Source organism: Edaphobacillus lindanitolerans (genome assembly GCF_900156305.1).
Lineage (GTDB): Bacteria > Bacillota > Bacilli > Bacillales_A > Planococcaceae > Bhargavaea > Bhargavaea lindanitolerans.
The window spans coordinates 1-224453 of the sequence record NZ_FTPL01000004.1 but is presented as its reverse complement, the minus strand read 5'-3'; the positions used below and the strand labels follow the sequence as shown (position 1 = coordinate 224453).

Annotated in this window: 247 protein-coding genes, 16 tRNA genes, 1 rRNA gene, 1 other RNA gene, 1 pseudogene and 1 riboswitch (1 of these 267 running past the window's edge); of the genes and pseudogenes, 60 read left to right on the top strand and 206 right to left on the bottom strand. The window is 53.8% G+C overall.

Annotation, left to right across the window (positions count from 1 at the left end; all coding sequences use genetic code 11):
- The 3 genes from B0B07_RS13420 to B0B07_RS13410 all read right to left on the bottom strand — a co-directional run.
- A protein-coding gene (locus B0B07_RS13420; protein WP_076759668.1) for an arsenic transporter crosses the window boundary here: on the bottom strand, positions 1-98 show its 5' portion. The gene continues 1192 nt to the left of window position 1, outside the view; the window shows 98 of its 1290 coding nt (coding positions 1-98); it begins with the start codon at positions 96-98; the stop codon falls past the left edge of the window.
- Positions 92-400, bottom strand: a complete 309-nt coding sequence (locus B0B07_RS13415; RefSeq protein WP_076759666.1) for an ArsR/SmtB family transcription factor — start codon at positions 398-400, stop codon at positions 92-94. Before B0B07_RS13415 ends, B0B07_RS13420 begins: the two co-directional genes overlap by 7 nt.
- Before the next feature lie 92 nt (positions 401-492).
- Complete coding sequence (locus B0B07_RS13410) at positions 493-810, bottom strand: YolD-like family protein (RefSeq protein WP_076759665.1); 318 nt, start codon at positions 808-810, stop codon at positions 493-495.
- Between the two features lie 178 nt (positions 811-988).
- Between B0B07_RS13410 and B0B07_RS13405 the strand changes: the two genes are divergently transcribed.
- The gene (locus B0B07_RS13405; protein ID WP_327078205.1) at positions 989-1420 is read left to right on the top strand and encodes a ferritin-like domain-containing protein; all 432 of its coding nucleotides are present in this window, start codon (positions 989-991) and stop codon (positions 1418-1420) included.
- A 128-nt stretch (positions 1421-1548) separates the two neighbouring features.
- Here B0B07_RS13405 and B0B07_RS15310 read toward each other — a convergent pair whose 3' ends face one another.
- The 44 genes from B0B07_RS15310 to B0B07_RS13200 all read right to left on the bottom strand — a co-directional run bounded on the left by B0B07_RS15310 (position 1549) and on the right by B0B07_RS13200 (position 33690).
- Positions 1549-2613 (bottom strand): D-alanyl-D-alanine carboxypeptidase family protein, encoded by a 1065-nt coding sequence (locus B0B07_RS15310; protein WP_076759661.1) that lies wholly within the window; start codon positions 2611-2613, stop codon positions 1549-1551.
- On the bottom strand, positions 2610-2903 hold the full coding sequence (locus B0B07_RS13395) for a holin (protein WP_076759659.1): 294 nt from the start codon (positions 2901-2903) through the stop codon (positions 2610-2612). The genes B0B07_RS15310 and B0B07_RS13395 overlap by 4 nt, the downstream gene beginning before the upstream one ends.
- Complete coding sequence (locus tag B0B07_RS13390; RefSeq protein ID WP_076759658.1) at positions 2896-3450, bottom strand: phage holin family protein; 555 nt, start codon at positions 3448-3450, stop codon at positions 2896-2898. Before B0B07_RS13390 ends, B0B07_RS13395 begins: the two co-directional genes overlap by 8 nt.
- Positions 3451-3539: 89 nt before the next feature.
- Entirely contained in the window at positions 3540-3677 is a 138-nt protein-coding gene (locus tag B0B07_RS15305) for a hypothetical protein (RefSeq protein WP_159438450.1), read from the bottom strand.
- Between the two features lie 18 nt (positions 3678-3695).
- The gene (locus B0B07_RS13385) at positions 3696-3995 is read right to left on the bottom strand and encodes a hypothetical protein (RefSeq protein ID WP_076759656.1); all 300 of its coding nucleotides are present in this window, start codon (positions 3993-3995) and stop codon (positions 3696-3698) included.
- 15 nt (positions 3996-4010) lie between these two features.
- Entirely contained in the window at positions 4011-8783 is a 4773-nt protein-coding gene (locus B0B07_RS15360; RefSeq protein ID WP_076759655.1) for a phage tail spike protein, read from the bottom strand.
- Complete coding sequence (locus tag B0B07_RS13375) at positions 8780-10270, bottom strand: distal tail protein Dit (protein WP_076759653.1); 1491 nt, start codon at positions 10268-10270, stop codon at positions 8780-8782. Before B0B07_RS13375 ends, B0B07_RS15360 begins: the two co-directional genes overlap by 4 nt.
- Positions 10270-12855 carry a phage tail tape measure protein gene (locus B0B07_RS13370; protein ID WP_407643881.1) on the bottom strand — a complete coding sequence of 862 codons (2586 nt, stop codon included), beginning with the start codon at positions 12853-12855 and terminating at the stop codon, positions 10270-10272. The genes B0B07_RS13375 and B0B07_RS13370 overlap by 1 nt, the downstream gene beginning before the upstream one ends.
- 206 nt (positions 12856-13061) lie before the next feature.
- Positions 13062-13319: a hypothetical protein gene (locus B0B07_RS13365; protein ID WP_076759650.1), complete on the bottom strand. Its 258-nt coding sequence runs from the start codon at positions 13317-13319 to the stop codon at positions 13062-13064.
- Positions 13320-13387: 68 nt separating this feature from the next.
- Complete coding sequence (locus B0B07_RS13360; RefSeq protein ID WP_076759648.1) at positions 13388-13780, bottom strand: tail assembly chaperone; 393 nt, start codon at positions 13778-13780, stop codon at positions 13388-13390.
- 60 nt (positions 13781-13840) lie between these two features.
- A complete protein-coding gene (locus tag B0B07_RS13355; protein ID WP_084186700.1) occupies positions 13841-14401 on the bottom strand; it encodes a phage major tail protein, TP901-1 family in 561 nt (186 codons plus the stop codon).
- A gap of 15 nt (positions 14402-14416) precedes the next feature.
- Positions 14417-14797 (bottom strand): hypothetical protein, encoded by a 381-nt coding sequence (locus tag B0B07_RS13350; RefSeq protein WP_076759647.1) that lies wholly within the window; start codon positions 14795-14797, stop codon positions 14417-14419.
- On the bottom strand, positions 14797-15126 hold the full coding sequence (locus tag B0B07_RS13345) for an HK97-gp10 family putative phage morphogenesis protein (protein ID WP_200805822.1): 330 nt from the start codon (positions 15124-15126) through the stop codon (positions 14797-14799). The genes B0B07_RS13350 and B0B07_RS13345 overlap by 1 nt, the downstream gene beginning before the upstream one ends.
- Positions 15123-15431 carry a hypothetical protein gene (locus B0B07_RS13340; RefSeq protein WP_076759646.1) on the bottom strand — a complete coding sequence of 103 codons (309 nt, stop codon included), beginning with the start codon at positions 15429-15431 and terminating at the stop codon, positions 15123-15125. The genes B0B07_RS13345 and B0B07_RS13340 overlap by 4 nt, the downstream gene beginning before the upstream one ends.
- Positions 15428-15778, bottom strand: a complete 351-nt coding sequence (locus B0B07_RS13335) for a phage head-tail connector protein (RefSeq protein ID WP_076759644.1) — start codon at positions 15776-15778, stop codon at positions 15428-15430. The genes B0B07_RS13340 and B0B07_RS13335 overlap by 4 nt, the downstream gene beginning before the upstream one ends.
- Positions 15779-15787: 9 nt before the next feature.
- Positions 15788-16090, bottom strand: a complete 303-nt coding sequence (locus B0B07_RS15355; protein ID WP_076759642.1) for a hypothetical protein — start codon at positions 16088-16090, stop codon at positions 15788-15790.
- A gap of 15 nt (positions 16091-16105) precedes the next feature.
- Positions 16106-17107: a phage major capsid protein gene (locus B0B07_RS13325; protein WP_407643878.1), complete on the bottom strand. Its 1002-nt coding sequence runs from the start codon at positions 17105-17107 to the stop codon at positions 16106-16108.
- A 14-nt stretch (positions 17108-17121) separates the two neighbouring features.
- Positions 17122-17724, bottom strand: coding sequence for a DUF4355 domain-containing protein (locus B0B07_RS13320; protein WP_076759641.1), 603 nt, complete (start codon positions 17722-17724; stop codon positions 17122-17124).
- Between the two features lie 279 nt (positions 17725-18003).
- Positions 18004-18258, bottom strand: a complete 255-nt coding sequence (locus B0B07_RS13315) for a hypothetical protein (RefSeq protein ID WP_076759639.1) — start codon at positions 18256-18258, stop codon at positions 18004-18006.
- 11 nt (positions 18259-18269) lie between these two features.
- Entirely contained in the window at positions 18270-19157 is an 888-nt protein-coding gene (locus B0B07_RS13310; protein ID WP_076759637.1) for a minor capsid protein, read from the bottom strand.
- Complete coding sequence (locus tag B0B07_RS13305) at positions 19150-20652, bottom strand: phage portal protein (RefSeq protein WP_076759636.1); 1503 nt, start codon at positions 20650-20652, stop codon at positions 19150-19152. The genes B0B07_RS13310 and B0B07_RS13305 overlap by 8 nt, the downstream gene beginning before the upstream one ends.
- Positions 20653-20664: 12 nt before the next feature.
- Positions 20665-21954 carry a PBSX family phage terminase large subunit gene (locus B0B07_RS13300; protein ID WP_144264364.1) on the bottom strand — a complete coding sequence of 430 codons (1290 nt, stop codon included), beginning with the start codon at positions 21952-21954 and terminating at the stop codon, positions 20665-20667.
- Positions 21944-22384, bottom strand: coding sequence for a terminase small subunit (locus B0B07_RS13295; protein WP_076759633.1), 441 nt, complete (start codon positions 22382-22384; stop codon positions 21944-21946). The genes B0B07_RS13300 and B0B07_RS13295 overlap by 11 nt, the downstream gene beginning before the upstream one ends.
- An 84-nt stretch (positions 22385-22468) precedes the next feature.
- Complete coding sequence (locus B0B07_RS13290) at positions 22469-23044, bottom strand: hypothetical protein (RefSeq protein ID WP_076759630.1); 576 nt, start codon at positions 23042-23044, stop codon at positions 22469-22471.
- 88 nt (positions 23045-23132) lie between these two features.
- Complete coding sequence (locus B0B07_RS13285) at positions 23133-23417, bottom strand: YjcQ family protein (RefSeq protein ID WP_076759629.1); 285 nt, start codon at positions 23415-23417, stop codon at positions 23133-23135.
- Between the two features lie 176 nt (positions 23418-23593).
- On the bottom strand, positions 23594-24091 hold the full coding sequence (locus B0B07_RS13280; RefSeq protein ID WP_076759627.1) for a sigma-70 family RNA polymerase sigma factor: 498 nt from the start codon (positions 24089-24091) through the stop codon (positions 23594-23596).
- A 102-nt stretch (positions 24092-24193) separates the two neighbouring features.
- Positions 24194-24742 (bottom strand): hypothetical protein, encoded by a 549-nt coding sequence (locus B0B07_RS13275; protein ID WP_076759625.1) that lies wholly within the window; start codon positions 24740-24742, stop codon positions 24194-24196.
- Between the two features lie 136 nt (positions 24743-24878).
- Positions 24879-25592: a hypothetical protein gene (locus B0B07_RS13270; RefSeq protein ID WP_076759623.1), complete on the bottom strand. Its 714-nt coding sequence runs from the start codon at positions 25590-25592 to the stop codon at positions 24879-24881.
- Positions 25589-25780 (bottom strand): XtrA/YqaO family protein, encoded by a 192-nt coding sequence (locus B0B07_RS13265; RefSeq protein WP_076759621.1) that lies wholly within the window; start codon positions 25778-25780, stop codon positions 25589-25591. The genes B0B07_RS13270 and B0B07_RS13265 overlap by 4 nt, the downstream gene beginning before the upstream one ends.
- A gap of 351 nt (positions 25781-26131) precedes the next feature.
- Positions 26132-26290, bottom strand: a complete 159-nt coding sequence (locus B0B07_RS13260) for a DUF3954 domain-containing protein (RefSeq protein WP_076759620.1) — start codon at positions 26288-26290, stop codon at positions 26132-26134.
- A 16-nt stretch (positions 26291-26306) separates the two neighbouring features.
- Positions 26307-26819: a Holliday junction resolvase RecU gene (locus B0B07_RS13255; RefSeq protein ID WP_076759618.1), complete on the bottom strand. Its 513-nt coding sequence runs from the start codon at positions 26817-26819 to the stop codon at positions 26307-26309.
- On the bottom strand, positions 26816-26992 hold the full coding sequence (locus B0B07_RS15350) for a DUF6011 domain-containing protein (protein ID WP_200805821.1): 177 nt from the start codon (positions 26990-26992) through the stop codon (positions 26816-26818). Before B0B07_RS15350 ends, B0B07_RS13255 begins: the two co-directional genes overlap by 4 nt.
- Before the next feature lie 116 nt (positions 26993-27108).
- Positions 27109-27591: a hypothetical protein gene (locus B0B07_RS13250; protein WP_076759616.1), complete on the bottom strand. Its 483-nt coding sequence runs from the start codon at positions 27589-27591 to the stop codon at positions 27109-27111.
- Positions 27569-27772 carry a hypothetical protein gene (locus B0B07_RS13245; RefSeq protein ID WP_076759615.1) on the bottom strand — a complete coding sequence of 68 codons (204 nt, stop codon included), beginning with the start codon at positions 27770-27772 and terminating at the stop codon, positions 27569-27571. The genes B0B07_RS13250 and B0B07_RS13245 overlap by 23 nt, the downstream gene beginning before the upstream one ends.
- 55 nt (positions 27773-27827) lie before the next feature.
- Positions 27828-28046, bottom strand: coding sequence for a hypothetical protein (locus B0B07_RS13240; protein WP_076759613.1), 219 nt, complete (start codon positions 28044-28046; stop codon positions 27828-27830).
- Positions 28043-28906: an ATP-binding protein gene (locus B0B07_RS13235; protein ID WP_234982411.1), complete on the bottom strand. Its 864-nt coding sequence runs from the start codon at positions 28904-28906 to the stop codon at positions 28043-28045. The genes B0B07_RS13240 and B0B07_RS13235 overlap by 4 nt, the downstream gene beginning before the upstream one ends.
- A complete protein-coding gene (locus B0B07_RS13230) occupies positions 28806-29651 on the bottom strand; it encodes a phage replisome organizer N-terminal domain-containing protein (protein WP_076759609.1) in 846 nt (281 codons plus the stop codon). Before B0B07_RS13230 ends, B0B07_RS13235 begins: the two co-directional genes overlap by 101 nt.
- Positions 29652-29703: 52 nt before the next feature.
- On the bottom strand, positions 29704-30594 hold the full coding sequence (gene recT, locus B0B07_RS13225; protein ID WP_076759608.1) for a recombination protein RecT: 891 nt from the start codon (positions 30592-30594) through the stop codon (positions 29704-29706).
- A complete protein-coding gene (locus tag B0B07_RS13220) occupies positions 30594-31541 on the bottom strand; it encodes a YqaJ viral recombinase family nuclease (protein WP_076759606.1) in 948 nt (315 codons plus the stop codon). The genes recT and B0B07_RS13220 overlap by 1 nt, the downstream gene beginning before the upstream one ends.
- 98 nt (positions 31542-31639) lie before the next feature.
- Positions 31640-31894 carry a YqaI family protein gene (locus B0B07_RS13215; protein ID WP_076759604.1) on the bottom strand — a complete coding sequence of 85 codons (255 nt, stop codon included), beginning with the start codon at positions 31892-31894 and terminating at the stop codon, positions 31640-31642.
- Between the two features lie 187 nt (positions 31895-32081).
- Entirely contained in the window at positions 32082-32216 is a 135-nt protein-coding gene (locus B0B07_RS15510) for a hypothetical protein (protein WP_268753129.1), read from the bottom strand.
- On the bottom strand, positions 32213-32482 hold the full coding sequence (locus B0B07_RS13210; RefSeq protein WP_076759603.1) for a helix-turn-helix domain-containing protein: 270 nt from the start codon (positions 32480-32482) through the stop codon (positions 32213-32215). Before B0B07_RS13210 ends, B0B07_RS15510 begins: the two co-directional genes overlap by 4 nt.
- A 78-nt stretch (positions 32483-32560) precedes the next feature.
- Complete coding sequence (locus B0B07_RS13205) at positions 32561-32827, bottom strand: group-specific protein (protein WP_076759601.1); 267 nt, start codon at positions 32825-32827, stop codon at positions 32561-32563.
- Between the two features lie 41 nt (positions 32828-32868).
- A complete protein-coding gene (locus tag B0B07_RS13200) occupies positions 32869-33690 on the bottom strand; it encodes a phage antirepressor KilAC domain-containing protein (RefSeq protein ID WP_076759600.1) in 822 nt (273 codons plus the stop codon).
- A 68-nt stretch (positions 33691-33758) separates the two neighbouring features.
- Here B0B07_RS13200 and B0B07_RS13195 point away from each other — a divergent pair, with 68 nt between their 5' ends.
- Positions 33759-33965 (top strand): hypothetical protein, encoded by a 207-nt coding sequence (locus tag B0B07_RS13195; protein WP_076759597.1) that lies wholly within the window; start codon positions 33759-33761, stop codon positions 33963-33965.
- Positions 33966-34078: 113 nt separating this feature from the next.
- Here B0B07_RS13195 and B0B07_RS13190 read toward each other — a convergent pair whose 3' ends face one another.
- Entirely contained in the window at positions 34079-34303 is a 225-nt protein-coding gene (locus tag B0B07_RS13190) for a helix-turn-helix transcriptional regulator (RefSeq protein ID WP_076759595.1), read from the bottom strand.
- 150 nt (positions 34304-34453) lie between these two features.
- On the opposite strand from B0B07_RS13190, the gene B0B07_RS13185 reads away from it, so the two are divergent.
- The 5 genes from B0B07_RS13185 to B0B07_RS13165 all read left to right on the top strand — a co-directional run bounded on the left by B0B07_RS13185 (position 34454) and on the right by B0B07_RS13165 (position 37530).
- The gene (locus tag B0B07_RS13185) at positions 34454-34855 is read left to right on the top strand and encodes a helix-turn-helix domain-containing protein (RefSeq protein ID WP_076759593.1); all 402 of its coding nucleotides are present in this window, start codon (positions 34454-34456) and stop codon (positions 34853-34855) included.
- A gap of 39 nt (positions 34856-34894) precedes the next feature.
- The gene (locus B0B07_RS13180; RefSeq protein ID WP_076759591.1) at positions 34895-35365 is read left to right on the top strand and encodes a hypothetical protein; all 471 of its coding nucleotides are present in this window, start codon (positions 34895-34897) and stop codon (positions 35363-35365) included.
- Positions 35343-35768, top strand: coding sequence for a hypothetical protein (locus B0B07_RS13175; protein ID WP_076759589.1), 426 nt, complete (start codon positions 35343-35345; stop codon positions 35766-35768). The genes B0B07_RS13180 and B0B07_RS13175 overlap by 23 nt, the downstream gene beginning before the upstream one ends.
- A 102-nt stretch (positions 35769-35870) precedes the next feature.
- Entirely contained in the window at positions 35871-36350 is a 480-nt protein-coding gene (locus tag B0B07_RS13170; RefSeq protein WP_076759587.1) for an ImmA/IrrE family metallo-endopeptidase, read from the top strand.
- 28 nt (positions 36351-36378) lie between these two features.
- Positions 36379-37530: a tyrosine-type recombinase/integrase gene (locus B0B07_RS13165; RefSeq protein WP_076759585.1), complete on the top strand. Its 1152-nt coding sequence runs from the start codon at positions 36379-36381 to the stop codon at positions 37528-37530.
- Positions 37531-37613: 83 nt separating this feature from the next.
- Here the strand turns inward: B0B07_RS13165 and sufB are convergent, their stop codons facing one another.
- From sufB to B0B07_RS13085, 16 genes are all read right to left on the bottom strand, one after another.
- Positions 37614-39011, bottom strand: coding sequence for a Fe-S cluster assembly protein SufB (sufB, locus tag B0B07_RS13160; protein ID WP_076759584.1), 1398 nt, complete (start codon positions 39009-39011; stop codon positions 37614-37616).
- Positions 39012-39027: 16 nt separating this feature from the next.
- Positions 39028-39471, bottom strand: a complete 444-nt coding sequence (sufU, locus tag B0B07_RS13155) for a Fe-S cluster assembly sulfur transfer protein SufU (protein ID WP_076759582.1) — start codon at positions 39469-39471, stop codon at positions 39028-39030.
- Positions 39461-40690 (bottom strand): cysteine desulfurase, encoded by a 1230-nt coding sequence (locus B0B07_RS13150; RefSeq protein WP_076759580.1) that lies wholly within the window; start codon positions 40688-40690, stop codon positions 39461-39463. Before B0B07_RS13150 ends, sufU begins: the two co-directional genes overlap by 11 nt.
- A gap of 1 nt (position 40691) precedes the next feature.
- Complete coding sequence (gene sufD, locus B0B07_RS13145) at positions 40692-41999, bottom strand: Fe-S cluster assembly protein SufD (protein WP_076759578.1); 1308 nt, start codon at positions 41997-41999, stop codon at positions 40692-40694.
- Between the two features lie 18 nt (positions 42000-42017).
- On the bottom strand, positions 42018-42803 hold the full coding sequence (gene sufC / locus B0B07_RS13140; RefSeq protein ID WP_144264366.1) for a Fe-S cluster assembly ATPase SufC: 786 nt from the start codon (positions 42801-42803) through the stop codon (positions 42018-42020).
- Positions 42804-43408: 605 nt separating this feature from the next.
- Positions 43409-44623, bottom strand: a complete 1215-nt coding sequence (locus tag B0B07_RS13135) for a dicarboxylate/amino acid:cation symporter (RefSeq protein WP_076759574.1) — start codon at positions 44621-44623, stop codon at positions 43409-43411.
- A gap of 353 nt (positions 44624-44976) precedes the next feature.
- Positions 44977-45798 (bottom strand): MetQ/NlpA family ABC transporter substrate-binding protein, encoded by an 822-nt coding sequence (locus tag B0B07_RS13130; protein WP_076759573.1) that lies wholly within the window; start codon positions 45796-45798, stop codon positions 44977-44979.
- A gap of 55 nt (positions 45799-45853) precedes the next feature.
- Complete coding sequence (locus B0B07_RS13125; RefSeq protein ID WP_076759571.1) at positions 45854-46522, bottom strand: methionine ABC transporter permease; 669 nt, start codon at positions 46520-46522, stop codon at positions 45854-45856.
- Positions 46515-47540: a methionine ABC transporter ATP-binding protein gene (locus B0B07_RS13120; RefSeq protein ID WP_076759786.1), complete on the bottom strand. Its 1026-nt coding sequence runs from the start codon at positions 47538-47540 to the stop codon at positions 46515-46517. Before B0B07_RS13120 ends, B0B07_RS13125 begins: the two co-directional genes overlap by 8 nt.
- A gap of 132 nt (positions 47541-47672) precedes the next feature.
- A riboswitch (SAM riboswitch) is annotated at positions 47673-47779 on the bottom strand.
- A 79-nt stretch (positions 47780-47858) separates the two neighbouring features.
- Entirely contained in the window at positions 47859-48158 is a 300-nt protein-coding gene (locus tag B0B07_RS13115) for a thioredoxin family protein (RefSeq protein ID WP_076759569.1), read from the bottom strand.
- Between the two features lie 14 nt (positions 48159-48172).
- Positions 48173-48511, bottom strand: coding sequence for a toprim domain-containing protein (locus B0B07_RS13110; RefSeq protein ID WP_076759567.1), 339 nt, complete (start codon positions 48509-48511; stop codon positions 48173-48175).
- Between the two features lie 86 nt (positions 48512-48597).
- Positions 48598-48978 (bottom strand): glycine cleavage system protein GcvH, encoded by a 381-nt coding sequence (gene gcvH / locus B0B07_RS13105; RefSeq protein WP_076759565.1) that lies wholly within the window; start codon positions 48976-48978, stop codon positions 48598-48600.
- A gap of 76 nt (positions 48979-49054) precedes the next feature.
- Positions 49055-49411, bottom strand: a complete 357-nt coding sequence (locus B0B07_RS13100) for an arsenate reductase family protein (protein ID WP_076759563.1) — start codon at positions 49409-49411, stop codon at positions 49055-49057.
- A 73-nt stretch (positions 49412-49484) separates the two neighbouring features.
- Positions 49485-51272 (bottom strand): acyl-CoA dehydrogenase family protein, encoded by a 1788-nt coding sequence (locus B0B07_RS13095; protein WP_076759561.1) that lies wholly within the window; start codon positions 51270-51272, stop codon positions 49485-49487.
- Positions 51273-51359: 87 nt separating this feature from the next.
- Complete coding sequence (locus tag B0B07_RS13090; RefSeq protein ID WP_076759560.1) at positions 51360-52535, bottom strand: acetyl-CoA C-acetyltransferase; 1176 nt, start codon at positions 52533-52535, stop codon at positions 51360-51362.
- A 30-nt stretch (positions 52536-52565) separates the two neighbouring features.
- Positions 52566-54947 (bottom strand): 3-hydroxyacyl-CoA dehydrogenase/enoyl-CoA hydratase family protein, encoded by a 2382-nt coding sequence (locus tag B0B07_RS13085; RefSeq protein ID WP_076759558.1) that lies wholly within the window; start codon positions 54945-54947, stop codon positions 52566-52568.
- A gap of 193 nt (positions 54948-55140) precedes the next feature.
- Here B0B07_RS13085 and B0B07_RS13080 point away from each other — a divergent pair, with 193 nt between their 5' ends.
- The 4 genes from B0B07_RS13080 to B0B07_RS13065 all read left to right on the top strand — a co-directional run bounded on the left by B0B07_RS13080 (position 55141) and on the right by B0B07_RS13065 (position 56872).
- Positions 55141-55416, top strand: a complete 276-nt coding sequence (locus tag B0B07_RS13080) for a hypothetical protein (protein WP_076759556.1) — start codon at positions 55141-55143, stop codon at positions 55414-55416.
- Positions 55413-55874, top strand: coding sequence for a spore coat protein (locus B0B07_RS13075; protein WP_076759554.1), 462 nt, complete (start codon positions 55413-55415; stop codon positions 55872-55874). Before B0B07_RS13080 ends, B0B07_RS13075 begins: the two co-directional genes overlap by 4 nt.
- A 61-nt stretch (positions 55875-55935) precedes the next feature.
- Positions 55936-56256 carry a thioredoxin family protein gene (locus B0B07_RS13070; RefSeq protein WP_076759552.1) on the top strand — a complete coding sequence of 107 codons (321 nt, stop codon included), beginning with the start codon at positions 55936-55938 and terminating at the stop codon, positions 56254-56256.
- A gap of 67 nt (positions 56257-56323) precedes the next feature.
- Positions 56324-56872 carry a cysteine peptidase family C39 domain-containing protein gene (locus B0B07_RS13065; RefSeq protein ID WP_076759550.1) on the top strand — a complete coding sequence of 183 codons (549 nt, stop codon included), beginning with the start codon at positions 56324-56326 and terminating at the stop codon, positions 56870-56872.
- 637 nt (positions 56873-57509) lie between these two features.
- Here the strand turns inward: B0B07_RS13065 and B0B07_RS13060 are convergent.
- Together B0B07_RS13060 and hutH are read right to left on the bottom strand one after the other, a co-directional pair.
- The gene (locus B0B07_RS13060) at positions 57510-58448 is read right to left on the bottom strand and encodes a 5'-3' exonuclease (protein ID WP_076759548.1); all 939 of its coding nucleotides are present in this window, start codon (positions 58446-58448) and stop codon (positions 57510-57512) included.
- Between the two features lie 36 nt (positions 58449-58484).
- A complete protein-coding gene (hutH, locus tag B0B07_RS13055) occupies positions 58485-59987 on the bottom strand; it encodes a histidine ammonia-lyase (RefSeq protein ID WP_076759784.1) in 1503 nt (500 codons plus the stop codon).
- Between the two features lie 505 nt (positions 59988-60492).
- On the opposite strand from hutH, the gene B0B07_RS13050 reads away from it, so the two are divergent.
- Entirely contained in the window at positions 60493-61998 is a 1506-nt protein-coding gene (locus tag B0B07_RS13050) for a glycine betaine uptake BCCT transporter (RefSeq protein WP_076759546.1), read from the top strand.
- An 806-nt stretch (positions 61999-62804) separates the two neighbouring features.
- On the opposite strand, the gene B0B07_RS13040 is transcribed toward B0B07_RS13050, so the two are convergent.
- Positions 62805-63491 (bottom strand): ArsR/SmtB family transcription factor, encoded by a 687-nt coding sequence (locus B0B07_RS13040; protein WP_076759542.1) that lies wholly within the window; start codon positions 63489-63491, stop codon positions 62805-62807.
- Between the two features lie 135 nt (positions 63492-63626).
- Between B0B07_RS13040 and B0B07_RS13035 the strand changes: the two genes are divergently transcribed.
- Together B0B07_RS13035 and B0B07_RS15505 are read left to right on the top strand one after the other, a co-directional pair.
- Positions 63627-64514, top strand: coding sequence for a DMT family transporter (locus B0B07_RS13035; protein WP_076759540.1), 888 nt, complete (start codon positions 63627-63629; stop codon positions 64512-64514).
- A 50-nt stretch (positions 64515-64564) separates the two neighbouring features.
- Positions 64565-64696, top strand: a complete 132-nt coding sequence (locus B0B07_RS15505) for a hypothetical protein (RefSeq protein WP_268753128.1) — start codon at positions 64565-64567, stop codon at positions 64694-64696.
- A gap of 57 nt (positions 64697-64753) precedes the next feature.
- On the opposite strand, the gene ssrA is transcribed toward B0B07_RS15505, so the two are convergent.
- The 15 genes from ssrA to B0B07_RS12960 form a co-directional block, all read right to left on the bottom strand.
- Positions 64754-65111, bottom strand: a transfer-messenger RNA (tmRNA) gene (gene ssrA, locus B0B07_RS13030).
- A gap of 103 nt (positions 65112-65214) precedes the next feature.
- Positions 65215-65685 carry an SsrA-binding protein SmpB gene (gene smpB, locus B0B07_RS13025; RefSeq protein WP_076759538.1) on the bottom strand — a complete coding sequence of 157 codons (471 nt, stop codon included), beginning with the start codon at positions 65683-65685 and terminating at the stop codon, positions 65215-65217.
- A 74-nt stretch (positions 65686-65759) separates the two neighbouring features.
- Complete coding sequence (rnr, locus tag B0B07_RS13020; protein WP_076759536.1) at positions 65760-68168, bottom strand: ribonuclease R; 2409 nt, start codon at positions 68166-68168, stop codon at positions 65760-65762.
- Positions 68169-68203: 35 nt separating this feature from the next.
- Complete coding sequence (locus B0B07_RS13015; protein ID WP_076759783.1) at positions 68204-68950, bottom strand: alpha/beta hydrolase; 747 nt, start codon at positions 68948-68950, stop codon at positions 68204-68206.
- 305 nt (positions 68951-69255) lie between these two features.
- Positions 69256-69483: a preprotein translocase subunit SecG gene (secG, locus tag B0B07_RS13010; RefSeq protein ID WP_040224680.1), complete on the bottom strand. Its 228-nt coding sequence runs from the start codon at positions 69481-69483 to the stop codon at positions 69256-69258.
- 112 nt (positions 69484-69595) lie between these two features.
- Positions 69596-70891 (bottom strand): phosphopyruvate hydratase, encoded by a 1296-nt coding sequence (gene eno / locus B0B07_RS13005; RefSeq protein ID WP_076759534.1) that lies wholly within the window; start codon positions 70889-70891, stop codon positions 69596-69598.
- A gap of 23 nt (positions 70892-70914) precedes the next feature.
- Positions 70915-72447 (bottom strand): 2,3-bisphosphoglycerate-independent phosphoglycerate mutase, encoded by a 1533-nt coding sequence (gene gpmI / locus B0B07_RS13000; RefSeq protein ID WP_076759532.1) that lies wholly within the window; start codon positions 72445-72447, stop codon positions 70915-70917.
- Positions 72440-73201, bottom strand: a complete 762-nt coding sequence (gene tpiA, locus B0B07_RS12995; RefSeq protein ID WP_076759530.1) for a triose-phosphate isomerase — start codon at positions 73199-73201, stop codon at positions 72440-72442. Before tpiA ends, gpmI begins: the two co-directional genes overlap by 8 nt.
- 14 nt (positions 73202-73215) lie before the next feature.
- Positions 73216-74400 carry a phosphoglycerate kinase gene (locus B0B07_RS12990; protein WP_076759528.1) on the bottom strand — a complete coding sequence of 395 codons (1185 nt, stop codon included), beginning with the start codon at positions 74398-74400 and terminating at the stop codon, positions 73216-73218.
- A gap of 147 nt (positions 74401-74547) precedes the next feature.
- On the bottom strand, positions 74548-75555 hold the full coding sequence (gap, locus tag B0B07_RS12985) for a type I glyceraldehyde-3-phosphate dehydrogenase (protein WP_076759526.1): 1008 nt from the start codon (positions 75553-75555) through the stop codon (positions 74548-74550).
- Between the two features lie 66 nt (positions 75556-75621).
- Positions 75622-76677, bottom strand: coding sequence for a sugar-binding transcriptional regulator (locus B0B07_RS12980; protein WP_076759524.1), 1056 nt, complete (start codon positions 76675-76677; stop codon positions 75622-75624).
- A gap of 187 nt (positions 76678-76864) precedes the next feature.
- The gene (locus tag B0B07_RS12975) at positions 76865-77095 is read right to left on the bottom strand and encodes a glutaredoxin family protein (RefSeq protein ID WP_076759522.1); all 231 of its coding nucleotides are present in this window, start codon (positions 77093-77095) and stop codon (positions 76865-76867) included.
- Between the two features lie 38 nt (positions 77096-77133).
- Positions 77134-77949 (bottom strand): TPM domain-containing protein, encoded by an 816-nt coding sequence (locus B0B07_RS12970; protein ID WP_076759520.1) that lies wholly within the window; start codon positions 77947-77949, stop codon positions 77134-77136.
- Positions 77949-78527 carry a LemA family protein gene (locus B0B07_RS12965; RefSeq protein ID WP_076759518.1) on the bottom strand — a complete coding sequence of 193 codons (579 nt, stop codon included), beginning with the start codon at positions 78525-78527 and terminating at the stop codon, positions 77949-77951. Before B0B07_RS12965 ends, B0B07_RS12970 begins: the two co-directional genes overlap by 1 nt.
- A 218-nt stretch (positions 78528-78745) precedes the next feature.
- Positions 78746-78817, bottom strand: a tRNA-Arg gene (locus B0B07_RS12960).
- Positions 78818-79014: 197 nt separating this feature from the next.
- Between B0B07_RS12960 and clpP the strand changes: the two genes are divergently transcribed.
- Positions 79015-79626 carry an ATP-dependent Clp endopeptidase proteolytic subunit ClpP gene (gene clpP, locus B0B07_RS12955; protein ID WP_076759516.1) on the top strand — a complete coding sequence of 204 codons (612 nt, stop codon included), beginning with the start codon at positions 79015-79017 and terminating at the stop codon, positions 79624-79626.
- Between the two features lie 48 nt (positions 79627-79674).
- Here the strand turns inward: clpP and B0B07_RS12950 are convergent, their stop codons facing one another.
- The 12 genes from B0B07_RS12950 to hprK form a co-directional block, all read right to left on the bottom strand.
- Positions 79675-79932: an HPr family phosphocarrier protein gene (locus tag B0B07_RS12950; RefSeq protein WP_076759514.1), complete on the bottom strand. Its 258-nt coding sequence runs from the start codon at positions 79930-79932 to the stop codon at positions 79675-79677.
- Positions 79933-80012: 80 nt separating this feature from the next.
- Positions 80013-80957 (bottom strand): DNA-binding protein WhiA, encoded by a 945-nt coding sequence (gene whiA / locus B0B07_RS12945; RefSeq protein ID WP_076759512.1) that lies wholly within the window; start codon positions 80955-80957, stop codon positions 80013-80015.
- 31 nt (positions 80958-80988) lie between these two features.
- Entirely contained in the window at positions 80989-81990 is a 1002-nt protein-coding gene (locus tag B0B07_RS12940; protein ID WP_076759510.1) for a gluconeogenesis factor YvcK family protein, read from the bottom strand.
- Positions 81991-81994: 4 nt separating this feature from the next.
- On the bottom strand, positions 81995-82894 hold the full coding sequence (gene rapZ / locus B0B07_RS12935) for an RNase adapter RapZ (RefSeq protein WP_407643877.1): 900 nt from the start codon (positions 82892-82894) through the stop codon (positions 81995-81997).
- Positions 82894-83376, bottom strand: coding sequence for an NUDIX hydrolase (locus B0B07_RS12930; protein WP_076759508.1), 483 nt, complete (start codon positions 83374-83376; stop codon positions 82894-82896). The genes rapZ and B0B07_RS12930 overlap by 1 nt, the downstream gene beginning before the upstream one ends.
- Positions 83377-83663: 287 nt before the next feature.
- Positions 83664-84614 (bottom strand): thioredoxin-disulfide reductase, encoded by a 951-nt coding sequence (trxB, locus tag B0B07_RS12925; RefSeq protein WP_076759506.1) that lies wholly within the window; start codon positions 84612-84614, stop codon positions 83664-83666.
- 88 nt (positions 84615-84702) lie between these two features.
- Complete coding sequence (locus B0B07_RS12920) at positions 84703-86217, bottom strand: tetratricopeptide repeat protein (protein WP_076759504.1); 1515 nt, start codon at positions 86215-86217, stop codon at positions 84703-84705.
- Positions 86218-86411: 194 nt separating this feature from the next.
- Positions 86412-86945, bottom strand: coding sequence for an acyltransferase (locus tag B0B07_RS12915; RefSeq protein WP_076759502.1), 534 nt, complete (start codon positions 86943-86945; stop codon positions 86412-86414).
- Complete coding sequence (gene ppaX, locus B0B07_RS12910) at positions 86942-87601, bottom strand: pyrophosphatase PpaX (protein ID WP_076759500.1); 660 nt, start codon at positions 87599-87601, stop codon at positions 86942-86944. Before ppaX ends, B0B07_RS12915 begins: the two co-directional genes overlap by 4 nt.
- Positions 87591-88538 (bottom strand): nucleoside recognition domain-containing protein, encoded by a 948-nt coding sequence (locus B0B07_RS12905; protein WP_076759498.1) that lies wholly within the window; start codon positions 88536-88538, stop codon positions 87591-87593. Before B0B07_RS12905 ends, ppaX begins: the two co-directional genes overlap by 11 nt.
- Positions 88539-88673: 135 nt before the next feature.
- Positions 88674-89483, bottom strand: coding sequence for a prolipoprotein diacylglyceryl transferase (gene lgt, locus B0B07_RS12900; protein WP_076759496.1), 810 nt, complete (start codon positions 89481-89483; stop codon positions 88674-88676).
- 42 nt (positions 89484-89525) lie between these two features.
- Complete coding sequence (gene hprK, locus B0B07_RS12895; protein WP_076759494.1) at positions 89526-90461, bottom strand: HPr(Ser) kinase/phosphatase; 936 nt, start codon at positions 90459-90461, stop codon at positions 89526-89528.
- A 148-nt stretch (positions 90462-90609) separates the two neighbouring features.
- Here hprK and B0B07_RS12890 point away from each other — a divergent pair, with 148 nt between their 5' ends.
- Complete coding sequence (locus B0B07_RS12890; RefSeq protein WP_076759492.1) at positions 90610-91167, top strand: N-acetylmuramoyl-L-alanine amidase family protein; 558 nt, start codon at positions 90610-90612, stop codon at positions 91165-91167.
- A 633-nt stretch (positions 91168-91800) separates the two neighbouring features.
- Here B0B07_RS12890 and B0B07_RS12885 read toward each other — a convergent pair.
- The 6 genes from B0B07_RS12885 to B0B07_RS12860 form a co-directional block, all read right to left on the bottom strand.
- A complete protein-coding gene (locus B0B07_RS12885) occupies positions 91801-93012 on the bottom strand; it encodes a DUF4097 family beta strand repeat-containing protein (RefSeq protein WP_076759490.1) in 1212 nt (403 codons plus the stop codon).
- Positions 93013-93111: 99 nt separating this feature from the next.
- Complete coding sequence (gene uvrA / locus B0B07_RS12880; RefSeq protein WP_076759488.1) at positions 93112-95982, bottom strand: excinuclease ABC subunit UvrA; 2871 nt, start codon at positions 95980-95982, stop codon at positions 93112-93114.
- A 6-nt stretch (positions 95983-95988) separates the two neighbouring features.
- Positions 95989-97971, bottom strand: a complete 1983-nt coding sequence (uvrB, locus tag B0B07_RS12875) for an excinuclease ABC subunit UvrB (RefSeq protein ID WP_076759487.1) — start codon at positions 97969-97971, stop codon at positions 95989-95991.
- Positions 97972-98203: 232 nt separating this feature from the next.
- Positions 98204-99079, bottom strand: coding sequence for an N-acyl homoserine lactonase family protein (locus tag B0B07_RS12870; protein WP_076759485.1), 876 nt, complete (start codon positions 99077-99079; stop codon positions 98204-98206).
- Between the two features lie 20 nt (positions 99080-99099).
- Positions 99100-99630, bottom strand: a complete 531-nt coding sequence (locus B0B07_RS12865) for a hypothetical protein (RefSeq protein ID WP_076759484.1) — start codon at positions 99628-99630, stop codon at positions 99100-99102.
- A gap of 328 nt (positions 99631-99958) precedes the next feature.
- The gene (locus tag B0B07_RS12860) at positions 99959-100204 is read right to left on the bottom strand and encodes an IDEAL domain-containing protein (protein WP_076759482.1); all 246 of its coding nucleotides are present in this window, start codon (positions 100202-100204) and stop codon (positions 99959-99961) included.
- Between the two features lie 175 nt (positions 100205-100379).
- Here B0B07_RS12860 and B0B07_RS12855 point away from each other — a divergent pair, with 175 nt between their 5' ends.
- Positions 100380-100892, top strand: coding sequence for a competence protein ComK (locus tag B0B07_RS12855; protein ID WP_076759481.1), 513 nt, complete (start codon positions 100380-100382; stop codon positions 100890-100892).
- A 2-nt stretch (positions 100893-100894) separates the two neighbouring features.
- On the opposite strand, the gene B0B07_RS12850 is transcribed toward B0B07_RS12855, so the two are convergent.
- Positions 100895-101266 (bottom strand): YhjD family protein, encoded by a 372-nt coding sequence (locus tag B0B07_RS12850; protein WP_076759479.1) that lies wholly within the window; start codon positions 101264-101266, stop codon positions 100895-100897.
- A 168-nt stretch (positions 101267-101434) separates the two neighbouring features.
- On the opposite strand from B0B07_RS12850, the gene B0B07_RS12845 reads away from it, so the two are divergent.
- Positions 101435-102211 carry an enoyl-CoA hydratase-related protein gene (locus B0B07_RS12845; protein ID WP_076759477.1) on the top strand — a complete coding sequence of 259 codons (777 nt, stop codon included), beginning with the start codon at positions 101435-101437 and terminating at the stop codon, positions 102209-102211.
- Positions 102212-102327: 116 nt separating this feature from the next.
- Positions 102328-102498: a hypothetical protein gene (locus B0B07_RS15295; RefSeq protein WP_159438449.1), complete on the top strand. Its 171-nt coding sequence runs from the start codon at positions 102328-102330 to the stop codon at positions 102496-102498.
- 93 nt (positions 102499-102591) lie between these two features.
- On the opposite strand, the gene B0B07_RS12840 is transcribed toward B0B07_RS15295, so the two are convergent.
- Complete coding sequence (locus B0B07_RS12840) at positions 102592-103302, bottom strand: ZIP family metal transporter (protein ID WP_076759475.1); 711 nt, start codon at positions 103300-103302, stop codon at positions 102592-102594.
- Between the two features lie 238 nt (positions 103303-103540).
- On the opposite strand from B0B07_RS12840, the gene B0B07_RS12835 reads away from it, so the two are divergent.
- The gene (locus tag B0B07_RS12835) at positions 103541-103801 is read left to right on the top strand and encodes a hypothetical protein (RefSeq protein WP_076759474.1); all 261 of its coding nucleotides are present in this window, start codon (positions 103541-103543) and stop codon (positions 103799-103801) included.
- A gap of 365 nt (positions 103802-104166) precedes the next feature.
- Positions 104167-105366, top strand: coding sequence for a cytochrome P450 family protein (locus B0B07_RS12830; protein ID WP_076759472.1), 1200 nt, complete (start codon positions 104167-104169; stop codon positions 105364-105366).
- A 150-nt stretch (positions 105367-105516) separates the two neighbouring features.
- Here B0B07_RS12830 and B0B07_RS12825 read toward each other — a convergent pair whose 3' ends face one another.
- The 13 genes from B0B07_RS12825 to B0B07_RS12765 all read right to left on the bottom strand — a co-directional run bounded on the left by B0B07_RS12825 (position 105517) and on the right by B0B07_RS12765 (position 113821).
- The gene (locus B0B07_RS12825; RefSeq protein ID WP_076759469.1) at positions 105517-105804 is read right to left on the bottom strand and encodes a hypothetical protein; all 288 of its coding nucleotides are present in this window, start codon (positions 105802-105804) and stop codon (positions 105517-105519) included.
- A 91-nt stretch (positions 105805-105895) separates the two neighbouring features.
- Entirely contained in the window at positions 105896-106396 is a 501-nt protein-coding gene (locus B0B07_RS12820) for a GNAT family N-acetyltransferase (protein ID WP_234982416.1), read from the bottom strand.
- Positions 106397-106452: 56 nt separating this feature from the next.
- Positions 106453-106986: a GNAT family N-acetyltransferase gene (locus B0B07_RS12815; protein ID WP_076759468.1), complete on the bottom strand. Its 534-nt coding sequence runs from the start codon at positions 106984-106986 to the stop codon at positions 106453-106455.
- A gap of 49 nt (positions 106987-107035) precedes the next feature.
- Entirely contained in the window at positions 107036-107374 is a 339-nt protein-coding gene (locus B0B07_RS12810) for a hypothetical protein (RefSeq protein ID WP_076759466.1), read from the bottom strand.
- A 153-nt stretch (positions 107375-107527) separates the two neighbouring features.
- A complete protein-coding gene (locus tag B0B07_RS12805) occupies positions 107528-108421 on the bottom strand; it encodes an ABC transporter permease subunit (protein WP_076759465.1) in 894 nt (297 codons plus the stop codon).
- The gene (locus B0B07_RS12800; protein WP_076759463.1) at positions 108418-109353 is read right to left on the bottom strand and encodes an ABC transporter permease subunit; all 936 of its coding nucleotides are present in this window, start codon (positions 109351-109353) and stop codon (positions 108418-108420) included. Before B0B07_RS12800 ends, B0B07_RS12805 begins: the two co-directional genes overlap by 4 nt.
- A 163-nt stretch (positions 109354-109516) precedes the next feature.
- On the bottom strand, positions 109517-109948 hold the full coding sequence (locus B0B07_RS12795; protein WP_076759462.1) for a GNAT family N-acetyltransferase: 432 nt from the start codon (positions 109946-109948) through the stop codon (positions 109517-109519).
- A gap of 4 nt (positions 109949-109952) precedes the next feature.
- A complete protein-coding gene (locus B0B07_RS12790; RefSeq protein ID WP_234982402.1) occupies positions 109953-110423 on the bottom strand; it encodes a GNAT family N-acetyltransferase in 471 nt (156 codons plus the stop codon).
- Between the two features lie 78 nt (positions 110424-110501).
- The gene (locus B0B07_RS12785) at positions 110502-111248 is read right to left on the bottom strand and encodes a class I SAM-dependent methyltransferase (RefSeq protein ID WP_076759459.1); all 747 of its coding nucleotides are present in this window, start codon (positions 111246-111248) and stop codon (positions 110502-110504) included.
- Between the two features lie 319 nt (positions 111249-111567).
- On the bottom strand, positions 111568-112092 hold the full coding sequence (locus tag B0B07_RS12780) for a GrpB family protein (RefSeq protein WP_076759457.1): 525 nt from the start codon (positions 112090-112092) through the stop codon (positions 111568-111570).
- A 311-nt stretch (positions 112093-112403) separates the two neighbouring features.
- On the bottom strand, positions 112404-112820 hold the full coding sequence (gene arr, locus B0B07_RS12775; protein WP_076759456.1) for an NAD(+)--rifampin ADP-ribosyltransferase: 417 nt from the start codon (positions 112818-112820) through the stop codon (positions 112404-112406).
- 61 nt (positions 112821-112881) lie between these two features.
- Entirely contained in the window at positions 112882-113481 is a 600-nt protein-coding gene (locus B0B07_RS12770; protein ID WP_076759454.1) for a hypothetical protein, read from the bottom strand.
- A gap of 79 nt (positions 113482-113560) precedes the next feature.
- The gene (locus B0B07_RS12765; RefSeq protein ID WP_076759453.1) at positions 113561-113821 is read right to left on the bottom strand and encodes an iron-sulfur cluster assembly accessory protein; all 261 of its coding nucleotides are present in this window, start codon (positions 113819-113821) and stop codon (positions 113561-113563) included.
- Between the two features lie 211 nt (positions 113822-114032).
- Here B0B07_RS12765 and B0B07_RS12760 point away from each other — a divergent pair, with 211 nt between their 5' ends.
- The 5 genes from B0B07_RS12760 (at position 114033) to B0B07_RS12740 (ending at position 116607) form a co-directional block, all read left to right on the top strand.
- Positions 114033-114338 (top strand): antibiotic biosynthesis monooxygenase family protein, encoded by a 306-nt coding sequence (locus tag B0B07_RS12760; protein WP_076759451.1) that lies wholly within the window; start codon positions 114033-114035, stop codon positions 114336-114338.
- Complete coding sequence (locus B0B07_RS12755) at positions 114335-114697, top strand: hypothetical protein (RefSeq protein WP_076759450.1); 363 nt, start codon at positions 114335-114337, stop codon at positions 114695-114697. The genes B0B07_RS12760 and B0B07_RS12755 overlap by 4 nt, the downstream gene beginning before the upstream one ends.
- 31 nt (positions 114698-114728) lie before the next feature.
- Positions 114729-115376: a cobalamin B12-binding domain-containing protein gene (locus B0B07_RS12750; protein ID WP_234982400.1), complete on the top strand. Its 648-nt coding sequence runs from the start codon at positions 114729-114731 to the stop codon at positions 115374-115376.
- A complete protein-coding gene (locus tag B0B07_RS12745; protein ID WP_076759447.1) occupies positions 115330-116097 on the top strand; it encodes an STAS domain-containing protein in 768 nt (255 codons plus the stop codon). Before B0B07_RS12750 ends, B0B07_RS12745 begins: the two co-directional genes overlap by 47 nt.
- 180 nt (positions 116098-116277) lie before the next feature.
- On the top strand, positions 116278-116607 hold the full coding sequence (locus B0B07_RS12740) for a four-helix bundle copper-binding protein (protein WP_076759445.1): 330 nt from the start codon (positions 116278-116280) through the stop codon (positions 116605-116607).
- A 94-nt stretch (positions 116608-116701) separates the two neighbouring features.
- Here the strand turns inward: B0B07_RS12740 and B0B07_RS12735 are convergent, their stop codons facing one another.
- The 3 genes from B0B07_RS12735 to B0B07_RS12725 are packed head-to-tail and all read right to left on the bottom strand — an operon-like array spanning position 116702 to position 119325.
- A complete protein-coding gene (locus B0B07_RS12735) occupies positions 116702-117238 on the bottom strand; it encodes a GNAT family N-acetyltransferase (protein WP_407643876.1) in 537 nt (178 codons plus the stop codon).
- 34 nt (positions 117239-117272) lie between these two features.
- Positions 117273-117944, bottom strand: coding sequence for a response regulator transcription factor (locus B0B07_RS12730; protein WP_200805819.1), 672 nt, complete (start codon positions 117942-117944; stop codon positions 117273-117275).
- Positions 117916-119325 carry a sensor histidine kinase gene (locus B0B07_RS12725; RefSeq protein WP_076759443.1) on the bottom strand — a complete coding sequence of 470 codons (1410 nt, stop codon included), beginning with the start codon at positions 119323-119325 and terminating at the stop codon, positions 117916-117918. Before B0B07_RS12725 ends, B0B07_RS12730 begins: the two co-directional genes overlap by 29 nt.
- Before the next feature lie 161 nt (positions 119326-119486).
- Here B0B07_RS12725 and B0B07_RS12720 point away from each other — a divergent pair, with 161 nt between their 5' ends.
- The 4 genes from B0B07_RS12720 to B0B07_RS12705 all read left to right on the top strand — a co-directional run bounded on the left by B0B07_RS12720 (position 119487) and on the right by B0B07_RS12705 (position 123829).
- Positions 119487-120101, top strand: a complete 615-nt coding sequence (locus tag B0B07_RS12720) for a YdhK family protein (protein WP_076759441.1) — start codon at positions 119487-119489, stop codon at positions 120099-120101.
- 512 nt (positions 120102-120613) lie between these two features.
- Positions 120614-121951, top strand: a complete 1338-nt coding sequence (locus tag B0B07_RS12715; protein WP_076759439.1) for an efflux RND transporter periplasmic adaptor subunit — start codon at positions 120614-120616, stop codon at positions 121949-121951.
- Positions 121935-122615, top strand: coding sequence for an ABC transporter ATP-binding protein (locus B0B07_RS12710; RefSeq protein ID WP_076759438.1), 681 nt, complete (start codon positions 121935-121937; stop codon positions 122613-122615). Before B0B07_RS12715 ends, B0B07_RS12710 begins: the two co-directional genes overlap by 17 nt.
- On the top strand, positions 122612-123829 hold the full coding sequence (locus tag B0B07_RS12705) for an ABC transporter permease (RefSeq protein ID WP_076759436.1): 1218 nt from the start codon (positions 122612-122614) through the stop codon (positions 123827-123829). The genes B0B07_RS12710 and B0B07_RS12705 overlap by 4 nt, the downstream gene beginning before the upstream one ends.
- Before the next feature lie 63 nt (positions 123830-123892).
- On the opposite strand, the gene B0B07_RS12700 is transcribed toward B0B07_RS12705, so the two are convergent.
- The 13 genes from B0B07_RS12700 to B0B07_RS12640 all read right to left on the bottom strand — a co-directional run bounded on the left by B0B07_RS12700 (position 123893) and on the right by B0B07_RS12640 (position 138625).
- Positions 123893-125827 carry a heavy metal translocating P-type ATPase gene (locus tag B0B07_RS12700; protein ID WP_076759435.1) on the bottom strand — a complete coding sequence of 645 codons (1935 nt, stop codon included), beginning with the start codon at positions 125825-125827 and terminating at the stop codon, positions 123893-123895.
- Positions 125820-126152 carry an ArsR/SmtB family transcription factor gene (locus B0B07_RS12695; RefSeq protein WP_159438448.1) on the bottom strand — a complete coding sequence of 111 codons (333 nt, stop codon included), beginning with the start codon at positions 126150-126152 and terminating at the stop codon, positions 125820-125822. Before B0B07_RS12695 ends, B0B07_RS12700 begins: the two co-directional genes overlap by 8 nt.
- 356 nt (positions 126153-126508) lie before the next feature.
- The gene (locus B0B07_RS12690) at positions 126509-127147 is read right to left on the bottom strand and encodes an HAD family hydrolase (RefSeq protein WP_076759433.1); all 639 of its coding nucleotides are present in this window, start codon (positions 127145-127147) and stop codon (positions 126509-126511) included.
- 58 nt (positions 127148-127205) lie between these two features.
- The gene (locus tag B0B07_RS12685) at positions 127206-127754 is read right to left on the bottom strand and encodes a DUF4240 domain-containing protein (protein ID WP_076759431.1); all 549 of its coding nucleotides are present in this window, start codon (positions 127752-127754) and stop codon (positions 127206-127208) included.
- Between the two features lie 5 nt (positions 127755-127759).
- Positions 127760-128380, bottom strand: a complete 621-nt coding sequence (locus B0B07_RS12680; protein WP_076759775.1) for a LysE/ArgO family amino acid transporter — start codon at positions 128378-128380, stop codon at positions 127760-127762.
- 154 nt (positions 128381-128534) lie between these two features.
- Positions 128535-129083, bottom strand: coding sequence for a GNAT family N-acetyltransferase (locus B0B07_RS12675; protein WP_076759430.1), 549 nt, complete (start codon positions 129081-129083; stop codon positions 128535-128537).
- A gap of 18 nt (positions 129084-129101) precedes the next feature.
- Positions 129102-131081 (bottom strand): S9 family peptidase, encoded by a 1980-nt coding sequence (locus B0B07_RS12670; RefSeq protein ID WP_076759428.1) that lies wholly within the window; start codon positions 131079-131081, stop codon positions 129102-129104.
- Between the two features lie 135 nt (positions 131082-131216).
- Positions 131217-132776 (bottom strand): long-chain-fatty-acid--CoA ligase, encoded by a 1560-nt coding sequence (locus B0B07_RS12665; RefSeq protein WP_076759427.1) that lies wholly within the window; start codon positions 132774-132776, stop codon positions 131217-131219.
- Positions 132777-132987: 211 nt separating this feature from the next.
- Positions 132988-134913, bottom strand: a complete 1926-nt coding sequence (locus B0B07_RS12660; RefSeq protein ID WP_076759425.1) for an ABC transporter permease — start codon at positions 134911-134913, stop codon at positions 132988-132990.
- Positions 134885-135658: an ABC transporter ATP-binding protein gene (locus B0B07_RS12655; protein ID WP_076759424.1), complete on the bottom strand. Its 774-nt coding sequence runs from the start codon at positions 135656-135658 to the stop codon at positions 134885-134887. The genes B0B07_RS12660 and B0B07_RS12655 overlap by 29 nt, the downstream gene beginning before the upstream one ends.
- Positions 135639-136664, bottom strand: coding sequence for a sensor histidine kinase (locus tag B0B07_RS12650; protein ID WP_076759422.1), 1026 nt, complete (start codon positions 136662-136664; stop codon positions 135639-135641). Before B0B07_RS12650 ends, B0B07_RS12655 begins: the two co-directional genes overlap by 20 nt.
- Positions 136661-137365 (bottom strand): response regulator transcription factor, encoded by a 705-nt coding sequence (locus tag B0B07_RS12645; protein ID WP_076759421.1) that lies wholly within the window; start codon positions 137363-137365, stop codon positions 136661-136663. Before B0B07_RS12645 ends, B0B07_RS12650 begins: the two co-directional genes overlap by 4 nt.
- A 267-nt stretch (positions 137366-137632) precedes the next feature.
- Complete coding sequence (locus B0B07_RS12640; protein ID WP_076759418.1) at positions 137633-138625, bottom strand: lipoate--protein ligase; 993 nt, start codon at positions 138623-138625, stop codon at positions 137633-137635.
- Positions 138626-138821: 196 nt separating this feature from the next.
- On the opposite strand from B0B07_RS12640, the gene yhfH reads away from it, so the two are divergent.
- A complete protein-coding gene (yhfH, locus tag B0B07_RS12635) occupies positions 138822-138947 on the top strand; it encodes a protein YhfH (RefSeq protein ID WP_076759417.1) in 126 nt (41 codons plus the stop codon).
- A gap of 258 nt (positions 138948-139205) precedes the next feature.
- Here the strand turns inward: yhfH and B0B07_RS12630 are convergent, their stop codons facing one another.
- The 5 genes from B0B07_RS12630 to aceA all read right to left on the bottom strand — a co-directional run bounded on the left by B0B07_RS12630 (position 139206) and on the right by aceA (position 143350).
- On the bottom strand, positions 139206-139526 hold the full coding sequence (locus B0B07_RS12630; RefSeq protein ID WP_076759415.1) for a hypothetical protein: 321 nt from the start codon (positions 139524-139526) through the stop codon (positions 139206-139208).
- 148 nt (positions 139527-139674) lie between these two features.
- Complete coding sequence (locus B0B07_RS12625) at positions 139675-140028, bottom strand: hypothetical protein (protein ID WP_144264362.1); 354 nt, start codon at positions 140026-140028, stop codon at positions 139675-139677.
- A gap of 265 nt (positions 140029-140293) precedes the next feature.
- Positions 140294-140419, bottom strand: coding sequence for a YhfH family protein (locus tag B0B07_RS15345; protein ID WP_200805818.1), 126 nt, complete (start codon positions 140417-140419; stop codon positions 140294-140296).
- Positions 140420-142054, bottom strand: a complete 1635-nt coding sequence (gene aceB, locus B0B07_RS12620) for a malate synthase A (protein WP_076759412.1) — start codon at positions 142052-142054, stop codon at positions 140420-140422. It abuts the gene before it with no gap.
- 18 nt (positions 142055-142072) lie between these two features.
- A complete protein-coding gene (aceA, locus tag B0B07_RS12615; RefSeq protein ID WP_076759410.1) occupies positions 142073-143350 on the bottom strand; it encodes an isocitrate lyase in 1278 nt (425 codons plus the stop codon).
- A gap of 187 nt (positions 143351-143537) precedes the next feature.
- Here aceA and B0B07_RS12610 point away from each other — a divergent pair, with 187 nt between their 5' ends.
- Entirely contained in the window at positions 143538-144188 is a 651-nt protein-coding gene (locus tag B0B07_RS12610; protein ID WP_076759773.1) for a LytTR family DNA-binding domain-containing protein, read from the top strand.
- A gap of 148 nt (positions 144189-144336) precedes the next feature.
- Here the strand turns inward: B0B07_RS12610 and B0B07_RS12605 are convergent, their stop codons facing one another.
- The 4 genes and pseudogenes from B0B07_RS12605 to hemE form a co-directional block, all read right to left on the bottom strand.
- A complete protein-coding gene (locus B0B07_RS12605; RefSeq protein ID WP_234982398.1) occupies positions 144337-144537 on the bottom strand; it encodes a hypothetical protein in 201 nt (66 codons plus the stop codon).
- Positions 144538-144935: 398 nt separating this feature from the next.
- Positions 144936-145184, bottom strand: a pseudogene (locus tag B0B07_RS12600) (ferrochelatase); the annotation flags it as partial.
- 397 nt (positions 145185-145581) lie between these two features.
- Positions 145582-146514 (bottom strand): ferrochelatase, encoded by a 933-nt coding sequence (gene hemH, locus B0B07_RS12590; RefSeq protein WP_076759407.1) that lies wholly within the window; start codon positions 146512-146514, stop codon positions 145582-145584.
- Positions 146515-146539: 25 nt separating this feature from the next.
- Positions 146540-147580 carry a uroporphyrinogen decarboxylase gene (hemE, locus tag B0B07_RS12585; protein WP_076759405.1) on the bottom strand — a complete coding sequence of 347 codons (1041 nt, stop codon included), beginning with the start codon at positions 147578-147580 and terminating at the stop codon, positions 146540-146542.
- A 193-nt stretch (positions 147581-147773) separates the two neighbouring features.
- On the opposite strand from hemE, the gene B0B07_RS12580 reads away from it, so the two are divergent.
- Positions 147774-148301 carry an antibiotic biosynthesis monooxygenase family protein gene (locus B0B07_RS12580; RefSeq protein ID WP_076759404.1) on the top strand — a complete coding sequence of 176 codons (528 nt, stop codon included), beginning with the start codon at positions 147774-147776 and terminating at the stop codon, positions 148299-148301.
- A gap of 255 nt (positions 148302-148556) precedes the next feature.
- Here the strand turns inward: B0B07_RS12580 and B0B07_RS12575 are convergent, their stop codons facing one another.
- On the bottom strand, positions 148557-148772 hold the full coding sequence (locus B0B07_RS12575; protein WP_084186692.1) for a YgaP family membrane protein: 216 nt from the start codon (positions 148770-148772) through the stop codon (positions 148557-148559).
- Between the two features lie 152 nt (positions 148773-148924).
- Here B0B07_RS12575 and B0B07_RS12570 point away from each other — a divergent pair, with 152 nt between their 5' ends.
- On the top strand, positions 148925-150136 hold the full coding sequence (locus B0B07_RS12570) for a M20 metallopeptidase family protein (RefSeq protein ID WP_084186691.1): 1212 nt from the start codon (positions 148925-148927) through the stop codon (positions 150134-150136).
- A gap of 45 nt (positions 150137-150181) precedes the next feature.
- Here B0B07_RS12570 and B0B07_RS12565 read toward each other — a convergent pair whose 3' ends face one another.
- The gene (locus B0B07_RS12565; protein WP_076759402.1) at positions 150182-151081 is read right to left on the bottom strand and encodes a hypothetical protein; all 900 of its coding nucleotides are present in this window, start codon (positions 151079-151081) and stop codon (positions 150182-150184) included.
- A complete protein-coding gene (locus B0B07_RS12560; RefSeq protein WP_076759400.1) occupies positions 151078-152022 on the bottom strand; it encodes an ABC transporter permease subunit in 945 nt (314 codons plus the stop codon). Before B0B07_RS12560 ends, B0B07_RS12565 begins: the two co-directional genes overlap by 4 nt.
- A gap of 145 nt (positions 152023-152167) precedes the next feature.
- Between B0B07_RS12560 and B0B07_RS12555 the strand changes: the two genes are divergently transcribed.
- Both B0B07_RS12555 and lepB read left to right on the top strand, forming a co-directional pair.
- Positions 152168-153223: a C45 family autoproteolytic acyltransferase/hydrolase gene (locus B0B07_RS12555; RefSeq protein WP_076759399.1), complete on the top strand. Its 1056-nt coding sequence runs from the start codon at positions 152168-152170 to the stop codon at positions 153221-153223.
- A gap of 36 nt (positions 153224-153259) precedes the next feature.
- Positions 153260-153988: a signal peptidase I gene (gene lepB / locus B0B07_RS12550; RefSeq protein WP_159438447.1), complete on the top strand. Its 729-nt coding sequence runs from the start codon at positions 153260-153262 to the stop codon at positions 153986-153988.
- Positions 153989-154158: 170 nt separating this feature from the next.
- Here the strand turns inward: lepB and B0B07_RS12545 are convergent, their stop codons facing one another.
- The 3 genes from B0B07_RS12545 to B0B07_RS12535 all read right to left on the bottom strand — a co-directional run bounded on the left by B0B07_RS12545 (position 154159) and on the right by B0B07_RS12535 (position 157338).
- The gene (locus B0B07_RS12545) at positions 154159-155355 is read right to left on the bottom strand and encodes an ABC transporter permease (protein WP_076759397.1); all 1197 of its coding nucleotides are present in this window, start codon (positions 155353-155355) and stop codon (positions 154159-154161) included.
- The gene (locus tag B0B07_RS12540) at positions 155339-156088 is read right to left on the bottom strand and encodes an ABC transporter ATP-binding protein (RefSeq protein WP_076759769.1); all 750 of its coding nucleotides are present in this window, start codon (positions 156086-156088) and stop codon (positions 155339-155341) included. The genes B0B07_RS12545 and B0B07_RS12540 overlap by 17 nt, the downstream gene beginning before the upstream one ends.
- 275 nt (positions 156089-156363) lie before the next feature.
- Positions 156364-157338, bottom strand: a complete 975-nt coding sequence (locus B0B07_RS12535) for a dimethylarginine dimethylaminohydrolase family protein (protein ID WP_076759396.1) — start codon at positions 157336-157338, stop codon at positions 156364-156366.
- A 255-nt stretch (positions 157339-157593) separates the two neighbouring features.
- On the opposite strand from B0B07_RS12535, the gene B0B07_RS12530 reads away from it, so the two are divergent.
- Positions 157594-158202: a uridine kinase family protein gene (locus B0B07_RS12530; RefSeq protein ID WP_076759395.1), complete on the top strand. Its 609-nt coding sequence runs from the start codon at positions 157594-157596 to the stop codon at positions 158200-158202.
- 89 nt (positions 158203-158291) lie between these two features.
- Here the strand turns inward: B0B07_RS12530 and B0B07_RS12525 are convergent, their stop codons facing one another.
- Positions 158292-159050, bottom strand: coding sequence for a polysaccharide deacetylase family protein (locus B0B07_RS12525; protein WP_076759767.1), 759 nt, complete (start codon positions 159048-159050; stop codon positions 158292-158294).
- 262 nt (positions 159051-159312) lie between these two features.
- Here B0B07_RS12525 and B0B07_RS12520 point away from each other — a divergent pair, with 262 nt between their 5' ends.
- Positions 159313-159711, top strand: coding sequence for a YkvA family protein (locus tag B0B07_RS12520; protein WP_076759766.1), 399 nt, complete (start codon positions 159313-159315; stop codon positions 159709-159711).
- 588 nt (positions 159712-160299) lie between these two features.
- Here the strand turns inward: B0B07_RS12520 and B0B07_RS12515 are convergent.
- On the bottom strand, positions 160300-160845 hold the full coding sequence (locus B0B07_RS12515; RefSeq protein ID WP_076759394.1) for a GNAT family N-acetyltransferase: 546 nt from the start codon (positions 160843-160845) through the stop codon (positions 160300-160302).
- Positions 160846-161505: 660 nt separating this feature from the next.
- Here B0B07_RS12515 and B0B07_RS12510 point away from each other — a divergent pair.
- The 6 genes from B0B07_RS12510 to B0B07_RS12485 all read left to right on the top strand — a co-directional run bounded on the left by B0B07_RS12510 (position 161506) and on the right by B0B07_RS12485 (position 164736).
- Entirely contained in the window at positions 161506-161934 is a 429-nt protein-coding gene (locus B0B07_RS12510) for an HIT family protein (RefSeq protein WP_076759393.1), read from the top strand.
- 112 nt (positions 161935-162046) lie between these two features.
- Positions 162047-162571 carry a tryptophan transporter gene (locus B0B07_RS12505; RefSeq protein WP_076759391.1) on the top strand — a complete coding sequence of 175 codons (525 nt, stop codon included), beginning with the start codon at positions 162047-162049 and terminating at the stop codon, positions 162569-162571.
- 133 nt (positions 162572-162704) lie between these two features.
- Complete coding sequence (locus tag B0B07_RS12500) at positions 162705-163070, top strand: YtxH domain-containing protein (protein ID WP_076759390.1); 366 nt, start codon at positions 162705-162707, stop codon at positions 163068-163070.
- 190 nt (positions 163071-163260) lie between these two features.
- Positions 163261-163854, top strand: a complete 594-nt coding sequence (locus B0B07_RS12495; RefSeq protein ID WP_076759388.1) for an HTH-type transcriptional regulator Hpr — start codon at positions 163261-163263, stop codon at positions 163852-163854.
- Positions 163855-163943: 89 nt separating this feature from the next.
- Positions 163944-164486, top strand: a complete 543-nt coding sequence (locus B0B07_RS12490; protein ID WP_076759386.1) for a DUF3267 domain-containing protein — start codon at positions 163944-163946, stop codon at positions 164484-164486.
- Between the two features lie 61 nt (positions 164487-164547).
- Positions 164548-164736 carry a hypothetical protein gene (locus B0B07_RS12485; protein ID WP_076759384.1) on the top strand — a complete coding sequence of 63 codons (189 nt, stop codon included), beginning with the start codon at positions 164548-164550 and terminating at the stop codon, positions 164734-164736.
- Between the two features lie 158 nt (positions 164737-164894).
- Here B0B07_RS12485 and B0B07_RS12480 read toward each other — a convergent pair whose 3' ends face one another.
- The gene (locus B0B07_RS12480; RefSeq protein WP_076759383.1) at positions 164895-164987 is read right to left on the bottom strand and encodes a YjcZ family sporulation protein; all 93 of its coding nucleotides are present in this window, start codon (positions 164985-164987) and stop codon (positions 164895-164897) included.
- A 137-nt stretch (positions 164988-165124) separates the two neighbouring features.
- On the opposite strand from B0B07_RS12480, the gene B0B07_RS12475 reads away from it, so the two are divergent.
- The gene (locus B0B07_RS12475; protein WP_076759381.1) at positions 165125-166009 is read left to right on the top strand and encodes a peptidylprolyl isomerase; all 885 of its coding nucleotides are present in this window, start codon (positions 165125-165127) and stop codon (positions 166007-166009) included.
- A 220-nt stretch (positions 166010-166229) separates the two neighbouring features.
- Here the strand turns inward: B0B07_RS12475 and yhaM are convergent, their stop codons facing one another.
- The 8 genes from yhaM to B0B07_RS12435 form a co-directional block, all read right to left on the bottom strand.
- Positions 166230-167168: a 3'-5' exoribonuclease YhaM gene (gene yhaM / locus B0B07_RS12470; RefSeq protein ID WP_076759380.1), complete on the bottom strand. Its 939-nt coding sequence runs from the start codon at positions 167166-167168 to the stop codon at positions 166230-166232.
- Entirely contained in the window at positions 167165-170035 is a 2871-nt protein-coding gene (locus B0B07_RS12465) for an ATP-binding protein (RefSeq protein ID WP_076759378.1), read from the bottom strand. Before B0B07_RS12465 ends, yhaM begins: the two co-directional genes overlap by 4 nt.
- Positions 170035-171255, bottom strand: a complete 1221-nt coding sequence (locus B0B07_RS12460; RefSeq protein WP_076759377.1) for a metallophosphoesterase family protein — start codon at positions 171253-171255, stop codon at positions 170035-170037. The genes B0B07_RS12465 and B0B07_RS12460 overlap by 1 nt, the downstream gene beginning before the upstream one ends.
- A gap of 280 nt (positions 171256-171535) precedes the next feature.
- Positions 171536-172792 carry an ABC transporter permease gene (locus tag B0B07_RS12455; RefSeq protein WP_076759375.1) on the bottom strand — a complete coding sequence of 419 codons (1257 nt, stop codon included), beginning with the start codon at positions 172790-172792 and terminating at the stop codon, positions 171536-171538.
- The gene (locus tag B0B07_RS12450; RefSeq protein ID WP_076759764.1) at positions 172785-173684 is read right to left on the bottom strand and encodes an ABC transporter ATP-binding protein; all 900 of its coding nucleotides are present in this window, start codon (positions 173682-173684) and stop codon (positions 172785-172787) included. Before B0B07_RS12450 ends, B0B07_RS12455 begins: the two co-directional genes overlap by 8 nt.
- 55 nt (positions 173685-173739) lie before the next feature.
- Positions 173740-174051: a DUF2178 domain-containing protein gene (locus tag B0B07_RS12445; protein ID WP_076759374.1), complete on the bottom strand. Its 312-nt coding sequence runs from the start codon at positions 174049-174051 to the stop codon at positions 173740-173742.
- Positions 174052-174053: 2 nt separating this feature from the next.
- A complete protein-coding gene (locus tag B0B07_RS12440; RefSeq protein WP_076759372.1) occupies positions 174054-174251 on the bottom strand; it encodes a helix-turn-helix transcriptional regulator in 198 nt (65 codons plus the stop codon).
- Positions 174252-174260: 9 nt separating this feature from the next.
- Positions 174261-174641, bottom strand: a complete 381-nt coding sequence (locus B0B07_RS12435; protein WP_076759370.1) for a hypothetical protein — start codon at positions 174639-174641, stop codon at positions 174261-174263.
- 153 nt (positions 174642-174794) lie between these two features.
- Here B0B07_RS12435 and B0B07_RS12430 point away from each other — a divergent pair, with 153 nt between their 5' ends.
- The gene (locus B0B07_RS12430) at positions 174795-174980 is read left to right on the top strand and encodes a YhzD family protein (RefSeq protein ID WP_076759368.1); all 186 of its coding nucleotides are present in this window, start codon (positions 174795-174797) and stop codon (positions 174978-174980) included.
- Positions 174981-175030: 50 nt separating this feature from the next.
- On the opposite strand, the gene B0B07_RS12425 is transcribed toward B0B07_RS12430, so the two are convergent.
- Together B0B07_RS12425 and B0B07_RS12420 are read right to left on the bottom strand one after the other, a co-directional pair.
- Positions 175031-175813, bottom strand: a complete 783-nt coding sequence (locus B0B07_RS12425) for an enoyl-CoA hydratase (protein ID WP_076759367.1) — start codon at positions 175811-175813, stop codon at positions 175031-175033.
- Between the two features lie 84 nt (positions 175814-175897).
- Positions 175898-176656 (bottom strand): MBL fold metallo-hydrolase, encoded by a 759-nt coding sequence (locus tag B0B07_RS12420; RefSeq protein ID WP_076759365.1) that lies wholly within the window; start codon positions 176654-176656, stop codon positions 175898-175900.
- A gap of 122 nt (positions 176657-176778) precedes the next feature.
- Between B0B07_RS12420 and B0B07_RS12415 the strand changes: the two genes are divergently transcribed.
- Entirely contained in the window at positions 176779-177189 is a 411-nt protein-coding gene (locus B0B07_RS12415; RefSeq protein ID WP_076759762.1) for an Lrp/AsnC family transcriptional regulator, read from the top strand.
- 106 nt (positions 177190-177295) lie between these two features.
- Here the strand turns inward: B0B07_RS12415 and B0B07_RS12410 are convergent, their stop codons facing one another.
- From B0B07_RS12410 to B0B07_RS12395, 4 genes are all read right to left on the bottom strand, one after another.
- Complete coding sequence (locus B0B07_RS12410; protein ID WP_076759761.1) at positions 177296-178816, bottom strand: coproporphyrinogen III oxidase; 1521 nt, start codon at positions 178814-178816, stop codon at positions 177296-177298.
- Between the two features lie 313 nt (positions 178817-179129).
- On the bottom strand, positions 179130-179480 hold the full coding sequence (locus B0B07_RS12405) for a YlbF/YmcA family competence regulator (RefSeq protein WP_076759364.1): 351 nt from the start codon (positions 179478-179480) through the stop codon (positions 179130-179132).
- Between the two features lie 14 nt (positions 179481-179494).
- Positions 179495-180646 (bottom strand): DUF445 domain-containing protein, encoded by a 1152-nt coding sequence (locus B0B07_RS12400; RefSeq protein WP_327078200.1) that lies wholly within the window; start codon positions 180644-180646, stop codon positions 179495-179497.
- A gap of 154 nt (positions 180647-180800) precedes the next feature.
- Complete coding sequence (locus tag B0B07_RS12395; protein WP_076759363.1) at positions 180801-181190, bottom strand: ferritin-like domain-containing protein; 390 nt, start codon at positions 181188-181190, stop codon at positions 180801-180803.
- Positions 181191-181263: 73 nt separating this feature from the next.
- Between B0B07_RS12395 and B0B07_RS12390 the strand changes: the two genes are divergently transcribed.
- Positions 181264-181467 (top strand): YheE family protein, encoded by a 204-nt coding sequence (locus B0B07_RS12390; RefSeq protein ID WP_076759758.1) that lies wholly within the window; start codon positions 181264-181266, stop codon positions 181465-181467.
- A gap of 60 nt (positions 181468-181527) precedes the next feature.
- A complete protein-coding gene (locus B0B07_RS15290; RefSeq protein WP_159438446.1) occupies positions 181528-181674 on the top strand; it encodes a hypothetical protein in 147 nt (48 codons plus the stop codon).
- Between the two features lie 134 nt (positions 181675-181808).
- Here the strand turns inward: B0B07_RS15290 and B0B07_RS12385 are convergent, their stop codons facing one another.
- The 7 genes from B0B07_RS12385 to B0B07_RS12355 form a co-directional block, all read right to left on the bottom strand.
- Positions 181809-182372 (bottom strand): methyltransferase family protein, encoded by a 564-nt coding sequence (locus B0B07_RS12385; protein ID WP_084186688.1) that lies wholly within the window; start codon positions 182370-182372, stop codon positions 181809-181811.
- Positions 182373-182460: 88 nt separating this feature from the next.
- Positions 182461-184152: a serine hydrolase domain-containing protein gene (locus tag B0B07_RS12380; protein ID WP_234982396.1), complete on the bottom strand. Its 1692-nt coding sequence runs from the start codon at positions 184150-184152 to the stop codon at positions 182461-182463.
- 260 nt (positions 184153-184412) lie between these two features.
- Entirely contained in the window at positions 184413-185690 is a 1278-nt protein-coding gene (locus tag B0B07_RS12375) for an MFS transporter (protein WP_200805817.1), read from the bottom strand.
- Between the two features lie 338 nt (positions 185691-186028).
- Positions 186029-187786 (bottom strand): ABC transporter ATP-binding protein, encoded by a 1758-nt coding sequence (locus tag B0B07_RS12370; protein WP_076759359.1) that lies wholly within the window; start codon positions 187784-187786, stop codon positions 186029-186031.
- Positions 187779-189527 (bottom strand): ABC transporter ATP-binding protein, encoded by a 1749-nt coding sequence (locus B0B07_RS12365; RefSeq protein WP_076759358.1) that lies wholly within the window; start codon positions 189525-189527, stop codon positions 187779-187781. The genes B0B07_RS12370 and B0B07_RS12365 overlap by 8 nt, the downstream gene beginning before the upstream one ends.
- A 502-nt stretch (positions 189528-190029) precedes the next feature.
- Positions 190030-191223 carry a chromate efflux transporter gene (chrA, locus tag B0B07_RS12360; protein ID WP_076759357.1) on the bottom strand — a complete coding sequence of 398 codons (1194 nt, stop codon included), beginning with the start codon at positions 191221-191223 and terminating at the stop codon, positions 190030-190032.
- A 90-nt stretch (positions 191224-191313) separates the two neighbouring features.
- The gene (locus B0B07_RS12355) at positions 191314-192507 is read right to left on the bottom strand and encodes a class I SAM-dependent rRNA methyltransferase (RefSeq protein ID WP_144264360.1); all 1194 of its coding nucleotides are present in this window, start codon (positions 192505-192507) and stop codon (positions 191314-191316) included.
- Positions 192508-192711: 204 nt separating this feature from the next.
- Here B0B07_RS12355 and B0B07_RS12350 point away from each other — a divergent pair, with 204 nt between their 5' ends.
- From B0B07_RS12350 to B0B07_RS12340, 3 genes are all read left to right on the top strand, one after another.
- On the top strand, positions 192712-194058 hold the full coding sequence (locus B0B07_RS12350; protein WP_200805816.1) for a hemolysin family protein: 1347 nt from the start codon (positions 192712-192714) through the stop codon (positions 194056-194058).
- 111 nt (positions 194059-194169) lie between these two features.
- Entirely contained in the window at positions 194170-195048 is an 879-nt protein-coding gene (locus B0B07_RS12345) for a cation diffusion facilitator family transporter (RefSeq protein WP_076759355.1), read from the top strand.
- Positions 195049-195068: 20 nt separating this feature from the next.
- On the top strand, positions 195069-195629 hold the full coding sequence (locus B0B07_RS12340) for a hypothetical protein (RefSeq protein ID WP_076759354.1): 561 nt from the start codon (positions 195069-195071) through the stop codon (positions 195627-195629).
- A 50-nt stretch (positions 195630-195679) separates the two neighbouring features.
- On the opposite strand, the gene B0B07_RS12335 is transcribed toward B0B07_RS12340, so the two are convergent.
- Both B0B07_RS12335 and B0B07_RS12330 read right to left on the bottom strand, forming a co-directional pair.
- Positions 195680-196000, bottom strand: coding sequence for a hypothetical protein (locus B0B07_RS12335; protein WP_076759352.1), 321 nt, complete (start codon positions 195998-196000; stop codon positions 195680-195682).
- Between the two features lie 163 nt (positions 196001-196163).
- A complete protein-coding gene (locus tag B0B07_RS12330; protein ID WP_076759351.1) occupies positions 196164-197708 on the bottom strand; it encodes a carbon-nitrogen hydrolase family protein in 1545 nt (514 codons plus the stop codon).
- A gap of 210 nt (positions 197709-197918) precedes the next feature.
- Between B0B07_RS12330 and B0B07_RS12325 the strand changes: the two genes are divergently transcribed.
- Genes B0B07_RS12325 through B0B07_RS12315 form a run of 3 tightly spaced genes read left to right on the top strand, consistent with a single transcriptional unit; the run spans position 197919 to position 199742 of the window.
- Positions 197919-198344 carry a disulfide oxidoreductase gene (locus B0B07_RS12325; RefSeq protein WP_076759349.1) on the top strand — a complete coding sequence of 142 codons (426 nt, stop codon included), beginning with the start codon at positions 197919-197921 and terminating at the stop codon, positions 198342-198344.
- Between the two features lie 3 nt (positions 198345-198347).
- Complete coding sequence (locus B0B07_RS12320) at positions 198348-198815, top strand: thioredoxin family protein (protein WP_076759348.1); 468 nt, start codon at positions 198348-198350, stop codon at positions 198813-198815.
- A gap of 48 nt (positions 198816-198863) precedes the next feature.
- Positions 198864-199742, top strand: a complete 879-nt coding sequence (locus B0B07_RS12315) for an RluA family pseudouridine synthase (RefSeq protein WP_407643875.1) — start codon at positions 198864-198866, stop codon at positions 199740-199742.
- A 139-nt stretch (positions 199743-199881) separates the two neighbouring features.
- Here the strand turns inward: B0B07_RS12315 and B0B07_RS12310 are convergent, their stop codons facing one another.
- Positions 199882-200712, bottom strand: coding sequence for an aldo/keto reductase (locus B0B07_RS12310; RefSeq protein WP_200805815.1), 831 nt, complete (start codon positions 200710-200712; stop codon positions 199882-199884).
- A 154-nt stretch (positions 200713-200866) separates the two neighbouring features.
- Between B0B07_RS12310 and B0B07_RS12305 the strand changes: the two genes are divergently transcribed.
- Positions 200867-202168, top strand: coding sequence for an NCS2 family permease (locus B0B07_RS12305; protein ID WP_076759346.1), 1302 nt, complete (start codon positions 200867-200869; stop codon positions 202166-202168).
- A gap of 69 nt (positions 202169-202237) precedes the next feature.
- Here B0B07_RS12305 and B0B07_RS12300 read toward each other — a convergent pair whose 3' ends face one another.
- The 3 genes from B0B07_RS12300 to queG form a co-directional block, all read right to left on the bottom strand.
- The gene (locus B0B07_RS12300) at positions 202238-202537 is read right to left on the bottom strand and encodes a hypothetical protein (protein ID WP_076759344.1); all 300 of its coding nucleotides are present in this window, start codon (positions 202535-202537) and stop codon (positions 202238-202240) included.
- Between the two features lie 357 nt (positions 202538-202894).
- Positions 202895-203365, bottom strand: a complete 471-nt coding sequence (gene trmL, locus B0B07_RS12295) for a tRNA (uridine(34)/cytosine(34)/5-carboxymethylaminomethyluridine(34)-2'-O)-methyltransferase TrmL (RefSeq protein ID WP_076759342.1) — start codon at positions 203363-203365, stop codon at positions 202895-202897.
- Positions 203362-204516 carry a tRNA epoxyqueuosine(34) reductase QueG gene (queG, locus tag B0B07_RS12290; protein ID WP_076759341.1) on the bottom strand — a complete coding sequence of 385 codons (1155 nt, stop codon included), beginning with the start codon at positions 204514-204516 and terminating at the stop codon, positions 203362-203364. Before queG ends, trmL begins: the two co-directional genes overlap by 4 nt.
- Before the next feature lie 79 nt (positions 204517-204595).
- On the opposite strand from queG, the gene B0B07_RS12285 reads away from it, so the two are divergent.
- From B0B07_RS12285 to B0B07_RS15455, 3 genes are all read left to right on the top strand, one after another.
- Positions 204596-205279: a B3/B4 domain-containing protein gene (locus B0B07_RS12285; protein WP_234982395.1), complete on the top strand. Its 684-nt coding sequence runs from the start codon at positions 204596-204598 to the stop codon at positions 205277-205279.
- A 239-nt stretch (positions 205280-205518) separates the two neighbouring features.
- Positions 205519-206199 carry a helix-turn-helix domain-containing protein gene (locus B0B07_RS15460; RefSeq protein WP_076759338.1) on the top strand — a complete coding sequence of 227 codons (681 nt, stop codon included), beginning with the start codon at positions 205519-205521 and terminating at the stop codon, positions 206197-206199.
- Positions 206196-207077 (top strand): IS3 family transposase, encoded by an 882-nt coding sequence (locus B0B07_RS15455; RefSeq protein WP_144264359.1) that lies wholly within the window; start codon positions 206196-206198, stop codon positions 207075-207077. The genes B0B07_RS15460 and B0B07_RS15455 overlap by 4 nt, the downstream gene beginning before the upstream one ends.
- 81 nt (positions 207078-207158) lie before the next feature.
- Here B0B07_RS15455 and B0B07_RS12270 read toward each other — a convergent pair whose 3' ends face one another.
- The 11 genes from B0B07_RS12270 to B0B07_RS12220 form a co-directional block, all read right to left on the bottom strand.
- Positions 207159-207410: a hypothetical protein gene (locus B0B07_RS12270; protein WP_076759337.1), complete on the bottom strand. Its 252-nt coding sequence runs from the start codon at positions 207408-207410 to the stop codon at positions 207159-207161.
- Positions 207411-207577: 167 nt separating this feature from the next.
- Positions 207578-208312 carry a glucose 1-dehydrogenase gene (locus tag B0B07_RS12265; RefSeq protein ID WP_076759335.1) on the bottom strand — a complete coding sequence of 245 codons (735 nt, stop codon included), beginning with the start codon at positions 208310-208312 and terminating at the stop codon, positions 207578-207580.
- Positions 208313-208424: 112 nt separating this feature from the next.
- Positions 208425-208547: a hypothetical protein gene (locus B0B07_RS15500; RefSeq protein ID WP_268753127.1), complete on the bottom strand. Its 123-nt coding sequence runs from the start codon at positions 208545-208547 to the stop codon at positions 208425-208427.
- A gap of 316 nt (positions 208548-208863) precedes the next feature.
- Positions 208864-209517, bottom strand: coding sequence for a hypothetical protein (locus tag B0B07_RS15450; protein ID WP_076759334.1), 654 nt, complete (start codon positions 209515-209517; stop codon positions 208864-208866).
- Between the two features lie 88 nt (positions 209518-209605).
- Positions 209606-214312 carry a DEAD/DEAH box helicase gene (locus B0B07_RS12250; protein ID WP_076759332.1) on the bottom strand — a complete coding sequence of 1569 codons (4707 nt, stop codon included), beginning with the start codon at positions 214310-214312 and terminating at the stop codon, positions 209606-209608.
- A 220-nt stretch (positions 214313-214532) separates the two neighbouring features.
- Complete coding sequence (locus tag B0B07_RS12245) at positions 214533-214802, bottom strand: hypothetical protein (protein ID WP_076759331.1); 270 nt, start codon at positions 214800-214802, stop codon at positions 214533-214535.
- Between the two features lie 14 nt (positions 214803-214816).
- Positions 214817-215119: a head-tail connector protein gene (locus tag B0B07_RS12240; protein ID WP_076759329.1), complete on the bottom strand. Its 303-nt coding sequence runs from the start codon at positions 215117-215119 to the stop codon at positions 214817-214819.
- 38 nt (positions 215120-215157) lie between these two features.
- Positions 215158-215580: a phage major tail protein, TP901-1 family gene (locus B0B07_RS12235; RefSeq protein ID WP_076759328.1), complete on the bottom strand. Its 423-nt coding sequence runs from the start codon at positions 215578-215580 to the stop codon at positions 215158-215160.
- A gap of 90 nt (positions 215581-215670) precedes the next feature.
- Positions 215671-217161, bottom strand: coding sequence for a phage major capsid protein (locus B0B07_RS12230; RefSeq protein WP_076759326.1), 1491 nt, complete (start codon positions 217159-217161; stop codon positions 215671-215673).
- Entirely contained in the window at positions 217118-218365 is a 1248-nt protein-coding gene (locus B0B07_RS12225; RefSeq protein WP_076759325.1) for a phage portal protein, read from the bottom strand. The genes B0B07_RS12230 and B0B07_RS12225 overlap by 44 nt, the downstream gene beginning before the upstream one ends.
- A gap of 901 nt (positions 218366-219266) precedes the next feature.
- On the bottom strand, positions 219267-219680 hold the full coding sequence (locus tag B0B07_RS12220) for a helix-turn-helix domain-containing protein (RefSeq protein ID WP_076759323.1): 414 nt from the start codon (positions 219678-219680) through the stop codon (positions 219267-219269).
- Positions 219681-219870: 190 nt separating this feature from the next.
- On the opposite strand from B0B07_RS12220, the gene B0B07_RS12215 reads away from it, so the two are divergent.
- The gene (locus B0B07_RS12215; protein ID WP_076759322.1) at positions 219871-220482 is read left to right on the top strand and encodes a hypothetical protein; all 612 of its coding nucleotides are present in this window, start codon (positions 219871-219873) and stop codon (positions 220480-220482) included.
- Positions 220483-220489: 7 nt separating this feature from the next.
- Here the strand turns inward: B0B07_RS12215 and B0B07_RS12210 are convergent, their stop codons facing one another.
- From B0B07_RS12210 to rrf, 19 genes are all read right to left on the bottom strand, one after another.
- Positions 220490-220672, bottom strand: a complete 183-nt coding sequence (locus B0B07_RS12210; RefSeq protein WP_076759320.1) for a hypothetical protein — start codon at positions 220670-220672, stop codon at positions 220490-220492.
- 227 nt (positions 220673-220899) lie between these two features.
- Positions 220900-221655, bottom strand: coding sequence for a hypothetical protein (locus tag B0B07_RS12205; protein ID WP_144264358.1), 756 nt, complete (start codon positions 221653-221655; stop codon positions 220900-220902).
- A 205-nt stretch (positions 221656-221860) separates the two neighbouring features.
- The gene (locus tag B0B07_RS12200) at positions 221861-222802 is read right to left on the bottom strand and encodes a tyrosine-type recombinase/integrase (RefSeq protein WP_076759318.1); all 942 of its coding nucleotides are present in this window, start codon (positions 222800-222802) and stop codon (positions 221861-221863) included.
- An 84-nt stretch (positions 222803-222886) separates the two neighbouring features.
- Positions 222887-222967, bottom strand: a tRNA-Leu gene (locus B0B07_RS12195).
- Positions 222968-223081: 114 nt separating this feature from the next.
- Positions 223082-223155, bottom strand: a tRNA-Cys gene (locus tag B0B07_RS12190).
- Between the two features lie 10 nt (positions 223156-223165).
- A tRNA-Gly gene (locus B0B07_RS12185) sits at positions 223166-223240 on the bottom strand.
- 6 nt (positions 223241-223246) lie between these two features.
- Positions 223247-223318: transfer RNA gene (locus B0B07_RS12180), tRNA-Gln, on the bottom strand.
- A gap of 1 nt (position 223319) precedes the next feature.
- Positions 223320-223395, bottom strand: a tRNA-His gene (locus B0B07_RS12175).
- 46 nt (positions 223396-223441) lie between these two features.
- Positions 223442-223517 (bottom strand) — tRNA-His (locus tag B0B07_RS12170).
- A gap of 13 nt (positions 223518-223530) precedes the next feature.
- Positions 223531-223604 (bottom strand) — tRNA-Trp (locus tag B0B07_RS12165).
- 5 nt (positions 223605-223609) lie between these two features.
- A tRNA-Tyr gene (locus B0B07_RS12160) sits at positions 223610-223693 on the bottom strand.
- Between the two features lie 4 nt (positions 223694-223697).
- A tRNA-Thr gene (locus B0B07_RS12155) sits at positions 223698-223773 on the bottom strand.
- A gap of 3 nt (positions 223774-223776) precedes the next feature.
- A tRNA-Phe gene (locus B0B07_RS12150) sits at positions 223777-223852 on the bottom strand.
- Between the two features lie 24 nt (positions 223853-223876).
- Positions 223877-223952 (bottom strand) — tRNA-Asp (locus tag B0B07_RS12145).
- Between the two features lie 2 nt (positions 223953-223954).
- Positions 223955-224029: transfer RNA gene (locus B0B07_RS12140), tRNA-Met, on the bottom strand.
- An 11-nt stretch (positions 224030-224040) separates the two neighbouring features.
- Positions 224041-224115, bottom strand: a tRNA-Glu gene (locus B0B07_RS12135).
- Positions 224116-224133: 18 nt separating this feature from the next.
- Positions 224134-224224: transfer RNA gene (locus tag B0B07_RS12130), tRNA-Ser, on the bottom strand.
- 5 nt (positions 224225-224229) lie between these two features.
- Positions 224230-224304: transfer RNA gene (locus B0B07_RS12125), tRNA-Asn, on the bottom strand.
- Between the two features lie 44 nt (positions 224305-224348).
- Positions 224349-224453, bottom strand: a 5S ribosomal RNA gene (gene rrf, locus B0B07_RS12120); the annotation flags it as partial.

Genomic DNA, 224453 nt, shown 5'->3' with positions numbered 1-224453 from the left:
GCACCCACACAGGCAGACCAGCCGATATTCAGTCCTTTTGGCTGCCAGATTACAAAAATTATCGTTGTAATGAAAATCAGACCGGCCAGAATTAGCATGGTGCGTTCACCGAGTTGCACCGGCAGGCTGAATCGGACTCAAGTTCATCCACTACCGATTGAACAATTGGAGTCAACTCATCGACCAAGCGGTAATGCTTCCATGTACCCACCTTTCGCTCGGTTACTATTCCGGCCTCCCTTAGCTTCCGAAGGTGCTGACTGACGGCAGGTTGTGAAATCCCTAAGACTTCAACGAAGTCGCAGACGCAAACCTCCCCACTTTTCAGGCAGGACAATAACTTCAACCGATTGCTGTCTGCCAACGCTTTTAGCTGTTTATCCATCAATTGAATATCCATTTGAACCTCCTATATAACCATTTGATTATATACGTTAACACATCTATATTCATGCGGAAACAAAAATGTTCCGCCGCTCCCGGTGTGGCGTTTCATTCCAACATCCGCACTGTGATGATCTCATTCACATCAACCCACCCATCAGCGACACAGATCAGTTTCAGCCGAGGATCCAAGTTCTCGATGACACCTATGTGCGTCCGGATCTCCCCCGCTCTCCAAGTCTGGACCTCCACCTGGCACCGCCTCCGCATCGCCGTGTCAATCTCCGCCTGGATCTCCTGCAGGTCCCATTCGGTCAGTTCCGGGCGTTTGACCAGTTTGTCCTCCTCTTCCCATTTTCGGAGCTCGTGAATGTGCTCCGGCAGCATCATGGCCGTCCACTTGATATTGCCTCTGTCTCTCAGCATGCAGCACCCTCCTTGTGGATATTATAGAACAAGCGTTCTTGTTTTGACCATAAGAAAAAGCCCTCCGGCATTATTTACCGAAGGGCCTACACTGCAATGAGTTTTTGCCCAAACGATTTTTTAGGCTGAAACCCATCAGTTGCCGACTGCATATGCTAATCGAGACTGAAAAATGGAGGTGCCTGTATTGGATGAGTCGTCAATGATTCAAAACTTGGTAAAGGCGATCGACGGGGAATACAATGCTATTTATTGCTATGAGTATTTAGCAAACCAAGCGCCTAATGCCGAAATCAAAAACCGAATCATGGAAATACGCTCAGATGAAATTCGTCACTACAAAATGTTTTGGGAACTACATCAAACTTTAACGGGTCAGGAGTATCAGCCCAAAGTTACTCAGAAATGTCCTAACAACTACTGGAAAGGCGTATCGGAGGCCTTTCTTGATGAGCAAATAACCACTGAATTCTACTTAGATGCTGCAAGAAAAGCATCAAACGTATTAGTTAGAAATGCCTTTGACTCCGCTGCGAGGGATGAGCAAAATCACGCGGTGTGGTTTTTATACTTCCTTACACTCTTATCCATTTCATCAATAGCAAAATAAAAAAAGCGGCCAACCCATAACCGGGAAGGCCGCTTTGTCTTTTTATGATGGCGGCAGAGAATGCGGACTAAGGTGAGATCTCAAATGACGCTTATCCTCTGCCACATTCATGTTGCACAAATGTTTAATCACTTATTCAGAATATCCAACAGCTTTTTATTCTGAGCCGCCGTACCCTTGTACCCCTTGATCCCGTGTTTTTCCGCAAGCTTCTTCCGATGTTCGAAACTCGACGGCTGGCCAATGGCTTTGAGGTAGTCCACAATCGAGTTCGTATTGATTTTCTTCGACGGTGACGCTGATCCAGACTGCAACTTTTTCAAAAGCTGTGTATTCTGCGCCGCGGTACCGGTGTAGTTTTTGATGCCATACTGCGCCGCCAACTTTTTCCGTGCCGAGAATGAACTATCCCGGCCCTGCTTGTTCAGATAGTCCACAATGGATCCTCCGCCGGGGACGAAAGGTTTCGGTTTCGGTGCCGGCTTCGACGCGGACGGTTTTGGTTTCGATGCCTGAACGACACCAGTCTCCAGAGCCCTCGCCGTATCCGGACCAATCAGTCCGTCCACCTGCAGACCTTTGGCCAGTTGGAATGCACATACATTCTTTTCCATGTCGAGACCGAATGCCCCGTCAGCCGCCGTCTTGAACCCTGCTTTGGTCAGTTGCTCTTGTTTCAGCTTGACCTCAGCGCCGGTGTCTCCCGGCCCAAGGTATTGCCGAGCAGGCACGTTAGGGATCGACGGGCGTTTACCGGACCGGAGTGTCGAGAGACTCATGCCACGCTGCATGTCCAGGTGCGGATAGTCAACAAACGATGTCCAGTCACCGCCCCACTGGAACCCCATTGATTTACCAATGGCCGCAACATGCCTCCATTCCTTCGTGACGGTCCAGATGGCCTTTGTGCCGTCTTCAGACACAAGTACATAATCGATAGCCAGTCCAAAGTTGTGGATGGACTGACCGCCTCGGGCGTTGGTGACGATGTTCCCGGGTGCCGTCCGGCCCTGTGCATACAGTTTATCTTGCTCGGCGTACGACCTAAAGCCTGATGTGATCTGGACATTGATGCCTTCATGGTAAGCCCTCTTGATCAGTTCGATCGCCAGTGCCTTCACTTTCGGGTCGATGCCTGAACCCATATTTTTAATGGACCGATCGATTAGAACGAATACGTTTACTCTGCTCATTCTCGCACCCTCCCATCTGGTGTGTCGTTCCCCTTTGAGGTTCCGTCCTGTTTGTCCATCAGCTCGAATAGTCCGGTAGCAGAAAGCCCGGCCAAGCCGCCCGCCCACAGACGCAGGACAAGATCCAGATCCGCCGTGAACGGTGCAGCTGCAGCCCCAACAAAAATGCCCACCGCGAATGCGATGAGCGAGATGAGGTTATTCGGAATGTTGAACGTCTTCTTCACAAGTTGGACAAGTGCCAGGATAATCGGTGCAAGGACTGTCGCAAAAATCAGCACTTCAGTCATTTTTCGTTTCCTCCTCCTTGTTTTTCTTTTTCAGCTTTTGAATCTCTTGGTGCAAGGCTTCCTGTTCCTTCAATAGCTCCACCTTATCCACCCGGTCCAAGATCGGAAGCCTAGCAAGCCGCTGCTCTTTTCCGGTCGGATCCTTGTGGAGCTTTTGGAGCGCGTTGAAAAGCACAGGCGGGATCGGCAGTCCGATCTGTGCACAGTTTTCGAGGATGCTGATCCCCTCATTGACGATAAAAAACGATGTGACGCCGAGCAAAATAAATCCCTTGGGATCCTGGCCGGCAGCCACCAACATATATTCCAAAGCGGCGGCCATCCCGATCATGATCAAGATCGCAAACTTTTTGACGACTCCCGCAAAACCGATCGTGCTGTCCAGTGACTTTGTGACCCATGATCGGAGCAACCCAGTGAGCATGTCCAATATCATAAAAAACACAAGGACGACCACGGCTTCATTGACCACGTCGATCATGTAAATAAAAAAGCTGATGATCAGGGCACCGATGCCCTTAATGCCGGTGACCTCCAATCGGCTCACCTCGGCCACTTCCTTTCTTCATTCACACTCCCCCTTTGACTTTTCTCCAATAAAAAGAGCGCCCGTTTGGACGCTCACATCTCTTATGTTCAACGTAACTTTGGTGTCACCAGGATGGCATCCCGTTCCTTTTCCGTGATGTATCCCTTTGCGAGTGCTGCATTTACGTATTCTTCATCTTTGCCCATGATCCACATGTTGCAGATAAACGGATAAAGTCTGCTCATCGTCTCACCTCCTCTCCTTTACAATCCGAGCAAATAATTTAGCGTATCCTCCGCGACCGCAAGCCGGTCCTCGACGCTCGGTTCGACCTGGCCGGCCGTGCCCTGTTCCCGCTCGGCCACCTCTTCCGGCGACAGGCCCTCCACCCATTCCCCGGCATCGAAGTCCCACCGAGGGACAAAGAGCCGCTTGGTGAAGTTGGGCGGAATATAGTTCTCCGGGATCTCCACGTCCAGCCGGTTCCCGACCGAGTCGTATTCCTGAATGACCACCTCGTTCAGAACAAACCCCTGTTCATCGACGACTGCATAATGAGCCATGTACTGTCTCCTCCTTTACCAGCCCGCATAGAACGGCGGAATGTCCCCTAAACTCATCCAGTTAACCGACGGGCCGATTTGTCGAACGGAACCATTGGCCCATATGTTGACCCGGCCCAGAGTGTCCCTTCCATCGTTTGCAGCGACCATCGCAGCCACATCCGCTTTCGGCCGGTATCCTTCGGGGAGGAGGGCGATTTCTCCAGCTCCGTCCTTAATCATGCCTTCCAGGTGGACATAGCCTGCCGGATCCTTGCGGGCGACCGGGCGCTGATAGGCTCCGCCATAAAAGACCCATCCGTTCCGGAGAGACAGGTTCACCGTGTCTAACGTCTCAAAGTTCTCGCCGATCGGGACTTTGAAAACGACCTTTCCAAAGGAGTTCTTGATATTCCAGTAGGCAGTCGGGCTGGCGATAATTTTCGCCCCAATGTTTCCGTATTTATCAAACTCGATTGAGGACCTTTCCTGGAAGGCAATGGATTTGGCTTCGAATGTATCGGCAAACAAGACCTTTGCTCGATTGAAGCCATTGAGAAAGTCCGCAAGGCTCTCTTCAGGGGAGTACAGGCCCGGCCGCTCGCCCAGCACCATTTGCACGCCGTCAACCGCTACCCAGCTTGCATCCCCGGATGTAGGGACTAAGCGGACGAATTCCGTTCCTGCCGGCGTGGTTGCCGTGACGCTGAAACGCAAAATATCCCGCTCGCTGGAGACACGCGGGAAATCCTTTGTTATCGTGCTGATCGTCGTCCCGTCCCGCTTCATAAAATGAAGCTGCAGTCGCGGGATACCCGCAGCATGGCCAATTGCCTTGCGAACGTGGAAAGATGCCGTGAACTGCATATTCGGGCCGAAGTTGATATCCTGTGACATATAGTTGGCATTATTGACGACGAGCGTCTGGTATCCGAACATGGCGAAGTCTTTGTTCTGGATGAATTCTCTGGTGCTGATAATGCGTGGAGTTCCGGCTCCAACCATCCAACCCTGCCATGAGGCGGCGATGTTCCCGACTGCATTGAACACGAGGCCGGTGACATGGTGTGTCCCATAATCGACGCCCACACTTTCGAAGCTGTCATCTTTGACGAGATTGGTCATCTGCGTGACGACAAACTCCATGCCGGTTTTGCTGTCCAAAAAGATAAAGTCCCCATCTTTTGCGCGAACTACACCGAACGTACCGGTCGCCCCTGAGATGTCCCCCGCGAACTTGGCATTCCCCTTGTCGTCGACAATGACCTTCCCGTTCGCCAAATCCATTGTGACACCAGACATGTGGCCGGCCGTCACTCTCCCCATGTTTGCGGAAATAGCGGCGAGCTCGTCCACAGAGAAAGCTCGTTGATCCATCAGCATAGGCTTCCAAGATCCGTTTTGGAATATGCTGGGGCGGTGACCGTTGGCCGTATCAAACCATAGATCCCTTTCCTCTTTGCCGACCACAGAAGGTTGGGTAGGCTGATAATAATTGGTGTTCTTGCCGTTGGCCGACTCGAGAGCGTTCAATGCGTCCGCCTTCGCCCTCGCCGATTCGAGAACGCCCAGGTCCACTTCCTGCACCATTGGCAACGCGGCAAGAACTGTTTTCGGAGCGTCCGCCGTGTTCGACCAGTTGAGCCAACGCATCTGCATTTGCGTCACGTCAGATTGGAATACGAAGTTGAAATTGTTGTTTTCGCCAAGCAGCTTCATCACACGGGGATCGGTTTCCATTCCCGCCGGCAGTACATAAAAGGTGTGCTTCCGCCATGTTGTTGTCGGCGCATAGGCCGAGGCACCGTAAGCGTTCGTCGTGACAGCCGCCGGAATCCCGGAAGTCTTTGCGACTGGAATCACACCGACGTTGATGTTCGCATCGTTAAAAGCATGGAGTCCTACATATACCAGACCAGTCGTTACGTCTGATTTCAGCCAGATAGAGAACTCGTACATTTTGTTGGAATCAATGGGGAACCGCGACGTGACGTGTTGGACGCTGCCCGAAGACGTACTGGAAAGCATTTTGATTGTGCGTCCATCTACGAACGTATCCGTCACCATGACCGGCGTTGTGCTGGCGTTCCAGTTCGCGTTGTTACCGCTGACGTTAGGGTTATTGACGAGGTTGAGTTTCCCGTCGTCCCCCTTGTCACCTTTTGGCCCGGTCGCCCCGGTGTCTCCTTTCGGCCCGGACGGACCAGCTGCGCCGGTATCGCCTTTCGGCCCGGTTGCCCCTTTATACGAAATGGCATAGCTAAACAATCGCGTGAACGTCCGGCCATCCACAACGATCGTCAGCGTGACGGTACCGCTCGCCGACGTCATGGCAGTCGTGACGTTGAATGTTACGGTCGAGCCGCTGATCGATGCCGTCATACCGGTTGGCATAGTCCCCACGGTGATGCTGGACGGCGTGACCTGGGCCGTGCCCTTGTAGGCGATCACGGAGGTCTGGACACTGGCCGCGACGGCTGCACTGTTGCTCCCCGGGAAGGTGTGGGCCTCATTGGTCAAGAGGACCGTGTATGCGTCCTGCCCCGGCGCGCCCGCGGCTCCTGGATCACCTTTCGGACCGGTCGCCCCTGGTGCCCCCGAAGCCCCATCCTGGACTTTGGCAATAGTGAATGTGTCACTGACAGTCCCATCAGAGGCCCGAACGGCGATTGAGGAGGCTGTCATGCCAGTGCCGGTAATCGTGACCGTATTTCCCGAACGGGTGATGCCCGCCGGCGGAGTCGCACTGAACGCTCCTCCGTTGACGCTGTAGGTCCACGCGCTGATTGCCGTATTGATGGCCGTGCCGGTGACTGTGAGGGACGCTGGAGAGACGGCACCGGCCGCGGACAACTTGAAGATCTGCCCCGAGCCGTCCAGTTTGACCAGTGGCGCGTTGCTCCCCGGTTCCCCTTTGTCGCCTTTATCGCCCTTGTCACCCTTGATTTTTGTCCAGTTGTACATGGCCGGATTGGTGCTGTCGGCTTGGACAAAATCCGTATACGTTCCGATGTACAGCTTGTCCGTCGAATCCGTTGTGCTGAATCCACTTGTGCCTGTCGAGTTGTTGGCCCAGGCCGTGTGGAAATACGGTGTGCGACCGTCATCACCTTTAGGTCCCGGAACCCCCTGGGAGCCATCCGCCCCTTTTATGAGCGACCATTGATACTCTTTCGGATCCGTGCTATCCGACGGGGTATGGTCAACATACATCCCGATGTACGCCTTGCCTGCAGGATCCTGTGAAAATCCGCCGCCGGCGGCAGTATCTGCATAAGCGATATGAGTGTATGAGGATAGCCCGTCTGTTCCTTTAGGGCCTTGAATGCCTTGATCCCCTTTAGGTCCTTGAAGTCCCTGGAGACCGGCCGGACCAGGTTCACCCGGCTCGCCCTTTTCACCTTTCGGACCCTGCGGTCCTTGCTCCCCAGCCGTCCCGTCGTAAACATTGGTCACCGTCTCCTGGGAGATCACGTCCACCTTGTCGGAGAGGACATGGACAATAAACGTCGCTTTCTCCGCAATTTCAGCAGCGGTCACGGTGATGGTCTTTCCGGTCCGGCTCCATCCGGAAACAACCCGACCATCCTTGTCATACTTGGCCCACTCATAGCGGTGGATTGTTCCGTCCGCGTCGAGCTCTTGACCGTTGAGCATGAGGATGGCCGTCAGTTCCGTCTGCCCCTGCCCATTCTTAAAGACCGTGCCTGCACTCGACACAATCGACGGGAGGACCAGCTGGGCAAGCCGGTCTTTCCACAACTTCTGCAGTTCTTTGAACCTCGCTCGAAGATCCTCTTCGCGGTACTCGATGTAGTCTCCGAGAGAGTAATCTTTTTTGGATTCATCCAGGAGACTCCTTTTGACCCGGCGGGCGCGTGCTTCCATATAGAGAGGGGGCTGATAGTGGGTGTCCTTGATCCGTACTGTGTCGGCGATAACAACTTTTTCATGAGCACTATTAAGCACTGCCTGTGTCGTTTCGTATTGCACGATGCTGTTGATCCGTTTGTTGAGCTCGGTCCTTCCCAGCGTCCGCAGACGGGCCTCGGTCATGTCCTGGTCCTCTGTCTCCGGCTCGTAAATCCCCCACAGGTGCTTTCCGTCACGCCCCCATCTTTGAAGGGCGTCCTCGTCTACGACTTCGATCACAAGCCGGGTGCCGTCCTCCCGTTCGGGACCGTAGCACTTGAGGGCCGTGACAATTTCCGAGCTGTCCTCGATCCGTCGAATCTCCAGAAGGTCCTTACCAAACGTGACTTCTTTGCCTACGTATTTTCCGCGTCGCTGATAGAAGTCCACATAACGGCCAGTGATGACATTCCCGTCGGTTTCAATGCGGAATTGCATCTCGACTCCGTAAAGGGTGCAGAGGCGTTTCAAGGCTGTGAAAGCTCCCATCGGCTCGTCAAACGCAACTTTTTTGGAGCCAGCCCATTCGACCATGCCCAGCTGCCACTCCGTACCGAGGAGGAAACGTCCCGCAATGCTCTCAAGTGTCTGGGCATCGAGGGTAAACGGGTCTATGATTTTGCTCTTCTCCAGGTCCAGATAAGAGGCTGAGGCCTGCCCAAAGACCCGGGAACCCGTCTTCTGAACAAAATCGAGGATAAACTCCCGATAGACATCATCTTCCCCTGGAATCACAACACGGTTCCGCTCGGCGATATACTGAGCTTTTTCGTTGATCTTGGCCTCAAAGTCCAGTAGCTCCACCAGATCCAGCGTCTCCTCATGATTGGCCTCGACGAGCTCTGCCCGGAGGGTGGCTATGATTTGATCTGTTTGCTTGTCGAGTAGATGAATCATACGTATCGTTCCCTCCATTGGATGTTGCCCGTAAAGCTACCGGGCGGGTTAAAGGTGAGGATGTTTTCTCCACGTTTCAGCGGAAAATAGTTGGCCCCAAAATCTTTGAGGTCGGTTCGGATCTCGCCATTTACAAGGATGACCTCTCGCTCATGGTCAATCGTCACCTCGTCTCCTGCATCCACAATGTACGGAATGCCGGTGTCCTGCAGATTGTATTTGACGACGACCGCAGAACGGATGCGGGCTCGCCACGGGATCAGATCCGTGCGATAGGTGCCCGTGTGCAGGGCGACCGCAGCGAGCGGCGTCTGAAACTCATTGTGCAGATCCGTATAGGTAAATGATTCTTTATGCCACACCTCATACACGCCATTCACTCGGCGGTCCAGGCCAAACTCCGCGAAAAACTTATTGCCTTCTTTTCGCATGTTGAGATAGCCATAAAAACCGTCTCGGAAGGGCAGGAGCTTGTTACAGAAAAACACCCGGCGCTGGCCGTTGCGGAGGTTGGCCTCCACTTTGGCGCGCCCGGTGTTGTCGTTGCAGGCAACGGAGATCTTGCCAATGATTTCATTGGACGTGGACAGGAGATACATTTCCGCCCGACCCCGTTGTGCCGCCTTGTTGGTGCGGACATTGAAGTAGCAGCGGACAAACCAGTCATCACAGGTTTCTGATAGCGCCTGCTGGATGACCGGCCCGTGCCAGGCAAGGCCGTTTCCGTAGTCCTTCGCCTCAAACTCTTCACCGTCCACAACTTGCATGCTGCCATTCCTCGCTCCGCCGTCCGGCTGGATGATAGAGGCACCCCACCCGACAAGGGAACGGGCTTCATCCCAAATCAGCCGCTTCTGGCGTTGGTATGGCGTATCCTCGACCGACAGCGGCCGGCCGATCGCCATGTAGTCGTCTTCGCTCGCAATCTCGATCATGGTGGAGGGTTCGGTCACATTAAACGAAAAGACCGGCAGAGCTTCGGCCGTCCCCTTGTTTTGGACGACCGTGCCCTCCGAATTGATTGGCATGCTGTATTCGGTTCCGTATTTGAGCGGATCCGCTCGGTAAAGCGTAAATTCACCCGTTACGTCATTAGAGACTTCATCCGGGATTTCCAGACTTTCCAGGGTCCCGTAGTATACCGAATCCTCATCCGTAAACATGACGGGCCTGTCTATTCCGGTCAACATTCCGCGCAATCTATCAAGTCGCCTCTGCAGTCCCCGGGATGTCTGGTCTTTGACCTTAAAAAAGATCTTCAACTCTCCCGCATCTTGCACGGATTCCGCCAGCTGTGTGCCTGCCCGGCCCGGAATCTCCACCGGTGATAGTCGGGCGTGGTAGTTTGACCGGCCCAAAACCTTAGTAGTCCGGAACTCTCCTGTGCTGTCGGTCAGAACTTCGTCAAGATTTACCCCATCGAAGACGGTCTGTATAGTCGCCGTCTTCGTTTGGGGTGCATCTGTTGCTTTTACAAATTCATACATTACGTCCGGAATGCCCCCTCTCGTTTCAACTGTCGTTCTGCAGTCGCATAGATGTCGCTGGAATAAGCAACATAATCACTGTTGCCCAACCGGAGCTGGATGATTGCAGGCTGTTTGGAGACACTGATTTCGCTGTCCAGCCGGCTAGTCATCTGCCCCTGCGCCTGCCGGTGCACCGACTTCAACTGCGAAGCATAGTCCGCATCTGAGAAAGCAAGATCCGGCGAGAATGCAGATGTCATGTCCTGAGACATGGCCGCGACTGCCTGGACGGCCCTGTCGGCTTCTGAGTCTACGCCGATCCCTAAACCTTCAGAGACCCACATCCCGAATCGCCGGAAGACCTTAGACGGGGAGTTGATCTTGAGAAGGCTCTTGGCCTTGTTGATGACTCCATCCACCACTCCGGTGATTGCACCGATGGCCGCGGTCCCCATATTCTTGATCCCTTTAATAAGACCCGAGATCAGGTCCTTCCCCGCTTGAAGCATGGAAGATGCTTTATTCACAACCGCCTTGACCATATCGGACAAGATCGTCCGGATTCGCGACAAGGCCTCCGTCATTTTCGACCGAATCGTGCTGACCACGGAAGAGAACTTCGACCGGACGGCATTCAGGATATTCCCGAGCGAAGACGTGAAGAAGTTTTTGATTGCATTCAGGATGGTGCTAATGAGCGATCTGATCGTGGACATGCTCGTATTCGCAACAGAGCGCATGTTGTTGAACGATTTGGAGAAGAAATTCTTGATAGCATTCAGCGCTGTTGTGAAGATGCTTCTGACCGCAGACCAGAGGGACGAAATGCTGCCCCTGAACAGTCCGACAAACGACCGTGCGACCCCCATAATTTTTCCGATGAAATGCAGCTGGACCAGATTCCAGACCAGGTTGAGCGCACCGGAGAAGATCTGTTTGATCCCTTCCCACATTTTCGACCAGTTGCCAGTGAACAGACCGGCGAACACCTTCACAACGCCCATAATGATGTCGAGCGCTCCCTGGATCACACCTTTGATGTTCTCCCACACTTGCATGACCAGGGCCTGCACTACAGGCCAAACCGCTTGGAATACTGCCGCAATAACGCCCATCACCGTGGTGATGACAGTAGAAATCACGTTCCAGACGTTCTGCGTCGCCTGGAGGATCATGTCTCCGTTCTCCTGCCAGAAGGCTGTCAGCTGGCCCCACAGCCCCATGACGAACGTGACCACCGCCGAGACGACCTGTGTGATGATATTCTGGATGAACGCCCAAACCGTCTGCACGATATTTCGGAACGTCTCATTTTCCTGGTATAGCTTGATGAACACCGGAATGAGCGTGAGTAAAAGCGCAATGATGGCACCGACCGGACCGAACATAAGACTGATCGCTCTGGTTATTCCCTTAAACCCGGCACTCAGGAGCGTCGAGTTTTTGATGACCGGCGCAAACTTGGTAGCCAGCACGCCGAAGTTTCCGATCAGGGACCCCGCCATCACAATGAGCACGCCGATGATGGTCACAATCGGACCAATTGCCGCGAGGAACGCCGCAAAGGCGACCGCCGCCACCTTGACTCCTGGAGACAGCTGAGTCAGCCATTCCAGAAACTTGAGGATTCCGTCAGATGCTTTCTGAAGGTAAGGCAGCAGAATTTTATAGATCTGTATCCCGAGCTCTTCCAAAGCGGACGTGATGTTCCGCCATGTCCCGCCGAGAGTGGCCTCCATAGCAACGGCCATTCTTTCCGTTGCCCCTTCAGAATTGCGGATTGCTTCGGTGAGCTTGTCGTAATCGGACTCTGAGGCGTTGATGACTGAAAGGGCTCCGGCCATTGCTTCTTTCCCGAAGATAGTCGCGGCGTACTGTGCCTGCTGGGCTTCATCCAGTTTCCCGAATTTCTCCCGGAGCTCATCCATGACCTGGCTAAATGGCTTCAATTCACCTTTGGAGTCGGTGATACTGATGCCAAGCTTGTCCATGGACTTTTTCATTTCCTTAGTCGGTTTGACCAGGTTTGTCATCATCGTCCGGAGAGCGGTACCCGCCTGAGACCCTTTTATACCGGCGTTTGCCATCAGACCGAGCGCAATGGCTGTGTCCTCCGCCGTGTAGCCCATCGCCCCAGCAACCGGAGCCACATACTTAAACGATTCCCCGAGAAGGGAAACGTTCGTGTTTGCGTTGGAGCTGGCAGCGGCAAGAACATCGGCAAACTTGCCTGCATCTTGCGCCTGCAGTCCAAAGCCGGTCAGAGCGTCCGTCACGATGTCGGATGTGACGCCGAGGTCCTCTCCTGCAGCCGTCGCGAGGTTCAGAATCGGCGGCAGGCCAGCGATCATCTGATCCGTTTTCCAGCCCGCCATTGCCATGTACAAAAGCCCGTCCGCGGCCTCTGAGGCCGAGTAACGGGTGGTTGCGCCCATCTCTCGGGCGATACTCTCTAATCGTTCAAAATCCTTTCCGGTAGCACCAGAAACAGCGGCAACTTGAGCCATCGAGTCGTCAAAACTCATGCCGGTTTTAATGGCAGCAGCGGCCAGTCCGACCAGTGGAACGGTTAGCCCGGCAGTGAGACCGGCGCCCACCCTCATGACGCTCTTTCCGGAGTCCTTGATGTTGTTTCCGGCCGCTTGGAAGTCTCTGCCGACCTTTTCAATACTGTCGGTAGAGATTCCGTCAGCGGTTCGCTGAAAAGTTTTTGCGGCTTCGGCGGCGGCTCGGAATCCCTCTTCAAACCCTTTAGTGTTAGCTTTCAGAATGGCCTCCACTGCATAGGATTCCATCGTTCAGCCTCCTTTCACCCGTTCGCGACCGCGGCAATGTCTGCGAGTCTGGATTTCCGAGGATCGGACTTCGGTCCGTATAGCCCTTCGAGCTCTTTTTCACGATCGAAAAAGTCCCGGAAAGTTTTATAGACCGGCACCTGTTTCTTGCCCTGCTCTCTGGTTGCCGTGACCATATGGCCGAGCCAGGCCTGCAGGTGCATGTCCTCTTTCTGGTCCAGTCTCTTGAGCGTCTCGGCGTGCATGCGGAGGAGGTATTCTCGCATCGTCAAAAGTTCCACTTCTCTCTCACTTGTGGCTCCGAGATAACGGAAACAGTTGAGCACTATCCGGTCATATGTCAGGCGTTCCCCTGTTCCGCCACTTCCTTCTCCGTCTTTTGCAGTTGGGAGAATTCCTTCTTCAACAGCGGTTGCTTTCCCATTTCTTCGAGTAGCTCCTCAAACAGCTCGCCCAGATTGTCCGTTTCGTTTTCAGCGTCCTCTTCTGCGATGCGCTCGATCTCTCGTTCAACCTGGAACGGCTTGATCTCTTTGTGATGTTTCAAAGCCGCGCAGAGAGTATTATGCAAAGCCGGAAGATTGCCGGTCTTAAGGTAAGGCAGCGCAAACTTCATGCCCATCGAGAACTCAACCTGGCCATTCACCTTCATTTTGTAGTGCTCATCCATTTCTTTGAGAAAGAGCATGCCAAACCGCAGCTCGTAGTCTTTGCCGTTGATCGCGAAATTCATATTGTTTTCCTCCTTATTGGTTCAGTCCAAATAAAAAAGAGGGGTTTCCCCCTCCAAACATCAGGCTTCTGTTGGAATTGCGCCTGCATCCCGGAACGCATACTCGACTGCAGTCTCCTGGTCGGCCGAGAGAGGCGTGTAGCCCCATTTCGGCTTTCCTTCTACTAGCAGGGTCCCGGTGACCGTCGCTTCCTCTTCTGCGCCTGCAGGCCATTCCCATGCGGTCAGTTGCCCCCGGGCATAAGCTGCCGGATAGCCTGCTTCTGTTTTGAGATCCTCGTCCACTGTGACCTCCCAGACTTCGAGAGTCAGTCCCTCAAGGACCGCGACGGTCAGCAACCCGAACAGTGGATCCCCTTTCTTCTGGATCGCCTCGATCGACACTTCCGTTTCTGTCCCGTTGTCCCGGATCACGTTTCCATCTTTCGTTTTAATCGTCTCTTTATCCGGCGAGAAAGAGAAAGTGTGCGAGGTTTGGAACGCGAGCTTGGATGCCGCCTCCGTGTCGCCCAGAACGCGGAATAGAAGGATCTTGTCCTTGCCCCAAATCACACCGTCAAGCGCCTTGCTCTCAAGCAGGGGTGCGTAGTCGTCCCGATATTTCGTAATAGGGTTTGTCATGCTTGTGCCTCCTTCTTAGAATCTAAAAACGGCCTCGATGATCCCATGCAGCAGTGGGGCTCCTGTCGAGTTGTCGGGGATCACCTGGCCGTGAACAGCTTTTGTCTTGAAGGGTTGCCCCTCCGTCTTGCCTAAAACCCACAGACGCTTCCTGAGCTCATGGACCATGCCTGTCAGCTCGCCGCGTCCGCGGTAGTTATGATAAATATGAACGGTTTGCCGGACCTCTCCGAGGACGACACTCTTGTAGATCAGGTCGTCATCGAGCTGCTCGCCAATGAACACAAAAGGATAGGCTTCATCTTCGGCGGGCAGAAAATCGAATGTCCGGTAACCCGCATTCTGGGAGGCTTTGAAAACTGCATCATAGATGATCTGCTGAGGAGATTTCTCCATCACTTCACCAACTTGTCCATGTCGTCTTTGAAGTCCCAGGCTGTGTTATAAAAAGCTGGCCGGAGAAACGGTTGAGCGGCCATGAATCGCGTGCCGTACTCCACATAGGGCCCGTAATGCACACCAACTTTCGTTGTCGCAGTCAGCCCTCCGTCAGAATATCCCGTCCGGATGGAGCGTCGGAGCTCGCCCGTGTCCACCGGCGCATTCCTTTGGGCCAGGCCGTTCATCCGGGTTGCGTGCTTTTGTACAACCTTCGCGGCATCTTGCCGGATGGAACTGCCGGACGCCAGCTTCTTATTGAGTCTTTCCATGCCGTTCAGCTTCACGTCTTCGGCACCTCCTCCAGGTAAAAAGCATTCACCGAGCGCAACGGTGTTCGCCGGGAAAGCGCATAGCGTCTGCCCTCGATCTCGGCATAATCGAAGCGCCGGGAGTACGGCTGGCGGAGTCGGACGATGGCCGTCGCGCGGTCAATCTGCCCGAAGAGTTCCTTCTGCCGGTCAATGCCGACATAGGAGAGATTGCAGGGCAGCGTCTCGCGCCGGATCTCTGGAGGCTCGTGCCGGCCGGTGTCCGGGTTGTACCCGCCGCCCGTCTCCTGGATAAAGGTCACGCGGTCGGCAAATCTCATAGGAAAATCGCCTTCCCGCGCCCCGGCTGGGTCTGATCTTTCGGCCGGTACCGGTTGATAAGGTGGTCGTAAGGTTTGAACTCCTCAGCGAGATCGTAGAAGTTGACCGAGTGCCCCTCGACCGATTCACCCCTCATCCCTTCCGAGCCGATCCGGTTGTACCGGCGGACGGACAGCTCCACCAGGATAAACTCCAGAGCCGAGGGAATCTCGTCGCGCTCCAGTTCGATCTGCAGATGCTCTCTCCGGATCTGGATGATCTCTTGCAGAGCTTCGTCCTGGAGGGCGTCAGACAAACCGATGAGACGTTTCACCCGGCCGAGAATCCGCTTCTCAAGATCCTCCATGTTCTCGCCTCATTTCTGCAGTTCTGCTTCTGCTTTAGCTGCGGCCGTCTTGCCCTGCACTGTCTCGCCGTTGGAGAGCTCGTACCAGCCGCCCCCGTTGTGTTTCGGGTATTCGGCCGTAACGCTCTCAGGAGGCTCGTCATCGACAGCCACGATCAGCACTTCATTGCGCTTGTTTTCCGTACTGGACAGTTCAGCCACACGTTCCTCGCTGACTTTCGCCCCTTTTCTTGGGTACGGATCATCAGCCCGGTATACGTGGCCGCCGTCTTGAAAATCGGTGAAATCAACGATTACTTTGTATTCAGCCATTCTGTCTCCTCCTCCTTATGCGCCGGCGGGCGCTTCTGGTGTTTCGGCAGCAGGCTCAAGTTTCGCGAAAGCCTCGTCCTTGAGGACCATGAAGCCGACGTCCATCGTCGCGCGCATGGCGACCATCTCGCGCTCGAACAGGTTGATCGGATCGCCGTTTTCGTCGGTGATCGTGGAAATCTGGCCCGTGTCGGTGATCTTAAAGTTCAGATTGAACGGGATCCCGTAACGCAGATAGTTGAAATCGCCGGCGTACAGCGTCCCCTTCGCCATTTCTTTGGAATCAAGCTCTGCAATCGGCAGGCCGTCCAGTGTGTTGGCGTTGCGGTTGTACAGGCGTGTCGGATCTACGATTGTGCCATCTTCCTGCTTGAACCCGTCCACAACATTGCGGAGAAGCGACTTGTTCTGCTTCTTCGAGATAAAGGCGTTCACGTCGAACCCTTCATCGTTCACTGCATCCGTGAGGGCAAAGTAGTTCTCTCCGTTGATTGGTCCTGAGATGACATGGTTGTCTACATTGCGGACCGCCTGGTCAAGAGACTGTAGGAACGGATTGTCCACGTTGAGGATTGCGGCCTCATCGAACTTGGTATAGAGAGCTTTTGCGATATGAGGGCGCATCTGTGTGAAGAACTGACGGACCGTGTACTGGAGCGCTTCACGGGTAGCCAGGACGATGACGCCGAGCTTGTGCGCCTCCATAACCGCTTTTACGACAGTGGGTTTCGATGTTTGGATCTTCTTACCTTCTCCCACCCAGTAAGCGCCGAGCGGTCCGGTCAGATAGGTGAATTCTTTCTTTTGCTGAGTCATTTCTTCATACTGGGCCAACTGCATCGTGACCGAGTTTGCCATGACGTCCTCGACAATCACATCGGAGAACTGAGTTGGAATCTCACCCTCCATGAAGTTAGACATGACCACATTGTCCGGATTGAATTTCGCCGAATCTGTTTCGGCAAAGTGTTGAATGTTAAGGCGAAGTGGTGCCTTCATCTTTTGGTAGGTTTTCAAATTGATCTCTCCATTCATTTAATGAGTCGGTGTTTCGCGGCCTTTTCGGCCATGCCTGTGCGAGTGTAGGTCTGAGAGCGGGCATTCCCAGCACCCGGCGTTTCCTGCCGCAATTCTTCCTTCACTCGCTCGTTGACAGCTGCATCAAAATCCGCCTTGATGCCGGTGATCGCCTCTTTGATCGCCTCATTCTCGCCTAGACGGAGGAGCGCGGAAGCGAAAGAAAGAGGAAGTGCCTGTTCTTTTAGATCGGATTCAATCTCGGACAGCAGCTGCTTCTCATTCAAGGCACGCTCCCGGTCCTCAATCTCTTTCAGGCGCTTCTGAAACTCGGCATCCTTCCGCTCTTTTTCGGACATCTTGGCGTACTCTTCGGCGTCTTTCTTTGCGTCTGCGATCGCCTGTTGCTTTTCTTCTTCGAAGCGTTTCTGCGCTTTGTCCAGGGCACTCTGAACAGCCTTAGAAATCTGGCGGTCGATCTCCGCTTGGTTCGGGGCCGGAGGATCTGCGGGAGGTTCGTTCTGTCCGCCTTTTGGATCTGCTGGAGGATCAGCCGGATCGGTATTGCCAAAGTGTTGGATATTCAGGCGCAGGGGCCATTTCTTTTCTGGTTTCATCGGTTCATGTCTCCTTATCCCGCGCACGCCGGTTGGTCCCGTTTCCGCCCATGACAAAAGGCAGCCCCAGACACGCCCGAAAGCCCGTCCAGTTCTGCCCTGTTATGTTTGTATTCCGTTTCCTGCCCGTGCCCGCGCACGATTGATTTAGTAGGTCATCAGCAGTTTTACGCCTTGCCGGGCGCATGCCGCATCACCGGGCGGCCGATCCGGAGATAGATGGATCACTTCCTTTCCCCGCATATCGCGGCAAAACAGCAAACACGGTCCATCACCCCCTCAAAGTAATTTACGCGGCCCGAATGCCGGTCGCCGATCAAGTACCTGGTGCGGACGGCGGTTGTCCATGCAGACCGTCCAGGTCGCGCGGAGTGCCCGTTCTCGATCGATTAATTCCTGGACCTCGGACATTGCTTCTGTAAACCTCAGCAGTCGGTCCCGGAACCTTTCCGATACAAACTCCCACAGCCTCCGCATTGCTTCTTCAAACTTTTTTGCCTCCTCAGCATACTCGCCGGTCTCTCTCGACTCCATCTCGTCTCCTCCTATTCGACAATCGGGATTGTGCTGGATCTGCAGTGCGGGTGCATCGGTGGCGCATTGACGCCGGGTTGCATATCCTTCACCTTGAACACCTTGCCATTTAGGCTACGGCAGTAATGCGAAGTTCGGTTATCGATCCACGCCAGGTACTCATATCTTTCGATGCCGCCCTGCTTATAGGACTCTTCCTGTGCGGCGATCTGCACGCGGGCAAACTCTGTCTGTGCGAGGCGCTGGGCCTGGTATGCCGAGACTTTGAACCGGTCTTTAATCACACTTGCCATCTCTCGGGAGGAGCGCCCCTGCACAATACCGGCGCTTATTGTCTGGTTGAGAGTGGACTTGAGCGCTTCATGATTCGCCCAGATCCGGTCCGAGAAGTGGGCCCCGTGGAAAGAGGCATCGGCAATCGTGCGGAACAACTTCTCGTTGGCGTTGAGCGTCTGTCCCAGAATACCGGCCTGCCGTTCAAACTCTCTCCGGGCTTCCTCCATAGATGCCTTGCGTAGCAGCATCTCCTCTTTGCTGGACAGCAGAATGAGCTCCAGCCGGATATGTTCCTGCAGGAGCTCAAGGCGATTCACTTTCATGGTGAGGTTGTACAAGCGCATCTGTCGGTTGGCAATCGGGCTGAGGTCTTTGGTCTGGATATACTTCTTCGCCAGGTCCTCATATTTCTCCATGTCGAGCTTTTGCACGCGCATCCGTGCGTCGGAAAGGCTAATCCCCTCTTTGTCCGAGTACCAGCTGTAGAAAGCGTCAATCAAGGACTGCACTTCGTCGAGCGTTCGCCGGTACTCCTTATCCAGGACGGCAGCCATCTCGGCATCGGACCGATTCAGCCGTTTCATGTTCTCCCGTTCCCGTTTAACCCAATAGCTTTCAGCCATTCGGCTCACCCTCTACTGTCGGATCTTTTGGGGGCTTTCCGCCCTCATTCGGATCAGCAAGGAAGTCATACGGGATCCGCTTTGCCTCTTCCTCTTCTTCGATGCGCTCCTCTTCCTCGGCAGGATCGTCCACGAATGAAAGCAGGCCGAGCATTGTTCGGTTCGACAGCTTGCCGCCGTTCTGCGAGAACATCTCCAGCTCGTCTTTCACGTTCTTAGGCAGATTCGGAGTGAAGACGATGTCCAGGTCTTCCACAATGAACGAACCTTCCTGGGCGGCCCCCAGCACATTGTTGAGCATGCGGTACCGTTCCATGAGGGAGCGCTTGAAGAACCTTTCTTTCGTTACGCGCTTCTGCTCAAGGCCGAACAGCTTATACACCATAGAAACTCCGGAGGAATTACCCGCGAACTTCTCATCGTTCATGTTCGGTGTGTTGGTGAACATGTGAATGTCATTTTGTATTCTGCTCTTGTATGCTTCAACCCCGCCTACATCGTACTTTTTGTAGATGTAATCCGCGTCTGCGTGCCCCTGCCGGCCTTCCGAATCCGTCTCCGTCTGGAGGAGAAGGATGTTGGCATCCTTCATCTTTTTGGCGTCTGGCAGATCCACGTTGCCCACAATCTTGAGCAACGCATCATTGAGATCCGTCATGTAGTTGGCCGTGTCCGCCTGTGCGGCATCGTACAGGTCAATGAGTGGCAGCACCTTTTCGAAGTCTCCCTGGCGGAACCGGTTGTTTTGGTATTCGATGACCGGCACGCCCCGGAAATGGTGAAACTCAGATGCGGTCTCCTTCATATCCCGGGCTTGGAAGCTCTTAGACTCGTATGTGACCTTCTTGGAGTCGGTGTAGACCTCGACCGTATAGGGCACGTTTGCTCTGAACGCTTTTTTGTAATACCGCACACCGGCAATCGGCTTTTGCTCCACCGTGTCATCGTAGATCACGAATGTTTGCAGCGCGTCTAAACGGACAAACCGGTTACGGTCCGACTTGTCACGGAACAAAAGCTCATAGGCCCGTCCGTAAATGGACAAGTCGAGGATCAATTCCGAGTTGTGGGCGTCGGCATCGTTCTGTCGGTTAATGTCCAGTAGCAGATCATTAACCTTCTCATCGTCCGGATAGGTGACGCGGATCGGGATCCCGGTCATGTAGCCCTGGATGAACTGCGAGACATATTCTGCATAGTTGTGCGGCGGTCGGTGATCGGCCAGATGCGATTCGCGACGACGGACGCCCTCGGAAATCCTTGTATTCTCGCCCTCGTAGTAGTCGTCCAGGATGTCCAAGCGCGGCACTTGGTGAATAAGATGGTGCTCCAGCATTTCTGCCAGATCGTCGAGGTTGTTCAGCAGATCCTCGGCACTGGAGTAGGTGTAGTGGATCCTCGCCTCCGAAGAGAACTGCACGCCTGCCCCCTGGCTCCTTGGCCTCGTCAGGCTTTCATCTGCAGCTGTTTCAAAATCGTTCGTATCAACAGACATACTCTGCCCTCCTTACAGGCCGAGCGACTTGAGCGCTCCGACCTTCTCGTCAGTTCCCTTGCGTGTTCCAAGGTGGTAGCGCTCCATGGAGTAGCGCAAGGCGTCAATGATATGGTTGTTTGCGTCTTCCGGCTCGTTCAGCCAGTTGCCTTCCTTGTCCTGCTGGAAGACGTAGGTGTTAAATTCCTCGATCGTATTCACACAGGACGGATGAATGTAAATCTTGAAGCCCTGCAGGAAGCTGATGCCATGCCGTATGCTTCCCGGCTTCTTGACGGCCGAGTGGATCCGCCGGACGCCTTTTGCTCGGAGCTCGGCGATCAATCGCTTGTCCGAGCTGTCTGCAGTAATGGACGCTTTCAGCAGCCCCTTCTCGGCGATCATGTTGTAGATGTCCTGGGTCAGCATCCCGGTCTCATAATGCTCGTCATAGATCCACAACTCTTTGCGCTTGAGATCCACGGCGGTGGATGGCAAAGTCGTCGGGTCATTTGTGAAGCCGAAGTCCATGCCGTGCGTTGTTTCCCCGACGCGCTGGATGACCGCCTGCTTGTCGAAATCGCGCGCCTCGAAGTTGTCGAATACCAAACCCTCCGCAACGCCCCACTCGCCGTCACAGACGATTCTGGCGCGTCTGGGGTTGGTCTTGTATAGATCAAGATAACGCTGGATGTCTACATCGTCCAGCCACTCATTCATGCGGAAGGTGGACGTCATAGCGAACGTGTCGGCCCGGCGCGTCTCCTCATCAAAAAACGCCTTCTTGAGCCAGTGGCGCTCAGACCACGGGTTGAAGGTGATCGTGACCTGTTTAAAAAACTCCGGATCGTCAACAGTTCCCCGGATCGACTCCACAACTGTGGAAAACTTGTCCTCATTCTCGATCTGATACGCTTCTTCAACCCAGAGCCAGCAGAGGATTCCAACATCCACCGTAATGGACGTAATTTTGAGCGGGTCATCCAGTCCGCGGAAAAGGATTTTCTGTCCGGTCGGAATGTACGTGATCTCAGGCAGGCTTTCATTGAATTTAAAAAGGTGCAGCACTCCCAGCTGAGAGGCCGCCCACTTGAGATCCGTATAGGTGGATTGCTTGTTCGTGTTCGAGTAGCGCCGGACGACAAGCAGGTTCGCCCACGGGTATTTCATGATCCGATGAATAAAATTGAGTGCCGTGTTCTTCGACTTCTTGGAACCCCGGCTCCCCTTATTCACGCGATAGAAGTTCCGGCTATTCCAATACCGGTTGTATCCGTTCCCGATCTTTTCGCTGATCCGAATCGGTTGCACCTTAGTCGTCATCGTCAGGCACATCCTCAATGAACTGCGGAAGCACCACTTCTACCTGTTGTTTTTCGGTCCAGAGCATCATCCTCTTTCCAAGAAGCTCGGCCGCTTTTGTGCGCGCCATTGTGTCAGAACGTTTTTCCCTACGCTCCACGGTCGCTCCAAAGTCCCCATCCGGAACAACGAGAAGGGCCTCGTCTGTTATCTTTCCGCGCATGACGGCAGTCAAGTATTGCAGCACTTCATCTTGATCTGCGATCGATTCTTTGCGAAGTTCTTCGAGCCGCTCTTCGATGTAGGTCTTGATATTAGGTTTTTTAAGGTTCTCTGCACCGATCACGGCAGCAGTCTTGCGGCTGTATCCGGCATTCAAAGCCGACTCGGTCGCATTGCCCAGCCGGATATATTCATCGGCAAACCTACGCTGCTTTTCTGTCAGTTTCACTGCACATCACCACCCACTTTCACGCTGCTCGCTTTTTGTGAAATATAAAAAGCGCCCACCAGTTTGGATGAACGCTTGATAACCTTATTGTTGGACTGCAGGATGCTCCCACCAGTCGGAGGCAAAGTCCTGGATGTTGTTCTGATTTGCTCCGTCCAGCTTGGCAACCGTTTCGCCTGTAAAGTCTGATTTGATCACGTACTCATCGGCAGTCTTCCCGTCAGCAGATACAAGCGGATATTTCACGCTTACTCCGATGTTGGAAAAATTCTCGGCCCCCACCTTAGAATCTCGAATCACGTATAAGGCGTCTCGGATAGACAACTTCATGCTTTTAACCGTCAATTTCGGTGTCATGCTTTCTGTGCCCTTTAGTTCGATCTGTCCGAAGTATTCATCTCCGACAAATACGCCATTTAACGAAATGAACTCATCCCCGAGCTTCTTTTTCAGCGCCTTTTCCAGTACCTTCTGGGTGTCCACTTCCTCGGACTCTTCCTTTGGCTCTTCGGCCTTTTCCTTAGCCGGCTCGGCCTTCTCCTCTTTTGGAGCTGCGCTCGTCTCTTTCTTTTCCGGCTCGTCGTTTTTTTTCTCTTCGCTCTCTCCACATGCAGCCAATAGCAGCATGGCGGCAGCCAGGATAGCTATGATTTTTTTCATATTCTTCACCTCCTGGTGCAATTGTAACTATTCCAGGGATGAATTCCAATGCTGATTCGGCATAGAAAAAAGCACCCCGAAGGATGCTTCACTTTAACCAATCACGTATTTCTTTTAATCCCTTGTATAGCTTTTTCCATGACTTGTTCTCTTCCAGGTACTCTTCGCCTCTCTCTGTCACTCTGGCTGTGCCTTCAAAGAGTTGCGGTCTGTCATCTGCATAAAAAATGCCTACGAGGTACCCCTCTCGATCCAAGTGACGAATAGCCTCATCAAAATCATCTTCAGCGACATCAAAATCCTTTTCGGTCAGTGCCGAATTACCCGAATCGACCTCGCGCAGGATCGCATACCTTAACTTCTTCGTGTCCATGCTTTCACCCCCTTTCCGACAATCTTCACCATTGTCAGCAGGGAATCCTTCAACATCCTGTCATTTTTTCAGATTAATATGTTTCGGTGACTGGAGAGGCGCACTCGTCCGTGCATCCCCCCTGATCCCCCCTTCACTAATGGCAAAACCGTATGGCATCGTATGGCACCATCTTTTTAAGCGATGATCTCCTCGACCTTCTTCCGGGCCCGATTTATGTAGCTCTGGACGGTTGCTTTGCTGACTCCGATCGTCTTCGCAATCTTGCCCATGCTCATGCCTTGAGCACTGTGAAGAATGAAGCACTCTCGCTCACGGTGGGACATGGAGACAAACAGATCAGTGAGCAGGATCTTCATTTCCGTGTCCATTTCTAGACGGCGTTCAATGATGTCGATGCCCAGCTCCTCGACAATATCCGGGATAGTCTCCACGCTCTCGAAAAACTGCCTTTGATACTGCCGCTGCTTGTCCATCCCCCGGAAGGTACCGGGTTCCCGGCCAGTCTCCATCCACTCCATTGAATAGGTCATAGAATCGATCATGCTGTTGATGTGTGAGACGTCCTGCTTTTGGTATGGATCATTCTCGTCGTAGCGTTCCTTCATCGCGTGAAGCGCCTTCCGTCCCACTGTGTATTCTGTAATGAGATGATCCGCCCAGTTTTCAATCATCGTAATTGCTCCCCTCTAAGTTGAATACAAAAAAAGAGGACAACAAATGACACAGCGCAATGCTGTAATCAGATGTTGTCCTCTGGTTGGCCAGTGGGACCTTTAGAAATCTATAAAGAATTTTTTCTTAATCTCACGCTTTCTTTTCGCACTATTCTTGTGTATTGAGTACCTTATTGAGAAGTGTGTAGTGATTTTTAATATTTCAATATTATTTTGGTTAAACTCAAAGAACAGCTTCTTTTTCACTAATTCATTAGGAGCAACATTCAAGTATTCAAACTCGTCAAAAGCAGTAAAAATTTTTCCGGTTTTCCTAGTATCTGAATCAGAGAGAGGTATAGAATATATCAACTTTTTCCCATCGTAAAAATCAACCTTAATATCACTGATACTTTTGTATATCTCGGAGCTATTATAAAAATCTACAACCAGCTCAACCTTGGCATGATCAGCTTCCTTTAAACTTTCTACATTTTTGAAAAAGCCATCCTTATCCTCTGTAATATTAACATTGTCAATGTTAATATTACTGGTTAACCCCCCTGCTTTCTTCAGTAAATGTGTTGTTATTAAAGTTAAAACTGAACCCAGCACGGCGCCTATAATCCCTTCAAACGATTTGATTAGGTCAATTATATCAGCGTTCAAAGCTCTCCCCCTTCTTCATTCTAGCTCTCACATTCTCACTCCCCTATATGCGCGCAACATTCTAATTCTTTTGGATCTCGTACTTAAACTTAAACTGCAACAAGGAAAGAACAAATAAAACAGCCCAATGCTGTAATCAAATATTTTCCTCTGATTCTAAATGAATTTGCAAACTTGCTAAACTTGTCATGTCTATTTTTTTTGCGATATCGGAAATATCTCCAACATCAAGTGTTACATGATCACTCTCAATTTGTTCAACAACTATCCGGTATTCTCGTTGATGCTCAAAAACTTTCCTCTTGTAAAACAAAGCCTTTATGGGATCGCTATCAAAATCTTCTACAGTCAATGGATGAGGAGAATCATAATAAGTAACTTTTCCCATCCAACCTCTAACTCCGATGTTGTTTAATTCCCTATTCACTCTACTTTTGAATTCTTCAAAATCCACTATAATTATAGCGGTTCGATTGTCGAAGTCTCTTTTGAAATCATTATATGTTTCATTTCTTAATACCCATTTGTTTTCACTTTCACAGTGTTCAAAGTCATCTTCGGTTAGCATTAAACTACAAAGTATAGGGAATTTTTTGATGTTTTCATATTGCTGAGCAATCCTCATTTTTGTGAAATGGATTTTAATTTTTGTGTCTCCACTAGTTAAATATACTTCATGTTTACCAGGAATAAGATCTTCGACATGTGCGCCCTCATATTTATCTCCTATGCCTTCAACACCAAGCTCTTTTTCCAAATCTATAAAGTATTGATTCGACTTCATGTAAATGTGGCCTTTCATGAAGTCTTCAACAAATTTCTCTTCCATGAATCTAATTAGAATAGTCAAAACTCTTCCCCCTCTTCCCTCCGCATTCGTTTTACCTTCCCCTGATGCGTCACAATCCTATATTCCCCGAACTTCGGTAGCTCTCGGACCTTTGCCTTGCCTTCCGAAATCACCACGACACAGTTCGCTGGTAGGTCCATTATATCAATCTGCAACCTTCCTTGACCATCAAATACTAGATTTCCCATTCTGTTTCCCTCCCGAATGAAAAACGCCGGCCAAACCCCTCCCCAGGTGGTTTAGTCAGCGTCCGGATTGTTTCCGTAACGTCGGTTATTCAGTTAATCAGTCGTTTATCCGAACTTTGGACTAACGTCCGTGCTTCTCCAAGAATCTTTCCGTGTCCTTAATCCTTGTCATTAAAACACTGTTTGCTCGCCAATCTTCGTGAGAGTCTTTTTTAATTCTGTAAAGAATCTCTAATTCATTTTCGGCACTGTCAAGTTGTCCGTCCAAATAGCCTTTTTCGTACTGTCTCACTTTTATTACCGCCCTTTCACCCTTCTTCTGCCCTATCTATCACATGCGTCAATCGCTGATTAAGTCCTCTCCGTAAAACTGACTTCACACCGCGTCGGCTTGCCGTTTTCCCAAGTGACGACTTGCTTCCCGAATCCGGTCGCCGGAGGGGTAACTTTCTTCGCCTTGCCGTCCTTGACGATGTACACGCCGTCCGGCTTCTCGTCTGCTTCCTTCATGCTGTTTCCTCCCCCCTCACAAGTGTTTGAGGTAATGCAAAGGGTAGCCTTTCTCACTTTTGACTTGCTCACATTCGGTCAGGAACGTTTCATATGGGATGCTCTTCCGTCCGTCCCCCTTGTAGCCCGTCCACGCCTCTAAGAGCAACGGGAAGGGCAGAATGTATTGCTCGTCCAACTTGTCGAATCGGACGACCAGGAAGGCGTGTGCGCCCTTCTGGTGCCATGATTCCAGTATGTTGTACTGATGGTCTGCTATATTGTCCAAGGGGAACCGTGTCCGTTCATTCGTCTGCTTGGCATCGAAGATGATCGGCCGGCCGTCGAAGATACCGAAGTAGTCGACCAGCTCCCCGCGCTGGGTATATCCGGTGATCCGGCCGCGGTCATTGCTTGTGATCTTGACCGGCGTCGGGATCTTTCGGATGTCGGCAATCCCGTTCGCCCGGTACTGCCGGTGGGTCATATCCAGCAGCCGTTCCAGATGTGCTCCTCGGTTGCGATGAGTTTGGCTCTTGAGTTGCCTCATCGTCCCACCGCCTTTTCCGCAAACTCCGCGTATTCTTCGATCGTGATCTGCCGTTTTAGAAACTCAGCTTCCGCCTCGTCATGCTTTTTCCTGCAAGTCGGGCCGTAGCCCACCTCCACGCTGTGCGCCAGCTTGAGTGGCCGGCCGCAACGTTTGCAGTTCGCTCCCTCCATTACAGGCTCCCTCCCGTTCGATTACAGGCGTTTCGCCGCCTTTGCTGATTCGTGTTCATGTTCATCCACAGAGACCGACAGACAAGCCCCTGCGCGTTCCTGTGCTATGAATCTGTTCATAGCAGCCCGTCCTCCCGCATGATTGCCCGCTCATCGTAATATCTGGTGGCGACTGATGAGCTCGGATGATCACCGAACAGGTTCCGCACCTCGGACAGGCTTTTCTTTTCCTGGATTGCTTGCCTCATGGTTCCTAGTTCTTCGGCTGTCCACGGGATTTGTTGTTTGGGCGGGATGGTCGTAGCTTCTTCTGGATCCCAGCCATTCTTCAATCGCTTTCGCAGGGTTCGTCTTGCAATACCATTTCGTTTTGCCTCGGCAGCCATTTCGTCAGTGACCAACGGGTGACACGCCTTCTCCTGTTGGTCCTTCGGTTGCTCCTGAACCATTTCCATTCGCTCGGCATACCACTTCAGGCGAGCTTCTTTCTCACGCTCTCTCCGGTGCCGCAGTTCCCTTCGCTCCCATGGGGTCATGGTCTCAAGCTGTCTCAGCTTTCGTTCCGCAGACATTCCGTCACGAACGCGCCCTTGTTGCACGCTGGATCGCCCCCTCATGCCGCAAGACCGCCCGGTAATCCCTCGGGCCCCTCGACCGATCAACCACAAACGCGAAGCTGTAGCCGGAATGGCCGAACGTGCTGATGATGCGTTTGCTCTCCTCGATCTCCTCGATCGGCTTGCTCATAACGCCGGTGTTGTCGATGCCTGTGTAGTGCATATCTGTCCCTCCTGGTAGGTTGATTGATTAGTAGAGTCGGTGAAAAAATAAAGGCTTAGGCCGCAATGTCCATCCGGTACAGGAAGTCCAGCACGCCTTGCTGGTCCGTCCCGAGGATCTGTTGCAGGTGCTCCAGGTGTTTCAGCATCATGCGGTACTGCTGCTCGTCCTGGTAGCCCGAGGCTTTCCATGCGTTCCCAGCGACGGTGAAAGCGTCTGCGTGGTATTTCGGGGTGTTCGTAATCTTTTCGGCGTGTTTCTCAATTTGGTTCATCGTTTAAGCCTCCAGTCTTGTCCTTTGGTTTCGAGAAGATAGTCTCCGCATTGTCCGATCAGCCGGCTGGCTGCCGCGTACCCAATCCGGTCCGCCAGCGTTCCCCGGTCCTCGTTCGAGGAGAAGACAATCGGCTTCTTGCGCTTGTAACGTTCGTTGATGACGTTGTAATACAGGTCCTCTTTGGATTCGGAGGGCTTTGCTTTGCCGATGTCATCCCACATGAGTACGTCGGCCTCCATGACGCCCCGCATGAGCTCGTGAAATGTTTCGCCGTTGTCGCTCATCCGCTTGGCCGCCATCGTCTCGTCCATGAAGCTGACATCCGAGATCACCAGGACATTGAAGCCGGCCTTGATCAGTTTTTTGCACAAGCCAATCTGCAAGTGCGTCTTGCCGATGCCGAAGCTGTTGTGCTCCTGCTTGGCGGCCGTGCGGCTTTCATCGGGCATCCGGCGGATCCGCTGCTCCCCGAAGTCTGCAACTAATCCGAAGTTCTGCATGCCGTGTTTGTGCAGAGCGTCCCGATGCGCAGGGAACCGGTCAAGGTAACCGGTGGTCATGCGGTGCATGTCCTTCTGCATGTCCGTGTCGTGCTGAAAGTTTTCAATGGTCGCATAGGTGAATTCATCCGGGATCATGGCGTTCTTGAATCGGCGCTTCCAGACTTTGCGATCTTTGCATTCACACGGCCGGCCCATGGAGTAGCCGTCTTCGTCGATATACAGGATCATTTCAGTGTCTTTGCATTGCGGGCACTCATACTCCGCCCCATGCTTGCTTGGCTCGTTCTGCTGCAGCGAGCTCATCTTCATAGCTCGTTCTTGCAGGCCGGCCATGATGTCGCTGATGTTCTGCATCTGATATCACCCTTTCTTGCAGGTAGGATTCGAAGTTATTGCTGAACAATGTCTTGGGGCGTAGGAAATTTTCCATCTTCGAATTCCCCAGCCATTGAGCTGATTTGATATCTATAACCTTCTTGAAGTCTTCAAGTCGGAATCCATCGTTCCATCGAGCTTTAATCAAGCGTTGGGTCTCTTTGGATGTTGATTTAAATTCACGGCCAGTCTTCTCGTTGAAGTAGGCAACGATGTCCCGGTACGGGACACTATCTTTTATCTCTTCCTCTTTATCTATATCTAGTTCTAGTTCTTCTTCTATGTGGGTTACAGCACCGTTACCGTGTAACGTTACATTCCGTTTCTGTTCTTCCAACCGTTTTTTCTCTCGGTGACGGGCCACTCGTTCGCGAGTTTGCTCCCTCACTTTCTCCAATCCTTGAAGGCTCTGATGCTTACCCCAATTCGTTATAGAAATGAATTGTTCGTCATCACATTCAATCATTCCGAAGTCACTGAATACCTTGAGCGCCAAGCGAACTGTGCTCAACGGTCGGTTGAAGATAGTTGCTAGCATCTCATCTGTGTATGGAATGTTTTCAGATAAATAAATGTAGCCATTGGCATTGGTCTTTCCAGCTTGCGACAGGAGCTTGACCCAGATGATGAGGATGGTATCAGCGTCGGGCATTTGCTCGATTAGTCGTATCTTTTCGTCCTCAAACATCTGCGTACTCAGCTTGATCCACTTCACATCACTCATCTATCTCGCTCTCCTTTTGGTACTTTTTAAGAATTGAGGGGCCGTAGCCCCCTTACACCAGTTTTCCTAACGTTTCAGCAGTTGCTTGTTTCTTTTGCTTGTCCACCTCAACCGGCACCGGCTCTTTCTCTGGCTCCTCCCCTCCTTGAGGCATGTCCAGGACCTCATAGTCAGGGGCTTCCAGGAACACATCGTCATTAGGCGTGACGTCCTTGATACTCCGTCCCGTCCCTTCGTCATACTCGACCTGTTCCTGAACCTCGATGGAAATCGGCAGGTACTTCCACATGTGCCGGACGACCGTCTTCTTGGCCATTTCTTCGTAGTCGGTGGACCATGGCGAGAATTTGGAGCCTGCAGCCTTCGAGCGGCCCTTGCGCTGTTCAATGTCTGCCCGGCTCATGAACTCCATCTGATATCCGCCATCTTTGAATTTGGCGACTGCGTAGGCACCGATGAATTTCCCTTTATTGACGTCCATCGTCGGCCGGTGCACGAGCTTTGGATCAAGCCCCAGTTCATATTCGAACTCGTCGTTTTCGTAGACCGCATGAGCGTAAATGGATTCGATGTGGCCGGACCGGCGGGCCAGGTCGATCATGCCTTTATAGCCGATGATGAACTGAACTTCGGTGATTCCTTTGTTGTTATTTTTAAACGGAAGAAGGTAGCAGTGGCCGAGAAGACCGGGCTCGAGTCCGAGCTGTGCGGCCTGCATGACTGCCCCGAGCAGGCTTGCCGGATCCGCTTGCCGCAGTTGCGGGGTAGTGCGGATAGTGGTCAGCGCGATCCGGGTGAGTCGGTCGATGTTCATGTGCTTTGGTAATGCCTCCGCCATCGCCGGGGCCATCTGCTTTAAGTAGTCCTCGATTGTCTTCGGCTGGCGGGGTGCCGGTTGCTGATTCTGTTGAGCCTGCTTCTTGATTTCGTTTACGGTAGCCATTAGTTAGCCTCCTCGATTTGTTTGATCCGCAGAACGCGGGTCTTCGACTGCTTGGTGAACTTCTCGGCGATGTCCGGCATTTCTTCGCGCAGACGCTTGCTATCGATGGTGTTCCGGACCTGTGCCCGGTATGTGACTTCAAACCTCGGAGACACGCCGTGAGGGCTGTTCGCGAGGGTCATCTTGAGTTTGTTTTCGTACTGCTTCTTGAGTGTGTCCAGTTCCTTGATTTCGCCCTTCACTGATTCGAGCGCCTCCAGCAGCTCTTCGTCCGACTTGGTGAGCATGGCAGTCTCCCCGTCGTCCTCCGGATAGAGCTTGGCGAGCAGTTCTCCGGCCGCAGGGCTTCCGTCAATCTCAGGCGGTACCCCGGCGAGGACGTGTTCCTCCCAGAAGTGCTTCTCCCGGTCGATGATGATGTCAATCAGTTCGTCGTCCCGGTCGATTTCCTTCCACACAAAACGGTTACCGCCGATCAGGACCGCAAAGTATGCCTTCTCGTAACCGGTCACTGCCAGGTAGTGCTGGACCTGACAGATGTACGATGCCGGGATGTCCTCCCCCTCCCACTGCTCTGCATTCCAGGCGCTCGTTGTCTTGCATTCCAAAATCGCCCGCTCACCGACGACAACCCGGTCGATGTTTGCCCGCATGAAGTCGTGCTCGGGATGGATCAGCATCCGGTTGTTCCGGCGGACTTTCTTACCGGTCCGTTTAGCGAACTCCTGGGCGACCATATCCTCCAACTGGTTGCCCCAGTAAATGAACTCGTTATCGACTTCCTCGGTGTACTCACCGGTCTTCTCCAGATATAGCTGAAACGGTGACTTCCATTTGTTCAGTCCAAGGATGACCCCGGCATCCGATCCTCCAAGTCCCTTGCGACGCTCCTGCAGCCATTCAGAACGATCTATGTGCAACACGTTTTTTAGTGATTCAGCTTGCATGTTTGTCCCTCCCTTGAATAATCGCGGGCCCTCCGGTTATAATTGAGTTAGGAATTATAGGAAGTGCCCGCAAGTCCGCTGTTACCGCAGCGGGCTTTTTACTTTGCCTTGTAAAACACTGCGCCGGCTAACTCGGTCAGGTAGTCCCTGATGTTGTCCTGCAAGACGATCCGGCCGGCCTCGTCCGTGAAGTACTTGTCCCCTGTCTGGATCTCGTCACCGAAGTAGTCCTCGACCGGATGATCAGCGATGACACTGTGGTCAACTGCACTCCACTGCCGGTCCTCGTAAGTGAGGTGCGACCGGTCCGGATAACCGGTGAGCATTGTGTGCTCGACGTCTGGATGGTTCATGCTTACTCCTCCTTTCCGATGGTTGAATCCCATCAAGAAACGCCGGGGCTGGATTGGGGGAAGGGGAACCCCGACGCTTCTTGATGGGAGCCAGGCTCCCGTGTTATACTTGGTTCAACGGTTTATTGTCTGTTCGGCTCCGGCTTTGTCGGGGCCGTCTTTTTTATGTCTTGATCCAGAAGTCTTTTCATAAGATCACCGTCAGCAAGATCGATCCGATCATTGTTGCTCCGACCAGTGCCATCCAAAACCAGTCCTCAAGAGGAATTGTTTCGTCCTCGTCGCAGAGAAAATATATTTTGAGTGCCGTGAGTATCTTCAAATCATCCATCCTCCAATGAAGCCGATAACCACCGACATTATGTTTTGCAAGATTGTCAGGCCGTCCATCCCGCAGATGAATGCGACCATGACGTCCTGGGCCTGAGTCAATACTGTCCAGTCCCGAAATAAGCTCATGGATGGTTCTCTCCGGTTGTTCTCAATTCGGCTGACGTCGGCCTGCTGGATATGAAGGTGATGTGCCAGCTCTTCCTGCGATAGCCCATGCCGTTCACGGGCGGCTTTTAGTACCGCACCATATTTCATTTTCAGCACCCCCTTCCCTTATGTCGGATTGACATAGTGTTGGGGTGCCATACGGTTTATGATGGAGATACAAGGAGCTCAACTCCCCTTCTCCTTGAGCCACATGAGCAAAAACTCCTCTGTCTCCCTCGCTGGCATCAGCCACTTCCGGCCCACCCGGTATTTCGGGAACCTCGGGTCATAGAAAAAGTTTTCCTTGATGAATGTGATGCTCATGCAGGTTTGCTCAGACAGCTCGGCCATGTCCCAAAACGTGTGCCGGTGTGTCAGTTCCCGCAGCTTCCGCTCAACCTCCTCGCGGATCAAGCGGTCAACCTCCCTCTCGTCAATCTCGATGGCGATCATCGAAACCCCTCCCCATTCGGCCGGGTGCGTGCCCGGCTGTTTTATCCGATCTGCTTAGATTTAAGAAATTTGTTTATGAAATATAGCTGTCCTCTGCCTGTCACCTTTGGTGTGTACTTCAGGTAGGTGCTGCCGTCTGATGAGGTGTGAAGGCGTGTTGAGACTTCGAACAGTTTCATTTCCATTGCCCGCTGAGATGGCTTGTTCCAGTAAGCTTTACTGCTGAGCAAGTAGCCTTTCTCGCGCAGGATTTTGAATAGCCTGTTCTGACCGATCGGCACCCCATTCTGAGTGAGCACTGTTGCCAAGTCTTTAATCAGCACAGCGTTCTCGCTGACTTGGATTGCCTCTGCAAGAAAGACTTTCTTTTCATCGGCTTTCACTTTCTCCTCCAGCTCGATCCTCTTCTTCATTTCCGCTTCTTTCTGCGCTCGCTCATTTTTCAAGTCGGTCGCCAGACGGATGATCGTATCCGGATTAAGTAGAACCTCTTCGACTTTCTCCGGCGTCAGATAGCCCCCGTGTTTCCGAACGGCGGGAAGAACCTCACTCGTCACCCACCTCCGAAACTGTTTAGCTTTCTGGCGGATCAGATCGTTGTTGCCCTGCCTGGATGCACCGAAAATTAGATTGTAGAGACCTGATTCGTTGACGAACTTTTTTCGTTGTCTTCTGCCAAGACGATCGGTGACCTCATGGACCGTTAGGTCATCATCATCCACATGGGTCCGGATGGCGGCATGTGGATTTGAAAAGCTAAGAGCTTTAGCAGCTTCAACAGCACCGAACCACTCAGTGTTGTCTGTGATAAAAAGCGGCAGGTCACCGAAAACATTGTGTTGGAAGTTTTGGAGTTGACTCATTCTGTTGCCTCCTTTGGAAGGTTTCTTCTTCTCCCTGTCGAAATGTGACGGAGGAGGAGGTGGAGTTAATGGCTTATAAAAATGCGATTGCTACTGAAGTTCGTCAGTTAATCAAGGACGCGCCGGACGGTTACTCTGAATACGTTTTAGAACACTTCGTTCAGCAAGATGTTGCCGATACGGTGAATGCAATTCGTTCTGAATATCCTGGCGATACATTACAAGAGACTGATGTATATATGACCGGTACCGCCCCTGTCTGCATTAACAAGTAACCCCCTGCTTCCTTCTGAACCTCCATTCAGAAGGAAGTTAACTTCTAAGATTCCATCTACTTCGGAATAAAGTATTTGCTTACTTTACTCACCTCCTCATAAGCAATCAAAAATTAGCTGACACCCTTCCTTTTACGCGCTTCGTGTACTTCTTTTTCAAAAAAAAGAATCCACTTGAACTTAAGAAGATCACCAATTTTAACAGCCACACCCACATCAGGAGTACGCCGTCCCTGTTCATACATTGCATAGGTAGTACGGGCAATCCCGACTTTCAATGCTACTTGCTCTTGAGTAAGATTTTTCTTTTCTCGCTTCTCTTTAAGCCATAGACGCATTCTTTCACCTCCATTTACGCAATTCGTGTAGCTGTTAAAAGAATCATAATACACATTTAGTGTACTGTCAACCTTTAGTTACGCTATTCGTGTAAATGTATTTAATACACGTAGCGTGTAGGTATAATGAAGGCACAGGAGGCTACAAACGTGCTGATAAAACGATTGAGAAGTCTACGAATGAAGGAGAAATTAACCCAAGCCCAAATGGCTGAGAAGATAGGTGTTGCTAGAACCACCTATGCAATGTATGAACAAGGGAAACGTGAACCAGATAATGAGACCTTGGCAAAAATAGCAGATTACTTTGGCGTGACAACGGACTACCTGCTCGGGAGAACTGATGAACCTGTACAACCAAAACATGTCCAAGTGGGTGTATCGAATGAAGACTATCATTCCCTCTCCCCTTATCAAAAAGAAGTCCTGGATTTCATGCTTGCCAGCGAGACACTCGCGTTTCATGATCAGCCGGAAGACCTGTTGGAAGCACTGGAAGATTTCGAAGTATATTATGAGGTGTGGAAAAAGAGGCGTAACAAAGATAAGTAACGGCCTGATGAAAAACATGGAGATCTTGGTGGTGATGGGATGGAGGACAAAAAGCCGGGAGAAGAGCTTACATACGGGGTATCTCCAGTCAGAATATTAAACAACACTCTTGCTTTCATCGTGGTTGTCTTTGGCCTTATCGGAGCTGCCCTGCTTTTCGAAGGCCCCTACTTGATAATGTTTTGGATGAGCATTGCGATAGTTTGCTTGGCTGCATTAGTTGTCAGCCTTCATCTGCGGCTCAAAGAAGTGGTGAGTATCGGCAATGAAAATCTATCTAAGATGAGTAAAATGGAAGACAACCGTAATACGTTGAAAGCCATTGTTAAAGAGAGAAACAGAGAAATCGACCAACTTAAAAGAGATGTCATTACGACCGATGCTGAAAAGGCAATACTGCTTCATCTATACATGGAGAATAATCATAAACCCGAAAAGAAAGTCATTGAGCAAGCCCTAAGCATTCCGAATAGCGAGGTGGAGTCAATTGACAGAGAAGACGACGTTTAAGGTAGCTAAGATTTTGGATGAATATACATTAATCATTAATGGAGGATCTGCTGATAACGTCCATGTGGATGATACATTCAACATCCTCGACAAAGACGGCAGCCCAGTAAAAGATCCCGATACGGATGAAATAATCGGCCATTTAGATCTGATTAAGGGGACGGTAGTGGTAACACTTGTACAGGAAAGGATGAGTGTTTGCACATCACCCGAAAGAGTTAATTACAAATTTATGGCCAACCTAAATATACTCAAAGGTAATTTTACCTACAGCGAAAAAGAAAGGCTCAACGTAGACTTAGATCAGCTAACGGGTGAGCTTGGTAAATCCGAAGAGCCTATTCGAGTGGGGGATCCGGCAAAGTTGATTAAAACTTCCCGAAGAGAATCTTCCGGAGAGTAAGATGTTCGGCCTCACGCTGCATGAACTCCACCCCAAGCCCATACTGCCGGGCTTTTCTTTTCAACCAAAAACCGAACACACGTTCCAGAAGGAGTGCTTCTAATGAAATACACCTACACAACCATCGAGGAGTATGTCAACGTCATGTACGAGTCAATCGAAATCTATCATCCGCGCCTGTTGGACCCGTCGGAGATTGCAGCACGCCTCCGTTTAAGCACTGAGTTTGTCCCTGCCCCATCTATCTACCGCGATGGCGTGATCTATATAGATGAGCGACAGTCTGAGGAACGACAGTGGCAGGAGTACTGCCATGAGCTCTGTCACGCCATGTGGCATGTGGGGAATCAAGTCTGCCTCCCACCCCCGTTTAAAGAGTACCAGGAGGAGAAGGCACAGATTTTCGCCCGCCACGCTTGCATCCCCAGCGCCATGCTCATGCAGTTGGACATTCCTGATCACGAAGATGCAGCTGTGGATATGCTGTGCACTACGTTTTGCGTCGAGCCTGAGTTCGCCCGCGAACGTCTGCAACAATACATACGCAATCACCTGCAAAGGGGGTGGTGCTCATCAAGCTAAATGACTAATAACGGAGGGAGGAATTATGATGGCATCACTCAGAAAGACATCAGCCGGCCGGTGGAATGCCCGCGTTTGGAACGGTAACCGGTATGTGAATGTGGGGACGTACAGCACTAAGAAGGAAGCGCAAATCGAAGCTGCAAAGATCGAGGAGAGATTAGTGCACGGCCAAACCTTGAGCGATAAGAAGATACTCTTTGAAACCGTAGGCGATGAATGGTTGGAACTTGGAAAGAAACCAAACGTGAAGCCGCAGACGTATGAGCAAATTGAAACTGCCTATCGCTTGCACATCAAGCCTTACTTTGAAGGACGAAAGATCATTCGAATTAAACGTGCTGAGATCAAGAAGTGGATCGGCAACTTCGAGGGCTATTCCTATGGATCACGTATCAAGTATCTCTCCTATCTCAAAAGCATCTTCCATTATGCTTTACATGAGATGGAGGTAATCGAGAAAGATCCATCGGACAGGCTAAAAGTGCCGGAGCAGGATAAGGTGGAAGCTGAAATGGACAGCGAGGTAAAGTACTACAGTTTGGAGGAATACAATCAACTGCTCGATTATCTGCGGACCTATAGGCACGCCAGGTTCCCGGAATACCGGCTCTACTATGAATTGTGCTTATTCCTTGGCCAAACCGGACTGCGCATCAGTGAGGCATTAGCAGTACGATGGACGGATATCACAGATGATGAACTAAAGGTTGAGCGACAGGTCAAACGGAACAACAATAATAACCGGATGATCACAAGCCTGAAGAACACCGCGTCGTATCGAACCATCTCTCTACCCCCGGATCTTCTTGCAGAGTTAAAAGAATTCAAACGCGTTCAGAATAAGCTGCTGCTCTCAGGGAAATTCGAACGCAATTCCGACGGGATCATCTTTCAGAACTTCTACGGGCACTATTTAACCCCCTCCACGATTAGGGAGACTCTAGAGCCGATCTGCAAAAAGGCCGGAGTGACCTACAAGGGAACTCACGTCTTTCGGCACACCCATGCGGTCCTGCTAATTGAAGCTGGCGCCAGCATCAAATATGTCAGCCGGCGACTCGGCCACAAAACGATCAAGACGACCGCTGATGTGTACCTGGATATCACGCAGAAAATCGAAAAGGACGAACTCGAAAAGTTCGCCCTTTACACCGGAAAAAATGCAGATTCAATTTAAAACAGACATTTTGTTTACACAAGAAGGGATTCGAGGTAACTGCAGCGCCCCGAATCCCTTGATATGAATGGCTTTACGCCGTATTATCCGATCGACCCTTCCATCTCGAACTTGATGAGACGGTTCATTTCGACGGCGTATTCCATCGGCAGTTCTTTCGTGAACGGCTCGATGAAGCCCATGACGATCATTTCGGTTGCTTCCTGTTCGGAGATTCCGCGGCTCATCAGGTAGAAGAGCTGCTCCTCGGAAACCTTGGATACTTTCGCTTCGTGCTCAAGCGAAATGTTGTCGTTCAGGATTTCGTTGTACGGAATCGTGTCGGACGTGGACTGGTTGTCCATGATGAGCGTGTCGCACTCGATGTTGGAGCGTGCGCCGGATGCTTTGCGGCCGAAGTGGACGATCCCGCGATAGGAGACCTTTCCGCCATGCTTCGAGATCGACTTGGAGACGATCGAAGAAGAGGTGTTCGGTGCAAGGTGCATCATCTTCGCACCGGCATCCTGGTGCTGGCCCTTGCCGGCAAGCGCGATCGACAGCGTCATGCCACGTGCGCCTTCCCCTTTGAGGAGGACGGCCGGGTATTTCATCGTCAGTTTGGAGCCGATGTTGCCGTCGACCCATTCCATCGTGGCGTTCTCTTCTGCAACCGCACGTTTCGTGACGAGGTTGTAGACGTTGTTCGCCCAGTTCTGGATGGTCGTATAGCGGCAGTAGGCGTCTTTCTTGATGATGATTTCAACTACCGCGGAGTGGAGCGAGTTCGTCGTATAAACCGGCGCCGTGCATCCTTCGACATAGTGGACGCTTGCGCCCTCGTCGACGATGATGAGCGTCCGCTCGAACTGGCCCATGTTCTCGGAGTTGATCCGGAAATACGCCTGGAGCGGTGTATCGACCTTCACGCCCGGCGGCACATAGATGAATGAACCGCCCGACCAGACAGCGGAGTTCAGGGCTGCGAACTTGTTGTCCGCCGCCGGGATGACCGATGCCCAGTATTGCTTGAACAGTTCTTCATTTTCCCGGAGGGCGGAATCGGTGTCTTTGAACACGATGCCCATGTTCTCCAGGTCTTCCTTCATGTTGTGGTAGACGACTTCGGACTCGTATTGTGCCGAAACGCCGGCCAGGTATTTCTGTTCGGCTTCGGGGATGCCGAGCTTGTCGAACGTGCGCTTGATCTCTTCAGGCACTTCGTCCCACGAACGTTCCGTCGCCTCGGACGGCTTCACGTAATACGTGATTTCGTCGAAGTTGAGTTCGCTCAGGTCTCCTCCCCAAAGCGGCATCGGTTTTTTGTAGAAGATCTCGAGTGCCTTGAGTCGGAAGTCGAGCATCCATTGCGGCTCTTCCTTCATGCGGGAGATCTCTTCGACGATTTCGCGGGTCAGGCCGCGCTTCGAACGGAACACCGAGACATCTTTGTCGTGGAAGCCGTATTTATAATCGCCGATTTCCGGCATTTTCTTTGCCATGCTTCTTCCTCCGTTCTTAGTTTGGATTGGAGTCGCTTGCGACCCCTTTCTCCATCGCCTTCCAGGCGAGTGTGGCACATTTGATGCGGGCCGGGAACTGGGAGACGCCGGACAGTGCCTCGATGTCGCCCATGTCGATGCTGTCGTCATGCTCTTTGCCGAGCATCATGTTCGAGAAGGTTTCGGAGAGCTTGAGCGCGTCCTCCACCTTTTTGCCCTTGATCGCCTGTGTCATCATCGAAGCGGAAGCCATCGAGATCGAGCAGCCTTCGCCGTCGAACTTCGCGTCGGTGACCGTGCCGTCTTCGACATTCAGCGTGAGATGGATGCGGTCGCCGCAAGTCGGATTGTTCATGTCGATCGTCAGGCTTCCGTCTTCGATTTCCCCTTTGTTGCGGGGGTTTTTATAATGATCCATGATGACCCGCCGGTAAAGCTGGTCCAGGTTGTTAAATGACATCGCTGAAATACTCCTTTGCAGTGCGGAGTCCGTCCACGAGCCGGTCAATATCTTCCTCCGTATTATACAGATAGAAGCTTGCCCGTGCCGTGGCTGTTGCGCCGAGCCACTTCATGAGCGGCTGTGCGCAGTGGTGGCCCGCCCGGACGGCGATCCCGTTCATGTCGAGAACGGTTGCCACGTCGTGCGGGTGGACCTCATCCAGATTGAACGTCACAAGCCCTGCCCGTCTTGCCGGATCGGCCGGCCCGTAGATCGTCAGTCCTTCGATCTCCTTCATCCGGTCCATCGCATACGCTGCGAGGCGGTGCTCATGGCGCTCGATCTCATCTAGGCCGATCTCCTGCAGGAAGTCGATGGCAGCCCCGAGTCCGATGGCGCCGGCGATGATCGGCGTGCCGCCTTCGAACTTCCACGGGAGTTCCTTCCAGGTCGAATCGTACAGGTTGACGAAGTCGATCATCTCGCCGCCGAACTCGACCGGTTCCATCCCTTCAAGCAATTCCTTTTTGCCGTACAGGACACCGATGCCGGTCGGGCCGCACATCTTGTGGCCCGAGAATGCGAGGAAGTCGCAGTCGAGATCTTGGACATCCACTTTTACATGCGGTGCTGCCTGTGCGGCATCGACGACCATGACGGCGCCGTGCTCATGGGCGATCGCACCGATTTCCTTCACGGGGTTCATCGTGCCGAGCACGTTCGATACATACATGACCGACACGATCTTCGTCTTGTCCGTCACGGTTTCCCGGACCTTGTCGAGTGAAAGGGTCCCGTCTTCCTCAAGGTCGATGTACTTGAGGACCGCGCCGGTTGCGTTGGCGAGCTGCTGCCACGGGATGATGTTCGAATGGTGTTCCATATAGGTGATGACGATTTCGTCGCCCTCGGAAACGTTCGCACGGCCGTAGCTCTGGGCGACCATGTTGATCGACGTCGTCGTCCCCCGGGAGAAGACCACTTCCTGGACGGAAGCGGCATGGATGAAGTCCGCAACTTTCTGGCGCGCGCCTTCATACTCGTCGGTTGCCCGGTTGCCGAGCGTATGCACGCCCCGGTGGACGTTCGAATTGTCATGTTCATAGTAGCGGCTGATCGTCTCGATGACCGTGTCCGGTTTCTGGGAAGTGGCGGCGCTGTCGAGGTAGACAAGCGGATGGCCGTTCACTTCCTGGTTCAGGATCGGAAAGCGGGATTTGATATCAGATGTGAGCATATTAGCGCACTTTCCTTTCAATGACCTCCGTCAGCTGCTTCTTGACGCCTTCGATCGGAAGCTGGGTCACGACCGGTGCCAAGAATCCGCGGACGATGAGGCGTTCTGCTTCCGCCTTTGCAATGCCGCGGCTCATGAGGTAGTAAAGCTGCAGTTCGTCGACCCGGCCGACGGAAGCCGCATGGCCCGCCGTCACGTCGTCCTCATCGATCAGGAGGATCGGGTTGGCGTCGCCGCGTGCCTTTTCACTCAGCATGAGAACACGGGACTCCTGCTCTGCGTTCGAACGGGTCGCGCCATGCTCGATCTTCCCGATGCCGTTGAAGATGGTGGATGCTTCGTCTTTCATCACGCCGTGCTGCAGGATATGCCCTTCGGAATCCATGCCCCAGTGGATGATCTTCGTTGTGATGTTCTGTTTTTGCCGGCCGCGTCCGACGAGGACCGACTTCGCTTCGGAACGGGAGCCGTTGCCGACCAGATGCGTCACGTTTTCGTAGATGGAATCGCAGTCGTTCATCATGCCGAGCGACCATTCAATGACCGTGTCCCGTCCGGCAATGCCCCGGCGGTTGATGTAGGACGTGAATCCTTCGGAAAGCACGTCGACTGCACCGTAGTCCACGCGGGCGCCGTCCTTGGCGATCACTTCGGAGATGATGTTCGCAAGTCCTTTGGAGCCCGGTACAAGCGAGAGGTAGTTCTCGACATACGTGAGGGAGCTATTGTCCTCGGCCACGACGAGCACGTGGTTGAACAGGGAAGCTTCCTCGGAGTCATGGAGGAAGAGGACCTGGACCGGCTCCTTCACTTCCACGCCTTTTGGAACATAGACGAAAACGCCTCCGTTCATGAGTGCCGCGTGAAGGGCGGTGAGTTTGTGCTCATCCACCTTGACCGCTTCCGTCATGAAGTGCTTTTCAACGAGTTCGGGATACTCCCGGGCAGCGGTGAAGATGTCGGTGATGATGACCCCCTGCTCCTTGAGCTCTTCCGAGATTTTTGTGTACGCCGGCGTGTTGTTGCGCTGGACGTAGATATTCTGCTGGTTCTCGATGTCCACGAGTGCGCGTGCTTCCTGCGGAAGTTCGGCGAGGCCGGTGAGCGGCTCGTCTTTCACGGTGTGGACAGGGAACTCAGTGAAGTTCCAGTTTTGGATCTTTGTCTTGTCCGGCTTCGGAAGTGCGAGTGTTTCGGCCAGTGCATGGGCTTTTTGCCGTTTGTCCGAAAGCCATGCCGGTTCCATGTTCGCTTCCGAATAGGAACGCACGTCCTCGCCGGTCAATGCCAATTTCGTTTCAACCGTCATTTCGTTCGTCCCCTTCCGTTATGCTTCTTGTCCGACAGTTTCGTCTTCGATGCCGAGCTCTTCCTTGACCCAGTCGTAGCCTTCCGCTTCGAGTTTCTGGGCGAGCTCAGGGCCTCCGGATTTCACGACGCGGCCCTGCATCATGACGTGGACTTTGTCCGGCGTGATGTAGTTGAGGAGACGCTGGTAGTGAGTGATGATCAGGCAGCCGAATCCTTCCCCGCGCATTTCATTGACGCCTTTTGAAACGACTTTCAGTGCATCGATGTCAAGACCGGAGTCGATCTCATCAAGGATGGCGAACTTCGGCTTCAGCATCATGAGCTGAAGGATTTCATTGCGCTTTTTCTCCCCGCCGGAGAAGCCTTCGTTCAGGTAGCGCTGGGCCATGTCCGGATCCATCTCGAGCACTTCCATCTTGCTGTCAAGTTCCCGGATGAACTTCATGAGGGAGATTTCTTCGCCTTCTTCGCGCTTGGCGTTGATCGCGGAACGGAGGAAATCGGCGTTCGTGACACCCGAGATTTCGCTCGGATACTGCATGGCGAGGAAAAGACCGGCTTGCGCACGCTCGTCCACTTCCATTTCAAGGACGTCTTCTCCGTCCAGAGTGACGGTACCGGCTGTCACTTCATATTTTGGATGCCCCATGATTGCCGAAGCGAGAGTGGATTTACCCGTCCCGTTCGGTCCCATGACCGCATGGATTTCATTTGTATTGAGCGTCAGGTCGACACCCTTCAGAATTTCCTTGCCTTCGATTTCGACGTGCAGGCCTTTGATTTCTAGAGTAGACATCCGAATACCTCCAGTATTGGTGTGATGAACGGAAATACCGTCCTTATTTATCATCATTCTAATTTTAACTGAAACGAGGGGGGCTTGCAAATCATTTAGACAAAGTGACCAGAAGCAATCAACAAACTTGAAAAGCGGCCAACCAGGCGATGTTCCGGCAGTGCCCCGCCCAGTTGATAGTCATTTTCAATTATGCCCCATTTATTGAGAATGAAATCCCAAGCCTCCTCCAAACTTTTCCTGTGTCCATCAAAGAAAACCGGCCGGAATGCCTTACTGGCAACTCCGGCCGGCTCTCTGTCCGTGACCGATTCATCTGTCCCTCTGTCTATGCTCAGTGGCGGCTCCGGAGTTCCGGACGATTGCCGAACTCCAGGCTGCGGGCATATTCCCGCTCCCGCCTTTTCTCCACTTTCAGGCGCAGTGCAGGATCCATCCGGTAATCCTCGTAACCGAAGCCGTGTGCGCTCCGGAAATTCTGTGCCATCCTGTCTGTGTAGTCAAGCCTCATGGGGTCGATAATGAACCAGTCCTTTCACTGTTTGCCGGCTGACGCCGGTTTATTTACGCTAGTTTATATACCCGCCTATACGGATGATAAACATTAATCATCATGCCGGCTTTGTCCCCGATGCAGACGGCGCCCCGGCCTTCCCGGTCGCAAACCGGTCCGTGATGATGGCAAGCGCGCCGTCGCCCGTGACGTTCGTCGCCGTCCCGAAGCTGTCCTGCGCCATGTATAGCGCGATCATGAGCGCCAGCATCGGTTCCGTGAAGCCGAGCATGGAAGACAGCAGACCGAGCGCGGCCATGACGGCCCCGCCCGGAACACCCGGTGCCGCAATCATGGTGACGCCGAGCATGAGGATGAATCCGATCATCCCGCCGAATGAAACCGTCATGCCGTTCATGAGCATGACGCCGATTGCGCATGAAGTGAGCGTGATCGTGCTTCCCGACAGGTGGATCGTCGCAAAAAGCGGAACGGTGAAGTCGACAATTTTTTCCGATGCCCCTGTCTTGCGTGCCTGGCGGAGCGTGACCGGAATCGTGGCCGCAGAAGACTGCGTGCCGAGTGCCGTGAAGTAGGCCGGCGCCATCGTCTTCATGAGGCCGAACGGGTTCCGGTGAGTGAGTGCGCCTGCAGCCGTGTACTGCAGCAAGAGCATGATCAGGTGCAGGATGATGATCAGGACGAACACGACCGCAAACACGGACAGCACCTTCGCCACCTGCCCGGCGAAGGTCATGTTCAGGAAAATCCCGAAAATGTGGAACGGGAGGAGCGGGATAATGACGGCACTGATCGTCTTTTCAATCAGGACATTCAGTTCGTCAAATACCGACAGCAGCGACTTGCTGCCGATCGCCGCCATCCCGATCCCGAACAGAAATGCCAGGATCAGGGCCGTCATGACGCCCATCAGCGGGGTCATCTCCAGCTCAAAGAACGGGCCCGTCAACGCCTCGGACGGATCTTTGACGGCGTCCCCCGAACCGGAACCGATCAGGCCCGGAAGGATGGCCGAAGCGGCAAAAAATGCGATGATGCCGGCGATGATCGTGGAAATATACGCTATTCCCGTCGCCAGGCCGAGCGTTTTGCCGGATCCTTTTCCGAGCTTGGCGATCCCCGGCGCGATGAACGCAATGATGATCAGCGGAACGACAAAATTGAGAAACCCGCCGAACAGCATATTGAATGTCGCCGCGGTTTCCACAAACCAGTGGACGAATTTCTCGGGAACCTGCCGGAACAGGGACCCGAGTGCGACCGCGAGGACAATCGCAATGACAATCCGACCGAGAAGACCGATTTTCTTCATAATTATGTACCCCCTGAAAGGACATTTGTATTTATCACACAATCACTATAACACAGCGTTCCTCATGCAATGAAGCCCTCGGACAACTGTCAGAATACAGTGTTTTGTAAGCGTGCACAATCCTGTTTTTTGCAGGTAAACTGAATGATATTTCTGAAATCCCGTTCACCATGTGTTCATCCGTCTTGAAAAGGTGGTTTAAACTCCCCCGAAGAGCCGCGGTCAGAGGGGAATAGAAAGATTCTCCAGAAAGAAAAACTGCAGACAGAGGAGCGATCCGCTCACTTTGTCTGCAGTCTGAAGTTCGCCCTCCCGCGGGCAGCTTTTCTCTTTGGAAGCTGAACGGAACAGGATCAGTCGACAGGGACGACCGATCCGCCCCACTCTTTCAGGATGAAGTCCTGGATCTCTTTGGAGTGGAGGACTTCGACGAGTTCCTTGATCTCCTTGCGGTCCTTGTCGCCTTTGCGGACGGCCAGGACGTTTACGTACGGCGAATCGGATTCTTCAAGGGCAATGGCATCTTCAAGCGGGTTGAGCCCGTTGTCGATCGCATAGTTGGAGTTGATGAGAAGCGCATCGCCTTCATCCTGATTGTAGAGTGTCGGCAGGAACGATGCTTCGTAGTTGGCGTCGAATTTCAGGTTTTTCGGATTGTCCGTGATGTCTTTCACCTCGGCGGACGTCTTGTCCACGTTCTCGTCCAGCTTGATCAGGCCTTCTTTCTCGAGCATGGCCAGGACACGCCCGTGGTCGGCGACGGAGTTGGAGATGAGGATCGTTGCCCCGTCCGGGAGTTCGTCCAGCGACTTGTATTTCTTCGAATACACGCCGATCGGTTCGATGTGGATTTCACCGGCGATCTCGAAGTCATAGCCGTGGTCCTTCATCTGTGTCTCCAGGTAAGGGATGTGCTGGAAGTAGTTCGCATCGAGCTCTTCCGATTCCAGATCTTCGTTCGGAAGCACATAATCCTGATACGTCTCGATTTTGAGGTCGATGCCTTTTTCCTTCAGGATCGGTTCCGCCTTTTCCAGGATCATGGCATGGGGCGTATTGGACGCGCCCACAACGAGTTCACTTGTTTCGGCGGCATTGTCTCCGCCGCTAGTCCCGCATGCGGACAGGGCCAGTGTGCCCGCCGCCAGAATGAGGCCTGCCGTGAATTTCTTCATGTTCATTTCCCCCTATATGATCTGATTAATGGATGTGTGTACCCTTGTTCGTTACTCACCGTTTGTCCAGCCGCTTGACGAGCAGGTCGCCGAGCCACTGGATGATAAAGACGATGAGGAGGATGAGGATCGTGGCAACGAGTGTGACGTCGCCGCGGCTGCGCTGGAAACCGTCAAGATAGGCAAGGTTTCCGAGGCCGCCGGCTCCGATGATGCCCGCCATCGCCGTATAGCCCACAAGCGCAATTGCCGTTACGGTGATGCCGGAAACGAGTGCCGGCATCGACTCTGGCAGAAGCACCTTCCGGATGATCGTCCAGGTGGTCGCGCCCATCGACCGGGCCGCCTCGATGACCCCCTTGTCTATCTCGGCGAGGGCGATCTGGACCATCCGTCCGTAAAATGGTGCAGCCCCGATGATGAGTGCCGGCAGAGCTGCGTTCGGCCCGCGGATGGAGCCGAGCAGGAACTTCGTAAACGGAATGAAGAGGATGATCAGGATGATGAATGGTATCGACCGGAAGATGTTGACGAGAGCTGCGGTCACCAGATTGACGAACCGGTTGTGCCAGACGCCCCGCGGACTTGTCAGGAAAAGCAGGATTCCGAGCGCAAGGCCGATCAAGAATGTGAAGAACGTCGAGATCGCCGTCATGTAAAGCGTCTCAAGCGTCGCCTCCCACATCTTCATCCAGTCGACGTTCGGGAACCATTGTTCAGTCATGGGCGATCACCTCTGTTTCGACGCCTTCCGCATGGAGGAAGGCGATCGCCTCCCGGACAGCATTCCCATCTCCGGAAAGCTGGAGGACGAGTGAGCCGAATGCCCCTCCGTGCGTCTGGGCGATATTGCCCTGCAGGATGTTCACATTGATGTCAAACGAGCGGATAAGCTTGGCAAGCACGGGCTGTTCGGCCCGGTCCCCGACGAAACCGAGCCGGATGAGCGTGCCGTCCGGATACGCTTCGCCGAGCTGGCTGATTGCCTGCCGGGCATCTCCCGGCTCGGTCACCTGCGAGACAAACCGCTTCGTGATCGGCTGCTCCGGGGACTTAAACACCTGAAGTACGTCCCCTTCCTCGACCACCTTGCCCGCCTCCATGACCGCCACACGGTGGCAGATCTTGCGGATGACGTGCATTTCATGCGTGATGAGCACAATCGTCAGCCCGAGCCGGCGGTTGATGCTGGTCAGCAGATCGAGGATCGAATCGGTCGTCTCGGGATCGAGCGCCGATGTCGCCTCATCGCACAGCAGGACACGCGGTTCATTGGCAAGCGCGCGCGCAATCCCGACCCGCTGCTTCTGTCCGCCCGAAAGCTCGGACGGATAGGCTTTTTCCCGGCCTTCCAGGCCGACGAGCCGGACGAGTTCCCGGACCCGTTCGGCTCTTGCCGCCTTGTCCGCTCCGGCGATTTCAAGCGGCAGCGAGATGTTCTCTTCCACCGTCCTGGACCAGAGAAGATTGAAGTGCTGGAAGATCATGCTCACTTTCTGGCGCGCCTTCCTCAGTTCCGCCCCGGAAATCGAAGACATTTCGAGGCCGTTGACGGTCACACTGCCGGAAGTCGGCTGCTCCAGCCCGTTGAGCATCCGGATGAGGGTGCTTTTGCCGGCACCGCTATATCCGATGATTCCGTAGATCTCGCCCTCTCTTATGTTCAGGTCCACCCCGTCGACGGCTGTGACTTCGTTGCCGGAACGGGAGAACCGTTTAGTCAGATGCTGCAGATTGATCAACGTATTGTCACTCCTAAACTCAGGGACCCGGCCGGCGCCCATGCGGGTACCGGCCGCTCCGTTCAAATAAAAAACCTTTCCGCAGGCATGCAGAAAGGTCAGACCGGCGCCCAAACAGAACGGCGGCCATACCTCTCATCTGCCAAAGCATGCGCTTTGAGTGATTTGGCACCATTTCACGTTTCCGTGACGGTTGCCGGGCTTCGTCGGGCACGTCCCTCCACCGCTCTCGATAAGAGTATTCCGTATTCATCTTTTTTCAACCGGCGGAGCCGGATGGTTCAATGCTAGAAACTATATCATACACCGGTGCCCGGGTCAACCGAGTTTCTCATACAGATAGGGGACCGAGCGGAATGCATACACCTTTTCCACTGGCTCTCCCTTCCTGGCGATAAGCAGGCACGGAACGCTTTCAACGGCGTATTTCATTGCAACCTCACCGTGAAAGTTGAGGTCGGCTTTCCCGATCGGCAGATCCGGCAGCATTTCCGTCACGACATCGATCATCCGCGAGGCCACCTGGCACGTGCCGCAAAGAGGCGTATACAAATAAAAGGCTGCCTTGTCATTGCGTTCAGCCGCTGCTTCAAAGTTTTCCATGTTCCAAGACTCCATGTTGAATTCATCCCTTACAGCAGAAATTCTGTCTTGATCTCGATGTTGGCGGAAAGCAGCTCCTCCGCGAGCACACGGAGCGGCGTCGTCGCCACTTCCCTGTATACCCGATCTGTGTACAAATGACGCGCTTCCGGGTATTCGCGCCTGAGCAGGGCACGCAGGCGCTCCCCCGAACGGTCCGCGTCGAAGAATGCGAAAATGTCTGCCCCCTCATACGGCTCGAGCAACTCTTCGATCCTTGTCGGGCTTGCAGTGCCGTTCGTACAGATGATGTCCACCGGCTCGTCAAGGAGCGGGGCCAGCCGGTTCTTGTCCGAACTGCCTTCAACCACGATGACTTTGTCGACCATGCCGATCCCTCCGGGCGACTGGCTCGTCGTATTTCCCTCTATAAGATGAAAAAGAACGCCGGAAAATGCCGGCGTCCCCCCTTTATTCAGCCCTGCGTCATTTCTTCGTACTGCTCGGCCGTCATGAGCGCATCGATCTCCGAAGAATCGGAAGGTTCCACAACGATCATCCAGGCCTTCTCATATGGGGATTCGTTGACGAACTCAGGGTTGTCTTCGAGTTCCCCGTTCACTTCGACGACTTTGCCCGAGATCGGCGCATACAGCTCAGAAACCGTCTTGACGGATTCCACGCTGCCGAACGGCTCGTTTGCCTGGACGTCGTCACCGACTTCAGGAAGCTCGACGAAAACGATGTCGCCGAGTTCAGCCTGCGCGAATTGAGTGATCCCGATCCGGGCCTTTCCATCTTCCGTTTTAACCCATTCGTGTTCTTCGGAATAGCGAAGCTCTTTTGGTGTGCTCATTCTGACCCCTCCAGCGTAAAGTATACATTCTCATTTAGTGTGCCACAGACAGGCCCGAAACTCAACAAGCTTTCAATCAGCCCCAGGCCGCTTCGAATTCAGCTTCCCGGAACCCGACCGTCACTTTCTGCCCGTCCGCGACGATCGGCCGCTTCAGGAGCATTCCGTCCGAAGCAAGCAGACGGATCTTCTCCTCGTCCGTCATCTCTCCCAACCTGTCTTTGAGGCCGAGTTCCCGGTACTTCATGCCGCTCGTGTTGAAGAACTTCTTCAGTTCAAGCCCGCTCGCCGAGACGATTTCCTTCAACTCTTCCGCACCGGGCGGATTTTCCTTGATATTGTGTTCTTCATACTCGACTCCGTGTCCGTCCAACCAGGATTTTGCCTTCCGGCATGTCGTGCATTTCGGATATCCGTAATAAACAATCGCCATTCTGATCCGCCTCCTATACGGTCAGTATACCAAACCGAAAAGCCGGGATGCTCAAGTCATCCCGGCCGTTTCATCAAACTGTGTATTTCAGCGCTTCGTTGAGCTTCGCCGCTGCTTCGCGCTTTTTCGGTATGAGGTTCTTCGGCGTGTAGCGGGTGAGTTTGCGGAGGGCGGACAGCATCATGCGCTGGTCGTCCCCGCCGACGGAAGCGACGAGAATCTCCTTCGCTTCCTTCTCGATGCGCTCCATCGCTTCCTGGCAGTAGATTTCGGTATAGAGGATCTTTTGCTGTGCCTTTTCCTCACCGTCCCGGGCAACGGCCTTCTCGGAGCGGAGAAGTGCGGATTCCATTGCGAACACGTCGTTCGCAATGTTTGCGATGTTCACGAGCACTTCCTGTTCATCCTCAAGCTTCGTGCCGAAGCGCTGTGCGGCCATTCCGGCAGCGAGCAGGCCGATTTTCTTGGCATTGCGCACGAGCATCTTTTCCTGTGCGAGGGCTTCGTCGCCCGGCTCCTCCGGCATCATCATGAGAAGCTCTTCCTGGAGCCCCTGCGCTTTCTGCAGAAGCGGCAGTTCGCCTTTGAGCGCTTTCTTCATGAACGTGCCCGGCACGAGGAGGCGGTTGATCTCGTTTGTGCCTTCAAAGATGCGGTTGATCCGGGAATCGCGGTAGGCGCGCTCCACTTCGTATTCCTGCATGTAGCCGTAGCCGCCGTGCAGCTGAACCGCCTCATCAACGATATGGTCAAGTGTTTCGGAACCGACGACTTTGTTGATGGAGCACTCGATGGCGTATTCCGCGATCGCCTGGGCGATCTTGCGGCCGTCATTCTGCTCCTCTTCGCTCAAACGGCCCATCCGGTCGTCAAAGTAGCCGACCGTGCGGTAGATGAGGGCTTCCGTCGCATACAGCTCCGATGCGAGGGTGGCGATCTTCTCCTTTGTCAGGTTGAACGATGCAATCGTGCGCTTGAACTGCTGGCGCTCATTCGTATATTTGATCGCGAGTTCCAAAGCGCGCTTCCCGCCGCCGACGCCGCCGACACCGAGCTTGTATCGGCCGATGTTCAGGATATTGAACGCGATGACGTGGCCGCGGCCCGCTTCGCCGAGCAGGTTCTCGACCGGGACTTCCGCGTCCTGCAGGATGAGGGTCCGTGTGGACGATGACTTGATGCCCATCTTCTTCTCTTCGGCACCGACGGAGACGCCCGGGAATTCTTTTTCCACGATGAACGCGGAGAACTGCTCGCCGTCAATTTTGGCGTAGACGACGAACACGTCGGCGAATCCTGCGTTGGTGATCCACTGCTTCTCGCCGTTCAGGATGTAATGCGTTCCCGCTTCATTCAGTTTGGCCGTCGTCTTGGCACCGAGTGCGTCCGAACCGGAACCCGGTTCCGTCAGCGCGTATGCGAAGATCTTCTCAGCCGTCACGGAAGACGGAAGATACTTTTTCTTCTGTTCCTCGTTGCCGAACAGGACGATCGGGAGCGTTCCGATGCCGACATGCGCGCCGTGCGTGATCGAGAAGCCGCCGGCGACGGCCATTTTCTCCGTGATGAGCGCGGAAGAGATCTTGTCGAGCGCAAACCCGTCATACGCTTCCGGGATGTCCGCGCCGAGGAGCCCGAGCTCGCCCGCTTTTTTCAGCAGGCGGACCGAATGCTCAAATTCATGGTTCTCGAGGTTTTCGATGACCGGCGCGACTTCGTTCCGTACATAGTCTTCGGTCGTCTTCGCGATCATCTTGTGCTCATCGGTGAAGTCTTCCGGCGTGAACACCGCCTGCGGATCGATGTCTTCAATCAGGAATGCTCCGCCTTTTACAAGGTCATGTGTCTTCGTTTCAGTCATTTTGGAGTTCCTCCTTGGTTGTAGGCCGTGGCCTTTGTATGTCGAGCGGAAATCCGCCTGTCTTCCCAATCTTGGTTCACCGCCGGCTCAGATCATTTCAAAGACGCCTGCCGCGCCCATGCCGCCGCCGATGCACATCGTCACGACGCCGAACTGTTCTGCGCGGCGCTTGAGCTCATGCATGAGTTTCAGCGTCAGGACGGTGCCCGTTGCGCCGAGCGGGTGACCGAGCGCGATGGCTCCGCCGTTCACGTTCACTTTGTCCAGATCAAGTCCGAGGTGGCGGATGACCTGGAGCGATTGTGAAGCGAATGCCTCATTGAGCTCCCAAAGGTTGATGTCATCGATCGAGAGTCCGGCCAGCTTGAGTGCCTTCGGAACGGCTTCGATCGGCCCGATGCCCATTTCCTCGGGCGGGACGCCGCCGACTGCGAACGAGCGGAACCTGGCGATCGGCCGGAGGCCTTCCGCTTCTGCCTTTTCACGGTCCATGATCATGACCGTCGCAGCACCGTCAGACGTCTGGGAAGCGTTCCCGGCCGTCACGGACCCCTTGATGTTGAACGCCGGGCGAAGTTTGGCGAGTGTTTCCACCGACGTGCCCGGGCGGACGCCTTCATCCGTATCGAAGACGAATGTTTCTTCCTTCAGCTTGTTGTCCTGGCCGACCGACCGGCGCGTCACGTTCACCGGAACGATCTCCTCCCTGAACCGGCCTTCGCGGATTGCCGCCTCGGCGAGTTTGTGGGAACGGACGGCAAATTCATCCTGGTCCTCACGGCTGACGCCATATTTTTTCGCGACCTGTTCGGCTGTGTGGCCCATGCCCATGTAGTACTCCGGAATCTCCTCCGCAAGCCTCGGATTCGGGCGGATCGTGTTGCCCATCATCGGGACCATGCTCATCGACTCGGCGCCGCCGGCAAGCACCGTTGCCGCCTGGCCGATCATGATCTGCTGCGCTCCATAAGCGATGGACTGAAGTCCGGAAGAACAGAACCGGTTGACCGTCACCGCCGGAACGGTGTTCGGAAGGCCGGCAAGCCCGCCGATGAGCCGGGCGAAGTTCATGCCCTGCTCCGCTTCCGGCATCGCACAGCCGACGATGAAGTCGTCGATCGGCCCGTCATAGCCCCCTGCACGCTTCAATGTTTCCTGAACCGTCAGTGCCGCGAAATCATCCGGACGGACGGTTGCAAGAGATCCTTTCTTTGCCTTGCCGACCGGTGTGCGTGCACCGGCCACAATCACTGCTTCACGCATGTTTCATCCTCCTCCGTCTGCCGTGTCCGCTCAGTTGCGGAGCGGCTTGCCTTTCACGAGCATATGCTGCATCCGCTGCTGGGACTTTGGTTCCGCCACGAGGGCCAGAAAAGCCTCGCGTTCCAGATCGAGCATATATTGTTCGTCGACTTCGGTGCCGTACGGCACGTTGCCGCCGGCCAGCACCCAGGCGAGTTTCTTGGCGATTTTCAGATCGTGGTCGCTGATGTAGCCGGACAGATGCATTCCTTCCGCGCCGATAAGCATCGCCGCATATCCCGGCTCGCCGCTCACTTTGACCGTCCGTTTCGCCGGCGGGACGTAACCGGCTTCGGCTAATGAGAGCGCCGCCTGTTTGGCATCGTGGATCTGGTGGTCCGGGTTGACGCTCACTGAATCGGACAGGCCGAGGAAATTGTTCTCCCGGGCCTCTTCGCCGGAAGTCGACACTTTCGCCATCGCGATCGTTTCAAATACGTGCGCGGCGACGTTCACCAGGTCCGGCTCGATGCCATTCGGCATGCCCTCCAGATGCTTTCGGTACAGGCTGACATTGCCTCCGCCTCCCGGGATGAGTCCGACGCCGGTTTCGACGAGCCCCATGTACGTTTCCATGCTCGCCTGGATATGGGCCGCCGGGAGCGTCATTTCCGCTCCGCCGCCTACCGTCATGCCATGAGGGGCGACGACGACCGGCTTCTTCGAGTAGCGGATTTTCATCATCGTATCCTGGAACATGCGGATCATGAATTCCAGCTCATAAATATTGTCATCCTGGGCTTCCATCAGGATCATGCCGAGATTCGCACCGACCGAGAAGTTCTTGCCCTGGTTCGCAATGACGAGCGCTTTGAAGTTTTTCTCCACTTCATCAAGGGAGAAATCGAGCATCTGGATCACGTCCGGGCCGAGCGAGTTCCCCTTCGAATGGAACTCAAGCAGCGCCACGCCGTCGCCGATGTCAAGCAGGCTTGCACCCGAGTTTTTCTTGATGACCCCGTGGCGCTCTTTCCATTTCTTCAGATCGATCTCTTTATCATTGACCGGCACCGGCTTGTAGCCCTCTCCGTCAAAGAAGTGCAGCTCCCCGTCTTCTTCTTTGTAGAACGATTCATTTCCGGACTCGAGAAGACTCTTCACGAAAGCCGGAACGGTCCGTCCTTCTTCCTCCATGCGGGCAACCGACTTTGCCACACCGATGGCATCCCATGTTTCAAAAGGCCCCTGCTGCCAGCCAAAGCCCCACTTCATCCCGTTGTCGATGGAGACGATGTCATCTGCAATCTCGCCGACCTTGCCGGCGGAATAGATCAGCGTCGGCGCGAGGATGTTCCAGAGCAGCTCTCCTGCCCGGTCGTCTGCGTAGACGAGTGTCTTCAGCTTGGCGGACGCGCCCTTTTGCTGCTTCGCCATCTCGACGGATGGCGCCTTCAGCTTCTTCTGGGGAGAATACCCCAGCGTGTCCGGATCGATCTCGCGGATCTCCTTGCCTTCTTTCAGATAGAAGCCCTGTTTCGACTTTGCGCCGAGCCATCCATTTTCCACCATTTTGAGAAGGAAGTCAGGCGTGCGGAAGGTCTCTTTTTCTTCGCCTTCCGTCTTGTCGAAGACATTGCGCGCAACATGGACGAAAGTGTCCAGACCGACCACGTCGAGCGTGCGGAACGTCGCTGATTTCGGACGGCCGATGAGCGTGCCGGTCACTGAATCCACCTCGCCGACCGAGTAACCGCGGTCGGTCATTTCTTTCAGTGTGACGAGCAGGCCATAGGTCCCGATGCGGTTGCCGATGAAATTCGGCGTATCCTTCGCCACGACAACCCCTTTGCCGAGCCGGTCCTCCCCGAACTTCACCATGAAGTCCAGCACTTCCCGGGAGGTGTCTTTTGTCGGGATGATTTCGAGGAGCTTCAGATAACGCGGAGGATTGAAGAAGTGCGTCCCGAGGAAATGTTTCCGGAATCCTTCCGAACGGCCTTCCGCCATCGCTTCGACGCTGATGCCGGATGTGTTGGACGAAACGATCGCATGCTCTCCGCGGACGCCGTCGATTTTTTCGTAAAGCGCTTTCTTGATGTCCAGGTTTTCAACGATGACTTCGATGATCCAGTCGACATCCTTCAATTTATGAAGATCATCCTCGAGATTTCCCGGAGTGATGAGCGCCAGGTTCTCCTTGGATGCAAGCGGTGCCGGCTTCTGCTTGAGCAGGTTTTTCAAAGCCCCTTCGGCAAGACGGTTGCGGACACTGCGGTTTTCCGGGTCCAGCCCTTTTGATTGCTCCTCAGCCGACAATTCCGGCACGATGTCGAGCAGCAATACCGGAATTCCGATATTGGCGAGATGAGCCGCAATCCCCGATCCCATGACGCCTGAACCGATGACCGCCGCTTTTCTGATTTGGTGAGCCACGTTGCATTGCCTCCTTCAAGTTTGAATGAATGCTCATTCATTTTAAATCCAAAAAAATAACGACTGCCTTGATTCATAGTTTAGAATATTTCACTCGTTTTCGCAAGGCCGCTTTTCAAAAAACTGAATTGCGGCTCATGAATCACTGAAAAACGGCCATTCTAATCAAAATATGAAGCAAGGAGTGACCTGAGTGGGCATCTTTTCCAAAGGGTCCGTCGAACACGGGAACAAGCAGGAAAAAACACCTGAGTTGTTCTCCCCGGACACCGTCACGTCTGCCAACCTGGCAGACATCGAGAGAATGATGGCACACAATCTGCTCATTTCCAAACTGTGCTCGGCCGCCATTTCCACCACCAAGCTGCCGGACCTGAAAAAGACGGTCGAGTCGATCCGTTCAGATCATCTGAAACAGCTGTCCAATCTGCTTGAGTTCCTGAACAAGGGAAAGGAGGGGGCCTCGTGACCGGACAGGACACAAACGGCGGAGAACAGCAAAATCAGGACGGACAGGGACAGCAGCAGGATCAACAACAGGACCAGCAGCAGTGCCAGCAGCAGAGCACCCGGCAGGACCAGCAACCGGAACAGCAAAACGCGCAGCAAGATCAGAAGCAGCAGGGTTCAAAAAGCAATTCTGCCCAGCAGCAGAACCAGGATGATTTCGACGACAAGGAAATTGCACGCCTTCTGCTCATGATGGAGGAATCCCTCTCCTCCCTGATGATTCACAGCGAAACGGAGATCTTCAGCAGTTCCCTTCAATTAATGGTCGCCGGATTCCTGAAAGACTCGGAGAAAAACCAGCGGAACCTCCGCGACCTGATGCAGCGCCATGGCTGGTTCCAGCCCTCGCCTGCGGGGAAAAATGAGTATGAGCAACTGATCCAGTCCTACAAAGACACCGCCCCGCCTGTTCTCTGATACTCCCTGCTATCCCGCAGCCCCCCAATCGGTGTACACTGTCGGTATAGGAGGGATCACTATGGAGAAAATCACGAGCGCAGAACAATTCTATGACATCATCAACGGATCGGACGAAACACTTGTCAAATTCGAGGCAGGCTGGTGCCCCGACTGCCGGCGCATGGACATGTTCATCGACCCGATCGAGGAGAAATACTCGCAGTTCAAATGGTATGACGTCAACCGGGACGCCCTTCCGGAAATTGCCGACAAGTTTGAAGTGATGGGCATCCCGAGCCTGCTCATTTTCAAAGACGGCGAGAAGAAGGCGCATCTCCACAGCGCGAACGCGAAGTCGCCTGCCCAGGTGACCGACTTCCTTGACAGCTATGAGGGATGATTGAAAAGAGGCCTTGCGCCTCTTTTTTCATTTCATCATAAAATACGCACAACAGGTGGTGTGACGAATGAAACAAATCAGCGGATTCATCGGAAAATCGCAGTTTGACCCGGATATCGAAGAATCACAGCGGAGCTCCGCTTGCGGCCCGGTCACCGCCTATACGATGATCATGCACCTGACCGGCAGTTCCCCGCTCCCCGTCTCCCCGCTTTACCGTCAGATCGGCGGGACCCGACTCGGCCTTCCCGTACGGCGGTTCATCAAAGGCATCGAACTTCTCATCGGCTCCGGATGGCGGGCGGAACGTTGCTCGCTCGAAGGACTGAAGGAGGAGATCAACGCAGGCAGGCCGGTGGCCGCGAAGTTCGACAGGTGGTTTTCTTTCCGGTGGTTCGGCAAGTATGACTTTGACTACCACTGGGTGCCGGTCATCGGCTATGAGGAGAACGGGGTAGATACGATCCTCGCCGTCCATGACAACGGCGGTCCCGGCAGGCCGAGCCGGATCCGCCGCATCTCTTATCAGAACAACCGCCCGATCCTCACGTTTGTGCGGGTCGTGCCGAAGAACCGGCCACCGGTGATGGGCGACGTCCAAAACGAACCGGTGTGACCGTCGCCCGGCAATCCGGCCGCGGGAAAGTTGGCGTATGGGGCACGGATTTACGACACGCACAGCCGATTTGCGATATGGAACGCGGAATTGAGACATGGCTACCCGATTTGCAATATGGAGTGCAAATTTGAAATATGGACCACCGATTTGCAGTATGGAATGCGGATTTGAGATATGGCTCCCCGATTTACAATATGGAGTGCAAATTTGAAATATGGGCCGACGATTTGCAAAATGAAACGCGAATATGAAATATGGACCACCGATTTGCAGTATGGAATGCGGATTTGAGATATGGCTCCCCGATTTACAATATGGAGTGCAAATTTGAAATATGGGCCGACGATTTGCAATATGGATCGCGAATATGAAATATGGATCGACGATTTGCAATATGGAACACGGATTTGAGATATGGCTCCCCGATTTGCAATATGGTATGCACATTTAGGATATGGCCACCCATTCAGACACGCAGAACAAAAATGTTGCAGCAAGCAAAGCACGCCATGGGTGAATGAGTCGCTCTGGAGCGTGCTTCTTCGATCATTTTATCCACAGCCGGGAACAAAACCATTGCATCAAAAAACCGGGCGGTCTGCAGTCCGGAAACTGCGGATCACCCGGTTGGTCTTCAGCCAAACGGCCATTCTTCAGGGGTTTCTTCCAGCGGGAACAGGTTCAGCAACTGGCGGGAAGCGGTGCCGTAGTCTTCCGCTTCAAGTGCCTTGGCGGTTTCCCGTGAGTACGGAGGGACCAACAGTTCATCCAGTTCCCCCGGGATCGGGATATGGCAGTCGATTTCGGCCAGTTCCCGGGACAGCTTCAGCATGACCAGTTCATCATCGATCTTTTTCCGGACGGCCGGCTTCAGTTGGTCCAGCTCCGCCAGGACTCCGTCGACAGTGCCGTGATCGAGGATGAGCTTCGTTGCCGTCTTCGGACCGATTCCGCGGACACCCGGATAGCCGTCGCTGGAATCACCGGTGAATGCCTTCAGGTCAACGAACTGAGACGGCTCAAACCCGTATTCTTCCTTGAAGCGGTCATATGTATACACATCGTACACAGTGTGGCCTTTTTTCATGAATGCGATGCGGACGCCGGGTGACAGCAGCTGAAGCAGGTCCTTGTCCCCCGAAATGATCGTAATGTCCGCCTCGTCTTTCCAGCGGTAGACGAGGGAGCCGATGACATCGTCTGCTTCCACGCCGTCGATGCCGAAACTCTTCCAGCCGAGGAGCCAGGCCGATTCCCTGCCCATTTCAAACTGGGGGCCCATTTCCTCGGGCGGGGCCGGACGGTTCGCCTTGTACCCCTCATACAGCTCATTCCGGAACGTGAAGGCGCCCATGTCCCAGCAGACTGCAAGATGCGTCGGCCGGAAAATCGACTGTGCCGACAGCGAATGGCCGATGAATCCCTGGACGGCATTCGTCGGGACGCCCTCCCGGTTGCGCATGAACCGGCCGTGGACGGCGGTCGCATGGAAGGCCCGGAACAATAGCGCCATCCCGTCAATCAGCAAAAGATGGGGACGTTCCCGGCCGTTGTCATTTTCATATTCTTGCATATGCAACGCTCACCTCCTCCCCCATCATACCGCATTTCAGCCCGCAGACGTGATGCCCGCCTCCTGCTTGAGCCACTCCTCAATCTTCGCAATATCCTCGCTGAACACCCGGTCTTCATTCATGGGCGGCGTGACTTTGGCCAGGCCGGCCCATTTCTCACGCAGTGCCGGAGACATCTCTTCCTCTCCTCGGACGGCACACGCATGATGGGCACAGAACGCCTCGACGGCAAGCACCCGACGGACATTTGTAATGATCTCCCTTGCATGTCGCGCTGCCGTCGTCCCCATGCTCACATGGTCCTCCTGATTCGCCGAGGAAGGAATCGAATCGACCGAGGCCGGATGCGCAAGCGTTTTGTTTTCCGACACGAGGCTGGCCGCTGCGTACTGGAGGATCATGGCCCCTGACTGAAGCCCCGGCTGTGGGCTCAAGAAAGGAGAGAGTCCTTCGTTCAGCTGTGGATTGACGAGACGTTCAATCCGACGCTCTGAAATGTTCGCCAGCTCCGCCATGCCGATCTTCAGGAAATCCATCGCAAATGCGATCGGCTGGCCATGGAAGTTGCCGCCCGAAACAATCGTGTCCCTTCCCTCAAAGATGAGCGGATTGTCCGTCGCCGCATTCATTTCGATCTCCAGCTTTTCTTTCACATAACCGAGCACCTGCCAGCTTGCCCCATGCACCTGCGGGATGCATCGAATGGAGTAGGCATCCTGGACACGCAGCTCCCCTTGCCGCGTGGCAAGCCGGCTTCCATTCAACCAACCGAGCATCCGGACGGCCACCTCGGCCTGCTCCGGATAGCCCCTGGCCTCATGGATCGCAGGATGGAAGGCATCCGTGATCCCCCGCAGCGCTTCGACCGTCATCCCCGCAATCCACTCAGCCTGCAGGGCGAGCGCCTCGGCTTCCATGTAGTTCAGCGCTCCGATGGCTGTCATCGCCTGGGTTCCATTGATCAGCGCCAGTCCTTCCTTGGCTTCCAGCACGATTGGCTGTATGCCGTGCTCCTCCCACACCTGCGAAGACGGTACGGGCTTCCCGTCCTTCCAAACCAGCCCCTCGCCGACGAGTACGAGTGCCAGATGGGAAAGCGGTGCGAGATCACCGGATGCACCGAGCGACCCCTGGCTCGGAATCACAGCGTCCATCTTCAGATTCACCATGTCTGCCAGCCGGTCAAGCACTACCCGCCTGACCCCCGAATGCCCCTTCAGAAGGGCATTGAGCCGAAGAACCGCCATCGCCCGCGTGACTGCCGCAGGCAGCGGCTCGCCGAGTCCGCACGCATGCGAACGGATCAGATGAAGCTGAAGGGCCCTCGTATCTTCGGGATCGATCGTCACATCGCTGAATTTGCCGAATCCCGTATTGATGCCGTAGACCGTCCTCTCTTCCCTCACGACCTTTTCGACCGCCGCCCGGCTTTCTGCCGCCCTTGCAGCGGCATCGGGACATATCCCGATCGCCTCTTGTTTGTACACGATGTCCTTCAGCCGGCGGACCGTCAGATTGCTTCCATTTAATGTAATCACCTGCATCTCTCCCCTTTCCATGATGTTATCTTGTTTTACCGCAGCTTTCACTCGTTTTTTGAAAGTTTCCTCTTCATTAATCCATCATCACTTCAGCGGACGGAAGTGCGGTTTAGCCGGTAAAAAGTAAGGGAAAGGGGAATATTACGGATAGGTCTGTTGGTATGTAACCAAGTACGATCCATTACCTTTGACGGAAGCACCGGGATACAAAAAATCCTGACATGAAAGTATCCGAATCGGCCTTTTCACCGGGCGGCCGATCCTTTCGAACCGTTCGCTTTTCCGGATGCCGTTCAATTTTTTTGCCGCATCGGCATTCCGGGAAAACGCGGCTTCACAAGTGCAGACGCATGAAGGTGTTCCGTGATGATGCTCACTTCTGCAGCACCGGTTGCTGACCGGCCGGAGGATTTGGTCGCCTTGACAATAGGCAGGCAAGTGCGTTAAGGTCAAAAACTGTGTGACAAGCGAGCGGAAGTTCATATTTGACTGGAGGGATTTTGTGAAGAAAATATCCAACGTTTTTTGGATAGCAGTCGCACTTGTCATTTTGGCAGTCGGCTATGGAACAATCGCACCTAATAGTTTTGAACAAGTTACAACACGAATGACCAACTTCATTACATCGGCATTCGGCTGGTATTACTTGCTGATCGTCACGGGGATCGTCGTGTTCTGTCTGATCCTCATCCTCAGTCCGGTCGGCCGGATCCGGCTGGGCAAAAAAGATGAACGGCCCGAATATTCCACAATCAGCTGGTTCGCCATGCTGTTTTCTGCCGGAATGGGGATCGGGCTCGTGTTCTGGGGAGCAGCAGAGCCCCTGTCCCACTTTGCCATCGATCCTGCAACCGAGGAACCCGGCACCCGTGAGGCGTTTATCGAATCGATGCGGTTTACTTTCTTCCACTGGGGCATCCATGCCTGGGCAGTGTACGGAATCGTGGCACTGGCCCTTGCCTACTTCCAGTTCAGAAGAGGATATCCCGGCTTGATCTCCGCTACCCTCCGGCCGCTGTTCGGCGAGCGGATGGACGGGCCCCTTGGCACGGTCATCGATGTCCTGGCCGTTTTTGCCACCGTCTTCGGCGTTGCCACAACGCTCGGTTTCGGGGCCATCCAGATCAACGGCGGACTCTCCTACCTGTTCGGAATTCCGATCAGCCTGCCCGTGCAGACCATCATCATCGCCATTGTCACCGTCCTGTTCATGATCTCTGCGTGGTCAGGCCTCAACAAAGGGATCAAATATTTGTCAAACGCGAATATGGTATTGGCTGTTCTGCTGCTGATCCTCGTGCTTGCAGTCGGTCCGACACTCCTGATCATGAACATGTTCACTGATTCGATCGGTTCCTATCTCCAAAACCTGCCGAGGATGAGTTTCCGGTCGGCTCCGCTCAATTCGGGCCAGCGTGAATGGATCAATGGCTGGACCATCTTCTACTGGGCCTGGTGGATCTCCTGGTCGCCGTTCGTCGGAATCTTCATCGCACGGGTCTCCCGCGGAAGGACCATCCGGGAATTCTTGATCGGCGTCCTCATCCTGCCGGCGCTGCTCAGCTTCTTCTGGTTCTCCGTATTCGGTACGACTGCAATTGATGTCCAGCAGAACGGCATGGATCTCACCGGCCTGCTCACAGAAGAAACCTTGTTCGGCGTGTTCAGCCAGCTGCCGCTCACATGGGTCACGTCCATAGTTGCCCTGATCCTCATTGCCACCTTCTTCATCACCTCGGCAGACTCGGCGACATTCGTGCTCGGCATGCAGACAACCCGCGGTTCACTGACACCGCCGAACTCGGTCAAGCTCACATGGGGCATCCTTCAGGCAGTGATCGCGGTCATCCTGCTTTATGCAAACGGCCTGACCGCCCTGCAGAACTCGCTCATCATCGCCGCATTGCCGTTCTCGTTCATCATCCTGCTCATGATGGTTTCGTTATATAAAGCATTGAGCGAAGAACAGAGAAAAATGTTGGCATCCATCTATATGAAGCGCAAATGATTAAGAAACGGACCGCCCGGAGCCAAAATTGGCCGCCGGGCGGTCCGTCTTCTGTTTGTGGATAAGCGATTGCCGAAGCCTTCCTTTCGGGCACCCGAAATGGAATTTCTGCGCTGCCTTATTCCTGTCGACGTTCCAGACCGCCCGGCCTCGATGCCCATGGCCAGCATAGGATAACCTGAACGCGGAAGGAGTGCTAAAAACGGATGGTAAACAGAATGCCAGGCGGATCATGGGGACCATGGGAGTCACCGGGTGATTGGGAACGGAACGAATGGATGCCTTGGGAATCCCCGAACAGCTTTGGGGGCAGCTGGGGAAGACCGGGATCCGGGGGAAGGCCGGATTTCGGTGGAAGACCAGGATTTGGGGGAAGGCCGCCGTCGGTACCGGGCGGTTCAATCGGTCCAAGAGCAGTGGATCCAGGTGCAATCAGGGGATGCCTGTTCAGGGTCACACAAGTGCGATTGGAAGGCGGCAGAAGCTTCTGGTTTTATCCAACCTTTGTCGGAAGAGAATCGGTTGCCGGTTTCCGTTGGCGGTCTCGTCAGGGCCGATGGGAGTACTTCGGCATCGACCTGAACAGAATCCGTTCCTTCAGCTGCAGATGAAGCATACAAGACCCTTCTTGCGATTAGGCAGGAAGGGTCTTGTTTTTTGCCGATTGTTCGACATTGGCTATGTGTATGGTTGAGACGGAGGCTTATTGAAGGAACATGCAGTCAAAAAACAATTCCATCAATGAAAACAAAGAGTTTTTTCTAATGATGTTCCATTGGCACATTGGAAAACTCGATTGGCATACTTTAAATTTCTAATCCAAACAAGTCTTTAAAGCCCGATTTTCCCCGGTCAGTAATAACGACCTCTCTGGAGTTTTCTTTTGTTTCTATCCAATCCAATTCAAGATACCTTTCAAACAAACCATTTCCCAGAGCCCCTCCGAGATGATAAGTACGTTCACTCCAATCCAGGCACGCATTGGAAAAAGCACGACGTTTTTTAGATAAACCGACTAAGTCTACTCCAAAATCTTCAAAAAAGAGTTCTCCCGATTTTGTTACCAGAAATTTTTTATTGTCTCTCTCTATATACCCCGCCTCTTCCATGAGTTTTGTTAAGCTGACACTTACACGTCCGGCCAAATGATCATAACAAGTTCGTGCACTTTCCAATTTCTTTAATTGACTGGACTGGTTTAAAGACCGCACTTCAGGAAGAGGTGAGATGGCCATAATGATCTCGAGGGTATTTGCCACCTCATCATTTGCCAGTCGAAAATATCTGAACCGTCCATGCTTCTCACAAATTATAAGATTATTTTCTTCCAGCTTCGCCAGATGAAAGCTGGCTGTTTGGGGTTTAATGGAGGCCATATAGGCCAGTTCACTTGCCGTATGGAACTTACCATCCATTAAAGCAGCCAAAATGGCGGCTCTCGACCTTTCTGTAAGAAGAGCCGTTAACGCAGAAATATTCGGATGAACAATCATTTTGGCACCTCTGCAATCCATACTTCGATGAGCATCGTATTATTTACGAACTATAATAATGCGAAAGGCGCCTTTCCACAAGGGGGCAGGAGGAGTTTTTTACAGAAAGAAAAATTGATTGGAAGGTCGGGGAATATGAAAAGACATTACTTTTTCGCATTAGTGATCTTAACCACTTTTTTAATGGGGTCGTCCTTTGCCATAGGCAAAATCGGATTAAGCTATTCTTCTCCTTTGTTATTGGCCGGATTCCGTTTTCTTTTGGCTGGATTGATCATGACGATGATCGTGAAAGCTTTAAAAAGAACACACCCTGGTGATAAGAAAGGTTGGGGGAAGATTGCAATTATAGGAACCCTGCAAACGGCTGGAGTCATGGGATGCATATTTTTAAGCCTAAGAACGATAGCAGCGAGTGAATCCTCCATTTTAACATTTACGAATCCATTACTGGTTATTGTATTTGGCACTATTTTTATGGGGAACCGTTATAAATGGTATCAATGGACCGGGGTTGTCATGGGATTTGTAGGTGTGGGTATTACGTTGGGCGGCATCAATGATTTTAGAATTGGGATCGTGTTCGGAGCAGCTTCATCTGTTTTTTGGGCTATTTCCACATTGCTGGTTAATAAATGGGGAGAACATTTTGATGTATGGGTACTCTCTGCATACCAAATGCTATTTGGCGGAAGCATTCTTACTTTTTCCAGCTTCATATTGGAAGAGCCTTACTTTCACCTGAGTAAGCAATCGGTAATCATTCTATTATGGCTAAGTATCATGTCTTCCATTGTTCAATTCGCCGTGTGGTATTTTCTTTTACAGAAAGGCGATCCAGGTAAAACCAGTTCTTATTTATTTTTAGCTCCATTTTTCGGAGTTTTGACCGGAAGCGTATTGCTGAATGAACCTGTTTCCTATTCTCTTATAGCCGGTGGAACATTCATTTTAATCGGCATCTATCTCGTAAATAAACAATTTATAAAAAGAAGAGAGAAGGCACTGCTGTTTTCTGAATAAGTATTCGTCGCTTTTCCAGGCAATCATGATCAGTAAAGGGCAGCTTAATTTTGCCTACAACGATAGGCGGTCACCTTGGGGATGAGGATGTTGCCCCGACATTGGACATCTACACCCACTTATATCTGAGCGTAGAAAAAGAAGCCGTTCTCGGGATCGAGAACGGCTTCCAGACTGCTTAGTTATAAGGTATTGCCATAATGTTACCACGATACCTGTAACCACATGGTTACTATGTATGGTGGAGACGGCGGGATTTGAACCCGCGTCCAGAGACTCCAATACCCTGGCTTCTACGCGTGTAGCTGATCTACTGGGTTTCGCGCAGCAATCTGCCGGTCAGCAGGCGTCCTGTGCGCTATCCTGATGGTCTCTTACGCCCGCCTCAGGCGGCGGTCAGGCGTCGTATCCCACTGATAGGTGAGTCCTGCGATGCCACATGGGCGATGGAACCGAAGGACCGTTTCAGCAGCTTACGCTGCGAAAGCGAGGTTGTTGTTAGTTTTGCCAGTTGTTATACTGTGTCGTTGTTGCGGAGCCGACCCTCCGACGCGCCACCAGGGCTCAGACCATCCCTGTCGAATCCGAAACGTCCCCGTTTGGGAAAATTAGACCGGCCTTGCATGCCGGTTCTTCATGCTTTACTGGCAATCTGTAAAGACATTATAAGACAGATTCGGGAAAAACGCAAGCGGGCGGCTCAGTACTGCTGCCTGGCCTTGAAGGCACGCTCCACTTCCCGCTTGGCTTCTTTCTTCTTCAGGTCTTCTCGTTTGTCGTATTTCTTTTTCCCTTTGGCGATGCCGATGAGCACCTTCGCATAGCCATTTTTCACGTACATCTTGAGCGGGATGATTGCGAATCCCTGCTCCTTCGTCTTGCCGATCAGCTCATTGATCTGCTTTTTGTGCAGGAGCAGCTTCCTGGAACGGAGCGGTTCATGGTTGAACCGGTTCCCCTGCTCATACGGGCTTATATGCATATTGGAGATCCATGCTTCATTGTTCCGGATCCGGACAAAGGCATCGCGGAGCTGGACTTTCCCGTTTCGGACGGATTTGATCTCCGTGCCCTGCAGGACAATCCCGGCCTCAATCGTATCCTCGATAAAATAATCGTGGCTTGCCTTCTTATTTTGTGCCAGCACCCGGCTATCGTGATTTTTGGCCAACCGTTCTCCCCCCTTAACGGCAACGGGACGGCAGTCCGCCGTCCGCTGCACTCCTTATATGATTTTACCTGATTTCAGCTTTTTCTGCCCTGGCCTCCGGAATTGCCGCTCCGGCTGCCCTGGCCTCCGCGACGATTTCCGCCGCCTTGGCGTCCCTGAGCATTCCCGGAGCCTGACCGGCCGCGGCTGCCTCCTCTTCCGGAGTTTCCGCCGCCGTTGCCTCCGCGGCCACCGCTGCCCCCGCGTCCGCGTCCGCCTTCACTGCTGCCCGGCCGCTTTCCGCGGGATTCGCCTTTCGTCCGGATGACTTTCGGAGTCTCCTTCCGTGTGCGCTTCACCGGTTCCGGCATTCCGACGATTTCAAAGTCGATGGCCGATTCTTCCGGCTTGACCGACACGACGCGTACGGTGAGCGGGTCACCGATCCGGAACTGCTTGGCGGTATGCTCGCCGACCATCATCAACTGACGATCATCGAACCAGTAATAGTCGTCAGTCATGTAGCTCACATGGACAAGGCCTTCAATCGTATTTTCCAGTTCCACAAACAGGCCGAAGTTTGTGACGGACGAGATGATCCCTTCGAATTCCTCGCCGATCTTATCGACCATGTACTGGGATTTCTTCAGAGCCTCCGTATCCCGCTCCGCATCAACCGCGCGCCGTTCCATTTCGGACGTATGCTGGGCGATTTCCGGGATCTCGCCGTCCCATTTGGCTTTCGTTGCCGGGGATGTGTCGCCTTCGATCAGATAAGTCCGGATCAATCGGTGAACGATCAGGTCCGGATACCGGCGGATCGGCGAGGTGAAATGAGTATAGAAATCAGTCGAAAGTCCGAAGTGGCCGACGCTGTCCTCGGAATAGCGGGCCTGCTGCATCGAGCGCAGCAGCATTGTCGAAACGACCGGCTCTTCAGGCTGTCCTTCGATGGAGTCGATGATTTCCTGAAGCGCCCGCGGATGGACTTTGTTCGCCGTTCCTCTGACGAGCAGCCCGAAGTTCGTGATGAATTCGAAGAACCGTTCGAGCTTTTCGGATTTCGGGTCTTCGTGGATGCGGTAGATGAACGGGACACGCAGCCAGTGGAAGTGCTCCGCGACCGTTTCGTTCGCGACGAGCATGAACTCCTCGATCAGCTTTTCGGCAACCGTGCGCTCCCGGACAACGACGTCAACCGGCCAGCCCTCTTCATTGACGATGATTTTCGACTCTTTGAAATCGAAATCGATCGCGCCACGGTCCATCCGACGCTGACGGAGGATCGCCGCGAGATCCGCCATGTCCTCAAACATCGGGACGAGCGGCTCATAGCGCTTGCGCAGCTCTTCATCTTTTTCCTCAACGATTTTATACACGTCGGAATAAGTCATCCGCTCCGCTGTCTTGATGACACTCTGGAAGATTTCATGTGACAGCACTTTGCCGTGTTTATCGATGACCATCTCACAGCTGAGCGTCAGCCGGTCCACCTGGGGATTCAGGGAACAGATGCCGTTGGACAGGCGGTGCGGAATCATCGGGATGACACGGTCCGTCAAATAGACGCTTGTCCCACGCTCATACGCTTCCTGGTCGATCGGCGAGTTTTCCGTCACATAATAGCTGACGTCCGCGATATGGACGCCGAGCTTGTATGTGCCATCCGGGTTCTTTGTGACCGTGACGGCATCATCCAGATCCTTTGCATCTGCGCCGTCGATCGTGACGATCGTCTCGCCTCGAAGGTCGCGGCGCTTGAACAGATCCCGTTCACTGATTTCATCAGGAACGCGGTTTGCCCATTCGATGACTTCATCCGGAAACTCCGTCTCGATCCCGTATTTATGGATGATGGAGAGGATATCCACACCCGGGTCGTTCTTATGGCCGAGGATCTGGATGATGATCCCTTCGGCCGATTTCCTGTCGCTCGGCCATTCTGTGATCTCTACGACCACCTTATGCCCGTCGACAGCGCCGAGGGTGTTTTCTTTGGAGACGAAAACGTCCATCGGCAGTTTCTTGTCGTCCGCGATGACAAAACCGAAGCCGCGATGCGCCTGGAACGTGCCGACCACTTTCGTGTTTTTCCGTTCGGCGATCCGGATGATGGACCCTTCCTGCCGGTCGCCGCCTGTCTCTTTCTGGATCTTGACGAGAACCGTGTCCCCGTTCATCGCGGTGTTTGTTTCGTTTGGCGGGATGAAGATATCATCCATCCCTTCCTCTTCCGGCACGACGAAGCCGAATCCTTTGGCGTGTCCGATAAAGCGCCCGCGGATGATGTCCATCCGTTCAGGGATGCCGTACCGGTCTGACCGGGAGCGGATGACATCTCCCTTTTCTTCAAGTGCGACGAGCACTTTGACCAATTCCTTGAAGTCTCCGGCATCCGTCAGCCCGAGTTCTTCCTGTATCTCCTGCACTGTCAGCGGCTTGTAAGAATCCTCTCTCATGAACGAGAGCAGCCGTTCCTTTAACTCTGTCAAATATTCTTCCACATAATCCCCTCCATCCGGCTTCTGGACGCCGGGAGTCAGTCGTTCCAATCAAGTGATTCGAGAAATGCCAGTATATCCTCATGCAGCTGTTCTTTTTCGGGTCCGAGCGTAATGACATGTCCGGATTCCGGATAGATGTTCAGTTTCTTCTGCGGAGACTGAACTTCTTCGTAAATGTAATCTGCCGATGCCGGGTCGATCACATCGTCCAATTCCCCCTGGACGACGAGGATGGGTGCATACACTTCGTCCACGTGGTCCCGGACGTCCAGGACGAAATCCCGCAGGTCAGGAAGCGAGTCCATCCCGGCTTCACGGATGCGTTCCGTTTCTTCCCGGATTTCTTCGGGCTCTTTTCCTTGGTAGCGCTTGTATTCCTCCGCATATTGGAGGACGCCTTCAAACATGATGTCTGTCGTTTTCATGGACATCGGCGCACACATCGAGACGAGCCCTTTCACTGGATAGCTATACCCTAATTTAAGCGTGAACACACCGCCGAGTGACAGTCCGATCACCGCAATCTCCTGATACCCTTCCTCTTTGAGCCGATTGTATGCAGAAACAGCGTCTTTCCACCAATCAGAAGGGCCGGTTTCCAGCAGTTTCTCGGGATCTGTCCCATGTCCGGAGTAATGCGGAGCATAGCACGTATAGTCATGTTTCTCAAGAAAACGCCCGAGCATCCGCACATCGGCAGAATTTCCTCGGAAACCGTGCAGCAGGAGCACTGCCCTTTTGCCGTGTTTGAAGAAAAATGGTTGCGGAGGAGCCACTTTTATCTTTTTCAAATTGATCGCCTCCTATTCTTATCAGCTTCCCCGGAAGCCGGAAAAGCCAAACGGGTCGGCAGGCGAAACCAGGGACGATGCAAATCTATGTAAACCGGAGAAGCCGGGAACGCATCCCGCGAATGCACAAAGCCCCGTACGACATGAAGTGCGACTCACCCAGACCCGAATGCGACCCACTTGCCGCTTGCTTGGCGGCCCGTCCAAGGCCTGTCCCGCCGGTTCCTCGCCCGTCTCCCCGTCCGGATCCGTAAAAAACGCCCGGCCGCACAGGCGGCCGGGCGGTCTCGGTGTATTCAGATCTTCGTCACGGCGATAGCCAGGACAAAGAAAAGGATTGACAGAACGATTGTCACACGCTGGAATACGAGGTCGAGCCCGCGTGCTTTCTGCTTGCCGAAGAGCTGTTCGGCTCCGCCGGAGATGGCTCCTGAAAGGCCTGCGCTTTTCCCGGATTGCAGGAGGACGACCACGATCAGTGCGACCGACACGATCAGCAGCAGCGTCATAAGCAGTGTATGCATTTTTCCACCTCCTGAAACGGATGTACTCTACTATCTATATTTTAGCAAAGCAACGCCGGGGGTACAACACCCCCGGCGAACTTTATTCCCGGTGCCGCAAGCGGGCCGGCAATCATTTTTTCAGGTTATAGAACGCACGGAGACCCGGATACTGGGCTGTTTCACCGAGCTGGTCCTCGATGCGGAGGAGCTGGTTGTACTTCGCGACGCGGTCCGTGCGGGACGGTGCGCCGGTCTTGATCTGGCCGGCGTTGACGGCGACCGCGATATCCGCGATCGTCACGTCTTCCGATTCGCCGGAACGGTGCGAGATGACGGCCGTATAGCCGGCGCGCTTCGCCATTTCGATCGCATCGAACGTCTCGGTGAGCGTGCCGATCTGGTTCACCTTGACGAGGATCGAATTGCCGACTCCCTCGGAAATTCCGCGCTCGAGCTTTTTCGTGTTTGTCACAAACAGGTCATCGCCGACGAGCTGCACTTTGTTCCCGAGTCGCTCCGTCAGCAGACGGTGACCTTCCCAGTCGTTCTCGTCGAGGCCGTCCTCAATCGAGATGATCGGATATTTGCCGCAGAGCTCTTCATACCACGCGACCATCTCTTCGGATGTGCGGCTGACGCCTTCGCCGGACAGGTTGTACTTGCCCGTTTCCTTGTCGTAAAACTCGGAAGACGCGACGTCCATTGCGAGGACGAGGTCTTCTCCCGGCTTGTAGCCCGCCTTTTCGATCGCTGTCATAATGGTCGACAGCGCCTCTTCGTTCGAGCCGAGGTTTGGAGCGAAGCCGCCCTCGTCGCCGACTGCGGTCGCAAGGCCTTTTTCCTTCAGGACGGATTTGAGGGAATGGAACACTTCCGTGCCCATCCGGAGTGCCTGGCGGAACGTCTCCGCTCCGACCGGCATGACCATGAATTCCTGGATGTCGACGTTGTTGTCCGCATGCTCTCCGCCGTTCAGGATGTTCATCATCGGGACCGGGAGCGTCTTCGCATTCACACCGCCGAGGTATTGGTACAGCGGCATGTCAAGGTAATCCGCAGCTGCATGCGCGACGGCCATCGATACGCCGAGGATGGCATTCGCACCGAGCTTGCCTTTGTTGTCCGTGCCGTCAAGCTCGATGAGCGCCTTGTCGACCGATACCTGGTCGAGGACCGAATACGTGTCCACGAGCTCGTCCGCAATGAGTTCATTCACGTGATCGACGGCCTTCAGGACGCCTTTTCCGTTGTAGCGGGACGAATCCCCGTCACGGAGTTCCACCGCTTCGTATTCTCCTGTGGAAGCGCCGGACGGCACGATGGCATGGCCGTAGGCGCCGCTTTCTGTGAATACTTCCACTTCGACTGTCGGATTTCCGCGGGAATCGAGCACTTCGCGGGCTTGGATATGGGTGATGATAGGCATGACTACACGCTCCCTGTCTTTTTTTAGAATAAAGGCTTGCCCGTCATTTCGGGCGGCTGTTCCACGCCGAGCAGCTTCAGCAATGTCGGCGCGAGGTCGGAGAGGATCCCGTCTTCTCTCAGCCGGAGATCCTCCTCTGTCACGATCACAGGCACCGGGTTCACCGTGTGCGCGGTCATCGGTTTGCCTTCCGGGGTGAGGACTTCATCTGCATTGCCGTGGTCGGCAGTGATAATGGCGGCTCCGCCCTTTGCCAGGATGGCTTCGACGACACGGCCGAGGCATTCATCGACCGCTTCCACCGCCCGGATCGTCGGTTCCAGACGGCCGCTGTGGCCGACCATGTCCGGGTTGGCGAAATTCAGGATGATGGCATCGGTGCCGTCCCGCTCGATGACATCGACGAGGGCATCCGTCACTTCATAGGCGCTCATCTCCGGCTTCAGGTCGTAGGTCGCCACTTTCGGCGAGTTGACCAGGATCCGCTCCTCGCCGTCGAACACTTCCTCCCGGCCGCCGCTCATGAAGAACGTGACGTGCGGATACTTCTCCGTCTCGGCGATCCGCAGCTGGCGCAGGCCCGCCCGAGAGATCACTTCCCCGACGGTGTTCGTCAGGTTCACGTTCGGAAAGACGATTTCCGCCAGTCCGTCGAATTCGTCGCTGTACTGGGTGAAGGTCGTGAAGACGAGACCGGCCGGCCGGCGGTACGTGGTGCCGAAGCCGCTGAATTGATCGGACACGAATGCCGAAGTCAGCTGGATGGCCCGGTCCGGCCGGAAATTGAAGAAGATGACAGAGTCGCCGTCATCGACCGTTGCGGCCGTCTGACCGTCTTTTGCCACGGCGAACGGAATGACAAATTCATCCGTCTCTCCCCGTTCGTACGCTTCCCGTACGCCCTGGGCCGCCGAGGCCGCCCGGGGACCGCTGCCGTCGGTGATGGCGTCATACGCCAGTTGGACCCGTTCCCATCGCCGGTCGCGGTCCATGGCATAGTAGCGGCCGCTCACCGATGCAATTCTCCCGGTTCCCGCCAGCGCCATATGCTGTTCCAGTTCCTCGATGTAGCCGAGCGCCGTTTTCGGACCGACATCCCGGCCGTCGAGGAATGCATGGACGTACACGTTTTCGAGACCGTGCCGTGCGGCAAGATCGATCAGCGCAAACAAATGGGAAATGTGGCTGTGCACGCCGCCGTCCGATAGCAGTCCCATCAGGTGGAGCGGCCTGCCCGCTTCCTTCGCATTCCGGATCGAATCCAGAAGGGCAGGATTTTCAAAGAAATCCCCCTCCCGGATCGATTTGTTGATCCGCGTCAGGCTCTGATAGACGATCCGTCCGGCACCGATGTTCGTATGGCCGACTTCCGAGTTGCCCATCTGGCCTTCCGGGAGTCCGACCGCTTCTCCGCTCGCCTGCAGAAAGGCGTGCGGGAACCGGCTGAAATACCGGTCGAAGTTCGGTTTCTTCGCCTGGGCAACCGCATTTCCGAACGCTTCACCCCGCTGGCCGAAGCCATCGAGGATGATCAGCGCTGCAGGACGTTTATTCATTCGAAGCCACCTCCGCAAGGCGGAGGAACGATTCCGGTTCAAGGCTTGCCCCGCCTACAAGCGCCCCGTCGATATCCGGCTGGGCGAGAAGCTCGCCGATATTGTCCGGCTTGACGCTGCCGCCGTACTGGATGCGGATCTTTTCGGCGATCTCTCCTCCGTACAGTTCCGAGAGGGTTTCCCGGATGGAACGGCACACATCGCCGGCCTCTTCCGCCGTGGCCGTCTTGCCTGTTCCGATCGCCCAGATCGGTTCGTAGGCGACGACGGTCCCGGCTGCCTCTGACGGAGAAATCTCCGCGTAGGCAGCCTTCACCTGTCCGGAAACTTTCGCCTCCGTCCGGCCCTCTTCCCGTTCACCGAGCGTCTCGCCGACACAGACGATCGGCGTCAGCCCGTGGCCGAGAGCGGATTTCAGCTTGCGGTTGACGGAGTCGTCGGTTTCATTGAAATATTCCCGGCGCTCCGAATGGCCGATGATGACATACCGGACGCCGAGGTCTTTCAGCTGGACCGGGCTCACTTCGCCGGTGAAGGCGCCGGACTCTTCCTCATGCATGTTCTGGGCACCGACCGAAGGCGCCATGCCTTCGGAAAGCTGGACGAGCCGGTACAGGAACGGAAACGGGGCGCAGATCACCGTCTCGACTTTCGCCGGATCCGGGATCCTGCCCTGTACGTCCGAGTAGAACGATTCTGCCTCGCCCAGTGTTTTGTGCATCTTCCAATTCCCTGCAATGATCGGTTTTCGCACTGTGAATCCCTCCATCACTTATCGTTGAGCGCGGATACGCCCGGCAGGTCCTTGCCCTCCATGAACTCGAGGGAAGCTCCGCCGCCCGTCGAGATATGGTCCATCCGGCCGGCCAGGCCGAACTTCTCGACGGCTGCAGCCGAGTCGCCGCCGCCGATGATCGTATAGCCTTCCGTCCCGGCGGCCGCTTCTGCGACTTTCCGCGTCCCGTCCGCGAATGCGTCCATTTCAAAGACGCCCATCGGCCCGTTCCAGAGGACCGACTTGGATTTGCGGATCACGTCTGCGTATTCTTCCGCAGTTTCCGGTCCGATATCCAGCCCCATCCAGCCGGATGGAATCGACTCGATGGAGACGACCTTCGTCTCTGCATCCGCGCTGAACTCGGAGGCCACGACGGCATCCACCGGCAGATGGAGCTCGACGCCTTTCTCCTTCGCCTTTTCGATGAACGACCGGGCCAGATCGACCTTGTCTTCTTCTACGAGCGAATTCCCGGTATCGAAGCCCTGAGCCTTGGAGAACGTGTAGGAAAGTCCGCCGCCAAGGAGCAGGTGATCGACTTTTTCGAGCAGGTAGTCGATCACGCCGATCTTATCCTTTACCTTCGCCCCGCCGATGATTGCGGTGAACGGGCGTTCCGGATCGGCAAGTGCCTTTCCGAGCACATCGAGCTCCTTCTCCATCAGCAGACCGGATACTGCCGGCAGATGTTCCGCGATGCCCGCAGTCGATGCATGTGCCCGGTGGGCCGCACCGAATGCATCATTCACGTACAGATCGGCCAGCGATGCGAACTGCTTGGCAAGTTCCGGATCGTTCTTTTCTTCCCCTTCATGGAAACGAACGTTTTCAAGCAGGATCACGTCGCCTTCCTTCATCCCGGAAACCGCCTTCTCGGCCTCCGGTCCGACGGATTCGCGGAGCGTCATGACTTCGCGGCCGAGCAGTTCGGAAAGCCGTCCGCCCACTGCTGTCATCCGCATGTCTTCATTCACTTTGCCTTTCGGCCGTCCGAGATGGCTCGCGAGAATGACTTTCGCCCCGTCCCCGGACAGCTGCCGGATGGTCGGCAGGGCTGCACGGATTCGGGTGTCATCCGTAATGTTGCCGTCTTCCTGGGGCACGTTGAAGTCCACACGGCAGAACACGCGCTTGCCGCGGACGTCCAGATCGTTGATCGATTTTTTCCGGATCATGAAAAGACCTCCCGTAGGGGACCGCAGCACGCACCGCAAGCGGCGTCTGCACTGAAGTCCCGCAATTCTATCAAACTAATAAAAGGAACGGGACAGTCCCGTTCCTTTGTCCCATTCCATTATAGAGGTTTCCGCATGGGAAGGCTATCAGATTCCTGCGCGTTGCATATGAAGGAGCAAGTCGATGCAGCGGGCGGAATATCCGCTTTCGTTGTCATACCAGCTGATGACTTTCACGAGGTTCTCCCCGATCGTCATCGTCGACAGGGCATCCACCGTGGAAGAAGCCGTATTGCCGTTGTAGTCCCTGGAGACGAGCGGGAGATCCGATACGAAGAGCAGTCCCTTCAGATCCCCTTCCGCCGCTTCCTTCAGTGCCGCATTCACTTCTTCGACCGTTGCCGGCTTCTCAAGCTCCGCAACCAGGTCGACGAGTGATACGTTCGGTGTCGGTACACGCACGGCCATGCCGTCCAGCTTGCCTTTCAGGGAAGGCAGGACTTTTGTGACGGCCGTCGCCGCGCCCGTCGTTGTCGGAATCATCGACTGGGCGGCCGCGCGTGCCCGGCGATAGTCTTCATGCGGCAGATCGAGGATGCGCTGGTCGTTCGTATAGGAATGGACGGTCGTCATGAGGCCCTTTCGAACGCCGAATTTCTCCTCGAGCACCTTTGCGATCGGCGCCAGGCAGTTGGTCGTGCAGGAAGCGTTCGAGACGACATCGTCCGCCTGTGGATCGTAGTCATTTTCGTTGATGCCCATGACGAGCGTCTTGATGTCGCCTTTGCCCGGAGCGGAAAGCAGGACTTTCTTGGCGCCCGCTTTCAGATGAAGTCCGGCTTTCTCTTTTGAACGGAAGACACCGGTCGATTCCAGGACAACATCGATTCCGAGATCTCCCCAAGGCAGTTCGGACGGATCTTTTTCAGCGAACACACGGATCTTCTTCCCGTCGACAATGATGTTCTCCTCGTCGTGGGTGACTTCCGGCCCGAATGTGCCGTGTACGGAGTCGTATTTCAGCAGATGTGCGAGCATCGCAGAGTCCGTCAGGTCGTTCACTGCGACGATATCCAGTTCCGGGTTGTCCCAAGCCTGGCGGAAGACGACCCGCCCGATCCGTCCAAAACCGTTGATTGCCACTTTCATTGCCATGTTATATTCCTCCCGGGTTTTCTTATTGTCCAAATCCTTGTTTCCGTCAAAAGAATTTCCTTATGTTCATCCATCATTTCGTTCATGAAGGGGTCCGTGCAGCCGGATCATCTCTTCGGCGGCCGCTTCATCCGTCACGAGCACCGTGGCGGGCGGTGCCTGCTTCATGTAAGCGAGAATGGCGGCCGCCTTGTCCTTGCCGCCCGTCACCGCCACCGGCAGTTGCACACGGCCGAGCTGGTCGCGCCCGATCCCGATCGTCCGGATGCTGCCGACTTCATTGCCGGAAGCATCGAGGTAATATCCGAACGCCTCGGCCACGGCCCCTTTTCCGGCCAGGTCCGACAGTTCATCCGGGCCTGCGCCTCTCCGCCCGGCAATTTCAACTGCATTGCCGATGCCGTGGATTACACAATCCGCTTCTCCGTAAAGCCGGAGGGCTTCCCTGACATACGGTTCCTCGAGCAATGTCCGGTAAGACGCTTCTCCGAGTGACTCGGGCAGATGGAACGCCGTCCATTCTCCGTCCGAACCTGCGGCCAACGCGGCGGCAATCATATTGGCCTGGGTCCGGGCTTCGCCGGACGTCCCGCCCCTTGCCGCGATGAACCGTGCATTTTTCCCTTTGCAGCAGAGATCCGCATAGTCGGCGATGCGGGCGACCGTACTGCCGCCCGTGACGGCGACCGTGGCACCGGACGGGAGCCGTTCGCCGAGAAGTTCAGCCGCCTCGCGGGCAATCCTGTCCTTGATCCGCTCTTCATCCGTTCCGCCCGAGGAAGGCACGATCTTTACTTCCTGTATACCCAGGACTGCGGCCAGTTCAATCCCCAGATCTTCCAGTCCCGTCCATTCCCTCAGCATCGGACGGAGAAGTTGCAGAACATCCGCCCCGTCTTCCGTCACCTCCATCCCGGACGCTTCCGAACGGATCAGCCCCTGGCTGCGGAGCACCTCGCACTCTGCCCGGATCTCGCGCTCGGTCATGCCGAGCAGGGCGGTGAGCGCCCGTCTTCCGACCGGCCCTTCTCTCCGGATCGAGTTCAACACACGATAACGGGATTCAAGCATCGACGTGATCTCCGGAAGCAGGCGCCGCTGGGCAGCGGTCAGTTCATCCATCCGCCTTCCCTCCTCAGTGTCCGGGACATAATTCGTCCCGCATATAAAAATTCAGTCCCGCTTACTGCTATTGTATTCTACCGGACGGGGAAAATCAAACAACGGATGCCCAAACGCGATCAGTCGCACACCCCAATTCAGAAGTATGCCCCGATACGCCTGAAAATCCGCATGAAAAAAGGACACGCTACGAGAGCGCGTCCATCAGATCCGCATAGCCGATGTTGCCGTAGAGAAGGACTTCTCCGTCCTTCTCCAGCACCGGGATCATCAGCATATATTTTTCATGAAGCCGGTCATCCGATTCAATATCGATGATTTCCGCTTCAACCGGGAGATCTTCCGAGACGAGGCGCAGGTTCAGCAGCGCCTCCTCACAGAGCGGACAATCTTCCCGTACATAGAGTTTGACGTTCATCCTGTCATTCCTTTCAGGTGCTGCGGACGGGAACCGGATCACCAGCCGCGGCCGGCTCCGCCGCCGCCTCCGGATCCGCCTCCGCCGGTGAAGCCGCCGCCTCCGCCTCCGAATCCTCCGCCTCCACCGAATCCTCCTCCGCCTCCGCCGAAGGAACCCGGGAAGAAGACGACCGGCCCGCGGCGACGGCCGCGAGGGCCTCCACCGCCACCTCCGCCTCCGCCCCCTCCGAAGAAGACTTTGAAGAGGATATAGAGGATGATGATCGTGACGAACGGGCCGAACGGCCAGCCTCCATCACTGCCACCGTCGGGTGCAGCCGGCTGATCAACCGTTCCGTCCCAGTTGTACTCTTTGGCGATTTCGTTGTAGAGGGTTGTGTAGACGGCCACGATGGCCTCATCCGGACTTCCCTGCGTCAAATGCGGCATTCCGTATTCATCAATGATCCTGCCGACCTTGCCGTCCGGCAGCGCGCCCTCCAGTCCGTAACCGACGGACACCTCGAAGGCACGTTTGCCGCTGCTGTTCGGTTCTGTCGACACGAGCAGCAGCACGCCGTTATTCTCGCCTTCCTGACCCGCTTTGTACTTTCTGAGGGCCTGGACGGCATATTCCTCGGGGACCTCAATTGCAGACGGTACCGTGAGGACGATGAACTGGGCGCCTGTTCCCTGGTCGAGCCCGGAGGCGAGCTGTTCAAGCTCCGCTTTCTGTTCGGCACTCAGGATTCCGGCACGGTCCTGGATATAATCATGGCCGACCAGATCCGGGATGTCCGGTTCAGCCGCCTGAACGGCCGTCGGAGCGAGCATCAGCAGGACGAGCAGTATGGCCCTGCACAGCCGTTTCATCAGTCACCAAACTCCCCAAAGTCGACCTTCGGTGCTTCCTGGGCACCGGCCGCCGCCTTGAAATATTCCTTCTCATCGAATCCGAAAATGCCGGCGACGAGGCTGCCCGGGAAGCGGCGGACATTGCGGTTGTATTCCGATACCGTGTCATTGTAGTCCATCCGGGCGACACCGATACGGTTTTCGGTCCCGGCGAGCTCATCCATCAGCTGCCGGAAATTGGCGTCGGCCTTCAGTTCCGGATAATTCTCCACGACGACGAGCAATCGGCTGAGCGCACCGCTCAGTTCATCATTGGCCGTCGCCTGCTCTTCCGGTGTATTCGCACCGGCAAGCCGTGAGCGGGCATCCGCGATATCCCCGAGCACCTTCTCCTCATGCTTGGCGAAGCCCTTCACCGACTCGACCAGATTCGGGATCAGGTCCATCCTGCGCTGCAGCTGGTTCTCGATCTGGCTGTAAGATTTGTCCACGTCTTCTTCAAGGCCCACCAGCGTATTGTACTTCGGCACGAGCATCACGGCCAGGATCACGAGGATCCCGATGATGATCGCAATCGGCCCGAACATTCTTTTCATAGTCTCTTCCCCTCTCGGTCAGCGTTTCGGTTTTGTCATAGTGACCCATACCCTGAACCAACTTATCACAAAACAATCCTAAGCATTCCTACGGACCAATGCAGGAAAAGTTCCCGCAGAAAGAGAAATGATTAAACGGGAGGACCGGCTGCAGGACCGGACGAATACAAAAAACCGCCATCAAGCGAAATCAATCGCTCAATGACGGTTTGCGTCAGCGCCCTCGGCAGGAATCGAACCCACATCTTAAGAACCGGAATCTTACGTGCTATCCGTTGCACCACGAGGGCATTTTGTAACCGTCCATGCCGGACGACATTTTTTATTATACACAGCATCCCGGAATCGTGCAACCCCATTTTTAACTTTTTCGGAAAGCATCCTATTTGACCTTCATTGACCAACTTGTGTATGATAAAGTCACAGCTGATGGGGTATAGTGTTCCAGTGCAGCGTTTAGCCAATCCACTCTGAAGGAGGAAAAACAATGAATCTCATACCTACTGTAATCGAACAGACAAACCGCGGAGAACGCGCGTATGATATCTATTCGCGTCTTCTGAAAGACCGCATCATCATGCTCGGCTCGGGGATCGACGACAATGTCGCGAACTCCATCGTTGCCCAGCTCCTCTTCCTTGAAGCGGAAGATCCGGAGAAGGACATCTCCATTTACATCAACAGCCCGGGCGGCAGCATTTCCGCGGGCATGGCCATCTTCGACACGATGCAGTTCATCAAGCCGGATGTCCAGACCATCTGCATCGGCATGGCCGCTTCGATGGGTGCGTTCCTGCTCGCAGCGGGCACCGAGGGCAAGCGCTACGCCCTCCCGAACGCAGAAGTGATGATCCACCAGCCGCTCGGCGGCGCACAGGGCCAGGCGACCGAGATCGAAATCGCCGCGAAGCACATCCTCTTCATCCGCGAAAAGCTGAACCGGATTCTTGCAGAGCGCACCGGCCAGCCGATCGAAGTCATTTCGAAAGATACGGACCGCGACAACTTCATGACTGCCGAGCGTGCAAAAGAATATGGCCTCATCGACCATATCATTGAGCGCAATGACATCTCGAACAATAAAAAAGAAGAAAAGTGATCGATGGAAATTGAAAGACCCGGCCGAAGCGGCCGGGTCTTTTTCATTTCAGTTTTCGTCTTCAATGATGCCGGAAAGGGCTTCGACCGCCTCTTCCTCATCATGTCCGTCGGCGCTGAGCGTCACCTCGACCCCTCTGCCGATCGCCAGGCTCATAATGCCCATGATGCTCTTGGCATTGACTTTCCTCGTTCCCTTCTCCAGGTAAATGTCCGAAGAGAACCGGTTCGCCTCCTGGACGAACAAGGCTGCCTGTCTCGCCTGCAGCCCGGATTTCAGTTTCACCTCAAGTGTCCGTTCGGTCATGGCCGACATCCTCCTTCATCATCCGATGCTTGTCTATTCCTTTATCGTATCGGAGAAGGGCGAAAAGGACAAGATTTTATTCATTTCAGCGAAATTCCGCCCTTTCTTAGCTTCTCCGCAATTTCATCAATTTTGCGCAGCCGGTGATTGACACCGGATTTGCTGATCGCCGGACCGGACACCATTTCACCGAGCTCCTTGAGCGTGATGTCCTGATATTCCACGCGCAGCCGGGCGATCTCCTGAAGACGCTCGGGCAATCCTTCGATGCCGATCATTTCCTCGATGAACTTGATGTTCTCCACCTGGCGCTGTGCCGCCCCGATTGTTTTGTTCAGATTTGCAGTTTCACAATTGACGAGCCGGTTGACGCTGTTGCGCATGTCCCGGACGATCCGGACGTCCTCGAACTTGAGCAGCGCACCGTGTGCGCCGATCAGGCTAAGAAAGTCGGAGATCTTCTCGGCTTCCTTGAGATAGGCGATGAAGCCCTTTTTTCTCTCGATCGACTTGGCGTTCAGCCCGTAGCCATTCATGAGCCCGACGAGCGCCTCGCTGTGCTCCCCGTAGAGCGTAAAGATCTCAAGGTGGTAGGATGACGTTTCAGGGTTATTGACGGAGCCTCCCGCAAGAAATGCACCGCGCAGATAGCTTCTCCGGCAGCAGTCGTCCAGCACCATCCCGGGCGGAATCCCGCCCGAGCCCGCCATGCCGGCCGAGATGCCGAGCTCCTCCAGCACCTGCCGGGCGCCTTCCCGGATCCGGCAGATGTACACATTGTTCTTCTTCAGCCGCATCTTCTTTCTGACGAGCAGCTCGATTTTGAAAGGATACAGCTTTTTGATATTTAAGTACATGCGGCGCGCAATGGCTGCATTTTCAGTCTGGATATCCAGGCTCATCTGCCGGTTGGACAGCGACAGGACACCGTTCATCTGGATGAACGCGGCCAGTTCGGCCTTCGTGCAGCAGTCGTCCATCTCCACCTGGGTGAGCTCTTTTTTTGTATCCGATGCAAACGACATCAGATCCCCCTCCTTTCACGCAGCACACGCATCATACCGGAATGCTGCCGGGGCTGCCCGGTTTATCCGGCCTGTCCGGATAGGCCATCAGCCATTCCGCCACCTTGCCGGCGTCATGGCGGACGTGGTGGTCCACAGTCGTGGCGATGTCTTTGAACACGACATGCCGGACAAGGGCCTTGAGGGCTGCCGGATCGCCCTCCACAGGCACGGAAAGCTGTTTTTCATATTCCTCCTCGATGATCGTGGGCATCTGCCCGCCGTCATGGACAAGGATGCCGTCAAGGAACGATGTGCCGAGATGATCGTACAGGGCAAGGACATGATCTTCCGCCGTGAAGGCATAGGTCTCGCCCGGCTGCGTCATGATGTTGCATATGTACACCTTTTCGGCTTTTGCCTTCAAAATCTCATCCCGGATCCCCGGGACAAGGAGGTTGGGCAGGATGCTCGTATACAGGCTACCCGGTCCGATGACGATCAGGTCGGCAAGCCGGATGGCGCGCACCGCCTCCTCGAGCGGCTCGGCGTCTTCGGGGAGAAGGAACACCCGCCGGATCCGGCGGCCGTAGGCGGGGATTTTGGATTCCCCGTTGATGATCGAACCGTCATCCAGCTCAGCCCCGAGCGTGATCACCTGATTGGCGGCCGGCAGGACCCGGCCCTTGATATTCAGGATCCGGCTCATCTCGGCAACCGCCCGCGCAAAGTCCCCCGTGATGTGGGTCATGGCCGCAAGCATGAGGTTGCCGAGGGAGTGACCGTTCAGGGAGTCCTCTTTGCCGAACCGGTACTGGAACATCTCTTCCACAAGCGGCTCCACATCAGACAAAGCCGCCATGACGTTTCGGACATCGCCCGGCGGCGGGATGAGGAGGTCTTTGCGCAGCCTGCCCGAGCTGCCGCCGTCATCCGCAACGGTGACGATGGCCGTCAGGTCGGCGTCATACTTCTTGAGTCCCCGCAGGATCGTGGACAGCCCGGTTCCTCCACCGATGGCGACAATCCGCTTTCCCCCTTGTTTTACGGGCATGGGATCAGCCCTTTCTATGATTGATGTCCCGATGCGAAACAGACGTCTTGTATTCTGAGCTGAGCTTCTCCGCGAAGTATTCGGCGAGCGTGACCGACCGGTGCTGGCCGCCCGTGCAGCCGAACGCGATGACGAGCTGCGCCTTGCCCTCTTCCTTGTAGCGCGGGATGAGGAACCGGAACAGGTCTTCGAGCTTCGAGATCAGTTCCTGCGTATCGCTCCATTTCAGGACATAGTCCGACACCTCGGACTGAAGGCCCGTGAGCGGCTTCAATTCTTCGATATAGTAAGGGTTCGGGAGAAAACGGACGTCCAGGGCAATGTCCGCGTCGATCGGCATCCCGTGCTTGTACCCGAACGACATGACGTTGACCGTGAACGTCCCTTTCCCCGCAGTGGAGAAGTTCTCCATGATCTTCTCCCGAAGCTGCCTCGGCAGCATATGGGTCGTATTGAAGATGTAGCGTGCCCGGCCCTTCAGCTCGGACAGCATTTCACGTTCCCGGCGGATGCCGTCGCTGACGAGTCCGTTTCCGGAGAGCGGATGCTTGCGGCGGGTTTCCTTGTAACGTTTGACGAGCGTGCCGTCATCCGCATCGAGGAAGAGGATCCGCGTGTTCAGGTTTTCCCGGGTCGCCAGATTATCGAGCGTCCCGATCAGCGAATCAAAATATTCCCGGCCCCGCATGTCCATGACGACCGCCACCCGCTGGAGCTTGCGGTCCGAGTTGCCGAGCAGGCTGAGAAAAGTCGGCAGAAGTTCCGGCGGAAGATTGTCGATGCAGTAAAATCCGAGATCTTCAAAGCTCTGGATGGCCACCGTCTTCCCTGCCCCGGACATACCGGTGATGATGACAAGTTCCATCTTCTCCTGCTTTTCCTGATGGTTCTCGATCGTTTGCATCATGGTTCCGTCCTTTCTTCTGAACGCTGGATCTCTTCACGGATCAGCCTGAATTCCTGTGTGTAGGTGAATGTGCCATATTGCATCCCGGGGGAGGAGGCGGCGAACTCCAGGTTCGTCCGGTCCCCTTCCGCCATCGGCAGCGTCCCCAGCTCCGAAACATCATGCCACTCCAGCTTCCCTTCACGGGTCTCTTCCGCCGGCACACCGGTCAGGCCGCGTGCGACGAACGTGTAGAGCATCCACTCATCGAGCGTTTGTTCATCCGCGTCATCGCGGATCACCATCGTATATACACCTTTCAGATGAACGTCCTCCGGGAGGGCGCCGGTTTCTTCCGTGAATTCCCGGCAGGCCGCCGTATAGACGGATTCGCCCGGTTCCATCTTCCCTCCGGGCGCTACGTACCATCCGCGGCGCGGCTTTTTCATGAGCAGTACCCTGCCGTCTTTCACGACGAGCAGGTTCGCAATCCGTTGCATCGGCATCCCACCATTTCAGACATTCTACTCTCCATTATACTATGCACCGGAACCCCGAGACAAACTAAAGCGACGGGCACTCCCCCGCCTGTCCGCAGAAGCCGGGCGCCAGGCGCCCGGGCCGCCCGGGCTTACCCGGCTCCCATAAGCTCAAAAAAAGGCGGCCCCGGGAATGCCGGGAGCCGCTTCAAAAGGTCTTGCTATCATAAAGGGGGGTCAATTTACACTCTTCACTATACACGTTCCATGTTGCAAAGCTGTTACAGGGCTGTTAAGGAACGATTAAATCATGCTTTGGAGCCGATTTTTTCTTTCAGTTCCTCGACGTATTTCTGGGCGGTCTCGGCGGCAATGCTGCCGTCGCCCGTAGCCGTGACGACCTGGCGGAGGGTTTTCGCGCGGACGTCCCCTGCAGCGAAGATGCCCGGGATGGACGTGTTCATTTCTGTGTCCGTCGGGATATAGCCTTGCTCATCCGTGATTCCGAGCGATTTGAACGGTGCAGTGAGCGGCACCATGCCGATATAGATGAACACGCCGTCCGTCTTGAACTCGGACTCGCTGCCGTCTTTGGTCGAGACGAGCGTCACGCCGCCGACTTTGCCGTCCTTGTCATTGATCGACTTGAGCGTGTGGCTCCAGATGAAGTCGATCTTCGGGTTGGAGAATGCGCGTTCCTGAAGGATCTTCTGGGCACGCAGCGTATCACGGCGGTGTACAATTGTGACTTTGTCCGCAAAGCGGGTGAGGTAAGCACCTTCCTCGACCGCAGAATCCCCGCCGCCGACAACGACGAGTTCCTTGCCGCGGAAGAACGCCCCGTCACAGACCGCACAGTAGCTGACCCCGCGGCCGCCGAGTTCAGATTCACCGGGAATGCCCATTTTCTTGTATTCCGCACCGGTCGTGATGATGATCGCACGGGTCTTGTATTCCTTGCCGCCCGCGACGATCGTCTTGTATTCTTCCCCGTCGCGGACTTCCTGGACGTCCCCGTATGCATATTCAGCCCCGAACTTCTTCGCATGCTCGAACATTTTGTTGGACAGGTCCGGTCCAAGGATGCTGTCAAAGCCGGGATAGTTTTCAATCTCTTCCGTGTTCGCCATCTGGCCGCCCGGAATACCGCGCTCCAGCATGAGCGTATCCATGTCCGCACGGCTCGCATAAACAGCCGCTGTCAAGCCGGCAGGGCCTGCCCCGATGATGATCACGTCGTAAATTTTTTCTTCAGCCATGGGTAGTTCCTCCTTAAGCGTTGCTTGAAGCCGCTTCTCTGTTTTTCATGCTATTCGATTCCCCGCAGGGCTTCAACTTTTCTGCCTGTTATTCCGGGAACGGAAGATAGGGGAACAGGTCGCCCACGTACTTTGTCAGCGTCTTCGGGGAAACCCCGTACGAGGCGGCGGTCTCCTTTTTCGTCGCGCGCGGATTTTTGGATGAGCGGTACATGTATTCCGCCGCTGCCGCGATCGCCGGCGGGTTCCGGAACAGATACCCGTCCGCAAGCGCCCGGCTGCAGATGAGGAACCACATTTCCAGCAGCGGTGCGTCTTCTTCCTTCAGCGGTGCGAGCCGCTCGGCCAGAAGACCCGTCGCTTCAAACACCCGGTTGTACATCGCTTCCGCAGCGGTGTTGCCCGGCAGGCGGTGGCCAAGCCCGTTCGCAAGGAAGAGCTTCTCGGCGGTCGTCATCGTTTCGACATCCGGCCAGTCGGGGTGCGTGAGGATTTCATCGCGGAGTGCCGATTTGCCCATCAGGAACAGGGCGAGCAGGCGCACGCCTTCCTCCTCGGAGTCATCCAGCCTCGGGAGGATGAACGGCAGGTCATTTTCAAGCGTCTCCGAAACTTCCCCCTGAAGCCACGGTTCTTTCCCCGCCTTGGACGGATCCATCGAGACGAGCATGGCCCAAGCCTCTTCGGCTGCCTTGTCCTCTCCGCTCAGCGAAGCGGAGTGCGCGAGCCAGAAATAAAAGCCGGGGTCCCCCTCAAATCCGATCCGCTGCAGACCCCGAAGCCAGCCGTATGCTTCCTGATGGTGTCCGACGAGCGCGAGCGTGGCGCCGAGCTTGTACCGGTGGTCGATCAGGAACGGCCGGATCTTCAGCAGGATGGAAGTGATGCGTTCCAGCGCCTCGGTATCCTGCTTGTAGTAATAGAACACCGCGAAGTTGCAGAGCGCATGGAGGTTGCCGTTGTCCCCGCGGAGCACTTCATTGAGGAGCGCCTCCGCCTGCTCGGTTTCCCCGATGTAGAAATAGGCGAGCGCCAGGTTGTTGTAAGCCGCCCAGAAATCAGGGTGCTCCCCGATCGCTTCTTCCAGCAGGTTGATCGCCTCGCGGAAATCCCCTGCCTCCATAAGACGGCGGCCCCGGTCGAGGATGTAGTCGAGCCGGCCGTCGCCTTCCTCGTCTTCCGGCATGCCGTACAGCTCGGTCTCCGCAAACTCGATGATGTCCATCGCATCTTCCCGGTACATCCCTTCCGGCGCCCGGTCAAGGTAGCGCTCGGCATAGTTCACCGCATCGCGAAGATAGCCGAGATGGGCGTGGACTTCCGACAGGAAAAAGAAGGTCTCCGGCTCTTCCGGCCCCGATTCATACGCCTGCATGAGCAGATCGCGGGCATGCTCGAAACGGCCGAGATCCAGCTCAAGGATCGCATACTGGAGCAGAATGTCAGGGTCTCCCGGGCTGAGGTCGGCCGCGCGCCGGAGGAACTTGTGGGCCTTCTCCGTCTCGTCGCGCTTCAGCGCCCGCAGCGCCTTCTGGTAATAGAACTCCCCGGTCGGTATGAAGTTGACGATTTTCTTGTTGTTGCGTTGAGGTTGATGTTTCAAGAGGATTCCTCCGGATATAAAAACAGCCGCTTCGGCCGCTTCATGGTCAATTCAGGTTTCAGCAAATCATTATACCACAGGAATGGGAGACGGGCCCTTTTCGGGGAGTTGCCGGCGGGAGGGCACCGGGATGGGCAGGACAGACAACGGGGCCATCCTGCCTCAGAATCCCATCGAACAGAAAACGCACCGCGTCATTCGGGACGGGGTGCGCCTTCTTTGTTTTTCCGTTCGGCCATCTGTTCGGCCGTGTAGATGACCTTCACGGGATTGCCGCCGGCAAAGCAGCCGGGCGGGATGTCCCGGTTGACGAGCGAGGCGGCGGAGATGATCGCTCCGTCCCCGATTTCAACGCCCGGCAGGATCGTCGTATTCGCACCGATCAGGACCTCTTCGCCGATCAGGACATCGCCGACCCGGTATTCGCCGATCAGGTATTCATGGGCCAGGATCGTCGTGTTGTAGCCGATGATCGAGTTGCGGCCGACCTGGATCCGCTCGGGGAACATGAGGTCCGGCATCGCCATGAGCGCAAACGACACCTGCTCGCCGAGCTTCATCCCGAGGAATGTCTTGTACAGCCAGCGTTTCAGGGAGACGGACGGCGTGTACCGCCCGATCTGGATGAAGACGAAGTTCTTCGCGACCTTCAGAAACGGCACTGTCCTGTAAAGGTGCCAGAGCGAATTGGCCCCTCCCTTCGCAGGATGCCGCTCGGTGCGTCTCATCTGTTCTCCGCCTGTCTGTCCACGATTTCGAGAAGATCCTTCATGCCCTGGAGCATGAAGTCCGGTTCGTACTTTGCAAGGAACGCCTCGCCCTTCGCACTCCAGGCAACGCCGGCCGTGAGTGTCCCGGCGTTCTTGCCGCCCTCGATGTCATGATAGTTGTCGCCGACCATGAGCGTACGGGCCGGGTCTGATCCGAGCATGTCCATCGCTTTTTGAAGCGGCTCCGGATCCGGTTTGGCCCGGCTCACATCGTCAAGCCCGATGACGCAGTCGAACACGTCTTCCACGTCCATGAGCTTCATGCCCCGGGCGAGCACGTCACGGCGCTTCGTCGAGACGACGGCCAGCTTGATCCCCTTCCCCTTCAGAAGGCGGAGCGTCTCCGTCACATCCGGGAACTCCGTCACCATTTCATCGTGCATCGCGGCGTTCCATTCCCGGTATTCAAGGATCAGCGTTTCCGCCATTTCCGGGTCGATCGCCTCAAACGTTTCCCGTAGTGTCGGCCCCATGAACGCCAGGCAGTCCTCCCGGTCAAACCGTCCGGGATAGTGCTTGCCGAGCACGGCCATGAACGTCTGGAGGATCAGTTCATTCGTATCAAGAAGGGTCCCGTCAAAGTCGAACAGGATCGTATCGATTTTATCTGCCATGTGTGACCACGACTCCTTTCTGCTTTGGCTGTTCCGTCCGGTTCCAGATCTTCGCCACGAACATCGTCAGCGCGAACGCAGTAACGAGCCGGATGAGGAGGAGCGGCCAGACCGGAATGCCAAGCGGCACGAAGATGAGCGTATCTTCCACGACTGCGTGGCATGCCACGAGGAAAATGAACGCGAGTGTCGCATCCTTCCGGCTGACGCCGTCTTCGCGGACCGCCTGGATCATGACCCCCGCACCGTAGGCGAGCCCGATCGTCAGGCCGGCGACGAGCGTCATGCCCGCATTCGGTCGGACGCCGATCAGCTTCGTGAATGGGCCCATCCGGTCGGACATCTTCTGCATCCAGCCGCTGTCCTTCAGGAACTGGATGGCCACCATGAGCGGAATGACGATGAGCGCGAGCTGAAGCACGCCGAATCCCGCTTTTTCCAGGCCGAGCAGCAGGACGCCTGTCCAGCCGGACGGATCGGCGGCCTCTGCCGGCGCGAATCCGTAGCGGGCCGTCTCCGCCCCGCCGTGCCAGAACAGGTTGATCAGGATTGCGGAGCCGCCCGCCAGCCCGAACCGGACAAGAAGGATGACCCACAGTTTCACGCCGACCTTCATCGCGACCCCGGACTCGATGAACAGGTTATGGGAAAACGACAGCATGACGGCGAGGATAAAGACTTCTTTCACCGACAGGTCGAGAGAGAGGATCCCGGCAATGCCGGCGTACAGATTGAGTGCATTTCCGAGAACGAGCGGGATCGCCGCTTCCCCGCGGAGTCCGAACAGACCCATGAGCGGCTCCACCAGCCCGATCACCCAGGGAAGGACCGGCGTGTGCTGGAGAATGACGATGAGAAGCGTGATCGGGAAGATGATCTTGCCGAGCGTCCAGGTGGTGCTGAGTCCTGACGACAAGCCTTTGCGAACAGATGACATGTGCTTTCCAACTTTCTGACCGGTAACCGTGAGGGACCGTTGATCTTTTGTAAAACGATGCGGCGCACGGCCGCGTTGGATGGACATGGAGACCAAAGAAAACGGACGGGCCGCAGCGGTCCGTCCGGTTGGCCCTCAGTCCTTATAGTGCGCTTCTTCTTTGAGGACGAAACGTTTGACGACGTATATGACGATCGCCAGGAACACGCCCGCAATCGAGACGAGCTGTGCCGCTTTCAGGCCGAAATACATGAGGCTGTCGGTGCGCATGCCTTCGATGTAGAAACGCCCGATGGAATACCAGGCGATATAGAACAGGAAGATGCTGCCCCGGCGGGGATTGATGCGGCGGAGCACAAACAGGATGAGGAGGAGCCCGACCACGTTCCAGAGCGATTCATAGAGGAACGTCGGATGATAGGTGACCCCGTTGATCGTCATCTGGTTCATGATCCAGTCGGGGAGGATGTTGTTCTCAAGGAACTTGTCCGACACCGGCCCGCCGTGCGCTTCCTGGTTCACGAAGTTCCCCCATCGGCCAAGGATCTGGCCGATGAGCAGGCCGGGTGCCGTGATGTCCGCCACTTTCCAGAACGAGACGCCGCGGATCCGGGTGAAGATCACCGCCGTGATGATGGCGGCGATGAGCGCCCCGTGGATGGCGAGGCCCCCTTCCCAGATTTTGAAGACGCGCGACGGATGGTCCGCGTAGAGGTCCCACTCGAACAGGACGTAGTACGCCCGTGCCCCGAGGATTGATATCGGTACTGCCCAGATGAGGAGGTCCGTCATGAAATCGGGATGCAGCCCCCGCTTCACCGCTTCCCTCTGGACGACGAGGAATGCGAGGATGATGCCGGTCGCGATCAGGATGCCGTACCAGCGCACCTCGATCGGGCCGAGAGAAAAGGCGACCGGATCGATCGCCGCTAAAGAAAATGGCATTTCGGTTTCCCTTCTTCCCTATCTATTGAGGCCGGGTGCCGCTCATGCGAGCGGGTCCTGTTCCCTGCCGATCATATCATTGAGCCGCTCCGAGAATTTCTCCGCGGCGTTCATGCCCATCGCTTTCATCCGGTGATTCATCGCCGCCACTTCCACGATCGAGGACATGTTGCGTCCCGGCCGGACCGGGACGGTAAGGCGGGTCAGCTCGGTGTCGAGGATCCGCTGCTTTTCCTCCTCCAGCCCGAGACGGTCGTAGGAACGCTGGGGATCCCAGTTTTCCAGGTCGATGATGAGCGTGATCCGCTTGTAGTTCCGGATGGCGCTTGCACCGAATAGCATGCGGACGTCGATGATGCCGAGCCCACGGATTTCGAGCAGGTGCTGGAGCAGGTCGGGCGCATTGCCGACGAGTGTGTCCTCTGCCACCTGCCGGATTTCCACGCAGTCGTCCGCGACGAGGCGGTGACCGCGCTTGACGAGGTCTAGTGCGACTTCACTTTTTCCGATCCCGCTTTTACCGGTGATCAGGACCCCCAGCCCATATATATCGAGCAGCACGCCGTGGACAGCGGTCATCGGGGCAAGCCGGTTTTCAAGGAAATCCGTCAGCTTGCTCGAGAGCTTGGTCGTCGTGAGGCCGGATGTCAGGACCGGGACCTGAGCCTCTTCCGCCGCATGGATGAGTTCGGGCGGAATCCGCATGCCGTGGCAGACGGCAAGCATCGGCGTGTCCGGCGAACAGAGCCTGCGTGCACGCTCCATTTTGTCGAGCCTCGGCAGCATCGAGAAGAACGAGATTTCGCTCCGTCCGAGCAGTTGGATCCGGTTGGCCGGATAATGGTCAAAAAACCCGGCAACCTCCAGGCCCGGACGGGAAATGTCCGTCGTCGCAATATGGCGTCCGAGCCCTTCTCCCCCTGCGGCCAATTCCAGGCCAAACCGCTCCATGACGTCTTTCACCGTTACATGATCCATCGGCTGATGCCCCCTTCCAAACCGGATGTCGCCATGACCTCTATTCTAACAAAGATTCCGGCAATGGAAAGCGGTTTTTGCCCCGGCGGCTGTGCGGGTATCCGATTGACATGGAAGCGTCTATGTAGTAGGCGGAGGTGGAGATTAAATGAAAAAAATCATGCTGGACGCCGGGCACGGCCCCGCCACACCCGGAAAACGCACGCCCGACGGCTCGATGCTCGAATTCACTTTCAACTCGGCCGTCGCCGGACTCGCCGCGGATATGCTCCGAAAAGAAGGGATCGCCGTCCGGTTCGCCCATGAGGCGGGCCGCGATGTCCCGCTGTCCGAGCGGGCAAGAAAAGCGAACGGCTGGGGCGCCGATGCATTCATCTCGATCCACGCCAACGCCTACGGCAATGGCTGGAACGATGCCTCGGGAATCGAGACGTACATTTATCCGCAGGCGCAGAAGCAGTCGGAAATCCTCGCCGGCCACATGCAGGGGGCGCTGGTCGCTGCCTGCGGCCGGAAAAACCGCGGCGTGAAGCGGGCCAACTTCGCCGTCGTCCGGGAAACCCGCATGCCCGCCGTCCTGCTCGAATGCGGCTTCATGACGAACAAAACCGAGGCCGCCCTGCTCAAAAGCGGCCGCTACCGTCTCCAGTGTGCCCGCGCCCTCACATTCGCAGTCGGGAACTGGTACTTCGGCAGAGGGCTTTAGAAAGGAGAGGGTGTCGGAGCGTGTTCGGGGAGACCGGGGGGCGTGGGAAAACTCGGGCCTGGGGTAAAACTCGGGGCCACTATAGGAGAACTCTCGACGTGTTCGGGAAAACTCACGGCTACTTCAGGGAAACTCGGACCAGGGGTAAAACTCGGACCAAGGGTAAAACTTGGGGCCACTTGAGGAGAACACACGTCGTTTACGGGAAAACTCACGGCTACTTTGGGAAAACTCGGTCCCCAGGTAAAACTCGTGGCCTCCTGAGGAAAACTCACGGCTACTTCGGTAAAACTCAGACCCCAGGTAAAACCCGGGGTCTCCTAAGGAAAACTCACGCCGTGTTCGGGAAAACTCGGTCCCCAGGTAAAACTCGGGGCCTCCTGAGGAAAACTCGCGACATGGACGGTAAAACTCACGGCTACTTCAGGAAAACTCGGACCCCAGGTAAAACTCGGGACCTCCTGCGGAAAACTCGCGCCGTGTTCGGGAAAACTCACGGCTACTTCAGGAAAACTCGGACCCCTGGTAAAACTCGGGACCCCTTTGGGGAAACTCACCGTCCGTCACTCCGCCCACAACGAAAAAAGACCGGTGCAGCTGGCATGATCGCCAGCCGCACCGGTCTCTTTCAATTCACTTTCCGATATACCCGACAATCACGGTGCCGGTCTTGGCTTCGCCTTTGACGGAGAGCGGCGGCAGGTCCGGATTGCCGCCGGCTTTCGTGAAGCGGACGGCTTTCTGGAGGAACTGCTCCTGTTCCTGGGAACGGTCAACGTCGTGGAGACGGACATCGACGCGTCCGAGGCTGGACAGGGCTTCCCCGTTCAGGCCCGCGTCCTGCGGCACATAGATCTCGACGGCACCGGATACGGCACCCGCTTCGATCTTGTAAGCTTCCGCATCGCGTGTCGTAACGACGACGTGGCCGTTCACGGAGCGGGCATCGATATCTTTGAGCATTCCGTCGATATCGATCTTGCCGTTCATCGTCTCGGCCTCGATCTTTTCACCATGGGCATCGCGGACCCGGATCGTTCCGTTGGCCGTCTCGAATTCTGCTTCCTTGAAGTGCAGGCCGGCCGCGTCGATCTTGCCGTTCGCGGCGCGGACCCGGATCTGGTCTGCAGTCAATTCGTCTTCTGCCCGGAACGCGCCGCTCAGCAGGCGGACCGACAGTTTGTGGTATTGCGCCTCAGGCACGTGGAGGACGATGTTCACCTGTGTTATCTTCCGGTCGCTTGAGATCCGGAGCTTTCCGCCATCCGTGACGAACAGGAAGCGCTCGACGAATTCCCGCTTCGCTTCTTCCTCATCCTCCGCCCGGTATGCCTTCACTTCGCACTCCGCACGGAATTCTTCGCTGTCGGATACCCGGATCTCCAGGCTTCCGAGCGACAGATCGGCTATGATTTCCTCAATGCCCTCCGCACTTTTTACGAACGTCTGGCTGAACGTCACTGGTTCTCCGAACGGCTTCTCGATGTCGAATGTCTTCACCTTGTCGACCGCGGTCTGCATGAATTCCATGAAGCGGCTGCCGAACACCGTGAAGTCCCGGCGTACGTCCTCGAGGAATTCATCCATCGAAGCCGGTCGTCCCTGACGGTTGCCGCCGCGCTGTTCCTGTTCAAACTCTTCCGCCTGTCCTTCATTGAAATCTCCCCGTACATTGTCCGGCTCCGGCGTGCTTCCGGCTGCCGGTTCTTCCTTTTCCGGCTGCGGATGGCTGTCTGCCGCGGCCTCCCGGTTGTTTTCGAACTTCTCCAAAAGACGCAGCGCCTCGTCGGCACTGATCGTTCCCTGTTCCAGCATGTCCAGAATCCGGCTTCTTTCGTCTTTCATGTGTTCGTACCTCCTTCGGCAGCGGCCCGGCCGCCATCCGTTGATAATGTTTATACGCGCGAAGTCCTCAAAAGGTTTCACCGGACAACGGCAGTAAGATCACCGGCTGCTCTCTGCCTCGGCAATCAGCGCCTCGGTCCGTCGGCGGTCGCGCTCCAGGATCGGCTTCAGGTAGCGGCCCGTATAAGAAACCGGGCTTTCCGCCACCTTCTCCGGCGTGCCGGTCGCGATGATCTGGCCGCCGCGCTCCCCGCCTTCTGGCCCAAGGTCGATGATGTGATCGACCGTCTTGATGACGTCCAGGTTATGCTCGATGACGAGGACCGTATTGCCGCCCTCGACGAGACGCTGCAGCACGATGAGCAGCTTGGAAATATCATGGGCATGCAGCCCGGTCGTCGGTTCGTCGAGAATATAGAACGTTTTGCCGTTTGACCGCCGGTGCAGTTCGGATGCGAGCTTCACGCGCTGCGCCTCCCCGCCGGAAAGCGTCGTCGCCGGCTGGCCGAGCTTCACATAGCCGAGCCCGACGTCCGCAATCGTCTGCAGCTTGCGGGAGATTTTCGGGATGTTTTCAAAGAAGACCAGTGCATCGTCGACCGTCATATCGAGCACGTCCGCGATGTTCTTTCCTTTATACCGGACTTCCAGCGTCTCCCGGTTATACCGGCGGCCATGGCATACTTCACACGGCACATACACGTCGGGCAGGAAGTGCATCTCAATCTTGATGATGCCGTCCCCGCGGCACGCCTCGCAGCGCCCGCCCTTCACATTGAAGCTGAACCGGCCCTTCTTGTACCCGCGGACCTTCGCTTCATTCGTCGAGGCGAACACATCCCGGACATCATCGAACACGCCGGTATACGTAGCCGGGTTCGACCGGGGGGTCCGGCCGATCGGCGACTGATCGATGTCGATGACCTTCTCGAGTTCCTCTATGCCGGTGATGGTCCCGTAGGCACCCGGCTTCGCCTTCGCGCGGTTCAGCTTCTGGGCGAGCGCCTTGTAGAGCACTTCGTTCACGAGGGTCGACTTGCCTGAACCCGACACGCCGGTCACCGCGATGAATTCCCCGAGCGGAATCTCTGCATCCACGCTTTTCAGGTTATTCTCTGATGCTCCCGTAATCCGGACCACCCGCCCGTCAGACGGCCGACGCTCGGTCGGAACGGGAATGAACTTCCGGCCGCTCAGGTAGTCGCCGGTGAGCGAGCCGGGATCGTTCATCACTTCTTCCGGCGTGCCCTGCGCGACAATTTCACCGCCGTGGAGACCGGCACCCGGACCGATGTCGATGAGGTGGTCGGCCGCGAGCATCGTGTCTTCGTCATGCTCGACGACGATGAGCGTGTTCCCGAGATCCCGCATGCTTTTCAGCGTGCCGATGAGCCGGTCGTTGTCCCGCTGATGAAGGCCGATCGACGGCTCATCAAGGATGTAGAGGACGCCCGACAGCCGGGAGCCGATCTGGGTGGCGAGCCGGATCCGCTGGGCCTCCCCGCCCGACAGGGTACCCGCTGCGCGGGACATCGTCAGATAATCCAGTCCGACGTTGTTGAGGAAGCCGAGCCGTTCATTGATCTCCCGAAGGATCAGCCGGGCGATCGCCTCGTCTTTCTCGGAAAGCTGAAGCGTGCTGAAAAACTCCATCGCGTCGGTGATCGAGAATGATGTCACCTGGGCGATATGGAGTCCGGCCACCTTCACCGCAAGCGACTCTTCCTTGAGACGGAAACCGTGGCAAGCCGGGCACGGGCGCTCGGCCATGTATTTCTCCATTTGTTCACGGATGTAATCGGACGTCGTTTCCCGGTAGCGGCGCTCGACATTGCGGAGCACCCCTTCGAAGTGGATATGATTGTCCCGGGTCACGCCGTATTCATTCGTATAACGGAACCGGATCCGGTCATTGCCCGACCCGTACAGGATTTTATCCAGCTGGGCGTCGGTAAGCTCGCTCACCGGCACGTCCATCGGGATTCCGTAATGCTTTGCCACCGTCTTGAGCAGCTCGGGGTAATACTGAGAGCTCGTCGGCTCCCACGGCGCAATCGCATGTTCCTCCAGCGAACGGGACTTATCGGGAATGACAAGGTCCGGATCGACTTCCAGCTTCACCCCGAGGCCGTCACATTCCGGGCAGGCGCCAAACGGACTGTTGAACGAGAACATCCGCGGCTCCAGCTCACCGATCGAAAATCCGCACACCGGGCAGGAATGATGTTCGCTGTAGAGCATCTCTTCTCCGCCGATCACATCGATCAGTGCCCGTCCGCCCGCAAGCGATGCCGCCGTCTCGAGCGAGTCGGCCAGACGTGCGCCGACATCGTCCTTGACGACAATCCGGTCGATGACGACTTCGATGTCATGCTTTTTGTTTTTATTCAGCTCAATGTTGTCGTCCAGGTCGTACAGTTCTCCGTCGACACGGACACGGACGTAGCCCTGTTTCTTGATGTCCTCAAACAGCTTGACATGCGTCCCTTTCCGTCCGGAAATGACCGGCGCCAGGATTTGCAGCCGCGTCCGTTCCGGCAATTCCAAAATGCGGTCGACCATCTGCTCGACCGTCTGGGACGAGATTTCGATCCCGTGGTTCGGGCAGACCGGCTTTCCGATCCGGGCATACAAAAGACGCAGATAATCGTAGATTTCCGTCACCGTGCCGACAGTCGACCGCGGGTTCCGGCTCGTCGTCTTTTGGTCGATCGAAATCGCCGGGGAGAGCCCTTCGATCGCATCGACGTCCGGCTTGTCCATCTGTCCGAGGAACTGGCGGGCGTAGGCGGACAGTGACTCAACATATCGGCGCTGGCCTTCCGCATAGATCGTGTCAAACGCGAGCGATGATTTCCCGGATCCCGAGAGCCCCGTCATGACGACGAGCTGGTCGCGCGGGATCGTCACGCTGATGTCCTTCAGGTTATGCGCACGCGCCCCCTGAACGACGATTTCCTGATTTTTCATCAATCCTCACCCCTCTGCTTTCAGTTCCAGTATCGTGTCACGCAGTTCCGCGGCCCGTTCGAAATCGAGCGCCTTCGCTGCGTCCTTCATTTCTTTCTCCAGCGAGGCGAGGAGGCTGCCCTTTTCTTCCTTGGTCAGCTTCTTGCCTTTTGTCACTTTTTCGACGTAAGTGACCGTTTCTTCGGTATCGTGGGTCGCACGGATCGCGTCGCGGATCTGCTTCTTGATCGTCTGCGGCGTGATGCCATGCTTTTCGTTGTACTCCATTTGGATCGTCCGGCGGCGCTTCGTCTCATCGATCGCCGCGCGCATCGAATCGGTCATCCGGTCGGCATACATGACCACCTTGCCGTTCGCGTTCCGCGCAGCACGGCCGATTGTCTGGATGAGCGAGCGTTCGGAACGGAGGAAGCCTTCCTTGTCCGCATCGAGGATGGCCACGAGCGACACTTCCGGGATATCGAGCCCTTCCCGGAGAAGGTTGATCCCGACAATGACATCATACGTGCCGAGCCTGAGCTCCCGGATGATCTCGGTCCGTTCGAGCGTCTTGATCTCCGAGTGGAGGTAAGTGACCTTGATCCCGGCTTCCTTCAGATAGTCGGTCAGGTCTTCGGACATCTTCTTCGTCAGGGTCGTGACGAGGACCCGCTCGTTTTTCCGGATCCTCTCCTGAATCTCGTCGATCAGGTCATCGATCTGGCCCTCGATCGGCCGGACGTCGATCACCGGATCAAGCAGCCCGGTCGGACGGATGATCTGCTCGACCATTTCCGGTGAGTGTTCGAGTTCGTACGGTCCCGGAGTTGCCGACACATAAATCGCTTCGTGGACGCGCTTCTCGAATTCCTCGAATCGGAGCGGACGGTTATCCAGGGCGGACGGCAGACGGAATCCGTGGTCGACCAGCACCTGCTTGCGCGCCTGGTCACCGTTGAACATCCCGCGGATCTGCGGGAGCGTCACGTGGCTCTCGTCAAGGACAAGCAGGAAGTCATCCGGGAAATAGTCAAACAGCGTATACGGCGTCGCACCCGGCGGTTTCAGGTTGAGGTGGCGCGAATAGTTTTCGATCCCCGAGCAGAAGCCCATCTCCTTCATCATCTCGATGTCGTAGCGTGTCCGCTGTTCGAGCCGCTGGGCCTCGAGCAGCTTGTTTTCTTCGCGGAGCACCTTCAGCCGCTCCTCCAGCTCAATCTCGATATTGGCGATCGCCTTCACCATCCGCTCTTCGCGGGCGACGAAGTGGGAGGCCGGGAAGATGGCAACGTGGTCCCGGTCGCCGTAGATCTCACCCGTCAGCGCATCGACCTCACGGATCCGGTCGATCTCATCGCCGAAGAACTCGATCCGGATGCAGCGTTCATCGCGCGAAGCCGGGATGATCTCCACGACATCCCCGCGCACGCGGAATGTTCCCCGCGTGAAGTTCAGATCGTTCCGTGTGTATTGTATGTCGACAAACCGGCGCAGCAGATCATTCCGGCTGATTTCCATGCCCGTGCGGAGCGAGACGAGCATCTCGCCGTATTCCGCCGGGTTCCCGAGACCGTAGATGCACGACACCGACGCCACGATGAGGACATCGTTGCGCTCAAACAGCGCAGAAGTGGCCGCGTGGCGCAGCTTGTCGATCTCATCGTTGATGCTCGCGTCTTTTTCGATGAATGTATCGGTCTGGGGCACATACGCCTCCGGCTGATAATAATCGTAGAAACTTACGAAATACTCGACCGCATTGTTCGGGAAGAATTCCTTGAACTCGCTGTAAAGCTGGCCGGCGAGCGTCTTGTTGTGAGCCATGACGAGCGTCGGCTTGTTCACTTCGGTGAGCACATTGGAAACCGTGAACGTCTTCCCCGTCCCGGTCGCCCCAAGCAGCGTCTGATGTTTGCGTCCCGCCTTGATGCCGCCGACAAGCTTCTCGATCGCCTTCGGCTGATCGCCCTGCGGCGTATACGGCGCCTTCAAATCGAATTTCTGGACCATGGTCTGTCCCCTTCCAGTTTTCACGTTCATTGTGTCACTATCCTACCATATTCCCCTTCATTTCACGAACAAAAAGCGAACAGGTGTTTTATCATCTGTTCGCCTTGCGGTTTTGATTGAATTTTCGATTGGATCGGTAAATTTGACCGGGCATCGGGGCTGGAAAAGACACCGCACTCCCTGCTGTCTTTCCTGTATGACCGGTTGCCCGAATGGCGGCCAGAGCCCGTTCTCACTGCCGGACTTTGGACGTTTCCCCGTCCGCCAATGTGATCTCGACGATGTGGAGACCTTTTTCGCTGACGCGCGACGGGAAGCGTTCGACCAGCCGCTGTTCGTGAATCGGGATGACGCGGGTCGGATCCCGGTCGACGAGGGTCATCATTTTGTCCGTGGCGAGCAGGAGGTTCGTCTGGCTCCCCGAAGCCAGCCCTACAGGAACATAGACGCCGTCCCCGTCTCTGCCCTCTGCGTTGTCAAAGACGTAGACGAGGTCGCCGGCCAGTATCCAAGAGTCTTCCGTGCCGGTTTCCCCGTTTTTCACCCGGACAAACTGGGATCCGAACGTATGCGTATCGAATGCGGCAAACAGATCGATCCCCGGAAGAACATCTTCCCGGTCCCCGTCGATCAACACGAGCCGGCCGTCCCTAGCCAGTTCCGCCCCGCGGATGATGTCGCCCGGATCCATCGCACCCATCAGCCAGCCGAATTGCTCAGGGAGCGACATGGCCCACATCCATTTTGAAATCTCCCTTTCCTGGAGATAGAACGTGGCATTCGGAAAGTCTTCGATGTTTCCGAAGTGATCGAAATGGGCGTGGGTTACGAACACGGTATCCACGTCTTCCGGTTTGACGCCCACTTCATCCAATACCACTTTCGGGCTTTGCCAATTCTTCACGCCAAATCGGTCCGCGAGCACTTTCCCGTATTCTTTGTTATTGAACCCCACGTCCACCAGGATGGTGCGGCCCTTTCCCTTGATCAGGACATAGCAGTAGGGCAGCTTGACATACCCCTCGTTGTGGGCGCCGTAAATTACGCCGCTCTTATGGTAATCCGGCACGTAAGAATACTCCAAAACCCAGATTGAATAGTCCTTCATGTTCAGCCCTCCGATATGTTTTAATGACCGCATGCGCAGCTTGAGTTTAATTCCACCATGTCCAGGCCCAATTCAAAGTTCGACGCGCTCTTCAGGCTTTCGTTTGCCATTTTCAGCAAATACAGCAGCTGATCCGACTGGTCTCTTTTCAGGTGCAGGACCTGCTCGGTCAGCACGAACCGCCGGAAGATCTCTCTTAAACAAGACAGGGCGTCCAAGAGATGCTGATGATGTCTGCTGACCCCGGCCGGTACCGGAAGGCTCCTGGTCTCTTCATCGGCCTTGTCCAACAAATCTTTCGCCGCGGACAACGAATGAAAGACCTCCCTGCCCCCGCCGAGGGAAGCGCTTTCCGACAAGATGATGCAACCGCTTACAAATTGGATGATCTTCTTCACCGAGTTGAACTGGCTTCGGGCCAAAACGAAATACCGGGCCAGCCTTTCCGATTCCTGCGGAGTCCAGCTGTAAGCCGCCAGCGATTCCCTGCTGACTTTCCCTGCGTTCACCTCATCGATCAGACGCGATGTATCGCGGTCCAGACTGATCATGCCTTCACCTCTTTCTTTTTAAAACCGAATGCTGCAGGCATTTATCCCGGACTGTTTGAATACGTATGCAAAATGAATTAACAGAAATGATAGTAACATACTGAAACCGCTTGTCAATTCATCCGTTCCGGCCATCCTCCCCTTCCGGACAGGGCCATTCGCATTCATGCACGCGAGGCCCGGCCCCGGAACACACACGAAGGCACATGAGATTGCGTCATCCACCCACAATAAAACCGCCCGCTCACAGGGCAATTACTTCCCTGACGCGGACGGTTCCGGGTCTTCGTTTGGCTTCAAGAGTCTTTCCTCCAATAAGTCTGTCGTGTCAATCCGTCATGACGCAATCGTCATCGAGGGTTTTCAATTGAGCGGTGTAGTCGAGGAAGCCCGCTTCATCCTTGCGGTCGAGCGCCTCGTCGATCATGCGATGCAGACGTTCCCTCATCTGCTCGCGGTGAACATGCTTGAGGAACAGATCCATGTAAATGTCATTGAGCAGCTGCTCTCCCTGGCTGGCACGGCCCTTGCCGACGGCCTTCAAAAACTCTGCGTACGAATAATACTGTTCCATTCCCTTCACCACCTGGCTCTTTTTCCTATTATATATGCTGAAGGCGGACGGATGCAACCCCATTTTTCGAAATTTCCCCATTCGCTGTTTATTCTAAATAATGAGGATAAAGTCTTGTTTTATTTCCATAATCAACTATAATAGGATGTATGATGACTTTGGAGGGGGAGCGGCCATGGAAATCAAAAAATTGACATCTCCATATTACATTACTTTTGAAACGCTTTCACTGGAGCCGACATTCGTGGACGGAAAGCCATACACGCTCGTGACTGAAAAGAAAGAGCAGTTCCTGCTCGAAAGAAGGCCATTGTACAACCTGAAGCAATCCTGTGAGCTGTACGGAACCACTCTTCGCCAGGCGGTTCAAACTTCGAGCCGGCTGATCGGGAACCACCATAAAGTTCCGGTCCTCATTGTCCAGGATCTCGGAATGCCCTGTATCCTCATGCCCACCCTCTCCCCGCAGTCCGAAGCGAACATCTGGATCGCCCTGCACGGCATCGATGATTACTGGGGGGACTCCGCCGGATGCGAAGTTCGCCTGGAAAACGGGATGATCATCGATGTGGACGTGTCGATCCAGACAATGAACCGTCAGTACGCGCTCTCCTGCCGCCTTGACAAGAAGTTCTCGCGAATGCAATATTTCCTTCGCCACCCGGGATTCAACCGGGAGTACACCTAGCGCTACATACAGATCGCCCGGTCCCCCATCGTCAGGTACACCCCGAGCAGCTCCTCCGACCGGTTCCGCAGCCGGACGTTCAGGTAGCGGCGGCGGTCCTCATATCCCTCGTGGATGAATACATATTCCGTGAACAGGTCATCATGGTCCCCCTTGATGAGTTTCATTGACCGGCGGCGCATGTACAGCCGGGATTCCTTCAGGTCCTTCTGCACGAGCTTCTCGGCCTCCGCCACCATGGCGAGGTACGGGCGCTTGAGCTTGAACGGGCCTGCTTCGAATGCCTTCCGGTCCCGCTCCAGGACGATGAGCAGCATCGGCAGGTAGATCAGGTTTTCAAAATGGGGCAGCGCCTCCGACGGGATGAGCGGCATGGTCCCTTCCCTCCTTTTCTCAAAAGAAAAGAACGTTTGTTCGTATTTCTATCTTACCCCAACCGGCCGTTTTTATGCAACGCCCTTTTTCTTCCGTCCGGTGGCGGAATTTGGCGCATCATGGTATGTTCTACTAAACAGGGGATTTCATAAGGGGGAATTTTTCAAATGGAAACCATCCGCTACGAACAGAAGGGCCATCTCGGCATCGTCTCGCTCGACCGGCCGTCCGCCATGAACGCGTTCAACTATGACCTGATCACCGAACTCGGACAGGTCGTCGAATCGATCCGCATCAATCCGGACATCCGGGTCGTCATGATCACCGGGTCGGGGGACCGGGCGTTCAGCGTGGGGGCCGATCTGAAGGAACGCCGCACGCTGCCCGACCAGCACGTCAAACGGAATCTGTTCAAAATGGGCGAAGTGTTCACCGCCATCGAGAACCTGCCTCAGCCGACGATCGCCGTCCTGAACGGCTACGCATTCGGCGGCGGGATGGAACTGGCGCTGACGTGTGATTTCCGCGTGGCAAGCGAACAGTCGGTGATGGGCCTCACCGAAACGGGCCTCGCAATCATCCCGGGCGCCGGCGGCACCCAGCGCCTGCCGAGGCTCATCGGCCAGGCGAAGGCGCTTGAACTGATCCTGACCGCGAAACGGATGACGGCACAGGAAGCGCTCGAGTACGGGGTCGTCACGAAAGTCGCCCCGCCTGAGGCACTCTGGGAAACAGCCGGCGCCCTCGCGGATGCCCTCCTGGCAAATGGCCCGGTCGCCCTGCAGCAGGCGAAATTCGCCGTCCGCCACGGCATGAACGCCGACCTGCAGACCGGCCTCGCGATCGAGCGCAAGGCGTATGAAGTGACGATCCCGACCGAAGACCGGGTCGAAGCGCTGAATGCATTTGCGGAAAAGCGGAAACCGGAATTCAAGGGGAAATAAAAAAGCACAAAAAACCGCCTGACGATCCATGTCGGCGTTTTTTTGCAAGGCTTTCGGAACTTATCCATCCTTCTCCCGTATACAGAGGACCACCAACTACAGGAGGCTCGGGAACGATGAAGCAGAAGAGACGAAAGAACGGGCCCGGGACCGGATTCCGCCTCACCGATGCCCTGCTGGAAATCCTGTCCTGGTTCCCCCAGCTGTTCCTCTGGCCGCTGCGGCTCGTCTGGATGGCGCTGCAGTTCGGCGCCAGGTCCATCGGCCGTTTGTTTGATTCCTTCTGAACACCAAATCAAAGCGGTGCCGCCAACCGGGATTATCCGGATGCCGGCACCGTCTTCGTTTGTGTCCGGGCCATTTGCCGTATCGCCTGGCGGCTATACCCAAAGAAGGAACAGCCCCATCAGCAGGAAAGAGACGACGGCGACGAACAGGCTGTAAGCGTTTGACGACAGCCGGACAGCCTCCGGATAGATTTCCTTCGTGGCGATCCGGTAGATCATCCCGACCGACAGGCTGATCAAAAATGCGGACAGCCGCTCATGCTGGAGTCCGAGCATTTCTCCGAAAACCGCCCCTGCCCCGACGGGAAAAGCGATCAGGAACGTAATCATGAACATCGCCACGAACTTCAATCCCGCGGCCACAAGCGGCATGAACAGGATCATGCCTTCCGGAACGTTATGCAGGACGAGAGTCTGCATCAGCGAAGCGCTCATCTCGACCGGATCGCCGGCAGCCATCATGATGCCGATCGGAAAGTTATGAATGATGATGGCGAGCGTCAACAAAAAAACCGGCTTGTCGGTCTTTCGGCCGGATGGTCGGGTCGGAAAATGGAAAACGAGATGGATCATCCAGAAGAGGAAGAGTCCGGCCAGAAAACCTGCGGCAACCGTTGCCCAGCCGCCGTACTCGAGAACTTCAGGAACGATTTCAAACCCCATCATCCCGAGGATCGCCCCTGCACAGGCCGCGTAAAGAGTCCCCGTGCTTCTCCTGTATCCATTCATCAGGATCGAGATGAGTCCGCCGATCCCCGCGCCCACAAACGTCGTCGCAAAACCTGTGATCCAGATGGGCGTCATTGATCCCTTCCTTCACTGAGGATAGCTATATGTATGTGATCCGGCCGCAGGCTATGTGGGATGGAAGCCGGCTCCGGCTGGATTAAAGGCCGTGCCGAATCGGCAGAGTGAAATAGTAGCCAGTCGGCAGGGTAGACATCAAGAAAGGCGGAAACCGAAACCGTTTAAAGATCCAGACCGTATACACTAACAATGAGTCAATCTGACTTTCCAATCGAAAAAGAAAGGGTTTGATTTTATGGGACTCCCCTTGTTCGCTTCACTGATCATCAACATTGGATTGTTGTTCATCGTATTTGGCCAATCCAAGAGAATCAAGACATTGCGAGAAGAGAACAAACGAACCCTGCCCTATGAAAAAGATCAAGAGCTGATCAAATTGGTACGAGAAAAAATCAACACGGTCGGGGACATCAAAACCGTGAAGTTTTTGAGAGAGACAACAGGCATGTCGATGATTGATGCCAAGCAATTCGTGGACGAAATGAAAAATCAATAATCCGGCTCCGTCCACTCATACCACAGATTGAAACACAGTACTCCCCAACCTCTCATGGCCCCTGATAAGTAAATCCACATCCAATAAAATGAAATCCGGCTCTTTGTTCATTAGAGAGGCCTGAGATCCCCAAGATGCTAATGGACGAGCATGCCCTTTAGCGTCTCTCTTGTGCCTAAAAAAGCCTGATCACAAGTCCCTTTGTAATTCTTCTCAACGACGGCGCAAGATCAAAAGCCAGAAACCAACTGAGGACAGCTAGATGCAGGCTATGCAGCATGGTTGCCGCTTCCCGCAGATTAGGGGCGGCATCGAAAGGGAACGGATTAAGATACCGCCGGAAATGCGTAGAGGAGGAGAAAAACATGAGCTCCATGGAATCCATCAAAGAGTCGATGTTCACGGACGCATTCAGAAAAGATCCCTATCCCGCCTATGCGGCGCTCCGAGAAAAAGAGCCGGTCTTCCGGAAGCTCCTGCCCGACGGAAATTATGCCTGGTTCATCACCCGCTATGAAGAGGCCGTCGATGCACTGAGAGACCCGAGATTCATCAAGGATTTTTCGAAGCTATACGGAGGCTCTCCGGAATACAAAAGCATCTTCACCCAGAACATGCTGTTCGCGGACATGCCGGAGCATAAGCGGCTGCGCCAGCTCGTCTCCAGTGCATTCACCCCGAAAATGATTTCCGCCATGCAGGGCCGGATCCAGGAGATCACGGATGAGCTGCTCGACGACATGCAAGGAAAGGACACGATTGATCTCATCGACGACTTTGCCTTCCCGCTGCCGATCATCGTCATCTGTGAAATCCTCGGCATCCCCGCCGAGGACCGGGACAATTTCAGGATCTGGTCCAACACGATGATCGAAGGATCAAACGGAGCATACGCCGAAAACATCGGCGAGCATATGCAGGCGTTCACGGAGTATCTCGGAAGGCGCTTTGCCGAGCTGAGGGCAAACCCGTCGGACGACTTGATCAGCCGGCTCATCATCGCAGAAGAACAGGGCGACCAGCTGACCGAGCAGGAGCTGTACGGCGTCGTCTCCCTGCTCATTATCGCCGGGCACGAGACGACGGTGAACCTGATCGGCAACGGGGTCCTCGCCCTGCTGGAGCACCCGCGTCAGCTGGAGCAGCTCAGGGAACAGCCCGGTCTCATCAAGAAGGCGATCGAGGAAATCCTCCGGTTCAACGGCCCGGTGGAGTACAGCACGTCCAGATGGGCCGGAGAAGACCTGGAGTTCGGGGGACGGAAGATGGCCAAAGGCGACCTCGTCATCGTCATCCTCAACTCCGCTGACCGGGATCCGGACAAGTTCGACGACCCGGACGTCTTCGACATCACAAGAAAGAAAAGTGTCCATCTCGCCTTCGGCTTCGGCATCCATACGTGCCTCGGCGCCCCCCTCGCCCGTCTGGAGGGAGAAATCGCGATCAGCGGTTTCTTCAGCCGCTTCCCCGACTGCCGATTGCATGCGGATCCGGACGAGCTGGAATGGCGGCCCGGCATGATTGTGAGAGGCGTGAAAGAACTGCCTGTCGTGCCGGGGAATTGAAGGCAGCACCCGCACCCGCTCCGGGTGCTTTTTTGATTCAGCAAACCATGCCTGATTTCACTCCCTGCGCGACCGATCATTTCAGCGAAAATAAAAAAGGACAGCGACTGCTGCCCTTCTGCTCTTCCCTGTTACACTTGGATGATCACTTTAAAAAACTGTGCTGATTTTAATCTGATTTTGGTTAATCAGGTCTGTTAAAGAGACGCCGTCTATTCTAATGATATGGACAATGTCTTGATGGGACTCCCCGGAACACTCGCCTAACTTTGTCTTCCCATCCCATACAGCCCTTCCTTCCAAGGAACGAGAAATAAAATACTCTTTCGCCTGATAAACAAATTCAATTTCCCTGCCCTGTTCCAAATAAAATAAAAAGTGCTCATAACTTATGCTTTTCCCAAACGGGACATCCTCAAATCCCCTTGGATCATCCATACAGCGCCCCTCCCCAATGTCCGAACCTAACGCCGTTTCTCCAAGTGGGTCTGTTCATACCTTTAAGATTTTCCTCATGCAATCATCTGTGTTACAAATCGATTTTCATTGTCCAGGATCCGCCGTCATCTTGATAGACTTTCTTGAACCCGGACTTTTCGTACAGGCGCAATGCGGCGATGTTGAGGGGATCAACGCTCAAGGATAAAGCCCGATATCCATGGGAGCGGGCATAATCGACCATCTGTGACAGCAAGCGTTTTCCGATCCCTTTCCCCCTGTGGAGGGGCATGATTGCCATGCCGAGCTCGGGCGTGGTGTCATCTATAAACCCATATCCCGCATCTGCACCGTTCAGGATCCTTATCCACACAGCCCCCATCGGATGACTTTCCTCGTCCGAAGCGATGAAGGCGTGGTCATGGACACCGCCCCAGTTTTTCATGTATTTCTTTATATCCGGCTCTTTAAGTATCTCTCTGCCGGGTGCCTGATGGCCTTCCGGAACATAGATGGACTGGTAGAGCATTTCCCATAAGAACGGTATGTCTTTCATCTGGTAGGGTCTGATCAAATTATCCAGGATGCTCACTTCTTTCAACGGTGATGAACCTAAATCATGATGTTAAATGGATACTTCAAATATATTTAAGCGCCCGTTTGATTAGCTTGCCTATTGGTCCATGTATAATGAACAAACTTACACATCTGGCCATTCATTTCAAATTCATCATCACCGGTTTCTGTCCGCCTAAATCCGTTTTGCTCCAATACCTTTTGAGATGCTATATTATTGGTCGTTGTTTTTGCCCTAACTTCTTCAACATCCAACTCATCAATCGTTTCCAATAATAATTTCAACGCGTTCTTAGCCACACCTTTTCCGGTGTAGTTTTGCCCTACCCTATAGCCGAGGTCACCGGCTTTACCGTACTGATGGATATCCGTTAAATTCATTCTTCCAAGAATAGAACCCCCTTCATCCTTGATCAAGTAAAACAAGGAGGTTCCCTCGGCTTGTTCCGCAAGAAGAGATGCATGCCTTGCTTTAAAAACTTCGGGTTTGTAATAGTCATCCCCTCTGGTCGGTACCATTTCTTCAAAGAACGTTCTATTTTCAATTTCAAAGGTATATAAGCTTTCCGCATCTGCGGCTTTCAACTTTTCAATGAAAATTCTCATCTATCCTGACTCCCATCTGTCCGAACGCTTACCAAATCTGATGCCCTCATCAATAATCGAGTTGCCGTAAGGACAATAGCAGGTCTTCATCATGCGTTTTGATGACGTACTTGCGGATTTTGCTGTCAATCCGCTTTTGTTCCTTGCTGTCTTTGCTGAGCCAATTGATCAAATGATACAAAGGACTGCTGATCAGGTTGGCTCCGCCGAGGAATCCCAGTTCGAACCCCATCTTCTCCGTCTCTGACATGGGCAATTGGGTGTTTTTCAAGAACTCGTCTTTGAATGGCTTTGGGATCAAGATAAAGGACCGCTTTTCATCCAGGGCCATGAGCAGCTCCCCTTTGTTGTTTGCGACCACACAATCATCTTGAGGATTGTTCCTCACTTCCGCCGCCTCCTTATTTCTGCTTTACTGAATTACGGATAATTATCTGAAAAGTTTCACTGCACGGGAAATTTCTGTCCCTCTTGTGGCCGGTTCACCGCCTGTATTAAGCAGTTAAGAGGGTACGTGATGATTGCGCGGTGAACCCGCCCTTCATGATTGGATCCGCCTCTTCATGGCCTGGCGCTTCTTCAGCCCTTCGGCGAGAATATAGAATCCCAGGATCGAAAAGGTCATGGCGATCAATGCAGCGATCGGGATCCAAGGAGCCGAGTAGATATCCTGCCTCAGATTGCCCAGAAGCACCGGCCAGGCGTCGGACATTTCCACGGCCCGGTAGCTTCTGTCCAATTGGGAGAAGAACTGCTGGTTGACATAGATGCCGATGACGCCGAGCTGCACGAGGAGAAACATCGTGCGGCCGGCTTCCATGGGGGCGGTGATGACCAGTTCCCTCACGAGAGACGGCCAATAATAATTTCTGAACAGCGTCCATCGGCCTCCCCCGTTGGCAACGGCCGCTTCCATATAGGTCTGCCTCCGCTGGTATTCCATATTTTCATAGAAGATCAAGGCGAGTCTGCCGACTTCCACTGCGGCTAAAATGATCAGGACCCAAAACGACCGGTAGTCAGAGAACATGACACCGGGAACCGCCAGCAGGATTAAAATGATGAAGATGGTCGGCATGAATGAGAACACCGCGTTCCATCCGTCCATCAACAGGCGAAGGCCCTTCGAGTAGAAGGCGCCGATCGAGAGGAGAAGAGCAGCGAATAAACGAACAGCCAGAATGACACCGAGAATATAAAATGTCTCCCTCGCCCCGACCATCAGTCTCGACCACAAGTCCACCCCTTTCCGGTCCGTGCCGATCAAAAATTCATCTGACGGCGGAATTGGCGGAACCAGAAGCGCGCCATCAGAATCCCGCACAACCAGGTTTTGATCCATCGATTTGTCCACAAGCGGCAAAGAAGGGCCAAATAATACCGCCAGCAGGACAATGCCGGTCATCACAATACCGGTCAACAGTATCCGGTTCATCGGCTTCCCTCCCGCAAGGTAACCTTCGCGCGCGCCACTCCGGACACAATATTGAAGAAAAGGATCACCAAGGTGAATAAGAAAACATAACCGATCTGGGCGATGGTATCGGGCGTGAAGAGTGCACCGACATAAAACTCGGTCGCACTTCCGAGTGTGTGATACATATAAAAGGCGGCTCCTCTGTACTCGGTGAACACTTCCACGATGAAGAGGTTCGACAAAGTGTACAGCACCATTGTATTGGAGTGAGAGAGGATTTTCGGCATGCCGTTTTTTAGCATGTGGATATACAAGACCTTCAGTTCTCCTGTCCCTTTGGAACGGGCGGTCCGCACATAATCGAGCCCCTGCTCCGCCTCCAGCGTTTTATATGTAATGTTCGAGATGAACATGACCGGATAAATGGATAAGTAGAGGATGTTCATCAGGACATTCTCCAGCCGGTCATGGCCATACAGGCTGATGTCAACCAGACCATGACGGTACAGGAAGATCACAGCCAACTGAATGGAAACGATGATGACGATGTCCGGAATGGACAACAGTCCGATCGTCACCGGCTGGCCGAGCAGTTTCCGTTTGGACTTTCGATTCTTGAAGTCGAAAATCCCTTTTGTGATGCCGAGAAAAAAGCCGATCACAATGGCCGGAAGGAAGATGAGCAGGCTGCGGAGAAAAACGGTCAGGATCTTGGCCATGATCGGATCCCCCGCTTCATCGGTTCCAAGCCCGCCCGTCTCCCGGATATACGTGAAAAAGGTTTTGATGTTTTCAACGTGCCGGGCAACTTGGTAGTCATACGTCGCCCCCATGAAGGAGCCGCCCCTTCCCTCCACAAATACGGTATCCATCGGAACGAGCAACAAAAGCAACAGCAGAGCGAATGACAAGAACCAGATGATGATACGGGAAATAATGCTTGAGAGCATAGAAAAAACTCCTTGAACCGTATGATATCGAAAAACAGGACTACCGATATTATACGAGAAGGAGCATGACTTATCTAAATATTTTTTATTGATGAAAGCATCCCCTGGCGTCGCTTCCCTGATCTCCATTCAACACCTCCGTTTTTAAACAGGATCGTGATGCTTACCCCTTTTTCCACTCCATCAGGAATTCTACTTCTGACGTCTGTTCGTCCACGGACTCTTCCTTGATGGCAAACCCGTTTTTCAAATAGAATCCAACAGCCTTGGAATTCTTTTTGTACACCTTTAATTCGATGCTTTCTTTCTGACCTTTTATAAAATCCAGCAGTCCTTTTCCGTAGCCTTCACCCTGATGCTTCACATCGACGAATAAGGCGGCCAGATAATGATCCAGCATGGAGACGAAGCCGACAACATCCTGTCCTACGCTGGCCACGTACGTCTCGGACATGGGGATATACTTTTCTTTCATCTCTTGCCGATGCGTCTCCCAATAGCTTTTGTCGATAAAGTCATGCGCGGTCAACGAGCCCTCATACCAAATGCCGACGAGTTGATCGATTTCTGTTTCCTTGTTTGCTCTGATCTTCATCCAATCATCCTTTATATTTGATTTGCCCCGCTTCTTTAACCATCGTCATGAACTCTGCCGTGTCGGTGGCAAAGCGGTCCCTAACCGAGAACCCCAGATTTTCGTACAGGCGGATGGCCCGCTTGTTGAAGGCGGCAACAGATAGTCGGATGGCCATCCCCTGATTGCGCTCACTTATGTAGTCCATGATAAAAGAACAAAAGTCATATCCCAGTCCTTTTCCCGTGTGATCAGGGGACATCCCAAGGCCCATGTCTAGAACATTTTCGCCGTAGACGCCCTGTTGTTCACCCGCCGGAATGCGTGCCGATGCCCCGGTGCAGAAGAAACCGAACACGGCTCCTTCATTCAGCAAGACCCGATAGGATCCATCCAGGAGTTCCGCAATCTCTTCTTCTGTTGCCTCATTGTTATAAAAGTCATACGGCTCTTCGTATCTCCAGCCCAGAATTTCTTTTGCAAAGTCTTCTTCCATCCCTTTGACTTGCAGCTGCATCCTCCACTTCCTCCCTGTTCCGCATCTGCTCCGTCCCCCGGAGATCCGCGGAGCCCGTTATTTGCTGGCCAGCACAGTAAATTCCCAAGGCAGGTTTTCGCCTGTCCATCCCCTGTGCTTTGTGAATTCTTCGATTTTGAAACCGGAGCGGATGACCGCATTCAAGATTTCACTGAGTGTAAAATGCCGGATCGAGACATCCGGGAAGTCTGGTTGTTCGTCTTCATCAAAAAATTGTTTGTAGGCCACATCCCCTTGGCGCAAGGTCCCGTCAAAGTAAACAGGCTGATAAGTTGAATCCGCACCGATGCATCTTCCAAACGGATGATAGTCGCTCAGGATCATCCTCCCGCCCGGCTGTAAAATCGAAAACAAGATGCCCATGAATCGTTCAATGTCATGGAAGTAGTGCAACACCCCGCCCTCGAGATAAAGGACATCAAAGCCTTCTCTGTATCGATCAACGTTCAGGTCATAAATATCTCCGACAACGTAATCGATCGAAGTATTGGCGCACTCCGCCAATTCGAGCGCATACTTCCGGTTTTCCTCCGAGATATCAAACACTGTCACTTCCGCACCCAAGACGGACAGCGGAACCGCCTTCCGTCCGTTCGATCCGCAGACATTCGCTACCTTCAATCCGTTGATCTCCTCAAAATAGTGTCGGTGCTTCTTTAGACTCCCCTTCGGATCCTCCAGGATTTTTCCGGCCTTCTCCCTTGGTGTTCCGTCTCTCTTTTCCCAAAACTCATACGCCCGGTATTCCCAGGCCTTTTTATTGATGCCGCTCTGGTGATTCATCCGGACTCCCCCTGTCCCAAATTCTGTCCGCATGACCCTTTCGGCAAAACAATATGAGAACCCTGCTTTGGCGCAGTTACTGCAAAAAGGCATCGTGATATGCGATGTTCAAATATTGTCTGTGACCATAATTCGAGTTAAAAAAAGGATGCCGCCGCATCCTTTCCACGCCCACTCTATCTTCATTTTGGCTTAATGCTTCATTATAACTCTCATCACGATAACCAAGAAACCGTCCCGCTTCCCGACACCACTGTGTGATTGAAACAACCGTCTTTTCAATTGGCCACAGGCTACATCCATAAAGAAATCAGGTTTCCTAAATTTTTTGGATGATCTGCTTCACGAAATCCTCTTTAAAATTTGTATATTCCTTAATGCCGGTGGATGAAGCTTTTAAATACTCCCGTTTCACTTCAAGGTACTGTTTCCTGGCATCTTCATTGGAATTGAGATGATCTCTGAAGAAGATCAGGTTATTCCAAAGCTCTTTTTGAAATTCTGCGATGTGGATGAAATGAGTCTTGATGCTGTACGTCTCATCCGCAAACTTTGCCAGCACAATTTCGCCGGGTCTCTCCACTTTCAGCCTCAAAAAACCTGCCGCAGAAAACCTTTTTAATAGGGGCTTATCCACCTCCTGTAAATCATCAACCCCTACAAGGATGTCAATGATGGGCTTTGCCGGCATGTCCACGATTGCCGTACTGCCAATATGCTCAATCCTGTCGTCCCCAAGGTTGGTGCACTTCATCAATTCTTTTTTCACTTTGAGAAACTCATCTTTCCATTCGGGCGTATAGTTTTCCAGCCGGACCTCATCTTTACTTAATCCCAATTGCAATGCGCATCTCTCCCCTTATGCTCCTCATTTATTTCAAGTGTACCAAAGAGAGTTAAATTTCAAATCCACTTGAATTCTTCCAATGGAAATGCCGTGGTTCCATTTGGTCACTCCAATCGGATATCTATGGGTTGTGGAGATATCGTAAATCCAAGAGCCATATCGCAAAACTCAGTTCCAGACCGTAAATCCCCAGGCCATATCCCCCCAGGCAACTCACTCTCAAATTTGGATGCCTCATTATAAAAAACGTTCCGTTTCACTCTCGCAATGAAACGGAACGTCGCTCAGTATGATAAAAATCTTTCCGGTCAGTCCTCGATGACCGCTTTTCCTTCTTTCCGCAACTTCTGGAGAGAGGCCAGCATGTGATTGATCTGTTCATCGGTATGCCGCTCCCATGCACCCAATTCTGCGACAACCTTCAGCGGTGACTTCGATCGGTAGGACCGCGTCGGATTGCCCTGGAAGCGCTTGTCGGTGACATTCGGGTCATTCTCAAATTCCCCCGTCGGTTCAACGATGTAAATCCTTTCGGTGGATCCGGAAACGGCCAGTTCGGCGCCCCATTTGGCAGCATCCAGTGTGGCGGTGAAGTAAATATGGTTCGACCGTTTGTCCTGGTAATTGGACAAGTGGCGGGGGTTCAGCAGCTCTCCGATGTTCAATTCCGCTTTTGTACCATGAAAGAATGGGCCGCGGTCCAACTCTTCTGTTTTGTTGTTCATCCGAATCCGCCTCTCATTTTAAAATCCATAAACAGGTGACGTTTGTTTCCCCCAATCAAGTTCACTTCTTCGCTTCCGCCTTCAGGAGATAGGCCACCTCGTATTGTTTGAGTTCATCCACATGGCTTGCCGGGTCGTCATAAAAGTCGGTGGAAAGTCCCTGCATCCGGGGGCCGGCGGAATAACAGATGTCGCCTAGCACCCTTTCCTTCCCGTCCCAGTCGCTGTCACCGGTGAATGGGCCTGACATTCTCGCCATCTTTTCCAGGTCATTCGTCTCCAGCTCCGGCACAGTCACTGAACTTGTCCTCTCTTCACTTTGGACGGCGACATGGACGGTCCGCTTCCCCTCGACATTGGAAATTCCGAAAATGATCGTGCCTTCCTGCTCCACCTGTGCCGTAAAATCGATGAAACGCTCTTCCGTCTTCTGTCCGGATTCGTACTTCTCCACCCAAATGGACAATCCTTTGAACTCGTCACGCAACCTGAAATCAAAGATCATTTGGTCATTCGCAAACGTGGAGAGGATGGCTTCTTCCCTTTCCGAGAGATCTGCCACTTGAATGGTGTTCATCTTTTTTTCGCTGCAGGCTGTGAGGGTCAGGATCAGGATTGCAAACAGCGTCAGAGCAGTCAGCCTTGTTGGCCGCCTCATCATTTTCACCAACCATCCCGTTATTTTTCACGCGGCCTGATGATCAAACCCTGCCTATCGAGTTTCTCATGAAATGACTCTTTCAACTCCGGAGTACAATTCCCCTGCCTCCTGGTCCCTCTTCCGCATCCAGCACAAGCAGATCCGTGTCGGTCAGCTGCGCGTCGACGGCGACCCGGATGCCCCGGATTTTCTGGATCACGTCAAATTCCTGTGGCTCATCAAATGTGATGGAGAACTGGGGTCCGTGATCGCCTGCCTCAACCGTCAGCCGGATCCCTTCCAGGCCGTGTGCGTCCAAGAATTCCTTCAATAAAAGTTCCGCTTCATTTGTGATGATCATGCCCGCTCACCTCGATGATTTATATTCTCCAGCCCATTATACCCGACAGGTCCTCCGGCCCGGGAAAACGAGGCGCTTGGTGAGACTATTATAATGACATGCGTGCCCGTTTTTTGCTTGGCGGCTTGCTTTTTAGGTTGACTAAATGGGCGCATTCTATCTAACGGTATGTTACGCTTACCTTAATATTTCCGGAAAAAAGGGGGATTTGATGTATACCGTGTTTTCAACATTCGACGTTCCCCCTGAAAAATCAGAGGAAGTCATCAATATCTACAAAAATCGGTCGCGGCTTGTCGATCAGGCCGAGGGGTTTGTCGATTTCCTGCTTTTGCAGCGCGAACAGCGCCCCGGTGAACTGACAGTCCAGCTGATTTTTGATACGAAAGAGAATTACTTAAAGTGGGCGCGCAGCAGCGAGTTCCGGAGAATCCATGAGTTGGAGAAGAACTATCCGGATCAGGAGCTGGCGGCCATCATTCCGAAGGTGTCAAAATTTAAGGTGGTGGCCAGGTGAACATAGAAGAACTTGCCGACCGGGCAACCGAAAAAATTTACGAAGCGGAACCTTCGCTGCTCATCCGGTTTGGCGAACGGGGAAAAGAAAAATGCCTCGAAGATAATCACCATCATCTGAAACAGCTCCAGACGGCCTATGAGTTGAACGAGTCTTCTTTCTTCATCGAATATGCCTTGTGGCTGAATGGAATCCTGACCCGGCACGGCATGAAAACAAAGCATCTCATCGACAACTTTGAAATCATCCGGGACCTGCTGGCGACGGGGAGAGAGACAGAACAGACATCGCGCATGGATCATTATTTGACCCGGGCGATCACTGTATTGAAAGGGGAATCCGCGAAGGGAGAGGTGTAACATGCAGCACATTGGGACGCTTGCATCTATTTTGCTTGAAGGCGATGCGGATAAAGCCTGGGAGTGCATCCAGCGTTATCCCGCGGTGTCCAGGCTGGATGTCTATCAAAATTTGCTTACACCTGCCATGCAACAGGTCGGCCACCTGTGGGAGATGAATGAAATCACGGTCGCAGATGAACATCTGGCAACCGCGACCTGCGACTTCGTCTTGTCCAAACTTGCCTTTCATCCCGACAAAAGGCGATCCGGCCGGAAAGCCATGTTCCTCTGCCTTGACGGAGAGCAGCATTATATCGGCTTAAAGATGGTGAACAGCATTTTTGAGGAACAGGGCTGGGAGACACGGTATTTAGGGCCGAGCCTGCCTTTGGAATACGCCCTCGATTTCGCGAAAACCTGGCGGCCGGATGTGATCGGGCTGTCGGTCGGCATTGTTTATCATCTGCCGAAACTTAAAGACTATGCGGAAGCTTTTGCCGCCCTGCCGGACAGTCCGTCGGTTCTTCTCGGGGGTCGTCTGGCGGGTCTTTACGATCTACGTCCCTATTGTTCCGCAGACACCGTGATTCTACGGGACCTTCCGGAAACTGAACAATGGCTCCGACACTTTGAGACGGGAGGAAAGAAACATGCAGGATTTGGATCTACCGCTTCCTCTTCCGTATTTGAGAGTTGACCGGGAAGGAAAAATCACAGGCTCATCGGCTCTCGCCCAGGAGCGTTTCGACCTCAGCAAAGGGCATATCAACTCTATCATCGACGAAGAATCCATCAAAAAGCTGAGTCAGTTCCGCTGGGTGTCGGGATTGGATTCTGTCAAGTTCGAGCTGAATATGAAAACAAAAGATCGGGCTTTGGCCCTGTTCGACGTGCATCTGCAGTGGGATTTGGACGATCATGCCAATATGATCTTGCTGCCGAAAGACAGCGCCAACGAAAAATTGACCCAGAAACTGATGGCGATCCAACACCGCCTGGCAGAGACGGATTTCGAGCTTTTGGAGAAAAAAGAAGAACTCGAACAAGTGCTCAGACGCCTGGATGAACTGTCCGGTCCGTTTATTCCGCTCTCAGGCGAGTTATGCATGATCCCGTTGTTCGGGGATATCACCGCTGATAAAATCAACACCATTTCTGAAAGCTGCCTGCAGTCCGTTTTCAAAGGCAATTATGAAATCATCCTGTTCGATCTCACAGCCGTCGGCGAGGTCAGGACGGACGGAGTGGAAAAGTTCATCCAGCTTGTGAAGACACTCAGCTTTATGACCGGCAATGTCATTAAACTCATCGGCATCAAGCCTGATCTGGCAAAAGTGCTGAACCACTATCATCTGGAACAATGGGTCGAGTTCAACCATTCACTCGAGCAAGAGTTAAGGGTGTATCTGAATCACTGAAACCGGATCTGTGTTCCACCGGCCAGGCGGAAGTTTCCTTGAAGGGACTTCCGCTTTTGATATTCCGTTTCTTGCATCTTGGAGTTTATGCAGTTTCCAAGGAGTTTCGGGATATCTGTTTCTCTAACGCCGGGTCAGGGAAGAGTGGAGTGACACCACTATCACAGGAGGCTGATTCTCATGTCACACGAACAACATCAGGAGCTTTTGTCCGTCCTTCACGAATGCATGGAGGCATGCAATCACTGTTTCGATGCGTGCCTGAAGGAAGAAGACGTAAAAATGATGGCGGAGTGCATCCGGCTCGACCGGGAATGCGCCGATATGTGCGGTTTCCTTGAATCCGCCATCAGCCGCAATTCCCCGTTCGTCGCCCAGCTGGCCAAAGTTTGCGCAGAAATCTGCGAGGCCTGCGGAAATGAATGCAAGAAGCATGATCACGAGCACTGCCAGAAGTGTGCGGACGCCTGCATGAAATGTGCGGAAGCGTGCAGGACCCTGGCCGCCTGACGGACTGTTTGCACACAAAAAAGACTGCAGAACGGAAGGGTCTCCCCTCCGTCTCTGCAGTCTTTTTATGTAGGCCGCCTGGTGTACGGCAAAGTTAATATGGATGATCGGCTCCGACAGTAAATGTTTGGACCAGGCATGGTTCATCATCAATCGACTCTTCTCTTTCGTCAAACCTGATATGGAATTGCCGGTAGATCTTCTTCCAGAACATGACCGCCGGCCGATTCTCCGAGAGCTCAATGACAAAATACTTTCCGGGCTTATCCATGAACAATCGTTCCAAAGTCTGCTGCCCGAACCCTTTGCCCCTGAATTTATTCAGGATGAACATGTCGTTTATTCCGAAGTCATTATCTTTCTTGAGGAGCGGACGTTCCAACAGCAGTAAAAAGCCGATTAGTTCGTCCGAATGCTTTATAAAAAACGGAGAAAATCCTTCTTTGTCCCACAACACTTCCAGACCGTCAAATTGAAACGAACCATCGGATGCGATCTCCAGATTTTCAGTGAACCGCGAGAGGTCATGGAGATAAAGCGAATACAGGTTTCTAAAAATCACCATGTCCTCTTGATCCACTCTCTCAAGAGAAACCTTCAAACCAACTTCCCCCTTTGCCCTGACCTGCATGAAGCGGTCCTATTTTCCGGCATGAACTATTGCCCTATTCCAATTCCCACTTATAACCGACTCCCCTGACCGTCACAAGATGGCGGTCTACCGGGAAGCTGGTCCGGCGGATTTTCTCCCTCAGGTTGCGGATATGCGAGTCAACGGTCCGGCTTTCTGTTTCCGTGTCCCATCCCCATACATGTCCGAGCAGGCTGTCCCGGTCGAATACACGCCCGGGTTTCTGCATGAGCAGTCCTAGGAGCTCAAACTCTTTCGGCGTCAGCGGGATCACCCGGCTGCCGTATGTGAGCCGGAAGCGTTCCCGTTCCCATACCAGGCCATCCGTCTCAATGATCTCTTTCTTCCCGCTGCGGCGGAGAAGGGCCCGGATGCGCGCAATCAGCTCTTCTTCCTCAAACGGTTTGGCCATATAATCGTCGGCTCCGGTCTCGAGCCCCCTTACGACCGCCTCCGTCTCATCGATTGCCGTCAGCATGAGAACCGGCACATCAGAGGACTGACGGATTCTCCTGCACACCTCCCAGCCGTCCATGGCAGGCATCATGATATCCAAAATGACCAGATCCGGCTGCTTCCACTCCAGCAGCCTGAGCGCTTCCGTTCCACTTTCCGCCTTCAAGCAGCGGAAGCCGTTCGGCTGCAGATACAGCTCCAGCAGGTCGAGCATCATCGGTTCATCGTCTACGAGCAGGATGCATGCCACGTCTTCTCCCCCTTTCAAGCGTGATGATCATCGAGGCACCCTTCCCCGGACTGCTTTCCGCCCGGATCGTTCCGCCATGCGCCTCAACAATTTCCTTGGCGATGGCGAGGCCGAGGCCGGTGCCTCCGCTTTTCCTGGACCTTGACTTGTCCACCCGGAAAAAACGTTCAAAAACTGCAGTGAGTTCCTCTGTCGGGATGCCTTCCCCCTCATCGTCCACCCGGATCCGGATCCCCTGTTTCCACGATTCGGCACTCAGCGTGATGGCCTTCCCGGAAGGGGTATGGTGGAGCGCATTATCCAGCAGGTTGAGGAGGACCTGCTGGAACCGTGCCGCATCCAGCTCCGCCGACAGATTGTCCGGAACCTTGCAGATCAGCCGGACGCCTTTTTCGGTGAAGGCGGGGCCGACAAGGTCGATGACCGATCCGGCCAGCTCCGATAGCCGGACGGAGGAGGTCCGGATGGCAAAGTCGGGGCGGTCCAGGCGGGCAAGGTCGAGCAGCTGCCCGACGAGCACGCTCAGATGTCCGGCCTCTCTTCTGATGATGGCCGAGTACTCTTTCCGTCTTTCCTCCGGAGTGTCCGGCCTTGCGGCAAGATCTGCGTAGCCCTTGATGTAAGTGATCGGTGTGCGGAGTTCATGGGCCACGCTCGCCAGGAAGTCATTGCGCTCGGCCTTCAGCCGGTCGAGATCTGCCGACAACTGGCCGATCGACCGGGCCAGGTCTCCCAATTCATCCGTCCGGGCATCATCAAGTCCGGAAAGACTTCCGCCCGTTGCCAATTGTTCGGTCGCCTGCTTCATCTGAAGGAGTGGCCGGGTGATGAACCGGGTCAGAACCGGAATGACGACCAGTGTGATCAGTACGGACAGGCCGCCCACTGTCATGAAGCGCCTGCCCAGTTCAGCCACCATCTGCCGGATCATCCCGGAGGGTGCGAACATCAGGACATGTCCCGCATGGTTGCCGTCGAGCACAATCGGGCTGTCCGTGACGATATAATCATGGTTTCTCCAGGCCGATTCAAGAATGCGTCCCCCATGCGGCCCTTCTGCTCTTTCCGATTGCTTCAACCATTCTTGCAGGTCTGTGTCCAAGGGATCCGACTGGCGGATCACCCCGCCGGTTTCATCCGTTATGACCACCGTGAATCTGGACGCCGATTCCATCATCGCCACATGGCTCAGCGTGGAATCATCATAAACGTCTTCCAGCGCATTCCGGTGGGTGTTCCCTCTCGCCAGAAGCTGCCCGATCACTTCCTCTGAGCGCTCATCCACGAGTGTGACGTACAGGACCGCGTACAGCACCAGCTCAATCAGAAGAAGAAGGCCGAACAGCAAAATCCCCAGGCGGACCGAAAGTTTCCTGTGCATCGCTCTTCCCCTTCCTCTTTAAGTCTTTCTACATTCTAAACCAGTTCAAAGCACTTTTGGTGCAGGGCACCGGAACCTTCAGCAATCGTTCATGGCTTCTGCACCGTCTCTGCACCCGGATTGGGTATGCTATGACGAGAATGGATCTGGGAGGTTTTATGATGAAGGGACGACTGAAGCGGCATGGAATCATTACTGCAGGGGCGCTCGCCCTCTTCCTGGCCGGATGCCAGGCGGGAGAAAAGACGGAGGACCGGGGTGCTGCCGGTGACACGGATAACGCAACGACCGAACAGTCCCGGCAGGAGGACAGTTCAGCGGAGAATGGCGGCATGGACCATATGATGCACGGCGGAACCGGTGAAGTTCCGGAAGGGCTGAAGGAAGCGGGATCCCCCGCCTATCCGGTTGGCACCAAAGTGATGATGCATGCCGACCATATGCCGGGGATGGACGGTGTGGAGGCGACCGTGAGCGGTGCATATGAGACGACGGTCTATTCGGTTTCTTATACACCGACGGACGGCAGCGAGCCGGTGAAGGACCACAAATGGGTCATCCATGAAGAATTGGAGAACCCCGGAGACGCACCGCTCAAGCCGGGTGCGACCGCCGTGCTGAAAGCGGATCATATGCCCGGCATGGAAGGGGCGGAAGCAACGATCGACTCCGCACAGCAGACAACCGTCTACATGGTCGATTTCGTCCCGGAAGACAGTGATCAGGAAGTGAAGAACCACAAATGGGTGACGGAAGACGAACTCTCGGCAGAATAACCATCTGCCGGTGCGTCTCCGAAAAAGACGTGCCTGGCAGCAAATGTTCGCGCTGCCAGGCGCGTTTTATTTGACCCGGCTGCAATCTCCGGCAGCCGCTTTTTGCTCCTCTGTCCGGTTTTTCTAAAAATAGTGCCAAATCCCGGCCGTAATGTGAAACTTCCTGCCGCGGATGGTGTCTTATTTAAAGACCTGCCTGCGGAAATTTGTCACTCATAGACATTCGAAATGATCATTTTTCAAAATATTGATCATTTCTGATGGAATTGTGTCAAAAGCATCACAAAATCGATAGCCGTGTAATCAACGGCTATCGTATAATGTAGATAGGATGATCAACCATTCTATGGAAACCAGAAATGTGTGAGTCATCCGGGATCGGCGGCCTGAGCATTTTACGCCTGCCGGTTTAACAAGAGATACAGTAGGAACGTGCGGCTGTCGCAGGTCAACATTCACCGACTGCAAAGACAAAGAACAAGCAGCGGTGGCGATCATGAGGAGGGGGAACATTGAGCAAGAAAGCGAAAATCTGGACGGGGGTCATCGTGTTGGCCGTCGTCCTTCTCGGGGCGGGAGGATTTCTTCTAAAAGATATCCTGCTGATGTCGGGACATGCATCAGAAGAATTTGAGGAGCCGGTGACGGTACAGCCGGTTGCCCTCCAGGAACTCGGCGAGACGATCCTTGTCACAGGACAAATCATCCCGAGCGACGAGCAAAAGGTTTATCACGAGGCGGAGAACGGAGAAGTGAAAGAGTTCCTCGTCGCCGAAAACGACAAGGTCGAGGCGGGAACCCCGCTGTTCACGTATGATGACTCGGCGATCATCTCCGAGTTCAACAAGGCGGTCCGCACGCGCGACCTGACGAACAAGCGTCTCCGCATTGCAAACGATGAACTGGCTGCTTCCCAGAAGCAGCTGAGAGATATGAAGAAAAACCCGGAAGTGACGAAAGAAGAGATCAACGCGGCATCCAAGGAAATTGTCGGGCTTGAGATGGAGATCGAAGGCATCCGGGACGAAGTGAGCTCTGCCCAGCAATCGATCGATGAGCTCGCCGTGCAAAAGGAAAAGCTGACCGTCAAAAGTAAAATCGACGGCACGGTCGTGAAGGTCAACAAAAACATCGAGCCGTCCGAAAACGGCTCGTCGGAACCGGTCGTCCACATCATCTCAAGCGGACCGTTCAAGGTCATCGGTTCGATGAGCGAGTTTGACACGGTGAAGGTGAAGCACGGCCAGCCGGTCGTGATCCGGCCGAAGGTCTATAAGGACCGGACTTGGGACGGCACGATTGAAAGCGTCTCCCACTTCCCTGAAGGCGATCAGGGCGGCATGGAAGACTACGGCGGCGGAGGCGGCAACGTGACGATGTATCCGTTTACCGTCACGCTTGCCGGCGATACGGCAGATCTCCGCCAGGGCTTCCACGTGTCTCTGGAGATCAACGTATCCGACCTCGAGCAAAGCGAGCAGATCGCCATTCCGCATATGGCGCTCGATATGGATGAAGACGGCAATGAGTTCGTCTGGGTGATCAACAACGACAACATGCTCGAAAAGCGAACAATCGTGCTCGGCGAGATGAGCGACGAGTTCGCGGGCGTGGCGGAAGGCCTGGAGCCCGGCGAACTGCTCGTCACAAACCCGTATATCCTTCCCGATAAGGGCCTCGAAGAAGGTTCAAAGGTGCCTGACTACGTGAACGAATCGGAAGGCATGCAGGATGCGGAAACGACCGAAGAAGGCACCGTCGAGGAAGCCCCGGAAGAGTCGGAGGAAGCGCCGGCCGACGAACCGGCTGAATCCGAAGCGGAGGATTCTGAACATGATGAAGCTCAGTAACATCACCAAATCATATGGTGCCGGAAGCCTTGTCGTCCCGGTGCTCCGGGGCGTGGACCTGGAGATCGGCGACGGGGAGTTTGTCGCCATCATGGGCCCTTCCGGCTCCGGCAAGTCGACGCTCATGAACATCATCGGATTCCTGGACAAGCAGTCGGACGGCGTGTATTCGCTGAACGGCGAGGATGTGAAGGAATCGAATGAAAAGCAGCTCGCACGGCTGCGCAATGAACATATCGGCTTCGTCTTCCAGCAGTTCTTCCTGCTGCCGCGGCTGAATGCACAGAAGAACGTGGAGACTCCGCTTATTTATTCCGGCGTGTCCAAAAAGGAGCGGATCGAACGGGCGCGTGCGCTGTTGCAGAAAGTCGGCCTGGAAGACCGGATGAGCCATCTGCCGAGCGAACTGTCAGGCGGTCAGAAGCAACGGGTCGCGATCGCACGGGCACTCGTCAACAATCCGTCCGTCATTCTGGCGGATGAGCCGACGGGCGCCCTCGACTCCAAAACAGGGGCTCAGATCATGGAACTGCTCACCGGACTGAACCGTGAAGGCAAGACCGTCATCATCGTCACCCATGAGGAAGAGATCGCCGCTTATACGGACCGGATCATCGTCCTGCGGGACGGGATGATCGTGGAAGACAGGAAGGTGACGGCATGAACATCTGGGAAGGATTCGTCGTCGCCCTCTCCTCGATCTGGAACCACAAAGTCCGGTCGATCCTGACGATGCTCGGGATCATCATCGGGGTGAGTGCGGTCATCATCGTCGTGGCGATCGGCGACGGTGCCCGCAAGCAGTTGGCCGATGAGATGTTCAACACGGATGAGAACGCAGTGCCTCTTTATTTCGAGCAGATGGAAATGGAGGAAAACGGGGAATTCATCTGGGTGGATCCGCCGGCTGTGAGCGGTGACCAGCTTGACCAGGTGAAAGAAGTCCCCGGCGTCAAATATGTGCTCGGCACAAACAGCGGCTGGGGCTCGATGATCCATAACGAAAAGAATGCCGATATGGAAATGCTTGGCGTAGACAACCAGTACTTCATCGCCAAGGACATCAAGCTGCTCGAAGGCCGCAGGCTCAACACGCGGGACAATGACAGTTACTCGCGGGTCGTCATGATCGACTCGCTCACGCGCGAAAACATGTTCAAGGATGACGAAGAAGCGGTCGGTGCCATCATTGAGATCGACAACAACCCGTACAAGGTGGTCGGTGTCTTTGAGACGACCCTGCCTCCGGAGTTCCAGCAGCTGGATGACTTCTCGAACGGCCAGATGCTCATGCCGCGCACACTCATCTCGATGATGTTCGGCGCTCCCGAGATCGATACGATCAGCGTCATTGCAGACAATCCGGAAACCCTGTTCGACACCGGTAACGCTGCGGCGGACAAGCTGAACGAGCTGACGGCAACCGATGGCGGCATGTACATTGCCCAGGATATGACCGAATTCGTCGAGGAATTCGACAGCTTCTACCTGACGATCACGCTGTTCATCAGCAGCATTGCAGGCATTTCGCTGCTTGTTGGCGGCATCGGCGTCATGAACATCATGCTCGTCTCGGTCACCGAGCGGACACGGGAGATCGGCCTTCGCAAAGCACTCGGCGCGACACGCGGCCAGATCCTCGGCCAGTTTCTCATCGAGTCGGTCACCCTGACCTCGCTCGGCGGCATGATCGGCATCGGCTTCGCGGCGCTCATCACGGCCGTCGCTGCCATGTTCCTGCCGTTCACCCCGATCATCAATCCGATCGTCGTCGTGATCGGCATCCTCTTCTCCTCTTTCACAGGCATCGTCTTCGGCATCCTGCCGGCGAACAAAGCCTCCAAGCTGAGCCCGATCGATGCGTTGAGGTATGAATAAGCAAAAACAAGCCGGAGCCCGCGCTGATGCGGGCTCCGGCTTGTTTTAATCGGATGCGGGAATTCAGTTTTCCATCCCTTTGAGCATCCGCAGGCCGTTCAGGATGACGGCGAGCGTGCTGCCTTCGTGGATAATGACCGCTGATGTCATATTCATGTTGCCGTTCAGGTTCACGATCACGAGGAACATGACGACCGCCAGCGCCATGACGATGTTCTGCAGGACGACCTTCCGCAGTTTCTTCGCGACTCGATGGGTGTAGGCAAATTTCATCAAGTCGTTTTTCATGAGGACCGCATCCGCCACGTCGATCGCGATGTCCGTCCCCTCTCCCATGGCGATCCCGACGTCGGCCGCCACTAGTGCCGGCGCATCGTTCACTCCGTCCCCGACCATGGCGGTGACCGGATAGGTCTTTTTCAGATCGGTGATGATGCTCGCTTTTTCCTCGGGCATCACGTTGCCCCGCACTTCATCGATTCCGAGCGTCCGGCCGATCGCTTCACCCGTGCGAACCGCATCGCCGGTGATCATGACCGTATGGATGTTTTGTTCTTTCAGGTACCGGATGGCCTGTTCTGATGTTTCCTTCGGCACGTCCTGGATGGCGACAAGGACGAGCACTTCCTCCTCATTGCCGAAATAAACGACCGTCTTCCCTTCCTTTTCAAACGCTTCGGTCCGCGTATGGAAGTCACCGGAAAAAGTCCCATAAGACGACGGTTTGCCGATCTTGAATACCTGGCCGTCCACTTTGGCCACAAGCCCGGTGCCGATCAGGTTCTCCACTTCAAGGTCAAGCGGGGCCACATCCGGGTAATGTTTCAGAATCGCCTGCGCGAGCGGATGGTTGGACTTCCTTTCCATCGACACGATGATTTGCGCCAGTTTGTTTTCCTGCTCTGCTGTCACCCCATCACCGAAGTACGTATCGGTCACGACCGGCTTTCCGGTTGTCAAGGTCCCCGTTTTATCGAACGCCACAGCAGTCAGGTCGGACAGGTTCGACAGATAGGACCCGCCTTTGAACAAGACGCCGCGTTTAGCCAGGTTGCTGATTGACGACAGGGTGGCCGGAATGTCGGTCGCCGCAAGTGCACACGGTGAAGTGGCGATGAGGAAGACCATCGTCCGGTAGAAGCTTTCATAGGCGCCCCATTGAAATACATAGTATCCGAGCAGATAAAACAGCGGAGTCAGGAGAAGGACGATGTTGACGTACACCGGCTCCAGCCGCTTGATGAACGCTGCGGTCCTCGACACATTGTTCTGCGTCTGGCTGACGAGCTGGATGATCTTTGATATCACCGTTTCGGAGCTGTCTTTCGTCACTTCCATCGTCAGCGTCCCGCTGCCGTTGATCGTGCTGCCGAACAGGTCATCTCCTTCCTTCTTCTCGACCGGCATGCTTTCGCCCGTGATCGAGGATTGGTCGACCGTCGAACTGCCGGACGTCACGATGCCGTCCGTCGGGATCTGATCGCCGTTCAGGATGGACAGCCGGTCGCCGACCTTCAGTGCGGAGACGTCGACGATTTCAACCGTTCCGTCGGCGCCGATCCGCCTGGCGGTCGTCGGGTTCAGCTTCAGAAGACTTGTGATTTCCTTGTTGCTTTTGCTTTCCGCGTAGTGCTCCAGGAAATGGGCTCCGGCAAAGATCAGGATCAAGAGCGCCGCTTCCCGGTAGTCTCCGATGATGACAGCCCCGATCGCGGCGAGGGTCATCAAAATATGCACATTCGGCGTGAGTTTCTTTTTGAGTACCGTCTGCCTGAACGTGTCGGCGAACCCCTCGATGATGATGTGGTAGCCGGAGACGACGAGAGCCGTGATGTACAAAATCGCCTTCCACATGTCCGGACCGATGAAAAGTCCGATCAGAAAAGCGGCCAGCCCGGTGAAATACAGGATGACGGCGAGGTTCCCGCCGTGCTGGTGATCATGTTCGTGGTTGTGGCCGCACGACCTGGCAGCATGATTCGTCGACAGTTCACTCATAATTGTAGATCTCCTTTACGTGTTCGATCGCCATATGGAAAATCTGGTGGACATGATCATCGTCCAGCCGGTAAATCATTTCCCGGCCCTGCTTCTGATTCCTGACGAGACGCGCAAGCTTCAACTCCCTGAGCTGGTGCGACACCGCACTTTGAGACACATCCAGCCGGTTGCTGATCTCTGTCACCGTGAGCGACTGCTGCTTCAGCAAGTAAAGAATCTTGATCCGGGTCGGGTTGGACAATGCCTGGAACAGGGCAGCCATATCCTGTTCCACCTCCGGGCTCAGCATTTCGGTCTCCTGCATGTTTTCCTGTCCGGTCATCCCCATCTCTCCTGTTCTTATATCCATTAATATATGATGAATTGTTCATATGTTTACAGGTCAAGTGTACACTATCTGAAAATTTAAGTCTACGGATAGCCTTAATTTTTTGCGGGGTCAAACGAGTCGCTGCCAATTGCCTGCGAATCCCTACCTATTGTTTACGAATCCCTACCAACTGCCTGCGAGTCCCTACCTATTGTCCGTGAGCCGCTACCAACCCCCCGCGAGCCCCTGCGAACCCTTACAAATCCCGTCAAATCTCACCAAAGAGCCATTGTCGGCGCTGTGCCAAGAAAGGCACGAAAAAGCCGGAGCCCGTCTTTGAGGCTCCGGCTTCTAATTCATTCAAGGATTCAGGATTCCGTCCCGATTCCGAGGAGTTTCAGAATGTCTTCAGGCTCATTCAGCACATAATCCGCCGCTTCGAAACCGTCCGTCGTCTTCGCGCCCCATAACGCGAGCGCAAACTTCACGCCTGCGCCATGTGCGCACTGCATGTCGTAAATCGAATCTCCGATGTAGAGCGAGTTGTCCGGATCCGCGTCCAGCCCGTTCAGACAATGCAAAAGGGGATCCGGGTGGGGCTTGTGGTTGTCCGTATCACTGGCAGAAGTGATGCAGCCAAAAAGGTGGTTCATGTCAAACGGGTCAAATTCATCGATCAGCTCTTGTTTCGTTTTGGACGTCACAATCCCTGTTTTGAGACCGGGGTTGCCAGAAAGCTTGCTGATTACTTCTTTCAGCCCTTCAAACACCCGAACTTCATGCGAGAAATCCAGAACGGTCTTTGACCATTTGGCGTGCACGCGTTGCATCTCATCCACCTTGAGTATCCGCAATGCATCCATTCCCGGGATGCCCAGCGCAAACTTCAGCTCATCCTGGGAATATTCCCGGCCTTCTTCCCGCAGGACTTGTTGAAGTGAATTTAAAATTGCTGTCTCTGTATCCAGGATCGTTCCGTCCACATCAAAAATGATATTTTTATACATACGTCATCTCCCTTCGAACCAATCGTATCTGCCGGGAAAACCGAACCGTTCTTTTAAGTCATCCCAGAGGCTCTTCCCCGAACCGCTCCCACAGTTTCGGGAACATCTCCTCCAGGTCATCCTCTTCCCAGTCAAATTCGATTTCCGGTTCTGCCGGCAGGCCACGCCCGGCGAGCTGATCGAGCAGTTCGTCGTAAGCCTCATCGTCCCATTCGGTGTCGCCTGTCTTGATGAGTGTGTAGGCATCCGCTCCGGCAGAGATCAGTTCCTCGTTTTGAGGATATCCCTCATCATCCAGATTGTCTTCATCAATGTATTCGGCCAGGTATTCCGGATCATTGACGACCCGTTCATACACCGTCTCTCCCTGCCCGATCAGCCATCCGCGGAAGTAGTCAAACGTGTCATCGGAGCAGCCGCCCATGAGGACATAAGCCGCTCCCCAGAGCCGGGACTGATAGCTTTCCTGCATCAGCCCCTGAAGGATCCATTCAAAATCGAGCACGTCCTCCAGGCTTTCCTGCGACAGTTTCTCCAGCAGCCATTCCGCCTGTTCACCGGATCTCCTGGATTGTTCGATCAGGTTCCAAAATTTCGTTTTATCCATTCGGTTCACTCCCCTATGAGCTGAAATGCAAGATACAGGGCGATTCCCCAGATGAGCAGGGCCGATGCCTGGTTCAGCCGCTTCAGAAACCGGCCGCCCGTGTCCAGGTTGCCGATCGCCTTTCCGGCCAAGGCGAGCCCGAAAAACCAGATCCAGGACACCGTGATGCAGGCGATCGTGAAACCGGCAAGTTCCCGGCCTGAATAAGAGATGGAACTCGGCCCGATCACCCCGATGATATCGAGGATCGCATGCGGATTGAGCAGCGAGACCGAGGCCGCGAATAAAATCTGCTTCTTCGGAGAGATCTGCCTGTCTCCGGACGTCCCGCCGGACTGGCCGGGCGCACTCCGGAAAATCGACCAGCCCATGTAAACCAGGAACACGACCCCGGCCAGGAAGATCAGATTCTTCAGCCATGCAAAGTTCAGCACGATGAGCGACACGCCGGTCACCGCCAGCAGGATGAGCGCCGTGTCGCAAATCCCGGCCGTGATGACTGCCGGCAGCGCGCCCGACAGCCGGCGCCGGGCAGCCCCCTGATTAAAGATGAACACGTTCTGGACTCCGAGCGGCAGGATCAGCCCCAGCGCCAGGATCATTCCATGCAGCCATGCAGCACCCATCGCCATTCCCCTGTCTTCTATCTGACTCTTATATTAGCGGAAAATTCCGGCGTACGCTATGGTGTTCAGGTGATTGCGACGCACTCGAAGGTCAATGCGACTCACTCACTTAAAAAAGCCGGCGCATCCTCATTGGACACGCCGGCTTTCTCCCTTACCGCTCTTTATTCAGCTCTTCCCACTCTTCCCGCAGCATCCCCATCCGAATTGAATCGTAGTATTCTCCGTTCCAGTAGCGGACTTTGCGGAGGCGGGCTTCCATCTTGAAGCCGAGTTTCTCGCCGGCACGGATCATGCGCTCATTGCCGGACCAGGTCGAGTAGCCGGTGCGGACGAGCGGCATCGTGCTGAACAGATGGTCGTTCCACATCCGGAGGGCGGTCGTGCCGATGCCGCCGCCCCAGTACTGCGGTTCATAGATGACGATGCCCATCTCAAGCCAGCGGGACGGCTCGTGTTCCCAGTACCAGCTGACCATGCCGATGACTTCTCCGTCACGCTCGATCAACCAGAAATCGTCCTGGCCGACGAGGTTGGCCCGTTTCTCGCGGAATGCCTCCCACGTCATCGTGGAGTGCGGATAATACGGGGCGTCCCAGCGTTTCCATTCAGGATCTTTGTCCCGGAAGCTGAGTTCCCAGAGCCGCCGGAGGTCTTCTTCGCGGACCGGGCGGATGGTCGTACCTTTGTCTGTATAACTCAAATGATTCTTCCTCTTCTCTTACAAGTAGCGCTCGAACCAGCCCGTGATCTCGCCGAGCCGCTCGATGCGGAGGTTCGGCAGGCCGTTGCGGGACAGGTTGTGGTCGGCCTCCGGGAAGCGGACGAATTCGGTTTCCTTGCCCATGTGCCTGAGCGTGATGAACAGCTGCTCTGCCTGTTCGATCGGGCAGCGGAAGTCTTTCTCGCTGTGCAGGATGAGGAGCGGGGTCTTCACGTCCGCCGCATATTTCAGCGGGGAAATGTCCCACAGCGCATCGACGTTGTCCATCGCGGCGCGGTGCTGCCATTCGCTGAAGTAGTAGCCGATGTCGGACACGCCGAAGAAGCTGATCCAGTTCGCGATTGAGCGCTGGGTGACGGCGGATTTGAATCGGTCGGTGTGGCCGACGATCCAGTTCGTCATGAATCCTCCGTAGCTGCCGCCCGTGACGCCAAGACGGTCCGGGTCGACCCAGTCGCAGTGCTCCAGTGCATAGTCGACTCCGGCCATGATGTCGCCGTAGTCCCCGTTGCCGTAGTCCCCGCGAACCGCATCGACGAACTCCTGGGAATAGCCGTGGCTGCCGCGCGGATTGACGTACAGGACGCCATAGCCCTGCGCCGCCAGCAACTGCAGTTCATGGAAGAACGTGTTCGCGTACATCGCATGCGGGCCGCCATGGATTTCAGTGATGAGCGGGTATTTCTTCCCCTCTTCGAATCCGGCCGGCTTCAGGATCCAGCCGTGGACGTCCCGTTCTTCCGGGCCCTTGAACACGATCGGCTCCGGCTTGACGAGCTCGTGTCCGCCGAGGAATTCCCCGTTGAATGAAGTGAGCGCATTGCGGCTGCCCGAAGCGATGTCCTGTACGGCGAGCTCGCCCGGGTTCACCGGGTCGCTGACCGCGATGATCGCGGTCTTGCCGTCGCGGGAGATGTCGTAGCCGTAGACATGCTCGTCCTCCGGTGTGGCCGGATACAGCTCGCCTTCCAGTGTCGCGTAGTACAGGCGGACATCGCCCATCACCGACACCTGGAAGTACAGCGAGGCGTTGCCTGCCCAGACGACCGCCGGTGCATTGGCGCCCTGCTGGAAGTCGCCGACCGCCATATCCCCTACCGGCGCGTCGAGCGACTCGGTGAGCACGGTGCGTGTGCCCGATCCGATGTCATATACATGCACATCCGCATGGGTGGCATTTTCCAGCCGGCGGTCTGCGCCGATGAAGGTGATTTTTTGGCCGTCCGGAGAAAATGCCGCCCCCCCGTAGTAGCCCTCTTCGTCGATGATGACGGTCTCTTTCTTCGTTTCCGCATCAGCCAGATACAGCGTGCCGCGGAACTCGAAATCCTGGTTTTCTGCGCGGTTGACGCTGAAGATGATGTGCTTGCCATCCGGAGAAACGGCGTTCAGCGAGTGCTGGTGATCGCCTTCCGTGAACTGCGTCACTTCCTTGGACTTCAGGTCGACCGAGCCGATCTGGCGGAACTGGTCCTGCGGCAGCAGTCCGAGCCCGTCCGCCTTGTACTTCATTTTCGTCACGCGGACCGGCTCCGGCTGTTTATCGTCTTTCTTCTCGTCTTCTTTGTCCGTGAACGTCTTGCCCTGCTTGACGGTTCCGTTCACCCAGATCTTCTTGCCGCACGGCGACCAGACGAACGAGGAGACACCGTTCGCGAATTCGGTCACCTGTTCTGCTTCCCCGCCTGCGGCAGGCATCACGAACAGCTGGTTCTTGCCGTCACGGTCGGACAGGAACGCGACCTTCGCGCCATCCTCCGACCATTCCGGCTGGCCTGTCCGGCCTTTGCCATGCGTCCACTGTGTCACTTTTCCCGACTTCAGGTCGGCGTGGAACAGGTTCGAGACATACTTGTTTTCTTTTTTGTCCATATGCGTGCGGATGAATACCGCCTCATCGCCGTCCGGCGAAAGATGCGGATCCGTCACGGAATAAAGCTCAAACAACGACTCTGCGGTGATTTTCTTCTTCGTCATCTTAAACTCCCCCTTTGCAAAACCTATCAACATTCTAAACTATTTCGAGTTGCGGAACAACTCCGAAAGAACACGCAACGGCCCAAAAAAAAGACCGGCAGAGCAATCCGCTCCACCAGTCCTAATCACCCGGGATCATCGGCTGTTCGTCGCCATGTTCTTCAGCGAACGCCTGAGAATCTTGCCGGTCGTGTTTTTCGGCAGCTCGTCGAGGAACTCGATGTCAGCCGGAATTTTGTACTTGGCGAGCTTCCGGCCGCAATACGCCTTCAGCTCGTCCGCGGTCACCGCAGCACCTTCTTTCTTCACCACATAGGCACGGATCGCCTCCCCGTAGTTCGGATCGGGAACGCCGACGACGGCCGCTTCGACGACGGCCGGGTGTTCGTACAACACTTCCTCGACTTCCCGCGGATAGACATTGAAGCCGCCGACGATGACCAGGTCTTTTTTCCGGTCGACGATGTAGAAGTAGCCGTTCTCGTCCTGGCGGGCGAGATCCCCCGTATACAGCCAGCCGTCCCGGAGGGCGACCGCCGTATCTTCCGGCTGCTTGTAATAACCTTTCATGACGTTCGGACCCCGGACGATCAGTTCGCCGACTTCCCCGACCGGCACATCCTCGCCGAATTCATCGACGACCCGGTTCACGACGTTGACGATATTCGTGCCGATCGAGCCAGGCACCCGCTCCCGGTCCAGCGGATTGAAGCACGTGACGGGAGACGCTTCGCTCAGTCCATACCCCTCCGAGACCCGGACGTCGAACTTCTCCTCGAAGTTATGGAGCAGTGCGACCGGCAGCGACGATCCGCCGGAAATCGCCAGGCGGACCGTTTCGAAGTCTTCTTTCCTGCCTTCGGGATACTGGTACATGAAATTGTACATGGTCGGCACGCCTGCGAAAATGGTCGCCTTCTTTTCCCGGATGAGCCGGAACACGTCGGCCGGGCTGAACTTCGGCGCGAGCAGGACTTCGGCGCCCCGCAGAAGCGGCGCATTCACGACGACGGTGAGCGCAAACACATGGAACACCGGCAGTGTCGCGAGAATGCGGTCTTCCGGGCTGAACCCGAGATAATCGGCGACATCCCGGGCGTTGGAATACAGATTCCGGTGGGTCAGCATTGCGCCTTTCGGATGACCTGTCGTCCCGGACGTATACAGGATGATCGCTGTGCCGTCCGGATCGGCCTCCTGCACATCCGCCTGGCCGGACGCACCGGCAATGATCCCTGTAAACGGTTTCACTTTGCTGCGGACGGATTCGGGCATGGCGGCGATTTTCCCGGGCGTGTCCGGATTCGTCTCGGCGATGATGTACGTGTCCACTTTGGGGAACGCCCCGTCTGCCCGTTCGATGAGCGGCAGCAGCGCATCAAGCGCGATGACCGCCTTCGCATCACTGTTGTTGACGATGAACGCAATTTCTTCCGGCGAATAAATCGGGTTGACCGGCACGGCAGTTGCGCCGATCCGCATCGTCGCATAAAGCGAAATCAGGAAATGCGGCGTATTGCCGAGCAGGAATGCCACGTTGTCCCCTTCCCCGATTCCAAGATCCGCCAGACCAGACGCGAACCGTCCGACGGTCTGGTCGAATTCGGCATAGGTGGTGTCCTTGCCCATGAAATGATACGCAATCTTTTCCGGTTCCTCCTGTGACGTCTGATGCACGCGCGTCACGAGATTCATATAGCCATCCCCCTTGGTTGAATGAACAGTCATTCATTTAATCCCCATTGCTATTATATAAGAATAATTTCGACAATACAACCCGGCGAACGACGGCAAAACCAGAGGAAGAACATAAAAACAAAGAATTTCCAGTTAACGCCGCCTGATCAAAGGAAAACTGCAAAGCAAAAAAGCCGCACACGGCGGCTTTCCCTGCTGCGCAATCCACTCAGACCGGTCCCCGTATATGCGCGAGATACCGCCACCGGATCAAGTAAAAATAAAGCAGCTGGATGATGGTGAACGCGACCAATACGAGGGCCATCTCCTTCACGATCGACAGGTCGGCAAGGTCCTTCCAGATTGCCTGCAGGGACAGGAAAGCAAACGTGCTATGGAGCATGGCCAGTCCCCACGGGAGGAAGAATTGCGGAACGAGCTGGCGGTTGACGATCTTCACGAACTCCCGGTCGGTGAAGCCGAGCCGCTTCAGGACAGCGGCCTGCCGCCGGTCCCGGTCCAGCATCGTATACAGCTTGAAGTAGATGAAGCTCCCTGCCGCAAGCAGGAACACGGCCGCGACGAGCAGACCCGTCAGCAGCAGCAGATGGAACGTGGAGCGGATGACCGCGTAGTCCGAACCCGGATTTTCAAAGTAAAACGACAGGTCCTCCGGACGTTCGTCCAAGGAAGCCTGGGACATGAGCCCCGACAGGCGGAGCCCGATGCCGACCGTCTCTTCCCATTCCGGCACATCGAAGGCGTAAAATGTGTACATCCTGTCGGCGTGGGCGGAAGCCGTTTTGATAAAATCCGTTTCGCTCAGGACGATCGAGTTCGTCCCGAGGGCATAAGCCGGGAACAGCATTTCCTTCATCGTGCCTCGGACAGCGACTTCCACGCCGCTCCCTTCGAGGACGGTATCGATTTCCGCCCCCTTCAGCTTGGATGCGGCATCCGGGGAATATGGCAGGAAAGCGCCTTCCCCCGGCTTCAGCCGGATCCCTTCCCTTCCGAGCACACGGGCGAGACGGTTGACCTCGCTTTCCCGGAGCACATTCAACGGTTGCCCGGAGTAGGACGACTGTTCCCGGACGACGGTCAACCGAACTTCTTCATAAGCTAACCCGCGCTGTTTCAGTTCCTTTTCAAGGCTGGTGATATGGGCCTGTTCGTCCGGGTTGTCCGGCTGGCTGAGATAGACGAGGCCGAGCGGATTGAGCGCCCGGTACTGTGCGGTATAGGTCGCCAGGCTGGCCAGCGTGCCGACCGAGAGGAAGGCGACGGTCGAGACGATTGCGACGATGAAAAACATGTTGGCGTTGTCTTTGATCTTGACGGCTGTTTCCGCAAATGAGACGAGCCGTGCATGCCGCCAGTAGATGCTTTTCCTCTTCCTCATCAGATCTATGAGCCAAAGCACGGTATGCGAAAAGAAATAATACGTGCCGAGCGTCGCGGCCGGCGGGAGGAGCACGGCCAGATAAAGGACGTTCACCCTGCCGGCGAACAGCGCGGCGGCATAGGCACCAATCAGCAGCAGCAATCCGGCAGCCGCCTTGGCAGCAGAGTAGCCGAACGGATCTGCCGAAGCGCCGATTCCTTTCCGGTATTCATTGATGTCCCGCATCCGGACAATCCAGGAGGAGAGGAATCCGATGAGCAGGAACAGGCTGAGGAACGCCCCCGCCGTCAGTGCGAACGGCTGCCAGGACACGTAAAGGGGCAGTTCCGGCAGATCGAGCAGTTCGCGGACGATCATGAAAAAATACTTGGAGAACGCAAATCCGGCGGCGATGCCGCTGCCGATCGAAGCGACGCCGAGCAGCAGCATCTCAAGGAACAAAAGCCGGCCGAGCTGCCGCCGCTCCATCCCGATCTGCAGCAGCAGCGCGAACTCGCCCGCGCGCGCCTGCATGAACGCGCGCATCGAGTAGAACAGGAAAAAGAGCGTGAATACATACAGGATGATGTCCGCTGCAGTCATCCCGACGACCGTGATTCCGGTGATGAACCGCTCCCCGAGCCCGGGATGGAACATAAGCATCGAGTAAAGAAAGAACACCATGACCGAGAAGACGCTCGCGAGGAAGAAAGCCGCGTATACCCGGCGGTTCCGGACGACGTTACGGTAGGCGAACTGACGAAAGGTCATCGACATTCCCCCCGAGAAGTGACAGCATGTTCAGGATGCGCTGGAAGAAGGTCCGGCGTCGGTCGTCCCGATGGATTTCGTTGTAGTATGCCCCGTCCTTGATGAACAGCACCCGGTCGCAGTAGCTGGCCGCAATCGGATCATGCGTCACCATGACGACGGTCGTCCCGTTTTCCCGGTTGATCGTCGCCATGAGGTCGAGCACTTCCCTGGCCGCATGCGAGTCGAGGTTCCCGGTCGGCTCGTCTGCGAGGACGAGCGACGGCCGGTGGACGAGTGCCCGGGCGATCGCGGTGCGCTGCTCCTGTCCGCCGGAGATTTCATCGGGCCGCTTGTGGAGAATATCGGCTAGACCGAGCCGCTTGGCGACGGCCCTCATCCGGGCATCCATTTCCTTGATCGGCATCCCTTCCAGCGTCAGCGGCAGCACGATGTTCTCCTCGACCGTCAGCATGCGCAGCAGGTTGAAATCCTGGAAGATGAAGCCCAGCTCCTGGCGCCGGAACCGGGCGGCCTCATCGGGCTTCAGTGTGGACGGATCCGTTCCGGCGACGCGAATATGGCCGGATGTCGGCCGGTCAATACCCGAGATGAGATTGAGCAGCGTCGTCTTTCCGCTTCCCGACGGTCCCATGACCGCAAGGAACTCGCCGTCCTCCACTTCAAAGCTCAGCCGGTCGAGCGCCCGGTGGGTCACTTTTCCTTCATAGATTTTAATGACCTCTTCAATCTGCACGATCGGCATCGGATTCCCTCCCTTCTTCCGGATGGTCTGCGAACAGGATGCTCAAGGCAGTCCCTTCTCCCGGTGTTGATTCGATCGAAAGCGGGTGCCCGAGCTGGTCACACACTTCCTTGGCGATGAACAGCCCCATCCCGGTGGATTCACCCGTGAGCCGCCCGTTCTCACCCGTGAAGAACGCCTTCGTCACCCGGTTCAGGTCGGATGCGGGGATGCCGATCCCTTCATCCCGGACGGTGAGGCGGATTCCTTCATCCGTCCGCTCTGCCGTAAAGTACACATGGCTGCCCGGCTCCGGCGAGTATTTCACCGCATTTGTGATGAACTGGGCGATGATCGTCTTCATCCATTTCGGATCGGTCGTGACCGCCAGTTCCTCTCCGACGGATGACACCGGGTAGACCCGGTTGGAAATGAACAGTTTTTTGTGATCGGAAATCGCTTCGCGTACGAGCGAGCCGAGATCGGCGCGGGAGATGTGCATATCCCGCTCGAACGTGCCTAGCCTTGCGGTGAGCAGGACGGTTTCAAGCCCACGGCGGATTTTATCGGTCTCGGTCCCGATGGCGTCCCGGTCGATCTCCTCTTCCTGCAGCAGCAGCGTGATGACCGATAGCGGCGTCTTCATCTGGTGCACCCACTGGTTCATGAACGTCTCATGGCGGCTCTTCTCTTCATAGAGCGCCTGGACTTCACGCTCATAGAGCACATATGCCTCGTGGGCGAACCGCTCGACTTCCCTCGGCTCCGGCGATTTCGCCGTCCGGGTGAGCAGCCGGTCCATCTTGTCGGGCTTGCGGAGGATCGCGCCGTAGAATGCCCGGCGGTTGATGAAACGCGCGGCGAGGAACAGCCCCGTCAACAGCACGACCATGACGACGGAATACACGGCCGTATCGACATTGCGGAACCCGTCCAGCCAGTAGAGTGACAGGATGAAGATGGTGAGCAGTGAATGGAACACGAGGTAGACGGAATGCTCGGCGAGGAACAGCCGGAGGGATTTCATGCTTCCTCCCGGTCAGCGATGAACCGGTACCCTGCCCCCCGGACCGTCTCAATCTGCGACTTGATGTTGTATTCGGCAAGCTTTTTCCGGACACGGGTCATGTTGACGTTGAGCGTGTTTTCATCGACGAACGACTGGTCATCCCACAATTCCTCGAGGAATCGCTCGCGTGTCACGACCTTCGGCGATTCAGAAAGGAGCAGTTCCAGGATGACACACTCTTTCTTCTGAAGCGGGATCTCCTCCCCGTGCGCATGAAGCTCCATCCGCTCCGGATACAGCTCAAGCCGCCCGAGCCGGATCGTCCGCTCTTCCTGCTTCGGTGCATATTCCCCGAACGAGCGGCGGAGATGGCTGCGGATCTTCGCAAGGACGATTTCATAATTGAACGGCTTCGTGATAAAGTCATCGCCGCCATTCTCAAGCGCAAACACCTGATCCATCTCTCCCGAACGCGCAGAGATGAACAGGATGGGCACCGTCGTCCGCTGGCGGAGCTGGCGGCACCAGTAATAGCCGTCGTATGACGGGAGGTTGATGTCCAGCAGAATGAGGTGCGGCGAAAAATCGGCTTCCTCCTCGAGGATCCGGTCGAAATCCTCCGCTGCCCGGACTTCATAATGGTATTTCCGGAGCGTATCGGCGAGCAGCCGCGCGATTGTCCGGTCGTCTTCAATAATCAGGATTCGGTGCTTGTCCACGGTCTTGCCTCCATTTCCGGCCGCCGGTTTTGATCGATTCGCAGTGAAGCGCCATCGATCTTCGGTGAAAGGTGATTGATTTGAACGGAATGATCATGATCTCCATTGAGCGGTTATTTATTGTTGGCGGGACAGGATTCATCTTGTGTGAGACGTCCCTGATCCGGCGCAGCGAAAAATTGCCCGCTCTGCACGGATCCAACATCACTTTCTCCTTTCATCATAACAAAAAGGCCTGACATCCGTCAGGCCTTCCTGGTGCTTCCATCAATAGATGAGATCGATGAATTGTTCTTTTGTGATGCCGCCGAGGAGTTTCTCGATGTCGATGCCGGAGAGGGCCTGTTCAATCGCTTCAAGGCTGTACGGGATGCCTTTGAGCGCTTCCTCGATTTCAGCGACTTCCCCGACGCCAAAGAAGTCACCGAAGATGGCGGCGTCCTCGATCTTGCCCTTGTTGACCTCAAGTTTCACGTCGATGCCGCCGACCGGGAAACGCTGGGAGTGGGACATGTTGAACTTCGGCGACTTGCCGTAATTCCAGTCCCAGTTCCCGTAGCGCTTTTCGGACAGCTTTCGGATGTTCTCCCAGTCCTCATCGGTGAGCGTCAGGTACTCGATGTTTTCCTTGCCGCCGAAGATTTCCTCGAGCAGGTACTGGCGGAGTTCCTCGATCGTCATCGGCTCTTTGAGGAACTCGGAGATATTCGCCACGCGTGAACGGATGGACTTGATCCCCTTCGACTCGATCTTGTCCTTCTTCACCTTCAGCGCGTTGACGACCTCGTCCACATCAGTATCGAACATGAGCGTGCCGTGGCTGTACATCCGGCCCTTCGTCGAGAACTGGGCGTTCCCGGAAATCTTGCGACCTTCCACTGTAAGGTCGTTGCGGCCCTGAAGCTCTGCGTTGACGCCGAGCTTTTGCAGCGCGTCGACGACCGGCTGCGTGAATTTCCGGAAGTTGCGGAAGCTTTCCCCGTCGTCCTTCGTGATGAAGCTGTAGTTCAAGTTGCCGAGGTCATGGTAGACCGCGCCCCCGCCGGACAATCTGCGGACCACCTTGATGCCGTTCCTGTCCACGTAGTTCGCGTCGATTTCCTCGATTGTGTTCTGGTTGCGCCCCACGATGATCGACGGACCGTTGATGTAGAACAACAGGTACGAATCTTCATCCGTGTCAAAGGTGTTCAGTATGTATTCCTCGATCGCCAGGTTGATATACGGATCGTGAATGCCGTTATTATCGATGAATTTCATGCGTTCAGCCTCCCGGTTTCTGTTGTGTCCTATTTTACCATAGCCCGTCCATATTCACCGTTCATCCGCCCAATGCCCCCTTTCGTCAGTAAATTTGCTCAATTGGGCGAAAAGCGTTGACACTTTCGATTCTGTTATAATACACTATGAATATCCAAACCAAGTTGTATAACAAAAAACGAGAGGAGAATGTCCCATGATTGAAAACGTCGTTGAATTTTTCAAGAACCTCCCTCCGAAAATGTGCACGAGCTGCGGTGAGCAGATCGAAGAGCAACACGAGTGCTACTCCAACAAATGCGACAAATGCAACTGCGAATAAGCCAAGTGACCCGTCACGGGAATAATAAAAAGCGTATCCCCCGGCATAAGCCGCACGGGATACGCTTTTAGTTTTGGGTGTTTTTCTTTTGCAGTATTTTCGAGCTGAACAGCAGTGCGGTGGCCACGATGACCAGCGGCGAAGCAAATAAGGCAACCCACCGGTTATCCGTTAACGATAAAATGATGAATGCCGGGACAGCCCCTGCAAGACAGCTCAACACGAGCCGGGACTTCTTGGTCAATATGATCACCTTTTCTACAAAGACAAGGCAATAATCAACCCAAAGAACAACGAGCCAATGATGAGAATCGGAATAAATAAAAGTCCACTGTACCTGACCAATCTGTTTCCTGTTTTATTTTTGAAGCCTAAGATGCCTTGGATGATGCTCACAATGAAACAAAGCAACCCTGCACCAGAAAAAGTATAAAACAGGGTCACCTCCATAGTCGTCAGAGGCGGTGGTCCGCCCGGCACAGCCACCCCTCTGTTCCATCCTGCTGATATCCCTGAAAGAATAAAAAACAAAATCCCCAAAGTCCCGAAAACCATCGCATAGACGGAAAGGCGATTCATAAAAAGCCTCCTTTCATTCATACGACCTGTATATCAAAAAGTACTGAATAACTGTACGCCATCTTGAGCCCCCACGGTCAACTGGAAGGCGGGGTGTGCTGCCGGTAACAAGGTATGGATACAGCGGCAGCACAGACGTGCCCTGAAGTTAAATGAAGTAAAGATAAGCGCCTGTACCGAGAACGCCTGCCGCAATCATACCGATCCCCTTCAATACATTCCGATCCGAGCCCGTCAGCTCCGCGGTTCCGGCCACCATCCAACCAAAGATGATCAAACCTGCTCCAATATGCCGAACAACCGGAATATCCAGCCCCAATACCGAGCCGGTAAGATAAATCGGCAATCCGATGCCCATGGGCAGGATACCGAATTGAAACAGGGGTTCTTTGATTTCCCTTCGAACCTTTACACGTTCATCCTTATCCAAATTCTCAAGAGAGTGCCAAATCTGCAATGAAGGCACCCCCCATAACAGTAGGAAAAACAGGTATTGAATCAACCGCATACCACCCCCTCTTTCTTATCTCTGCAATTCTTGCTGATCTAAACGACCTGCCAGTACAGACTTAATGACCCGCATCGCCTGCAATTGGTTCGGGTGACCGATCACCGGCAAGCTGAAGCGGAAACAGAATCCAATTAATGACCCTTCCAAATGACCACTTTCTTTTATGTTTACTTCCCTATCAGCAGCGTTACTCCTTTTTCCCCGAAAGAAAGAGCCCCCGCTCCAAGCAGGGGCTCGTTACAACTTCGCTTCTATCTCACTGCTCCTGTTTCCCGATGCACCGCTCACACTCGTGATGCGGGGATTCGACCTTCTCGATGATTTCGCAGCCGCACTCCACACAGATCTTCTTCATCTTCGGTTCACGTTTGATGTTGTTCATTCAGATCTCCTCCTGTGTTGGTTGGGATTCGTTCAGTCGTCCATAACCCGGCAGCGTGAGGAACTCTTCAAATTCATCGTTTTCCGTGAGTTCGGTGAACAGGTCGGCGGCCTGCTGGATCTTGCCTTCGGCGAACCGTTCGGCGCCCATTTCCTTTCGGATCTTCCACAACTCTTCCTGGAGGAGCTGCCGGAACAGGCCGTCGGTGATATCGCGGCCGTCGTCCAGCCTGGCCTGTGGGTGGCGGATCCATTGCCAGATCTGCGACCGGGAGATTTCGGCGGTCGCGGCGTCTTCCATCAGATTGTTGATCGGGACGGCGCCGCTTCCGCACAGCCATGCGGCGATGTAGCGGATGCCGACATTGATGTTCGTCCGGATGCCTTCCTCGGTGATCGTGCCGTCCGGTACCTGCAGCAGGTCCGCGGCGGTCACGTGCACGTCTTCTCGCTTGTTGTCGAGCTGGTTCGGCCTGGCGCCGAGCACCCGGTCAAATTCGTTCATGGCGACCGGGACAAGTCCCGGGTGGGCGACCCACGTGCCGTCGTGGCCGTCGGTCGCTTCGCGCCGCTTGTCTTCCGCGACTTTCCGGAATGCGTCGGCATTCGCTTCCTCGTCGCCTTTCACCGGGATCTGGGCGGCCATGCCGCCGATCGCCATCGCGCCGCGGCGGTGGCACGTCTTCACACAGAGCTGCGTGTAGGCCCGCATGAACGGCGCGGTCATCGTCACCTGGCTGCGGTCGGGCACGAGCACTTCCGGCTGGTTGCGGAACCGCTTCACGTAGCTGAAGATGTAGTCCCAGCGTCCGCAGTTGAGTCCGGCCGCATGGTCGCGGAGTTCATAGAGGATTTCATCCATCTCGAATGCCGCGAGGATCGTTTCGATCAGGACGGTCGCCCGGATCGTGCCGTTCGGGATGCCAAGCCGCTCCTGTGCGTACTCGAATACATCGTTCCAGAGGCGGGCCTCCAGATGGCTTTCGACTTTCGGGAGGTAGAAGTAAGGACCGGTGCCGCGGCGGATCTGTTCCTGCGCGTTATGGTAAAAGAACAGACCGAAGTCGAACAGCCCGCCGGACATCGGCTCGCCGTCCACCATCACGTGGCATTCGTCGAGGTGCCACCCCCTCGGCCGCACGATGAGCACGGCCGGTTTTTCATTCAGCTTATATTCTTTTCCGTCGGATTCCCTCGTGTAGGAGATCGTCCGGCGGACGGCGTCGAACAGATTCTTCTGCCCTTCGACCATGTTCCCCCACGTCGGGCTCGTCGCGTCTTCAAAACAGGCCATGAAGGCTTTCGCACCGGAGTTGAGCGCATTGATGACCATCTTGCGTTCGACCGGGCCGGTGATCTCCGTCCTGCGGTCTTTCAGGTCGTCCGGTATTGGTGTGACCGTCCACTCGCTTTTCCTGATCTGTTCGGTCTCGGGAAGGAAATCCGGCTGTTCGCCGGCGTCGAACCGGGCCTGCCGCTCCTGCCTCTTCCCGAGCAGCTCGAGCCGCCGCCCGTTGAACCGTTCATGCAGTTCGCCGAGGAAGCCGAGTGCATCCGGCGTCAAGATTTCCGATGAGGACGGCGTCTTGCCGCCCGAAATGGTGATCGTCCGAAATTCTGTTGTTTTGTTCGTCATCTCGATCCGCTCCTTCCCTCACACAAACTGTGCCGTTTCCGTCGACCCTTTCATTGCGGTCGTGGACGAAGTTCCGCCTGAGATGACCTGTGCCACTTCGTCGAAGTAGCCCGTGCCGACTTCGCGCTGGTGGCGGGTCGCCGTGTAGCCCTTCTCCTCACTGGCGAATTCAGCCTGCTGGAGGCGGGAGTATGCGGCCATCCCTTCATCTTTATAGGCATGGGCCAGCTCGAACATGCCGTGGTTGAGCGCGTGGAAGCCGGCGAGCGTGACGAACTGGAACTTGTAGCCCATCTTGCCGAGTTCGCGCTGGTATTCGGCGATCGTCTCCTGGTCGAGGTTCGCCTGCCAGTTGAACGACGGCGAGCAGTTGTAGGCAAGCATCTTGCCCGGGAATTTTGCATGGATCGCATCCGCGAACTGCTTTGCCTCCTCCAGCGACGGGTGGGACGTTTCGCACCAGACGAGGTCGGCATACGGCGCATAGGCGAGACCCCGGGCGATCGCCTGGTCAATGCCGGCACGTGTGCGGTAGAAACCTTCCGGCGTCCGCTCACCCGTGATGAACTCATGGTCCGCCGGGTCGACGTCGCTCGTGATCAGATCCGCCGCATCGGCGTCGGTGCGGGCGATGATGATCGTCGGTACACCGAGGACATCTGCCGCCAGTCGTGCCGCGACCAGGTTGCGCACTGCATTCTGTGTCGGGAGAAGGACCTTCCCGCCGAGGTGTCCGCATTTCTTTTCGGATGCGAGCTGGTCTTCGAAGTGGACGCCCGCCGCACCGGCTTCGATCATCGACTTCATCAGTTCGAATACGTTCAGCGGACCGCCGAATCCGGCTTCTGCGTCGGCGACGATCGGTGCGAACCAGTCGAAGCATTCGCGGCCTTCCGCCCGGTCGATCTGGTCTGCGCGCTGGAGTGCCTGGTTGATCCGCTTGACGACCTGCGGCACGCTGTTCACCGGATACAGGCTTTGGTCCGGATACATCTGTCCGGCGACGTTCGCATCCGCCGCCACCTGCCAGCCGCTCAGATAGATCGCCTTCAGTCCGGCCTTCACCTGCTGCATCGCCTGATTCCCTGTGAGCGCGCCGAGCGAGTTGATGAACGGCTCTTCATGGAGTGACCTCCAGAGACGCTCCGACCCGCGGCGTGCCAGCGTGTGCTCGATCCGGACCGAGCCGCGCAGCTTGTAAACATCCTCCGCTGTATACGGGCGTTCGATTCCGTTCCAGCGTTCCTCTTCCCAGCCTGCCTCAATTTGTTGGATTTCCACTTGTTTCGTCGTCATATCCGCCACACCTTTCTGGAATTTTGATGGCTGCCGTGAAAAATAGTCCTTTCAGACTGTTCCACAACAGCGGTTGTTGTTGTAGATTACTATATAACAGATTAATCGATCTTGTCTGTGCTTTCTGACAAAAAGGGGGAAACGGAAGATGAAGTCGGGGGAAAATCCGATGAATGGAGGAGACGGGATGACAAATGTGGTACTGGAACAGTTCACGCGCATGATGGGGGAATGGATTCCGGAGGAGGCGGCGCTCGCCGTCGCGGCGGGCGGCAAGTATGTTCATTTCAACGGGAAGGGGCATCAGATCCCGCTCGCGGCGGGTGCCCCGGTCGAACCCGGCAGCATCGCCCACAGGGTGCTGAAGTCAAGAAAGCGGACGGAGGCCTATCTCGACGGCAGTGACGAGACCCCGCCCTATTACGGGATCGGCTATCCGGTCGAAATCGGCGAAGAACCCGGCGCGGTCGTCGTCCTCCTCCCGCCGGGCTGGCGGCCGCCAGGGGAAGATCCGGTCCGCTTCCTCACCGGACGGCAGGACGACGAGTGGGTCCCCGTCCCTGTCGGCAAGATCACGCATATCGAAAGCGCCGACAAAAAGACCTGGTTTTACTCGGACGGCGAAGCCTATTGCACGACCCAGACGCTGAAGCAGCTGGAAGCCGTGCTGCCGGAGAGCTTCCACCGGATCCACCGGTCTTATCTCGTCAACACCGACGCCATCACGCGCATCCGCAAAGACTTCACCGGGAATCTCCTTGTCGAGACGACCGACGGCGAGGAGCTGCCGGTCAGCCAGACGTATGCATCGGCACTGAGGGGGACATTCGGGTTTTGATTGCGGGAGATTAACATCCGAGAGGCCTGACTTCATTCAAAATAATGCCGCCCTGCTGATCCACAGCAGGGCGGCAATTCACTATTGAATATCAGTCAGCCTTCCACTTCTCCTCTTTCCTTCCGAGTGAGCAGGAACAGCCAGATTGTCAGGGCAAGCGGGATGAGGGGGTGTAGCCGGCCCAGAAGAAAGGCGGCATGGCACCGAGATACCAAGTGTCGGGATAGATCAGGATGGTGCTCGCAAGCATCCACTTCCATGACCGCTTGATCAGAGAGACGATGAAACAGGCGGCAGCTGCAATCAGCGTCGGGTAAAACAGGCCCAGATGACCCAGCAGGACCCCCATGATTGATTCTATGATACCTTGGCGCCTTCCCTTGTTTTAGATGTCACTATCTACTATCAGCTTACTTCTCTTCTTTAATCGGAATTCCTTCAGGAGCGCGCCACTGTCAGTCTCTGTTGCACCAGCCCAAGACCGTATCCGGACGACTCATTCCGGATACCACTCTATGGAATGAATAATGCCGCCCGGTTCCAGCCTTTGCAGGACGGGATTTTGCATTCGAATCAGCGAGTGAGGGGAGTTTGGCCTTGAGTGAGGAGAGTTTCGACTCGAGTGAGGAGAGTTCGGCCTTGAGTGAGGAGAGTTCGGCCCATCGGGCACACCGCCCTCCTCTTCTCTTTTCTCCGATCAATAAAAAACCAGGAGCGGGTCGATTCCCCTGCTCCTGGTTCCGTCAATTATGGATTCACAACGTCCATCACCGCATCCGCCATCGCGTCGATGAAGAGCGGGTCGGTGTTCGGCATGGCCGGGCGGTAGTACGCGGCGCCGATGTCGTCGCAGACGACTTTGCATTCATAGTCGTTGTCATACAGCACTTCGAGGTGTTCAGCGATGAAACCGAGCGGCGTGTAGACGAATGATTTGTAAACGTGTTTGTTGTAAAGGTCGCGAGTCAGGTCCCGGACGTCCGGTCCGAGCAAAGGGTCCGTCATTAATTTGAAAAGTGTATGAAAGCCATCAGCTATCCATACTCTTTTTTCCTTTTCAGTCTGTGGCTAATTCCTTTCTTCTTGTCAAAAGATAGTAGATAAACTCACCTACTAAAAAACCTAGTAACGCTAAGCAAATACCAGATAGAAAAGTTGGTCTCTCAATTAAGAAAGGAGCCCACGAGAAAATGAAAGCTATTCCGAACAGCATTGACAAGTAATTCGTAATCCTGGATTTCAAATAACTCATACTTTTCCTCCCGCGCCAAGTATTCATACTCCTTATATTACACTATTTGGAACAGAATAAAAATAATATATATTTAAATCAACTAAAGTTACCATACAAAAACCAGGAGCGGGTCGATTCCCCTGCTCCTGGTTCCGTCAATTATGGATTCACAACGTCCATCACCGCATCCGCCATCGCGTCGATGAAGAGCGGGTCGGTGTTCGGCATGGCCGGGCGGTAGTACGCGGCGCCGATGTCGTCGCAGACGACTTTGCATTCATAGTCGTTGTCATACAGCACTTCAAGGTGTTCGGCGACGAAGCCGAGCGGCGTGTAGACGAACGCTTTGTAGCCGTGTTCGTTGTACAGGTCACGCGTAAGGTCCTGGACGTCCGGTCCGAGCCAAGGGTCCGGCGTGTTGCCTTCGGACTGCCAGCCGACCGCATACGTTTCGACGCCGGCTGCATCCGCAACAAGCTTCGCCGTTTCATTGAGCTGATCCGGGTACGGGTCGCCGAGTTCCTTGATCTTCTCCGGCAGCGAGTGCGCGGAGACGACGAGGCAGGCTTCGGCACGCTCCTCTTCCGGCATGGATGCGTATGTTTCCTTGATCTTGTCCGCCCAGTACTGGATGAATTTCGGCTGACGGTAGAAGTCGTGAACCGACTGGATCGTCATGTTGCCGAGCTCGGCCGCTTTTTCTTCGGCACGGGTGTTGTACGATTTCACCGAGAAGGTCGAGTAGTGCGGCGCGAGGACGATCGTCACGGCTTCCGTGATGCCGTCTTCGTGCATCTTCTCGACGGTGTCCTCGATGAACGGGTGGATGTGCTTGAGTCCGACATACACCTTGAACTCGATGTCATCCTGGATTTCGTTGAGGCGCTTCCCGAGTGCCTCTGCCTGCTCGTCTGTCGTGCGCGCGAGAGGGGAGATGCCGCCGATCGCCTCGTAGCGGTTCTTCAGGTCTTCGAGCTGCTCCGGCGCCGGCTTGCGGCCGTGGCGGATGTGCGTGTAGTAAGGTTCGATGTCTTCTTCTTTATACGGGGTCCCGTACGCCATGACGAGGAGGCCCATTGTCTTTTTCGTCATTCTGTTCACCTTCCGGTTGGTAGAATTATTTACGAAGTTCGGCTGAGTACGTATGGACGAGTTCGGTGAGTTTCTTCAGCGTGGCCGGCTGGACGTCCGGGAAGACGCCGTGGCCGAGGTTGAAGATATGCGAGCCGTGCTCGACGCCCTGCTCGATGATTTCCTTTGCACGGGCTTCGATGATCGGCCAGTCGGCGAGGAGCAGCGACGGATCGAGGTTGCCCATGACCGGCTTCTTGATGCCCCGCTCTCCCGCTTCCTTGATCGGCAGGCGCCAGTCGAGTCCGACGACGTCGACCGGGAGATCGTTCCATTCATTGGCGAGGTGGCTTGCACCGACGCCGAACGTGATGAGCGGAACGCCCGTCTCTTTCAGTTCGTTGAAGATGCGGGTCATGACCGGCTTGATAAACTTCCGGTAATCCGCAACATTCAGCGCCCCGACCCATGAATCAAACAGCTGGATCGCCTTGGCACCGGCCGCCACCTGTGCTTTCACATACGCGATGTCCATGTCCGCGAGCTTGTTCATGAGCGCATGCCAAGCTTCCGGCTCGGACACCATGAACGACTTGGTCAGGTTGTAGCTGCGCGACGGGCCGCCTTCGATCATGTAGCTCGCAAGCGTAAACGGTGCGCCTGCGAATCCGATGAGCGGGACGTCCAGCTGTTCCTTCGTGAGGATGCGGATCGTCTCCAGCACATACGGCACCTGGTCTTCCGCATGGAACTCGCCGAGCTTGTCGACGTCGGCACGCGAGCGGATCGGATTGGAGATGACCGGCCCGACGCCCGATTTGATCTTCACGTCGACGCCGATCCCTGCGAGCGGCGTGACGATGTCCTTATAGAGGATCGCCGCATCGACGTTGTACTGGTCGACCGGCAGCTTCGTCACATACGCGCAGAGCTCCGGCTGGTGAGTGATTTCCTCAAGCGAGTACTTTTCCTTCAGCTTGCGGTATTCCGGCTGCGAACGGCCCGCCTGCCGCATGTACCAGACCGGCGTGTGATCGATTTTCTCCCCGCGCGCCGCCCGGATCAGTGTGTCATTGAATGTTCCCATTGGCATTGATCCCTGCTTTCCCGATATAATCCGTTTTAAATATAAGTGTCCCGTCATTTATTGTATAGAGCGGCGGGCGAAATGTCATAGAATTGACCTCGATGCCGCCATCTTTCGGACACAGTTGTTTGAATCGGCAGGCGGACGGGGAAAAAGGAACTAAGCAAACGCTTGATCAGGGAGGTCTTGGAAGATGAATTTCTACACGACAACCGGTACGCCGGACTTTATGGAAACGATTAAAAACAAGCACGGCGGCGAGGACATGGTCCTGCTGTACGGAGCCGGGAACGCGCTCCTCATGCATGAAACGGAAGGCAAGACGCTGTTCCAGACACCGAAACGCTACGAAGTGATCGGGAGCGCCGGCCCGCTTGCCAAACACGGCTATTATGTGATCAACAACATCCCGGTGACCGATGAGGGACGCCCGATCTTCGAGCACCGGTTTGAAAACCGGGCGAAGATGATGGACGGCGTGCCCGGTTTCCTGACTTACCGGCTGCTGCGGCCGGTGAAGTCGGACACCTACCGCGTGCTCACCGCATGGGACAGCAAGGACCATTATGAATTGTGGAAAGGCTCGAAGGCGTTTGAGCAGGCCCATGCCAAACAGCGCGAAACCCTGCCCGCCGAGAAGGTGCAGCATATCTTCACGAGCGCTTCGTATGTCACGGAGTACACGACCGAGAAAGCCGGCGAGGAAGAGAATCAAGCATGACTGTGCCGCCCCCGTATTTGATGGGGGCGGTTTTTAGTTATCCAGCTTTTCGGCCGCTTGAGCAGACCGATTCCTCCCGCGAGTTGATCGAATCCACCCACGAGCAGGCCGATTCTCTTCACGAGTAGTTCGAATCTCTCACCGAGCAGACCGATTCCGCTTGCCAAGAGTCCGATTCCCTCTTCTAAGAGACCGATTCACCAAAAAAGCCCGGACCGGGAGTCTAGCTCACCGGTTGCACGGGCCTTTCTTCAATCACTGGGCGATTTTAGTGTTTTCCAGATCGAATGCATCAATGAGCGGGCAGTAATGGATGATGCCCTCCGCGACTTTCTGGGCGCCCATCATGCTTACAAGAAGCTGGGTGCCGGATGGCTTTTCTTTTGACATCTTGGCGATGGAATAAGCCAGAAGCGTCAGGCCGCCGGTGATGCGGACCATGGAGTTGACCGTGCCGATGTTCTTCTTCATGCTGATTCCTCCTTCATCTGCGTGCTGTCTGTACCTATTCCCGCTGGCGCCGAACGCAAACGGAGATTCCTGAAAGTTCCCATTGCCCCGGCATTCAGACATTGATATAATAATCAACATTCAAACTATTTCGCTAACCGGAGGGATTTTATATGACGGAACAAACGCTCGGGAATCCGCAGGTCGCCATCAAAGAAAAGCTTTTCGCGAAGCTGGAGGCCGCAAATGACGACATGATCCAGATCCGCCGCCATCTGCACATGCATCCGGAACTGTCATTCAAGGAAGAGAAGACGGCCCGTTACATCCAGGACTTTTACAAGGAACTCGGCGTCGAGGTCCGCGGCAATGTCGGCGGCAATGGCGTCGTGGCCCGCATCAAGGGGGCACATCCGGGCAAGACGGTTGCTCTCCGTGCCGATTTCGATGCCCTCCCGATCGACGACCAAAAAGACGTCGAGTACAAGTCGACCGTACCGGGTGTCATGCATGCATGCGGACATGACGGACATACGGCGACACTCCTGACGCTCGGCAAGGCCCTCCATGAACTCCGCGATGAACTCACCGGTGAATACGTACTCATCCACCAGCACGCGGAAGAATACGCACCCGGCGGAGCAATTTCGATGGTCGAGGATGGCTGCCTTGACGGCGTCGATGCCATCTTCGGTACACACCTCTGGTCTCTCAATGCCGTCGGCACGATTGAATACCGGACGGGTCCGGTCATGGCTGCAGCCGACCGGTTTGAGATTAAAGTCCAAGGCCGCGGCGGCCACGGAGCAAGCCCTCACCAGACGAAAGATGCTGTCGTGATCGGCGCCCAGCTCGTTACGAATCTCCAGCAGCTCGTCTCCCGCCGTGTGGATCCGGTCGAATCCGCCGTCCTGAGCGTCGGTTCATTCGTCGCGGAAAATGCCTTCAATGTCATCGCCGACTCCGCCTATCTGGCCGGTACCGTCCGCACTTTCAAGCCGGAAATCCGTGACCTGATGGAAAAGGAAATCGGCCGGGTCGTCGAAGGTACGGCGATCGCCAACGACTGTGAAATCGAACTCGACTACGTCCGGGGCTATCCGGCGGTCGTGAACCACGAAGCCGAAACAGAATTCATGAAGCGGATCATCGAAGAGGAACTGCCTGGCGTGGAAGCGAAAGAAACCGCTCCGCATATGGGCGGCGAAGACTTCGCCTACTACCTCGAAAAGGTGCCGGGCACCTTCTTCTTCACCGGCGCGATGCCGGAAGACCCGTACCCGCACCACCACCCGCGCTTTGACATCGATGAGCGCTCCCTGCTCATCGCGGCAAAAGCACTCGGTGCCGCAGCGACCGGTTACCAAGAAGAAGTCTCCGAATAAAACAACGCAAAGAAATCCCCGGGCCTCCACTGGCCCGGGGATTTTTCATGCCCGGTTTGCTATCCGGTCCGCCCGCCTCTTTTCCAATCCATCGGCGAGCAGCTGAAAACCGATGATGCTGAAGGTGATGAATGCCATGGCAGAAATCGGGATCCATTGGGCCACCCTCAGATCTTTCTGCAGATCGAGCAGGAGCACCGGCCAGGCATCCGACGTCTCCACCGCCGCAAACGTTCCCCGTGTTTCTTGTGACATGAATGCCTGGTTGATGAACACGCCGATCACGGCAAGCTGGGCAAGCAGGAACATCACCCGCCCCGCTTCGCGGGCAGCAATCCCGGTGAGTTCCCGGCCGATCATCGGACTGTAATATCTCCGGAACATCCCCGGGATGCTTCCGCCGTTGGCCACCGCCGCCTCCATGTAGGTTTCATTGCTGAGTTCAACCATCTTGCTCCTGATGTATTCTGCAAGCCTGCCGGTCTCGGCCAATGCGATGATCAGCGCAGAAAGGACAAGGCGATGCGGAGAAAACATGATCGGCGGGATTGCCAGCAGCAGAACCACAAAAATGATGGTCGGCATGAACGAAAAAACGGCCTCCCATATTCTCAGGAGCACGGCCCCCGCACGGGTATAAAACGAAGCGATGCCCAGGCTCAATGAGACAATTGTCCGGACGAGCACAATTCCCGCAATCGTCAGGAGTGTTTCCCTCGTCCCGATCACAATTCTGGATAACAGGTCCACACCCTTCCGGTCAGAACCGATGAGGAAATCCCCGGATGGTTCGTACGGAGGCGGAAACAGCTTCCCCTCGCCGGTCTTGAGCACGATCGTTTGTTCAAGGTCCGCGTCAACACCCGGAAAATGGGGGCCGAACAGGGCCATGATCAGGATCAGGCCGGTCATGAACAGGCCGATCACCAATGTTTTATTATTCAAAGGATCCCCTCCCTGCCGCGGACGTCCAGCCAATATTTCGCCAGGCCGGAGATCACCTTGATCGCCAGGATCAGCAACGTGAAGTAAAACAAATAGCCTGCGATGGCAAACGTATTGCCGGTGACAAGCGTCCCGAACGAGAATTTCGTCGGATCGCCGAGCGCCTCATATAAATAAAGTGCGGCCCCCCTGTAATTCGTGAACACCTCGATGATGAGCAGATTGGACAGGATATAGAGAATCATCATGTCCGCCTGTGCCAAAATCGGTATGATCCCGTTCTTCAGCATATGTACATACAACACCCTAAACGGGTTGGTCCCTTTTGAGCGGGCCGTCCGAACATAATCCATGCGCTCCTGGTCACGCAGTGTCCTGTAGGTGGCGTTTGCAATGAAAACGGTCGGATAGACCGAGAGGAACAAGATATTCAGGAGCGTCTGTGCCGGGGATTCATGGCCATACAGTTCGATATGAGGAATCCATCCTTTGGAGATGGCCGTCAAAAGACCGATCTGGACAAACACGATGATCACGATATCCGGCACGGATAGAAAACCGAATGTCACCCAACGGCTCGCCGCTCCTCCTTTTCTCTCTTTGTAGAGGAAATCCAGGATTCCTTTTGCCATCCCGACAATCATGGCGATGAGGGCAGCCGGCACGATCAGCGCCAGACTCCGGCCGAACCGTTCGGCGATTTCAAATGAAGACGGGCCGCCATCCAGTCCCCCGACCCCGGGATGACCCGCAAGCAGTGAAAAGAATTCACGTATATTCGCCAGATGCGCTTCCGGGCTGTATTCATACGTAACCCCCTCGAACCTCAGGAAGACATTCCCCTCGACGAACACCACATCCGTCGGCAGGAGGACGATCAGCAACAGAAAACCGAACGCGATCAACCAGATGACCACGGCAGATCCTAATTCCTTGAGCATCCCTTCACCCCTTCAACATTCAGAATAGCATGAATTCTATCCGCATTAAACCCCGATTTAGGTAAAAGGGTCCATGGGTTGACCCGATGAACAGTCAGCGGCAATATAGGAAATGAACGTCTGATGACAAAAGGACTGACTAATCATGAAAGAGATTCACAGTGACATCGTCCAGTTCCGCGGCACCCATTATGACTTCGGCGCTCTCCAAGGAGGGCGGCTTCGCGATTCATTGACCCTTCACAACCGGCAGAGTTCATGGAGGATCCGGAAGCCTCGTTTCAGGATCGACGCCGGTGAAGCGGAAACAGTCTTCCGGACGTTTGCCCCGGGTGTCTGGGAAGAGCTCCGCGGCCTCCGGGATGCACTCGGGTTCCCGATGGAAGAAGTGCTGCGCGACTTCGGCGGATACCGGTCAGAGATCCCAAGGGCCGGCTGCTCGACCATCACGGGCGATCGGTTCATCGCCCGCAACTATGATTTCCATCCGAATACGTATGAAGGGCTTTACACTGTCTTTCAGCCTTCGGACGGCGGACAGGCGGTCATCGGCCCTGCCCAGCGGATCACCGGCCGGATGGACGGACTGAACGAAAGCGGCCTGGCGATGGCGTACAACTTCACCAACCGGAAAAAGCCCGGCGACGGGTTCGTCTGCTGGATGGTCGGCCGCATCCTGCTGGAGGCGTGTACGGATGTGGACGACGCGGTGCGGCTCCTGCACGAACTCCCCCACCGCGGCTCGTTCAGCTACAATCTGCTCGACAAAGGCGGCAGCCGGGCGCTCGTCGAAGCAGGGCCGAGAGGCGTCACCGTCAGGCAATCCCCTTACTGCTCGAATCATTTCGAAGTGCAGACCGGCGAGAACCGGAACTACCTGAAGGACTCGGTCGAACGGCTCGAAGCGATGGAATCCGAACCGGCCGCTCTGTCGGACGCACAGGCAGCCTGGCACCTCCTGAACGACCGCGGCCGCGGCGTCTTCGCCGACAACTATAAAAGCTGGGCCGGCACGATCCATACGTCCGCTTACTTCCCCGACACCCTTACCGCCTGGTTTGCCCTCGGCGGCGACACCGGCCCGGTCGCCTTCGACTTCGGGCGCTGGCTCGACGGCGAGGACTTTGAACGGGAAACCGTGAACGGCAGCGTCGACACGGACATCGGCTTTGCGAACACGGACCGGTTGAGGGGGAAATGAAAAAGATTTCTTGACTTACAAACGGACGCTTCCCAAGTGCTTTGGAAGCGTCTTTTTCTTTTCGACTGGAAATACCATTTTTCATTAAAAGGATATGATTCCGAAGCGTCTAATACATTGACTAAATGCATTTTAGAAGGAGGGAGCAGAATAAAGAGAATCTTTGCTTTGACCATTTCTTTAAGTTTGGTTTTGTCGGCGTGCAGCGGGATCGAGGATGAACCTGAAGCGATGACAGATCTGAAAACCGAGGAATCACTCCAAGAGGTCAGCCAAGATGACAGCACCTTTTCAATTGAATGGTTAGTTGACTCGATGGATCGGGGGAATCATGATCTCGATACTGATGTCCACGGAAAACTTGTAGTCTCAAAGAATGTTGAACCTCTCGAGAGGGGCGATATTATTTACTATGAGCATAATCAGGGTGAACACATCGGAAGAGTCGTAGGGCTGCCCGGGGAAACGATTGAGATAAAAAAGGGACAGGTGTTTATTGATAGCCGGAAGCTGGATACATTCTATGGAACAGCAAGCGTTCGCGGTGATGGGGAAAAAGAATACTTTGAGAAAACACCGAAGGAAAATTATGATTCCGCAGCAATGAAAGAATACTTTCAGACCAGTATGGAGCCGGTTGTTGTAAAAGACCATACCGTGTTTGTATTGGTTGATCACTGGTGGCGGGGATATGACAGCAGATATTTCGGACTAATCCCAAACTCCGAAATAAAAGGGGTAATTGTTGGCCATGAAAAAAACTGAGGCACATGAGTCCTCAGCATCTTTTCGTGTCGGAGGACGAGTGGCGCAAGTTCACCTCCCGAATGAACTGAGTCCCCCTCAGCAGGTCCCTGCCTCCTATCACAGCGGACTGTTGATCCGATAAGACCAAAAAGTGATGCGCAGCCACCCAGGCTGCGCATCACTTTCGTTCATTCCCCCGTAAACCGCATCGTCAGCTCCGACACCGCGTACACCGTCAGTCCGAGCAGGATCGGAACAAATCCGAACCCAAACTGGAACGATGCCGCCACGATGACAAGGACGGCCTGGACGGCCTGGGCACGGCGGACGGTTCCGCGCGCGGCTGCGGCTTTGGCGCCGGCCGGCAGCGGATACAGGCGGTCCATCCGGAATTCCGGGGAGCCGGCGAGCGCGTCGCGGAGCTGGTAGGCGCAGGCGAATGCGAGTGCGGCGCTGAATATTCCCGATGCGACGGGAATCGGGATGAACGCCGCTCCGAGGACCGACAGGACGGTCAGCCGCACCCACAGGTTGAACAGATCATCGGTCCGGATGAATGTCCGGGCGGCCAGATAACGCGCCGCGCCTTTCCGGCTATACGGGATCCGGCCATACAGCCAGTCGAGCCAGCCTCTTCTCCGGACGGCACCGCGGAGATGCGGGACGTCGGTGAATTGGTTGGCGAATCGGTAGAAGCGGGTCATGCGCCCGTTTTCCAGTTCGATGAAGTGCAGGAACGGGAACGGCACGCCGTTCATCGACCGCTGCTTCAGCACCCCGTACACGACGGCGGGCACGAGCAGCAGGACGCCCAGCCACCATTTCCCGTAGAGGGCGGCCGTGACCGGGGCGGCCGACAGGATGAACCGGATGATCCGGTCTCCCCAAACGCCTTCGCCCTGGTCCGACCAGCGGTGGGCGAACTCGGTCCGCACGTTCCACAGATGCAGGGCCGCCACCCCGATCACGATCGCCAGCAGCGCCAGCCCCTTCAGGCCATACACCGTATTCAACAGCGGGATGAACACGACAAACACCGCAACCGGCATGAATATCCCCGACGCGATCGTCCATTTGAGCGCCCCCTGCATGTAGGTGCCGAGCTGGCGCTCCATCGGAAGGAAGAACACGGCGTCCGCTTCCTTCAGCAAGGTGACCGGCGGCGCGTAGGCGAGGATGATGCCGAGCAGGATGCCTGCGAGCGGCGCGGCCGGGAACCCGGCGGGCACTTCCTTCAGCCAGTTGCTGTATGCATAGCCGCCCGCCCCGAGCAGAAAGACGAGGACAATGGCGAGATGCCCGGTGAAGATGAATTTCATGTAGCGCTGCAGCTCCTCCATGTATCGGGTGAAGCGGCTGCGCCACACATCACGCAGGCTGCCCATCGTCCGGCTCCTCCGCCATCCGGATGTACAGATCGTCCAGCGAGGCGCCCGGCATGCCGAACTGCCTGCGCAGGTCGTCCATCGTCCCGGAAGCCCGAAGACGCCCCTCATGCAGGAGGAGGATCCGGTCACAGTACTTCTCGGCCGTCGCCAGAATATGCGTCGACATGAGCACCGACGCGCCTTCCGCTTTCTTCTCGCTCATCTGCTCGAGCAGCGAACGGATGCCCAGCGGATCGAGGCCGACGAACGGCTCGTCGATGATGTACAGCGATGGATTCACGAGGAATGCACACATGATCATCACCTTCTGGCGCATCCCTTTCGAGAAATGCGACGGAAACCAGCGCAGGCGCTTTTCCATCCGGAATTCGCGAAGAAGCGCAGCGGACCTCGCCTCGAATACATCGCTCGGCAGTCCGTACGCCATTGCGGTCAGCTCGAGATGCTCGCGGAGCGTCAGCTCATCGTACAGCACCGGCGTCTCCGGGATATACGAGAACGCACTCCGGTACTTGTCCGGGTCCTCATGGAAGGTCGTTCCGTTGATGCGCACCGTCCCCTCGATCGGCTCCATGAGGCCGATGATATGCTTGATCGTCGTACTCTTCCCTGCACCGTTCAGTCCGATCAGGCCGACAAGCTCGCCCGGCGCGACCTGGAACGACAGGTTGTGGAGAACCGGCTTGCGTGTGTAGCCGCCGGTGATATGGTCTACTTCCAATACGTTCATGTTCACACCCCATTCTTCCCTCCATTTTAACAAATCGGACCTCTTTTTGCCCGGACTGCCCGCACTCTGTTTTCTGAACTTAGGTGAGAAGCACGGTGAAGGCTTGGTTTGGGCTTGTCTAAATGTTTATGCATCAACGCCATGTTTTATTTGGTCTTCAGGCTTACCGGGAACACAGTTAGAGTGTGAATGGGTGTTGCGACTGCATTCCATGGCAACTCAAAAAAGGACAGCCCGCGCTGCCCTCCTGCCACATTCAAGTTGGATGAAGCTTGTCAGCTATTTCTCAACAGCGGCTGCGTGCTGCATCTGAAGGATCCGCCGAAGCTTCTGGAGATTTCAAAGTCTACATACTCCACGCGGATTCCCCTTTCTTCCAGCTGGGCCCCGATAAATTTGAATGCCGGGTCTGTGATATAGACTTCTTCATTGATGGGAAGGCCGTTTGTCGCCAGTCTCGATGCATCATCCAGGGAAACGTATATTTTGTCCCAGTCCTCAAGCTGTTTTGGAATCCCTTGCAACAGTGCGTCCTCGCAGACAATCATGAGGCCTTCCCTGACCAGGCTGATGGCACAGTCCAGATGGAGGATCGTTTCGTGAAGGGGAACCTCCACAACCTCATAACCGTAGTTGCGCACCAAGTTTTTCAACCAATGAACCCCATTCACATTGGATGCAAGTCCGGACCTGCCCACGAAAATCGTTTTGCCGAGGACCAGCACATCCCCACCCTCCAAAAACGGACCATCTTCCGAGTCAGGTCCCGCAGAAAGATCAGGAGTTGGAATAGAGACGTACAGACAATCATGTTCGTTGGATTCTGAAGCAAGCAGTTTTCGGACCGGCTGGATTTCGTTCCGGCGGTGGCGGAATCTGAGGGAACCTTCGATCAGGAACGGGCCGACTGTGAAAAAGGGGTCTCTCACAAAGAAGTTGCTGTAACCGTCTTCCTTTCCCATTTCCTTTTCGTAATCCGTCAGCAGCCTTGGATGCAGGACATCCACACCATATTTCTCAAGCACCTTCTTGAGGTTTTCCCTTTCATTTTCCCATTTTTCCTGTCGTTCCGGAAAGACCTCTTTATAGTTTTTCCCCTGGACATCTTTCCCCATATACAGTTCTCTCGTTTCCTCAGTCAGGAACTCATCTTCACCGAAGTCATCATCGGATGGAAAGGCAAATTCAGACCGGGCCAGCACCACCCGCTTCAGCGGTGCAAACTCACTTTTCACGAAAACTTGACTCATGGTACTCCTCCTAGCTGTTCATGGTGATTCATTTTAATGGCTCTACTTTCGATCTCGGTACAGGCACTTCTCATATCTATTTTAATACAGTCGTGCTAAAAAGGAAACAAAATTAGCCGCTATCCTATTAATCGGCAGCTTTCACGCAAAATAGCGCCCCATCAAAACCAGGGACGCCACCATGTGAACGTTCAATGTGATAAAGTTCAATTATTGCATCTTTTCCACAACACACTTAGAAGGGAGGCATCGCTCATGAAAGGCAACTATTTCTCACATCATGTGAATGCCATCGTTTCTGCGATTCATCAACGCCTGAAGGACCATCAAGGTCCATTGATCGTTTCTTTAGATGGCGGAAGCGGCGCCGGGAAGTCGTCATTGGCAACAGAAGTTTCTTCATCCATTAAATCTACAGTCATTCCTTGCGATGATTTTTTCAACATCAGCATTCCGGATAAAGAGTGGGACAGTTATTCACTCGAAGAGAGATGCCGGTTATGCATCGAGTGGGAACGGATTCGCAATGAAGTGTTGTCCCCTTTACGTTCAGGGGAACAGGCAGCATATCTTCCATATTATCATTCGACGACGAACGATCCGGCAACGGGGCTAATCATCAAAGAACCATCGGACATCATCATTCTCGATGGGATCTACAGCTCACAGTGGCTAAACGATCTGGTTCATCTTACAGTTCTGGTGGCTGCTTCACCCGATGTTCGGTATGAGCGGCATAATCTCCGGGAAGGAACCGAGGATATCGAATGGCATCAGCGCTGGGATCCGGTAGAAGACTATTACTTTACAGTTTTACGTCCTCCCCACACATTTGATCTCGTATTGGTGAACGAATCATTATAGAAGGATGCCGGATCAACACACTCTCGGTGTTGATCCGGTTTACTCATCCAATGCCATCCAACTGCTTCTGCTGAAGTTCCTTTCTAATTCTATTTTGGAATGTCGAATTCCCTTTGCCTTTCCTGTTGATTATTTTCTTTTATCTCCATGAGTTCTGAAATGGTCACAAACCGATAGCCTTTCTGCTCGAACTCCGGCAAGATTTTCTTCAGTGCCTCCACTGTTTGTTGTCGATTTCCTCCGCCATCATGAAAAAGCACCACATTTCCTTCTCTTGCCCCGTTCGTGACCGTGCTTACGATTTTCTTGACGCCGGGATTCTTCCAATCCAACGTGTCCAGGTGCCACGACCACATGACTAATTTATAACCCTCTTTAGTCACAGCCTCCACTTGATCATCCGTGTATGACCCTTCGACAGGACGGAATAATTTAGGCTGTTCTCCGGTGATCGCTTGGATGGCCTCATGGGTTTTTCTGATTTCCGCAATCAATTCAGAGGTCTCCATATTTCGGTTGTGTGTGTATGTGTGATTGGCGACTTCATGTCCTTCGTCGATCATTCTGAGCACGAGATCCGGGTTCTGTTCAACATGCGCCCCGACTACAAAGAATGTCGCATTCGCCTGATGGTCTTTCAGGATATCCAATATTTCCGCTGTATACTTTCTGTGGGGGCCATCATCAAAAGTTAAAGCAATGACTTTTTCTTCCGTGTTGATTTCCCACAAAATCTGCCCGGCCTGCTCATAATATTGTCTTCCTTTATCGGCATGGGAACTTTTAATCCCCACAAACAGGCCCAAGAGGGCAATAAAAAGGGATAAAGGCAATATCAGCTTTTTCATGATTTCACTCCCCGAGAACAGTTTGATGCTGTTAGTTTTCATCATTCAGTAAAATCAATCCCTGCTCGTTTTTGGATGTACATCTACATTGCTGATATTGGAGCGGCTTATTTTTTATGAAGTGCTCTGTCGTTGACGAGCCGGTTCACATGCACTGCAACAGAGAAAATGCACAGATATTCAGCGTTTTTTGTTTTGCATGTACGGCGGCACTACACTCCCAGTTAGTGATTTAGAATGTGAGTAAATGGGGGCTGCTGAAATGAACGATGAACATCTATTAGATAAACTCAAACGTGTAGCAAAAAAGTTAAAGCAAAATCTATTCGTTTTATATTTATCCTATAAAGACGACAGGACGCCATGGTTTGCAAAGGTGGTAGCCATTTGCGTTGTGGCCTATGCGTTTAGCCCGATTGATTTGATTCCGGATTTCATTCCGGTTTTGGGTTACTTGGATGATTTGATGATCGTCCCTCTCGGCATCGCCTTCGCCTTAAAACTCATACCGCCTGAAATCATTGAACTTCATACAGAACAGGCAGAAGAGATGAGAAAGAAGGGCAAACCGCAAAATTGGTTTGTCGGCATTCTCTTTATACTCATTTGGGTATTACTTGCGATCTGGATTTGCAGACTAGCCTTTCAAGTATTTTCATGAACATTCTTCTGAACATTGATTGGGAAGATGATCCGAGTTCCCCAACAAACGGATAGACTCCGACGGCATCATGGCCGTCCATTTGAAATTGCTTAGTTCTGTAAGGGATTAGAAACACGTCCCCAATCCACCCACAGCAAAAAGCCCTCCGGTTATTTGAACCGAAGGGCTTTCCCAACCATAAAGAAAGACCGTTGCATCTATTGGCAAAGTGCCATTGAATAAGCCCCGGAATATTTGTGGTCTTGAGCTATTTAAACACTAGGGTAAGTACATCTTTTAAGAAAAGCGAAGCGATATTGAACGCGCCATAAAAAAGGAAAAATAAACCTCCGAAAATAACTGCGTCTTTTTTAGTGAAAGACAGAGAAATTTCGTATTTGCTCATTCCACGAACACCTCGCCTTTATTTTTTGTAGATACCCTCTTCACCAAGACTTTACCATTGATTTTCGGTTAAAGTAAATAATTATTAGTCAATTCAAAAACAACCAGGTCTGCAAGGCCTTCCATTGTCTGAAGCGTTAAATTTTTTAATGAATTAATGTTTCTTATATAGTTGGTTTGGTACGATGCACTATTCATTTTTTAGCTTGATAATCCGAGTCTGGCTCCTACTTCTGCATACTCTATATCTTTTCTTTCTGCATTCCAATTACCAAATGTTTGTCCGTCCCATATCGCTCCGGTTTCAACGAAACCGACAGACGCATACAACTTCCGGGCGGCTTCGTTTACCATCCAATATGATGTAGAAACTGCATCGGCTTTTCCTTGTGGAAACGACTTTATGTAATCAATAACTTTCATCATTGCTTGTTTGCCAAATCCTTTGCCTTGATGCTTTTTATCAATCATAAAGCGATTAAGTCCATAAGTAGATTTGTCTCCATATTTTTCACATAAAAATGCACTTTCTGCCAGTTCGAAAAATCCAATATCGACATATCCTATGACTTCATCATTGTTGCATATAGCGAAGATCATAGGAGGTTTTTCGTCGTTGAGTATCTTCACATAGGCTTTAGCTAAACAATATATGCTGGAATCCACATTTCTTTTCTGCTCGTCTGTTATGCTTAACTTCAACACTGCCTCAAAATTATCGTGGGTAATTTTTCTTAATTCAATCATTTTTCTCCCCTACTTCCGAAAATATAAATTTATTGCATCTGCCCGTAACGCCGTTCCCGTCCCCAAGGGCGAAGCGCAGACAGCCGGACAGCGTTCCACGTACCTCCGTGCCTTATTTTGAGTAATAAGACCCCTAATACTGACGGAATCTTGATATCGAAATGGCTTCTTGGCTTTTTAAAATCACAATATAGGAAGGAAATTGTCGTCTAGAAAACCAGCATGAACCAGCATGAATAAGTCCAACTACAATCATAAAACGCACTGAGGCACGGCATCAAGCATAGTGACGACCAATTCATCTATTATTCAAATAATGCATCGCCGTTCAGTCCGACAACGTTGAGGCAAGTGTTGAACAAACGGTTCTCGAGGAAATAGGTGGGTGTCCCTGCCATCTTCCTGTACGGACTGCGACACACACGTCTCTTTGCTCCTTGTCCAAAGGGTGACTGCTCATCATGTTTCCGAACGTCCGGACAATACCGTAGAGTTAATTTATATGGTCTACGGACATGCTTGGATTGGGGGGACTTTCTGGAGAAGCTTTCCTCGACTGACGACTCAAACCGCCTGGTATCCATGGTTTCACCAGGCATCCTCCATTGTCTGAAAATATGATAGACTGAATGAAAGATATGAAAAAGGAGCTGTTGACCGATGACTGAATGTATTTTCTGCAAGATTGCCGATGGCACGATTCCGTCGGCGAAAGTGTATGAGGACGACAATGTCCTGGCATTCATGGACATCATGCCGACGACGAAGGGGCATGTCCTCCTCATCCCGAAGGTGCACCGCGAGAACATTTATGAATTCAGCGAAGAAGAGGCGGCGAACCTGTTTTCCGTCGCACCGAAGATCGCCAATGCACTGAAGGCCGAGTTTGAGCCGGCCGGCATGAACCTCCTGAACAATACAGGGTCGGCAGCAAGCCAGAGCGTCTACCACTTCCATCTTCACTTCATCCCCCGCTATGATCGCCAGACGGACGGCTTCGGACTCAAGTGGGAGACGAAGGAACAGGATTATCCGCCGGAACGCCTGCAGGAAATCGCTGGCGACATTGCGGCCCGGCTTGGGAAGTAAACCTTGAAAGAAACCGGATAACGCGGTAAAATCGGTCTACGCATCCCGCCTGCGGCCAAGAGGGCACGCAGGGGGCGGCTAAAAAATGAGTCCAGTTGAGGAGAGATGAGCAATGAAAACAAAAAATCTCGTATTGATGGCGCTGCTGATCGGTATCGGAACGGCCCTGTACATGGTGATTCCCGGATTCAGCGGAGGCATGAAGCCAGACTTCATGCTCACGATGATGTTCATCGGGATCCTGCTGTTCCGTGATGTGAAGAGCGTGTTCGTCCTGTCGCTTGCGACGGGGGTCCTGTCCGGTTTGTTCACTACATTCCCGGGCGGGTTCATCCCGAACGTCATCGACAAGACCGTCACCGGCTTTGTCTTCTTCGCGGCGGTGCTTGCACTCGGCAAACTTGCCGGCAGGCTTCCTGCGGCGACGGTGCTGGCCGGGCTCGGTACGCTTCTTTCGGGGACAGTCTTCCTGTCGGTCGCGATCTTCGCGCTCGGTGCAGACTTCCCGTTCACCGTCCTTTTCGTGTCGGTCGTCCTGCCGGCGATCTTGATGAACGGCGTCGCCTTCTTCATCATCTACCCGATTGTCCTGCAGCTCGCGAAGCGTTCTTCGTTCGAAACAGCGCCATCCCATTGAACCTGCATAATCTTTCCCCGGCCTCCTTCGGCCGGGTTTTTGTTTTGTTTCAATTGCTCGCTTCTTTTGCCCATGTTTTAATAAGAATAGGGTAAGGAATACTTAATAGCAGCAAAGAAGGGAGAGTGCCCTCATGAAAGCTTCCTCATTTTTCCTCGGACTCGCAGTCGGCGCCGTCGGGAGCGCAGCCGCAGTTTTATTATCGGCTCCCCAGTCGGGCAAGGAACTCCGCCTGTCGGTGAAAAGCACGTCCGATGACATGAAATTGAAAATGGAAGATGTCAAAGAAAAAGCAAGTGAACTGAAGGACTCCGTCAAACATCTCGCGGACGAGGCAAAAGCCCGATTCCCTGAGATGAAAGACGGGCTGATGGACTCGATCGACGAGTGGAACCGCGGGACCGAAACGAACCGTGACCGGATCCAGAAGCGGATCGAGCAGATTCAGACCTCCATCTCGGAGCTCGAATCCGCAGTGGCCGCCACACAGAAAAAATAAACCAAACCGTCCTCCGGCATTCCGGCGGACGGTTTTCATTCTTTTTGGAGCATGTTATCTTTGGTCCCAGACAGGAAAATCATGCTTGGGGCGTATCCCGTTGGAAATGTGCAAATGGACCTTCTTTCTTTCAAACTTTATTGATATAATACCTATAAACTATCCGAACATTGAGAAAGAAGGTGAGGAATTGGCAGAACAACCTTACACGTTGAAAGAAGCCATGATTTACAGTCAGAGGATCGCCCAGCTGTCGAAAGCCCTCTGGAAAGCCGTAGAAAAGGACTGGCAGCAATGGATCAAGCCGTACGGCCTGAATATCAATGAGCATCATATCCTCTGGATTGCCTGCCATCTAGAAGGCGCGACGATTTCGGAAGTCGCAAAATTTGGGGTCATGCACGTCTCGACCGCCTTTAATTTTTCGAAAAAACTGGAGGAACGCGGCTATCTGTCTTTCTCGAAACGCGAGGACGACAAGAGGAGTACATATGTCGAGGTCACGCCTGAAGGTGAAGCCCTCCTCCTTCAGATTAATGAACATTATTATGATACAGAGCATACTTTTTTGGAAGGATCCCTTCCCATCAAAAAGCTTTACGGCCGATTCCCGGAATTCATCGAGCTGATGGCGGTGATCCGGAATATTTACGGTGAAGATTTTATGGAAATTTTTGAAAAGGGTTTCAAGAACATGGAGGGCATGTTCGAAGAAACAGACGGCAAATTGTGCCCGAAAAATCCGGCAGAGCCCTGTGACAGCCGGATTGAAGAAGTTCTATAACTTTTTCTCGTTTTATGGTTGATTTTTTCTTGAAATCGCAGTACGGTATGTATCGTCCTAAACGGCCAACACAAAGGAGATGCGACCTGATGCACTGCTGGAAAACCATCAATGTGAAGAAACACTACGGCCTGAGCAGGCTCTTTCTCCTCTCGTCAATTCTCATGGTGGCGGTATTTATCATTTCATACATCAGCTTCAACCTCATCCATGACGGGGATATGACCGACTCGCTGTTCGTGTTTTTCCTGGTGATGGTCTTTCTGCTGTACCCCGTTCACAAGGCTGTCCACTATGCAGTGCTCTGGCGGTACCGGAATCGCATTACCCTGTCGATGAACAGGGACTGGCCGATCTTCCCGGTCATCCAGCTGCGCGTCCGGGAACCGATTCCGAAACACCGTTTTGCGGTTTCACTCATCATGCCGTTTCTGACGCTCAATCCGATCTTTATCGCAGGCGGTGCCCTATTCCCCGCATTCACGCATTATTTCGCCGCCCTGCTCGCTTATCATTGCGGGATGTGCCTGATCGACCTCGTCTACGTCAAAAACCTGTCCCGTTCCCCAAAGGCCTGCTATATCGAAGAAACCGACAGCGGCTATGAAATTCTCGTCCCGTTTGCAGATTGAGGTTTTCATTTGAACGTCCTTCTGTTATGCTAAGACAATAGTCAGAAGGGGGGAAACCGGGATGATCATTCTTGTCACAATCCTGTTTTCGATCTTTTACTTGTTCCAGATCAACAAGATGACCTATGCTCTTTGCGAGTCCAGGGAGATTCCGGAGGAAAAGCAGCCGAAGATCTACCGGACCGTTAATATTCTGATCACGATCCTCATTGTCTCGTTTTTTGTCGAGATCATGACTGCCGTCTCTTAATGTGACGACCTCGGTTCAATAAAGTACGGGTTGCCGTTCTGCGGGTTCCCGATACGAATAAAAAAACGTCCATCCGCCCATTTCCGGGCGGATGGACGTTTTTGATGGCCGTGCATTGCCGCGGGCCGGCATCAGCAGCGGCTCATCATCAGTTCCGATCAGTATACGTAGGCTGCACCGACGATGATCAGCAAGATGAAAAGGACGACGATCAGGGCGAAGCCGCCGCCGTAGTTGTATCCTCCGCTCATTTGATCACCTCCTCTCTCCTGCTATCGTATGCAGGGAGAGGCTGGGCCTGTGGGCGGGAGACGGGAACCTTTTTGTAGAATTGACGTTTATATGGTATATTAAATGCTGTTGTACACCACAGTTAGGGGAGAAGAGAATGAAGAAATCAATCTGGGCTGCCACCATCGCAGCATCCGTCCTTTCGCTTTCCGCCTGCAGCAACAACGCCGGCGAAGAGGCGATCGTTACATCGAAGGCCGGAGACATTACGCAGCAAGAGTTTTACAATGAAATGAAGAGCTCCGTAGGCGAACAGGCGCTCAGCCTGATGGTCATTCAAAAAGTCCTTGAAGATAACTACGATGTCGATAAGAAAGAAATCGATAAAGAATTCAAGAAGTCCAAGGAAGAAATGGGCGACAGCTTCGATGCCTTCCTTGCACAGAACGGCTATAACGAGGACAGCTACAAAGATATGATGTATCTGAACAAGCTTCAGCAGGCTGCCCTCACGGACGGTGTCAAAGTATCGGACAAAGAGATCGATACATACATCGATCGGGCCAAGACTGAAATCCACGCTCAGCACGTACTCGTGGCCGACGAAAAAACTGCCCAAGAAGTGAAGAAAAAGCTTGAAGACGGCGCTGATTTCGCAGAAGTTGCGAAAGAATACTCCACAGAGGAAGCCGCACAGCAAACCGGCGGAGACCTCGGCTGGTTCGGACCGGACAAAATGGTCCAGGAATTCACTGACGCTGCTTATTCCCTTGAACCAAAGAAAATCAGCGACCCGGTCAAATCTGACTTTGGCTACCACATCATCCAGGTGCTGGAGAAGCGTGACGCCGAAGAAAATCCGGCAGAAGGCAAAGACCGCAAAGAGATCAAGGAAGAGCTTCTCATGAAGAAAGCCGACCAGGACAAACTCATGGACAAGATCTCCCAGCTTCTCATCGATGCGGACGTGAAGATCAAGGATGACGACCTTAAAAACGCCCTTGACCAGTTCTACGGCCCTGCGAAAGACTCGAAAAAATAATCCATCCACGAGGCACCTTCCAAGGTGCCTCGTTTTTGTATGGACTCCTGTGCGGGCCGCCCGTTTTCCCGGTCACGGGCCGGACGGAGAACTGAGGGAAAAAGACTTCCTTATAGTTAACGCAAGAATCGATCAAGTTGCCGCTCGCTGCTTGTTTGGATCAAAAAAGCTGAGCGGCATGCCCGCAGGCAATCCGTTCAGCTTCTTTTTCTTATTGCCCTCACTCGATCCCGGGTTTGTAAAATTGGCGGTTGTCGAGCGGAAAGAGCCGTTCCGTGAATTCTCCCGGGGCCGTTTTGGACAGCGCCCGGTCGAGCATGTTCATCTTGGCGTCAATGTTGTCGATGTAATGGAGGATTTCGGCTTCCTTCAGCATCGGCTTCTTCGGGCTGCCCCATTCTTCCTTCCCGTGGTGGGAAAGGACCATATGCTGAAGAAGCATCACCTCTTCCCCCTGGATGCCGAGTTCCGAAGCGGCCATGGCGATTTCGTTCACCATGATGGAGATATGCCCGAGAAGGTTGCCCTCGACCGTGTAGACCGTTCCAACCGGTCCCGAGAGTTCGAGGACCTTCCCGACGTCATGCAGGATGATCCCGGAATACAGGAGGTCCTTGTTCAGGCTCGGATACAGCGAAGCAATGGCCTTTCCGAGCTTCAGCATCGAGACGACATGGTCGATCAGGCCCGACACGTAGTCATGGTGGTTCTTCGTCGCAGCCGGATAGACGAGGAACGCTTCCCGGTGTTTCTTCAGAAGGTGCCGGGTGATCCGCTGGATGTTCGGATTTGCAATCTCAAAAATGAACGGGGACAGTTCTTCATAGAGTTCATCCTTGCTTTTTTTCGCACTTGGGACGAGGTCCGATATCTGGACCGGCTCATCCGCCTTGGCCGGGCGGATGCTCTTGATCCGGAGCTGCGTGCGTCCCCGGTAATCCTGGATCTCCCCTCCGACCCGCACGATCGATGCCGGTTGGTAGATCTGTTCCTGCTCTTCTTTCGCATCCCAAAGCTTCGCCTCGATGTCCCCCGTCTTGTCTTGAAGGATGAGCGTCATAAACGGACTGCCCTGGTTGGTCGTCCCCTTCGTTGCCTGCTTGATGAGCAGGAAGGTCTCCACCCGGTCTCCCGGCTTGCAAGTTCCGATTCCCTTCATCTTGTCAACACATCCTTTCCGCTCCCCGCACCTGCGACGTCAATGATTGCTGCATCTTTGAACGCCGTCTTCATGTCGTGGCAGGTAAAGTAGAGGAACTGACGATCTGTCTTCCATTCTTCCATCAATTCTATCATATGACCGAGCCGTTCCTTGTCAAAGTGGACGAACGGGTCGTCCATGATGACCGGAAACGGGGCCTTCTCCCCGAGGGACATCGCCAATGCGAAGCGGAGTGCAATGTACGCCTGTTCCTTTGTCGCCTGGCTCAGTTCGTGGATGCCGAAACGGAGGCCGTTCCGGCTCTCGGCTTCAAACCGGCCGTCCGGTGTCAGGACGAGTGCAGACTGTGCCCCGCCCGTGAGCCTGCTGAACAAGCGGCTGGCCTGCCTGATGGCATCCGGCAGCTTTTCCTCCTTCATGCGGCCGACGGTACGGGCAACCGCCGATGCCGCCGCTTTCCTGGCCGCCCACTCGCGGGCCAGCCGCCGGAATTCGGCTTTCTTCATTTCAAACGTCTGCAACCGTTCATCATATGCTCGGTCGGTCAGGAGATGCGCCATGCGTGCCTCGAGATCGGCACGTTCCCCGAGCAGCCGGTCGCGTTCTTCTGCAAGCCCCGCAAGGCTTTTCTGACAGCGAACCAGCCTTGACCCGAGTTCCTCATCAGACAAGATCCCGTCAAATTCCGGTCGGCCGATCAAATCGAGCTGTTGTCCGATTGTCCGGAGTTCTTCCCCGAGTGCCGCTTTCCGGGATGCCTGATCGGCCGCTTCGTAAAATGCCGCTTCATCGTCCGCTACCGCCTCCCGGAACAGGCGGAATACCTCCTCCGAAAGTCGTCGGCGGCGATTTTCCTGTTCATCCAACTCTTCCAGGAGCCGTTTCCGTTCTTCCTGCATCCGATTGCGGTCCGCCCTCTCGGCTGCCAGGCCATCGGCAAGATCTTTCAGACGTCCGAACAGCATGTCATCTGATTCCCGGTTACCGAGAAGCCCGTGGGCCCTGCTGCGGATTTCATCGATTTGTTGACGGGCCTTGTCGAGCCGGCGCCGGTCGGCTTCCTGCCTCCGGAACGTCTCCTGGGTTTCACGGACAAGCCGGAAGAGCTCTGGAACGAGCGCCGGAGAGGGAAGCCCCCGGACGCCATAGCTCCCGACAAAATGAATCAGGTCCCTTTCAGCGGACACACAGTCGTTCTCGGTACTTTCGAGCTCTTTCCTGAGACCCTCTGCTTCCCCGCGCAGCCGTTCTTCCGCTTCCGCCAGCCGGTCGAGTTCGGCGAAATGATGCCTCACCCGGTCGGCTATCCGCTCCATTTCCTCTTCGCGGCCGCCGAACTCGGCAACCAGCTTCTCCTCTGCCGCACTGAGCCCTTCTGTCCCCCTCTTGCCCTTGAACAGGAACGCAGCACCGGCTACGGCCAGTCCAGCCGGAAGCAGCAGCCACTGCCTCGTGATCACTGCGAGGAGAACGAGCAGCGCACCAAGCGCGGCCAGCAGTTGAACCGGCGCTTTTCCGGATTGTTCCGCGTTTCTTTTGGCATCGGCCTCTGCCAGCCTTCGCCGGATTTGCGGCCACCGGGCGGCATGATCCACTTCCCGGTCGTCCGGACCGCTTTGCCCGAGACGGTCCATCTGAAGCGCAATCCGCTTTCCTTCCTCTTCTTTGTCGGCAATTCGCCCGGCAAGGATGCGGCGCTTCTCCGTCACCGCCGCATGCCTGGCCGTGAGCCGGTGAAGCTCCTCTTCCTTCTGCAGGGAAGTGTCCGCAGATCTGAGGTTCAGGACAGCTGTCCCTTCAAGCCCGAGCCGGCTGATAAGTCCGGCCTTCTCTTCTTCCGATTCAGCAAGCGATTCTTCCAGGCGGCGGGCTTCCGACCTTGCTTCATGCCAGGCAGGCTCTTCCGACAGAGCGGCCGTCACTTCGGCCAGGAGGGCTCCGTCCGTTGCCTCCGGCATGGCTGTGTCCAGCTTTCCGACCCTTGCCCGGACGGACGCAATCGCTGCATTTGCAGCGAGCTCACGTTCTTTCACTGACTCATACCGCCTGACTCCGTCTGCCGGGAACGGAGCATCACCGAGCTGCGCCAGTTCTTCTTCTATCAATCGCCGCCTGGATTCGAGCGGCAATGCCTGGCGGGCAACTTCCAGTGTTCGCCTTTGTCGTTCATGTTCCATCATTTCCCGGGAAATTTCGTCAAGCCGTCGTCCGGCTTCTGCAGAACGTTCCCGCATCGGCGCATAGCCATCGGCCTTTTTTCTATGGTCCGCGAGTTCTTCTTCCATTTTCCGCAATTCTGAAATCATCGCATTCATCTCAGGCAGACGTCCGGATTTCTTGAACAGGCCGTCCGTCTCTCTTTGCATCCGGCTTTCGAATGCCGCAAGATCGTCGGCTCCCGTCGTACCGGAAGCGATGAGCGCACGGCCGAGCTCCTCTTCATTCATCTTGCCGATTTCCTGCAATTGCAGGAGCGAGAAGGAAAAGATCGACTCAAACGATTGCCGGTCATGCCCTCTCAATAACAGGGCGAGTATTTCTTCCCCGCCTGTCCGGCCATCCGGGAAACGGACCGTCACTTCGCCGGCGGATCGTCCGGCCACCCGTTCTATCACACACGGCCCGTATTGGGGATCCGTGACATGCAGCTGGCCGCCGTAAGCACCGCCGGCCTTCGGTTCATACCGGAGAAGATTCGCATTGCGTGCCGGGAACCCGAACAGCGTATGGAGGATAAACTGCCGCATCGTTGTTTTCCCGGCTTCATTTCCGCCGTATAGCACGTTGATGCCCCGGTCAAGGCAGACTGTGATGTCCGAGTGCTTGCCGAAGCCGTAGATGACAAGTTTATTGATCTGCATCATCAGGTTGTCCCTCCATTGCCGATCCCGGAAGCAAGCATCCGCTCTGCCTCCGCCTTCACTTCTTCGATGAAACCGGCATCCATCGTCTCCACATACCGATAGGCCTGGCGATGGCCGTACAGGCCGCTGAGCAGGGCCCGCCACTCCGCTGCATCCCATCCGTCCAATTCCTCAAGCACATCCCGGTAAAGTCCCGCCGGCGCAGCCGCCGGATTTTCATGCCGGAAAGACAGGCGGTGGAGCCCGATGTCCGGAAACCTGTCGGCCGCCGCTTCTCTCAGGAATGCCAGCCACTCGGACTCGGGTGCGTCCGCAAACAACCGCTCTTCTTCCGGACCAATCCCCGTAACCGCCACATCGGCGATCCCCGGACCGTGTTCGGATTGGAAATGGCCGATTCCCTCCAGGCAGCGGGCAATCCACTCGTCCGCATGCCGGTTTCCGCTGCAATCGACCTCCACCCTGCCGAAAATCAACGCGGATGACCGGACAAATTTCAGCACCGGCCTTCCTTCTCCGATTGTCACTTCATAGAAGCCTTTGGGACCGGTTTCGTTGCGGTGCAGACCTTGGATATTCCCCGAATACACGACCGGCGGATCCTCGCTCAGCAGGCCCCGCTTGTGGATGTGCCCAAGCGCCCAGTAATCGTAGCCTTTCGCAAGGAGTTCGCCCAACGTGAACGGCGCATAGACGTCATGCGCCTCGTCTCCCCGGACGCTTCCGTGAAGCATGCCGATATGGACGGAGCCGTCGGCAGAAGCATCCGGATATTCCCCGATCATCGGCTCCCTTACATGCCTCTCGGGATAGCTGAATCCGTGGATCTTCACTGTCCGGCCCCCGACGTCCAGCGAAAAGGCGGATACATGAGGTCCGAATATCCGGACATTGTCCGGCAGTGAAAAACGGACCCATGTTCCGGCGAGATGGTCGTGGTTGCCGTGGGACACGAACACCGGGATGCCGGCGGATGAAAGTTCCTGCATCCCCTTCCTGAACACCTCCTGCGCCTTCAGGCTGCGGTCTTCGCCGTCATACACGTCGCCCGCGATGAGCAGGAAATCGGGACGGGTCTCGACCGCATGGCGGACCAGTGTGCGGAATGCGTTGAATGTGCTCTCACGGACGGTCTCGAGCACCTCCGGCGAAAGACCGGCGAATCCCTTGAACGGACTTCCCAGATGCAGGTCGGCCGCATGGATGAAACGGATTGTCATCGGGACACCTCCAATAACCGAATGTTTGTTCTTATTCTATCATATTTGGCCGAAAAGTGGGAGAGTCGGCTGAATTGAGTCTGCAAGTAATCTGTCCTTCCATCCCGAAAAGCTTGAGTGCGTCGCAATGTCGGTGGAGCCGTCGCATTGGACCGCGGGTCAGTCACGAACACCCGGAAGTGCGCCGATGGCCTGTTCAGGAACTTCTCTATAATAAGAAGACAACAAAAAAGACACCGGAACGAACAGCTGCCGATGCCTGTATGCTTCACTTTTCCTCTTATTCCTTCCCGAGCTGAACGGCTTTCTTCAGATCCTTCAGCGAGCGGGACGGGCCGTACATGAGGACGCCGCCTTTGTAGACGCGTGCGCCGAACCAGCCGAGGACGGCGATGGTCAAGATCATGATCACAATCGACAGGATCGGTTCCCACAACGGCAGATCGAGCATGCCGACACGGAGGAACATGACAAGCGGTGCAAAGAACGGGAAGTAGGAAGTCCACTTCACGTACGCGGCATCCGGCGTGCCGAGACCGGTGACGGCAATGATGAACGCAATCACGATGAGCATCGTCATCGGCATGATCAGCGACTGGACATCTTCCGTCCGGCTGACAAGCGATCCGAGCAGTGCGGCGAGCACCGCATAGAGGAAGTAGCCGAGCAGGAAGAAGACAACTGCGTACACGATCGTCATGACGTTGATGTCAGAGAAGCCGAAGAACGAGAATGCCCCTTCGGACAGTTCGGACATCGCGGACGATGTTTTGAGCGCAATGTAGCCGAACACACCGAACAAGGCCATCTGCAGCAGTCCGAGCGAGCCGATGCCGAGCACTTTCGCGAACATGTGCTTCACCGGTGAAACACTCGAGATGAGGATTTCCATGACGCGGGACGACTTCTCCGTGGCCACTTCCGTCGCGATCATGCTCGAATACATAATGACTGCAAAGTAGATGAGGAACATGAGCACATATACGAGGCCGCGTGCCTGATTCAGTTCCTCTTCTGTTTTTCCGGAATCAGACAGCGTCGTCTGGCTGAATGCGACCGGTTCGAACAGGGCCCCTGCCTCAGCCGGTGACAGATTGAGGCTTTCCGCGCGCATCTCTGTCTGGATCGACTGGAGCGCCTCCTGCACCATCATCGGAAAGCCGAAGTCCATGGAGTCTTCCGTCACGTATTCCGCATCAATCGTCCCCCCGCCTGATGCAAGAACGAGATAGGCATCGATGTCCCCTTCCTTCACCTGGTCGTCAAGAACGTTCCGCGGCTCATCCGACACTTCGGGAACTGTCTCCTCGCCCATTGCCTTCAGCTGATCGGCAAGCCGCTGGACGACGGCGCCGTCTTCCGTGATGACCGGAAGCGTGTCGCCCGCCGAGTCCTCCCCGCCGAACTTGTCGATGATCGTCGTGATATTCGCCAGCAGGAAAATCCCTGCGATGACGATCGCGGTCGTGATAATGAACGATTTCGTCCGCGCCTTCGTGGCAAACGCCTGCTTGAAAATGATCCAGAATTCACGCATGTTCCGCACCCACTTTCGCAATGAAGATGTCCTGGAGCGAAGGCTCCTCGATGCTGAAGTGGCGGACCGGACCGGACTTCAGCGCTTCCTGCAGCAGCCGGTCGGCCGTCTCGTCATCCGCCACCTGGAAAACCGCCCCGTCCAGCGCATAGGACGAATTCCGCACCCCGCTGACCGCCTGCAGGCCGGTGATGTCGTAATCCGAGCGGATCCGGACGTTCTGCCGTCCGAACGACCGCTTCACTTCACGGAGCGATCCCTTCACGACCTGCTTGCCGTGGTCGATGATGCTCAGCTGCTCGCAGAGCTCTTCCACATGGTCCATCCGGTGACTGGAGAAGACGATCGTCGCGCCGGCATCACGGAACTCCTTGACCGCCCCTTTCAGCATTTCTACGTTCACCGGGTCAAGACCGGAGAACGGCTCGTCGAGGATCAGCAGCTCGGGATTGTGCATGAGGGAGGCGATCACCTGGATCTTCTGCTGGTTCCCCTTGGACAGCTCCTCCACTTTCTTGCTTTGGTACTGCGGAACTTCAAATCTTTCGAGCCACTTCCGGATTGCCGCCTTTGCATCATTTTTCTTCATTCCGCGGAGCTCACCGAGGAAGCTGAGCTGATCCTCGACCTTCATCTTCGGGTAAAGCCCCCGCTCCTCCGGCAGATAGCCGATTTCATGGGAAGTGCTGTACGTGATCGGCTTCCCCTTCCAGCGGATCGTGCCGCCGGTCGGTGTGAGAAGCCCGAGGATCATGCGGAAAGTGGTTGTCTTCCCTGCGCCGTTTGCGCCGAGGAACCCGTACATCGTCCCTTCCCCGACCGTGAGGGACAGATCATCCACCGCAGTGAAATCCCCGAATCTTTTTGTGACATGTTCCAGTTGTAAAGTCATCATCTCGCCCCTTTCCGTAATCCTTGTACGGTTTCTGAAGGTTAAAAGTTTCGGATCAATTTTTCCGGGCGGCAACCACTGCCCCGATCAGATACGAAAGCATATGCAGCAGATAAACGGTCATGAGGACGAAGAACGCCGTGCCCGGCGGCTCCATGAACATGACGATTCCCCAGGCCACGAGGATGACGATGGTCGTCACCGCCCAAGAGAATGACCGGGCCGACTCATGGATCTTCTTGTACCGCTCGTCAAAACGACGCTCCTTCTTTCCTTTCCTCCAGACCAAAAAGCAGACAATCCCCGCCACCGCCATGCCGAGCGGCAGCCCGGCCAAAAATGAACTCATCTCAAAGCTTTCGTACATCGTCAGTCCTCCTCGGGGTCAAATAAATCTTCTATTCGGCAACCGAATACCGCAGCCAGTTTGAATGCAAGCTCGAGCGACGGATTGTAACGCCCCTTCTCGAGCGAAATGACCGTCTGCCTGGAAACGCCGAGCGCCTCGGCCAGGGCATCCTGCGTCATTCCGTGCTCGGCCCGGTTTTCCTTGATCTGATTTTTCATGGGTACCTCCTACATCCTTTTTGTCAGCACCATCATCGTGATCAGATTGGTGATCCCGAGGACGAAAAGGGTGATCAGTGCCGTTTCGATCCCGCCCAGACGCATACCGCCTACCATCTGAAAAACGATCAGCAGCAGGAGAAAGCCCATAAGCACCATCGCGCTGATGGACAGCGACCGTTCCCGGATCCTGCTCCACCTTTCATCCTCCCCCTCACTGTGAAGCAGAAAATAGCGGTTTGATAAAAATGCCACTCCGATCAGAAATGGAGGCAATGCGGTTGTCCAGGAAAATTCACCCGGTCCGAACAACCTTGCAATCCCCCATATGAAGACGAGACCCGCCAAAATACCGAGCAGATTCCTCTGAAAAGCCGTGCTTCTCTTCATGATGTTTCTTCCATCCCCTTCTTCAGTAAAGCTACCTTTACGTAAAGCATACTTTACTCTCGTTAAAGACGTCAAGCCTCCTTTACATACCTTTTATATAATTTTTTCAATAAATCTTTTATAATGATAGAAAGGAAAGGGGGCGATGGGGAGATGAAGACATACAAGCTGACTGCCTACAAGCCGGACGGGGAACTGATCATCGAGGAATCGTTTGGCGCGGAAAACGATGAGGCAGCGAAGGAAAAAGGACGTGTGCTGATCGACGAAAAGGGGCTCGCCGACAAGACGCACCGGCTCGCTTCCCCGATGGGCAAATTGCTGCTGTTCCACTCCTGAACACATAAAAACCCGCCAGACCGGATTTCCGGCATGGCGGGTTTTCTGGTTCATTCCCCTTTAAAAATCGGTTTGCGTTTTTCGATAAAGGCGGTGATCCCTTCCAGATGATCGGCGGTCTGCCGCATCGCCTGCTGGGCGTCGCTTTCGAGCCGGAGAATCTGGCGGAGCTCCTCCAGCTTCGCGGTGTGGAGAATGCCCTTTGAGGCAATCATCGCCGCAATCGGCGTCTGCAGCAACTGCCCGGCCATCGATCCGGCATGTTTGGCAGCTTTGCCGTCCGGCACGATTTCATCGATGAGGCCGAGCGCCTTCGCCTTCTCGGCCTGCATGACTTCACCCGTCCAGATGAGCTGTTTCGCCTTCGGCACCCCGATCCGCTCCTTCAGGAAGAAGTGACCGGCCCCGTCCGGCACGAGTCCGATGCCGATGAAGTTCATTGCCAGCTTCGACGACTCCTCTGCAAGGATGACATCACATGCCAGCGCCATGCTGAAGCCGAGACCGGCCGACGCCCCGCTGATCGCGGCAATCGTAATCTGCGGCAGCGTGTAGAGCGCCTCGGCCAGCCGGGACACATCCGCCATCACATTGCGGATGTCCATCGGGTTGTCCGGGTCGGTCATCTGCTTGATGTCGCCCCCGGCGGAAAATGCCCGGCCCCCGCCGCGGATGATGACAAGCTGGACTTCCCGGTCGTCCTTCAATTCCTCGAACGCCTCCGCCAATTCCTTCATCATCACATCGTTCATCGCATTCATCGCATTCGGCCGGTTCAGCACGACCGACGCCATGCGCCCTTCCCGCTCCAGCCTGATTGTTTCATATGCCATAAAAAAAGACACCTCTCTCCATAAAAGTGAATGTTGATTCACCTTTAAGATTTCGGTGTCGATTAATGGATACCCTTTATTTTGTCAGAAATCGTATGCCTCGCCGTCAGCAGGAACGAACACATTGTTCTGCATCCCGTGGTCTAGAATATACTCCTTCAATTCTTCCCGTGATAGTGTCCAGTGATTGACTGCTTCCATATGTGCAGCAATGATTTTTGCATCCGGTGCTGCTTTGTACACTTCGTGGACATCTTCTTTGCCCATTATGAGAGAGCCTCCTGTGTTGAATTGGTTATCTCCTGCGTTAATGACGATGACGTCCGGTTTATATTTGATGATTGTTTTCTCCACTTCGTGATACCAGACGGTGTCTCCCGCAACATAGAGCGTCTTTTCACTTGGATGGGTGAAAACAATTCCGCACACATCACCGGCAATGTTGAGAATTTCTCCTCGGCCATGCTCGCCTTTTGTCTTGGCAAGACAGATTCCGTTGATTTCAGTGTCTTCCGTCAACACTGTCACCTGTGTAAATCCGCCTTTTCTAACTTCTTCAGCATCGGCGTCATTCTGAACGAACATTGGGATATTCTTGGGCAGGACTTCGATCGCTTTCTCATCATAATGGTCCAGGTGCAGGTGAGTGACGATTACTGCATCTGCATCTGTCAGTTGATCGATTGCAACCGGAAGTTCCACAAGCGGGTTCTGTTCTTCCTGTCTGGCGGAATCCGGAAACGGCGGATAGGAACCTTTTTCAGCCAGAAATGGATCGACCAAGAACTTCGTACCAGCATAATTGATGTTGAGTGTTGCGTTTCGAATCAGCTGGATGTGCATATTTTCATCTCCTTTAGTATGCTTTCTATAATACTTTAATGGATTGTTGTGCGCCTCGTACACAGAACCATTCAAGCTTTTCCGCCGTTTGACTTGATTATTCAAAGGAGATGGATGAAGCCATGTTCGACCGCACAGACCGCCTCATCATTGAGGAGCTGTTCAAGAACAGCAGGATTACGATGAAAGAACTAGGCCGGAAAGTTCACTTGACCGGACAGGCGGTCGCCGACCGGGTCGCAAAACTCGAGGACCGGGGAGTCATCGAAAGTTATACAATCAAAGTCAACCAGGAGCTGCTCGGCTATCCGGTGCATGTCTTGCTGACCATCCAAATGACCGGCGGCAACCATCGGCCGTATTTATCTTTCTTGGAACAGCAGCAAGAGTACGTTCTCCACAATTACAAAGTGAGCGGGCACGGCTGCTACCAGCTCGAGTGCCGCTTCCCGTCAAATGAGGAGCTGGATCAGTTTTTGACCGCACTAGGTCGTCACGCCAATTATGCACTATCCATTGTAATCAAAAGTTAAGCCGGCTGACATTCGAACATCACGGGCTACTGTTGCTTAACATTCGACAAAAAAGCAGGAAGGGAGAGAGTCGCTCTTCTCCTTCCTGCTTTTTATTAAGTCAATTTCATTTCGCCGGTACCGGCTCCCCGAACAGCCCGTCCAGCATCTCGATCTTCTTGTCGATCGACTCGGAGTAGCTGAGGATGTAGGCGGCGGGGTCTTTCGGATTGTGGAACTGGGTGATCCGGCCGGTCTGCGGGTGGACGAACTTGCTGGAAGCGCCGCAGCCGAGTCCGATGATCGTCTGGACTTCTTCCATGATGACGATGTTGTAGATGCTTTCCTCGCCCGGCTTGGAGTAGCCGACATTCTCGAGGTTGCCGAGAATGTTCTTCTGCCGGTACAGGTAGTACGGCACATAGCCGTTCCCGGCGGTCCAGTCTTCGGCCATGTTCATCATCTTCACGACGGTTCCGCGGTCGGCGACTTTGTATTTCTTTTTGTTGCGGGTCATTTCGGATGCCCGCTTGAACGACAGCGTATGGACAGTGAGCGACTCCGGCTGGAGCTTTTCCGTCTCGGCGAGCGAGTGGGCGAATTCTTCGGTGCCTTCATTCGGCAGGCCGATGATGAGGTCCATGTTGATGTTGTTCATGCCCATATCGCGGGACAGGTGGAACTTGTCGATCGTCTCCTGCACGGTATGGAACCGGCCGATCGCCTTCAGTGTCTCATCGGTGTAGGACTGGGGGTTCACGCTGATCCGGTCGATGTCCCATTTTTTGAGGACGTTGATCTTCTCAGGCGTGATCGTGTCCGGACGGCCGGCCTCCACCGTGATTTCCCGGACTTCCCGGATATCCGGGAAGAAGGCGAACAGCTTCTCGTACAGGGCATCCATTTCATGGGCCTCGATCGACGTCGGTGTGCCGCCGCCGAAGTATACGCTCGTCACCTTGACGCCCCGCTCTTTCAGCCAGGCACCGATTTCCTCGATCTCCACATGCAGTCCGTCAAGGAATGACTGAACCCGGTTGCCGCGGCGGGGAATGGCGTACGCCGGAAATGTGCAATAAGCGCACTTCGTCGGACAGAACGGAATGCCGATGTACACGCTCACTTCTTCCCCGATCCGGTCGAGGTCTGGGATCATCTTCAGCTGTCGGTCGACGATCCGCTTCATGAGTTCGATCTTTTCCGGAGAAATCCGGTACTCGGTCACGAGCCGCTCCGAAATCTCGTCATGGCTGAGCCCTTCCCTGCGCATCTTATGATACAGCTTCGTCGGCCGCATGCCGGTGAGGATGCCCCATGGCTGGATGATCCCTGTCGACTGTTCGAGCACATCGAGGAACACATGCGACAGCACCCGCTTCAGCTGCCTCTTCCCGTCCTTCGGGTCCCCGCTGTGGACGGCTTCCTCGCGGTAATCCGAGCTGAATGTGTCCGCCCCGTCCCGGAGGTCCGCGCGGCCCCGAAGCGTTCCGGCATCTTCTTCCCATGCAAATGAAACACGGACGGCCGATTCGTCCGATGCCGAACCGCCTAGCGTCATCTCCGTCTCTTCAAAAAACAGGTTGGCAATGTTCTGGAACATCCGGACCCAGTCCTGTTCGAACTGCTGCTCTATATCAATCGGTTTCATGACGATCTCCTTGCTTGTTGTGGAATGAAAATTCTCCACCCATTATAGCAGATGACCGTACGCGCGGTCCCCTTTCCGTCAGCCGAGAATGACAACCGCCGGAATGCTGAGGATAAGTCCCGTCCGGACTATCACGGACCAGTGCTTTTGGCCCTGAACCAATCAACCATGAATCCACCGCGGGCTGTGTGTGCTCACTCGTGCCTTGTATGAAACCGCTCGCGCACCGTTTGCGCCTACTGGCGCTTCATGCGTTGCCACTCAACTAGCAAAAAAAACCGGCCGCAGCCGGTTTTCACCATTCATCTATTCTTTATTCCATTCCCTCATACAGTTCCTGGACCGGCTTCATGAGGACTTGGTTGACGTCCTCGACAATCCGGCTGAGCTGCATTTCAGCCTGCAGCATCCCCGCAATTTTCGGGTTGTGCTGGGCGAGCTGGGCGGTTTTCTGGGCGTACTCGAGCTCTTCTCCGCTGATCTCCTCGCCGGACATCTGCTTTTGCTGGAGAGTGAGCTGAATCTTCCTGAAGCTATCAAACAGCTTCCGCGCCTCTTCGTCACCCTTCACCGCTGCGATTGCCAGCGAAAGTGCGGCATATTCATCGGTCTGGCGGAAAGTCGCCTCAAGACGGTTGATGTCGTTGTAAATGTTCACAGTCATTTCATCCACTCCAATCAATTAATTAGAAAGACGAGCAGCCCCTGCACAATCCCGATGAGCCCGCCGAGCACCGCACCAAGCACGGTGATCATCTTGAACTCACGACGGGAAATGCCGAGCACCAGGTCTTCCAGTTTGGCGACGGGGAAGGTGTCGACCTGTTCCTTCACCATCTGGTCGATCTTCAGCCTGCGCAGAGCCTCTTCCATCTTCGCCTCCGCCTGGCGGAAGCCGAACGCCGTCAATGCCGGCGTCACATTTTCACGGAGCCAGCCTGCACCGCCCGGCCAATATTCGAGCAGTGTCTTGTCGAGCCGTTCACCGGCCGCGAGTTCCTGCTTCACATAACCGCGGATCGATTTCCGGAGGCCCTCCCAGTCAAATCCGCCTGCAAGCTCGTCCATCGGCCGGGCTTTCAGTTTCTCCCATTCACGGCCGATGAGATCATCGAGCAGATTGGCCGTGCCGGGAGCGGACAGGAACTTCAGCCCTTCCCGCTGGACTTTCCCGACGAGTTTATCAGAACCGCCGAACATCGACTGCAGCATGCTGCCGAGCGTCCCTTTCGACTCAAGAAAGTCGTCGATCATCTTTCGGATCGTCGCCTTGCCCTCAATCGACGACACATAGTCCATCGCCCGGACAATCAGATACCGGCGGGCCTTCGGCAGGCGTTCCTCCATTTCCCCGATCCAGCGGTCCGGCAGCTTCTCCCCGACGGTCCCGTCGAGCAGTCGGCCTTTTGCTTCGGCGAACTTCGAATCGACGAGTCCGAGAACGGCCTGTTCGATCTTCTCATCAGCTCCGCCGACGCCGGCCGTTTCCAGCCAGCCGCCGATCGTCCGGTCCCCGGCGAACAGCTGCTTCTCGATCATCGCCTGGATCGCCGATTCCGCCTTCTCCTGCATCGCGGGCGTGAACAGCTTGTTGCGGAACGTATCCGGCGTCAGCAGGTAGTCGACAACGATCCGGCCGAACTGGCTCGCCAGCTCATCACGGCGCTTCGGGATGAGGCCCGGTGTGAACGGGATGCGCCAGTTCCCGATATATTTCGCTTCGTGCGGCCGGAACAGCATCTTGATCGCAAGGTGGTTCGTCACGCCCCCGATCACCGCTCCGATCACAGCCATCACGGCAATGGTCAGCACTGCATTCAATCGCTTCACCTTTTTCCTTCTGGGTTCGACAATAGTATAACAGACGAACCGCAGTAACAGAAAAAGGAACGCCGCACCCGATCAAGACGGGATGAAGCACAGCGTTGCAAACTGTCTAATTGTTGATCCACCCCGGACAAAAATCTTTTCCGGTCACCGGCAGCTAAAGGGCGTTATACATCATCGAAAACCGGATCGCATGCTCTGTCTCGTCATGCATGGCGAGGAACAAGGGATTGTATGCCTCCGGGATCGGAATCTCGAGCAGCATCACTTTATACAACTCGGCCGCTTCAAGTTCGTCCCGGACCGCCTTCTTGGCGCAGGATTTCAGGCTGTCGCACGGCCCCGGCTTCCGCAGACTTTGAACGAATGAACCCGTCAGCATATAATAGAGCTGCTGAAACATTTCATAATGGCTTTTTTCGTCTTCCATTGCATGATGGATGAAATCAAGCCAATACGGATCTTTTGTGAGCGAGGCCATCGATTTGTAGAAGTGGTACGCCTTGTATTCTTCCTCAATCGCCTCGCGCAGCTGATCGGTGAACACGGCCGCATCCTTTCATCGCGTTTATTCTTATGAATATGCGATCCGGACGGCCATCATGAAAGGGATGAAGGACATGCTGCAGCATTTCACGTACAAGCCGATGTTCGGGGACGGACGGCTACCGGGATGGACGTTTTCATTTCTCTACAAAAACACACGGTACTCCGGCGACTACAAGCAGGACGGCACGATCGCCTGGACCGGCGATACGCCGCCGGACGAAGAACAAGTGAAAAAAATGATCCACGAGCTCATGACCTTCCACGTCTATGAGTAAACCGTTTGGCCTGCCGCATTTCCGGGAATACTGAGTGTATCACCGGAAGGAGGAATCCCGATGGCAGACAAGAAACCGGTCCAATTCACCGACGAGAAGCAGCAGCTCGATGAACAGCAAAAGCGCGAACAGGAAAAGATGCAGGACAAGCAGCGCATCGCGGACGAGCAGAACCGCATGACCGACACGCAGAACCTGCGAAAATGAGTTCAAAAGGACAGCCCCCGTCCCGGAAAGTATCCGGTGACGGGGGCTTCTTTTGGCCGATACGATTAACGAATGATTTTGAGGGAGTGTTTAAAGCAGCCCGATTCTTCTACGAAATAACTAACTAAAAAGGATTAAAGATAGCGGCGGACCTTTTGGCAGTAGGATACAAATTCCTCACCATAGATCTTTTTAAGCGATTCTTCCTCACGAAGTACTTGTCTATGGAATAGCCAATAACCGGCAACCAGATATAAAAGCAGAATCCAGTTAGGGTAAATTAGAAACTCCCCTAATAAAACCATTCCAAACGCTGTATAAATCGGGTTTCGGCTAATAGCGAACGCTCCATTTGTAATTAATGAACCGGGGGTGTCTTCATCAATTCCTACCCTGAAGCTGTGCCCAAACGACATTAAACCGAAAAGGAATAGGAAAATGCCAAGAGCGCACAAGCCCGCCCCTATCCAACCAGCGATCACATTGTTAAAGAGTTCTGTTCCCAGCCGCGGCATGTTAAATGCATTGGAGAAAATTACATACAATAACAGCAAGGCAAATGGAGGTATAAAGAAATCTTTTTTATCCAGTTCACCAAATTTAAATGCGTGTATGCCTAACTTTTTTAATTGGACCAAACGACAAATCACCAAGACGATCAATAGAACGATGGTGATGGCCGCAATGTACTTTTGCAATTCCATACCTCCTCTCAATCATTCATTACGACCACAGTCCCTGACATCCTTCCCTGCCAACTATCACATTTTAAATAACCTGTTTAGATTATAAGTAAAACTCCCAGTATAAGAGATTCCCGCCCAGCACGACAGCGGTGATTAGGGTAAGGATCCGGAGCAACCGCTCGCGTTGATGGATCTGTCTATTCCTTATCAATTGAACAAGCATGCAGCAGCCGAGGAACGTTGAACCGGCCACATACAGCAAATTGGCAGCCAGGAACGGCTGAATGGCTGAATAGGTGGTCATTGATCCGGCTTTGTAGACGATCCAGACGACGTTAAGTCCCACCAGCACATTCAATCCGTTCTGAACCAGCAGGAGCCGGTTATTCCGCTTCCTGTTCAAAAGGAGGACAATCACGAAACCGAAAGAAAATAAGCCGGCCAGAGCGGCCAGTACAACCGTCGCCCATTGGAACACATGCAGTGACCGTGGGATGTAGAGCAAGTCGCTCACTCCGGATGACAGGAGTTTATCCCCTTCCGGTCCGGTCGAATAGACGTCGAGCGCAAAGGCACTGAAGTCGTCTTCAGTTACATAAACACCCGGTTCCGTCTGAGTGTATTGAAGTCCTTTCATCGTTAAACCGTGGGCGCCGGCGGGTTCTGCCTTGCTTCTGAGAAACAGGCCGTACACTTTGCTGAATCCATGGCGCGGCACACGGGCCGGCTCATAAATCCCGCTCCACTTTGAGGCCATTTCCAACGGTTGATTTCGGTTCTGAACCGGGGGCTCCCCGAAGACAAGTTCGGGTATGCCAAGTGTGAGGGCACTTTCATACGCCGTGTTCGTCATGACCAACACACCGGTGTCCACCGCCCTGTCCACGTAAATGGAGGAGCTGAACGCAAGGGTATTCCCGCCGTGCCCGAGCGTTGATCCGCTTGCGGACGGCAGGAAAAACAGACCGTTCGCGATCCGGGGCACATCCGTTCCCGGATAAAACAGAGAAGGCCGGAACAATGATTCGATCGTTTCCTTCTGTTTGAACAAAGGAGTGCCGTCTTCACTGAGCAACGCCTGCATCAGCTTTTGCAGATCCGAAGCAATACCCGTGACGCTTCCCGCCGGATACATGGGGATCACATACCGGTTCGGCTCGATCAGCTGCCGGTCCTCTGTATACCCTTGGATCTTCCGTCTCTGCTTTTTCACCCATTGATTGTCATCCTGCTCGGGATCGATGGCGGTTCTCATCATTTGAAGGGGTTCGAAAATATGAGACCGGACATAGTCCCCGAAATCCAGCCCGCTCACTTCTTCAACGATGTAAGCAGCGAGGCCCGCCCCATAGTTGGAATACGCCGTGACCTGCCCCGGCGGGAACACCTGCCGGACATCGGCGGCTTCCAGCACTTCTCTCAATGACGCTTTTTCGGACGGTTCCAACACCATCAAATCCGTGTAACTGTCATCGAAACCCGCCGTATGATTCATCAGATGGTTCATGGTGACCGGATGGCCGTCCGATGTTTTCGAACGGAAATCCGCCGGCAGATATTCGTCGATGTCCTTATCCAGATGGATCTCCCCGGCCTCTGCCAACTGAAACACACTGATCCAGACGAGAAGCTTGGAAACAGACCCCCATTCAAAGACCGTCTCCTCATCGACCGCAATCTGTCGCTCCCGGTCTGCAAACCCGATCATCCGATACGTGACTTCGTCTTCATTGATCACAATCACCGCTGCCCCCGCGGCAGTCCCTTCATGCTCCTTCAGATATTCCGCCAATTGATTTTCCGGCTCTTGCTGTTTGGATGCCGAAACAGCGGGGTGAAAGAGGAACAGAAATACTGTGAAAATCAGAGCAGCATAAACGAATAGACGTGATGGTGGAGTGCCCTGTGCGTTCACCGATTATCAAACCACACTCTCTGCATGTTTTTTCCACACAAACCGACTCTGGCAACATTTTACTGCCAGAGCCTATGTTTTCAGTCTATTCTAACATGCCATGATCAAATAACCGAACCTTCCTTTTCCCGGAAACATCACTCCCCCGCAAGCTTCCTCCTTCCGAACACCACATAATAATAGGTGGACGAAATGACATACAGCACGCCCGTGATGGAGAACGCCCACGCATAACCCCAGTAGGATCCGTATGCGACGACGAGACCTGCGGAGACGGGGCCCATCGCGGCCCAGCCGGCCTGGAAGACGGTCTGGTTGACGGAGTTGGCGAGCCCTTTGTATTTGTCGTGGACAATCTCCATCGAGATGGCGCTCTGGATCGGGTTGCCGGCATTCATGAGCGCCTGGCGCATGAGGAATCCGAGCGAGGCGAGGCCGAGTGACATCGTGTAGGCCGTCAGGAACAGGAACGGAATCGACGCGAGCTGGAAGAAGATGAGCGCCTTCACCTTTCCGACGCGTTTGACGAGCGCCGGGCCGACCATCATCGCGACGGCGGTCATGGCGGAGCCGAGCGACAGGATGAGCCCGATATAGGCGTTCGACGCCCCGAACCGGTTGGCGAAATACAGGTTCAGGTAAGGGATGACAAGACCCGATCCGAAACCGATGAGCAGGTTGGCCACACCCAGATGGAAAATGAGCCTGGCGTTTCGGCCGAGTGCTGCGTCTGCCGGATCTTCCTCGGACGGCGGCTCGGGGATTCTTGCGGGGGTCGCCTCTTTGTCTTCCTTTGCATGTTTACCAGACGACAGGAAAAACAGCGGCCCGATTCCGGCCGTGAAGATTGCCGCGCCGGCAATGAGCGACCAGCGGATCGATTCCACCGCGGGCAGCCCGAATGTTTTCTCGAGCAGGTCCGCGATCACTCCGCCGCCAAGGCTTCCGATGACGCCCGCTACAGTGACGAGCGAGAAATAGATGCTGAACAGATGGACGCGCTCCGAGGCATTGGAGTTCTCCGCGAGGAACGGAACGCCCGACACCTGTAAAAACGCCATCGTCAGGCCGGTGACGAACGCGGCGGCGACGAGCGTGCCTTCCGCCGTTTCCACCGACCGATAAAACAAGGTCAGCACCGTGAGTCCGGATCCGCCGATGAGCAGCCATTTCCGGCCGAACCGGTCACTCAGCAGGCCTGCCGGAACGAGGATGATCGCCGTCGCAAGCGCGGTCATCGAGATGACATTGCCGTTTACCGTCTCCGGCATGCCGAGCGCCTTGATATACAGGTTGTACATGACGGCAAACACCCCCATCCCGACCTGGATGAGGATATTCGCCAGCATGAACAGCCGCACGTTCCTGCTGAACCCCGAAATTTTGGTTTTCCAGTCTTTGAGCCAGGCCATCATTGGAGGGAGCTCCTTCGTTTTCCGTTTATTTCGACATTCGGATTATACGATTCGGTGAGATAAAAAGCAATACCGGCGGCAGAGCCTTGACTCCGGTTACGCTGCTCCGCCGGACCCACTCTTCCGCGATGCTAATCCACTCAAACCGGATATGAAACAATTTGGGCTTTTTATGAAACCACTCAACTTCAACAGGAAACCACTCGGGCAGCGGATGCCGCCACTCACCGTCCCCATGAACCGCTCAAGAAGCAGTCGCCTTGGCAGGCCCCCTTCGATTCAAAAACAGCCCCGGCGAACCGATTCGCCGGGGCTGTTTCCTATACAGATGCTTATCTTCAACCGCTCTTCCCCGCTGCCTGCGTTCCCGCCTGCAGCTTATACATCTGGGCATATTGCCCGCCGTACGCGAGGAGCTGGTCATGGTTTCCTGCTTCCACGATCTCGCCTTTGTCGAGCACGAGGATGCGGTCTGCATTTTTGATCGTCGAGAGGCGGTGGGCGATGATGAAGGTCGTGCGGCCTTTTTTCAGGACGTCCATCGCATGCTGGATGATTTCTTCGGTTTCGGTGTCGATGTTCGACGTCGCTTCATCCAGGATCAAGATCGCCGGGTCGAACGCAAGTGCACGTGCAAATGAAATGAGCTGCCGCTGGCCCGCAGAGAGGGTGCTTCCCTTTTCCACGACCGGCGCGTCGATGCCGTCCGGCAGATGCTTCAGCACACGGTCGCCGCCGACCGCTTCCAGCGCCTGTTCGACTTGCTCGCGGGAGATCCGCGGGTCGCCGAGGCTGATGTTGGATTCGATCGTTCCGGTGAACAAGTACGGATCCTGCAGCACGATGCCCATATGGTCGCGGATCGTCTGCCGCGGCAGTTTCGTTATGTCGGAGCCGTCGATGACGATGCGTCCCTTGGACGGATCGTAGAACCGGAACAGAAGGTTCATAATCGAGCTTTTCCCCGATCCGGTATGCCCGACGAGCGCGACGGTCTCTCCTTGCTTCGCTTCAAAGTCAATGCCTTTCAACACGTATTCATCGCCTTTATAGGCGAACCATACGTCTTCAAAGCGCACATTGCCCCGGTAGCGGGCGATCTTCTTGTCGCTCACCGTCTCCCCTTCCTGATCGAGCAGCTCGAACACCCGCTCCGCCGCGACGAGCGAGTGCTCGAGGCGGGAGAACTGGTTGACGATGCCGGTGATCGGATTGAAGAGGCGGGTGATGTAGTCGACGAACGCGTAGAGCGCACCGACCGAGATGGCCTGCGGCGCGGTGAGCGCCACGTTTCCGAAATACAGGACGAACAAGAGGAACGTCATCGAACGGAGTGTATCCACCAGGTTGAACGATGTCGCGGAGTCCATTTTCAGGAGCTTGTTCTGATAGCGGAAGTGCTCGTCATTGAGCGCTTCGAACTCTCCTTCCATCTGCTTCTCCCGGCGGAACGCCTGGATGATCGTCATGCCCTGGATGGCTTCGTTGATCATCCCGTTCAGGTCGCTCACTTTGCCCCGGATGATCCGGTTGTATTTGGAGGCGAATTTCCGGTAAGTGATCATCCATACATAAAGCACCGGGATGAGCACAAGCATCATTCCGCCGAGCTTCGGATCCAGCCACAGCAGCGCGATGAAGATACCGCCCATATACATGAAGCTCGTCGCAAACTGCGACAGGACGGTCACGTACATGTCACGGATCGCTTCCGTATCATTCGTGACGCGTGCGACGACCTTGCCGGCCGGCAGGTTGTCGAAGTACCGGATCGGCAAGGTCTGGATCTTGCCGTACACTTCATTGCGCATCTTCTGGATGATCCGGTTCGCCCCTTTTTGAAGCAGGAGGTACTCGGAGTAGCGGAAGATGGCCGTGATGACGGCGAGCCCCATGAACAGGGCAAGCAGCCCGGCGATCGGACCGAATTCGATGCCGCCCGTCTCGCTTCCGGCAATATGGTTGTCGATGATGGTCTTTGCGATGAGCGGTCCGGCCAGGTCTGCCGCGACGGCGAGCGCCAGGCAGATGATGCCGGGGATGACATAGCCTTTTTGTCCGACGGCATATCGGACGAGCCGTTTTCCTTTATTCATGCGAATCCACCTCCCCGATCTGCTGGCGGTCGAATTGCTCACGGTACCAGCGTTTATTCCCGAGGAGCATGTTGTGCGTGCCTTCCTCGATCACACGTCCGTCTTCCAGCACGATGATCCAGTCGGCGTGTTCGATCGCCGACAGCCGGTGGGTCGTGATGATCGTCGTCTTCCCTTCCCGGCCTTCCCGGATGTTCCGGATGATCGCCGTCTCGGTCTTTGCATCCACCGCGGACAGCGAGTCATCCAGGATCAGGATTTCCGGGTCTTTGATGAGCGCCCGGGCGATCGAGATCCGCTGTTTCTGGCCGCCGGACAGGGCGACCCCTTTTTCGCCGACGAGCGTTTCCAGCCCTTCCGGCAGCATCGCAAGGTCCTTGCGGAAATGCGACAGCCGGATCGCTTCGTCGATCTCATCATCGGTTGCGTCCGGCTTGCCGAACAGGATGTTGTCCCGGATCGAGCGGGAGAACAGGACGTGTTCCTGCGGGACGTAGCCGAGCCAGTCGCGCACTTCGTCTTTCGTCAGGTCGTTGATCGAAACGCCCGAGAAAGTGAGCTCCCCGCTTCCGGCAGGATATTCGCGGAGCAGCTGGCGGACGAACGTCGTCTTGCCGCTCCCCGTCTTGCCGACGATGCCGAGTGTCCCGCCCCGCTCCAGATGGACGCGGAGCCGGTCCAGGTTCACCGCAGCTGACTGTGGATACTGGAAGGTGACCTCATTGAAGTCCAGCTCATCCGGGGTTCCCGCATGCTTCGGGTCGGCGGGATCCTTCACGTCTTCCTCGTACGCGAGCGTCTCGGACACGCGGTCGAGCGAGGCATTCCCCCGCTGCATGACGTTGATGAGCTCGCCGATCGCGATCATCGGCCAGACGGCCATCCCGAGATAGACGTTGAAGGTGACCAGGTTGCCGAGCGACATATCACCGGTCGACACGAGGAATGCGCCGTATCCGAGACCGATCGCGTAGCTGGCGCCGGTCAAAATCTTCGACGTCGGTGCGAAGAGCGCATCAACCCGCTCGACGGCGATGTTCTTTTCATATACTTCTTCGGTCTTGGCGCGGAATTTTTCTTCGGTCGCATGCTCCTGGACATACGCCCGGACGACCCGGACACCGGCGACCGCCTCCAGCACGTCGTCGTTCAGATCGCCGAATGCGTCCTGGGCGACGACATACCGTTCATGGATCTTCTTGCCGAGCACCTGCATGATGATCGCGAGGATCGGCAGCGGGATGATTGCTGCAAGCGTCAGCTTCCATGAAACAATGAAGCCCATCGTGAGAAGGATCGTCGCCAGGTACAGCGTGGAGTCGATCAATGTCATGATCCCGAAACCGGCCGTCTCGGAAATGGCCCGGAGGTCGTTCGTCGACCGGGCCATGAGATCGCCCGTCCGGTTCTTCTCATAAAATGTCGGCGTCATCTTCAAGAAATGACGCATGAGCCGGCTGCGCAGCGTCCGTTCGATCACATTTGCCCCGCCGAACAGCTGGTACTGCCAGACAAAGTTGGATGCATAGCCGACCGCCATGATGAGGAGCATGATCCCGGCGAAGCCCCACAGGAACCCCGTCGTCATGTCCCCTTTGTACATCGTGTCGATTGCCCGCCCGATGAGCCAGGGCGGCAGGACGACGAGCACGTTTGTGAGCGTCAGCAGCACGAGGGCCACTGAATACCGCTTCCAGTTCTCCTTGAAGAACCAGTCAAGTTTAAACAATACTGAAAACATAAAACCCCTTCTTCCCGAAACGGATTACCCTATCCGCCTTCTTTAGATTCCTTGATGAGAGTTTTCCTTTCCTTCACGATGCACATCGCGATTTCTCCTTTCCGGATTGTTGTTTATGCAACGCACGGCTGTTTTCCGTGCGGTCACACCATAACGGCGCATAAAAAAACAGAAAGCACGCCCCCTGTCCAAGGAGGCGCGCTCATTGAAAAAGGATCCGGCAGGCATGCCGGACCCAGGAAATAAACTGCGGTTCCCGAATTAAATTACGGGACGCATGGCGGGCAGGCATGACGATATGCTGTTTTTGATGATGGCAGTACGCACTTTAAAGTTGAACATCGTTCATGCCTCCCTTCCGCAGAATTTTAATAATTGTTCCGTTACTTTAACAGCCTACCGTTAAGTGGCTCGGCTTGTCAACTGTATTCTGAAAAAATAACCAAATTGGCATTCCCGGCATGAGAACAAATACAGTCTATGCACCCCTTACCGGTTTGATTCACCCTTGAAGGATATGGATTGCCGCTCCGAGCACCCCGGACACGAGCACAACAAGCCAGGGCGGCTGCTTCGCGAATTGCAGCAGTGCAAAGCCTGCCGCAGCCGCGGCCGCATCCCAGAAAGTGAAGATCGAGCTCGGAATAACCGGATCGATCAGCGCCGCAAACAGGATCCCGACGACCGCCGCGTTCACTCCGCTGAGTGCGGCCTTCAGCCACCGCCTGTTTCTGAGCACGGCCCAGAACGGCAGCATGCCGACGACGAGAAGGAATGACGGAAGGAACATCGCCCCGACGGCGACAAGCGCCCCCGGGATGCCATCCATCGTCATTCCGATGTAGGCGGACAGTGTGAAAAGCGGGCCCGGGACCGCCTGGGCGGCGCCGTATCCTGCAATGAACGCCTCCGCACCCATGTATCCGGCAGGTACGACTTCCCGCTCAAGCATCGGCAGGACGACATGCCCGCCCCCGAATACGATCGAGCCGACCCGGTAGAACACATCCAGGATCACGGCCAGCAAATGACCGGCAGCCGCCCGGACAGCCGGGAGAAGGACGAGCAGCAGCACGAACAGGATCCATGCCGCAATGCCTGTTTTGCGGCTGACCGCGATCGGTGTTTCTCCATCTCCTGCACCGGCCGGCTGCCTGTTCCGGTAAATCACATATCCTGCGGCTCCAGCCAATACGATGAGTCCGATCTGGCCGGCCGCCGTCGGTATGAGCAGCACCCCGGCTGCGGCGGCGGCGGCAATCAGCAGCCGGGGCCAATCCGGCGTCAGGTTCCGCCCCATCCCGATGAGCGCATGGATGACGATCGGGACAGCAACGATCTTCAGCCCTCTGATCCATCCGGCGTCAAAACCCGAACCGCCCCCGACGAGCCAGGCGAACAGCACGAGCAGCAGGACGGACGGCATCGTGAATCCGAACCAGGACAGGAAAGCGCCTGTGAGCCCCCCGCGCATGAGTCCGATGCCGATGCCCACCTGGGAGCTGGCCGGACCGGGCAGGAACTGGCAGAGCGCCACCAGGTCGGCGTAGGCCCGGTCGTCGAGCCACTTCTTTTTCTTTACATATTCATCCCTGAAATAACCGATGTGGGCGGCCGGCCCGCCGAACGACGTCAGCCCAAGCTTCAGCGAAGTCGACAGAATCTCTCCGTACCGCCCCCTATTCTTCTTTTCCATCAAAAAACCCCTTTCCGTTCACTCCTGCCCATCTTACTCAAAGCAGTCGTTGCCGGAAAGGGAATTTACAGAACCTTAACAATCTGACCGTCAGCCGTGTGTCCGGATGACCGCCACTTTCAGGTAATCGGATTCCATATGGTGCCGATGTGTGCGGAAGTCCGCCGGGAGCCGGAATTCCCGCTCGATCGAATATTTTCTCCCGGCAGCCTTGAATGCCTTCTCGATGAAGCCGCGGAATTTTTTCATGCCGAAGCCTGCGTGATTCGTCGAGGCGATGATGATTCCGTCTTTTGCCGTCACAGAGAGCGCATCCTCCAATAGTTTCGGATAGTCCTTGGCCGCGCTGAACGTCCTTTTTTTGGAACGGGCAAAACTCGGCGGATCGAGGATCAGCAGATCGAATTCCTTTTCATGCCGCTTGGCATATCGGAAATAGTCAAACACGTCCATGACAACGATATCCTGTGCCTCATAATCAATGCCGTTTGCGGAAAACTGCTCGATTGTCTTCGGCAGGCTGCGCTTGGCGAGATCCACACTCGTCGTGCCCGCCGCTCCGCCAAGCGCCGCCGCTACCGAAAAGGCACCCGTATAGGAGAATGCATTCAGCGTCCTGCGCCCGGATGCGAATTCATCGCGGACCGCTTTCCGGACATCCCGCTGGTCGAGGAAAATACCGGTCATCGCCCCGTCGTTCAAGTCGACGGCGAACTGCATGCCGTTCTCTTTTACCAAAATCGGAAAATCAGGCTTTTCACCATAGATGAAGTCATCATCGTCCACGTATTGCCCCTTCGAATCAAACCGCTTCTTTGCAAAGACCGACTTGACTTCCTTCAGACCCGCAAGGGCATCGTAAACATGACGGCGCATCGCATAGATCCCTTCGCTGTACCAGTTGATCAGGAAATGGCCGTCATAATCATCGATCGTCATCCCGCCGATTCCGTCCCCTTCCCCGTTGAACACCCGGAAAGCGGTCGTTTCGGCATCCTCATAGAAGGACTCCCTGCGGGCGAGCGCTTCTTTGATCTTCCGGGCGAAAAACGCAGCGTCGATCCCTTCGCCCTCTTTCGTCGCGAGCACCCAGCCGGCCCCCTTGTTCTGGGTCCCGTGATAGCCGGTCGCCACATACCGTCCTGCCGGGTCAACGATTTTAAGGAGAGTCCCTTCCCGTCCGAGCATCGCCGGATCTGCCACCGCCTCCTTCGGCAGGAGCGGCTGCCCCTTCCGGATGGATTCGGCTGTTTCCGCGTCCACCTTTACTTCTTTCATATTCATCCATCTTCCGCCTTCCTGTTCGTTCATCTTCCCATTATCGCACGCCGGACATCACCTTGACGAATCTGCGGCTGACCGGGTAGTTTATCCATTGTGTTTTTTTGACTCCGGATATAAAATTAAAGTAACTCACAACTTTTTTCTATTAACAGGAGGTGTACACTTTGTCCTCCCCCTCATTTGGGTCAGGGACGAAGTCTTTATTTGGACATTGCCATACGATTGGCAGCATTTGCTGCCTTAATCGCCTTCACCGCGTTTTTTGTCGCGAGTGAATTCGCAATCGTGAAAGTCAGGACAACACGCATCGACCAGCTGATCGCGGAAGGCAACCGCAAAGCCGTGCGGGCTAAGAAAGTCGTCTCCAATCTGGATGAATATCTTTCTGCCTGCCAGCTCGGCATTACGATTACCGCCCTCGGCCTCGGCTGGCTCGGCGAACCGACCGTCCAGCGCCTGCTCGATCCCTTGTTCAACCGGTTCGAGATCCAGGGCAGTGTCGCGTCGATCCTTTCTTTCATCATCGCCTTCTCAACGGTGACCTTCCTTCACGTCGTCGTCGGCGAGCTGGCCCCGAAATCCGCTGCAATCCAGAAGGCGGAAGCGATCACGCTCAACTTTTCGGGACCCCTCGTCGCCTTCTACCGGCTCATGTACCCGGTCATCCATGGCATGAACAGCACGGCCCAGGGCCTGATCCGGCTGTTCGGCCTCAAGCCGATGTCCGAGTCCGAAGCTGCACACTCTGAGGAAGAACTGCGGATGATTCTCTCCGACAGCTTAAAAAGCGGTGAAATTAACCAGTCCGAATATAAATATGTCAACAAGATTTTCGAGTTCGACGACCGGATCGCCAAGGAGATCATGGTGCCCCGGACTGAAATGATGTCCGTCGAGAAAGAGATGACCCTCCGCGAAGTGTTCGACGTCATGGGCGTCGAGCAGTATACGCGCTATCCCGTCACGGACGGCGACAAGGATCACATCATCGGCCTCGTCAACATGAAGCATCTTCTCACGGCGTTCATCAAAGATCCGGCGAACGGCACACGCCCAGTGATGGACTTTACACAGCCGGTCATCCGGGTCATCGAGTCGATCCCGATCGGGGATCTTCTTCTGAAGATCCAGCGCGAGCGGATCCATATGGCCGTGCTTATGGATGAATACGGCGGCACGAGCGGGCTTGTCACGATCGAGGACATCCTCGAAGAAATCGTCGGAGATATCCAGGACGAGTTCGACGTCGACGAAGTGCCGGATGTCCAGGCCGTCGGCGAGAACCACTACATTTTCGATGCCAAGATGCTCATCGAAGACATCAATGACATTCTCGGCATCCATATCGACGAAGAAGATATCGACACGATCGGAGGCTGGTTCATGGCCAAGCGTTTCGATGTCGTCAAAGGCGAGAGGATCATCGAGCAAGGCTATGAATTTCTCGTAAAAGACATGGAGGGGCACCATATCCTCTATATCGAAACGATGAAAGCGGACCCTGAACCCGAGCTGTCGCTGGAAGACCATGCTGCTGCAGCCGAATCCTGATCAACATCCCCGGACCATGGGTGTCCGGGGATTATTTTATTTTCTGAAAGACGGCGGGATTAAACGGGACAGCGGCATTTAGGGTATACTGGATTGTCCGGAGGTGACGCTATGGATCTTTATTCCAATCTAAAAAAAGGTGAGCGTGGAGCCTGGGTCAGCATCTGGACTTATGTCGTGCTCAGCCTGGTCAAATATACGGCCGGAACGCTCGGTGCCTCGGACGCCCTGAAAGCGGATGCCCTCAACAATACGACTGACGTCATCGCATCGGTGGCGGTGCTGGTCGGGCTCCGGATTTCCCAGAAGCCCCCGGATGACCAGCACCGGTACGGCCACCTTCGTGCCGAGACGATCGCTTCTCTCATCGCCAGCTTCATCATGGCGGCGGTCGGCCTTCAGGTCCTCATCGGCGCCATCCGGTCGCTCGCCGAGGAAGAAACGGCCGCCCCTTCCCTCTTTACCGGACTCATCGCACTTGCAAGCGGGATCGTCATGTACATCGTCTACCGGTACAACCTCAAGCTTTCCAGGAAGATCAACAGCGCGGCATTGAAGGCGGCCGCATTGGACAACCGGTCCGACGCCCTTGTCAGCTTCGGCGCGGCGGCCGGGATTGCAGGCGCCATTTTCGGCTTCCCGATCATCGACACGATCACCGCGATCATCATCGCCATCATGATTCTGCTTTCTGCAGGCGCCATCTTCAAAGAAGCCGTGTATACCCTGACAGACGGTTTTGACGAAGAGGAAGGTCAGGAACTGTCCAAGCTGGCCGAATCGGTCAGCGGTGTCATCCGCCTCAAGGAATTCAAAGGAAGAATGCACGGCAATCATGCGTTCATCGACCTGACCGTGACAGTGGACCCCATGCTGAATGTCATCGAAAGCCACCGGATCACAGAAGAAATCGAGCGAAGACTGGAAAACGTGAAACCTTTCAGCACAGTGCTCGTACATATAGAACCGGAACTTTCGGACAATAGATAAATCAGGGGGAACTTACCGTCATGTACGATTTTGTCGATCAGAAGCGGGTCGTCTCGTTTACGCTGGCCGTCATCTTTTTCATCCTGGCCATTTTCGGCCCTGCAGCCCTTTTGCTTCCATTCAAGAACGGATTCATCACAAGGGAGGCCCAGGCAATCGGCACATCCGGCTGGTCGCTCATCACCGGCGGCGTCGGGTTGCTCGCCGTCTCCGGCATCTTCATGGTTTTTGCCACAGTGGAAAAGACGTCAAGGAAAGTCATCCTGACGCTCGTCCTGCTCCTCGTGGCCGTGCTCGGCATTGTTCTGTCATCCAAAGACTATTACTACTACACGCCGGAACGGTTCGTCATCAGCCCGCCATTCTCGCTCACATCCCACACGTACGAGTGGGATGACTTCGAGCAGGTCGATGAAAACCTCACGAAGGAAGGCGGGACGCTCACCGTGAAATCCGTCGATTTCCTCATGAAGGACGGAACCCGGTACAGCTTTGACAGGGGCGTGATGATCCAGCGCTATCAGCCGATCATCTTCGCTGTCCAGAATGCCGGCGGAAAGTATGTCAGAAAAGAGTCATGACCGAAAAATCCGGCATGCGGTGTGATCCGCATGCCGGATTTTTCAGTTCATCAAGATCCGTTGTTTTCTTCGTCCGTTTTGTCCAGCATATCATTTTCGTCCGTCGTTGTATCCGTTCCGTCCATGTCTCCCGTATCTTCGTCCGATTCCGTATCAGTGTCCGTATTCGTATCCGTATCCGTGTCGGTGTTTGTGTCATTGTTTGTGTCTGTATTCGTGCCCGTGCCGTCTTCCGGCGCCTGGTCCACGTCTCCCGTCGGCGTGTCTACATCCGTGTCGTCATTGTCGTCGTTGTTGTTGCCGCAGGCGGCGAGCATGCCGACCGACAGCAGCGCGGCCGCTCCGGCCTTCATCCATCTCTTTGCTTCCATGTTGGATTCCTCCCAGATGTCTGTTTTCCGAAATGTCTTGATGTACTCATTATTCCCCATATTGAGGGATTCAATCACAGGAAGCTAAAAAACAGGAAAAGCCGTCCATCCGGGCAACTTTCGGACAGACGGCCATATCGGTTCATCCAGGGCAGCAGGTGAGTCAGTCTTTCTTGTATTCCACTCGGTACACGTCGTGCCGGCGGTCCTTCAGCTGCTTGACAGTGCCGTCCTGCCGCTGGCGGCGGAGAATTTCCAGGTCGATGTCCCCGATCAGGGCCATCTCGACATTGGCGTTCGTCTCGCCGACAATCCCGTCACGGGCGAACTCGAAGTCCGACGGTGCGAAAATCGCCGACTGGGCGTACTGGATGTCCATGTTCTCGGTCTGCGGGAGGTTGCCGACCGTACCGGAAATGACGGTATACACCTGGTTTTCGACGGCGCGGGCCTGTGCACAGTACCGGACGCGCAGGTATCCCTGCCGGTCTTCCGTGCAGAACGGTGTGAAGATGATGTTCGCGCCCATGTCCGTTGCAATTCTCGCAAGCTCCGGGAATTCGATGTCGTAGCAGATCTGGATGGCGATTTTCCCGCAGTCGGTGTCAAAGACCCGGACGGCGTCGCCCGCACTGATGCCCCACCACTTCCGTTCATTCGGCGTGATGTGGATCTTGTATTGCTTCTCGATCGAGCCGTCACGGCGGAACAGATAGGCGATATTGTAGATTTCCTCATCATCTTCCTTCACAAAGTGAGAACCGCCGATGATGTTGACGTTGTAGCGGACGGCGAGATCGGTGAACAGCTCGATGTATTCCTCCGTGTACTCGGTCATCTTCCGGACCGCGATGCTCGGAATCGGCTCGTTGAGGAAGGACATGAGCTGGGTCGTGAAGATTTCCGGGAAGACGACGAAATCGGAATGGGCATCCGATGCCACATCGACGAAGTACTCGACCTGGCCGGCCAGGTCCTCAAACGAGGAAATCTGGCGCATCAGGTACTGGACCACACAGATCCGGACCGGATAGCTCGTTTTGAAATGCCGCTTCGACTGCGGCTTGTAGTCGATGTTGTTCCACTCCATCAGCGTCGCGTATTTGCGGGATGCCTTGTCGTCCGGCAGATAGTCCGGGTTCACCCGCATGAGCGTGAATCCGTTCATGAGCTGGAACGACAGCACGGGATCATAGATTTTATGGCGGGACACCGCGTCGACGTATTCACGCGAGGTCATTTCCTTTTCGTGCTTATAGTAATTCGGAATCCGGCCCCCGATGACGATCGATTTCAGGTTGAACTTCCGCGCCAGGTCTTTTCGCGCTTCGTAGAGGCGCTGCCCGACTTTCATCCGCCGGTAGGCCGGGTCGACCATCACTTCGATGCCATACAGGTTGTAGCCGTCCGGATTGTGGTTCGTGATGTATCCTTCATCGGTCACATCGTCCCACGTATGCTTATCGTCATATTCGTCGAAGTTGATGATGAGGCTGGAGCAGGAACCGATGATCTGGCCGTCGAGCTCCGCGACGAACTGGCCCTCCGGGAAAATGGCGAGATGACTCTCAAGATGCCCGCGCTCCCACGGATCCATCCCGGGGAAACACGTGTCCTGCATCCGCAGGATTGCGTCGATGTCCTCGCGGGTCATCTCTCGGATCACCATACTTTTTTCAAACGAAGACAAATCAAATTGCTCTGACATGGGAGAGCCCCCTTTCTGTTCCAATACCCATTATTATACCCCGATACGGCCTGAACCGAAAACTTCCCGCTGGGCGGGAAGCTGCATGCCATTAAGTGAATAAATCGTGTCCATCCCCCGAATCTGCCGGCCCGGATGCTTGCAAAACCTTTGTCACCCGCGTTTTCTCCTTCTATAATCGTAGGGAGTCCAACAATCAGGAGGCCCGCTGTGGAAAAAAGATTAGAAAACTCGCTTCTCTTCATCTGGACGGTTTCACTCATTGCAACGGCCGGTTCTCTCTATTTCTCCGAAGTGAAGGACTTCATTCCGTGCGAAATGTGCTGGTTCCAGAGGATCCTCATGTACCCGATCGTCATCATCGGCGCAATCGCCTTTGTCCGGAAAGACTTCCGTGCAGCCGCCTACACGGCCGCTCTGTCGATCATCGGAGGCTCGGTCTCCCTTTATCATTACGGCATCCAGAAAGTGCCGTTCCTCCAGTCATCCGCACCTTCCTGCGGACAAGTGAGCTGTACGGGGGCATACATCAACTGGCTCGGGTTCATCACGATTCCGCTGCTTGCCCTGACCGCATTCATCATCATCGCCGTCCTCAGCTTCCTCATGCTGAAGTGGCAGAAGGAGTCGAAGTAATCTATGAAGAAACTGCTCATCATCGGAGGCTCGGTCATCATCCTCCTCGCCCTGCTCGTCTTTGTGAACAGCCAGGCGAACAAGTCGAAGCTGGCGGACAGCCCCTACGGGGACAAGCAGCTGAGACAGTCGACGATCGACCAGCTCGACGATGAAAATTACCAGAACATCATCCTGCCCGACGAACTGGAAAAAAAGATTGAATCCGGCGAACCGGTCAACGTCTATTTCTTCAGCCCGGAATGTGAGCACTGCAAAGAGATGACGCCGCGCCTCATGCCGATTGTCAAGGACATGGACGCGGAGATCGTCCAGTATAACATCCTTGAATATGAAGAGGGCTGGAACCAGTACAACATCGAAGGGACCCCGACACTTGCCCACTTTGAAGACGGCCAGGAAGTGGATCGCATCGTCGGCTCCCAGCCGGACGAGACCATCCGGGCATTTTTTGAAAAATATCCGAAGTGAAATGAGAGCCGCGCAGCATGCGCGGCCTTTTTTAGGAGGTGCGGCCCGTTGGCGTTTGAATTTGATTACAAAATCACGGAAGACGGAATGACCGTGGAGCGGCTGTTGCGCGACGAATGGCGGCTCGGCCGGAAGATCGTGCACGAACTCCGGATGGCCGGCGCCGTCACGCTTGCCGGCGGAGGAAAACTGAGATGGAACGAAGAACTCGCTGCCGGTGTGGTGCTGACACTGAACGTGCCGGAGACCGAATCGGCTTATGTGCCTGAAGAGGGAGATCTGACGGTCGCCTACGAAGACGGCCATTGCCTCGTCGTCCACAAGCCGGCGGGCATCGCCGTCCATCCGAATGTCCCGGGCGGGAACGGCACGCTCTTGAACCGGGTAACCGGACGCTCTCTCAAAGAGGGACGCCCCTATGCCGAACATGTCCACCGGCTTGACCAGGGTACATCGGGTCTCGTCCTCATCGCCCGGCATCCGGTCGCCAAGGCCCTGTTCGACCGGATGCTTGAAGAGAAGGCCATCCGCCGGACATACTTGGCCGAAATATCCGGCCGCCTACGCCGACCGAAAGGCACGATTGATGCGCCGATCGGCCGTGACCGCCACCATGCGACGAGGCGGCGGATCTCCCCCGGCGGACAGACAGCCGTCACCCATTATGAAGCGGTCCGGGCAGGGAACGGAACTTCTCTCGTATCCCTGGACCTGGACACCGGCCGCACCCATCAGATCCGCGTCCACCTCGCCCACCTCGGCCATCCGATCATCGGTGACACGCTATACGGCGGCAGGCCTTCTCCGGCCGGATACCGGCTGCAGGCGGACCGCCTCTCGTTCACCCATCCATTTACGGGAGAACCGCACCGGATCCAAGACCCGGTGCAGCCGGACTGGCTGAAGGAATCCGGCCGGATCGAGTGACGGGGTCGGACACCGCAATCCATGCTGCCGGGAACCATACGGGCTTGAACGCCTGCCCGTCTATTCCATACGAATACCGGGACACCGCAAAAAGCCCCGGACCTCCATGAAGGAAGGTCCGGGGCTCTTTTTTCATTCATCAAAAGTTCATGTTGTCCGGGTCCGTGCCAGTCCGCTCGAACCGGTTGATGCCGTCGATTTCCTCCATCTCGGAATCCGTCAAGTCGAAGTCGAATACGTCGGCGTTTGCGGCCACCCGCTCCGGATGCACGGATTTCGGGATGACGATCAGATCATGCTGGAGATGCCAGCGGATGACCACCTGGGCAGGCGCTTTGCCGCGCGCTTCCGAAATCCGGGTGATGACCGGTTCATCGAGCAGGCGGCCGCGGGCAAGCGGAGACCAGGACGTGACGGCGATGTCCTGTTCCTGGCAGAACGAACGGAGCTCCTCCTGCGACAAGTACGGATGAAGCTCGATCTGGTTCACCATCGGCTTGACGTTCGCCGTGGCGAACACTTCCTCCAGATGATGCCGATGATGGTTGGATACGCCCGGAACCCGGATCAGCTTCTCCTCATACAAGCGCTCGATCGCCCGGTATGTATCGGTGAATTTCCCTTCAATCGGCCAGTGGGTCAGGTACAGGTCCAGATAATCCATCTTCAGTCTTTCCAGCGACTGTTCGAATGCACGGAGCGTCTCATCGTAGCCCTGGTCGGTGTTCCAGACTTTTGACGTGATGAACAGGTCTTCCCTCGGAATGCGGGATGCCCGTACAGCCTCGCCGACCTGGGCTTCGTTGCCATAGACGGCGGCCGTGTCGATCGCCCGGTAGCCGGTTTCCAGTGCCGTCCCGATCGCCCGGAGCGTCTCGTCGGGGTCGGTCATCTTGTAGACGCCGAGGCCGAGCCGCGGCATGTCCACGCCGTTTGCCAGTGTTTTTGTCGATTGCAGATTCAGTTCCATCCAAAATCCCTCCTCGCCTTGCTGATTCCATTTTAACCGAGCAGACGGCCGGAATCGAATTTTCCGATTTTCAACTGCCAATTGAAATTCCAGCCCAAAACGAATATTATAATGGATGGATTATAATTTTGTTCGTCTTTTAGGAGGATCCACCATGTTTCAGTTAAAAGAAAACGGGACAACCGTCAAAACAGAAGTCCTCGCAGGGATGACGACATTCCTGACGATGGCTTATATCATCATTGTCAACCCGATTGTCCTGAGTGATGCGGGCGTTCCGTTTGACCAGGTGTTCATGGCGACCATCATCGCAGCGGTGATCGGGACTCTGTGGATGGCACTGTTCGCCAACTACCCGATCGCCATCGCACCGGGCATGGGGTTGAATGCCTACTTCACCTCGGTCATCATCGCCTCCGACGGAACGCTTGATTACGTGACGGCGTTTTCTGCCGTATTCGTCGCGGGCATCGTGTTCGTCATCCTGTCGCTTACGCCGCTCCGGGAAAAGCTGATCGACTCCATCCCGCAAAATCTGAAACATGGAATCACCGCAGGCATCGGACTGTTCATCGCGTTCATCGGACTTCGCCAGTCGGGCATCGTCGCGCATCACGAAACGAATCTCGTGAAGCTGGGTGACCTGACGTCCGCACCCGTCCTCCTGTCGCTGTTCGGTCTGATGGTGACGGTCATCCTCATGGCCCGAAATGTATACGGGGCCATCTTTATCGGAATGGCCCTCACCGGGATTGCGGCATTCTTCACCGGCCAGCTGAAGTTCGCGGAAGGCTTCGTGAAAATGCCCCATCTTCCGGAAGGAATCATCGTCTGGAACCCAGTCACTGCGATTGGGGATGTCGTCTCCCATGGCCTGTACGGAGTCGTCTTCGCCTTCCTTATGGTGACCCTCTTTGATACGACGGGCACGATGGTCGGCGTCGCCAGGCAGGCCGGCCTTCTGAAGAACGGCAAACTGCCGCGCGTCCGGCCCGCTCTTCTGGCCGACTCCGTAGCAGCCACGGCCGGCGCAATGTTCGGGACAAGCCCGACATCCGCCTACGTCGAGTCTTCTTCCGGTGTCGCAGTCGGGGGCCGGACCGGCCTCACGACGGTCACTGTCGCCGTCCTGTTCATCGTCGCTTCCTTTTTCGGTCCGCTCGTCGGCGCGCTTTCGGGAGTTGCGGCCATCACTGCGCCGGCACTCATCATTGTCGGCAGCCTGATGATCGGCGTGGTGAAGGAAATTGAGTGGGACTCGTTCGAAGAGGCCTTCCCGGCTTTCCTCATCATCCTGACAATGCCGCTCACGTCGAGCATCGCAACCGGCATCGCCCTCGGTTTCATCTCCTGGCCGATCATCAAGATCGTCACCGGGAAATGGCGGGCGGTTCCTCCCCTGCTCTACGTCTTCGCCATCATGTTCGCCTATCAGCTTCTGTTCCTGCCCCATTGACGGCCGGCGGGATAAGCACAATAAAAAGAGCCTGCATCCTTCGTGTCAAGGATGCAGGCTCTTTTATAGTCAGTAATACTTTGGACGGGAGATGACCGCCTGTACGGCAAGCACGACAGCCGTCACAAGATGGAGGAACCATCCGACGAACGGGATCCAGGCGAATATGCTCGTTGCAAGCCCGAGGATGGACCCGGACTTTGCCGAGTGATCCCGGATGGCCAGGATGAGCGTCACTGCGTGAAGGATGAACATCACCCCGAGAATCGAGTAGCTTGTGCTGAGCACGACAATTCCGCCGATGAACGGGACGGCCAGGAATGCTTCGCCGATCGCCGTCACCCAGCGCATAACTGTAGAACCTCTCATATCTATCCCTGCTTTCTATTGTTTCGGTATCTGTTATACGGAAAAGCCGGTCCGAAAGTTTCATGCCGTTTCTTGTCAATTTATTGTCGGTCCCCTGTAATTGACGGTTCCCGTGCGGGGACCCGTTTTCTTTTTGTGCCGGTTGCGGTATACTGTTCATAGACCGCAACTTCGAAACAGGAGGTACCGTCATGAAACTTATCTTGATCCTCGGCGTCATCTTCGCGTTCCTTTCCGCCATCCTGACAGGCGGCTATGAAGACAAGCCCGGTTCGACAGACAAGTAATACGCAGAGGCCCGCCAATTCGGCGGGCCTCTTTTTCATGCCGTCCGGAGATTCTCTGTCCGTCCTCCCTTCAGGAGAGCCCGGGAAATCCCCTCTGCCGTAGCGCTTCATAGACGAGGATCGCCGCGGTGTTCGACAGGTTGAGCGAGCGGATGTGGTCATTCATGGGGATCCGGAGGCACCGCTCGGGATGTTCGGCGAGCAGATCCTTCGGCAGGCCCGTCGTCTCTTTGCCGAAAATGAAAAACACGTCCTTCCCGGGATCCGAAAAGTCCCGTTCTGCATAGTGACCGGTTCCGAATTTCGTCAAATAGTAAAAATCCCCGTCCGGATAAGCATCGAACACTTCCTCGATTGCATCATGATACTCCAGGTCGACGTGCTCCCAATAGTCGAGGCCGGCCCGTTTGAGCATGCGGTCATCGGTCGAAAAGCCGAGCGGCCGGACAAGATGGAGCTTCGTGCCGGTGCCGGCACAGGTTCTTGAAATATTTCCCGTATTCGCCGGGATCAGCGGTTCATGCAATACAACATGGATCATTTAGGCACTTCCTTCTGCATGTCTTCGATGTTTCTGATGGCAGCGCGGATCTCTTCAAGCGCTTCTGCATCCGTTTCCGCGGTTTCTGCATGGCCCAGGGCAGTGATCGCTTCGTCGGAAGCGATCTTCCCGAGCGCATATGCCGCTGCGCCGCGCATGTAAGGGCGGGCATCTTCCCGCAGGATGCGGACAAGTTCCGGTACAGCCGCTTCTTCCCTGAAATGGCCGAGCGCATAAATGGCGTTCCGCTGGATCGGATTTTTGCCGCGCCACGAGCCGGACATATGGCCGAACCGTTCCTTGAATTCGCGGTTCGACAGCGAAAGAAGCGGCGTCAGCAGCGGTTTGGCAAGCTCCGGCTCCGGCTCGAACGCAGCATGGAACCGGTTGTGCCTGCCTTTGTTCTTCGGACAGATCGTCTGGCATGTGTCGCACCCGTACACACGGTTTCCAATTTCCGTTCTGAATTCCTCCGGAAGGCTCCCTTTCGTCTGGGTCAGGAAGGCGATGCACCGCTGGGCATTCAGGCGGCCGCCTTCTATGAGGGCTCCTGTCGGGCAGATGTCCAGGCAGAGGGTGCAGTCCCCGCAGCCATCCTCGATCGGCTCATCCGGCGCGAACGGGATGTTCGTGATCATCTCGCCCAGGTAGACGTATGATCCGAATTCCGGCGTGATGATCGAGCAGTTCTTGCCGGACCAGCCGATCCCGGCCCGCTCCGCCACCGCCCGGTCAACGAGTTCGCCAGTGTCCACCATTGACTTGAGGCGGGCCCCGGGGCACCGCTCCAGGATGAATGACTCGAGCAGGGCCAGTTTCTCGCGGAGCACGTCATGGTAGTCCTGTCCCCATGATGCCCGGCAGAACATCCCCCGCCGCCCGCCTTTCTTCCCTTTTGGAGGGTTGTCCATTTTGGACGGGTACGCGACGGCGATGGCGATGATGCTCTCGGGACGGTCCATGAGCATCGAAGGGTCGGTCCGTTCATCGGGTGTCCCTTTTTCAAACCCCGACTGGAATCCCGACTCCTGCTGCCGGCGCAGCCGGTTTTTCATCTCCAGAAACGGATCGGCGGTCGTGAAACCGATCTTGTCGATTCCCGCCGACACAGCAAACTCGCGGATCTCCCGCTGCAATTGAGCGGTCTCCATTTCGTCACTCCTTTCCAATATGGTACGCTATATGAAAACAATGCGGGTGATAACTTTGAGAATTCAAGCGGATGAAACTTTGTTCGAAACGGTGCCTGATCTGAAATTCGGCATTCTCCATTATAACAGAATCAGCCTGGCCGACGCGCCCGGTATGCTGTCGGGGCGGATCAATCTGTTCTACGAAGAGCTGAAACTGGATCTTGCGGACAAGCCGGTCACCGACTTTCCCGGCATCGCGGAATGGCGGAAAGTATGGAAGGCATTCGGCAAAGATCCGGGACGCTACCGTCCCTCCGCAGAGGCACTCATGCGCCGGCTGAAGAAAGGCGAAACTCCGTCCCCGATCAATCTCGGTGCGGATCTGAACAATTTCATCTCGGTTCGGGAAGCGGTTCCGTGCGGTCTCTATGACTTGGACAAAATCACCGGACCGGTCGAAATCCGCAGTGGCGGTGAAGAGGATGAATACGAAGGCCTCAACGGCAGGATGAACAATCTGGAAAACCTCCTTCTCACCGCTGACTCTGTTGGACCGTTCGGAAGCCCGTTTGTGGATTCACGCAGGACGCCGGCGTCCACGGACACGGCGCATGCACTTCATGTGATTTACCTTTGCCCATCGCTGTCAGTGGACGAAGCTGCTGAAATGACGCGCGGCATCGGCAAGCTGTTCACATCCGTCACGGGCGGCCGCTTTGAGCCGGCCGTCCTTCATGCCGGCCGTCCGGCGGCAGACCTCTCTGCAGCGGAAGGGAAATAATAAGGCGGGACAGCTGTATCCTGAATGTGAACCGTTTCCCCGTCACCGGTCCATGTGCACGGGCCGCGGGACACCGGTGAGACATGCCGGGTGTGCCTGACAAGACAGGCATCAGACGCTTGCGCCCGGCTGCCACAGGCCGTTGAGAACATGAAAACGCCCCCGTCCGCTTTGATATGCTCCCTCCAAAGTAGACAGAGTAAAAAACAAAACTCTGTTTTCCTTGGAGGGAGCTTTTTATGGCATACAAAGGTTTTATTCTTGAAGAGAAACTTAAGGCTGTTCTTGCATATGAAAACGGCGAAAGTTCTTCAGCACAGCTTGCAGTCCAATATGGAATTTCCCTCGACACGGTCAAGGCCTGGATCAGCCAATATCAGGAATTCGGGATTCCCGGTCTTGAGCCCTCAGCGGGCTGGAAATCATACCCCGAAGAACTGAAACTGGAGGCAATTAATGACTATCAGATCGCCGGCCTTTCACAAAGACAGATTGTCATAAAATACGGTATCAGCGACCGCTCTGTTTTTCGACAGTGGCTGAAAAAGTATAATGGTCATGGAGAAGTCCCGAAGGGACGCAAAGAACGGAGGGTTCCCATGACCAGGGGAAGAAAAACGACATGGAAAGAGCGGATTGAGATTGCCCAACAATGCATCGCAGCTGGAAAGGATTATCAGGGGATCGCTGAGAAATACGAGGTTTCCTATAATCAGGTCTATCAGTGGGTCAAGAAATACGAGACAGGACACGTTGAGGCGCTAAGGGATGGCAGAGGACGGAAGAAAGAGAGAGAGGAATTGACGAACGAAGAGCGTCTTAAACTGGAGATCAAGAGAATCGAGCGAGAAAACGAACGTCTTCGTGCGCAGAATGCACTTTTAAAAAAGTTGGAGGAAATCGAAAGGAGGCGGCTCTGAGCAACGTTCGTCAGGAGAACCGATATTTGGCAATCCGGGAGGTTCATGAGGAAGACAGGTTCACCCTTGAACTCCTCTGTGAACTGGCTGGGGTGGCCCGTTCTGCGTACTATAAATGGACAAAACGGTGCCCGACGGAAGAAGAGAAGCTAAACACGGTACTCCTTGCGGAGATCCGGGAATTGCATCATGAGCGCAAGGGCATCTATGGATACCGGCAGATGAAGCTGCAATTGGATCGCCGGCACGGCCGTAAATTCAACTACAAACGAATCTATCGCTTGATGAGAGTGGCTGACATCCAATCGGTAATCCGCCGTAAAAAGAGGCGCTATATTCCATCCACTCCGGATCATGTGGCAGAGAATGTCCTCAACCGTGACTTTCACGCAGCACAGCCTAATGAAAAGTGGGTGACGGACATTACGGAATTTAAATATGGCGGTGAATGCAAGGCCTATCTCAGCGCGATCCGGGATCTCCATGACGGTTCTCTCGTGGCCTGGGTGCTTGGACGCTCCAACAACAATGCCCTGGTGTTTGAAACGCTGGATCAAGCCCTCCGGGCTGAGCCTGATGTCACGCCTGTCCTGCATAGTGACCGGGGCTTTCAATACACCAGCAAACAATTTAAGACGAAGCTAAAGAAGGCTGGCATCATACAGAGCATGTCACGGGTAGGAAGTTGCATCGACAACGCGCCCATGGAATCATTCTGGGGAACATTGAAGTGCGAAGAGTTTCACTTGAATACCTATCAGACGTTTGAGGAACTCAGAAAAGCGATTGAAGCCTATATCCACTACTACAATAATGAACGTCTACAGGTACAACTAAACGGCCTTAGCCCTATGGAATACAGGGCTAAAGCCGCCTAATCAAATTTATTTATTTCGACTGTCTACTTGACGGGGTGCAGTTCACTTATGCGGAACCGGGGCGTTTTCAACATGGACAGATCATCCGTTCAGCACTGCATAAAACAGGTAGATACCGAAACCGCAAAGTGAGACCATCATGCCGATTGCCAGTTCCGCACTCGTCCATTTTTCATCCTGGTCCACTTTCTCCACCCAGCGTCCGGCCTCGACCTCCACACCCATCCGCTCCTGCTCCTCGACCTGCTTGATCATTTTCCGGCCCCTCTCCTCGAGGGCAAAATTAAACAACACAATCGGGATCAACAGAAGGAACAATCCGATCAACTGCATGACGTCTTTCTCCCTTTCCGCTCAATGCTGCATCGTCCGCCGGTATCCGGCGGATTTCTTTGTCCCATCGTTCCCCATTATTCTGCCGGTCATCCCTTCAATCCCGCCGGAATCAAAAAATCCTGTCCGCTTGCACGGACAGGATTGTGAGTATGTGGACATCTGCTTTACATGGCGGTCAGACCGCCGTCGATGACGAATTCGGAACCGGTCGAGTAGCCCGATTCGTCGGATGCCAGGAATAGGACTAGATCGCTCACTTCTTCCGGCTGGGCCATGCGGCGCATCGGGATGTGCTTGGAAAACTCCTTGATCGTCTCCACGGCATCTCCCTGCGTGACCATCGGCGTCTCGATGACACCCGGGTGGACAGAGTTGACGCGGATGCCGAGCGGCGACAGCTGCAAAGCCGCAGCCTTCGTCAGACCGCGCACTGCAAACTTCGTGTCCGTGTAGCCCGGCGCCCCGCCGACGAGCCCGTTCATGGAGGAAATGTTGATGATCGATCCTCGCCCGGCTTCCTTCATCACCGGCGCGACTGCCTTGATGCCGAGAAACACGGAAACCTGGTTGATGTCGACGATTTTCCGGTAGTCCGCCTCCGTCATATCGAAAATCGACTTGCTCATGCTGATGCCGGCATTATTGACAAGGATATCAGGGGGTCCGAACGCTTTCTCGGTTTCCCTGATGACGGACTCCCAGTCGGCAGCGCTTGTGACATCTTGTCTGACGAACCGTACAGATGCGCCAAGCTCCTCCGCCAGCTTCATGCCGCCTTCTTCATTCAGGTCGGTGATGACGACGTTCGCGCCTTCCTCGACGAATTTTCGTACATGGGTCGCCCCCATCCCCTGTGCTCCGCCTGTGACGATGGCCACTTTCCCTTTCAGTCTGTTCATGTCTTCTCCTCCTCTCAATTTAGTATAGCGTTAAACTAAATTTTATTCATATAGAATGCTCTTTATTTAGAACCAAAATAAAAACACCTAGCCGCTTCCGGCTAGCGTTTCCCTATGCCCGTTTTCTTTTCAGCGAATCAAAGATCTTTTGCGCCTCTGCCTTCGCCCGTTTCAGATCCTTGCTGTATACGGTGATCAGCTTGTTCTCGATAATAAAATTCCATTGACGACTCATGTTTTCCACCTGCCTTCAAAATCTATGCTTTACTCTTATACCACCCAGCAGCCTCCTTCAAACATTCATTCAATGAGAGCCCCTGGACAGGCCAACGCCGCGACCTGCGGAAAACATAAAAAGCGTCGGATACCGTAGTATCCGACGCATAAGATCAGCTTTTGTTTGGTACCGGTGGTCGGGGTCGAACCGACACTCCGTAAGGAACACGATTTTGAGTCGTCTACGCTGACCAATTCCGCCACACCGCAGTCATATCAACGGTTTTAGAAACCCCACCTTGAATCACTACATACGATTTCCTTTAATTATGCATCTAAGATTGGAAGTCGTCAATAATATTGATTTCAAATCCTTTAAGGGGGCCGTGTTCGGGTTTCCACTTCTGATGAATTATTGTGCTTATTCCACTTAGTAGTTTTTCTGGTTCATCAGATATCTCTCTCGCGAAATCAATGTTGAAGTTGTAACTTCCATAGAATTTCCCGTATCTCAATACTTCGATTCCCTTAGTCTTACTTCTTCTTTTCCTGTTTGAAGTATATCCTCTCCTGGAAATCTCATCTCTTGCTCCATCATACTTAAAATTATATTTCGCTTGCCCCAAACTTCTATACCTAAGAATCAGCTTTTCTTCATATAAACGTGCTTCTTTAAGAACATCAAACTCAGCTACTACTTTGTATTGTAGCTTCCTCTTCTCCATAAGCGATTTATGTTCAAGATTTCTTCTAGTGCTCGATCTTCTCATTCGATACCATTTTCCCGAGCCTACATACACCACTTCACCGTCTATTAAATGAAGATAAACGATATACTTATCAACTCTTCGAAGCTCATTGGCATTTAATCCGTTCGTTTTGATCAGCTGTTGGACCTTTTGAAACGTGACGCCATGTTGAGAAGCTATATCTTGATTCGTCATTTTTTCTTCTAAGTATCTAATTAGCTTATTTTTATTAGGCAGCAAAATAATCACCTTCACATGTTTTATCTATTGAAAAAACCCGCCAATCAAATTTTTCCTATAAAAAAATCACCCCATAGCGGGGTGATACTCAATCTAGTTCTTCTACTTCTAAAGGCGGAAGACTATTGACTAAATCAACTGTCTGAACAGCAACATTAATTGCTCGTAACAATAAATTAAACACATATTTTTCATCGTTTGAATAATCGTTTGGATCATCTACAATACCAGAATCCGTATCTTGTCTCACTTGATATTGTTCAATAATCCAATGAATAATAGAACGACCATTCACTACATACTCATAAGCTTTTTCAGGGATATTATTAATTGTTATATCATTGTTGAATATTACAGTATCGAGTTTATTTTTATTTGGATGCTTCATCTTGTGTACTTTAAAGGATGGATTTGGTTTGTGAATTACCTCTACTGATTTATATGGCTCAACTGATTCATAATTGAGGTGTAAATCAATTAGTCTATTACCTATTTCGACAAATTTTTTGTAGTTTTTAGCATAAGGTATAGACGGTAATCCTTTTATTAATTCATTTTTGTTGGTAGCTATATAATCTTTTGAATGAAGGACTCCGTAAAGATAGGAGAATATTTCTTGGTTCGACATATGAACATTATATTTTTCTTGCCATGACTTTTTGTATTCGATACTAATAGCAGGCATAGCATTGCTGTCAAACAAGGAGTCGTTACTTTCATTATATATTAGATATGGAAAAGCTTGTGATCCGCCAGTAAATAGATTCAAGTCAGAAACAACATCAGTTACCAAACACGAGAATTCTTTGGTACCAGCTTTCCCTGGCACTAGTATTACTTTGTTTCTAGAAGTAGGGGTAGGGAAAATTTTTGGCATCATGTACTGCATATCTAATAATGAAGCTTCAAAGTAGAGGTTTTTCTTAGTAAACGGACGATATAGACAAGTGTATAATCTATCCTCAATAAAATCTAATCGTCTTTTCTTTGAATATCTAGTTATTAGTCCCCTTGTCCATTTAATTTTTGTTGGGGATGATAATAGCTCCTGCGCTAGACCTTTTTCGAGCCCCTCATTATAATTATTTATCAATGTATTGATATTCTTCATAAGTTTCTTTGAAGAAAAGTTGTATGACCAAGCATCTCTGCCTGTTTTTATTCCGCCAGAATAATTTAAAAAGACATTATTTTCTTTCGACTTTTTACTTCCAATCAATACTGAGGGAGAACTTTTTCCCGTGATACGTTGATTTATCCAATCACTGTATTCATTTGGGATAATCGTACTGAAGTCTAAATTTTTAATTGACTGCCATGAACTTATTTCGTTTAATTTCTGTTCTCTAGTAAGATAATCATCTATTTCTTTATAATGAATCGTATTTGAGTTCTTAGAACTGTTTTTCACTAATATTACTATCGCTATAGTCGTTCTAGATCCTTCTCCGAAGATACCTCCTCCTTCTTTTTTTCTAATTTCTCCTTGTGTACGAGCGTTGCCCCGGAGATTAATAATATAGATATCATTAAATTCTTTATATAATGAATTTCTTATTCCATCAGTTGCTGCTCCATCAATAAACGAGCCGTTACTTACAAATGCTACAACTCCGTTTTCCCCAATTCTATCAGTAGACCATCTAAACGCACGTGCGTACGAATCATAAAGCACTTGTTTGTTCGTTGCTGTTGAATGCGCAACATATGTCTTCTCTATAGATTCATCAAGAGCTGGGTATTTAAAGTTATGCAAGTTGTCATTGTTACTCTTTTGTTTTGATGAATATGGGGGGTTACCTACAATAACAAATATTGGACTATCTTGTTGCTTTTTTATGCGTTCATTATTCTCATCAAACAATTCACTAACAAGTGAATCCTTCGACTCTGTGCTTTCAAATGTATCTGTTAATACAATGCCTTCAAAAGGTTTGTAGTCTCCACCTGATAAACTGTGAAATGTTTCTTCAATATTTATAGCTGCAATGTAATAACTCAATAAGATCATTTCATTCGCATGAATTTCCTGAGTATATTTTCTAAGAAGATCTTCTTTAGATATCAATCCACTCTGGAGCAGACGAGTAATAAATGTACCTGTTCCTGTAAATGGGTCAAGCACATGAATTCCTTTGTTGGACAGACTTTTTCCGAATTCCTTCTCTAAAATATAATCTACGGAATTAATAATAAAATCTACTACCTCGACAGGGGTAAACACAATACCCAATCGCTCGGTAGTTTCCTTAAAACCAACCTTAAAGAACTTATTATAAAGTTGAATGATAATTTCTTGTTTTGCTTTTAGATTATCGATTCCTTCTGCTCGAATCCGTACACTCTCATAGAAATCTTCGAGTCTTTCTTGTTCCTTAATGAGCCCTTGAGCCTCCAAAACTCTCAAAATTGAATCCATTGCTTTAGATACAGGGTTGTTATTAACGAAACTGTATGACTCGAACAAAGCTTCAAATACAGGCTTGGTTATTAAATGCTGGGCCAACATTTCGATAGCTTGATTATTAGTAATAGAACCATTTATGTTGTGTCGTAAGCTTAATACGAATTTTTCAAACTCACTATAGGCTTCACTTTTCTCATCTTCTAACATGACTTGTATTCGCATCATATGTTTACGAGCAATTTCCGCAACGTCTTTTGACCAGTCTTCCCAATATCGTACATTACCGACTTTGCGAACTATCTTCCCAAAAATCGCTCGTTCTATGTCAGTCAAATCTTCCTCATTTAATTCCAAAGCTAGTTGGTGAGAAACAGGATCTAACTCACCTCCTTCTGGAGCATCGCCTACACCGACAACCTGAACTTGATCGGGTTTCTTTTTATTTAGTTCTAACTTGTTTATCGTCGCATCAAATCGCTCATCAATGGAACGTAACGCGTTTAGAACTTCCCATACGACTCGATACTTTTCATTATTGTCTAGAACATTTTTTGCATCTGTACCCGCTGCAATCCCTATTGGCAAAATGATATATCCATAGTCTTTTCCTTCTACTTTACGCATAACCCTGCCTACAGCTTGTGCGATATCGATTTTGGATTTTCTTGGCTTAAGAAACATTACAGCATCTAAGTCTGGTACATCTACTCCCTCAGTTAAAAATCGAGCATTTGATAGTATCCTACAAGTGTTTTCAGGGACATCTTCTTTCAACCATGAAATCCTTTTGTTCTTCTCAAGAGCATTCATGGATCCATCCGCGTGGTCAATTTCAATATTGTATTGTTTTTCATAGTCTTTAAGATCTTGATATAAGTATTGATCAACAACATGAGAAAACATGTTAGTAATTAATTTTGATTCACGTATGGTACCAGTAAAAGCAATTGCTCTTTTCATCGGTGCTCCAAGTGCCTCATCAGAATTACTTCGTCTGCGTACTAATCCATTCCAGCAACCTATAATTTTCGTTACATCATCAAATTCCAACTCAGAATCCTTAGAAAGCATCTGTTGAAATCGCCGAGCTATCATTTCTTCATCTACCGCAAGTACCATTACCTTATAGTCAGTCAGAATTCCTTGCCGGATGGCCTGTCCGAATCCGATGCGATAGAATTCTTCTCCATATAGTTCGGTATCACTCATATCTGCTATAAGTACAGACATTTCATCCGCTTTCTGTCTAGCAGATTCACCGTAAACTCGAGGCGTGGCTGTCTGATAAAGGCGTTTAGCTGCTTTAATATTAGTGTTGTAATGTACTTTAGTAAAACTACTACCTTCTTTTCCGAGTTCAGTGGCTCCAGTAGTACGATGAGCCTCATCACAAATTACTAAGTCAAATTCATAAAACCCATTTCTTTGAGCTTCAATAACGACATCAATCGACTGATATGTTGAAAATACAGTTAGTATTTCTCCTTGTTCCTCACGAGTGTCAATCTGTTTTTGATATTCTAATAATCTTACATGATTAGTAGTAGCTGGATAGCCGAGGTCTGCAGCAGCTATGTCTTCTAGCTCATTTTCTCCTTGTGCTTTAGTTACTTTTCGGTCTGAGCAAACAGCAATCGAATCCATGCTATAGCTAATATCCGCATTCCATCCTCTAAGAGTTTGGGAAAGCAGTTGAATACTAGGAACTAAATATAGGACCCTAAAAACACCATTTTTCTCAGCTGCCATCTTTTCAGCTATGGCCATAGAAGTATACGTTTTACCAGTCCCAGGGGCCATTATCAATTTCCCGCGATCAGTATTCTTAAATCCATTTACCACCGCTTCAATAGCAGGAATTTGATGCGGTCTAGGAGTTTTTTTGTCTTGTAATATGACCTTCTTAGGGTTATTAAAGGAGTAGGCAGACCAATCAATTTTACTCTCTTGCAAGTCCATTAACGAAATCCGCGCAATGGCTTTATTTCTAAACCTAAGAGCGTCTTCAGCGTTAGAACTCCAATTATTTGTAGTTGTTACAATGATCCCTTCAGAATAATAGCTCTTTCCAACTTCATTTAAAAAGGAATCAATATGTGCTTTTCTTATAACAGTGTCTTCGGAATAATACTTGCATTGAATAGCTACTAATTCGCCGGTATCCCGCTTTTTTGCAACTAAGTCCACTCCGGTGTCTTTCTTTGGAATGTTGTATTCTTCAGGAACATCACTTAGCTTCCAAACTTTTTCAAACAGTCGTTCATACATCGGTTCATTCTCGAAATATGAAATAGTTAATAGTTCAAACAACGTACCTCTATCTCGCTGAGTTCGGTATTCAATGTCAATTTCTTTAACTAGCTCTACAAAGCTAGTGGTTTTTTTCATTTCCAAACTCTTCACCGTCTTTCAATCATGATTTCGTGGATTAATATTATCTTATCATGGAAGACAGACTAAGACATTACAGATAATAACTGAGTCAGTGAGATGTTGAGATCTCTTGCTTTCACGGAGTTTTGGTCAATTGGTACCGATAATGTGCGCACCCTCCCCCTCGTTAATTCCGTGTCCTCTCTGCTTTTTATATACAAAATAGGGGTATCCCTCAGTAGTTCCCTCTGAACCACCCGTAACTGTAAGTCTCCAACCCCGAGTTCTTGAGTTTAGTATTCACTCGAAATGCTACTTCTCTTCGGTTGAACTTCCTTCCATATGAATCAGTTTGTTCCGAGTAGTACTGTGCCCAGATGTTTGCTACTCCAGTTCTGTATGCATCTTCCCCAATGGATGTTCTAAGATGATCCAGTTCCCTTACCTTCTTCTCTGCCGAATTCAATTGTTTTGTTTCATCATAATAGAAATGTTCTACAATCATCGTACTCAACTCCTTTATAGATTCGCTCGATGCATATCGAGAAGTCCTGAGAATACGTATGCCAGCTCTGATGCTTTCGTATCCTTATCAATATGTATAGCTCTATTCTCGTACCAATGAGATATCAGATTAAGTGCAGCCATTGTAAATTCAGCAGGAATATTTTGCAGCTCATTAAAATCTGCACCAATATAATTCTGCACATAATTCTTTGAAGCTGATAGCATTGTTAACAGCAGATGATTATCTTCATCATGCTCAATCCTTAGATACTGCTTAACATGTGAAATATCCAGTTCGGTAATTTTAACTTCCATTCTTCTTCCTCCCTTTCAATAAAGAAAAGAACAGGAGCTTACGCCCCTGCTTCATCTTCTGCTTCTACTTTTGTAAGTGCTCCGGAACCTTGAAGTGCAAGGGACCATGTTACGAGATCATCGTAAGGAACTTCCAGGCTGAAGTCAGTGATTGTTGCGTTACCTTCATATTTACGTCCAGATGGGAACTCAAGATAAACGTCAACGTTCTCAGAGTTCAGATACGCAGATTCAAGAACAGCATACGCTTCATCGGTTTCAATGAAAGCTCCGTCACTGTCAATCGACCATTCCTTAAATCCAGCAATAGATTCTTTCCAGAATCCTTCTGTATCCTTGGAAGTCGAATCAATTGTTTCAGCACTCCGGTTCAGAGTTGCGTTTCGTTGACCTGCAAGAATCTTTCCTGTAGCAGCATCTTTAATAAATAGCTTTACTTTCATTCCTGAAATTTTGGCCATAATATATCATCCCTCATATTTCAATAAAAAAGAGAGCAGATAAAAAATCCGCTCATCTTAAAGGTCTTGCTGTTTTTATAGGTAGGGCTATTACGCCTTGACTTCCATTTTGACTACAGCCTGTGGATTTACGACTGCACCATCCATGTAGCCATCAAGGACAAGCAGCTGAGTACCGTTCAGAACAGTCTTCGTGTCTGTAACTTGCTGGATAGCCATACCTTTTTTGACCATGATAGAATACGCTTCTGCCATGTTCGCAAAGACGACCGGAGTCTGATCTACTGCTTCTCCTGCATCAAGAGCATCGGTGACATGGACTGGAACTCCGAAGATGGTATAAACGACTTTACCGTTTACGACACCGTTCTGGAGGTAGAAGTGACCGTTGTTATCTTTCAGCTTTGCGATCTTATTGAAGAACGGACGAGAGAAGTAGAATGCAGCACCGTTAAGGAAATCAGGGTGGATTGCAGTATACATTTCCATAAGTTCATCAACGCTAACGACGCCAGCTGTTGCTTCAACAACCTTAACTTCTGCATCACCGATAATGCCTGTGAACTCAGTTGTACCGTTACCTTTGAAGATTGCTTTTTCAGCAGTCTTAGCTACCCGACGACCAAGAAGATCATTTGTGTAGGCAACGATATCGACAGCTGCATCATTGATCAGCATGTTCGAAACCGAAGTAGCTGCACCAAGTCGTTTTTGTTTCAGTTCAACGTGAGTGAAACCAAGAGTCGATTCGAGGATATCTTCACCTTCACCGAAGAAGCCAGCAGTTACAGTATCGTTTTCACGAGCTACTTTAAGAGTGCCGGATTCAGAAGGGATCTTCCGTGCATTAGCAAAGGCCGGCGATGTTTCTTCCATACGTTTTACGATCTCGCCTTGTACCCCTTCAGGAACAACAGCTTGACCAGTTGTGGTAGTAGCAAGGTTACGAAGTTCCTGCTCGTAGGAAGCTTCCATTTCTCGTTTTTCAATCTTCATTTCTTGTACCATAAATTGATTACCTCTTTCGTTTTGGTTTATAATGTCCGAGAATTCTAATATTTCATCAGGCACTTCGACATCTTTGACAAGTTCAATTCCTCGGGCAGATATTTCTGTTTGGCTGTAAGCAGGATTCTTCACGACCGATACTTCAAACAGTTCAAGCTGCTCAATGGTCCTTACAGCAATGCCTTCGACTAATTTCCAGCTATCTTTAATAGCACGGAAACCGAACGACATATTCTGATAGATGCCGGATTTGATTAGCTCGTAAGAATCCTTGCCGTACGTTGTTGGGGTAATGGTTGCGCGCATAAAAAGACCCTGCTCATCTTCTTCAAGATGCAGGGAACCGTTGCGGGTAGATGAAAGGATTTGTTTTCTATCATGCTCTGCCAGGAATTCAATTTCCTGAGCTGCTTTGATTGCCGAAGCGAAGGCTCCAGGAGCAACCATTTCTCGAAACTTCCTAGCTGTGCCAAGAACATTCGATAGCATGTTAGTTTTGTTTACATATCCTTCAACAACCATATCTCCATTAGACTGAAGCTCGATCTTCTGGCTTCTTAGTTCCATCTTCATGAAGGGCAACATCTCCTTGTTCAATTGTTGGTCCGAGATTCAGAAACACTAGTTCGTTATCATCGGAATATTTCATAACGCTTCCGATACTTAGAAGTCGGAAATCCCGTGCTTCTGGAGGAAGGTCGAGTTTATGCAACGATTGATTCAAGGTCAGAAGTCCAGCTTTGAATTCTTCTGCGATCGTTTTAACTTTCTCAGCTTCTGTTGTTCGAAGAATTTCAGAAGTATCGAATCTGAAATAATATCCATTCTTCTTTTCTTCGCCTGTAAGAAGATGCTTATCAAACGAAGATTCCAGAGCAGTAATAATCGGCAGCAAGGTATTCTGAAGGAAGTAAACGTTATTTGCTTCCAATGAGTTGTACTTGTTTGCGTTACTGTTCAAGAGGGATTCAGGGATATTAAACAGCCGAGCAACATCAGAAATAATCTTCTTACCTGTTTCAGAAAGTTGAAGTTCTTCAGGTTTCATCGACAGGGGTTGGAAATCAAGTCCTTCTTCCAAGACAATTGTCTTGCCAGTATTTTTCGGACCTGTATAAAGCGAAGTGAACGATTCTCTAAGTCGTTTGATTGCCGCTTCAGTGAGCCATGCGGAAGCCTTCAAAACACCGACTGGAACTGCACTGTTCTCAAGCAAGGACAAAGTATAGCTGACTTGATTCGTGGCAGTTTTAAGAATTTCTTCTCCATCAACAAGAATTCCATTTGTACCAGAATCGATTACCATTACTTCATGTTCTTGAAGGGTTACTGTTTTGATCCCTTCATAGATGAACTCTTTTCGACTGACAGTGATTCCATCAACCGTGAATTCTTCTACTTTGACGTTCCTTGCAGGTAGATGATGAATTCCGTTATCAGTTCGGTAAAGGTAAGCAATACCTCTCAACAGATAATCTTGGACAGCCTGCTTAGTTACCATCTGAGCTGTTTCGTATTTGTTACTATCGTGGTTTAGGATGCTTACTCGTTCATCATCGATCTTTTCTACTTCTCGTTCGTTTACTTCCTTGTACAGGTAAACAGGAAGGGTTGAAATTGCATTTGTTACAAGTTCAACTGCTGCCTTAACAGCAGGGATCTTTAGGGCCTGCGCTTCTGTAATTGAAGTTGGGGGCCGAGTTGTTAAGATAGCTGTCGAAAAATAATCTTTCGGAACTTCCCCGTCTTTTCGATTCCAAGCAAATGGATTTGCCAAACGAATTCCTCCTTTATGTATTTTGCAATATTCTGCAAACTAGAAAAATCATAAAAAAAGACTGACACTGTTAATTCAGTGTCAGTACAGTGGCCTTGGAGTTGGCCAGATATGAAACAAGAAAAAGAAACCCTGGTGGCCGAGGGGGCCATGATAATAAATGCGACATAGAGCTTTCCCTACCTATATCATCAGTAGGCAAGGAAAGTTATTCGCCAAGGAAAGGAGGACCTTGTGTTATTCAATTGGAAGACGAAGACCAAGAGAACAACCATGAAAGAAATCGAAACAAAGGAGGATAAAGAATGACTTTGACTCTAAGAGAAATGCAAAACTATGCAACTCTCTCTATAATATATTATATAGAAGTCGGAGTTATTAGACAGTTTTAAACCAATATGTTTATATTCTTCTGCTGATATCACTGTGAAGAACATTAGTTGTTCTCCTGCTGCTATCGTTGAGATGAACATAAATTGTTCTTCTGCTGATACTGTTGAGAAGAACAGAAGTTGTTCTTCTGCTGATACTGTTGAGAAGAACAGAAGTTGTTCTCTCTGATATCCTTGAGAAGAACAAGAGTTGTTCTCTCTGATATCCTTGAGAAGAACAAGAGTTGTTCTCTCTGATATCCTTGAGAAGAACAAGAGTTGTTCTCCTGCTGATATTATTGAAATTACTGATCCCTACCTCCTTCCATAAACATACCCTCTATCATTCTATAGATATGATTTTATTTAGTATTCGAGAAAAACTTGTTTTTCTCGAATAAATTAAATATTTATAGTAGATATTTATTGTATATATTTATAGTGTTTAATTTTTACACTTATTAAGTTCAAAAACTAAATCTGGTTAGTTTAAAATCTAAACACAGTTAGACAATAAAAAAAGACGACTATTAAATAGTCGTCTTTACAAATTCATCTGTTTGAATTTCGGCCTTCTCTCCTTTTGTGAATGAATTTCGCGCTACAGGAAAATAAACTACATAACGATTGTTATTATAATTATTTTCAACATGCTTTCTACGTACAATCCGAATTAACTTCTTTTCTTCTAAGTACTTAATTGCATTTGAAACTGTAGCATTACTTCCAAACCCTAAGGCATGTTGAATTTGCTTCACAGTTGGAAAAGCATAATTATATTCCTTATTAAAGTTCTTAACCAGATAGCTATAAATCATGTATGCAGCGGGTTTACCAGCCAATACCGTAAGTGCAAGGTCTGGCATTTGGTGAAATTTTTCGTTCATCTTATCAATCCTTCTTACTATATAAGTAATCTCTTTCTCTTTCTCAATTTTCTCCATACATCATTCTCCACCCTTTAGTTTTTCTTAATATGATTATTTCCGTAGAAAGAAAAACGTAAATTAAAAGGAGGTACTTTTTTAAAATTTATAAGTGAGTATTTTCCCCCTACCGGATACATATAGCTAACGACACACCAAACATGTATTATATGGATAGTAAGAATTCTCTAATAAAGGAGTGATTAAGTTGTTTAACACAAGAACCATTGAAGATTTATCCTATAAAGAAACAGTTGATAAGATTGTTGAACTTAACGAACACATTCAAAAATTTTGGTCTAAGTCGCAAGGATGGGCTCCAATTGATGCCGCTAACTTGCTTAGTAAGTCGAGATTAGATTGGTTAGTCTCTTTAAGTCACTCACTCTATAAGTGGGAAAGTGATCCCAGTGAAGAAGCGGAGTATGGCGATTTAATTTTAGCATGGGCTAATCTTGGCGCTTTGGTAGAAGGAAGCATGAAATTCTTCCTTTCTGTTTACTATGAGGATTATAAGAATGATAAGAACGCAATCATTTTATGGGGTAAGCAAATTGACCCGGATGGAGCAATGTTTGGTAAATTGAAAGAATTCTTCAAAAATAGTGTCTGGCTCGATCATGAACGAAAAGAAAAGAATGACTGGCTATCTGAAATTCAACAAAAAAGAAATGCAATCCATGCTTATCGGGAACGAACAATTGATGACTTTATCTCTTTCAGGAAACAAGTTAAAAATTATCTTTCATTCTTAATTGGCCTATTACGTCGTGTCCCCTATCCTGACGATATTTATGGTCCAGACTTATTGATTTGGTAAATTACTGTTAAAACGGATTTGGACTGTTATCTATTATGACTTTTTCAGCCTTTTTAATTTCACCATTAAGTTCCTCAAGGCTGGCTTGATGGAAGGCAACCTTCTTACAGCTGTCATTCAGGATTTTTTTTATCGAGATTAAATGGAATTCTTTTTCCTGTAGTAATTTATCCAATCGGTTTTCAATCATCTCAGTCATCTCCTTGAAGAAAGTTTATCCAGGAAAAACCGACTGTAAAGCTAATTTATAAAATAAGAATTTTATTATTATAGCCCTGTAAGGCCAGTGCAGTTTATGAATGAGTATTTATATTACTCCTTCTGTACTAAGCCTTACAGGGCCTTCTGTAGCCTTCAATAGATATCTGGGGTACCCTTTTAAATCGTCGAGCTCCCCAGGTAGGAGTGTTTTATGAATTATTCAATTCGATGGATAAAATCATAGAACTTCGCACTCATTGATTCTTCTTCATACGGATTGTTAGGTAAATCCCCACCTGCATAACGAATTTTATTAAGATGGCGTTTTAAGGTCGTCTCTAAACAAGACCTTAGATACTTTTCGTAATTCCAGAGATCTTTTTTACCTTGAACTTCATTGATTACTCGAATAACGAGTTCTTTTGGCATACCTCTCGTTCTATATTCATTTGATAAATAATGATTTAACTCTTCTCTGTTAACCTTCTCATTGTTAACAGTCTCTTTTATATCTTTTATTGTATTTATTTCTTTTTTATCTTTATATGCATTGACCTTTTGGACAGGCAAGCCTTTACCTTTTGGAATAGCAAGAGTTGACCTTTTGTCACTTTGCAATGCCTCAGAATCCGCTTTCTCCGCCTTATCTTCGTTCTCGCAAGTTGACCTTTTGTCAGAGCTGAAATGCTCATGAATCTTATTAGTGATGAAGAAGTGCTTCCTTCGCGGAGAACCCATAAGAACAGTTTCAATATATCCAGTAGCTTCAAGTTCCTTGATAGCTTTTGATTGTTGCTTGTAAGTGAGAGCTGTTTCTTCTTCAATCGTTTCGCTCGTCAAATAGAAATAATGCTTTCCGTTCCTCTTTCTTAGCATCTTTTTCTTTGAGAAGCTTTCATAGCTTGAGCAAAGCTGTCCAAATACAATTGCTCCGTTTACTGAAACTTCTCTCGCCACTTCTTTGTTGAACATGACGAACGCACTTCCTCCTAGGACTGATAACAGATTCATTCCACTTCTCTCCTTTTCTTGACAGAAGAGAGCAATCCTTGCTATCGTTGATAGCGGAAGGACGTCTCGTGCTTCCATCCCTATGCCGATTCTTTAGCGCCCCACGCTATAATAGGAATCGGTATATTTCTATTTTATCATTTCCAGAATATTCCGTAAATTTATATTACAAATTAAGCTTTCCAATCGTGCTATGCTTTCTTGATATTTGTTCTAAGTCGGATCCCCATAGAGAGACGTATCTTTTTGTCACTGTTAAATCAGAGTGCCCAAGTAAGGCTGCTAACGAGAAGGCGTCAATTCCTGACATAACCATTCTCTTCGCAAATGTGTGGCGTAAGATATGAGGACTAAACTGCTTCTGGATTCGACTTTCATTTTTATACTTATTAAACCGGCTCTGGATTGCTCTAGGCTTCAATGGACCATTATCAACATTAACAAATAGCACGTCTGTATCCAGCTCCCCACGAAGCCTTAAATATCCCTTTAAATAGCCCTGGGTTGTTGAACTTAGATAAACTTCTCTCTCCTCCAAATTCTTCGTTATTCTTACTCTCAATTTGTTGCCTTGAACATCTTCGACTTCTACCCCACATATTTCAGACAAACGAATTCCTGTATCGAGCATGACAAGAAAGATGCAAAAGTCTCGCACCCCTACAAAGCTATTCTGTTTCTTTATTATCTGTGCGATCTTTTTAATTTCTTCATCTGTTAGCGTCTCAATAATCCTTCTTCTATCCCTGAGCTGCTTCATTTCTGAAACTGGATTCTTCTTGATAAACTTCTCTTTCTTTAATAACGTGTAGAATGCCTTTAAAGCACGGAGACGAGTGTTGATGGTTACGATCTTCAGACTTTCTTTCCAGTACAGCAGAACGTCCTCAACGTCTTTCTGAGTCACTTCAGATAGCTGCTTGTTAATGTTGATTTCCTTTAATGACTTTTTAAAAGCTGAGAGCTCATTTCGATAGTAACGAATGGTAGCAGGGCGAAGATTTTTTAGTTGACAGCTCCTCTCGAAACGACTGAAAGCTTCTTCATCAGTTAACGACGTCATAAGCAACTTCTTTTCTTCAATGGAGAGTTCTCTTGATCGACGCATACGATTCACATCATTAGATTTTTGATAAAAAAATCGTATTCAGCGAAACAAAAAAACCCCTAACAAAGTTAGAGGTTTCGGTGATACCCGAGGCCAGACTTGAACTGGCACGCCTTGCGGCATCGCATTTTGAGTGCGACGTGTCTGCCATTCCACCACTCGGGCAAATCGTTATTTATGACTGGTTTCAAGTGTTTTAAATTTATCAGCTTTTGAGTCGTGCGCGTCTGCCTATTCCGCCACACCGGCATGATTTAAAATCATGCAGAAATAAAAAAATGGAGGCGGCAACCGGACTCGAACCGGTGGTAAGGGAGTTGCAGTCCCTGGCCTTACCGCTTGGCTATGCCGCCAAATAGAAAATGGAGCGGAAGACGGGATTCGAACCCGCGACCCCCACCTTGGCAAGGTGGTATTCTACCACTGAACTACTTCCGCATAAAACTGGGGTAGCTGGATTCGAACCAACGAATGACGGAGTCAAAGTCCGTTGCCTTACCGCTTGGCTATACCCCAATGGGGCGGCTGATGGGAATCGAACCCACGAATGCCGGAACCACAATCCGGTGCGTTAACCACTTCGCCACAACCGCCATAATCATATTTTCTTTGACCGCTGATCCAATAAGTCATCAGGGATGGGGCGACTGATGGGAATCGAACCCACGAGTGCCGGAACCACAATCCGGTGCGTTAACCACTTCGCCACAATCGCCATCAGTCAAAAATGGCAGGGGCAGTAGGAGTCGAACCCACAACGGAGGTTTTGGAGACCTCTGTTTTACCATTAAACTATGCCCCTATGAATGGTGGAGGGGGGCAGATTCGAACTGCCGAACCCGAAGGAGCGGATTTACAGTCCGCCGCGTTTAGCCACTTCGCTACCCCTCCAAGGTGGTGCCGGCCAGAGGACTTGAACCCCCAACCTACTGATTACAAGTCAGTTGCTCTACCAATTGAGCTAGGCCGGCACATGGTGGCTTGGGACGGAATCGAACCGCCGACACAAGGATTTTCAGTCCTTTGCTCTACCGACTGAGCTACCAAGCCAACATAAGTTATGTATAAAATAAATGGCGGTCCCGACGGGAATCGAACCCGCGATCTCCTGCGTGACAGGCAGGCATGTTAACCGCTACACCACGGGACCATTGGTTGCGGAGGCAGGATTTGAACCTGCGACCTTCGGGTTATGAGCCCGACGAGCTGCCACTGCTCCACTCCGCGATAATAAAAGATGGTGACCCCTACGGGATTCGAACCCGTGTTACCGCCGTGAAAGGGCGGTGTCTTAACCGCTTGACCAAGGGGCCATATTCAAATAATAAAACTGGCGGAGAGCAAGGGATTTGAACCCTTGATACGCGGTTAGCGTATACACGATTTCCAATCGTGCTCCTTCGGCCACTCGGACAGCTCTCCATAAATGGCTCCGCAGGTAGGACTCGAACCTACGACCGATCGGTTAACAGCCGATTGCTCTACCACTGAGCTACTGCGGAATAAAGTTGATTTGCTTACTTGCATGTTTGCTTGTTTGTAACAAGCCCGGCGGCGTCCTACTCTTGCAGGGGGAAGCCCCCGACTACCATCGGCGCTGAAGAGCTTAACTTCCGTGTTCGGGATGGGAACGGGTGTGACCTCTTCGCCA

Coding starts and splice junctions, on each gene's coding strand:
- B0B07_RS13415 (WP_076759666.1), bottom strand. CDS start 400: ATGGATATTCAATTGATGGATAAACAGCTAAAAGCGTTGGCAGACAGC.
- B0B07_RS13410 (WP_076759665.1), bottom strand. CDS start 810: ATGCTGAGAGACAGAGGCAATATCAAGTGGACGGCCATGATGCTGCCG.
- B0B07_RS15310 (WP_076759661.1), bottom strand. CDS start 2,613: ATGAGCAGAGTAAACGTATTCGTTCTAATCGATCGGTCCATTAAAAAT.
- B0B07_RS13395 (WP_076759659.1), bottom strand. CDS start 2,903: ATGACTGAAGTGCTGATTTTTGCGACAGTCCTTGCACCGATTATCCTG.
- B0B07_RS15305 (WP_159438450.1), bottom strand. CDS start 3,677: ATGAGCAGACTTTATCCGTTTATCTGCAACATGTGGATCATGGGCAAA.
- B0B07_RS13385 (WP_076759656.1), bottom strand. CDS start 3,995: ATGGCTCATTATGCAGTCGTCGATGAACAGGGGTTTGTTCTGAACGAG.
- B0B07_RS15360 (WP_076759655.1), bottom strand. CDS start 8,783: ATGATTCATCTACTCGACAAGCAAACAGATCAAATCATAGCCACCCTC.
- B0B07_RS13375 (WP_076759653.1), bottom strand. CDS start 10,270: ATGTATGAATTTGTAAAAGCAACAGATGCACCCCAAACGAAGACGGCG.
- B0B07_RS13370 (WP_407643881.1), bottom strand. CDS start 12,855: ATGAGGGTGGGCGCCGGTCTCACTGCCGGGCTAACCGTTCCACTGGTC.
- B0B07_RS13360 (WP_076759648.1), bottom strand. CDS start 13,780: ATGAATTTCGCGATCAACGGCAAAGACTACGAGCTGCGGTTTGGCATG.
- B0B07_RS13355 (WP_084186700.1), bottom strand. CDS start 14,401: ATGACAAACCCTATTACGAAATATCGGGACGACTACGCACCCCTGCTT.
- B0B07_RS13350 (WP_076759647.1), bottom strand. CDS start 14,797: ATGGAGAAATCTCCTCAGCAGATCATCTATGATGCAGTTTTCAAAGCC.
- B0B07_RS13340 (WP_076759646.1), bottom strand. CDS start 15,431: ATGAGATTTGCCGACCGCGTGACCTTTATCCAGGAGACGGGCGGCGGG.
- B0B07_RS13335 (WP_076759644.1), bottom strand. CDS start 15,778: ATGGAGGATCTTGAGAAGCGGATTCTCGGCCGGGTGAAACGTCTCATC.
- B0B07_RS15355 (WP_076759642.1), bottom strand. CDS start 16,090: ATGGCTGAATACAAAGTAATCGTTGATTTCACCGATTTTCAAGACGGC.
- B0B07_RS13320 (WP_076759641.1), bottom strand. CDS start 17,724: ATGAAACCAGAAAAGAAATGGCCCCTGCGCCTGAATATCCAACACTTT.
- B0B07_RS13315 (WP_076759639.1), bottom strand. CDS start 18,258: ATGGAGTCGAGAGAGACCGGCGAGTATGCTGAGGAGGCAAAAAAGTTT.
- B0B07_RS13310 (WP_076759637.1), bottom strand. CDS start 19,157: ATGGCTGAAAGCTATTGGGTTAAACGGGAACGGGAGAACATGAAACGG.
- B0B07_RS13305 (WP_076759636.1), bottom strand. CDS start 20,652: ATGTCTGTTGATACGAACGATTTTGAAACAGCTGCAGATGAAAGCCTG.
- B0B07_RS13300 (WP_144264364.1), bottom strand. CDS start 21,954: ATGACGACTAAGGTGCAACCGATTCGGATCAGCGAAAAGATCGGGAAC.
- B0B07_RS13290 (WP_076759630.1), bottom strand. CDS start 23,044: ATGAAAAAAATCATAGCTATCCTGGCTGCCGCCATGCTGCTATTGGCT.
- B0B07_RS13285 (WP_076759629.1), bottom strand. CDS start 23,417: ATGGACACGAAGAAGTTAAGGTATGCGATCCTGCGCGAGGTCGATTCG.
- B0B07_RS13280 (WP_076759627.1), bottom strand. CDS start 24,091: ATGATTGAAAACTGGGCGGATCATCTCATTACAGAATACACAGTGGGA.
- B0B07_RS13265 (WP_076759621.1), bottom strand. CDS start 25,780: ATGGGAAATCTAGTATTTGATGGTCAAGGAAGGTTGCAGATTGATATA.
- B0B07_RS13260 (WP_076759620.1), bottom strand. CDS start 26,290: ATGAAGGAAGCAGACGAGAAGCCGGACGGCGTGTACATCGTCAAGGAC.
- B0B07_RS13255 (WP_076759618.1), bottom strand. CDS start 26,819: ATGAGGCAACTCAAGAGCCAAACTCATCGCAACCGAGGAGCACATCTG.
- B0B07_RS15350 (WP_200805821.1), bottom strand. CDS start 26,992: ATGGAGGGAGCGAACTGCAAACGTTGCGGCCGGCCACTCAAGCTGGCG.
- B0B07_RS13245 (WP_076759615.1), bottom strand. CDS start 27,772: ATGCACTACACAGGCATCGACAACACCGGCGTTATGAGCAAGCCGATC.
- B0B07_RS13240 (WP_076759613.1), bottom strand. CDS start 28,046: ATGAACCAAATTGAGAAACACGCCGAAAAGATTACGAACACCCCGAAA.
- B0B07_RS13235 (WP_234982411.1), bottom strand. CDS start 28,906: ATGCAGAACATCAGCGACATCATGGCCGGCCTGCAAGAACGAGCTATG.
- B0B07_RS13230 (WP_076759609.1), bottom strand. CDS start 29,651: ATGAGTGATGTGAAGTGGATCAAGCTGAGTACGCAGATGTTTGAGGAC.
- recT (WP_076759608.1), bottom strand. CDS start 30,594: ATGGCTACCGTAAACGAAATCAAGAAGCAGGCTCAACAGAATCAGCAA.
- B0B07_RS13220 (WP_076759606.1), bottom strand. CDS start 31,541: ATGCAAGCTGAATCACTAAAAAACGTGTTGCACATAGATCGTTCTGAA.
- B0B07_RS13215 (WP_076759604.1), bottom strand. CDS start 31,894: ATGAACCATCCAGACGTCGAGCACACAATGCTCACCGGTTATCCGGAC.
- B0B07_RS13210 (WP_076759603.1), bottom strand. CDS start 32,482: ATGAAATATGGTGCGGTACTAAAAGCCGCCCGTGAACGGCATGGGCTA.
- B0B07_RS13205 (WP_076759601.1), bottom strand. CDS start 32,827: ATGATCGCCATCGAGATTGACGAGAGGGAGGTTGACCGCTTGATCCGC.
- B0B07_RS13200 (WP_076759600.1), bottom strand. CDS start 33,690: ATGAGTCAACTCCAAAACTTCCAACACAATGTTTTCGGTGACCTGCCG.
- B0B07_RS13195 (WP_076759597.1), top strand. CDS start 33,759: ATGGCTTATAAAAATGCGATTGCTACTGAAGTTCGTCAGTTAATCAAG.
- B0B07_RS13190 (WP_076759595.1), bottom strand. CDS start 34,303: ATGCGTCTATGGCTTAAAGAGAAGCGAGAAAAGAAAAATCTTACTCAA.
- B0B07_RS13180 (WP_076759591.1), top strand. CDS start 34,895: ATGGAGGACAAAAAGCCGGGAGAAGAGCTTACATACGGGGTATCTCCA.
- B0B07_RS13170 (WP_076759587.1), top strand. CDS start 35,871: ATGAAATACACCTACACAACCATCGAGGAGTATGTCAACGTCATGTAC.
- B0B07_RS13165 (WP_076759585.1), top strand. CDS start 36,379: ATGGCATCACTCAGAAAGACATCAGCCGGCCGGTGGAATGCCCGCGTT.
- sufB (WP_076759584.1), bottom strand. CDS start 39,011: ATGGCAAAGAAAATGCCGGAAATCGGCGATTATAAATACGGCTTCCAC.
- sufU (WP_076759582.1), bottom strand. CDS start 39,471: ATGTCATTTAACAACCTGGACCAGCTTTACCGGCGGGTCATCATGGAT.
- B0B07_RS13150 (WP_076759580.1), bottom strand. CDS start 40,690: ATGCTCACATCTGATATCAAATCCCGCTTTCCGATCCTGAACCAGGAA.
- sufD (WP_076759578.1), bottom strand. CDS start 41,999: ATGACGGTTGAAACGAAATTGGCATTGACCGGCGAGGACGTGCGTTCC.
- B0B07_RS13135 (WP_076759574.1), bottom strand. CDS start 44,623: ATGAAGAAAATCGGTCTTCTCGGTCGGATTGTCATTGCGATTGTCCTC.
- B0B07_RS13130 (WP_076759573.1), bottom strand. CDS start 45,798: ATGAAGAAATTCACGGCAGGCCTCATTCTGGCGGCGGGCACACTGGCC.
- B0B07_RS13125 (WP_076759571.1), bottom strand. CDS start 46,522: ATGACTGAACAATGGTTCCCGAACGTCGACTGGATGAAGATGTGGGAG.
- B0B07_RS13115 (WP_076759569.1), bottom strand. CDS start 48,158: ATGGAGTCTTGGAACATGGAAAACTTTGAAGCAGCGGCTGAACGCAAT.
- B0B07_RS13110 (WP_076759567.1), bottom strand. CDS start 48,511: ATGGTCGACAAAGTCATCGTGGTTGAAGGCAGTTCGGACAAGAACCGG.
- gcvH (WP_076759565.1), bottom strand. CDS start 48,978: ATGAGCACACCAAAAGAGCTTCGCTATTCCGAAGAACACGAATGGGTT.
- B0B07_RS13100 (WP_076759563.1), bottom strand. CDS start 49,411: ATGGCGATTGTTTATTACGGATATCCGAAATGCACGACATGCCGGAAG.
- B0B07_RS13095 (WP_076759561.1), bottom strand. CDS start 51,272: ATGACTGAAACGAAGACACATGACCTTGTAAAAGGCGGAGCATTCCTG.
- B0B07_RS13090 (WP_076759560.1), bottom strand. CDS start 52,535: ATGCGTGAAGCAGTGATTGTGGCCGGTGCACGCACACCGGTCGGCAAG.
- B0B07_RS13070 (WP_076759552.1), top strand. CDS start 55,936: ATGGAGAAAATCACGAGCGCAGAACAATTCTATGACATCATCAACGGA.
- B0B07_RS13065 (WP_076759550.1), top strand. CDS start 56,324: ATGAAACAAATCAGCGGATTCATCGGAAAATCGCAGTTTGACCCGGAT.
- B0B07_RS13060 (WP_076759548.1), bottom strand. CDS start 58,448: ATGCAAGAATATGAAAATGACAACGGCCGGGAACGTCCCCATCTTTTG.
- B0B07_RS13040 (WP_076759542.1), bottom strand. CDS start 63,491: ATGATTGTTCATCCGAATATTTCTGCGTTAACGGCTCTTCTTACAGAA.
- B0B07_RS13035 (WP_076759540.1), top strand. CDS start 63,627: ATGAAAAGACATTACTTTTTCGCATTAGTGATCTTAACCACTTTTTTA.
- secG (WP_040224680.1), bottom strand. CDS start 69,483: ATGCATACACTGCTTATGACGCTGCTGCTGATCGTGTCGGTCGCACTG.
- eno (WP_076759534.1), bottom strand. CDS start 70,891: ATGCCTATCATCACCCATATCCAAGCCCGCGAAGTGCTCGATTCCCGC.
- gpmI (WP_076759532.1), bottom strand. CDS start 72,447: ATGAATAAACGTCCTGCAGCGCTGATCATCCTCGATGGCTTCGGCCAG.
- B0B07_RS12990 (WP_076759528.1), bottom strand. CDS start 74,400: ATGATCCGGAAAAAATCGATCAACGATCTGGACGTCCGCGGCAAGCGC.
- gap (WP_076759526.1), bottom strand. CDS start 75,555: ATGGCAATGAAAGTGGCAATCAACGGTTTTGGACGGATCGGGCGGGTC.
- B0B07_RS12980 (WP_076759524.1), bottom strand. CDS start 76,677: ATGGATGAACTGACCGCTGCCCAGCGGCGCCTGCTTCCGGAGATCACG.
- B0B07_RS12975 (WP_076759522.1), bottom strand. CDS start 77,095: ATGAACGTCAAACTCTATGTACGGGAAGATTGTCCGCTCTGTGAGGAG.
- B0B07_RS12970 (WP_076759520.1), bottom strand. CDS start 77,949: ATGAAACGGCTGTGCAGGGCCATACTGCTCGTCCTGCTGATGCTCGCT.
- B0B07_RS12965 (WP_076759518.1), bottom strand. CDS start 78,527: ATGAAAAGAATGTTCGGGCCGATTGCGATCATCATCGGGATCCTCGTG.
- clpP (WP_076759516.1), top strand. CDS start 79,015: ATGAATCTCATACCTACTGTAATCGAACAGACAAACCGCGGAGAACGC.
- B0B07_RS12950 (WP_076759514.1), bottom strand. CDS start 79,932: ATGACCGAACGGACACTTGAGGTGAAACTGAAATCCGGGCTGCAGGCG.
- whiA (WP_076759512.1), bottom strand. CDS start 80,957: ATGTCGTTTGCATCGGATACAAAAAAAGAGCTCACCCAGGTGGAGATG.
- B0B07_RS12940 (WP_076759510.1), bottom strand. CDS start 81,990: ATGCCCGTAAAACAAGGGGGAAAGCGGATTGTCGCCATCGGTGGAGGA.
- rapZ (WP_407643877.1), bottom strand. CDS start 82,894: ATGCAAACGATCGAGAACCATCAGGAAAAGCAGGAGAAGATGGAACTT.
- B0B07_RS12930 (WP_076759508.1), bottom strand. CDS start 83,376: ATGCAACGGATTGCGAACCTGCTCGTCGTGAAAGACGGCAGGGTACTG.
- trxB (WP_076759506.1), bottom strand. CDS start 84,614: ATGGCTGAAGAAAAAATTTACGACGTGATCATCATCGGGGCAGGCCCT.
- B0B07_RS12915 (WP_076759502.1), bottom strand. CDS start 86,945: ATGAGACGCACCGAGCGGCATCCTGCGAAGGGAGGGGCCAATTCGCTC.
- ppaX (WP_076759500.1), bottom strand. CDS start 87,601: ATGGCAGATAAAATCGATACGATCCTGTTCGACTTTGACGGGACCCTT.
- B0B07_RS12905 (WP_076759498.1), bottom strand. CDS start 88,538: ATGTCATCTGTTCGCAAAGGCTTGTCGTCAGGACTCAGCACCACCTGG.
- lgt (WP_076759496.1), bottom strand. CDS start 89,483: ATGCCATTTTCTTTAGCGGCGATCGATCCGGTCGCCTTTTCTCTCGGC.
- hprK (WP_076759494.1), bottom strand. CDS start 90,461: ATGGATCATGTAACGGTGAAAGACGTCATGGAGCGGTTTGGCCTGGAA.
- B0B07_RS12890 (WP_076759492.1), top strand. CDS start 90,610: ATGAAAAAAATCATGCTGGACGCCGGGCACGGCCCCGCCACACCCGGA.
- B0B07_RS12885 (WP_076759490.1), bottom strand. CDS start 93,012: ATGAAAGACGAAAGAAGCCGGATTCTGGACATGCTGGAACAGGGAACG.
- uvrA (WP_076759488.1), bottom strand. CDS start 95,982: ATGAAAAATCAGGAAATCGTCGTTCAGGGGGCGCGTGCGCATAACCTG.
- uvrB (WP_076759487.1), bottom strand. CDS start 97,971: ATGGTCCAGAAATTCGATTTGAAGGCGCCGTATACGCCGCAGGGCGAT.
- B0B07_RS12870 (WP_076759485.1), bottom strand. CDS start 99,079: ATGAAGGACTATTCAATCTGGGTTTTGGAGTATTCTTACGTGCCGGAT.
- B0B07_RS12865 (WP_076759484.1), bottom strand. CDS start 99,630: ATGATCAGTCTGGACCGCGATACATCGCGTCTGATCGATGAGGTGAAC.
- B0B07_RS12860 (WP_076759482.1), bottom strand. CDS start 100,204: ATGGAACAGTATTATTCGTACGCAGAGTTTTTGAAGGCCGTCGGCAAG.
- B0B07_RS12855 (WP_076759481.1), top strand. CDS start 100,380: ATGGAAATCAAAAAATTGACATCTCCATATTACATTACTTTTGAAACG.
- B0B07_RS12850 (WP_076759479.1), bottom strand. CDS start 101,266: ATGCCGCTCATCCCGTCGGAGGCGCTGCCCCATTTTGAAAACCTGATC.
- B0B07_RS12845 (WP_076759477.1), top strand. CDS start 101,435: ATGGAAACCATCCGCTACGAACAGAAGGGCCATCTCGGCATCGTCTCG.
- B0B07_RS15295 (WP_159438449.1), top strand. CDS start 102,328: ATGAAGCAGAAGAGACGAAAGAACGGGCCCGGGACCGGATTCCGCCTC.
- B0B07_RS12840 (WP_076759475.1), bottom strand. CDS start 103,302: ATGACGCCCATCTGGATCACAGGTTTTGCGACGACGTTTGTGGGCGCG.
- B0B07_RS12835 (WP_076759474.1), top strand. CDS start 103,541: ATGGGACTCCCCTTGTTCGCTTCACTGATCATCAACATTGGATTGTTG.
- B0B07_RS12830 (WP_076759472.1), top strand. CDS start 104,167: ATGAGCTCCATGGAATCCATCAAAGAGTCGATGTTCACGGACGCATTC.
- B0B07_RS12825 (WP_076759469.1), bottom strand. CDS start 105,804: ATGGATGATCCAAGGGGATTTGAGGATGTCCCGTTTGGGAAAAGCATA.
- B0B07_RS12815 (WP_076759468.1), bottom strand. CDS start 106,986: ATGAGAATTTTCATTGAAAAGTTGAAAGCCGCAGATGCGGAAAGCTTA.
- B0B07_RS12805 (WP_076759465.1), bottom strand. CDS start 108,421: ATGAACCGGATACTGTTGACCGGTATTGTGATGACCGGCATTGTCCTG.
- B0B07_RS12800 (WP_076759463.1), bottom strand. CDS start 109,353: ATGCTCTCAAGCATTATTTCCCGTATCATCATCTGGTTCTTGTCATTC.
- B0B07_RS12795 (WP_076759462.1), bottom strand. CDS start 109,948: ATGAAGATCAGAGCAAACAAGGAAACAGAAATCGATCAACTCGTCGGC.
- B0B07_RS12790 (WP_234982402.1), bottom strand. CDS start 110,423: ATGGAAGAAGACTTTGCAAAAGAAATTCTGGGCTGGAGATACGAAGAG.
- B0B07_RS12785 (WP_076759459.1), bottom strand. CDS start 111,248: ATGAATCACCAGAGCGGCATCAATAAAAAGGCCTGGGAATACCGGGCG.
- arr (WP_076759456.1), bottom strand. CDS start 112,820: ATGAACAACAAAACAGAAGAGTTGGACCGCGGCCCATTCTTTCATGGT.
- B0B07_RS12770 (WP_076759454.1), bottom strand. CDS start 113,481: ATGATGAGGCGGCCAACAAGGCTGACTGCTCTGACGCTGTTTGCAATC.
- B0B07_RS12765 (WP_076759453.1), bottom strand. CDS start 113,821: ATGATCATCACAAATGAAGCGGAACTTTTATTGAAGGAATTCTTGGAC.
- B0B07_RS12760 (WP_076759451.1), top strand. CDS start 114,033: ATGTATACCGTGTTTTCAACATTCGACGTTCCCCCTGAAAAATCAGAG.
- B0B07_RS12745 (WP_076759447.1), top strand. CDS start 115,330: ATGCAGGATTTGGATCTACCGCTTCCTCTTCCGTATTTGAGAGTTGAC.
- B0B07_RS12740 (WP_076759445.1), top strand. CDS start 116,278: ATGTCACACGAACAACATCAGGAGCTTTTGTCCGTCCTTCACGAATGC.
- B0B07_RS12735 (WP_407643876.1), bottom strand. CDS start 117,238: ATGCAGGTCAGGGCAAAGGGGGAAGTTGGTTTGAAGGTTTCTCTTGAG.
- B0B07_RS12725 (WP_076759443.1), bottom strand. CDS start 119,325: ATGCACAGGAAACTTTCGGTCCGCCTGGGGATTTTGCTGTTCGGCCTT.
- B0B07_RS12720 (WP_076759441.1), top strand. CDS start 119,487: ATGAAGGGACGACTGAAGCGGCATGGAATCATTACTGCAGGGGCGCTC.
- B0B07_RS12710 (WP_076759438.1), top strand. CDS start 121,935: ATGATGAAGCTCAGTAACATCACCAAATCATATGGTGCCGGAAGCCTT.
- B0B07_RS12705 (WP_076759436.1), top strand. CDS start 122,612: ATGAACATCTGGGAAGGATTCGTCGTCGCCCTCTCCTCGATCTGGAAC.
- B0B07_RS12700 (WP_076759435.1), bottom strand. CDS start 125,827: ATGAGTGAACTGTCGACGAATCATGCTGCCAGGTCGTGCGGCCACAAC.
- B0B07_RS12695 (WP_159438448.1), bottom strand. CDS start 126,152: ATGACCGGACAGGAAAACATGCAGGAGACCGAAATGCTGAGCCCGGAG.
- B0B07_RS12690 (WP_076759433.1), bottom strand. CDS start 127,147: ATGTATAAAAATATCATTTTTGATGTGGACGGAACGATCCTGGATACA.
- B0B07_RS12685 (WP_076759431.1), bottom strand. CDS start 127,754: ATGGATAAAACGAAATTTTGGAACCTGATCGAACAATCCAGGAGATCC.
- B0B07_RS12680 (WP_076759775.1), bottom strand. CDS start 128,380: ATGGGTGCTGCATGGCTGCATGGAATGATCCTGGCGCTGGGGCTGATC.
- B0B07_RS12670 (WP_076759428.1), bottom strand. CDS start 131,081: ATGACGAAGAAGAAAATCACCGCAGAGTCGTTGTTTGAGCTTTATTCC.
- B0B07_RS12665 (WP_076759427.1), bottom strand. CDS start 132,776: ATGAATCTCGTGACGCGCGTGCATCAGACGTCACAGGAGGAACCGGAA.
- B0B07_RS12660 (WP_076759425.1), bottom strand. CDS start 134,913: ATGACCTTTCGTCAGTTCGCCTACCGTAACGTCGTCCGGAACCGCCGG.
- B0B07_RS12655 (WP_076759424.1), bottom strand. CDS start 135,658: ATGCCGATCGTGCAGATTGAAGAGGTCATTAAAATCTATGAAGGAAAA.
- B0B07_RS12650 (WP_076759422.1), bottom strand. CDS start 136,664: ATGAAATCCCTCCGGCTGTTCCTCGCCGAGCATTCCGTCTACCTCGTG.
- B0B07_RS12640 (WP_076759418.1), bottom strand. CDS start 138,625: ATGAAATTCATCGATAATAACGGCATTCACGATCCGTATATCAACCTG.
- yhfH (WP_076759417.1), top strand. CDS start 138,822: ATGATTGAAAACGTCGTTGAATTTTTCAAGAACCTCCCTCCGAAAATG.
- B0B07_RS12630 (WP_076759415.1), bottom strand. CDS start 139,526: ATGAATCGCCTTTCCGTCTATGCGATGGTTTTCGGGACTTTGGGGATT.
- B0B07_RS15345 (WP_200805818.1), bottom strand. CDS start 140,419: ATGAACAACATCAAACGTGAACCGAAGATGAAGAAGATCTGTGTGGAG.
- aceB (WP_076759412.1), bottom strand. CDS start 142,054: ATGACGAACAAAACAACAGAATTTCGGACGATCACCATTTCGGGCGGC.
- aceA (WP_076759410.1), bottom strand. CDS start 143,350: ATGACGACGAAACAAGTGGAAATCCAACAAATTGAGGCAGGCTGGGAA.
- B0B07_RS12610 (WP_076759773.1), top strand. CDS start 143,538: ATGACAAATGTGGTACTGGAACAGTTCACGCGCATGATGGGGGAATGG.
- B0B07_RS12605 (WP_234982398.1), bottom strand. CDS start 144,537: ATGGGGGTCCTGCTGGGTCATCTGGGCCTGTTTTACCCGACGCTGATT.
- hemH (WP_076759407.1), bottom strand. CDS start 146,514: ATGACGAAAAAGACAATGGGCCTCCTCGTCATGGCGTACGGGACCCCG.
- hemE (WP_076759405.1), bottom strand. CDS start 147,580: ATGGGAACATTCAATGACACACTGATCCGGGCGGCGCGCGGGGAGAAA.
- B0B07_RS12580 (WP_076759404.1), top strand. CDS start 147,774: ATGAATTTCTACACGACAACCGGTACGCCGGACTTTATGGAAACGATT.
- B0B07_RS12575 (WP_084186692.1), bottom strand. CDS start 148,772: ATGAAGAAGAACATCGGCACGGTCAACTCCATGGTCCGCATCACCGGC.
- B0B07_RS12570 (WP_084186691.1), top strand. CDS start 148,925: ATGACGGAACAAACGCTCGGGAATCCGCAGGTCGCCATCAAAGAAAAG.
- B0B07_RS12560 (WP_076759400.1), bottom strand. CDS start 152,022: ATGCTCAAGGAATTAGGATCTGCCGTGGTCATCTGGTTGATCGCGTTC.
- B0B07_RS12555 (WP_076759399.1), top strand. CDS start 152,168: ATGAAAGAGATTCACAGTGACATCGTCCAGTTCCGCGGCACCCATTAT.
- B0B07_RS12545 (WP_076759397.1), bottom strand. CDS start 155,355: ATGGGCAGCCTGCGTGATGTGTGGCGCAGCCGCTTCACCCGATACATG.
- B0B07_RS12540 (WP_076759769.1), bottom strand. CDS start 156,088: ATGAACGTATTGGAAGTAGACCATATCACCGGCGGCTACACACGCAAG.
- B0B07_RS12535 (WP_076759396.1), bottom strand. CDS start 157,338: ATGAGTCAAGTTTTCGTGAAAAGTGAGTTTGCACCGCTGAAGCGGGTG.
- B0B07_RS12530 (WP_076759395.1), top strand. CDS start 157,594: ATGAAAGGCAACTATTTCTCACATCATGTGAATGCCATCGTTTCTGCG.
- B0B07_RS12525 (WP_076759767.1), bottom strand. CDS start 159,050: ATGAAAAAGCTGATATTGCCTTTATCCCTTTTTATTGCCCTCTTGGGC.
- B0B07_RS12520 (WP_076759766.1), top strand. CDS start 159,313: ATGAACGATGAACATCTATTAGATAAACTCAAACGTGTAGCAAAAAAG.
- B0B07_RS12515 (WP_076759394.1), bottom strand. CDS start 160,845: ATGATTGAATTAAGAAAAATTACCCACGATAATTTTGAGGCAGTGTTG.
- B0B07_RS12510 (WP_076759393.1), top strand. CDS start 161,506: ATGACTGAATGTATTTTCTGCAAGATTGCCGATGGCACGATTCCGTCG.
- B0B07_RS12505 (WP_076759391.1), top strand. CDS start 162,047: ATGAAAACAAAAAATCTCGTATTGATGGCGCTGCTGATCGGTATCGGA.
- B0B07_RS12500 (WP_076759390.1), top strand. CDS start 162,705: ATGAAAGCTTCCTCATTTTTCCTCGGACTCGCAGTCGGCGCCGTCGGG.
- B0B07_RS12490 (WP_076759386.1), top strand. CDS start 163,944: ATGCACTGCTGGAAAACCATCAATGTGAAGAAACACTACGGCCTGAGC.
- B0B07_RS12485 (WP_076759384.1), top strand. CDS start 164,548: ATGATCATTCTTGTCACAATCCTGTTTTCGATCTTTTACTTGTTCCAG.
- B0B07_RS12480 (WP_076759383.1), bottom strand. CDS start 164,987: ATGAGCGGAGGATACAACTACGGCGGCGGCTTCGCCCTGATCGTCGTC.
- B0B07_RS12475 (WP_076759381.1), top strand. CDS start 165,125: ATGAAGAAATCAATCTGGGCTGCCACCATCGCAGCATCCGTCCTTTCG.
- yhaM (WP_076759380.1), bottom strand. CDS start 167,168: ATGAAGGGAATCGGAACTTGCAAGCCGGGAGACCGGGTGGAGACCTTC.
- B0B07_RS12465 (WP_076759378.1), bottom strand. CDS start 170,035: ATGATGCAGATCAATAAACTTGTCATCTACGGCTTCGGCAAGCACTCG.
- B0B07_RS12460 (WP_076759377.1), bottom strand. CDS start 171,255: ATGACAATCCGTTTCATCCATGCGGCCGACCTGCATCTGGGAAGTCCG.
- B0B07_RS12455 (WP_076759375.1), bottom strand. CDS start 172,792: ATGCGTGAATTCTGGATCATTTTCAAGCAGGCGTTTGCCACGAAGGCG.
- B0B07_RS12450 (WP_076759764.1), bottom strand. CDS start 173,684: ATGACTTTACAACTGGAACATGTCACAAAAAGATTCGGGGATTTCACT.
- B0B07_RS12445 (WP_076759374.1), bottom strand. CDS start 174,051: ATGTACGAAAGCTTTGAGATGAGTTCATTTTTGGCCGGGCTGCCGCTC.
- B0B07_RS12440 (WP_076759372.1), bottom strand. CDS start 174,251: ATGAAAAATCAGATCAAGGAAAACCGGGCCGAGCACGGAATGACGCAG.
- B0B07_RS12435 (WP_076759370.1), bottom strand. CDS start 174,641: ATGAAGAGAAGCACGGCTTTTCAGAGGAATCTGCTCGGTATTTTGGCG.
- B0B07_RS12430 (WP_076759368.1), top strand. CDS start 174,795: ATGAAGACATACAAGCTGACTGCCTACAAGCCGGACGGGGAACTGATC.
- B0B07_RS12425 (WP_076759367.1), bottom strand. CDS start 175,813: ATGGCATATGAAACAATCAGGCTGGAGCGGGAAGGGCGCATGGCGTCG.
- B0B07_RS12420 (WP_076759365.1), bottom strand. CDS start 176,656: ATGCACATCCAGCTGATTCGAAACGCAACACTCAACATCAATTATGCT.
- B0B07_RS12415 (WP_076759762.1), top strand. CDS start 176,779: ATGTTCGACCGCACAGACCGCCTCATCATTGAGGAGCTGTTCAAGAAC.
- B0B07_RS12410 (WP_076759761.1), bottom strand. CDS start 178,816: ATGAAACCGATTGATATAGAGCAGCAGTTCGAACAGGACTGGGTCCGG.
- B0B07_RS12405 (WP_076759364.1), bottom strand. CDS start 179,480: ATGACTGTGAACATTTACAACGACATCAACCGTCTTGAGGCGACTTTC.
- B0B07_RS12390 (WP_076759758.1), top strand. CDS start 181,264: ATGCTGCAGCATTTCACGTACAAGCCGATGTTCGGGGACGGACGGCTA.
- B0B07_RS15290 (WP_159438446.1), top strand. CDS start 181,528: ATGGCAGACAAGAAACCGGTCCAATTCACCGACGAGAAGCAGCAGCTC.
- B0B07_RS12375 (WP_200805817.1), bottom strand. CDS start 185,690: ATGATGGCCTGGCTCAAAGACTGGAAAACCAAAATTTCGGGGTTCAGC.
- B0B07_RS12370 (WP_076759359.1), bottom strand. CDS start 187,786: ATGAATAAAGGAAAACGGCTCGTCCGATATGCCGTCGGACAAAAAGGC.
- B0B07_RS12365 (WP_076759358.1), bottom strand. CDS start 189,527: ATGTTTTCAGTATTGTTTAAACTTGACTGGTTCTTCAAGGAGAACTGG.
- chrA (WP_076759357.1), bottom strand. CDS start 191,223: ATGGAAAAGAAGAATAGGGGGCGGTACGGAGAGATTCTGTCGACTTCG.
- B0B07_RS12355 (WP_144264360.1), bottom strand. CDS start 192,507: ATGAATATGAAAGAAGTAAAGGTGGACGCGGAAACAGCCGAATCCATC.
- B0B07_RS12345 (WP_076759355.1), top strand. CDS start 194,170: ATGGATCTTTATTCCAATCTAAAAAAAGGTGAGCGTGGAGCCTGGGTC.
- B0B07_RS12340 (WP_076759354.1), top strand. CDS start 195,069: ATGTACGATTTTGTCGATCAGAAGCGGGTCGTCTCGTTTACGCTGGCC.
- B0B07_RS12335 (WP_076759352.1), bottom strand. CDS start 196,000: ATGGAAGCAAAGAGATGGATGAAGGCCGGAGCGGCCGCGCTGCTGTCG.
- B0B07_RS12330 (WP_076759351.1), bottom strand. CDS start 197,708: ATGTCAGAGCAATTTGATTTGTCTTCGTTTGAAAAAAGTATGGTGATC.
- B0B07_RS12320 (WP_076759348.1), top strand. CDS start 198,348: ATGAAGAAACTGCTCATCATCGGAGGCTCGGTCATCATCCTCCTCGCC.
- B0B07_RS12310 (WP_200805815.1), bottom strand. CDS start 200,712: ATGGAACTGAATCTGCAATCGACAAAAACACTGGCAAACGGCGTGGAC.
- B0B07_RS12305 (WP_076759346.1), top strand. CDS start 200,867: ATGTTTCAGTTAAAAGAAAACGGGACAACCGTCAAAACAGAAGTCCTC.
- B0B07_RS12300 (WP_076759344.1), bottom strand. CDS start 202,537: ATGAGAGGTTCTACAGTTATGCGCTGGGTGACGGCGATCGGCGAAGCA.
- trmL (WP_076759342.1), bottom strand. CDS start 203,365: ATGATCCATGTTGTATTGCATGAACCGCTGATCCCGGCGAATACGGGA.
- queG (WP_076759341.1), bottom strand. CDS start 204,516: ATGGAGACCGCTCAATTGCAGCGGGAGATCCGCGAGTTTGCTGTGTCG.
- B0B07_RS15460 (WP_076759338.1), top strand. CDS start 205,519: ATGGCATACAAAGGTTTTATTCTTGAAGAGAAACTTAAGGCTGTTCTT.
- B0B07_RS12270 (WP_076759337.1), bottom strand. CDS start 207,410: ATGCAGTTGATCGGATTGTTCCTTCTGTTGATCCCGATTGTGTTGTTT.
- B0B07_RS12265 (WP_076759335.1), bottom strand. CDS start 208,312: ATGAACAGACTGAAAGGGAAAGTGGCCATCGTCACAGGCGGAGCACAG.
- B0B07_RS15500 (WP_268753127.1), bottom strand. CDS start 208,547: ATGAGTCGTCAATGGAATTTTATTATCGAGAACAAGCTGATCACCGTA.
- B0B07_RS12250 (WP_076759332.1), bottom strand. CDS start 214,312: ATGAAAAAAACCACTAGCTTTGTAGAGCTAGTTAAAGAAATTGACATT.
- B0B07_RS12245 (WP_076759331.1), bottom strand. CDS start 214,802: ATGATTGTAGAACATTTCTATTATGATGAAACAAAACAATTGAATTCG.
- B0B07_RS12240 (WP_076759329.1), bottom strand. CDS start 215,119: ATGGAAGTTAAAATTACCGAACTGGATATTTCACATGTTAAGCAGTAT.
- B0B07_RS12235 (WP_076759328.1), bottom strand. CDS start 215,580: ATGGCCAAAATTTCAGGAATGAAAGTAAAGCTATTTATTAAAGATGCT.
- B0B07_RS12230 (WP_076759326.1), bottom strand. CDS start 217,161: ATGAAGATGGAACTAAGAAGCCAGAAGATCGAGCTTCAGTCTAATGGA.
- B0B07_RS12220 (WP_076759323.1), bottom strand. CDS start 219,680: ATGGAGAAAATTGAGAAAGAGAAAGAGATTACTTATATAGTAAGAAGG.
- B0B07_RS12210 (WP_076759320.1), bottom strand. CDS start 220,672: ATGATTGAAAACCGATTGGATAAATTACTACAGGAAAAAGAATTCCAT.
- B0B07_RS12205 (WP_144264358.1), bottom strand. CDS start 221,655: ATGTTCAACAAAGAAGTGGCGAGAGAAGTTTCAGTAAACGGAGCAATT.
- B0B07_RS12200 (WP_076759318.1), bottom strand. CDS start 222,802: ATGCGTCGATCAAGAGAACTCTCCATTGAAGAAAAGAAGTTGCTTATG.